This window comes from Escherichia sp. MOD1-EC6819, from assembly GCF_002965765.1.
GTDB classification, from domain to species: Bacteria; Pseudomonadota; Gammaproteobacteria; order Enterobacterales; family Enterobacteriaceae; genus Escherichia; species Escherichia ruysiae.
Map to the genome: position 1 here is coordinate 170,058 of NZ_PTRG01000005.1, position 171,622 is coordinate 341,679.

Annotated in this window: 164 protein-coding genes, 2 tRNA genes, 1 other RNA gene and 3 pseudogenes (1 of these 170 running past the window's edge); 74 read left to right on the forward strand and 96 right to left on the reverse strand. The window is 49.0% G+C overall.

All coding sequences use genetic code 11. The features are described from left to right. The 8 genes and pseudogenes from A7Z06_RS08850 to ydiK all read right to left on the reverse strand — a co-directional run. Window positions 1–384, reverse strand: the beginning of a protein-coding gene (locus A7Z06_RS08850) for an acyl CoA:acetate/3-ketoacid CoA transferase (protein ID WP_000805717.1). It extends 1,212 nt beyond the left edge of the window; the window shows 384 of its 1,596 coding nt (coding positions 1–384); it begins with the start codon at window positions 382–384; the stop codon falls past the left edge of the window. A 145-nt stretch (window positions 385–529) separates the two neighbouring features. Next, window positions 530–1,288, reverse strand: coding sequence for a type I 3-dehydroquinate dehydratase (gene aroD, locus A7Z06_RS08855; RefSeq protein ID WP_000860206.1), 759 nt, complete (start codon window positions 1,286–1,288; stop codon window positions 530–532). A gap of 30 nt (window positions 1,289–1,318) precedes the next feature. Beyond that, a complete protein-coding gene (ydiB, locus tag A7Z06_RS08860; RefSeq protein WP_000383455.1) occupies window positions 1,319–2,185 on the reverse strand; it encodes a quinate/shikimate dehydrogenase in 867 nt (288 codons plus the stop codon). Window positions 2,186–2,196: 11 nt separating this feature from the next. After that, window positions 2,197–3,451 (reverse strand): annotated as a pseudogene (locus A7Z06_RS08865) (MFS transporter). Between the two features lie 226 nt (window positions 3,452–3,677). Beyond that, a complete protein-coding gene (locus A7Z06_RS08870; RefSeq protein ID WP_000795541.1) occupies window positions 3,678–4,892 on the reverse strand; it encodes an MFS transporter in 1,215 nt (404 codons plus the stop codon). 99 nt (window positions 4,893–4,991) lie between these two features. Then, entirely contained in the window at window positions 4,992–5,348 is a 357-nt protein-coding gene (locus tag A7Z06_RS08875; protein WP_000995296.1) for a YdiL family protein, read from the reverse strand. A gap of 135 nt (window positions 5,349–5,483) precedes the next feature. Then, window positions 5,484–5,591: antisense sRNA RprA (gene rprA, locus A7Z06_RS08880), an RNA gene on the reverse strand. A 186-nt stretch (window positions 5,592–5,777) separates the two neighbouring features. Continuing rightward, entirely contained in the window at window positions 5,778–6,890 is a 1,113-nt protein-coding gene (ydiK, locus tag A7Z06_RS08885; protein ID WP_085460676.1) for an AI-2E family transporter YdiK, read from the reverse strand. A 388-nt stretch (window positions 6,891–7,278) separates the two neighbouring features. Here ydiK and ydiJ point away from each other — a divergent pair, with 388 nt between their 5' ends. From ydiJ to ldtE, 10 genes are all read left to right on the forward strand, one after another. Next, window positions 7,279–10,335 (forward strand): D-2-hydroxyglutarate dehydrogenase YdiJ, encoded by a 3,057-nt coding sequence (ydiJ, locus tag A7Z06_RS08890; protein WP_000613015.1) that lies wholly within the window; start codon window positions 7,279–7,281, stop codon window positions 10,333–10,335. Then, window positions 10,332–10,742, forward strand: a complete 411-nt coding sequence (menI, locus tag A7Z06_RS08895) for a 1,4-dihydroxy-2-naphthoyl-CoA hydrolase (RefSeq protein WP_000637977.1) — start codon at window positions 10,332–10,334, stop codon at window positions 10,740–10,742. Before ydiJ ends, menI begins: the two co-directional genes overlap by 4 nt. Window positions 10,743–10,841: 99 nt before the next feature. After that, complete coding sequence (locus A7Z06_RS08900; protein WP_001296104.1) at window positions 10,842–11,030, forward strand: YdiH family protein; 189 nt, start codon at window positions 10,842–10,844, stop codon at window positions 11,028–11,030. Between the two features lie 552 nt (window positions 11,031–11,582). Next, window positions 11,583–11,951, forward strand: a complete 369-nt coding sequence (gene sufA / locus A7Z06_RS08905; RefSeq protein WP_000367172.1) for a Fe-S cluster assembly scaffold SufA — start codon at window positions 11,583–11,585, stop codon at window positions 11,949–11,951. 8 nt (window positions 11,952–11,959) lie between these two features. Then, window positions 11,960–13,447: a Fe-S cluster assembly protein SufB gene (sufB, locus tag A7Z06_RS08910; RefSeq protein ID WP_010346792.1), complete on the forward strand. Its 1,488-nt coding sequence runs from the start codon at window positions 11,960–11,962 to the stop codon at window positions 13,445–13,447. A gap of 9 nt (window positions 13,448–13,456) precedes the next feature. Beyond that, window positions 13,457–14,203, forward strand: a complete 747-nt coding sequence (gene sufC, locus A7Z06_RS08915) for a Fe-S cluster assembly ATPase SufC (RefSeq protein ID WP_000948879.1) — start codon at window positions 13,457–13,459, stop codon at window positions 14,201–14,203. After that, the gene (gene sufD / locus A7Z06_RS08920; protein ID WP_105279398.1) at window positions 14,178–15,449 is read left to right on the forward strand and encodes a Fe-S cluster assembly protein SufD; all 1,272 of its coding nucleotides are present in this window, start codon (window positions 14,178–14,180) and stop codon (window positions 15,447–15,449) included. Before sufC ends, sufD begins: the two co-directional genes overlap by 26 nt. Further along, a complete protein-coding gene (gene sufS / locus A7Z06_RS08925) occupies window positions 15,446–16,666 on the forward strand; it encodes a cysteine desulfurase SufS (RefSeq protein ID WP_000144611.1) in 1,221 nt (406 codons plus the stop codon). Before sufD ends, sufS begins: the two co-directional genes overlap by 4 nt. Before the next feature lie 12 nt (window positions 16,667–16,678). Then, complete coding sequence (sufE, locus tag A7Z06_RS08930; RefSeq protein ID WP_000279732.1) at window positions 16,679–17,095, forward strand: cysteine desulfuration protein SufE; 417 nt, start codon at window positions 16,679–16,681, stop codon at window positions 17,093–17,095. Window positions 17,096–17,243: 148 nt separating this feature from the next. Continuing rightward, window positions 17,244–18,245, forward strand: a complete 1,002-nt coding sequence (gene ldtE / locus A7Z06_RS08935) for a L,D-transpeptidase LdtE (RefSeq protein ID WP_000817075.1) — start codon at window positions 17,244–17,246, stop codon at window positions 18,243–18,245. A 63-nt stretch (window positions 18,246–18,308) separates the two neighbouring features. On the opposite strand, the gene lpp is transcribed toward ldtE, so the two are convergent. The 3 genes from lpp to ynhH form a co-directional block, all read right to left on the reverse strand. Further along, on the reverse strand, window positions 18,309–18,545 hold the full coding sequence (gene lpp, locus A7Z06_RS08940; RefSeq protein ID WP_000648420.1) for a murein lipoprotein Lpp: 237 nt from the start codon (window positions 18,543–18,545) through the stop codon (window positions 18,309–18,311). Between the two features lie 310 nt (window positions 18,546–18,855). Beyond that, window positions 18,856–20,268, reverse strand: a complete 1,413-nt coding sequence (gene pykF, locus A7Z06_RS08945) for a pyruvate kinase PykF (RefSeq protein ID WP_010346010.1) — start codon at window positions 20,266–20,268, stop codon at window positions 18,856–18,858. Between the two features lie 7 nt (window positions 20,269–20,275). Beyond that, window positions 20,276–20,470 (reverse strand): protein YnhH, encoded by a 195-nt coding sequence (gene ynhH / locus A7Z06_RS22245; protein ID WP_242664678.1) that lies wholly within the window; start codon window positions 20,468–20,470, stop codon window positions 20,276–20,278. 353 nt (window positions 20,471–20,823) lie between these two features. Between ynhH and fumD the strand changes: the two genes are divergently transcribed. The 7 genes from fumD to ydhT all read left to right on the forward strand — a co-directional run bounded on the left by fumD (window position 20,824) and on the right by ydhT (window position 27,231). Then, entirely contained in the window at window positions 20,824–21,033 is a 210-nt protein-coding gene (fumD, locus tag A7Z06_RS08950; protein WP_000528337.1) for a fumarate hydratase FumD, read from the forward strand. Between the two features lie 455 nt (window positions 21,034–21,488). Then, on the forward strand, window positions 21,489–22,115 hold the full coding sequence (locus tag A7Z06_RS08955; RefSeq protein ID WP_001070270.1) for a ferredoxin-like protein: 627 nt from the start codon (window positions 21,489–21,491) through the stop codon (window positions 22,113–22,115). Window positions 22,116–22,135: 20 nt separating this feature from the next. Continuing rightward, complete coding sequence (locus A7Z06_RS08960) at window positions 22,136–24,238, forward strand: aldehyde ferredoxin oxidoreductase (protein ID WP_001273488.1); 2,103 nt, start codon at window positions 22,136–22,138, stop codon at window positions 24,236–24,238. A 12-nt stretch (window positions 24,239–24,250) separates the two neighbouring features. Then, window positions 24,251–24,901 carry a YdhW family putative oxidoreductase system protein gene (locus A7Z06_RS08965; protein ID WP_000019338.1) on the forward strand — a complete coding sequence of 217 codons (651 nt, stop codon included), beginning with the start codon at window positions 24,251–24,253 and terminating at the stop codon, window positions 24,899–24,901. A gap of 63 nt (window positions 24,902–24,964) precedes the next feature. Then, the gene (locus A7Z06_RS08970; RefSeq protein ID WP_050545344.1) at window positions 24,965–25,633 is read left to right on the forward strand and encodes a 4Fe-4S dicluster domain-containing protein; all 669 of its coding nucleotides are present in this window, start codon (window positions 24,965–24,967) and stop codon (window positions 25,631–25,633) included. After that, the gene (gene phsC, locus A7Z06_RS08975) at window positions 25,630–26,415 is read left to right on the forward strand and encodes a thiosulfate reductase cytochrome B subunit (RefSeq protein ID WP_001070022.1); all 786 of its coding nucleotides are present in this window, start codon (window positions 25,630–25,632) and stop codon (window positions 26,413–26,415) included. Before A7Z06_RS08970 ends, phsC begins: the two co-directional genes overlap by 4 nt. Before the next feature lie 3 nt (window positions 26,416–26,418). Next, window positions 26,419–27,231, forward strand: a complete 813-nt coding sequence (gene ydhT, locus A7Z06_RS08980) for a protein YdhT (protein ID WP_000587605.1) — start codon at window positions 26,419–26,421, stop codon at window positions 27,229–27,231. Here ydhT and A7Z06_RS08985 read toward each other — a convergent pair whose 3' ends face one another. The 4 genes from A7Z06_RS08985 to A7Z06_RS09000 form a co-directional block, all read right to left on the reverse strand. Continuing rightward, a complete protein-coding gene (locus A7Z06_RS08985) occupies window positions 27,232–28,836 on the reverse strand; it encodes an FAD-NAD(P)-binding protein (protein ID WP_000716873.1) in 1,605 nt (534 codons plus the stop codon). Window positions 28,837–28,961: 125 nt separating this feature from the next. Further along, window positions 28,962–29,267: a monooxygenase gene (locus A7Z06_RS08990; RefSeq protein WP_000212675.1), complete on the reverse strand. Its 306-nt coding sequence runs from the start codon at window positions 29,265–29,267 to the stop codon at window positions 28,962–28,964. 106 nt (window positions 29,268–29,373) lie between these two features. Beyond that, window positions 29,374–29,450: transfer RNA gene (locus A7Z06_RS08995), tRNA-Val, on the reverse strand. Between the two features lie 4 nt (window positions 29,451–29,454). After that, window positions 29,455–29,531 (reverse strand) — tRNA-Val (locus tag A7Z06_RS09000). A gap of 307 nt (window positions 29,532–29,838) precedes the next feature. Here A7Z06_RS09000 and A7Z06_RS09005 point away from each other — a divergent pair. Beyond that, window positions 29,839–31,095 carry an AIDA repeat-containing protein gene (locus A7Z06_RS09005; RefSeq protein ID WP_000534233.1) on the forward strand — a complete coding sequence of 419 codons (1,257 nt, stop codon included), beginning with the start codon at window positions 29,839–29,841 and terminating at the stop codon, window positions 31,093–31,095. Window positions 31,096–31,133: 38 nt separating this feature from the next. Here A7Z06_RS09005 and mdtK read toward each other — a convergent pair whose 3' ends face one another. Then, window positions 31,134–32,507: a multidrug efflux MATE transporter MdtK gene (gene mdtK, locus A7Z06_RS09010; protein WP_085460687.1), complete on the reverse strand. Its 1,374-nt coding sequence runs from the start codon at window positions 32,505–32,507 to the stop codon at window positions 31,134–31,136. A 215-nt stretch (window positions 32,508–32,722) separates the two neighbouring features. Here mdtK and A7Z06_RS09015 point away from each other — a divergent pair, with 215 nt between their 5' ends. Further along, entirely contained in the window at window positions 32,723–33,349 is a 627-nt protein-coding gene (locus A7Z06_RS09015) for a riboflavin synthase (RefSeq protein WP_000493959.1), read from the forward strand. Window positions 33,350–33,397: 48 nt separating this feature from the next. Here A7Z06_RS09015 and cfa read toward each other — a convergent pair whose 3' ends face one another. Beyond that, window positions 33,398–34,546: a cyclopropane fatty acyl phospholipid synthase gene (gene cfa / locus A7Z06_RS09020; RefSeq protein ID WP_000098889.1), complete on the reverse strand. Its 1,149-nt coding sequence runs from the start codon at window positions 34,544–34,546 to the stop codon at window positions 33,398–33,400. A 289-nt stretch (window positions 34,547–34,835) separates the two neighbouring features. Next, on the reverse strand, window positions 34,836–36,047 hold the full coding sequence (gene punC / locus A7Z06_RS09025; protein ID WP_001182342.1) for a purine nucleoside transporter PunC: 1,212 nt from the start codon (window positions 36,045–36,047) through the stop codon (window positions 34,836–34,838). 112 nt (window positions 36,048–36,159) lie between these two features. On the opposite strand from punC, the gene punR reads away from it, so the two are divergent. Then, complete coding sequence (gene punR / locus A7Z06_RS09030; RefSeq protein WP_000269487.1) at window positions 36,160–37,092, forward strand: DNA-binding transcriptional activator PunR; 933 nt, start codon at window positions 36,160–36,162, stop codon at window positions 37,090–37,092. Here the strand turns inward: punR and purR are convergent. Further along, window positions 37,089–38,114 (reverse strand): HTH-type transcriptional repressor PurR, encoded by a 1,026-nt coding sequence (gene purR / locus A7Z06_RS09035; RefSeq protein ID WP_000190978.1) that lies wholly within the window; start codon window positions 38,112–38,114, stop codon window positions 37,089–37,091. The genes punR and purR overlap by 4 nt on opposite strands. A 297-nt stretch (window positions 38,115–38,411) precedes the next feature. On the opposite strand from purR, the gene cydH reads away from it, so the two are divergent. Together cydH and A7Z06_RS09050 are read left to right on the forward strand one after the other, a co-directional pair. Continuing rightward, on the forward strand, window positions 38,412–38,501 hold the full coding sequence (gene cydH, locus A7Z06_RS09045) for a cytochrome bd-I accessory subunit CydH (RefSeq protein ID WP_000102278.1): 90 nt from the start codon (window positions 38,412–38,414) through the stop codon (window positions 38,499–38,501). Window positions 38,502–38,666: 165 nt separating this feature from the next. Then, a complete protein-coding gene (locus A7Z06_RS09050; protein WP_000701028.1) occupies window positions 38,667–39,836 on the forward strand; it encodes an MFS transporter in 1,170 nt (389 codons plus the stop codon). Between the two features lie 145 nt (window positions 39,837–39,981). Here the strand turns inward: A7Z06_RS09050 and sodB are convergent, their stop codons facing one another. After that, the gene (sodB, locus tag A7Z06_RS09055; RefSeq protein ID WP_000007280.1) at window positions 39,982–40,563 is read right to left on the reverse strand and encodes a superoxide dismutase [Fe]; all 582 of its coding nucleotides are present in this window, start codon (window positions 40,561–40,563) and stop codon (window positions 39,982–39,984) included. A gap of 127 nt (window positions 40,564–40,690) precedes the next feature. Further along, window positions 40,691–41,518 (reverse strand): peptidoglycan DD-endopeptidase MepH, encoded by an 828-nt coding sequence (mepH, locus tag A7Z06_RS09060; protein ID WP_000101173.1) that lies wholly within the window; start codon window positions 41,516–41,518, stop codon window positions 40,691–40,693. A 334-nt stretch (window positions 41,519–41,852) separates the two neighbouring features. On the opposite strand from mepH, the gene grxD reads away from it, so the two are divergent. Beyond that, window positions 41,853–42,200 carry a monothiol glutaredoxin 4 gene (grxD, locus tag A7Z06_RS09065; protein WP_000108172.1) on the forward strand — a complete coding sequence of 116 codons (348 nt, stop codon included), beginning with the start codon at window positions 41,853–41,855 and terminating at the stop codon, window positions 42,198–42,200. A gap of 50 nt (window positions 42,201–42,250) precedes the next feature. On the opposite strand, the gene A7Z06_RS09070 is transcribed toward grxD, so the two are convergent. The 5 genes from A7Z06_RS09070 to nemR all read right to left on the reverse strand — a co-directional run bounded on the left by A7Z06_RS09070 (window position 42,251) and on the right by nemR (window position 49,932). After that, the gene (locus A7Z06_RS09070) at window positions 42,251–46,867 is read right to left on the reverse strand and encodes an ATP-dependent helicase (RefSeq protein ID WP_105279399.1); all 4,617 of its coding nucleotides are present in this window, start codon (window positions 46,865–46,867) and stop codon (window positions 42,251–42,253) included. A 92-nt stretch (window positions 46,868–46,959) separates the two neighbouring features. Beyond that, the gene (gene rnt / locus A7Z06_RS09075) at window positions 46,960–47,607 is read right to left on the reverse strand and encodes a ribonuclease T (RefSeq protein ID WP_001282285.1); all 648 of its coding nucleotides are present in this window, start codon (window positions 47,605–47,607) and stop codon (window positions 46,960–46,962) included. A 102-nt stretch (window positions 47,608–47,709) separates the two neighbouring features. Continuing rightward, the gene (gene gloA, locus A7Z06_RS09080) at window positions 47,710–48,117 is read right to left on the reverse strand and encodes a lactoylglutathione lyase (protein WP_001237802.1); all 408 of its coding nucleotides are present in this window, start codon (window positions 48,115–48,117) and stop codon (window positions 47,710–47,712) included. Window positions 48,118–48,197: 80 nt separating this feature from the next. Further along, window positions 48,198–49,295: an N-ethylmaleimide reductase gene (gene nemA / locus A7Z06_RS09085; RefSeq protein ID WP_000093630.1), complete on the reverse strand. Its 1,098-nt coding sequence runs from the start codon at window positions 49,293–49,295 to the stop codon at window positions 48,198–48,200. 37 nt (window positions 49,296–49,332) lie between these two features. Then, complete coding sequence (gene nemR / locus A7Z06_RS09090; protein WP_001032924.1) at window positions 49,333–49,932, reverse strand: DNA-binding transcriptional regulator NemR; 600 nt, start codon at window positions 49,930–49,932, stop codon at window positions 49,333–49,335. Between the two features lie 102 nt (window positions 49,933–50,034). On the opposite strand from nemR, the gene A7Z06_RS09095 reads away from it, so the two are divergent. From A7Z06_RS09095 to sodC, 3 genes are all read left to right on the forward strand, one after another. Next, the gene (locus tag A7Z06_RS09095; RefSeq protein ID WP_032225257.1) at window positions 50,035–50,274 is read left to right on the forward strand and encodes a DUF1289 domain-containing protein; all 240 of its coding nucleotides are present in this window, start codon (window positions 50,035–50,037) and stop codon (window positions 50,272–50,274) included. Between the two features lie 48 nt (window positions 50,275–50,322). Further along, window positions 50,323–51,219 (forward strand): aldo/keto reductase, encoded by an 897-nt coding sequence (locus tag A7Z06_RS09100; protein ID WP_000250650.1) that lies wholly within the window; start codon window positions 50,323–50,325, stop codon window positions 51,217–51,219. Window positions 51,220–51,298: 79 nt separating this feature from the next. Further along, window positions 51,299–51,820, forward strand: coding sequence for a superoxide dismutase [Cu-Zn] SodC (sodC, locus tag A7Z06_RS09105; protein ID WP_000819796.1), 522 nt, complete (start codon window positions 51,299–51,301; stop codon window positions 51,818–51,820). On the opposite strand, the gene A7Z06_RS09110 is transcribed toward sodC, so the two are convergent. The 3 genes from A7Z06_RS09110 to A7Z06_RS09120 are packed head-to-tail and all read right to left on the reverse strand — an operon-like array spanning window position 51,821 to window position 54,929. Further along, entirely contained in the window at window positions 51,821–53,833 is a 2,013-nt protein-coding gene (locus tag A7Z06_RS09110) for an FUSC family protein (RefSeq protein WP_000994243.1), read from the reverse strand. Next, window positions 53,833–54,690, reverse strand: a complete 858-nt coding sequence (locus tag A7Z06_RS09115; RefSeq protein WP_010346022.1) for an efflux RND transporter periplasmic adaptor subunit — start codon at window positions 54,688–54,690, stop codon at window positions 53,833–53,835. Before A7Z06_RS09115 ends, A7Z06_RS09110 begins: the two co-directional genes overlap by 1 nt. A gap of 2 nt (window positions 54,691–54,692) precedes the next feature. Further along, a complete protein-coding gene (locus A7Z06_RS09120; protein WP_000671001.1) occupies window positions 54,693–54,929 on the reverse strand; it encodes a DUF1656 domain-containing protein in 237 nt (78 codons plus the stop codon). 200 nt (window positions 54,930–55,129) lie between these two features. Between A7Z06_RS09120 and slyA the strand changes: the two genes are divergently transcribed. After that, window positions 55,130–55,564, forward strand: coding sequence for a transcriptional regulator SlyA (gene slyA / locus A7Z06_RS09125; protein WP_016158207.1), 435 nt, complete (start codon window positions 55,130–55,132; stop codon window positions 55,562–55,564). A 46-nt stretch (window positions 55,565–55,610) separates the two neighbouring features. Here the strand turns inward: slyA and slyB are convergent, their stop codons facing one another. Beyond that, on the reverse strand, window positions 55,611–56,078 hold the full coding sequence (slyB, locus tag A7Z06_RS09130) for an outer membrane lipoprotein SlyB (protein WP_000597203.1): 468 nt from the start codon (window positions 56,076–56,078) through the stop codon (window positions 55,611–55,613). 274 nt (window positions 56,079–56,352) lie between these two features. Between slyB and anmK the strand changes: the two genes are divergently transcribed. From anmK to pdxY, 5 genes are all read left to right on the forward strand, one after another. Further along, window positions 56,353–57,474: an anhydro-N-acetylmuramic acid kinase gene (gene anmK, locus A7Z06_RS09135; RefSeq protein ID WP_000835034.1), complete on the forward strand. Its 1,122-nt coding sequence runs from the start codon at window positions 56,353–56,355 to the stop codon at window positions 57,472–57,474. Window positions 57,475–57,564: 90 nt separating this feature from the next. Further along, complete coding sequence (gene mliC, locus A7Z06_RS09140; RefSeq protein ID WP_000734947.1) at window positions 57,565–57,888, forward strand: C-type lysozyme inhibitor; 324 nt, start codon at window positions 57,565–57,567, stop codon at window positions 57,886–57,888. A 58-nt stretch (window positions 57,889–57,946) separates the two neighbouring features. Further along, window positions 57,947–58,603 (forward strand): pyridoxamine 5'-phosphate oxidase, encoded by a 657-nt coding sequence (gene pdxH, locus A7Z06_RS09145; RefSeq protein WP_001282324.1) that lies wholly within the window; start codon window positions 57,947–57,949, stop codon window positions 58,601–58,603. 128 nt (window positions 58,604–58,731) lie between these two features. Continuing rightward, window positions 58,732–60,006 carry a tyrosine--tRNA ligase gene (gene tyrS / locus A7Z06_RS09150; protein WP_001516333.1) on the forward strand — a complete coding sequence of 425 codons (1,275 nt, stop codon included), beginning with the start codon at window positions 58,732–58,734 and terminating at the stop codon, window positions 60,004–60,006. Between the two features lie 60 nt (window positions 60,007–60,066). Next, on the forward strand, window positions 60,067–60,927 hold the full coding sequence (pdxY, locus tag A7Z06_RS09155; RefSeq protein ID WP_000789746.1) for a pyridoxal kinase PdxY: 861 nt from the start codon (window positions 60,067–60,069) through the stop codon (window positions 60,925–60,927). 38 nt (window positions 60,928–60,965) lie between these two features. Here pdxY and gstA read toward each other — a convergent pair whose 3' ends face one another. From gstA to blr, 12 genes are all read right to left on the reverse strand, one after another. After that, the gene (gstA, locus tag A7Z06_RS09160; protein ID WP_000765736.1) at window positions 60,966–61,571 is read right to left on the reverse strand and encodes a glutathione transferase GstA; all 606 of its coding nucleotides are present in this window, start codon (window positions 61,569–61,571) and stop codon (window positions 60,966–60,968) included. Window positions 61,572–61,676: 105 nt separating this feature from the next. After that, window positions 61,677–63,179, reverse strand: a complete 1,503-nt coding sequence (gene dtpA / locus A7Z06_RS09165; protein ID WP_000100947.1) for a dipeptide/tripeptide permease DtpA — start codon at window positions 63,177–63,179, stop codon at window positions 61,677–61,679. A 609-nt stretch (window positions 63,180–63,788) separates the two neighbouring features. Beyond that, entirely contained in the window at window positions 63,789–64,424 is a 636-nt protein-coding gene (gene nth / locus A7Z06_RS09175) for an endonuclease III (RefSeq protein ID WP_001030339.1), read from the reverse strand. Then, a complete protein-coding gene (gene rsxE, locus A7Z06_RS09180) occupies window positions 64,424–65,119 on the reverse strand; it encodes an electron transport complex subunit RsxE (protein ID WP_001289640.1) in 696 nt (231 codons plus the stop codon). The genes nth and rsxE overlap by 1 nt, the downstream gene beginning before the upstream one ends. A gap of 3 nt (window positions 65,120–65,122) precedes the next feature. Beyond that, entirely contained in the window at window positions 65,123–65,743 is a 621-nt protein-coding gene (gene rsxG / locus A7Z06_RS09185) for an electron transport complex subunit RsxG (protein WP_000920799.1), read from the reverse strand. A gap of 3 nt (window positions 65,744–65,746) precedes the next feature. Next, complete coding sequence (gene rsxD / locus A7Z06_RS09190; RefSeq protein WP_000231899.1) at window positions 65,747–66,805, reverse strand: electron transport complex subunit RsxD; 1,059 nt, start codon at window positions 66,803–66,805, stop codon at window positions 65,747–65,749. Then, window positions 66,806–68,932 carry an electron transport complex subunit RsxC gene (gene rsxC, locus A7Z06_RS09195; RefSeq protein WP_105279400.1) on the reverse strand — a complete coding sequence of 709 codons (2,127 nt, stop codon included), beginning with the start codon at window positions 68,930–68,932 and terminating at the stop codon, window positions 66,806–66,808. Next, entirely contained in the window at window positions 68,925–69,503 is a 579-nt protein-coding gene (gene rsxB / locus A7Z06_RS09200; protein WP_000991800.1) for an electron transport complex subunit RsxB, read from the reverse strand. The genes rsxC and rsxB overlap by 8 nt, the downstream gene beginning before the upstream one ends. Beyond that, the gene (gene rsxA, locus A7Z06_RS09205) at window positions 69,503–70,084 is read right to left on the reverse strand and encodes an electron transport complex subunit RsxA (protein WP_000133182.1); all 582 of its coding nucleotides are present in this window, start codon (window positions 70,082–70,084) and stop codon (window positions 69,503–69,505) included. The genes rsxB and rsxA overlap by 1 nt, the downstream gene beginning before the upstream one ends. Before the next feature lie 76 nt (window positions 70,085–70,160). Then, complete coding sequence (locus A7Z06_RS09210; RefSeq protein WP_010348242.1) at window positions 70,161–70,601, reverse strand: DUF2569 domain-containing protein; 441 nt, start codon at window positions 70,599–70,601, stop codon at window positions 70,161–70,163. 86 nt (window positions 70,602–70,687) lie between these two features. Next, window positions 70,688–70,903 carry a transcription modulator YdgT gene (ydgT, locus tag A7Z06_RS09215; protein ID WP_000126621.1) on the reverse strand — a complete coding sequence of 72 codons (216 nt, stop codon included), beginning with the start codon at window positions 70,901–70,903 and terminating at the stop codon, window positions 70,688–70,690. Window positions 70,904–71,175: 272 nt separating this feature from the next. Further along, window positions 71,176–71,301, reverse strand: coding sequence for a division septum protein Blr (gene blr / locus A7Z06_RS09225; protein WP_032155957.1), 126 nt, complete (start codon window positions 71,299–71,301; stop codon window positions 71,176–71,178). Window positions 71,302–71,542: 241 nt separating this feature from the next. Between blr and A7Z06_RS09230 the strand changes: the two genes are divergently transcribed. Continuing rightward, a complete protein-coding gene (locus A7Z06_RS09230) occupies window positions 71,543–72,583 on the forward strand; it encodes an oxidoreductase (protein ID WP_001282509.1) in 1,041 nt (346 codons plus the stop codon). 67 nt (window positions 72,584–72,650) lie between these two features. Here the strand turns inward: A7Z06_RS09230 and add are convergent, their stop codons facing one another. The 3 genes from add to malX all read right to left on the reverse strand — a co-directional run bounded on the left by add (window position 72,651) and on the right by malX (window position 76,530). Then, window positions 72,651–73,652, reverse strand: coding sequence for an adenosine deaminase (gene add / locus A7Z06_RS09235; RefSeq protein WP_000567476.1), 1,002 nt, complete (start codon window positions 73,650–73,652; stop codon window positions 72,651–72,653). A 103-nt stretch (window positions 73,653–73,755) separates the two neighbouring features. Continuing rightward, window positions 73,756–74,928, reverse strand: coding sequence for a bifunctional maltose regulon transcriptional repressor/cystathionine beta-lyase MalY (malY, locus tag A7Z06_RS09240; RefSeq protein WP_000459365.1), 1,173 nt, complete (start codon window positions 74,926–74,928; stop codon window positions 73,756–73,758). 9 nt (window positions 74,929–74,937) lie between these two features. Beyond that, on the reverse strand, window positions 74,938–76,530 hold the full coding sequence (gene malX, locus A7Z06_RS09245) for a PTS maltose transporter subunit IICB (protein ID WP_105279401.1): 1,593 nt from the start codon (window positions 76,528–76,530) through the stop codon (window positions 74,938–74,940). 175 nt (window positions 76,531–76,705) lie between these two features. On the opposite strand from malX, the gene malI reads away from it, so the two are divergent. The 6 genes from malI to uidC all read left to right on the forward strand — a co-directional run bounded on the left by malI (window position 76,706) and on the right by uidC (window position 84,289). Then, entirely contained in the window at window positions 76,706–77,734 is a 1,029-nt protein-coding gene (gene malI / locus A7Z06_RS09250; protein WP_000179525.1) for a mal regulon transcriptional regulator MalI, read from the forward strand. 111 nt (window positions 77,735–77,845) lie between these two features. Continuing rightward, window positions 77,846–78,613, forward strand: a complete 768-nt coding sequence (gene hdhA, locus A7Z06_RS09255; protein ID WP_000483370.1) for a 7-alpha-hydroxysteroid dehydrogenase — start codon at window positions 77,846–77,848, stop codon at window positions 78,611–78,613. Between the two features lie 231 nt (window positions 78,614–78,844). After that, complete coding sequence (gene uidR, locus A7Z06_RS09260) at window positions 78,845–79,432, forward strand: DNA-binding transcriptional regulator UidR (protein ID WP_000369705.1); 588 nt, start codon at window positions 78,845–78,847, stop codon at window positions 79,430–79,432. Between the two features lie 371 nt (window positions 79,433–79,803). Further along, window positions 79,804–81,615: a beta-glucuronidase gene (gene uidA / locus A7Z06_RS09265; RefSeq protein WP_000945947.1), complete on the forward strand. Its 1,812-nt coding sequence runs from the start codon at window positions 79,804–79,806 to the stop codon at window positions 81,613–81,615. Between the two features lie 23 nt (window positions 81,616–81,638). Beyond that, window positions 81,639–82,985: a glucuronide transporter gene (gene uidB / locus A7Z06_RS09270; RefSeq protein WP_198599653.1), complete on the forward strand. Its 1,347-nt coding sequence runs from the start codon at window positions 81,639–81,641 to the stop codon at window positions 82,983–82,985. A gap of 38 nt (window positions 82,986–83,023) precedes the next feature. Then, complete coding sequence (gene uidC, locus A7Z06_RS09275) at window positions 83,024–84,289, forward strand: glucuronide uptake porin UidC (RefSeq protein WP_001227039.1); 1,266 nt, start codon at window positions 83,024–83,026, stop codon at window positions 84,287–84,289. A 44-nt stretch (window positions 84,290–84,333) separates the two neighbouring features. Here uidC and A7Z06_RS09280 read toward each other — a convergent pair whose 3' ends face one another. After that, on the reverse strand, window positions 84,334–85,842 hold the full coding sequence (locus A7Z06_RS09280) for a YdgA family protein (RefSeq protein WP_001043388.1): 1,509 nt from the start codon (window positions 85,840–85,842) through the stop codon (window positions 84,334–84,336). A gap of 99 nt (window positions 85,843–85,941) precedes the next feature. Next, window positions 85,942–87,117: a mannose-6-phosphate isomerase gene (manA, locus tag A7Z06_RS09285; protein WP_001170651.1), complete on the reverse strand. Its 1,176-nt coding sequence runs from the start codon at window positions 87,115–87,117 to the stop codon at window positions 85,942–85,944. A 198-nt stretch (window positions 87,118–87,315) separates the two neighbouring features. Here manA and fumB point away from each other — a divergent pair, with 198 nt between their 5' ends. Both fumB and fumC read left to right on the forward strand, forming a co-directional pair. Beyond that, a complete protein-coding gene (gene fumB / locus A7Z06_RS09290) occupies window positions 87,316–88,962 on the forward strand; it encodes a class I fumarate hydratase (protein ID WP_000066634.1) in 1,647 nt (548 codons plus the stop codon). 142 nt (window positions 88,963–89,104) lie between these two features. After that, complete coding sequence (gene fumC, locus A7Z06_RS09295) at window positions 89,105–90,508, forward strand: class II fumarate hydratase (RefSeq protein ID WP_105279402.1); 1,404 nt, start codon at window positions 89,105–89,107, stop codon at window positions 90,506–90,508. Here fumC and tus read toward each other — a convergent pair. The 3 genes from tus to rstA all read right to left on the reverse strand — a co-directional run bounded on the left by tus (window position 90,505) and on the right by rstA (window position 93,533). Beyond that, window positions 90,505–91,434: a DNA replication terminus site-binding protein gene (gene tus / locus A7Z06_RS09300; protein WP_000135175.1), complete on the reverse strand. Its 930-nt coding sequence runs from the start codon at window positions 91,432–91,434 to the stop codon at window positions 90,505–90,507. The two genes, fumC and tus, sit on opposite strands and share 4 nt — an antisense overlap. A gap of 74 nt (window positions 91,435–91,508) precedes the next feature. Then, the gene (rstB, locus tag A7Z06_RS09305; RefSeq protein ID WP_000732532.1) at window positions 91,509–92,810 is read right to left on the reverse strand and encodes a two-component system sensor histidine kinase RstB; all 1,302 of its coding nucleotides are present in this window, start codon (window positions 92,808–92,810) and stop codon (window positions 91,509–91,511) included. 3 nt (window positions 92,811–92,813) lie between these two features. Next, window positions 92,814–93,533: a two-component system response regulator RstA gene (rstA, locus tag A7Z06_RS09310; protein ID WP_001092492.1), complete on the reverse strand. Its 720-nt coding sequence runs from the start codon at window positions 93,531–93,533 to the stop codon at window positions 92,814–92,816. Window positions 93,534–93,661: 128 nt separating this feature from the next. Here rstA and A7Z06_RS09315 point away from each other — a divergent pair, with 128 nt between their 5' ends. After that, window positions 93,662–93,997, forward strand: a complete 336-nt coding sequence (locus tag A7Z06_RS09315; protein WP_000524885.1) for a GlpM family protein — start codon at window positions 93,662–93,664, stop codon at window positions 93,995–93,997. On the opposite strand, the gene folM is transcribed toward A7Z06_RS09315, so the two are convergent. The 3 genes from folM to ydgH all read right to left on the reverse strand — a co-directional run bounded on the left by folM (window position 93,994) and on the right by ydgH (window position 97,264). Then, window positions 93,994–94,716: a dihydromonapterin reductase gene (gene folM, locus A7Z06_RS09320; protein ID WP_000520631.1), complete on the reverse strand. Its 723-nt coding sequence runs from the start codon at window positions 94,714–94,716 to the stop codon at window positions 93,994–93,996. The two genes, A7Z06_RS09315 and folM, sit on opposite strands and share 4 nt — an antisense overlap. Before the next feature lie 36 nt (window positions 94,717–94,752). Next, window positions 94,753–96,135 (reverse strand): amino acid permease, encoded by a 1,383-nt coding sequence (locus A7Z06_RS09325; RefSeq protein ID WP_000412364.1) that lies wholly within the window; start codon window positions 96,133–96,135, stop codon window positions 94,753–94,755. 184 nt (window positions 96,136–96,319) lie between these two features. Next, a complete protein-coding gene (ydgH, locus tag A7Z06_RS09335; protein WP_000769335.1) occupies window positions 96,320–97,264 on the reverse strand; it encodes a DUF1471 family protein YdgH in 945 nt (314 codons plus the stop codon). 520 nt (window positions 97,265–97,784) lie between these two features. On the opposite strand from ydgH, the gene pntA reads away from it, so the two are divergent. Both pntA and pntB read left to right on the forward strand, forming a co-directional pair. Further along, complete coding sequence (pntA, locus tag A7Z06_RS09340) at window positions 97,785–99,317, forward strand: Re/Si-specific NAD(P)(+) transhydrogenase subunit alpha (RefSeq protein WP_001219379.1); 1,533 nt, start codon at window positions 97,785–97,787, stop codon at window positions 99,315–99,317. Window positions 99,318–99,327: 10 nt separating this feature from the next. After that, window positions 99,328–100,716 (forward strand): Re/Si-specific NAD(P)(+) transhydrogenase subunit beta, encoded by a 1,389-nt coding sequence (gene pntB, locus A7Z06_RS09345; RefSeq protein WP_000014065.1) that lies wholly within the window; start codon window positions 99,328–99,330, stop codon window positions 100,714–100,716. Between the two features lie 24 nt (window positions 100,717–100,740). Here pntB and tqsA read toward each other — a convergent pair whose 3' ends face one another. Then, window positions 100,741–101,775 carry an AI-2 transporter TqsA gene (gene tqsA / locus A7Z06_RS09350; RefSeq protein ID WP_001118201.1) on the reverse strand — a complete coding sequence of 345 codons (1,035 nt, stop codon included), beginning with the start codon at window positions 101,773–101,775 and terminating at the stop codon, window positions 100,741–100,743. Between the two features lie 134 nt (window positions 101,776–101,909). Between tqsA and A7Z06_RS22420 the strand changes: the two genes are divergently transcribed. From A7Z06_RS22420 to mdtI, 3 genes are all read left to right on the forward strand, one after another. Beyond that, the gene (locus A7Z06_RS22420; RefSeq protein WP_085948676.1) at window positions 101,910–102,080 is read left to right on the forward strand and encodes a protein YdgV; all 171 of its coding nucleotides are present in this window, start codon (window positions 101,910–101,912) and stop codon (window positions 102,078–102,080) included. Window positions 102,081–102,186: 106 nt separating this feature from the next. Further along, window positions 102,187–102,552, forward strand: coding sequence for a multidrug/spermidine efflux SMR transporter subunit MdtJ (gene mdtJ, locus A7Z06_RS09360; protein WP_000276160.1), 366 nt, complete (start codon window positions 102,187–102,189; stop codon window positions 102,550–102,552). Further along, a complete protein-coding gene (gene mdtI / locus A7Z06_RS09365; protein WP_000046659.1) occupies window positions 102,539–102,868 on the forward strand; it encodes a multidrug/spermidine efflux SMR transporter subunit MdtI in 330 nt (109 codons plus the stop codon). The genes mdtJ and mdtI overlap by 14 nt, the downstream gene beginning before the upstream one ends. Window positions 102,869–102,906: 38 nt before the next feature. On the opposite strand, the gene A7Z06_RS09370 is transcribed toward mdtI, so the two are convergent. From A7Z06_RS09370 to asr, 3 genes are all read right to left on the reverse strand, one after another. Next, on the reverse strand, window positions 102,907–103,728 hold the full coding sequence (locus A7Z06_RS09370; RefSeq protein WP_001260826.1) for a trypsin-like serine peptidase: 822 nt from the start codon (window positions 103,726–103,728) through the stop codon (window positions 102,907–102,909). Window positions 103,729–103,827: 99 nt separating this feature from the next. Beyond that, the gene (locus A7Z06_RS09375; RefSeq protein ID WP_000233094.1) at window positions 103,828–103,911 is read right to left on the reverse strand and encodes a hypothetical protein; all 84 of its coding nucleotides are present in this window, start codon (window positions 103,909–103,911) and stop codon (window positions 103,828–103,830) included. Between the two features lie 92 nt (window positions 103,912–104,003). Then, window positions 104,004–104,312, reverse strand: a complete 309-nt coding sequence (gene asr / locus A7Z06_RS09380) for an acid resistance repetitive basic protein Asr (protein WP_000756321.1) — start codon at window positions 104,310–104,312, stop codon at window positions 104,004–104,006. A 269-nt stretch (window positions 104,313–104,581) separates the two neighbouring features. Between asr and A7Z06_RS22425 the strand changes: the two genes are divergently transcribed. Beyond that, window positions 104,582–104,686, forward strand: a complete 105-nt coding sequence (locus tag A7Z06_RS22425) for a KPN_01571 family protein (RefSeq protein WP_212592170.1) — start codon at window positions 104,582–104,584, stop codon at window positions 104,684–104,686. Window positions 104,687–104,737: 51 nt separating this feature from the next. On the opposite strand, the gene A7Z06_RS09385 is transcribed toward A7Z06_RS22425, so the two are convergent. Beyond that, window positions 104,738–105,991, reverse strand: a complete 1,254-nt coding sequence (locus A7Z06_RS09385; RefSeq protein WP_105279403.1) for an MFS transporter — start codon at window positions 105,989–105,991, stop codon at window positions 104,738–104,740. Between the two features lie 106 nt (window positions 105,992–106,097). Here A7Z06_RS09385 and A7Z06_RS09390 point away from each other — a divergent pair, with 106 nt between their 5' ends. The 3 genes from A7Z06_RS09390 (at window position 106,098) to bioD (ending at window position 109,167) form a co-directional block, all read left to right on the forward strand. Next, window positions 106,098–106,991, forward strand: a complete 894-nt coding sequence (locus tag A7Z06_RS09390) for a LysR family transcriptional regulator (RefSeq protein ID WP_105279404.1) — start codon at window positions 106,098–106,100, stop codon at window positions 106,989–106,991. Between the two features lie 134 nt (window positions 106,992–107,125). Further along, window positions 107,126–108,346, forward strand: coding sequence for a sugar metabolism global transcriptional regulator Mlc (gene mlc, locus A7Z06_RS09395; RefSeq protein ID WP_000225268.1), 1,221 nt, complete (start codon window positions 107,126–107,128; stop codon window positions 108,344–108,346). Window positions 108,347–108,471: 125 nt separating this feature from the next. Next, entirely contained in the window at window positions 108,472–109,167 is a 696-nt protein-coding gene (bioD, locus tag A7Z06_RS09400) for a dethiobiotin synthase (protein ID WP_000919215.1), read from the forward strand. On the opposite strand, the gene clcB is transcribed toward bioD, so the two are convergent. From clcB to A7Z06_RS09415, 3 genes are all read right to left on the reverse strand, one after another. Continuing rightward, window positions 109,120–110,412: a voltage-gated ClC-type chloride channel ClcB gene (gene clcB, locus A7Z06_RS09405; protein ID WP_071987965.1), complete on the reverse strand. Its 1,293-nt coding sequence runs from the start codon at window positions 110,410–110,412 to the stop codon at window positions 109,120–109,122. The genes bioD and clcB overlap by 48 nt on opposite strands. A gap of 157 nt (window positions 110,413–110,569) precedes the next feature. Beyond that, window positions 110,570–111,184 (reverse strand): Tat proofreading chaperone DmsD, encoded by a 615-nt coding sequence (gene dmsD, locus A7Z06_RS09410; protein ID WP_000148722.1) that lies wholly within the window; start codon window positions 111,182–111,184, stop codon window positions 110,570–110,572. A 209-nt stretch (window positions 111,185–111,393) separates the two neighbouring features. Beyond that, the gene (locus A7Z06_RS09415; protein ID WP_000690952.1) at window positions 111,394–111,699 is read right to left on the reverse strand and encodes a DUF1161 domain-containing protein; all 306 of its coding nucleotides are present in this window, start codon (window positions 111,697–111,699) and stop codon (window positions 111,394–111,396) included. 106 nt (window positions 111,700–111,805) lie between these two features. Here A7Z06_RS09415 and A7Z06_RS09420 point away from each other — a divergent pair, with 106 nt between their 5' ends. Then, window positions 111,806–112,516, forward strand: a complete 711-nt coding sequence (locus A7Z06_RS09420; protein ID WP_077629694.1) for a YnfC family lipoprotein — start codon at window positions 111,806–111,808, stop codon at window positions 112,514–112,516. Between the two features lie 2 nt (window positions 112,517–112,518). On the opposite strand, the gene speG is transcribed toward A7Z06_RS09420, so the two are convergent. Beyond that, on the reverse strand, window positions 112,519–113,079 hold the full coding sequence (gene speG, locus A7Z06_RS09425; protein WP_000199501.1) for a spermidine N1-acetyltransferase: 561 nt from the start codon (window positions 113,077–113,079) through the stop codon (window positions 112,519–112,521). 34 nt (window positions 113,080–113,113) lie between these two features. After that, a complete protein-coding gene (locus tag A7Z06_RS09430; protein ID WP_001027858.1) occupies window positions 113,114–113,455 on the reverse strand; it encodes a DUF1283 family protein in 342 nt (113 codons plus the stop codon). A 133-nt stretch (window positions 113,456–113,588) separates the two neighbouring features. Between A7Z06_RS09430 and A7Z06_RS09435 the strand changes: the two genes are divergently transcribed. The 5 genes from A7Z06_RS09435 (at window position 113,589) to A7Z06_RS09455 (ending at window position 119,353) form a co-directional block, all read left to right on the forward strand. After that, the gene (locus tag A7Z06_RS09435) at window positions 113,589–113,915 is read left to right on the forward strand and encodes a YnfA family protein (RefSeq protein ID WP_010346477.1); all 327 of its coding nucleotides are present in this window, start codon (window positions 113,589–113,591) and stop codon (window positions 113,913–113,915) included. A 216-nt stretch (window positions 113,916–114,131) separates the two neighbouring features. Beyond that, a complete protein-coding gene (rspA, locus tag A7Z06_RS09440) occupies window positions 114,132–115,346 on the forward strand; it encodes a starvation-sensing protein RspA (protein ID WP_000706278.1) in 1,215 nt (404 codons plus the stop codon). 14 nt (window positions 115,347–115,360) lie between these two features. Then, window positions 115,361–116,380, forward strand: a complete 1,020-nt coding sequence (locus A7Z06_RS09445; protein WP_000836028.1) for a Zn-dependent oxidoreductase — start codon at window positions 115,361–115,363, stop codon at window positions 116,378–116,380. A gap of 57 nt (window positions 116,381–116,437) precedes the next feature. Then, window positions 116,438–117,805 carry an MHS family MFS transporter YdfJ gene (gene ydfJ, locus A7Z06_RS09450; RefSeq protein WP_105279405.1) on the forward strand — a complete coding sequence of 456 codons (1,368 nt, stop codon included), beginning with the start codon at window positions 116,438–116,440 and terminating at the stop codon, window positions 117,803–117,805. Between the two features lie 87 nt (window positions 117,806–117,892). After that, complete coding sequence (locus A7Z06_RS09455) at window positions 117,893–119,353, forward strand: mannitol dehydrogenase family protein (RefSeq protein WP_105279406.1); 1,461 nt, start codon at window positions 117,893–117,895, stop codon at window positions 119,351–119,353. A gap of 35 nt (window positions 119,354–119,388) precedes the next feature. Here A7Z06_RS09455 and ydfZ read toward each other — a convergent pair whose 3' ends face one another. The 3 genes from ydfZ to ydfG all read right to left on the reverse strand — a co-directional run bounded on the left by ydfZ (window position 119,389) and on the right by ydfG (window position 121,288). Then, window positions 119,389–119,592, reverse strand: coding sequence for a putative selenium delivery protein YdfZ (gene ydfZ / locus A7Z06_RS09460; protein ID WP_000214710.1), 204 nt, complete (start codon window positions 119,590–119,592; stop codon window positions 119,389–119,391). A gap of 174 nt (window positions 119,593–119,766) precedes the next feature. After that, on the reverse strand, window positions 119,767–120,453 hold the full coding sequence (gene rspR, locus A7Z06_RS09465; protein ID WP_000215570.1) for a DNA-binding transcriptional regulator rspR: 687 nt from the start codon (window positions 120,451–120,453) through the stop codon (window positions 119,767–119,769). 88 nt (window positions 120,454–120,541) lie between these two features. Next, complete coding sequence (ydfG, locus tag A7Z06_RS09470) at window positions 120,542–121,288, reverse strand: bifunctional NADP-dependent 3-hydroxy acid dehydrogenase/3-hydroxypropionate dehydrogenase YdfG (RefSeq protein WP_010346482.1); 747 nt, start codon at window positions 121,286–121,288, stop codon at window positions 120,542–120,544. A gap of 136 nt (window positions 121,289–121,424) precedes the next feature. Between ydfG and dcp the strand changes: the two genes are divergently transcribed. Continuing rightward, complete coding sequence (gene dcp, locus A7Z06_RS09475; RefSeq protein WP_000108370.1) at window positions 121,425–123,470, forward strand: peptidyl-dipeptidase Dcp; 2,046 nt, start codon at window positions 121,425–121,427, stop codon at window positions 123,468–123,470. A gap of 45 nt (window positions 123,471–123,515) precedes the next feature. Here the strand turns inward: dcp and A7Z06_RS09480 are convergent, their stop codons facing one another. Continuing rightward, window positions 123,516–124,034 (reverse strand): 2-oxo-tetronate isomerase, encoded by a 519-nt coding sequence (locus A7Z06_RS09480; RefSeq protein WP_001024826.1) that lies wholly within the window; start codon window positions 124,032–124,034, stop codon window positions 123,516–123,518. A 291-nt stretch (window positions 124,035–124,325) separates the two neighbouring features. Here A7Z06_RS09480 and ydeI point away from each other — a divergent pair, with 291 nt between their 5' ends. Together ydeI and dgcZ are read left to right on the forward strand one after the other, a co-directional pair. After that, window positions 124,326–124,718: a YdeI family stress tolerance OB fold protein gene (gene ydeI / locus A7Z06_RS09485; RefSeq protein WP_000671720.1), complete on the forward strand. Its 393-nt coding sequence runs from the start codon at window positions 124,326–124,328 to the stop codon at window positions 124,716–124,718. A 258-nt stretch (window positions 124,719–124,976) separates the two neighbouring features. Continuing rightward, window positions 124,977–125,867: a diguanylate cyclase DgcZ gene (gene dgcZ / locus A7Z06_RS09490; RefSeq protein WP_000592846.1), complete on the forward strand. Its 891-nt coding sequence runs from the start codon at window positions 124,977–124,979 to the stop codon at window positions 125,865–125,867. Window positions 125,868–125,982: 115 nt separating this feature from the next. Here dgcZ and A7Z06_RS22040 read toward each other — a convergent pair. The 3 genes and pseudogenes from A7Z06_RS22040 to ftrA form a co-directional block, all read right to left on the reverse strand. Continuing rightward, window positions 125,983–126,086, reverse strand: a pseudogene (locus A7Z06_RS22040) (hypothetical protein). Continuing rightward, window positions 126,086–126,181, reverse strand: coding sequence for a protein MgtS (gene mgtS, locus A7Z06_RS09495; RefSeq protein WP_000901364.1), 96 nt, complete (start codon window positions 126,179–126,181; stop codon window positions 126,086–126,088). The pseudogene A7Z06_RS22040 and the gene mgtS overlap by 1 nt, the downstream one beginning before the upstream one ends. 107 nt (window positions 126,182–126,288) lie before the next feature. After that, window positions 126,289–127,260 carry a transcriptional regulator FtrA gene (gene ftrA, locus A7Z06_RS09500; protein ID WP_123058178.1) on the reverse strand — a complete coding sequence of 324 codons (972 nt, stop codon included), beginning with the start codon at window positions 127,258–127,260 and terminating at the stop codon, window positions 126,289–126,291. 94 nt (window positions 127,261–127,354) lie between these two features. Between ftrA and A7Z06_RS09505 the strand changes: the two genes are divergently transcribed. Then, window positions 127,355–127,753: a rhodanese-like domain-containing protein gene (locus tag A7Z06_RS09505; protein ID WP_001271098.1), complete on the forward strand. Its 399-nt coding sequence runs from the start codon at window positions 127,355–127,357 to the stop codon at window positions 127,751–127,753. Between the two features lie 35 nt (window positions 127,754–127,788). Here the strand turns inward: A7Z06_RS09505 and ydeE are convergent, their stop codons facing one another. Then, window positions 127,789–128,976 carry an efflux MFS transporter YdeE gene (gene ydeE, locus A7Z06_RS09510; protein WP_001054150.1) on the reverse strand — a complete coding sequence of 396 codons (1,188 nt, stop codon included), beginning with the start codon at window positions 128,974–128,976 and terminating at the stop codon, window positions 127,789–127,791. 195 nt (window positions 128,977–129,171) lie between these two features. On the opposite strand from ydeE, the gene eamA reads away from it, so the two are divergent. Next, window positions 129,172–130,071: an O-acetylserine/cysteine exporter gene (gene eamA / locus A7Z06_RS09515; RefSeq protein WP_000087182.1), complete on the forward strand. Its 900-nt coding sequence runs from the start codon at window positions 129,172–129,174 to the stop codon at window positions 130,069–130,071. A gap of 30 nt (window positions 130,072–130,101) precedes the next feature. On the opposite strand, the gene marB is transcribed toward eamA, so the two are convergent. From marB to marR, 3 genes are read right to left on the reverse strand one after another with little or no spacing between them, the layout of a single operon-like run. Beyond that, window positions 130,102–130,320: a multiple antibiotic resistance protein MarB gene (marB, locus tag A7Z06_RS09520; RefSeq protein WP_000771487.1), complete on the reverse strand. Its 219-nt coding sequence runs from the start codon at window positions 130,318–130,320 to the stop codon at window positions 130,102–130,104. A gap of 30 nt (window positions 130,321–130,350) precedes the next feature. Next, entirely contained in the window at window positions 130,351–130,734 is a 384-nt protein-coding gene (gene marA, locus A7Z06_RS09525) for an MDR efflux pump AcrAB transcriptional activator MarA (RefSeq protein WP_000091195.1), read from the reverse strand. Between the two features lie 20 nt (window positions 130,735–130,754). After that, window positions 130,755–131,189, reverse strand: coding sequence for a multiple antibiotic resistance transcriptional regulator MarR (gene marR / locus A7Z06_RS09530; RefSeq protein WP_000843428.1), 435 nt, complete (start codon window positions 131,187–131,189; stop codon window positions 130,755–130,757). A 211-nt stretch (window positions 131,190–131,400) separates the two neighbouring features. Here marR and marC point away from each other — a divergent pair, with 211 nt between their 5' ends. After that, the gene (marC, locus tag A7Z06_RS09535; protein WP_000885044.1) at window positions 131,401–132,066 is read left to right on the forward strand and encodes an NAAT family transporter MarC; all 666 of its coding nucleotides are present in this window, start codon (window positions 131,401–131,403) and stop codon (window positions 132,064–132,066) included. A 181-nt stretch (window positions 132,067–132,247) separates the two neighbouring features. Here the strand turns inward: marC and ydeA are convergent, their stop codons facing one another. After that, window positions 132,248–133,438, reverse strand: coding sequence for an L-arabinose MFS transporter (ydeA, locus tag A7Z06_RS09540; RefSeq protein ID WP_000210513.1), 1,191 nt, complete (start codon window positions 133,436–133,438; stop codon window positions 132,248–132,250). Window positions 133,439–133,585: 147 nt separating this feature from the next. After that, on the reverse strand, window positions 133,586–134,446 hold the full coding sequence (gene ptrR, locus A7Z06_RS09545) for a putrescine utilization regulator PtrR (protein ID WP_000366486.1): 861 nt from the start codon (window positions 134,444–134,446) through the stop codon (window positions 133,586–133,588). A gap of 100 nt (window positions 134,447–134,546) precedes the next feature. On the opposite strand from ptrR, the gene sad reads away from it, so the two are divergent. The 6 genes from sad to A7Z06_RS09585 all read left to right on the forward strand — a co-directional run bounded on the left by sad (window position 134,547) and on the right by A7Z06_RS09585 (window position 141,630). Continuing rightward, a complete protein-coding gene (gene sad, locus A7Z06_RS09550; protein WP_000156607.1) occupies window positions 134,547–135,935 on the forward strand; it encodes a succinate-semialdehyde dehydrogenase in 1,389 nt (462 codons plus the stop codon). Window positions 135,936–135,998: 63 nt separating this feature from the next. Further along, entirely contained in the window at window positions 135,999–136,925 is a 927-nt protein-coding gene (gene glsB / locus A7Z06_RS09555; RefSeq protein WP_000257398.1) for a glutaminase B, read from the forward strand. Further along, on the forward strand, window positions 136,925–137,284 hold the full coding sequence (locus A7Z06_RS09560; protein ID WP_001191014.1) for a DUF4186 domain-containing protein: 360 nt from the start codon (window positions 136,925–136,927) through the stop codon (window positions 137,282–137,284). Before glsB ends, A7Z06_RS09560 begins: the two co-directional genes overlap by 1 nt. Before the next feature lie 138 nt (window positions 137,285–137,422). Next, the gene (locus A7Z06_RS09570; RefSeq protein ID WP_000558026.1) at window positions 137,423–138,841 is read left to right on the forward strand and encodes a sensor domain-containing diguanylate cyclase; all 1,419 of its coding nucleotides are present in this window, start codon (window positions 137,423–137,425) and stop codon (window positions 138,839–138,841) included. A gap of 226 nt (window positions 138,842–139,067) precedes the next feature. Then, window positions 139,068–140,519 carry a tagaturonate reductase gene (gene uxaB, locus A7Z06_RS09575; RefSeq protein WP_000854609.1) on the forward strand — a complete coding sequence of 484 codons (1,452 nt, stop codon included), beginning with the start codon at window positions 139,068–139,070 and terminating at the stop codon, window positions 140,517–140,519. A gap of 196 nt (window positions 140,520–140,715) precedes the next feature. Then, entirely contained in the window at window positions 140,716–141,630 is a 915-nt protein-coding gene (locus A7Z06_RS09585; RefSeq protein ID WP_010346493.1) for a bestrophin family protein, read from the forward strand. 3 nt (window positions 141,631–141,633) lie between these two features. Here A7Z06_RS09585 and tam read toward each other — a convergent pair whose 3' ends face one another. Continuing rightward, complete coding sequence (tam, locus tag A7Z06_RS09590; protein ID WP_000796278.1) at window positions 141,634–142,392, reverse strand: trans-aconitate 2-methyltransferase; 759 nt, start codon at window positions 142,390–142,392, stop codon at window positions 141,634–141,636. A 391-nt stretch (window positions 142,393–142,783) separates the two neighbouring features. Between tam and A7Z06_RS09595 the strand changes: the two genes are divergently transcribed. After that, a complete protein-coding gene (locus A7Z06_RS09595) occupies window positions 142,784–143,737 on the forward strand; it encodes a hypothetical protein (protein ID WP_000197007.1) in 954 nt (317 codons plus the stop codon). A gap of 145 nt (window positions 143,738–143,882) precedes the next feature. Here A7Z06_RS09595 and A7Z06_RS09600 read toward each other — a convergent pair whose 3' ends face one another. After that, complete coding sequence (locus tag A7Z06_RS09600) at window positions 143,883–144,323, reverse strand: GNAT family N-acetyltransferase (RefSeq protein WP_000243017.1); 441 nt, start codon at window positions 144,321–144,323, stop codon at window positions 143,883–143,885. 463 nt (window positions 144,324–144,786) lie between these two features. Beyond that, a complete protein-coding gene (locus tag A7Z06_RS09605; protein ID WP_001119030.1) occupies window positions 144,787–145,671 on the reverse strand; it encodes a LysR family transcriptional regulator in 885 nt (294 codons plus the stop codon). Between the two features lie 173 nt (window positions 145,672–145,844). Here A7Z06_RS09605 and A7Z06_RS09610 point away from each other — a divergent pair, with 173 nt between their 5' ends. Further along, window positions 145,845–146,981 carry an alpha/beta hydrolase gene (locus tag A7Z06_RS09610; RefSeq protein WP_010346494.1) on the forward strand — a complete coding sequence of 379 codons (1,137 nt, stop codon included), beginning with the start codon at window positions 145,845–145,847 and terminating at the stop codon, window positions 146,979–146,981. Window positions 146,982–147,158: 177 nt separating this feature from the next. Continuing rightward, window positions 147,159–148,352: an MFS transporter gene (locus A7Z06_RS09615; RefSeq protein ID WP_000494214.1), complete on the forward strand. Its 1,194-nt coding sequence runs from the start codon at window positions 147,159–147,161 to the stop codon at window positions 148,350–148,352. A 142-nt stretch (window positions 148,353–148,494) separates the two neighbouring features. Here A7Z06_RS09615 and A7Z06_RS22430 read toward each other — a convergent pair. The 16 genes and pseudogenes from A7Z06_RS22430 to A7Z06_RS09695 all read right to left on the reverse strand — a co-directional run. Continuing rightward, window positions 148,495–149,007: pseudogene (locus tag A7Z06_RS22430) on the reverse strand (ISNCY family transposase); the annotation flags it as partial. Beyond that, on the reverse strand, window positions 148,929–149,243 hold the full coding sequence (locus tag A7Z06_RS09625) for a helix-turn-helix domain-containing protein (protein WP_176241071.1): 315 nt from the start codon (window positions 149,241–149,243) through the stop codon (window positions 148,929–148,931). The pseudogene A7Z06_RS22430 and the gene A7Z06_RS09625, both read right to left, overlap by 79 nt. Before the next feature lie 644 nt (window positions 149,244–149,887). Next, window positions 149,888–150,436 carry a type II secretion system protein GspM gene (gene gspM, locus A7Z06_RS09630; RefSeq protein ID WP_000943886.1) on the reverse strand — a complete coding sequence of 183 codons (549 nt, stop codon included), beginning with the start codon at window positions 150,434–150,436 and terminating at the stop codon, window positions 149,888–149,890. A gap of 1 nt (window position 150,437) precedes the next feature. After that, entirely contained in the window at window positions 150,438–151,619 is a 1,182-nt protein-coding gene (gene gspL / locus A7Z06_RS09635; RefSeq protein WP_105279407.1) for a type II secretion system protein GspL, read from the reverse strand. After that, complete coding sequence (gene gspK, locus A7Z06_RS09640) at window positions 151,612–152,577, reverse strand: type II secretion system minor pseudopilin GspK (RefSeq protein WP_024165159.1); 966 nt, start codon at window positions 152,575–152,577, stop codon at window positions 151,612–151,614. The genes gspL and gspK overlap by 8 nt, the downstream gene beginning before the upstream one ends. A 7-nt stretch (window positions 152,578–152,584) precedes the next feature. Beyond that, window positions 152,585–153,190, reverse strand: coding sequence for a type II secretion system minor pseudopilin GspJ (gene gspJ, locus A7Z06_RS09645; protein ID WP_000706931.1), 606 nt, complete (start codon window positions 153,188–153,190; stop codon window positions 152,585–152,587). Further along, window positions 153,187–153,561 (reverse strand): type II secretion system minor pseudopilin GspI, encoded by a 375-nt coding sequence (gene gspI, locus A7Z06_RS09650; RefSeq protein WP_000820083.1) that lies wholly within the window; start codon window positions 153,559–153,561, stop codon window positions 153,187–153,189. Before gspI ends, gspJ begins: the two co-directional genes overlap by 4 nt. A 5-nt stretch (window positions 153,562–153,566) precedes the next feature. Beyond that, on the reverse strand, window positions 153,567–154,121 hold the full coding sequence (gene gspH / locus A7Z06_RS09655) for a type II secretion system minor pseudopilin GspH (RefSeq protein ID WP_000946124.1): 555 nt from the start codon (window positions 154,119–154,121) through the stop codon (window positions 153,567–153,569). Continuing rightward, on the reverse strand, window positions 154,122–154,580 hold the full coding sequence (gene gspG / locus A7Z06_RS09660; protein WP_000286808.1) for a type II secretion system major pseudopilin GspG: 459 nt from the start codon (window positions 154,578–154,580) through the stop codon (window positions 154,122–154,124). It abuts the gene before it with no gap. 16 nt (window positions 154,581–154,596) lie between these two features. Continuing rightward, entirely contained in the window at window positions 154,597–155,832 is a 1,236-nt protein-coding gene (gspF, locus tag A7Z06_RS09665) for a type II secretion system inner membrane protein GspF (protein WP_105279408.1), read from the reverse strand. Further along, the gene (gene gspE / locus A7Z06_RS09670) at window positions 155,832–157,325 is read right to left on the reverse strand and encodes a type II secretion system ATPase GspE (protein ID WP_024165167.1); all 1,494 of its coding nucleotides are present in this window, start codon (window positions 157,323–157,325) and stop codon (window positions 155,832–155,834) included. Before gspE ends, gspF begins: the two co-directional genes overlap by 1 nt. 2 nt (window positions 157,326–157,327) lie before the next feature. Continuing rightward, window positions 157,328–159,307, reverse strand: a complete 1,980-nt coding sequence (gene gspD, locus A7Z06_RS09675) for a type II secretion system secretin GspD (RefSeq protein ID WP_000960770.1) — start codon at window positions 159,305–159,307, stop codon at window positions 157,328–157,330. Window positions 159,308–159,420: 113 nt separating this feature from the next. After that, window positions 159,421–160,293, reverse strand: a complete 873-nt coding sequence (gene gspC, locus A7Z06_RS09680) for a type II secretion system protein GspC (RefSeq protein ID WP_238151694.1) — start codon at window positions 160,291–160,293, stop codon at window positions 159,421–159,423. Window positions 160,294–160,410: 117 nt separating this feature from the next. Next, window positions 160,411–160,815: a type II secretion system pilot lipoprotein GspS-beta gene (gene gspS2 / locus A7Z06_RS09685; RefSeq protein WP_085460725.1), complete on the reverse strand. Its 405-nt coding sequence runs from the start codon at window positions 160,813–160,815 to the stop codon at window positions 160,411–160,413. 57 nt (window positions 160,816–160,872) lie between these two features. Continuing rightward, window positions 160,873–161,655 (reverse strand): prepilin peptidase, encoded by a 783-nt coding sequence (locus A7Z06_RS09690; RefSeq protein ID WP_029365882.1) that lies wholly within the window; start codon window positions 161,653–161,655, stop codon window positions 160,873–160,875. A gap of 115 nt (window positions 161,656–161,770) precedes the next feature. After that, window positions 161,771–163,633, reverse strand: coding sequence for a metallophosphoesterase (locus A7Z06_RS09695; RefSeq protein ID WP_236582685.1), 1,863 nt, complete (start codon window positions 163,631–163,633; stop codon window positions 161,771–161,773). Window positions 163,634–164,334: 701 nt separating this feature from the next. On the opposite strand from A7Z06_RS09695, the gene A7Z06_RS09700 reads away from it, so the two are divergent. Continuing rightward, the gene (locus tag A7Z06_RS09700) at window positions 164,335–165,192 is read left to right on the forward strand and encodes a helix-turn-helix domain-containing protein (RefSeq protein ID WP_024165164.1); all 858 of its coding nucleotides are present in this window, start codon (window positions 164,335–164,337) and stop codon (window positions 165,190–165,192) included. A gap of 149 nt (window positions 165,193–165,341) precedes the next feature. Here A7Z06_RS09700 and A7Z06_RS09705 read toward each other — a convergent pair whose 3' ends face one another. Further along, window positions 165,342–170,225 (reverse strand): invasin domain 3-containing protein, encoded by a 4,884-nt coding sequence (locus A7Z06_RS09705; RefSeq protein ID WP_000085955.1) that lies wholly within the window; start codon window positions 170,223–170,225, stop codon window positions 165,342–165,344. Between the two features lie 871 nt (window positions 170,226–171,096). On the opposite strand from A7Z06_RS09705, the gene A7Z06_RS09710 reads away from it, so the two are divergent. Then, window positions 171,097–171,622, forward strand: a 526-nt coding sequence (locus A7Z06_RS09710) for a pyridoxal-dependent decarboxylase (protein ID WP_238151695.1), incomplete at its 3' end; no start/stop codon positions are given.

Genomic DNA, 171,622 nt, shown 5'->3' on the forward strand with positions numbered 1-171,622 from the left:
GGCGGCGCGCAATGTTTGGGTGAGTACACCTTGTGGATAGTTATAGGCAACAATTTTATTTTGTTCTGCAAGGTCAGAAATACGCGGCGATTGTCCCCAGTGACCGCATAATGCCCATTTCACCAGACCTTCTTGCGCCAGCGGACTAATACCGCGATCGGCGCGATCGCCAAGCCCCGTAGGGCTAATAATTGATAAATTACGTGGCGTTTGAGTCTGTTTATATTTATCAGCAAGAGCAGTAATTAACGTGGTGGCTTCCAGAATACCTCCGCCTGCACCTAATACACAAAGCGTCGCTTCATCGGGAATATAACTCACCGCTTCCTGTGCCGACAGGACCGGCACTCGTCCATTAATACGAGGTGGTTTTACAGGTTTCATTATTTTTTCCTGATTCAGGTGTGAGTTTCCCTGCGCCAGCCAGAAAAATAGCGCGCAGATACTCACGGAATATTATTATTAAATACTCTTAAAACACTTATTTTTATTTCGGCGGGTGAGGGTGTTCCCGCCGGAACGTTATTGATTATGCCTGATGCAAAATAGTTAATACTGTGCGCAAATCATTCACCGATATTTGTCCAGGGGCAGAGGCTTTTTTTACTGCGCCAAAGGTTGCCGCCGAACCGAAAACTTCACCAGCCAGACGGGAAATTACGCCAGTTTTTGCCATCGACATGGTAATGATTGGACGATCGGCATACTGCTCCTGCATCTCCAGGGTCGCGGCAAGCAACGTCAGCACATCGCTGGTACTTTGCGGCATCAGCGCAATCTTAGGAATATCGGCGTCGAAGGACTGCATTTTGCGCAGACGGGCAATGATTTCTTCGGCTTCCGGCGTTTTATGGAAGTCATGGTTGGACATGACAACTTTCACATCATGCGCGTGGGCGTAGGCGACGGTTTCTTTAACCTGATCATCGCCGGTAAATAACTCCAGATCGATCATATCCACCAGACCGCCGTCGATGGCTGCACGATTGAGAGCAATATAAGCTTCGGTGGAAATCGCCTGCTCGCCGCCTTCTTTGGCACTGCGGAAGGTAAACAGCAGCGGTTTTTCTGGCATGGTCTCACGGAGAATTTTTGCCGCCGCCATGACCGACTCCACACAGGTGAGGTCGGCAAAGTGATCCACGCGCCATTCCAGAATATCAAAGTCCGCTTCACGATAGACAAGAGCTTCAGATTTCACGCTGGCGATATCTTTCGCCATCAGCGAGACGATGATTTTTGGTGCACCCGTGCCAATGACGAGATCTTTTACAGTTACGGTTTTCATTTCTTACCCTTTCTGCACGCGGTCAGCCTGTCAGGCGCCGAACCCCATGACCTGTTTAACGTATTCCAGAGGGAAATTTTTGCCAGTCCATAACGTGAACTGTTCAGCCCCTTGCCACAACAACATGCCGTATCCATCAATCGTTTTGCAACCTGCTTGTTGCGCCTGCTGCAATAACTTCGTCATATGCGGGTTATATACGCATTCGGTGACCAGAAGTCCTGGATGTAACAGACTGATATCATTAACCAATGATTCATTTTCAAGGGGTTTCATACCCACTTTAGTGCCGTTGGTTAAAATGTCGGCAGAAGCCAGCGCCTCGGCAAAGGCCTGCTGATCCGCGAGATCCGTCACTGTGACGACGCAATCGGTGTTTTCGTTGACCCGTTGCGCGAAGGCGAGGGCTTTATCGAAAAACTCATCCCGACGGTTAAAGAGTTTAATTTCTTTTAACCCTTCAATCGCACCCTGCGCGCCAATCGCCGTTGAGGCGCCACCGGCACCTAACAGCACCATCGTTTTTCCTTTGATATCAAAACCGCTCTCTTTTATGGCGCGAATATGGCCTGTGCCGTCGGTGTTATAACCACGCAGGTAGCCGTTATCATTAACGATGGTATTGATGGCGCCCACCAGTTTCGCCGCAGGCGTTAATTCATCAACATATTCACACGCCAGTTGTTTGTTCGGCATCGACACACCGGTGCCGCGCATTTTGAGGGCTTTTAATCCTTCAATTGCTCCGGCAAAGCTATCGTTATCCACTTCAAAGGCCATATAGGTAAATGGCAATCCCGCTTTTTCTAAGGCTTTATTCTGCATTTCAGGCGATAAACTGTGGCGGATAGGATAGGCCATCAACCCAATCAATTCGTATTTTGCGGTAACATCCATAATTCACTCCTTTAACCTCTGTGCTTAATTGTGTTTAAAATAACATTCGCCTAACCGGATATCATTTTTGGGAATAATGAATACGCGGTAATAGCGAATGAAAACAATAATCGCGGTAATCAGGGCCAGCAGCGCGAAAGTAAAATCGAGAACGATGATATATTGCAGGCCGATATTTGACAGATAACCGGTAATCAGTGGAATAACAAAGTTAGCCAGACCGCCCATCATCATATAAATACTGGTGACTTTGGCCTTGCTTTTGGGGAAAAACTCTGACATGACCGAAACGCCGAGTTGTAAAATGCCGCCAGCCGCTGAGAAACCGATAACAAAGGCTCCGGCATTACACACCAATGGGGAAGGATACAAGTAGATAATGGCGGCGGTTACCGTTGCCAGTGCAGAGTTAAATACGTTAGCCCAGATGGGGCGTACTATTTTTTTCAGTAGCGCGGCAAATATAAAGACACAGACCAGCGAACCCATACTGTAATAAGAGATGGTTTTTAATGCTTCGGCTTCCGACATACCGGCAAATGCCATTGCATATTTGGGCATCCACACCACAATCACATAAAAGGTCGAGAATGCGGCAACACCGAACAGTACCGACGAAACACCTTCCAGCCAGACTAACGGTTTACTGTTCATTATCGGCAATTCATTGGCAACGCTGGCGTCCACCAACTGGCTGGGGAATTTGCTTTTCAACAGCATCAGCGTGATCAGTACAAACAGGATGCCAGGAATAATCAGCCCATAGCCGTACCAGATGTTATTCAGCAGCATATAACTCACCAGCATTGGATAGAACATTTGCCCAAATGACACCATTGCTTTAACCAGTATTACTGCCGACCCGGAGGCTTTCGGAAAGCATTCCATCAACGCCGGGTAACCACCGGTATCCAGCGCCGAGTTAGCGATACCTACGCACACTGCCAGACAGTAAGCGAGCGTTAAATTCGGGCAAGCGGGAATACCAAAGAAGAACAGTAGATACATTATTACTGCCATTAATATGACTGCGCGCCGTCCAAATTTGTCGGAGATTACACCGAAGAATAAAATACTGATCAGGCGACCCAGGCCAATACCGGAAATTAAATAAGCAATACCCGCGTTGTCCGTTGAAAATTTTTCTGCCAGAGATGACATGTTCTGTGCAAGTGTAATAACACTAATGCCGTGCAGGAAATAGCTGAAGTATATACAAAGAACAGCCAGGATAAATGGCGTGCTGAAAGCCTTATTTTGAGACATTTTCACAGCTCCTTGCTGAAAGATAATTTTGTTACCGTACGTATTGTTCTTCGACGGTTTTCATAATCACTATACTGAAGGTGATTTCCCCCGGATACATGGCATAAAGTTTATGTTTCCAGGAATATTGCATGTAATAGTTTGTTTTAGATCGTGATTTCCCTTAATTAGCGCAGAAAGATTAATTTATCCGTAAGATCTTGCATGTCCTGAAAAGAATATTGCATTACCCGCCCGTGGCGACATTTCCCTTTAGCGATGGATGTTGTGTTTCCTTGTGGCTGCGTAAGCCAATAAACAGCGCCAGTAAAAAACCGACGGCAGCGATGCCAGTATCGAACCACATAATATCGGCAATACTTCTTTGTGATAGATGAGCCGTAATCAACGGAATGGTAAAGGTCGCAATACTTCCCGCACTGTAATAAATCCCGGTTGCTTTACCTTTAGCGTAGGGAAAACGTTCAGCCATTAACGTCAGGCCAATTTGTACAACGCCTCCAGCGGAGGTAAAACCAATAACGAAAGCGAATGTTATTACCACATAAAATGTGGGATACAGGCAAACGGTGAGCAGGGCAATAAATGAGATAAACGTGTACAGCATCAACAATGTTGTCGGGTGAATCGCTTTACGAATGAGCGGTGCACTAATAAATACGCAAAGCAGCGATCCCACGGTGTAGATGCTGAGTAATTTGATCGACATTGTGTATGACATGCCAGCGACAAATTGTCCGTATTGTGCCAGCCACTGGCTGACCAGATAAAACGTTGCCATTGATATATAGCCATATAAGGTATAACTGGCTAAATCGATTATTGAGCAGCGATGCCCCGCAGAAGTGGTTGTTTTATTTACTGCCGGTAAGCGACGACCCGGATGCGGTGGAAAGGTACTGCGGTATAAAAACAGACCGTTAATAATCATAATGCCTGCGGCAATCATAAAAGACCAACCAAACCACAGTTCGGCCCATACCAATAAACTAATGATTAACGGCAATAAAAATTGTCCGCAGGAAACAAACGCTTTAATTAAAATATTGGCTGTACCCGGTGAATGAGGAAAGGCTTCCATCAGGCTGGGATAAGTACCTGCATCGAGAAAACTGTTTGCCATTCCGGCCAGAAAGCCAAAAACATAAGCGATAATGATGTTATTGGTGTGCAGGATGCCAAAAAAGAAGGCGATATAGCAGCACATACCGAGAATGATAAACGGTCGGCGACCGAATCTATCGGATAATAAGCCAGAAAGAAACAGGATGCTTAACCGACCAATGCCTAATGATGAGATAACAATCGAGACACCTGCCGCATTGGTATGCCAAAGCGTCTCCAGCGAGGCCATATTCAGGGTCATCAAAATGACGCCCATACCATGCACCAGGTAATTGAAATACAACCCCAGCGCGGTAGGGAGATAGGGATTTTTCATAAGATCCACTTAGCAACTGTGCTTTAAAAAATGTGGCGATATTGCGTCAATATCCGTTCATTATTTTTGTAATGATGACTGTTGATTCCCGTTAAAATATCAACAAAGGCGTTCAAGATCGTGCGCATATAATTCAGCGGCTACCGATTGATAAATCTTCCAGTCAATAAAATTGCCGTCAGGGTAGACACGTTGAAACGCGGTTAAGTCAGGGAAAAAACGCATGGTGTTATTGCCGATGCGGTTATTTATTTTCTCTATGATGGCGTGAAGGTGTTTTTTTCTTTGCTGACGCATAGCCAGCAATTTTTCAACGACGCTATCAGGAATGGCGCTTTTGCCATTTTCCCACCGCCGCCAGCTTTCGCTGTCACCTGTCTGGGCAATCCAGGTCGCGCATTCATCAACAGTCATGGCAAAAATATGGCGTAGTGCCTGGAGTTCATAAGCGTTCATAGGTAATGGCTGCATCAAAAAATAGAATAAAATATAAATAACATTATCAGCCTGCTAACGGCTTGAAGAGAGTCACAGTATCTTGTGCAACATTATTGGAAAGAATGAATGGCGAGGTAAGGAAACGGAAAAATGTTAAAAAAAAGCCCATCGTGGGAGATGGGCAAAGACTACACACAGCAATTCGTTGTTTCACTCAGGGGATTTCCATGCTTATAAATCAATATGTTGATTTATAACCGTGAGCTAATAGTAGGCATACGGACTTTTTGCGTCGATCAGATTCGTCTCATTAGTTTAAAAACTGTAAAGAATTTGCGACAGGTACTACCAGCTGAATGGAGGTAAGCAGGGAAATACGAGGTTGAGAAATGAAATATCAATTAGCGATGGTTAACAATCAGGCGGCAGAGCCGCCTGATGAGAGAGTTACTTATTCGGCTTTTCAATTTCGCCCAGTTCTTCGAGAATTTCTTCCGGCTGGTCAGTCGGTGGCGGGACTTCTTCCACCCACGCAGCAAACAGACGCCAGGAAACGGCTAACAGAACCGGACCAATAAACAGACCAATCATCCCGAAGGCAATCAAACCACCGATAACCCCGGAGAGGATCAGGATCAGCGGTAAATCGGCGCCCATGCGAATTAACATCGGGCGAATCACGTTATCCAGTGTGCCAACCACACCACTCCACACCAGCAATACCGTGCCCCAGGTGGTATCACCGCTCCAGTAGAGCCAGATAATCGCCGGAATCAACACCGGCAGCGGGCCAAGCTGGACAAGGCAGGAGAGGATCATTAACACCGTCAGCAGCGTTGCGTAAGGAACGCCGGATACCGCCAGACCGATACCGCCAAGTACCGCCTGCACCAACGCTGTTACCACTACACCCAGCGCCACCGCGCGGATAGCCTGCGCCGCCAGCAGGACTGCGGCATCACCACGAGCGCCTGCCAGACGAGTTGCAAAATGGCGAATGCCTTGCGCTACCTGTTCACCGCGCCAGTACAGCAGGGCGCTGAAGAGAAGCATTAATGCACAATGCACCATAAAGCGCCCGATATGCGCCGCCTGCCCAACAAACCAGGTGGTGGTGGTGCCAATATAAGGACGGACTTTCGCCATGATCGCCGTACCCCCCATATCCAGCAAATTGTGCCAGCCTGCATACAGCTTCGCACCAATCACCGGGATGGTATTAAGCCACGCCAGATCGGGTAACGTCATGTCGCCGCTGGAAATGGCTTTAATCAACGGCCCACTGCCATCGACGATACTGTTAACCAATAAGGCGATAGGGATGATAAACACCATCACTAATAACAGCGTCATCACCAGAACGGCGAGCGAACGGCGACCAAACATGATCTTTTGCAAGCGTAACAATACCGGCCAGGTAGCGATAACCACCGTACCGGCCCACGCAAAGCCGAGAACGAAGGGTTGAACAATCCACAGACATGCCACAATCATGATGGCTAAAAACAGCACCGAAAGCAGAATTTGTGCGACATCCCTGGGCTGACGAACATTTACCATAACTACTTTTCACCTTTTTTGTGCGTCAAATCGTCGACGCGACGTGAACACGCGAAACTCACCTGCATAATGATGAGCAATTTCAGCGGTTTTTAACAGGCCGATTCTGCCCTTAATTCTGATGGGCGTGTAAGAAAAAAATGTGGTACAACAATTCAGGCAACACGCAAACGGTTTACTCGTCGTATTTCAAGTTGCATGTGCTGCGGCTACGTTCGTTCACCCCAGTCACTTACTTTTGTAAGTTCCTGGCGTTCACTCGCTTGCCGCCTTCCCGCAACTCGAAATCCATAGAGTAAACATACATCACCTTTCAGTGCGCTATTGCAGCAGCCTGAAAGAACTGTGTATCGACCTACATCACAGACCGCAGGAAAGGGTCAATATAATGATTCCACAGATTTCCCAGGCACCCGGCGTCGTTCAACTGGTGCTTAATTTTTTGCAAGAGCTGGAGCAACAGGGTTTTACCGGCGATACGGCGACAAGTTATGCCGATCGTCTGACAATGTCGACCGACAACAGTATTTACCAACTTCTCCCCGACGCAGTGGTATTTCCGCGTTCGACCGCAGATGTGGCATTAATCGCCCGTCTGGCTGCGCAGGAACGCTATTCATCGTTGATCTTCACCCCGCGCGGTGGCGGCACCGGCACTAACGGTCAGGCGCTCAACCAGGGGATTATTGTTGATATGTCCCGTCATATGAACCGCATCATCGAAATTAACCCTGAAGAGGGCTGGGTGCGCGTTGAAGCGGGGGTTATTAAAGATCAGCTTAACCAGTATCTGAAACCGTTCGGCTACTTTTTTGCACCAGAACTTTCGACCAGCAACCGGGCAACGCTCGGCGGGATGATCAATACCGATGCATCCGGTCAGGGATCGCTGGTCTATGGTAAAACGTCAGATCACGTGCTCGGGGTGCGGGCGGTGTTGTTGGGGGGGGATATTCTCGATACGCAACCTTTACCCGTCGAGCTGGCGGAAACGCTGGGCAAAACCAATACAGCTATCGGGCGTATCTATAAAACGGTTTATCAACGCTGCCGTCAGCAACGGCAGTTAATCATCGACAAATTTCCCAAACTTAATCGCTTTCTTACCGGTTACGATCTGCGTCATGTCTTTAACGATGAGATGACCGAGTTCGACCTGACGCGCATTCTGACGGGTTCAGAAGGGACGCTGGCCTTTATTACCGAAGCGCGACTGGATATTACTCGCTTGCCGAAAGTGCGCCGTCTGGTGAACGTCAAATATGACTCTTTTGACTCCGCGCTGCGTAACGCGCCGTTTATGGTTGAGGCGCGCGCGCTTTCAGTTGAGACGGTGGATTCTAAAGTGCTGAACCTTGCGCGGGAAGATATCGTCTGGCATTCCGTCAGTGAGTTGATTACCGATGTGCCTGACAAAGAGATGCTCGGACTGAACATTGTGGAATTTGCTGGTGATGATGAGGCGCTGATTGACGAGCGGGTAAATGCACTCTGTACGCGGCTGGACGAACTTATCGCTAGTCAGCAAGCAGGTGTCATTGGCTGGCAGGTGTGCCGCGAGCTGGCGGGTGTTGAACGTATCTATGCGATGCGCAAAAAAGCTGTTGGCCTGCTTGGCAATGCTAAAGGCGCCGCTAAGCCAATTCCGTTTGCCGAAGATACCTGCGTGCCGCCAGAACACCTGGCGGATTATATTGCTGAATTTCGCGCGCTGCTCGACAGTCACGGCTTAAGCTACGGTATGTTTGGTCACGTCGATGCGGGGGTTTTGCACGTTCGTCCGGCGCTGGATATGTGCGATCCGCAACAAGAAATGTTGATGAAGCAAATTTCTGATGACGTGGTGGCGCTGACTGCGAAATACGGTGGTTTGTTGTGGGGCGAGCACGGCAAAGGTTTTCGCGCCGAATACAGCCCAGCGTTTTTCGGTGAGGAACTTTTTGCAGAACTGCGCAAAGTGAAAGCGGCATTTGACCCGCATAACCGACTCAACCCAGGAAAGATTTGCCCGCCAGAAGGTCTCGACGCGCCGATGATGAAAGTGGACGCGGTAAAGCGCGGTACATTTGATCGGCAGATCCCTATCGCGGTACGCCAGCAGTGGCGCGGTGCGATGGAATGTAACGGCAACGGCTTATGCTTCAACTTTGATGCCCGCAGCCCCATGTGTCCGTCGATGAAGATCACCCAGAACCGGATTCATTCACCGAAAGGGCGCGCAACGCTGGTGCGTGAATGGCTGCGTTTGCTGGCTGACCGTGGTGTTGATCCTCTAAAACTGGAACAAGAACTGCCGGAATCGCGAGCCAGTTTGCGGACGTTAATTGCCCGCACGCGCAATAGCTGGCACGCAAATAAAGGCGAATATGACTTCTCCCATGAAGTGAAAGAGGCGATGTCAGGCTGTCTGGCCTGTAAAGCCTGTTCGACCCAGTGCCCTATCAAAATAGATGTGCCAGAGTTCCGCTCTCGTTTCCTGCAACTCTATCACACCCGTTATTTACGCCCGCTGCGCGACCATCTTGTGGCGACGGTTGAAAGTTATGCGCCGCTGATGGCGCGAGCGCCGAAGACCTTTAACTTCTTCATTAACCAGCCTCTGGTTCGCAAACTGTCGAAAAAACATATCGGCATGGTCGACTTGCCGCTGCTTTCGGTGCCGTCGCTGCAACAACAAATGGTGGGGCATCGCTCGGCAAACATGACGCTGGAACAGCTTGAAGCTCTCAATGTCGAGCAAAAAGCGCGCACGGTGCTGGTGGTGCAAGACCCTTTCACCAGCTATTACGATGCGCAAGTGGTGGCAGATTTTGTCCGTCTGGTCGAAAAATTAGGTTTCCAGCCTGTGTTACTGCCATTCTCGCCGAATGGTAAAGCCCAGCACATCAAAGGATTCCTCAATCGTTTTGCGAAGACGGCGAAAAAGACGGCGGATTTCCTCAACCGTATGGCGACGCTGGGAATGCCAATGGTGGGTGTCGATCCGGCGCTGGTACTTTGTTATCGCGACGAATACAAACTCACTCTCGGCGAGGAACGCGGCGAGTTTAACGTTCTGCTGGCGAATGAATGGCTGGCAAGCGTACTTGAGTCACAGCCAGTGGCTGCGGTCAGCGGTGAACCGTGGTATTTCTTTGGTCACTGTACCGAAGTCACCGCCTTGCCGGGCGCGCCAGCACAATGGGCCGCGATATTTGCCCGTTTTGGCGCGAAGCTGGAAAATGTCAGTGTGGGTTGCTGCGGTATGGCGGGGACTTACGGACATGAAGCGAAAAATCATAAAAACTCGCTTGGGATCTATGAGTTATCCTGGTATCAGGCGATGCAGCGTCTGCCGCGAAATCGCTGTCTGGCGACCGGATATTCCTGCCGTAGTCAGGTAAAACGGGTTGAAGGTACGGGGGTACGCCATCCTGTGCAGGCATTACTGGAGATTATTAAATGATATGGAAACGTAAAATCACCCTGGAAGCACTGAATGCCATGGGTGATGGAAACATGGTGGGATTGCTGGATATTCGCTTTGAACATATTGGTGATGACACTCTGGAAGCGACAATGCCGGTAGATTCGCGGACAAAGCAACCTTTCGGGCTGCTGCATGGCGGTGCGTCCGTGGTGCTGGCCGAAAGTATTGGCTCCGTTGCCGGTTATTTATGTACCGAAGGTGAGCAAAAAGTCGTTGGTCTGGAAATCAATGCTAACCATGTTCGATCAGCGCGAGAAGGGCGAGTTCGCGGCGTTTGCAAACCGCTGCATCTTGGTTCACGTCATCAGGTCTGGCAGATTGAAATATTCGATGAGAAAGAGCGTTTGTGCTGTTCGTCACGATTGACGACCGCTATTTTGTGACGTTGTCACCAGAAAAGTGTGACGCATATTGCCTTTGGTTATTATCTGCACAGTAAACGGTGGTATACTGTGCAGGTCTTGTCTAAAAGCGAGGATGCTATGTCTACTCAACTTGATCCCACCCAACTGGCCATTGAATTTTTACGCCGTGACCAGAGCAATCTTTCACCTGCCCAATATCTCAAACGTCTGAAACAACTAGAACTTGAATTCGCTGATCTGCTTACTCTCTCTTCTGCTGAATTAAAAGAAGAAATCTACTTTGCCTGGCGTTTGGGCGTGCATTGATTCTGGCTGAACGCAGTTAGTGTGCCCCATCGACCTGGATTAACTCCAGTCCAGGTCTGACGACTTTCTTCTGACTTCTCCCATTTTTACCCGCTTGATCTTGTTTAAAAAGAATACAAATCGCAGGTTGTGTTAAAACGCTGGCTTAGCTTTATGAGATTATTCTTATCACCCCTTCAAGAGCTAAGCCACTGTGAGTGCCGGAGATAAGCGCCGGATGGGGTAGAAACCCTTAAGCCTGTGTAGCACAGACTTAAGGGTTTTCTTATTTCTGAACGAGCCACTTTTTTACCTATCTCTTAAATAGTCATTTTCAATACAACTTTTTCTTTTCCATCACAGTCTTAAATGCCCTCCGGTAATAATCATTAACTAACAATGAGATACCTAATTCTTAGCGTGCCTGTTAAGCCGCACATCAGGGTCTATGCTTATTAAATGCAGGCAAAAAGCATGTTTTACGGTAAAGCCCCTGCGTTTGCCGGGTTGAACTGATAATCATTATCACTAACATGCTGTTATACGCTGAAAGCGATGAAATGAGGTAAATCGATGGACATGCATTCAGGAACCTTTAATCCACAGGATTTCGCCTGGCAAGGCTTAACGCTGACACCCGCAGCGGCGGTGCACATCCGCGAGCTGGTGGCAAAGCAGCCAGGTATGGTCGGCGTGCGCTTAGGCGTGAAGCAAACGGGTTGCGCGGGCTTTGGCTATGTACTCGACAGTGTTAGCGAGCCGGACAAAGACGATCTGCTGTTTGAACACGACGGCGCGAAGCTGTATGTCCCGCTACAAGCAATGCCGTTTATTGATGGCACGGAAGTCGATTTCGTTCGCGAAGGACTCAATCAGATATTCAAATTTCACAACCCGAAAGCCCAGAATGAATGTGGCTGTGGCGAAAGCTTCGGGGTATAGGCGGTACTATGTCTCGTAATACTGAAGCAACTGACGATGTCAAAACCTGGACTGGCGGCCCGCTGAATTATAAAGAAGGATTCTTCACCCAGTTAGCCACTGATGAACTGGCTAAGGGCATAAACGAAGAGGTGGTGCGCGCAATCTCGGCGAAGCGTAATGAGCCGGAGTGGATGCTGGAGTTTCGTCTCAACGCCTATCGCGCATGGCTGGAGATGGAAGAACCACACTGGCTGAAGGCGCACTACGATAAGCTGAATTATCAGGATTATAGCTATTACTCCGCGCCTTCATGTGGTAACTGCGATGACACCTGTGTTTCTGAACCGGGCGCGGTGCAACAAACCGGCGCAAACGCTTTTTTAAGTAAAGAGGTTGAAGCGGCGTTTGAGCAGTTAGGCGTTCCCGTGCGGGAAGGCAAAGAGGTAGCGGTTGATGCCATTTTCGATTCTGTTTCGGTTGCCACCACTTATCGCGAAAAACTGGCGGAGCAGGGGATCATTTTCTGTTCCTTTGGCGAAGCGATTCATGAGCACCCGGAGCTGGTGAAGAAATATCTCGGCACCGTGGTGCCTGGGAATGACAACTTTTTTGCCGCGCTCAATGCAGCGGTGGCTTCCGACGGTACGTTTATTTATGTACCTAAAGGCGTGCGCTGTCCGATGGAACTTTCCACCTATTTTCGCATTAACGCAGAAAAAACCGGGCAGTTTGAGCGCACCATTCTGGTAGCCGACGAAGACAGCTACGTCAGCTACATTGAAGGCTGCTCCGCACCAGTGCGTGATAGCTACCAGCTACACGCGGCGGTGGTGGAAGTCATCATCCATAAAAACGCCGAGGTGAAATATTCCACGGTGCAAAACTGGTTCCCTGGCGATAACAACACCGGCGGTATTCTCAACTTCGTCACCAAGCGTGCTCTGTGCGAAGGCGAAAACAGCAAAATGTCGTGGACGCAATCGGAAACCGGTTCAGCCATTACCTGGAAATACCCAAGCTGTATTTTGCGCGGCGATAACTCCATTGGTGAGTTTTACTCAGTGGCGCTGACCAGCGGTCATCAGCAGGCTGATACCGGCACCAAGATGATCCACATCGGTAAGAACACCAAATCGACCATTATCTCGAAAGGGATCTCTGCCGGACACAGCCAGAACAGCTATCGCGGCTTAGTGAAAATCATGCCGACGGCAACCAATGCGCGCAACTTCACTCAGTGCGACTCAATGCTGATTGGCGCTAATTGCGGGGCGCATACCTTCCCGTATGTCGAATGTCGCAATAACAGCGCACAACTGGAGCACGAGGCAACGACATCGCGTATTGGTGAAGATCAGCTGTTTTACTGCCTGCAACGCGGGATCAGTGAAGAAGACGCCATCTCGATGATTGTTAACGGTTTCTGCAAAGACGTGTTCTCGGAACTGCCGCTGGAATTTGCCGTTGAAGCACAAAAACTCCTCGCCATCAGTCTTGAACACAGCGTCGGATAAGGAATAAACATGTTAAGTATTAAAGATTTACACGTCAGCGTGGAAGATAAAGCTATTCTGCGTGGATTAAGCCTCGACGTTCGTCCTGGCGAAGTTCACGCCATTATGGGGCCAAACGGTTCGGGCAAAAGTACCTTATCGGCAACGCTTGCCGGGCGCGAAGATTATGAAGTGACGGGCGGCACGGTGGAGTTTAAAGGCAAAGATTTGCTTGAACTGTCGCCGGAAGATCGTGCAGGCGAAGGGATCTTTATGGCTTTTCAGTATCCAGTGGAAATCCCTGGCGTCAGTAACCAGTTTTTCCTGCAAACGGCGCTCAATGCGGTGCGTAGTTATCGCGGTCAGGAAACCCTCGACCGCTTCGATTTTCAGGATTTGATGGAAGAGAAAATCGCCCTGTTGAAGATGCCGGAAGATTTATTAACCCGTTCGGTTAACGTTGGTTTTTCCGGTGGCGAGAAAAAGCGCAACGATATTTTGCAAATGGCAGTGCTGGAGCCGGAGTTATGCATTCTTGATGAGTCGGACTCCGGGCTGGATATCGACGCATTAAAAGTGGTTGCCGATGGCGTGAACTCGCTGCGTGATGGCAAGCGTTCATTCATCATCGTGACGCACTACCAACGCATTCTTGACTACATCAAGCCTGATTACGTCCACGTGCTGTATCAGGGGCGAATTGTGAAATCCGGCGATTTCACGTTGGTCAAACAACTGGAGGAGCAGGGTTATGGCTGGCTTAGTGAACAGCAGTAACGTGCTGCAACAGTGGCATCACTTGTTTGAGGCTGAAGGGGCAAAACGCTCCCCGCAAGCGCAGCAGCATTTACAACAATTGCTGCGTACCGGTCTGCCGACCCGTAAACATGAACACTGGAAATATACGCCGCTGGAAGGGCTGACCAATAGCCAGTTTGTCAGCATTACGGGGGAGATATCCCCACAGCAGCGTGATGCCTTAGCCATAACGTTAGACGCCGTGCGACTGGTGTTTGTCGATGGACGTTACATGCCAGCACTTAGCGATGCAACTGAAGGCAGCGGATATGACGTGAGCATAAACGACGAACGCCAGGGGCTGCCCGATGCTATTCAGCCAGAAGTGTTTCTGCATCTGACGGAAAGCCTGGCGCAAAGCGTTACGCATATTGCGGTGAAGCGCGGTCAACGGCCTGCAAAGCCATTGCTGTTAATGCATATTACCCAGGGCGTGGCAGGTGAAGAGGTGAACACTGCCCATTATCGCCATCATCTGGAACTGGCGGAAGGCGCGGAAGCGACAGTGATTGAACATTTTGTCAGCCTTAATGATGCCCGCCATTTTACCGGCGCGCGCTTCACTATTAACGTCGCAGCGAACGCCCACTTGCAGCATATCAAGCTGGCGTTTGAAAACCCGGTCAGTCACCACTTTGCCCATAACGATTTGCTGCTGGCAGACGATGCCACCGCATCTAGCCACAGTTTTCTGCTTGGTGGCGCAGTGTTACGGCACAACACCAGTACGCAACTTAATGGCGAAAACAGTACGCTGCGGATTAATAGCCTGGCGATGCCGGTGAAAAATGAAGTGTGCGATACCCGCACCTGGCTGGAACACAATAAAGGTTTTTGTAACAGCCGCCAGTTGCACAAAACTATCGTCAGCGACAAAGGGCGCGCGGTATTTAATGGTTTGATTAATGTCGCGCAGTATGCCATCAAGACTGACGGCCAGATGACCAATAATAATCTGCTGATGGGCAAGCTGACGGAAGTGGATACCAAACCGCAACTGGAAATTTATGCCGATGATGTGAAATGCAGCCACGGCGCAACGGTCGGGCGTATTGATGATGAGCAAATGTTCTATCTGCGTTCTCGCGGGATCAATCAGCAGGATGCCCAGCAGATGATCATCTATGCCTTTGCCGCCGAACTGACGGAAGCCTTGCGCGATGAGGGTCTTAAACAGCAGGTGCTGGCTCGAATCGGCCAACGGCTGCCGGGAGGTGCAAGATGACTTTTTCCGTTGAGAAGGTACGGGCCGATTTTCCGGTGCTCTCGCGTGAGGTGAACGGTTTGCCGCTGGCTTATCTCGACAGCGCCGCCAGTGCGCAGAAACCGAGCCAGGTGATTGACGCCGAGGCTGAGTTTTATCGTCACGGCTACGCGGCGGTGCATCGCGGTATTCATACGTTAAGCGCCCAGGCGACCGAGAAAATGGAGAACGTGCGTAAGCGTGCATCGCTGTTTATCAATGCCCGTTCGGCGGAAGAGCTGGTGTTCGTCCGTGGCACGACGGAAGGGATCAATCTGGTCGCCAATAGCTGGGGCAATAGCAACGTGCGGGCAGGCGATAACATCATCATCAGTCAGATGGAACACCACGCTAACATTGTTCCCTGGCAGATGCTTTGCGCGCGCGTTGGCGCAGAGCTGCGGGTGATCCCGCTTAATCCGGACGGCACGCTGCAACTTGAGACGTTGCCGAATCTGTTTGATGAGAAAACCCGCCTGCTGGCGATTACTCACGTGTCTAATGTGCTGGGGACGGAAAATCCGCTGCCGGAAATGATCGCACTTGCGCACCAGCATGGCGCAAAAGTGCTGGTGGATGGCGCTCAGGCAGTGATGCATCATCCGGTGGATGTGCAGGCGCTGGATTGCGACTTCTACGTTTTTTCCGGGCATAAACTGTATGGCCCCACCGGCATTGGCATTCTTTATGTTAAAGAAGCCTTGTTGCAGGAGATGCCGCCGTGGGAAGGGGGCGGGTCTATGATTGCCACCGTCAGCCTTAGCGAGGGTACTACCTGGACCAAAGCGCCGTGGCGGTTTGAGGCCGGCACGCCCAATACGGGGGGCATTATTGGTCTTGGTGCGGCGCTGGAGTATGTATCAGCTCTGGGGCTTAACAACATTGCTGAGTACGAACAGAATCTGATGCATTACGCGCTGTCACAACTGACAGCTGTGCCGGATCTTACTCTGTATGGGCCACCGGACAGACTTGGCGTTATCGCCTTTAATCTCGGTAAACATCATGCCTATGATGTTGGCAGTTTTCTTGATAACTACGGTATCGCTGTGCGTACCGGCCATCACTGCGCGATGCCGTTGATGGCGTTTTATAACGTTCCGGCTATGTGTCGGGCGTCGTTGGCTATGTATAACACCCATGAAGAAGTGGATCGTCTGGTGACAGGATTGCAACGCATTCATCGTCTGCTGGGATAACAGGGAGGCTCTATGGCTGTATTGCCGGATAAAGAAAAATTGCTGCGTAATTTTTTACGCTGCGCCAACTGGGAAGAGAAATATCTCTACATTATTGAACTGGGTCAGCGTCTGCCGGAATTACGCGATGAAGACAGAAACCCGCAAAATAGTATTCAGGGCTGTCAGAGTCAGGTATGGATTGTAATGCGCCAGAATGCGCAGGGAATTATTGAATTGCAGGGCGACAGCGATGCCGCCATTGTGAAAGGGCTTATTGCGGTTGTTTTTATTCTCTATGACCAGATGACGCCGCAGGATATTGTTAATTTTGACGTGCGCCCGTGGTTTGAAAAAATGGCGCTTGCTCAGCATCTCACCCCATCTCGTTCACAAGGTCTGGAAGCGATGATTCGTGCAATCCGCGCTAAAGCCGCTGCACTTAGCTAAACTAAAGGAACAGCTTTCATCTGGATGACTCACATTGCCGGATGGTCGATGTTTACTCTGACCAGCACAGGAGTGTTTCGGCTTCAGGTAAGCAAAAGCACCATCCGACGTCTTAGCGTGAGTCTCCGGCAAATACAGGAGGTTTACAATGAAACGCGCGTCTCTGCTTACACTGACCCTTATCGGCGCGTTTAGCGCCATACACGCTGCCTGGGCGGTAGATTATCCGCTCCCACCAACCGGCAGCCGACTGGTTGGGCAAAATCAAACGTATACGGTGCAAGAGGGGGATAAAAACCTTCAGGCCATTGCCCGACGTTTTGATACTGCGGCAATGTTGATTCTGGAAGCCAATAACACGATCGCCCCGGTGCCAAAACCAGGTACGACGATAACGATTCCTTCACAACTGTTATTACCTGATGCGCCGCGTCAGGGGATTATCGTTAACCTTGCCGAGCTGCGTCTTTATTATTATCCGCCAGGAGAAAATATCGTGCAGGTCTATCCGATAGGCATTGGCTTGCAGGGGCTGGAAACGCCAGTGATGGAAACGCGGGTTGGGCAGAAAATCCCTAACCCTACCTGGACACCGACCGCTGGTATTCGGCAGCGTTCGCTGGAGCGTGGCATAAAATTACCGCCAGTCGTTCCCGCAGGGCCTAATAACCCACTAGGACGCTACGCAATGCGCCTGGCGCACGGCAATGGCGAATATCTCATTCATGGCACCAGTGCGCCGGACAGCGTCGGTTTGCGCGTCAGTTCGGGCTGTATTCGTATGAACGCACCGGATATTAAAGCCTTGTTCTCCAGCGTGCGGACGGGGACGCCGGTGAAAGTGATCAACGAACCGGTGAAATACTCTGTAGAACCGAACGGAATGCGTTATGTGGAAGTACATCGCCCCCTGTCGGCAGAGGAACAGCAGAACGTTCAGACGATGCCGTACAAACTGCCTGTTGGCTTTACGCAATTCAAAGATAATCAGGCTGTTGATAAGAAGCTGGTGGATAAAGCTTTATATCGTCGGGCGGGATATCCGGTCGCGGTAGGCAATGGAACGGCACATGTCAGCAACTCGCCCGCAGTTGAGTCAGCTCAAAATGGCGAGCCTGAGCAGGGAAATATGTTACGCGCGACGCAATAGCAGTAATTAGCAGGCAAAAAAAATGGCGCACAATGTGCGCCATTTTTCACTTCACAGGTACTATTACTTGCGGTATTTAGTAGCCATGTTGTCCAGACGCTGGTTAGCACGAGCTGCGTCATCTTTAGCAGCCTGAACGTCGGAACGCATTGCGTTCACGTCGTTGCTCAGCTGGTCAACTTTAGCGTTCAGAGTCTGAACGTCAGAAGACAGCTGATCGATTTTAGCGTTGCTGGAGCAACCTGCCAGCAGAGTAGAACCCAGGATTACCGCGCCCAGTACCAGTTTAGTAGCTTTCATTATTAATACCCTCTAGATTGAGTTAATCTCCATGTAGCGTTACAAGTATTACACAAAGTTTTTTATGTTGAGAATATTTTTTTGATGGGAAGGCACTTATTTTTGATCGTTCGCTCAAAGAAACATCGAACGCTGGGTTTTAGATAAAAAAATTGAGAGAAAACAGGATGCTTCCATCGGATTCATCTTAGATAAAGTGAGATTATATAGTGAAATCCGATTTGATTTTTTATTGCTTCTGGTTATCGATTAAATAAAAAAAGCGCCCATCAGGGCGCTTGGATATACAAATTAATTCACAAAAGCAATATTACAGGACGTGAACAGATGCGGTGTTGGTAGTGCCGCTCGGTACAAGTGCACCGGAAACCATTACTACAACGTCACCTTTGTGCGCCAGACCGCTCTGCAGAGCCAGTTCTTTACCCAGGCGGTAGAAATCATCAGTAGAAGTGATCTCTTTAACCAGCTGCGGCACAACGCCTTTGCTCAGCACCAGCTGATGTGCAGTTTTTTCGTTAGTGGTCAGCGCCAGGATGGTTGCATCCGGGAAGTATTTACGCACTGCACGAGCAGATTTACCGCCCTGGGTTGCTACGACGATCAGCGGAGCATCCAGTTTTTCAGCAGTTTCAACCGCACCACGGCAAACAGCTTCGGTAATGCGCAGTTTACGGTTGTCGTTGTTGAACTCGAGACGGCTGTTCATCACGCGGTCGGTACGTTCGCAAATGGTTGCCATGATAGAAACAGCTTCCAGCGGGTATTTACCTTTTGCGGATTCACCAGACAACATTACTGCGTCAGTACCGTCGAGGATGGCGTTCGCAACGTCACCGGCTTCTGCGCGGGTCGGACGTGGGTTTTTGATCATGGAATCCAGCATCTGGGTCGCAGTGATAACGACTTTACGTGCGCGGATACATTTTTCGATCATCATCTTCTGGGCGAAGATAACTTCTTCAACCGGGATTTCAACACCCAGGTCGCCACGTGCAACCATGATGCCGTCAGATGCTTCGAGGATTTCGTCGAAGTTATTGAGGCCTTCCTGGTTTTCGATTTTGGAGATGATTTGGATGTTTTCGCCGCCGTGCGCTTTCAGGTGCTCACGGATTTCGATAACGTCAGAACGCTTACGGATAAAGGAAGCAGCAACAAAGTCTACGCCTTGTTCGCAACCAAATATGAGATCCTGTTTGTCTTTTTCAGCCAGTGCCGGCAGGGCAATAGAAACGCCTGGCAGGTTCACACCTTTGTTTTCGCCCAGGTCACCGTTGTTCAGTACCTTACAGATAACTTTGTTACCTTCAATGGCGGTAACTTCCATACCGATCAGACCATCGTCAACCAGTACGGTGTTGCCGACGGACAGGTCAGAAGTGAAACCTTCATAAGTTACCGCAACCATTTCGCTGTTGCCGATAACAGATTTGTCAGTGGTGAAAGTAAAGGTCTGGCCTGCTTTCAGAGAAACGTCATTACCGCCTTCCAGTTTCATGGTGCGGATTTCCGGACCTTTGGTATCGAGCAGGATAGCGGCAGTTTTACCTGTTTTGCTCATCACGTTGCGCAGGTTCTGAATGCGCTGACCGTGTTCTGCATAGTCACCATGAGAGAAGTTCAGACGCATGACGTTCATGCCCGCGTCCAGCATTTTAGCTAACATCTCTTCAGATTCGGTTTTTGGTCCGATGGTGCAAACAATTTTGGTCTTTTTCATGACAGTCTTAGTCTTTAAGTTGAGAAGGATAGGAGAAACTTGCTTTCTGGGCGCACTGCCGGAAAGCGAATCCGGTATTACGAAAGTGATGGTGCCTCGCTCTAAGGATAGGTGACATCGAAAAAGCGTGCAGAGGAATGTGTGCTTGTGTCTCAGCCCAACGTGAGTGCCTGTTTTTGAGTCGTTGAGTTCTACAGTCCAAAGTGCTGAAACCATTCAAGAGTCAATTGGCGCGCATTATACGCTGAAATTAATCCAAAAGGAAAACAAAAACAGCGTTTCAAAAAATATACAAGTCGCCAGACAATAAATTGTTATCAAAGATTTAACGTTCCTGGGAAAAGATTACGCAAAAACTTCGTTGTTTGCGCAACATCTGGAGGTGAGGTCGCCAGAGTGGGAGGAGTGTATGTTCATCAGGTGTATAAATACACCATCGCTCAATAGCTACAGTCAAAATAATTTATCGCGTTATTTATATGATTTTATTTGGTTTTTGTTTAATTGATTAGATTGATATATGCTGATAGTTGGCATGATAAATAGGTATAAAGAATGGGAAATCGAACAAAAGATGACGAACTGTACCGCGAGATGTGCAGGGTAGTCGGTAAAGTTGTGCTGGAAATGCGCGATTTGGGACAGGAACCAAAACATATTGTCATCGCTGGCGTATTACGCACGGCTTTAGCCAATAAACGCATTCAACGTAGTGAACTGGAAAAACAGGCGATGGAAACCGTCATTAACGCGCTGGTAAAATGATCGTTCAGGATGAAGTGCAACGCTTCATCCTGATACGTTTCTTTCAATCGCAGTCACAGCTAATTTTCATAAATAGCAACTGATGAAATTATATCAGTTGCGATATGTATTAAAGTGTATAACGATAATGTAATTTTTATTTTCTGGAATGAATATCACAAATAATTGTCGCTTAAATGAAATTAATTTCAGATGATAATAAATATCAGTCCACTTTTAATTTTTCACTTTGTGATTTTAATTGATAACGATCAATGTTAAGAGCTCAGAATAATCACATTATTTTTTCTCCTAACCATAAGGGATTAGTTTATCAGCGTTAAATCTTTCTCATACACTATCGGGTTAGGGAAAATATCTGGTGTTGGGGACAGAGTCAGCAGCGTATTAGTTGAATGCTTAATATCAGGCTGCTGAATTGTCAGCACTGTGTTTGCGAAGAGGATGCGAAATAAATGAACCCGGTTGGACGTCCACTATTAGATATTGGCTTAACGCGATTAGAATTCTTGCGTATATCAGGAAAAGGCCTTGCTGGTTTAACAATTGCCCCTGCGTTACTGTCACTTTTGGGTTGCAAACAGGAAGATATTGATAGCGGCACGGTTGGGTTGATAAATACCCCCAAAGGGGTGCTGGTGACCCAGCGAGCGAGATGCACAGGCTGTCATCGCTGTGAAATCTCTTGTACCAACTTCAACGATGGCTCAGTGGGCACTTTTTTCTCCCGCATTAAAATTCATCGCAATTATTTCTTTGGCGACAATGGAATAGGATCAGGCGGTGGCCTGTATGGCGATCTGAACTATACCGCTGACACCTGTCGTCAATGTAAAGATCCGCAATGCATGAACGTTTGCCCGATTGGCGCGATTACCTGGCAGCAGGAAGAAGGCTGTATTGTCGTCGATCATAAACGTTGTATTGGTTGTAGCGCCTGTACCACAGCATGTCCGTGGATGATGGCTACCGTAAATACCGAAAGTAAAAAATCCTCGAAATGTGTGCTATGCGGTGAATGCGCAAATGCCTGCCCAACAGGGGCGTTAAAAATTATCGAGTGGAAAGATATTACTGTGTGAATCTTGCAAAGGAAAAAATCATGGCTAACGGTTGGACAGGTAATATATTAAGAGTCAATCTCACGACAGGAAATATTACCCTCGAAGATTCCAGTAAGTTTAAAAGTTTTGTCGGTGGCATGGGCTTTGGCTACAAAATTATGTATGACGAAGTGCCGGCTGGCACTAAACCTTTCGATGAAGCGAATAAATTAGTCTTCGCTACAGGGCCATTAACTGGCTCTGGTGCTCCCTGTAGTTCTCGCGTAAATATCACCTCACTTTCCACTTTTACCAAAGGAAATTTAGTCGTCGATGCCCATATGGGCGGCTTTTTTGCCGCGCAAATGAAATTCGCTGGATACGACGTCATTATTATCGAAGGGAAAGCGAAATCACCGGTTTGGCTGAATATTAAAGATGACAAAGTTACCCTTGAAAAAGCAGATTTCCTATGGGGTAAAGGGACGCGAGCCACGACGGAAGAAATTTGTCGTTTGACCAGCCCGGAAACCTGTGTGGCAGCTATTGGTCAGGCTGGCGAAAACCTTGTGCCGCTCTCTGGCATGTTGAATAGCCGTAATCACAGCGGTGGCGCGGGAACTGGCGCAATAATGGGGTCGAAAAACCTCAAGGCGATTGCAGTTGAAGGGACTAAGGGGGTCAACATTGCCGATCGTCAGGAAATGAAACGTCTCAATGACTACATGATGACCGAACTTATCGGGGCTAATAACAACCATGTGGTGCCAAGTACACCGCAATCGTGGGCGGAGTACTCCGATCCCAAGTCTCGCTGGACGGCGCGTAAAGGTTTGTTCTGGGGAGCGGCGGAAGGCGGCCCGATTGAAACAGGAGAGATCCCGCCGGGAAATCAGAACACGGTCGGTTTTCGCACCTATAAATCCGTTTTTGACTTAGGTCCGGCGGCAGAGAAATACACGGTAAAAATGAGCGGCTGCCACTCTTGCCCAATTCGTTGTATGACCCAGATGAACATTCCTCGGGTCAAAGAGTTCGGCGTGCCCAGCACCGGCGGTAACACTTGTGTAGCAAACTTTGTCCATACCACCATCTTCCCGAACGGGCCGAAAGATTTTGAAGATAAAGACGATGGTCGTGTCATTGGTAATCTGGTTGGTCTGAATCTGTTTGATGACTATGGTCTGTGGTGTAACTACGGGCAGCTACATCGAGATTTTTCGTATTGCTACAGCAAAGGCGTGTTCAAACGCGTTCTGCCTGCTGAAGAGTATGCGGAAATTCGCTGGGATCAGCTGGAAGCGGGTGACGTTAACTTCATCAAAGATTTTTACTACCGTCTGGCGCATCGCGTGGGTGAGTTGAGCCACCTGGCTGATGGCTCATATGCCATTGCGGAACGCTGGAATTTGGGCGAAGAGTATTGGGGTTACGCGAAAAATAAACTCTGGTCACCATTTGGCTATCCGGTTCACCATGCTAATGAAGCCTCGGCGCAAGTTGGTTCCATTGTTAACTGCATGTTCAACCGCGATTGCATGACGCACACCCACATTAACTTTATTGGTTCCGGTCTGCCGTTGAAATTGCAGCGTGAAGTGGCGAAAGAGCTTTTTGGCTCTGAAGATGCTTACGACGAAACCAAAAACTACACGCCGCTCAATGACGCAAAAATTAAATATGCCAAATGGTCACTGTTGCGGGTCTGTTTGCATAACGCCGTCACCCTGTGCAACTGGGTCTGGCCAATGACCGTTTCGCCGCTGAAGAGCCGTAATTACCGTGGTGACCTTGCTTTAGAAGCCAAATTCTTCAAAGCGATCACCGGTGAAGAGATGACCCAGGAAAAATTAGATTTAGCCGCTGAACGTATCTTTACACTGCATCGTGCTTACACGGTAAAACTGATGCAAACCAAAGATATGCGTAATGAGCACGATCTTATTTGCTCCTGGGTATTCGACAAGGATCCGCAGATCCCGGTCTTTACCGAAGGAACTGACAAAATGGATCGCGACGATATGTACGCGTCTCTCACGATGTTCTACAAGGAAATGGGCTGGGATCCACAACTCGGTTGTCCGACACGTGAAACGTTGCAGCGTCTGGGGTTGGAAGATATTGCCACCGATCTGGCTGCACACAATCTGCTTCCGGCGTAAGGAATAGGTGAGATGAGCCATCAGGATGAGCTGCCGCTACCCGGCGTCAGCGAAGTTGATGAGGTGAAGCGTCAATGGTTGCAGGGGATGCGTCACACCGGTGATACGGTCAGTGAAGACATCGCAGAACCAGAACCTACAGACGTCCTGGCAGAGTTTATCCGCCAGCATTCGGTAACGGGTCAACTGGTGGCGCGCGGCGTGTTTCTCTCGCCACCCTATTCGGTTGCTGAAGAGGATCTGTCTGTTTTGCTGGAAGGCATAAAACAGAACGGAGACTACGCGGATATCGCCTGTATCACAGGAACTCACGATGATTACTATTACTCAACGCAGGCCATGAGCGAAAACTACGCGGCGATGTCTTTGCAAGTTGTGGAGCAGGACATTTGTCGCGCCATTGCTCATGTCGTTCGTTTTGAGTGCCAGACGTATCCGCGACCCTACAAAGTCGCCATGCTGAGGCAAGCGCCATATTACTTCCAGGACGCGCAGATTGAAGCCGCGATAGCCGCGATGGATGTTGCCCCTGAATATGCCGATATACGCCAGGTTGAGTCATCGACAGCGGTGCTGTACCTGTTTAGTGAGCGGTATATGAGCTATGGCAAGGCTTATGGCTTATGCGAATGGTTCGAGGTAGAGCAGTTTCAGAATCCCTGAAATTTCAGGGAAATGTCATGGACAGGGTGGACAGTTGCAGCCACTGCATTAGGGGATAATCAGATGTCCTTCACTCGACGCAAATTTGTTCTGGGGATGGGAACAGTAATCTTTTTTACTGGTTCTGCGTCTTCGCTGTTAGCGAACACCAGGCAAGAAAAGGAAGTTCGGTATGCCATGATTCACGATGAGTCACGGTGCAATGGTTGTAATATTTGCGCCCGTGCATGTCGCAAGACCAATTACGTTCCTGCTCAGGGAAGCCGTTTATCGATAGCACACATTCCTGTCACCGATAACGACAACGAAACGCTGTATCACTTTTTTCGCCAGTCATGCCAGCACTGCGAAGATGCTCCTTGCATTGACGTTTGCCCAACAGGGGCGTCGTGGCGTGATGAGCAGGGGATCGTGCGGGTAGAAAAATCGCAGTGCATCGGCTGCAGTTATTGCATTGGCGCTTGTCCGTACCAGGTTCGTTACCTTAACCCTGTGACTAAAGTAGCGGATAAATGTGATTTCTGCGCCGAGTCCCGGCTGGCAAAAGGGTTTCCGCCCATTTGCGTCAGCGCCTGCCCGGAACACGCATTGATCTTTGGCCGCGAAGATAGCCCAGAAATTCAGGCGTGGTTACAGGAAAATAAATACTATCAATATCAGCTACCTGGTGCCGGGAAACCGCATTTGTATCGCCGGTTCGGTCAACATTTGATTAAGAAGGAAAATGTATGAACCCGTCGCAAAATGCTGAACAGTTTCAGAGCCAGTTGGCGAACTATGTACCACAGTTCACCCCTGAATTTTGGCCGGTGTGGCTGGTCATTGCCGGGCTATTGCTGGTTGGGATGTGGTTAGTCCTGGGCCTGCACGCTTTGCTTCGTGCTCGTGGTGTGAAGAAATCAGCCACCGATCATGGTGAGAAGATTTATCTTTACAGCAAGGCGGTCAGATTATGGCACTGGTCGAACGCATTACTCTTCGTATTGTTGCTGGCAAGTGGGCTAATTAATCACTTTGCGCTGGTGGGCGCAGCTGCGGTCAAAAGTCTGGTTGCTGTGCATGAAGTTTGTGGATTCTTGTTACTGGTATGCTGGCTTGGCTTTGTTCTGATTAATGCCGTTGGGGGTAATGGTCACCACTATCGCATTCGCCGTCAAGGGTGGCTGGGGCGAGCGGCGAAACAAACGCGATTTTATCTGTCTGGCATTATGCAGGGGGAAGCGCACCCTTTTCCAGCGACAATGCAGTCTAAATTTAATCCCTTACAGCAGGTAGCCTATGTCGGGGTGATGTATGGATTACTGCCGTTGTTACTGGTGACGGGGCTGTTGTGTCTCTATCCGCAAGTCGTGGGCGATGCGTTTCCTGGCGTAAGATACTGGTTATTACAAGCGCATTTTGCTCTGGCATTTATTAGCCTCTTTTTCATCTTCGGTCATCTCTATCTTTGCACTACGGGGCGTACTCCGCACGAAACCTTTAAATGTATGATCGATGGCTATCACCGACATTAACGTATGATCATTACGCGAGAGAACCTGCGAGAGTGGCGTGTAGGAGCGGTCATATACCGCTGGTTTTTGCGCCATTTTCCGCAGGACGGCAGCTATGCCGATGTTCACCATGCGCTGATCGACGAAGGGTATACAGATTGGGCAGATAGTCTGGTTGAGTATGCATGGAACAAATGGCTGACAGACGAAAACTTTGCCCGCCAGGAAGTTTCTTCTATGCAAAAACTGGTCACAGAACCAGAGGAACCAACATTTTGCCGCCAGTTCTCCAGTGCCGAGGATAACGCACGCGTCGGGTGTTGCGACGATAACGCCAGAATAGTTACAGCAGGTTATGCGGCGCAAATTGCCAGCACGGGCTACAGCGTACGGATGGCTAGTGTGGGTTTTAACAGCCATATTGGCAGCTCAGGCGAGCGTGCCCGCGTGGCAGTGGTGGGTAACTCGACTCGAATCAGCAGTGCCGGAGATGGTAGCCGTATTGCGAATGCCGGGATGCGAGTACGCGTCTGTACTCCAGGTGAAAGGTGTCATGTCGCCAGTAATGGCGATCTGGTACAAATTGCCAGCTTTGGCGCAAACGCGAAAATTGCTAACAGCGGTGATAATGTTCACATCATTGCCAGCGGTGCTAACTCAACAGTAGTCAGTACGGGCGTGGTTGACTCGATTGTCCTCGGGCCTGGTGGCAGCGCCGCACTGGCATATCATGATGGCGAAAGAGTGCGCTTCGCCGTCGCCATTGAAGGTGAAAACAATATCCGTGCCGGAGTCCGCTATCGTCTCAATGCACAGCATCAGTTTGTTGAGTGCTGATTAATCAACCGAAAGACGCCGACGTGCACGGGATGCAGGTTTTACAATGGCCTGCGCCATAGCCTCGCCAATTTCTGCACAAGCCGTAAGTCCCTGGACGAAAGGCCGGTTGTGCATCAGCCAGGGTAAAGCACCGAACGCCACGCGACCACGAACTTCTTCAGGTTGCTGTAGCGTATAATCTTCACCAACATCAGGGATTTCCTCGCCTGTTTTCTGCAATTGTTCGCGTAGCCCAGGGAAAGGAATATCTTTCACTTTGAGTGGACGTTGGCCTCGGGCATCAATAAAAACATCAAACGAGTAGCTGTTATCCGCTGTTTTCAGAATTGTGCGCGTTTCGTTGTTTTCCATCTCGTAGTCCTCACCGAGGGCGAGAATATGAATGATCCCGGCTTCGCGTAAGGCCAGTAATCGTCTTATAGATTCTGAAGGGATTGCCGCATAATTATCGATAAAGACTCTGGCAAGACCTTTACTGAATCGCTTATGGTCGTGTTCATTCAGATGCGGCACAATTTCCTGTACAGCTTCATGCAAACGCAGAATGACATAACGCCAGGGGACGGTATGTTTTTGCCGTTTATGTTGCTCGACTTCGGCTAAGTTTTCTTCCGCCCAGCCAAAAGAGTCATGCTGTTTACGCTCGGCAAACCAGGTTTGCGCAAAGGTATCGACATTGAGGCGCTCTAACGCTATGCGTTGGCTCCAGTCTGGATCGGCAGAATTAATTTCTTGCTGTATCAATTTGAATACCCGATCCAACAGGCCTTCTGCACCTTTTTCTATTTCTGTATTTAAGGCCTGTTCTGTGACGATGCGTAACGGTTCGTAGGGGATGGGGCAATAGAAATCGGCTTCCGGTAAAATGCCCGTGCGTGACATCAACGTAATGTGCAGATTTTCACTGCTAATATCGCGTTGAAAGCTAATTTTTTGATTATCTTTTTCAATAAACGAACCATGCTGAATAGCAACGGCCATTGCTGCATCCAGTCCGCTCAAGGATGTTCCCATAATGCCCACGTTACAGGCATCGATCTTTGCTTCCATCAGACCCGACCACGGGCTGGGAAAATACGTTCGGGTTGCTTCTTCTTCATCAGGCCAGACGTGACCGGTGGCTATTACCGCTAAATCAAACGTCTCTGTGTGTAAATCCTGATTTGTAGCAAGTATCACGCCAGCATTTGTAATTTGCAGATCGGTAACCTGGCATGATTCATAAATAGCCACTTCAAATTTTTGCTGTCGCGCCTGATCTACTAATCGTAAAAATCGATCGCGGAAATATTCTCCCAGCAAAATACGCGGTAAAAACTGACGATCGTGCAAGGTTTCTTTTTTAACGCCGTAACGTTGTAGATGGCTGGCATCTTGCTTTTGTAGCCATTCGAGATACGTACAATAAATCGACGGTATTTCAATGCTGGCAATATTTGCCAGCATTAATTTAGAGTTTTCTTCGTCGTTGTACGGCATTCCGACACCGGCCTCGTCAGCTTGTTCGAAGATGGAAATAGAAAGCGGCGTTGGTTGCTGTAAAAGCGAGAAGAGAGTGTAGATCCCTGTTGGTCCGGCACCCACAATGGCAATTTTTTTCATTGTTACTTACCTGAATGTATTCTTTTGAATTTAGTGTTATCAGATAAGTTTGGTTGATATTTTTAGAATTTGGGAAATTTCAGACAGAGATGAAAAGGGCGCTAACCGCCCTTCATGGAGACTTGTCAGGCGAGTTTTGCTTGATTGATTTGACTCAGTGGCTCATTGATATCGAAAACTTTGGCGATAACTTCTGCAACGCCGAGGTTCTTCAGACGGGCAGTATGTTTATCCAGATAGGCAAGGGCGCTTTTTTCATCAGTGAAAAGGTAGATCCCACCGGCTTCGCGGTTCTTTTCACTTTCCGTCCATACCTTCCACAGAAAACCAGGTTCCTGATTAATCGACTCGGCAAGCGGTTTAAGCTGCTCAGCCATTGCGTCGCCAAGTGGGCCATTAAAAGCAAAATGAAGTTGTAACAAAGTTGCCATAGCGATTCTCCTTCTGATAACGCATACGAAGACAGTGTAAATCTTTTAACGTATTGGATACAGAGAAGAAACAGAGGGAAAAGGGAGAAGACCAGATTAAGAAATCTGGTGCGTCCGAGTGGACTCGAACCACCGACCCCCACCATGTCAAGGTGGTGCTCTAACCAACTGAGCTACGGACGCAGGATGGTGCGTTCAATTGGACTCGAACCAACGACCCCCACCATGTCAAGGTGGTGCTCTAACCAACTGAGCTATGAACGCAACGTTGTAGGTGACAACGGGGACGAATATTAGCGGCAGAGTGGGAAGGTGGCAAGAGGCAAAACGTAATTTTCTGCGGTATTTCGACCGTTTGCAGAGCTTTTAAGCAAATTGGCTATATTTTGTTGATTTGCAAGGGCGATTTTTATTCAGGATCGCATTTACATCTGACACAACCCACTATCTCGCGCATCAGGATATAAACCGAGTCGTTTGCCAGCAAATCAATTCTATCGTGGATAAATCCTCCGTAGCCTTTACACTTAGGTAGCGATAAGGGCACACAGATGCAGCAAAGGAATAAATCATGGGATCTGATGCAAAAAACTTGATGAGCGACGGGAAAGTGCAAATTGTTAAGACCGGCGAGGTCATTAGCGCGACTCAACTTACTGACGGTGAGTTGCTCGTTGAGACAGGCGGAAGAGCAGAAAACACCGTAGTGACAGATGCGGGTTGGCTGAAAGTGGAAACTGGTGGGATCGCCAAAGGCACACAATATGGCAACAATGGCACGCTATCGGTCAGTGACGGTGCAATTGCCACAGACATTGTTCAATCTGACGGTGGAGCAATTAGCCTCTCAACGCTCGCTACTGTTAATGGTCGCCATCCCGAAGGTGAATTTAGCGTTGATAAGGGCTATGCCTGCGGTTTGTTGCTGGAGAATGGCGGAAATTTGCGCGTACTGGAAGGTCATCGGGCAGAAAAAATTATTCTCGATCAGGCTGGTGGTTTATTGGTCAACGGGACGGCTTCATCAGCAATAGTGGATGATGGCGGTGAATTGTTGGTGTATCCGGGTGGGGAAGCCGGCAATTGTGAGATTAATCAGGGCGGCGTTTTTATGCTGGCGGGGAAAGCCAGTGATACGTTGCTTGCTGGTGGCACCATGAATAATCTCGGTGGTGAAGACGATAATACCATTGTTGAAAATGGAGCCATTTACCGTCTGGGGACGGATGGCCTTCAGCTTTATAGTTCCGGTAAGACGCAAAACCTGGCCGTTAATGCTGGTGGTCGGGCTGAAGTGCATGCTGGTACGCTGGAAAACGCGGTCATACAAGGTGGGACGGTGATCCTGATGTCACCCACCAGCGCGGACGAAAATTTTGTTGTAGAAGAAGATCGAGCACCGGTTGAACTGACCGGGAGTGTTGCCGTTCTGGACGGTGCTTCAATGATTATTGGCTATGGTGCAGATCTGCAACAATCAACGGTTACGGTACAGCAGGGTGGCGTGTTGATTCTCGATGGCAGTACGGTAAAAGGTGACAACGTCACTTTAAATGTTGGCAACGTCAATCTCGATGGCGGAAAAGTGTGGCTGATCACTTCTGCGGCAACACATGTGCAACTGAAAGTGAAACGCCTGCACGGAGAGGGAACGATTTGCCTGCAAACCAGCGCGAAAGAAATTTCACCTGACTTCATCAATGTGAAAGGGGAAGTTAGTGGCAATATCCTCGTTGAGATAACGGATGCCAGTCGGCAACCAATTTGCAGTGCGCTTAAACTGCAACCTGACGAAGACAGGATTGGCGCAACGCTCCAGCCCGAATAAAAACTAAGGCGCAATCTGTGAAGGTTGCGCCTTGTTTTTTAGCGAGCTGCGCGTTGCAGAATGATGGCTGATGGCAGACGTTGCAGGAAACGCATACGCAGCATCATCATAATAGCGGCAGAAGTCAGGCCAATAATAAAGCCGATCCAGAAACCTGCTGGCCCCATTGGCTCAACCACCAGATCGGTCAGCGCCAGAATGTAGCCGCTCGGCAAGCCTAATACCCAATACGCCGTAAAGGTAATATAAAAAATCGACCGCGTATCTTTATAACCACGCAAAATCCCACTGCCGATAACCTGTATGGAATCAGAAATCTGATACACCGCCGCCAGCAACATTAAATGTGCCGCCAGCGTTACGACCTCTGGATTATCGTTATACAGCAGGGCAATCTGTTCCCGCAGTGAAACCGTGAAAATTGCGGTCAGAGTCGCCATACAAACACCAACCATAAGTCCTGTCCGCGCGGCTGTTTGTGCATCCAGCGTTGAACCCTGGCCCAGACGATAACCTACACGGATGGTTACCGCTGCGGCCAGCGACATTGGAAGCACGAACATCAGTGAACTAAAGTTCAGTGCAATCTGGTGGCCTGCCACATCGATAATACCGAGCGGGGATACCAACAGCGCCACTACAGCAAACAGTGTCACTTCAAAGAACAACGCCAGCGCGATAGGTAGACCAAGCTGCACCAGTCGTTTCAATGCGGCGGAATCGGGTTTCGCGGTGCCTTTTTCGTTGCGGATATCGCGCATGGAACGGGCATGTTTAATATAAGAAACCATGGCGAGGAACATCACCCAATACACAGCCGCCGTCGCTACACCACAACCGACGCCACCGAGTTCAGGCATTCCGAAATGACCATAAATAAAGATATAGTTGACCGGAATGTTCACCAGCAGGCCAATAAAACCCATCACCATCCCAGGTTTGGTTTTTGCCAGCCCTTCACACTGGTTACGCGCGACCTGAAAGAACAGATAGCCCGGAGCACCCCACAGCAGTGCACGCAGGTAACCTACCGCTTTATCGGCGAGCGCCGGATCGATATTTTGCATGGAGCGGATGATATAACCCGCATTCCACAGAACCACCATAATGAGCACCGAGACAAAGCCGGCTAGCCAGAAACCTTGTCGTACCTGATGCGCTATGCGTTCACGGCGACCAGAACCATTCAATTGCGCGATCACTGGCGTCAACGCAAGCAGCAGTCCGTGACCGAAAAGAATAGCCGGGAGCCAGATAGATGTACCAATGGCGACCGCCGCCATGTCGGTGGCGCTATAGCCGCCCGCCATGACAGTATCGACAAAACCCATCGCTGTTTGGGCGATTTGCGCGAGAATCACCGGGATTGCTAATGCTAATAACAGACGCGCTTCACTGATATACTTCTGCACGTGAACACCTTTTATATTGTTGTTATATGAGAGACTAAAAAGCCGCCTGAATGGGCAGCAAAAAGAAGAAGCAGGGGAAATTCAGTCTATTGTAGCGAGGATTTATTAATTCTCCAGTGAAAAAATAACCATTCAGCCCCCTTTACTGGTAAGGGTGTTTCCCACCTGCTATTGTGCTGAACAGAATGCCTTAACTGATTTCAGGAGTTGTAAGTATGTTTACGGGGATAGTGCAGGGCACTGCAAAACTGGTGTCGATTGACGAGAAACCAAATTTTCGTACTCATGTGGTTGAGTTACCTGACTATATGCTGGATGGTCTGGAGACCGGTGCGTCTGTGGCACACAACGGTTGTTGCCTGACCGTGACGGAAATCAACGGTAACCATATCAGTTTTGATCTGATGAAAGAGACGTTACGCATTACTAATCTTGGCGATTTACAGGTTGGGGATTGGGTAAACGTAGAGCGTGCGGCTAAATTCAGTGATGAAATTGGCGGGCATTTAATGTCGGGTCATATTATGACCACCGCTGAAGTAGCGAAAATATTAACCTCTGAAAATAATCGCCAGATCTGGTTTAAAGTGCAGGATAGTCAGTTGATGAAATATATCCTGTACAAAGGATTTATCGGAATCGACGGTATTAGCCTGACCGTCGGCGAAGTAACGTCAACACGTTTCTGCGTGCATTTAATTCCAGAAACGCTGGAACGTACCACCCTCGGTAAGAAAAAACTCGGTGCACGCGTCAATATTGAAATCGATCCACAAACTCAGGCAGTGGTAGATACGGTAGAACGTGTGCTGGCGATGCGGGAAAAGGCGTTGAATCAATAACGGACTGAAATATGATATCGCCCCCAAACGGGGGCGATAGAATAACATTTAGCGTGCAACCCGAAGACCGTTTTCGACTCCTCGAGAGAACACCACTTGCCAGAGTTGAATATCACGGGCGCGGAAAGCACCAGCGCAAGCATTCAGATAATAGGTAAACATCCGTTTAAAGCGTTCACTGTAATTATCCGCAATTTCCGGCCAGGCGGCGAGGAATCGTTCATACCAGGCCATCAGCGTGGTATCGTAATCGGCGCCAAAGTTATGCCAGTCTTCCATCACAAAGTGTGGTTCGCTGGATTGAGCGATCTGGCGCACAGAGGGCAGGCAACCGTTCGGGAAAATATATTTATTAATCCACGGATCAACATTCAGATCGGTTTTTTTCGAGCCGATAGTATGTAACAGGAAAATACCTTCCGGTTTCAGATTGCGATCTACCACCTCAAAATAGGTGTTGTAATTTTTCGGCCCGACGTGTTCGAACATTCCCACTGAAACAATGCGGTCAAATTGATCGTTCAGGTCACGGTAATCTTGCAGCAATATGGTGACATCCAGACCTTCGCAGCGATCCTGAGCCATTTTCTGCTGTTCAGCAGAAATGGTGACACCCACCACACTTACGTCATAGTTAGACGCCATGTAGTGCGCCAGTCCGCCCCAGCCGCAGCCAATATCCAGTACGCGCATCCCTGGTTTCAACTGCAATTTTTCACAGATCATTTTAAGCTTCGCTTGTTGGGCAGATTCCAGATTATCGGCATCTTTCCAGTAAGCGCAGGAATACTGCATGAAGGGATCAAGCATACGGCTGAACAGGTCATTACCCAGATCGTAATGCTCTTTGCCGACTATCCAGGCACGTTTTTTACTCTGCAAATTGAAGAGACGAGCGCCTGCGATGCGCAGAGTGTCTTTGAAATGATGGGGGAGTTGGTTTTCGAGACCTGCGCGTAAGACTTTGCTAAAAAACATATCCAGTCGGTCACATTCCCACCAGCCATCCATATAACTTTCGCCTAACCCCAACGATCCTTCCTGCAGAACGCGTTTAAAAAAATCGGGGTTTTTAACACGAATATCCGCCGGGGCAGAACCGTTGATGGCTATACCGGCGCGGCTAAGTAATTCGTTGGCGATTCTGTACCAGTTGTCATCCGGTACGCTGACTTCTTCTATACACGATGAACTCATAGTTTCTCCATCACTGGTCGGTGATCAGAACCTTAAAACAGCGTAGACGCTTTTTGGGCTTTGTGAGAAATCTCGCAGAAAATCCGCGAGTCTATAATCCGACGTAGAACAGAGGGAAAGGAGGAACCCTTGCCGAAATGACCATCCATAGCAATCCGGGAACGCTCCTGTCCCCATAAAAACATAATATTTATCGTAATCTTAACAACTGGAAATTAGTATAGGCCGCTAATTTCAATCATACAACAAAATTTTGTTAGCAGCCTAAGTATAAAGATGTCGATATAGATCAATGTGATTCGCTATGAGCGACTTCGGCATTACCATGATTCTGGCAACCAGGTTCTTCACAACGTTGCATCATGTAACCCAGAGAAGCCAGTACCACGGTCGATAACATCACGCAGGTGGTGGTGAGCAGAGGTGTGCTAACGCTGATAAGCCAGGAAACCACAAGGCTTGCGAGGAAGCACAGTCCCAGTTGCAATGTGTTCTGCAATGCTGCAGCGCGGCCGGTCGCATGTGGGAAGGGGCGCAGCGCCTGGGCGACAACAATCGGGTAGATTGCGCCGTTGGCAATAGCCATCACACAGAATGGGATCAGGATTTCGACCAGCGAAACATGGCTAATGAAGCCAGCAGCCCAGGTCGCCACGACGCTGACAGCAAACAGCGCCAGCAGCCACGGTAATAATTGTTTGCCTTGCCATTTTTGCAATGCTGCGCGACAGCCATAACCACCAATCAGAAACGCGATGGTTTGTGGTACATAACTTAAACCAATGACTGCCGGGCTATAGCCCATCTCGCTAAGGATGAACGGTGAACCGGTCAGCCAGGCAAAGAAACTGGCTGAACAGGCTGCATAAATCAGCACGTTGCCGCGATAAGTTTTTGAACGCAGCAGATCGGTAAAGGTCAGTCCATCCTGACTATCGTTACGTGCTTTAGTCGTGGGTTTAAGCCAGAAAATGGGCAGAATCAGCACCACTGTAATGGCAAACAAGGTGGCGAAAATCGCCTGCCAGGAAAAATGAACCAGCAGCCAGCTACCTAAAAGAGGAGCAAGGGCAGGAGAGAGTCCCACCAATGGCATGATCGTGGCGAAAATACGATTCACTTTTTGTGAAGGATAGTAATCCGTCACCAACGCCTGCCAGATAACTGCGGCGGCACAGACACCAACCGCTTGCACAAACCGTAATACCAGCAGAGTGATGGCGTTATCCACCCATAACATCCCCAGACTACCTAATGCAAAAATTGTCAGGCCGATTAATAACACCGGTTTACGACCATAACGGTCGGAGAGCGGCCCCCATAGAAGTTGGGCTGCGGCAAAACCGGCAAGGAACAGACTAAGGCTGGCACTGACAGCAGACGCAGGCGTTTGCAAATCGGCCTGAATGGCGGCGAAAGCGGGCAGATACATATCGGTTGCCAGAAAACCGAGTACGCTCAAACCCGCCAGCCAGACTAAAAATCTTTTCCCAGGTTGCATGTATATTCTCTAAATTTCTCAATTAAACACCGTCGCAAAGTGTAGGGAGTGAAATTCCTGTTGTGAAACGGTAATATTTGATGACTGGTTTCAAAAATTTTGCAGGCAAACTATGTGGTCTGAGTATTCTCTCGAAGTGGTTGATGCGGTAGCGCGTAATGGCAGTTTTAGTGCTGCGGCTCAGGAGTTGCATCGCGTTCCTTCAGCGGTCAGCTATACCGTGCGTCAGCTGGAAGAGTGGCTGGCGGTGCCGCTTTTTGAACGGCGTCATCGTGATGTGGAACTGACCGCTGCCGGGGCGTGGTTTCTCAAAGAAGGGCGCTCTGTTGTCAAAAAAATGCAGATCACTCGCCAGCAATGTCAGCAGATTGCGAACGGCTGGCGCGGTCAGTTAGCCATTGCGGTGGATAATATCGTCAGGCCAGAACGTACACGGCAGATGATCGTTGATTTCTATCGCCATTTTGATGACGTTGAACTTCTGGTATTTCAGGAAGTATTCAATGGTGTCTGGGATGCGCTTTCTGACGGGCGCGTGGAACTGGCGATTGGCGCGACACGAGCGATTCCGGTGGGCGGTCGTTACGCCTTCCGTGATATGGGGATGTTGAGCTGGAGTTGTGTTGTTGCCCGTCATCATCCGCTTGCGTCAATGAATGGGCCATTCAGCGATGATACGTTGCGCAACTGGCCATCGCTGGTGCGCGAAGACACCTCGCGGACGCTACCAAAACGTATTACCTGGCTGCTGGATAACCAAAAGCGCCTTGTTGTACCGGACTGGGAATCATCGGCAACGTGTATTTCGGCTGGGTTATGCATCGGTATGGTGCCGACACATTTCGCCAAACCGTGGCTTAATGAGGGGAAGTGGGTAGCTCTAGAACTGGAAAATCCATTCCCTGATTCAGCATGTTGTCTGACCTGGCAGCAGAATGATATGTCGCCTGCTTTAACCTGGTTGCTTGAGTATCTCGGCGATAGTGAGACGCTGAATAAGGAGTGGCTGCGGGAGCCGGAAGAGACTCCCGCAACGGATGATTAACGACGATAGTCGCGGAACGGGCCATCAGCCACGGAGCGACGTTCAATCAACCGTGGATGAACTTCAATTGACTGCGGTTCTTCGCGTTTGTTGACGATACGATCCAACAGCATATTGAACGCCGTTTCACCCAGTGAATCTTTTGGCTGATGGATAGTGGTCAGTGCCGGGGTAAAGTAGCGAGCGTTGCGCACGTTATCATAACCGATCAGCGAAACATCCTGCGGGACGCGCAGACCCATTTCATCAGCGGCACAGAGCGCGCCCATCGCCATAATATCGCCGCCACAGAAGACAGCGGTAGGTCTGTGTGGTTGCGACAGGATTTGCTGCATGGCGCGATAACCTGATTCAGGCTCAAAGTCACCTTGCACAATCCAGTTTTCCGGCACTTTGATCATGGCTTCTTCCATCGCTTTCATAAAGCCCGCCAAACGACCTGCACCGGTGTTACGCTCCAGAGGACCAGGAATAACGCCAATTTCGCGGTGACCGCGTTCAATCAGATAGCGCCCGGCCATGTAACCGCCTTCAAAAGCGTTATCGATAACCGCATCGGTAAAGTCTGCTTTTGCTTCACCCCAGTCCATCACCACCATCGGGATATGGCGATACTCTTCCAGCATCGCCAGCAACGGTTCCGGATACTCCGAACACATCACCAGCAGGCCATCGACGCGTTTTTGCGCCATCATCGACAGATAAGCCCGCTGTTTCTCAAGATTGTTCCACGCATTGCCCAGAATCAGCGTGTAGCCTTTCTGGAAGCAATTTTTTTCTACCGCTTCAATGATCTCGGCGAAATAGGCCGCTTCGCTGCTGGTCGCCAGCAAACCGATAGACTTGGTGTGGTTAACCTTCAGGCTACGCGCCACCGCGCTAGGGGAGTAGTGTAATTCTTTGATCGCTGCCCACACAGCATTGCGCGTTTCTTCAGCGACGAAACGTGTTTTGTTGATTACGTGTGACACAGTTGTAGTGGAAACGTTTGCTCGTTTCGCTACATCTTTTATTGTTGCCATTCCATTTCACTCCAGACCCTAACTTCAGCTCCTGCAAAATCGCAAGGTAAACGTTTGCCTTTACACACCTTACGCACAACAAAAGTGTTGCGGTACGCCGGGAAAATGACACAGAGCGTCAGGAAGGGGTCAATGGCCAGTACGCAAATAGTGTAAGCGTGGAATTTTGGCCGATCTTGATGAAAAGGGGAAGTAGTAAAAACACTTATCATTATAAATGGCGGGAGATTTTTTCATCACAGTATGTAAAAATGCGTAATATCACTTTTTGTGGGGTAATAAAAAGGAGAAAACTTGATGAGCACCGACCTTAAATTTTCACTGGTAACAACCATTATCGTTCTTGGTTTGATCGTGGCCGTGGGTTTGACTGCCGCGTTACACTGATTTCCCCTCGAGGGAGCGCGTTCTCCCTCACATCTCCTTCCTCTTTGTTAGCAAAATGGCAAAAGTGTTTTCTCTTTTTGTTATTTTCATTCTTTTGTGATTGATGTCATGCTTTCGCCACTTTGATGAACATCGCGTGATGACGCGAAGAGGTGGAGATTAGGCATGAAAATTAACTATCCGTTGCTGGCGCTGGCAATTGGCGCATTTGGTATCGGGACAACGGAATTCTCGCCAATGGGCTTGTTGCCCGTTATTGCGCGTGGTGTGGATGTCTCGATTCCCGCTGCCGGAATGTTAATCAGCGCCTATGCGGTTGGCGTGATGGTTGGCGCGCCATTGATGACGCTTCTGCTTTCTCATCGTGCCCGCCGCAGTGCGCTGATTTTCCTGATGGCGATTTTCACCCTCGGTAACGTACTTTCTGCCATCGCACCGGATTATATGACGCTGATGCTTTCACGCATTTTAACCAGCCTGAATCACGGGGCGTTTTTTGGCCTGGGGTCTGTCGTGGCAGCAAGCGTGGTGCCAAAACATAAACAGGCCAGCGCAGTTGCAACTATGTTTATGGGCTTAACCCTCGCGAATATCGGTGGCGTTCCGGCGGCAACCTGGCTTGGGGAAACTATTGGCTGGCGTATGTCATTTCTGGCAACGGCGGGGCTGGGTGTGATTTCAATGGTGAGCCTGTTCTTCTCTTTACCTAAAGGTGGCGCAGGGGCGCGGCCTGACGTGAAAAAAGAGCTGGCGGTACTGTTGCGTCCACAGGTGCTGTCTGCATTGCTGACGACGGTGCTGGGCGCTGGCGCAATGTTCACCCTCTACACCTATATTTCTCCGGTACTGCAAAGTATCACTCACGCAACGCCGGTGTTCGTCACGGCAATGCTGGTGCTGATTGGTGTCGGATTCTCTATCGGTAACTTTCTCGGCGGCAAACTTGCAGATCGTTCAGTTAACGGCACGTTGAAAGGCTTTTTGCTGCTGCTGATGGTGATTATGCTCGCGATCCCGTTCCTTGCGCGAAATGAGTTTGGCGCGGCTATTAGCATGGTGGTGTGGGGCGCTGCAACCTTTGCTGTCGTACCGCCGTTGCAGATGCGTGTGATGCGCGTTGCCAGCGAAGCGCCGGGTTTGTCTTCATCAGTAAATATTGGTGCCTTTAACCTTGGAAATGCGCTGGGTGCCGCAGCCGGTGGTGCAGTGATTTCCGGTGGTCTGGGATACAGTTTTGTGCCGGTGATGGGGGCGATTGTCGCGGGGCTGGCATTGTTGCTGGTATTTATGTCAGCCAGAAAACAACCTGAAGCAGTTTGCGTTGCCAACAGCTAATAAACAAAAACGCAGAAGGATAACCTTCTGCGTTACAGTTTGCAGGCAAAGTGCGATTTATCTTGCCGGATGTGGTGTTAATGCCTCATCCGCGTAGGCCTGATAAGCGTAGCGCATCAGGCAATGCTGCATTTGCCATCAGTGATTATGCGGCGAGATTTTTCGCTACGAATTCCCAGTTTACCAGCGCCCAGAAGTGCTCCAGATAACCCGGACGTGCATTGCGATAGTCGATGTAATAAGCGTGTTCCCAGACATCAACGGTCAGCAGTGGAGTCGCATCGGTGGTCAGCGGAGTACCTGCGTTAGAAGTGGAAACGATAGCCAGTTTGCCATCGCTGTTTTTCACCAGCCAGGTCCAGCCAGAACCAAAGTTTTTGATCGCAGCATCAGTAAACTGAGCTTTGAAATCGGCAAAGCTGCCAAAAGAAGCGGCGATAGCTTCAGCCAGTTTACCCGTCGGTTCGCCACCCGCGTTTGGCGCCAGGCAGTTCCAGTAGAAAGTGTGGTTCCAGACCTGAGCGGCGTTATTGAATACACCACCTTCAGAGCTGCGAATAATCTCTTCCAGTGATTTACCTTCAAACGCAGTACCTTTGATCAGGTTGTTCAGGTTAGTGACATAAGTCTGATGATGTTTGCCGTAGTGATACTCGATAGTTTCCGCAGAAATGTGCGGTGCCAGAGCATCTTTAGCATATGGTAGTGCAGGTAATTCAAATGACATTGCTACTCTCCTTTATTATTAATTGGCATACGTACAATAGCCTTATTGTGCGTATGGATAGGGTAGCAAATTAAAAGGTGATACAAAAGATGAACTTACCCTGTTGCCGTAACAACAGGGTAAAGTTTTAGCGAAGTGTTTTTGGGGTCATCACCCGACGAGCGCCAACATAGTGGCGTTGCCAGTAATCTTCACTTAACGAAGTGATTTTAATTTCCTGACCACTGCGTGGTGACTGAATAAATTTGCCGTTGCCGACATACACGCCAACGTGATCGGCGGTTCCGCGCCCCTGAGTGCGGAAGAAGACAAGGTCGCCGTTTTTCAGTTCGCTGCGATCGATCGGCGCGGCGTCACGCAGGTGATACATTTCGTTAGCCGTGCGTGGAATACGGATCTTCACCAGATCTTTATACGCGTAATAAACCAGTCCGCTGCAATCAAAACCGGTACGCGGTGAGCTGCCGCCCCAGCGATATGGTTTGCCAATTTGCTGCATCAGCTTATTCATAGCCACTTTTGTGGCTTTCTGTACTTTGGCTTTATGCGCGTCGGCGATGGTTCCCTGTGTGGCATTCTTGACTTTCACACAACGTGACTTATAGCCTTTACGTTTGGTGCATTTTTCCGTAAAGCTGACTGACGCCGTTTTATTGACGGCTTGTTTGCTGCGAGTTTTGGCGTTTTTAGAAGCTGTAATGGAGGATTTTTTAACGGAAGAAGCAGTTTTATTTTTAGTAGTACTTTTACTGGCGGCTTTTTTCGCTGTTTTCTGGCTGGCTTTATTGGTCTTTTTGGTGGTTGCCGTGCTTTTCTTTTTATCTGCTTTTTTGGTGATGTGAGTGGTAGCAGAACTCTCCCTGGCTTGCTTTGAAGCATGTGCCATAGGCGTTAAAGGCAGGGTGGTAAAAAGTAAAGCACAGAGCGTGATCGAAATACGGTTTATCCGCGCCACTGAGCGTCCCTCTGTTAAGGCAGGTCTATCATGCCTGCGTCTGATTTACAAAACTTGATGATTCTAATGCATAGAAGAAGAGAAAGTTAATAGCTTTTATTGTTAAAAAATACGTTTCGTCGGCGAGCGCAAAAAAATGCAGCAGGCAAAGCTAAAAATGGTTATAAAAACACCACGTTGCTGCGTGCCAGAGAAGAAAAGAATATTTGAAATGCAACATATAGAGCAAAGGGATAAAATAGCAAAAGCGTGATGAAAATGTTATTTTCCGTTGCCGCACTGACCCGCTACAATGTCAGATTACTGCCGTAAAGAAGTTTGAGGAAGCAAGACAATGAGCACCACTATCGAAAAAATCCAACGCCAGATTGCTGAAAACCCGATCCTGCTGTACATGAAAGGTTCACCGAAACTGCCGAGCTGCGGTTTCTCTGCCCAGGCAGTCCAGGCGCTTGCCGCATGTGGCGAACGTTTTGCCTATGTTGATATCCTGCAAAATCCGGACATTCGTGCGGAACTGCCGAAATACGCTAACTGGCCGACTTTCCCGCAACTGTGGGTTGACGGCGAACTGGTAGGCGGCTGTGATATCGTGATCGAAATGTATCAGCGCGGCGAACTGCAACAGCTGATCAAAGAAACTGCCGCTAAATACAAGTCTGAAGAGCCGGACGCGGAGTAATCCGTCCTGCAATACTGACGGATGCAAACAAGCATCCGTCAGTGCTTTATCTATCCCCAATCCAGCCCTTGTGGCGAACTTGAAAATCCCGCTTCACGCAGCAGCGTAAACATCGGCGTTTGCCGGACGGGTTGATCATTCACTTCTGTCAGCGTAAAGCGCAGCCGTGGTTCGCGACGCAGTGCGGTAGTCAGCGCCTGGAAAACCTCTGCGGCGAGTAATTCCTCTTTTTCCTGCCAGACCAGCATTTTTTTGCCACCTTGCGCCAGATAGAGTAACAATTTGCCGCCAGAAACGACCACCAGCGCACCCGCCCGACGCGTTGGAACCAGCGTTGCCGGATGTGCAGGCCAGGGCAGGAGAGTTCCCCACACATTAGCCGGATCGTTGGCAGAGAGCGCCACTGGCGTATAGTGCCGCGTCTGCGTGGCTTGTGTCGCCAGATCGCGCAATCGGTCAATAGTCAGGCGATCAGCAAATTGCGCGCCGCCAAGACCTTCAACAAAACGACCACGCATAATTCGCCCGGAGTCTTCCATGCTTCGACAAAGCGTTTGCATTGACGGAAATCCGCCAGGGATATTCTCGGCTATCACCGCCTGACGACTGACGATGCCGTAGCGGTCGAGCATATTTTCCGCCAGCGCCAGCATCCTTTCAGTATCGTTCAGTGGCTCCACCTGTAATAACGACCAGCGTCCAGCCAGCTTCGGCGTGTTGTAAGATACCAGTGGCGAGATGGACGACGTATAGGCAGGACGTCCACGCCGGGTCCGGTGACTGCGGCGAGTTGAGGGACGCGCGCTGGTACTGCTGCGGGTGAGGGCGCGTAACGGTGCCCAAATATCGCAGGAAATGACGCCTTGCCAGACCAGCTCCCATAACGCTTCTTGCAGGGGCGAAGCATCTACCGGTTGACCGATTTTCTCGCCTACCCGTTGAGCGATTTGTTGCGCAAACCAGGCGCCGCCGTCAGCCAGAACCGCGATAATCGCTTGCTGAATCGCTGAACGTTTTGCGTGATCATTTTCTACTGGTGTTAACGATTCTGCGGCATATTCCTGCAAATGCAGAGCCACCAGACCGTCATCATCGCCCAGTTTTTTTTGCCCCGACCAGATAACTGCGCCGGTTGCCAACAGTTCATCGAGCATTTCTGGCGAATAGTCGCGCACGCGGGCTGGCAGGATCTGGCTTTCCCAGAGCGAGGCGGGTAAACCAACACCGGCAAGTTGTTCGATCACCCGCATGACACCATCCACCCCCTCATAAACGCCTGTAGACGTTGCGGCAAAAAGCGCCGGGCTGCCATCGGTAGCGGGCAACACGCCCTGACATTCCAGCAGCAATCGCGCATAGACTGTAGACGGAACTGGACGCGTCGCTTCTCTGGCAGCCTGCAGCGAGCGTAAGCGCAGACGACGGAAAACTTCGTCGCTCACCCAGACGTCTTGTTGCAGATTCATCACCAGCCCCCGTTCGCGCAGTTGCTGAAGTTGCTCTTCGACAATGGCAATACCGAGGCCAAAATCACGGGCAAGTTGTTCCGCCGTGACCAAAGCATGAGTCCGGAGATAGCGCAGAAAGAGATCGCGAAGCGGGTAATTTACGCGGTGCAGGTAGATTTCGGGTAGTGAGTGCGGCAATGGTACACCGAGGGCGTCTCGTAGCCTGGCTGCGTCATCCATGCAGGCCAGGTGCTTCTGACCTGCAATCATCGCCGGGAAGATTCGTTTTGCCGCGAGAAGGTTTTCCACATACGTCTCAATCTCTTCACTGCTGCCTGTATGCCGTTGTACCAGATCCTCAACGGTCATTGGCCCCAGTTCGCGTAGCAGGTCAAACAAACCTTCTTCACCTTTCGCTTCTCTGCCAGCCGCTAGCCGCTGTAACTCTTCTTCCACCTGGCGTATGACCTGCGGGTCGAGTAATTCACCCGGATCGACCTGACCGAGTAGATTGCGCAGTAACTCGCTGTCGAGCGACAATACGGATGCCCGGCGCTCTGCCAGCGGGGCGTCGCTCTGGTACATAAATTCCGCGACATAGCCGAACAATAAACTGGCGGCGAAAGGCGAGGGCGTACTAGTCGTTACATCGGATATTTGTATTTCGCCACCGTTCAGGCGACGCATCAAACGTTCCAGCGCGGGAAGATCATAAACATCTTGCAGGCATTCACGTAGGGTTTCGAGAATGATCGGAAAATCAGGATAACCCTGGGCGATTTCCAGCAACTGGCTGGCTCGTAGTCGTTGTTGCCACAGTGGCGTGCGATGCCCCGGCGTGCGGCCGGGCATCAGCAATGCCCGCGCGGCACATTCACGGAAACGAGCGGCGAAAAGAGCCGAGCTGCCTACCGCTTCGCGGACAATTTGCAGCAATTTTTCTGGTTCAAACAAGAAAATGGCGGCGTCAGGCAATTTACCATCGGTGTCAGGAATGCGCGCAACAATGCCGTCATCACTGGCAACTACTGAGGCGTCAGCGCCCCATAGTGCATGTATTCGTCCTGCAATCGCCAGCGCCCAGGGTTCATGCACGCGTCTCCCATAGGGAGAGTGCAAAATAATACGCCAGTCGCCAATTTCATCACGGCACCGTTCGAGAACCAGATGACGGCTGCCAGGAACAATGCCCGTTGCTTTGCGCTGCTCGTCAATCAGTCCCTTAATATTGGCGAGCGTATTTTCTTCCACCAGCCACGGGGGAATACTCCCGGAAAAGAACGCGCCATCCGCCAGCAAATGGAGAAAATCGCCGATCATCTCGCCTAATTCAGACGGACGTCCGTTTCCTTCGCCGCGCCAGAAGGGAAGTCTGGCGGAGCGTCCGGGCGCAGGCGTCACAATCACCTGATCGCGGGTAATTTGCTGGATCCGCCAGGAGGTAGCACCGAGGGTGATAATGTCATTCACCCGCGATTCATACACCATCTCTTCATCCAGTTCTCCTACCCGACGAGATCCGGCCTGTTCTTCACCTTCCGGTAATAACACGCTGTACATGCCACGATCCGGAATGGTGCCACCGCTGGTCACCGCCAGCAGTTGGGCGCCTGGACGCGCAGTTAATATTCCACTTTCCCGATCCCAGATAAGTTTTGGGCGAAAAGCGGAAAAATCACCAGAAGGATAGCGCCCGGAAAGCATATCCAGCGTGGTGTCAAAAACGCGCCTCGGTAGATCTTTCCACGGTGCGGCACGGCGCACGCGGGCGTACCATTCGTCCACCTGTAATGCGTCCATCGCCGCAGCGGCAACAGTTTGCTGCGCCAGAACGTCGAGTGGATTATGCGGTGGTGTCAGGTTTTCCAGCTTGCCTGCGAACATACACTCCACAATGACGGCGGAATCGATTAAATCACGCCGGGTTCGGGGGAAGAAAAGCCCGTTGGAGATGCCACCGACCTGGTGTCCGGCGCGCCCAATGCGTTGTAACCCACTGGCAACAGAAAGCGGCGTTGCCACCTGAATCACCAGATCCACCGCGCCCATATCAATCCCCAGTTCGAGACTGGAAGTGGCGACCACGCAGCGTAATTCACCCGATTTCAGCGCCTGTTCGGTGATTGCTCGTTGTTCTTTAGAGACGGAGCCGTGGTGTGAGCGGGCAATATAAACGTCGCTACTTTGCACGCGGTTAGAGGTTGCGCCGGAGGTAGACTCAAAATTTGCCGCATCAACGGCGATAGTCGGGGAACGCTGTAATCGTGCAGCGTAAAGCTCATTTAGTCGTGCCGTCAGTTTTTCCGCCAGTCCGCGAGAATTGGTGAAAACAATGGTCGAGCGATGGCGCAACACTTCATCAAGAATGCCGGTTTCAATATATGGCCAAATTGATCCTTCTCTGCCTGCATGGCTGTCTTCGCCGGTGCCGATGGTGACTGATGAGACATCATCCATATTGGCGACAGGAACGACAATCCGGATTTGCGGATGGCGCATTGCGGGCGGGTTGACTACCGTGACCGGGCGATCGCCACCCAGAAATTCCGCCACATCGCTGACCGAGCGCACGGTAGCGGAAAGACCAATTCGCTGTGCTGAGGTGTGGAGCAGCGCATCGAGTCGCTCCAGACTTAACGCCAGATGCGCACCACGTTTACTGCCCGCTACCGCGTGGACTTCATCAATAATTACCGTTTCGACGCCGCGTAGCGTTTCGCGTGCGCGGGAGGTCAGCATCAGATAGAGTGATTCGGGCGTGGTTATCAGAATATCCGGCGGATTACGGGTCAGTTTGCTGCGTTCTTGTGCGGGAGTATCGCCAGTGCGGATACCCACACGAATGTTGACTTCCATTTCGCCACGCTGCCGCCGCTCATCCGCAATGCCCTGTAACGGGATCTGTAAGTTGCGTTGAACGTCGGTGCCTAAGGCTTTAATTGGTGAAATATAGAGGATGCGCGAGGTTTTACGCTTATGCGCTTCGCTTGCATGTTCTCCGCCTTCGCGGAAGAGTTGATCGAGGGCGTAGAGAAAAGCGGCCAGCGTTTTTCCGGAACCTGTTGGTGCAATCACCAGCGCATGTTCACCGTGTGCCGCCACATGCCAGGTTTGTGACTGAACAGCGGTCGGCTGTTTAAAGGCGCGAAGAAACCAGTCGCGGGTCGCCGGTGAAAAAACGTCCGGCAGCGACGATGAAGGATTTGGGTTATCTGCCATTAACGCTATTCCCCGTGAATATCATGCATGATGCGTGGAATAGCCTCACTATAGATGCCTGATTCATTGCATGTCATCAGGCATCGACTCGATTACACCTCTTCGGCGGCAGGCAGCGGCCAACCTCCCAGCCGTTTCCAGCGGTTGACGATTTCACAAAACAGCACAGCGGTGCGTTCGGTATCGTACAGCGCGGAGTGTGCCTGAGTGCTGTCAAACTCCATGCCAGCGGTCTGGCAGGCTTTTGATAATACGGTTTGTCCGAGCGCCAGCCCGGCCAGTGCAGCAGTGTCAAAAGTGGCGAAAGGGTGGAACGGGTTACGTTTCAGTGAGGCGCGTTCTGCGGCGGCCATCATAAAGCTGTGGTCGAAATTGGCGTTGTGCGCCACCATAATGGCACGGTTACAGCCGCTCGCTTTAATGCCTTTACGTACAACTTTGAAAATCTCATGCAGTGCCTCGTATTCACTGACCGCGCCACGATCGGGATCGTTCGGGTCAATGCCGTTGAAGGCGAGGGCTTCTGGTTGCAAATTAGCGCCGACAAACGGCTCGACGTGGAAATGTAATGTGGTGTCCGGCATCAGCCAGCCTTGTTCATCCATTTTCAGGGTGATGGCGGCAATCTCAAGCAGCGCATCGGTTTTGGCGTTAAATCCGGCTGTTTCAACATCGATCACAACAGGATAAAAACCACGAAAACGGTCGCACAGACCGGTAAGTTGAGCGTTATCGGACATCTGATTCTCTTAATACGGATAAATTGCAGCGCGCATTATGACAAATATTACTTGCCGATGCAGTAAAGATGCGGGCGTGATGAGTGCACGCCCGGCAGGAGATTAGTTGCCCAGACCGCGACCGGCGTCTTTCTCTTCGATCAATTCAATTTTATAACCGTCCGGATCTTCCACAAATGCGATAACCGTAGTACCGCCTTTTACCGGACCGGCTTCACGGGTCACGTTACCGCCGTTCTGACGGATTTTTTCGCACGCTTCAGCGGCGTTATCAACGCTAAGGGCGATGTGACCATAAGCGGTGCCGAGTTCGTATTTATCCACGCCCCAGTTATAGGTCAGCTCAATCACCGCTTCTTCGGTTTCCGGGCCGTAGCCAACAAACGCCAGTGAGTATTTATATTCCGGGTTTTCGCTGGTACGCAGCAGTTTCATGCCCAGCACGTTGGTATAAAAATCGATGGAGCGTTGCAGATCGCCAACGCGCAGCATGGTGTGAAGAAGACGCATCTTTATATCCTCAAAATGGCTAACAGATTCAAAATGTTGTTTTAGTATAGCGGCGGCTTTGCGCCGCTCGCAATGTTAGATCACAGCGTAGGGTAATCGGTATAACCTTCTGCGCCGCCGCCGTAGAAACTTTCGGCACGCTGTGGGTTAAGTTCGGCTTTGCGCTGCAGGCGAGCGACCAGATCCGGATTCGCAATCCAGTCGCGACCAAATGCCACCGCATCAATTAACCCTTTGCCGATCAGCGTTTCCGCTTTTTCTACCGTATATGCACCAGCCCCGATAATCGGGCCGTGGAAACGGGCGCGTACTTTTTCGCGGAAAGCCTCGGTATATGGTTTGCCGCCTGCCCAGTCAGGTTCGGACATATGCAGATAAGCAATGCCGCGTTTGCCCAGTTGTTCAATCAGATACAGTGCATCGGCTTCTTCATTCGGGCCGTTATCCGTATTCTGGAAAGTACCGATTGGCGAAACGCGAATGCCAATGCGATCGGCACCCCATTCTTCAATCCCGGCATCAACAACTTCCAGTACCAGACGAGCGCGATTTTCCACGCTACCGCCGTACTGATCGGTACGATGGTTTGAAGAAGGCGACAGGAACTGATGCAGTAAATAACCGTGAGCAGAGTGAAGCTCTACCAGATCAAAACCGGCTTCACGCGCGTTAGCAATGGCCTGACGGAAATCATTGACGATCCCCGGAATCTCTTTCAGCTCCAGTGCACGCGGCATAGATGTCTCGACGCGGATCGCCTGACCATTTTCATCGCGCAGAGAAGTACGCGTTCCCGCACTAAGTGCCGAAGGTGCTACCGGAGCCTGGCCGCCAGGTTGCAGGCTGGCGTGAGAAATGCGCCCCGTATGCCAAAGCTGTACGGCGATATGACCATTTTCAGCATGAACACCAGCGGTGATTTTTTTCCATGCCGCGATTTGCTCCGGGCTATGAATACCAGGTGCGCCCGCATACCCTTTTGCCTGAGCGGAAACTTGAGTGGCTTCGCTAATAATCAAGCCGGCACTGGCACGTTGGCGATAGTATTCCGCCATCAACGGAGTAGGGATGTCACCCGGCTCAATGCTGCGCAGACGTGTCAGAGGGGCCATAAAAATACGGTTTGCCGCCGTGATCGCGCCCACTTGCAGTGGGGAATACAGTTTTTCAGATGACATAAAGGCTCCCGGTCGTCTGGTGATGAAAAAATGCCTGCTAAACGGCAGGCGTCGCAATAATGGTTTTTACATGTGTTAGCGCGTTTTCCAGCGGCCCGGAACTGCGCAAAATTTTGGCCTGCAGATTGGCGCCCAGCCACAGCGCGTAAAGTACTTGCGCTTGTTGTAGCGGTTCACCACAAAAGGTTAAACAGTGGCTGGCACGGCCATTTTCCAGTGCCTGAGAGAGCAGGGCGATCACGCCACGAGCGCCTTTATCCATCGCGCTGCGCATATCTTCTGACAGATCGCACACTTCGGCAGAGAGCTTTACTGTCAGGCATCCGCTGATAGTTCCATGCTGGCTAAACTGGTTAAGTGTCTGCTGGTAATAAGCCAGTATGCGGTCGCGGTAGTTACCTTCGCCGGATTGCAGCAACTCCGCTAGTCGCAGGTGATACGCCGCGTAATGACGCTCAAGCATGGCAACGCCAAACGCTTCTTTAGAGCGAAAGTAGTGATAGAACGACCCTTTCGGCACTTCAGCGATTTTCAGTAACTCGCTTAATCCCATCCCGGTGAATCCACGTTGCAGGCAAAGCTGCTCACCCGTAGCCAGGAGGTGTTCGCGAGTATCATGTTCGGTGTGTTTGTTCATGTATTCGAGTGTAGTAGACCGGTCGGTCTAGTGCAAGTAAAGTTGCTACTTTGGGCATTAACAGCTTCAATAGTGGTAATAATCTTATCTTAGGAGGGCGAAGTGGCGGAGCAATTAGAGTTCTTTCCCGTCCAGAGCCCGTGCCGGGGAATTTGCCAGTCCGATGAACGCGGATTTTGCCGTGGCTGTTATCGTAGCCGGGATGAGCGTTTTAACTGGAATAAAATGAGCGATGGCGAAAAACAAGAAGTGTTGCGCCTTTGTCGGCAACGACTTATGCGTAAATTACGCGCGAATAAGCCAGCGCCATCAGACGAACCTGAGCAACCATCACTCTTTTGAGCCTAATCTTGCGTATACTCCTCTCATATCTGATAAGAGGAAGCGATTATGGTTCAGCGTATTACTATTGCGCCGCAAGGCCCGGAGTTTTCCCGTTTTGTGATGGGCTACTGGCGATTGATGGACTGGAATATGTCCGCCCGCCAGTTAGTCAGTTTTATTGAAGAGCATCTGGATCTCGGCGTGACTACTGTGGATCACGCTGATATTTATGGTGGCTATCAGTGCGAAGCGGCGTTTGGCGAGGCGTTGAAACTGGCGCCTCACCTGCGTGAACGGATGGAAATCGTCAGTAAATGCGGTATCGCGACGACCGCGCGTGAAGAAAACGTCATTGGTCATTACATCACTGACCGCGACCACATCATTAAGAGCGCCGAACAGTCGCTGATTAATCTTGCGACCGATCATCTGGATCTGCTGCTGATCCATCGCCCCGACCCGCTAATGGATGCCGATGAAGTGGCAGATGCGTTTAAACATTTGCATCAGAGCGGAAAAGTACGCCATTTTGGCGTCTCCAACTTCACGCCTGCGCAATTTGCGCTGTTGCAATCGCGCTTGCCGTTTACCCTTGCCACTAATCAGGTGGAAATATCCCCGGTGCATCAGCCGTTACTGCTGGATGGCACGCTCGACCAACTGCAACAACTGCGTATTCGCCCGATGGCCTGGTCTTGTCTTGGCGGTGGTCGTCTGTTTAATGATGATTATTTCAGGCCGCTACGTGATGAACTTGCTGTGGTGGCGGAAGAATTAAACGCGGGCTCTATCGAGCAGGTGGTTTATGCCTGGATATTGCGTCTGCCATCGCAGCCGCTGCCGATTATCGGCTCCGGTAAAATTGAGCGCGTGCGGGCTGCTGTCGAAGCGGAAACATTGAAAATGACCCGCCAACAATGGTTCCGTATCCGTAAAGCGGCACTGGGTTACGACGTACCGTAAACACTTTTAGGAATAGCCGCCGTTCAAATATGTGTCACTGGTTTACACTTAACGGGTATGCACATTGAACGGAGGTCCTATGAAACGTTTTAGTCTGGCCATTCTGGCGCTGGTTGTTGCAACCGGCGCACAAGCTGCCAGTGAAAAAGTCGAGATGAACCTCGTCACGTCGCAAGGGGTTGGGCAGTCAATCGGTAGTGTAACAATTACTGAAACCGATAAAGGTCTGGAGTTTTCACCCGATCTGAAAGCATTACCACCCGGTGAGCATGGCTTCCATATTCATGCCAAAGGAAGCTGCCAGCCAGCAATGAAAGATGGCAAAGCCAGCGCCGCAGAATCCGCAGGCGGGCATCTTGATCCACAAAATACTGGTAAGCATGAAGGGCCAGAAGGTGCAGGACACTTAGGCGATCTGCCGGCACTGGTGGTTAACAATGACGGTAAAGCAACCGATGCCGTCATCGCGCCTCGTCTGAAATCACTTGATGAAATCAAAGACAAGGCGCTGATGATCCACGTTGGCGGCGATAATATGTCCGATCAACCAAAACTGCTGGGCGGTGGCGGTGAACGCTATGCCTGTGGTGTCATTAAGTAATTAAGAGGTCAGCGTACCTTGCGGCGGCGCTTGCTCAAGTTGCGAAAGCGAGCAGTACAGACGCCAGACAATCGCCGCCAGCTCACGGGCTGCGGGTTGATGATGGTGGGCAAGGCTGTCGCATATCCGCTGTAATTCTTCAAGTGTGGCCGCCAGTGATTTTTGCTGAACGCCACGCTCATTCATTACTTCCCGCAACAGAAAAATACAGTTATCCCGCACTCGCGATAACGGATCGGAACGCGATTCCCAGTCCCGCAATTGCCAGACAACATGTGAACAGTTCAGCAGCACCACGCCCCAGCGTAATAACCAACGGCGAGCCAGTGCATCCTGGCTGTTGCTCAACTGACTAACGTGGTGATAAGTGAGCGATTCAAATTCGCTTTCACTCAGGGTTGGATGGCGGCTTAGTTGGTCGACAAAATCCCGGCGCAGTGCGCGAATATGACGACGACTTTTACGGGCATCAGATCCAGGTCGCAGAATGGCGAACGCTAACCACGCCAGTGCCACGCCAACAATTTTCGCCAGATTATCGTTAAGAAAGTCAGCAAAATCATACACCGGGGGATTAGTGACAGCGATGAACGAACCCATAAATACGATCAGTTGTCCCCACAACGCGGCAAATTTTGGCATCTGTAATTTGAGAAGTTGCATCGTCGTCAGCAGCGGGAAGAGAAACAGCAAAAATTGCCACAGGTCGCTAATCTGAACCATCAGACCAAACTTAACCACAAAGCTAAATAGCGAAAGTAATACCAGCGTGCGCATAAGTAGCGACAGTGACTTAAACGGTGCCGCGACGGCGGAGTAGAGTACGCAGCTAATTGCTGCCAGTGTTAATGCATTGGCACCGGCATCCCATTGCGAGGTAATACTCCATGCGCCAATTATCATCAACGTACAAAATGTGCGCAGTCCACTCCACATAGCTTCGGCGTTATCGGTATGACGTGCCAGGCCGGCTGTTCGTGGGAGTCTGGCACGATCATCTGTACCGCTTTGCAGACGATGTAGTTCCTGACTGCTTTGCAGATAAAGGCGGCAAAAATAGCGTAGTCGCTGCCAGAAGGCGACGTGCCGATAGTCGGCTAAGTTGGTTGGGCGCAGTGGGGCAATGATACGTGCGACGGTGTAAAAATCAGTTTGCGAACTGGCAAGCGCCGTCAGCAACTGTTCGAGAATTTCACGTGTGGCGGCGGGCGTTGATGACCAGTTGAGCAACATACGTCGCAGGCTGGAGATGACGCTGGTCATGCGTAATTGCTGGTGGAGTAGCGCATTCAGGCGTGCATTTTGCTGGCGGAAGCGATAGTGACTCCAGAACGCCTGAATGCGCAGCAAATTCATGGTTAATATTTGCCCAATAATCCCTTCATGTGCTGTGCGAATGGCATCGGTTGTTTCAGGCTGCCAGAGCAAGCTGGCATGTTCCAGTAAACGGGCATGCATGTTTTTCAACGCGGTTAAAAGCGCAGTGGCGTCGGAGCTACTCGGCAGGATCATCATCATCATGCCACCGCAGAGAATACCGACGATGACTTCGCAAACGCGTGCCTGAGCGATATCCCATAACTGGCTTGCTTCCGTGATATTGACCATCGGAAAGGCGATAATGGCCGCAGTGTAGCCCGCCAGTTGGAAGGCATACGCCACGTTATTCGTGAAGTGCGCGCAAGCCCAGGTACAAAAGCCAAGCCACGCCGACATGCTCAATAGAAAAAACCACGGCTCGTTAAGCGTATGCCCGGCAAGAATCAGTGCCGCGATGGCTCCCAGCAAACTACCAGCGATGCGTCCGAGACTTTTGCTGATGACACCGCCAACGGTGGGAAAGCTTACCACCGCAGCCGAGGTCATCGCCCAGTAGGGTTCATCGAGATTTAAATAATAGGCAACCGTCAGCGCCAGGCACATGGCAATGGTATTGCGTAACGCATAACGCCATTGCGCCAGCGAGGCCCTGCACCAGGGCAAATTGCGCAAGGACCATAACGATGCGTTCATTATTGACCTACGGCGATGCTACATGTTGTACCGGATACCAGCGTGACATCGCTGGGAACATTATCCAGAGCAAAGCGGACGGGAACGCGTTGGGCGAGACGCACCCAGGGGACGTTAGGTTTCACATCCGGAATCAGGCTGGAATCACTTTCAATGCTCTGATCATAAATCGCCCGACCGATACTGGAAACGTGACCCTGTAACGTTTTGTTGTCGCTATAGAGCGTAATTTGTGCTGGTGCACCGTCGTGGATATGGCGCAATTTGGTTTCTTCAAAATAACCAATGACGTAAAACGAATGGCTATCCACCAGGGCAAACAGGGGTTTTCCGGTGTCGGCGTAGTCGCCGATGCGGGTAGTGAGATTAGTTACCCATCCACTCACCGGAGCGCGAATTTCCGTTTGCGCCAGTTGCCATTGTGCCTGTTCAAGCGTCGCCTGTGCGGCATCAACACTGGCCTGCATCGCTTTAACATTGAGGTTAGCGGTATCCAGCTCTTCGGCAGAGATAAAATTATGTGAGAGATGACGGCGACGATTAGCTTCGTTATTGGCTTTGGCGAGGTCAGATTGCGCTTTCGTTAACTGAGCCTGGGCGTTCAGTTCGGCTATCTGGAAGGGCGTTTTATCGATGGTGAGTAAAATATCACCAGCATTAACCAACTGGTTGTCTTTTATATTCATCGCAACAATACGTCCAGACACCTGAGGCGTGATAGAAACCTGTTCTGCGCGTATTTTTCCGTCGCGTGTCCACGGTGACTGCATGTAATAGTTCCATAGCCACCATCCGGCAAGAATCGCAACAACCGCTACAATAATTGTTGAGAAATACTTAATTGTTTTAATTGACATAGTTACCACGCAATCAGTATTGCCAGAGCAAGGCAAACGCAAATCGCAAACAGCGATAAATCCATTAACAAGGGATGCCAGATGTCACCGGCGTAGATCCAGCCGCGAAGCAGGCGGTGTATAACAAGCCAGAGGACAAATCCAAGCGCGAACGCTTTGAAAAACGGAGGAAAATAGACGGACGCACCGAACACCAGATCTTGTAAGGGCAATCCCGTTGCATTAAGCATAAACTTCACAAAATAGATTCCTTTACGACCGAATATATTGCGTTAGATTAATAAATATTCTTTAAGTGCGAAAAAGTTACGCGCAATTTCTGAAAAGCATGTCTGACGGTAAGCAAATGCAGCAATACATTTGTTTTAGCAATACAATTGCTGCACACTATTCTAAAAGCTGTATAATATCTTAGCAAGCTAATTATAAGGAGATGAAATTGGAATCGCCACTAGGTTCTGATCTGGCACGGTTGGTGCGCATATGGCGTGCTCTGATAGACCATCGCCTGAAACCGCTGGAGTTAACGCAAACCCATTGGGTAACGTTGCACAATATCCATCAGTTACCTCCAGACCAGTCGCAAATTCAACTGGCAAAAGCGATCGGCATTGAGCAGCCTTCACTGGTTCGTACGCTGGACCAACTGGAAGAAAAAGGGTTAATTTCGCGTCAAACTTGCGCCAGCGATCGTCGGGCTAAACGTATTAAACTGACGGAAAAAGCGGAGCCGCTGATTAGCGAAATGGAAGCGGTTATTAACAAAACCCGGGCGGAAATATTGCATGGAATTTCCGCAGAGGAAGTAGAACAGTTGATTAAGCTCATTGCAAAACTTGAGCATAATATTACTGAGCTGCAGGCCAAAGGGTGAAATGAAGAAGGCGTGTGGTCAGTGACCTGACCACACGTCAACTTATTTAGCGCGGAGAGACAGTCACCTGGCTACCGTTGCTGGCCAGGATAACACGTTGTCCCGGAGAGAAGTGGGTATTGCCCTGTTTCTGTACCACCATAATGGTGTTGCCATCATCTTTACGAATTTCCAACTCCACACCCTGAGTTTTGTTCATTGCGCTCTGCACGCCCTGACCCGCTACGCCACCTGCGATAGCGCCTGCCGCAGTTGCCAGAGAACGCCCAGTTCCGCCACCAACGGTATTCCCAAGGAAGCCACCGAGAACCGCACCGCCAATTGCGCCGATAACGTTGGAATCATCACCGCCCTGAATTTGTACCTGTCGTACATTAACGATTGTGCCATAGCTGACATTCTGCACTTGCTTCGCTTCAGAGGCGGTATAGACATCGCCAGAAAGGGTATCGTTATTAACACAACCGACAAGAGACAGACCTACCATTGATACAACCAGTACGCGCTTAATCATTGAAAAATCTCCTGATTACCATGAAACGCCTCACAAGCATCCCTCATGGCCAAAGTAAATGGCATTGGTATAACTATGATTACATGTTCCACTAAAACATGATGGAATCATAATTAGAATACGGTTAACCAAGTATAAACAAAACATTCATAGTAATTATTGATATGAATATAATGTTTTCCTGGTAATGGTAAAAATCGGCGCTCATGCATGGAATTCGTGAGAGGTTTGTGTTTGAGTGGAGCGCAAACGACAGGTTGAAAAAGGATGAACTATGAAATCAGGCCGCTTTATTGGCGTAATGTCAGGTACTAGCCTGGATGGTGTCGATGTTGTACTGGCGACTATCGATGAACACAGGGTGGCGCAGTTGGCAAGTTTGAGCTGGCCGATTCCCCCATCACTTAAACAAGCAGTACTGGATATTTGTCAGGGGCAGCAGCTTACGCTTTCTCAGTTCGGTCAACTGGATACTCAACTTGGTCGTTTGTTTGCCGATGCCGTTAACGCACTGCTCAAGCAAGAAAATTTGCAGCCAAAAGATATCGTCGCCATCGGGTGTCACGGACAGACTGTCTGGCACGAACCTACTGGCGTTGCACCGCATACTCTACAGATTGGTGATAACAATCAAATTGTGGCGCGCACTGGAATTACTGTCGTTGGTGATTTTCGCCGTCGCGATATCGCCTTAGGTGGTCAGGGTGCGCCGCTGGTGCCAGCGTTTCATCACGCATTGCTGGCTCATCCGACAGAGCGGCGAATGGTTCTCAACATTGGTGGTATCGCCAATTTGTCGTTGTTGATTCCAGGGCAGCCGGTGGGGGGATACGATACCGGTCCAGGTAACATGTTGATGGATGCGTGGATCTGGCGTCAGGCCGGGAAACCTTACGATAAAGACGCTGAGTGGGCGCGAGCGGGTAAAGTTATTTTGCCACTGTTGCAGAATATGCTTAGTGATGCGTATTTTTCCCAATCCGCGCCGAAAAGCACCGGACGCGAATACTTTAACTACGGTTGGCTGGAACGGCATTTGCGCCATTTCCCGGGTGTTGATGCGCGCGATGTCCAGGCGACGCTGGCGGAACTTACTGCCGTGACCATTTCTGAACAGGTATTATTGAGTGGCGGCTGCGATCGTTTGATGGTCTGTGGTGGCGGAAGCCGTAATCCATTGGTGATGACGCGACTTGCTGCCTTGCTGCCAGGAACCGAAGTGACCACCACTGACGCCGTCGGCATTAGTGGTGATGACATGGAAGCATTGGCCTTCGCGTGGCTTGCCTGGCGGACGCTGGCGGGGCTACCCGGCAACCTGCCTTCGGTCACCGGCGCAAGCGAGGCGACGGTGCTGGGCGCAATTTTCCCTGCAAACCCGCGATATCAGAGTTAACTGAATTTTTCCTACTGCGTCTGCCGTTACACTTGGAAGTTGAGGAGAGCGTTTTGCTCTCCGGACCAGGAAAGTCTTCGGGATGTGTTTATGAAAAAACTGTTACTGATCTGTTTGCCGGTGCTTCTCACTGGCTGTGGCGCGTTTAATCAACTGGTTGAACGTATGCAAACTGATACGCTGGAATACCAGTGTGATGAAAAACCGTTGACGGTAAAACTGAATAATCCGCGTCAGGAAGTCAGTTTTGTCTACGACAATCAATTAATTCACCTTAAACAGGGAATTTCAGCCTCTGGCGCACGTTATACCGATGGCATTTATGTTTTCTGGTCAAAAGGTGATGAGGCAACGGTCTATAAGCGTGACCGCATCGTCTTGAATAACTGTCAGTTACAAAATCCGCAGCGTTGAGATTTTTCCAGGGGCGGCGCACAATAGCGTCACCCACTGACAATCCGTAAAGAAAACCATGTCTGATAACGACGAATTGCAGCAAATCGCGCATCTGCGCCGTGAATACACCAAAGGCGGTTTACGCCGCCGCGATCTTCCCGCCGATCCTTTAACCCTTTTTGAACGCTGGCTCTCCCAGGCCTGTGAAGCCAAGCTGGTTGACCCCACCGCGATGGTCGTCGCAACCGTTGATGAACATGGTCAGCCTTATCAGCGCATCGTGTTACTCAAACATTACGACGAAAAAGGAATGGTGTTTTACACCAATCTCGGCAGTCGCAAAGCGCATCAAATCGAAAATAACCCGCGCGTTAGCCTGCTTTTCCCGTGGCATACTCTTGAGCGCCAGGTAATGGTGACCGGTAAAGCGGAGCGTCTTTCGACTCTCGAAGTGATGAAATATTTTCATAGTCGTCCGCGCGATAGCCAGATTGGCGCGTGGGTATCTAAGCAGTCCAGCCGTATCTCTGCGCGAGGGATCCTTGAGAGCAAATTTCTTGAGCTGAAGCAGAAGTTTCAGCAGGGCGATGTCCCTTTACCGAGTTTCTGGGGCGGTTTCCGCGTAAGTCTTGAGCAGGTTGAGTTCTGGCAGGGCGGTGAGCATCGTCTGCATGACCGCTTTTTGTACCAGCGTGAAAATGAGGCGTGGAAAATCGATCGTCTCGCACCCTGAAAAGATGCAAAAATCTTGCTTTAATCGCTGGCACTCCTGATTCCGGCACTTTATTCTATGTCTCTTTCGCATCTGGCGAAAAGTCGTGTACCGGCAAAGGTGCAGTCGTTATATACATGGAGATTTTGATGGCAAGCAGTAACTTGATTAAACAATTGCAAGAGCGGGGGCTGGTGGCCCAGGTGACGGACGAAGAAGCGTTAGCAGAGCGACTGGCGCAAGGCCCGATCGCGCTCTATTGCGGCTTCGACCCTACCGCTGACAGCTTGCATTTGGGGCATCTTGTTCCATTGTTATGCCTGAAACGCTTCCAGCAGGCGGGCCACAAGCCGGTTGCGCTGGTAGGCGGCGCGACAGGTCTGATTGGCGACCCAAGCTTCAAAGCTGCCGAGCGTAAGCTGAACACCGAAGAAACTGTTCAGGAGTGGGTGGACAAAATCCGCAAGCAGGTTGCCCCGTTCCTCGATTTCGACTGTGGAGAAAACTCTGCTATCGCCGCGAACAACTATGACTGGTTCGGCAATATGAATGTGCTGACTTTCCTGCGCGATATCGGTAAGCACTTCTCCGTTAACCAGATGATCAACAAAGAAGCGGTTAAGCAGCGTCTCAACCGTGAAGATCAGGGTATTTCGTTCACCGAGTTTTCTTACAACCTGTTGCAGGGCTATGACTTTGCCTGTCTGAATAAACAGTATGGTGTTACGTTGCAGATTGGCGGTTCTGACCAGTGGGGTAACATCACCTCTGGTATCGATCTGACCCGTCGCCTGCATCAGAATCAGGTGTTTGGCCTGACCGTTCCGCTGATCACCAAGGCTGACGGCACCAAATTTGGTAAAACTGAAGGCGGCGCAGTATGGCTGGATCCGAAGAAGACCAGTCCGTACAAGTTCTACCAGTTCTGGATCAACACCGCTGATGCCGACGTTTACCGCTTCCTGAAGTTCTTCACTTTCATGAGCATTGAAGAGATCAACGCCCTGGAAGAAGAAGATAAAAACAGCGGCAAAGCACCGCGCGCCCAGTATGTGCTGGCGGAGCAGGTGACGCGTCTGGTTCACGGTGAAGAAGGTTTGCAAGCCGCGAAACGTATTACCGAATGTCTGTTCAGCGGTTCCTTGAGTGCGCTTAGCGAAGCGGACTTTGAACAGCTGGCGCAGGACGGCGTACCGATGGTTGAGATGGAAAAAGGCGCTGATCTGATGCAGGCGCTGGTCGATTCTGAACTGCAACCGTCCCGTGGTCAGGCGCGTAAAACTATCGCCTCCAATGCCATCACCATTAACGGTGAAAAACAGTCCGATCCTGAATACTTCTTTAAAGAAGAAGATCGCCTGTTTGGTCGTTATACCTTACTGCGTCGCGGCAAAAAGAATTACTGTCTGATTTGCTGGAAATAATGCACTAAGTGGAAAGGGGGAGTGAGAAATCACTCCCCTGATTTTTATACAGGGAGCACAATGAAAAATATTCTCGCTATCCAGTCTCACGTTGTTTATGGTCATGCGGGTAACAGTGCGGCAGAGTTTCCGATGCGCCGTCTGGGCGCGAATGTCTGGCCGCTGAATACCGTTCAATTTTCTAATCATACTCAATACGGCAAATGGACTGGCTGTGTGATGCCGCCCAGCCATTTAACCGAAATTGTGCAGGGCATTGCCGCCATTGATAAATTACACACCTGTGATGCCGTACTCAGTGGTTATCTGGGATCGGCGGAGCAGGGCGAACATATCCTCGGTATTGTCCGTCAGATAAAAGCGGCGAATCCACAAGCGAAATATTTTTGCGATCCCGTAATGGGGCACCCGGAAAAAGGTTGCATCGTTGCGCCAGGCGTGGCGGAATTTCATGTCCGTCACGGTATGCCAGCCAGCGATATCATCGCGCCGAATCTGGTCGAGCTGGAAATTCTTTGTGAACATCCAGTACATAACGTCGAAGAGGCCGTTAACGCTGCGCGTGAGCTTATTGCGCAAGGGCCACAAATCGTATTGGTTAAACACCTTGCACGTGCGGGCTACAGCCGCGAACGTTTTGAAATGCTGCTGGTTACTGCTGATGAAGCCTGGCATATCAGCCGTCCGCTGGTCGATTTCGGTATGCGCCAGCCGGTAGGTGTTGGTGATGTGACGAGCGGTTTACTGCTGGTGAAATTGTTGCAGGGGGCAACGCTGCAGGAGGCACTGGAACACGTGACGGCGGCAGTATACGAAATTATGGTAACCACCAAAGCAATGCAGGAATATGAACTGCAGGTGGTTGCCGCGCAAGATCGTATAGCCAAACCGGAACACTATTTCAGCGCAACGAAGCTCTGAAATACCTCGGCCCACAGCTTCCTGTGGGCCGATGACGATTACTGCAAGCCTTCCGCCGTCAACGCAGCTTTCACCGCCGGTCTTTCAGTCATACGCTGCATAAAGGCTGCAATGTGCTCTAAACCCTCCAGATTCAGTTTCACCGCGTATGCCCAGCGCAGAACCGTAAACAGATAGGCGTCAGCGATGGTGAAACGTTGCCCGCAGATCCAGTGCTCATCTTTCAGCGCGTCGTTAACATACTGCAGCTTTTTCTCCAGTTGTGCACGGGCAGCCTGTTTATACTCTTCCGGGGTATCCGGGCGGAACAGTGGTGTGAACCCTTTATGCAATTCGGTGGCGATATAGTTCAGCCATTCGATGGTTTTATAGCGAGAAATACTGTTTACCGATGCCAGCAACTGGCGGTCGGGAACACTGTCAGCAAGATACTGCATAATTGCTACGCCTTCCGTCAGCAAAGTACCATCGTCCAGTAGCAACGCAGGAACCTGTCCCTTAGGGTTAATGGCAAAGTAATCATCACCGTTCTCGAGACGTTTTTTCATCAAATCCACACTGACGAGCGTAAAGTCCTTTCCGCTCTCACGCAGGGTGATATGGGAAGCAAGAGAGCAGGCGCCCGGTTTGTAGAACAGTTTCATCGGTAACTCCTTTTGGCTGTGGTTTAAAGTATGGTAGTGCGTTGCTGAACAAAAAAAAAGCCGCTAACGAAAAGTTAGCGGCTTGTAAAAGAGTTTCCCTGAAATTTACGCTACGGCAGCTTTCGCCGCTTTGTCTGCAGCATCGTCCTGGGTCATGCGATGCAGTTTCGGCGCGGTCAGCAGCATCAGCACAGCAATAACGGCAGTGGCGACACCAATCTGCAAGAACACGCGACCATACACTTCCAGCGACATCAGCGGATCGGTTACGTTATCCGGAACAGCCATCATACCCGCAACATAACCACCAATCAGGTTTGCACCGGCAGTGGTCAGGAACCAGCTACCCATAATGAAGCCCATCAGACGCTGCGGAACGAGCTGTGCAACCATCGCCAGACCCAGACCAGAGATCATCAGTTCACCGATACTCTGCAGGCCGTAGCTAGCTACCAGCCAGCTTACAGAAACGATACCGGCGTCAGACGCGAATTTCGCACCCAGCGGCAGGATCAGGAACGCACCAGAACACATCACCATACCGATTGCAAACTTGGTCGGCATCGGCAGGGTATCGCCCATCTTGTTATAGATAGCGGCCAGAATCGGGCTACCAATGATGATCCAGAATGGGTTCAGCGCCTGATACTGCTCTGGCTCGACGGCCAGACCAAGAATAGTGTGTTCAACGTTACGAATCGCAAAGAAGTTCAGCGACGTCGGCATCTGGCTGTACAGCACGAAGAAGATGATTGCTTCAAGCATCAGGATGAAGGCGACGATCATTTTACGACGCGCAGCACCTTTCATGGCGAACGCTTCTTTACCGAAGATAACCACGATACCCAGGGCAACAACGCCCAGCGCCATACGTGCTACTTCCTGGTTGTGCAGCAGCCAGGTTGCAACTGCGATCAGGGCTACAACACCAATAATGGTCAGCAGCAGGTTACGGTAGTTGACTGGTTCAAAGTCAGGTTTTGAGCCGTACTGCTTAACCCAGCGTTGGCAGAAGGCGAAGTTAACGATAGTGATTAACAGACCTACTACGCTAAGGGCGAACGCGACGCTCCAGCCATATTTGGCAGCCAGCCATGGGGTTGCAATCATAGAGAAGAAAGAACCGATGTTGACGGACATGTAGTACATGGTAAATGCACCGTCCAGACGCGGGTCGTTTTTCTCATAGCAAGTAGAGAGCAGCGAAGACGGGTTGGCTTTAAACAGGCCGTTACCTACGGCAATAGCCGCCATACCCATATAGACGATACCGGCGTCGTGGCCAGACCATGCAACCAGCGCATAACCAATGGCCAGTACAATAGCACCAAGCATAATAACGCGTTTAGTACCCAGTACCTTGTCACCTAACCAGCCGCCGATAGCGACCAGACCATAAACCAGGGCGCTAAAGGAAGAGAAAAGGGTGATTGAATCCGCTTCAGACATACCCAGTTGTTTAACCAGGTAGACAGCCATAATTCCTTGTAGGCCGTAATAACCAAAACGTTCCCATAACTCAATCGAGAAGATGAGATAGAACGCCTTCGGTTGTTTGAAAGCGTTCAAACTGACGCTTTCTGTTGGTTTTTGGTTTGCAGTGGACACTTTTACCTCTTTTTTTACATCCCATATTAACGGGGGTGCTTTCTCGCGTGATGTCTAAAAAACATACGCGCAATTGTTATAGTGGGAGGGGAAACGGCAGGTAATGTTCACTATCTTGCACTTTCAGACAAGTCCTTTGTAATAATCTGTTACATATAACTGACGTGGAGAATTCATCGGCTCCGGGAAATGTTATCCAGCGTTAAATTTTTCAAAAAACGTAAAGGCAGATTTTTTCACTACTGAGACAGGGTAATAATTCCAGTTTGGCGATATGTTCTGCTATAAGGTGTTTTATGTAGTGGGATAGTCCATTATCTGAAAAATAGCCAGTGTAATGTTTTGTAGGTTTCAGGACGGATTGAATCAATGCTTTGTCAAATTTAACTTTTAAAATGCATTCTTTTTACATTTCAGTATCAGTGTGATCTTGATCACGAATAGATAGAAAATTTCGCTATTAAAAAAACAATTAACCTGCATTTTTGGTTATTCACAAACGGATTGCCTGATGATGCCGCAGCGAGGCGGCATCATTAACGTTAGAGGGATGTTTTTGAAGAAGATAAGGAAAGGTAATGAATGGGTAGACGCCACCATCTATTTGTGTCAGATGTCAACTTTCTCTTTGTATTCACAAAGATCTTCAATAATGCAGGAGCCACAGCGCGGCTTGCGGGCAATGCAGGTATAACGCCCATGAAGGATTAACCAGTGGTGGCAATCGACTTTAAATTCTGCCGGAACCACTTTCAGCAATTTTTCCTCAACCTGCTCGACATTTTTTCCTGGCGCAAATTGGGTGCGGTTGCAGACCCGGAAAATGTGGGTATCTACAGCGATGGTCGGCCAACCGAAAGCGGTATTCAACACCACGTTAGCTGTTTTACGTCCAACGCCGGGTAAGGCCTCCAGCGCCGCGCGATCTTCCGGAACTTCGCCATTATGCTGTTCCAGTAAGATACGGCAGGTCTTAATGATATTTTCCGCTTTGCTGTTATATAACCCAATAGTTTTGATATACGTTTTTACGCCTTCAACACCCAGTTCGAGCATTGCCGCAGGCGTATTAGCCACCGGGTAGAGCTTCGCCGTCGCCTTATTAACGCTGACATCGGTGGCCTGAGCGGAAAGCAGTACGGCAATCAGCAATTCAAAAGGCGAACTGAAATTAAGCTCGGTTGTGGGGTGAGGATTGTTCTCACGCAGACGTGTGAGGATCTCCAGGCGTTTTGCTTTGTTCATCAGACATTCCCTGTTTCACCGTTCGGCAAGCCGCGTTCGGCGATTGCTTCAGCGCGGCGCTTTTTCATTTTTTCATCAATCAGATATTTCACTGCCAGCATCAGTCCCAGACCAATAAATGCGCCTGGTGGTAACATTGCCAGCAGGAAAGGGGAATCAGTGTGGAAGATCTCCACCCGCAATACTTTTGCCCAGTTACCCAACAGCGCATCGGCACCGTCAAACAACGTTCCGTTGCCGATGATTTCGCGTAGTGAACCCAGCACGAACATTGCGCAGGTTGCGCCCATGCCTATCGAAAAACCATCAAGAGCCGAAAGCGCCGGACCTTTTTTGGCGGCGAAGGCTTCAGCGCGACCCACAACGATACAGTTAGTGACAATCAGTGGAATAAAAATCCCTAACGATTGATACAGGCCGAAGGCGTAGGCGTTGATCAGCATCTGTACGGCGCTGACCACCGAGGCGATGATCATGACGTAAATGGGGATACGGATCTCAGCTGGCGTCCAGTGACGCAGCGTCGAGATAGTCAGGTTGGTAAGCGTCAGCACCAGTGTCGTCGCAAGCCCTAAACCCAGAGCGTTGGTGGCAGTGGACGTGACCGCCAGCAGTGGGCAGAGGCCAAGCAACTGAACCAGTGCGGAGTTGTTCTTCCACAACCCCTGAACAATAACGTCTTTAATTTCGCTCACGCTTTATTCTCCACAGGCAGGAAGTTGAGAAAGTTGTGACGGTAACGTCTGAGCGTACAATCCGGCGCGTTTTACCGCATTAACCACCGCGCGGGGAGTAATCGTCGCGCCGGTGAACTGGTCGAAATCACCACCATCTTTCTTCACCGCCCAGTGCGCATCATCCGCACCACTGATTTTTTTACCCGCAAAATGGGTGATCCAGTCAGAAAGGCGCAGTTCGATTTTATCGCCAAGCCCTGGCGTTTCGTGGTGCTCTGTCACGCGTGTGCCAAGTACCGTGCCGTTAAAATCGGCTCCCACCAGCAGCTGAATCGCTCCGGAATAGCCATCTGGCGCGGTTGTTTCCAGAACGGCGGCTACCGGTTTGTCATCCTGTTTGGCGATGTAAACCCGATGCTCACCTTTACCTAACTCTGGCGCAGTGACCAGATAGCAACTCTGTGCCAGCGCATTGTTATAGCGTTCGGCTGGCAGCACCTGATCAAATAACGCCTTTTGTTGCAGACTGGCCTGTTCAGCAATCGTCGTTTTGGTCATCTGGTTGATGGCCGCAGTTAACCCTGTTGAACCCGCTGCAAATAGCGCCAACGTAATGCCGTGTTTTCGGATAGTTTTCAGCATGGTTTACCCTTTGCGATGGCCGTAGACGCGCGGACGCGTGTAGTAATCGATCAGAGGAACCGTGATGTTCGCCAGCAGGACGGCAAAAGCCACGCCGTCAGGATAGCCGCCGAAACTGCGGATCAACCAGACTAATAAGCCCGCCAGCGCGCCGAAAATAAGACGACCACGATTGGTCGTAGAAGCGGTAACCGGGTCAGTCAAAATAAAGAATGCGCCGAGCATGGTTGCTCCAGACAGCAGATGAATTTGCGGTGCTGCCAGTGTTTCTGGTGAGAACAACCAGCCCAACGTTGCGCATAACGCCAGCGTTACTAAGAAGCTGACCGGAATATGCCAGCGAATCGCTTTCTGCCATAGCAACCACACGCCGCCAATCAGCCAGGTGAGGTTTACCCATTGCCAACCAGCACCCGCCAGAATACCGCTGTAGATCGGATACTGCATAATCTGCTCAACCGAATGACCGGCGCGGACAGAAGTTTTGAACGTATCCAGTGGCGTTGCCTGGCTAATGCCATCAATACCTAAGCGTAGCGTGTTCATATCACCGCCGCTGGCAGTATGACCGCTGAAGATAACCTGTATGGCGTCGATGAAGCCAGGGATGTTGACCGCAATTTCATGCGGTGGCAGCCAGCTGGTCATCTGCACCGGGAAGGAGATCAGTAAGACCACATAGCCAATCATCGCCGGGTTAAACGGGTTTTGCCCCAGACCGCCGTACAACTGTTTAGCGATGATCACCGCAAACACCGTACCCAGCACGACCATCCACCATGGTGCGAGGGGCGGAATACTTACGGCGAGTAACAGCCCTGTTAAAAGCGCCGAATTATCTTTTAAGGTTGTGGAAACAGGCTGTTTGCGCAGTTTCAGCACAAGAGCTTCGGCTAAAAGTGCACTGACCGACGCCAGGAGGATCTGAACGAGAGTACCCCAGCCAAAAAACCAAAGTTGCGCAGCGATTCCGGGCACGGCTGCGATCAGTACCAGCAACATAATGCGCGATGTCTGGCGCTGGTTATGGGTATAAGGGGAGCTAGCTATTCTGAATACCATTTAGTCCTCGTTTACAACCTTTTGCTGAGCGGCTTTTTTGGCCTGAACGCGGGCGATAGCCGCAGCAACTGCCGCTTTGCGCGGGTCAACCTGTTCTTCTGGTTCTGCGTTTGCCTGCTGCTGCTCCAGCTTGCGTGCTTTGGCGCGGGCGATAGCAGCTTCAACGGCGGCCTTGCGCGGGTCAACCTGTTCTTCTGGTTCTGCGTTTGCCTGCTGCTGTTCCAGTTTGCGTGCTTTGGCACGGGCGATAGCAGCTTCGACAGCGGCTTTGCGCGGGTCAACCTGTTCTTCTGGTTCTGCGTTTGTCTGCTGCTGCTCCAGCTTGCGTGCTTTAGCGCGGGCGATAGCAGCTTCGACAGCGGCTTTGCGCGGGTCAACCTGTTCCTGCGGCAATTCGTTAGCAGGTTGCTGTTCCAGCTTGCGTGCTTTAGCTCGAGCAATTGCGGCTTCTACTGCTGCTTTACGTGGATCAGCAACTGTTGCGGTGTCGTTAGTTTGCTGCAATTCTGCCTGTTTTGCTCTGGCTTGTGCTTTACGGGCTTCCCGTGCCGCAATAATCGCGCTGTTATCCGGGCGTTCACCCGCTTTAATCACAATCGGTTGCGTGGCCTGAGCTTGTTTTTCTTTCACACGTGCCAGTGCGGCAGCAACCGCATCTTTGTCTTTGGCTGCCGGTTGGACTGCTGCGCTCTTATGTCGTTCAAGACGCGCCGCTTTTTCGCGTTCCAGGCGTGCCTGACGAGCTTCAAAACGCGCTTTAGCTTCTGCGGCGCGTTTCTCTTCCTGACGAATGGCGGCAATCTCGGCTTTTTCCTGACGGAAATATTGCACCAGGGGAATATTACTCGGGCAAACCCACGCGCAGGCACCGCATTCAATGCAGTCGGTAATGTTATGCGTGGTGGCTTTGTCGTGCTGTTGACCTTTGCTGAACCAGTACAACTGCTGCGGCAAAAGATCCGCAGGGCAGGCATCGGCACAGGCGCTACAGCGGATGCAGCTTTGTTCTTCCTGCGGTTCGCCCAGCTCACTGGCGGACGGAGCTAACAGGCAGTTGGTGATTTTGACTACCGGTACATCCAGCCACGGTAAGGTAAAGCCCATCAGCGGGCCGCCCATAATCACCATTTGATCGGCAGAAGGGCAGAATCCGGCATCGTTCAATAAATGACGCACCGGCGTACCCAGACGCGCCCAGACGTTGCCTGGACGTGCAATCGCTTCGCCGGTCAGCGTCACCACGCGCTCGGTAATCGGTTCACCATCGATTACTGCGCGTTTTACTGCGTAAGCCGTGCCAACGTTTTGCATTAACACGCCGATATCCGACGAGCGACCGCCGTGCGGCACTTGTTTTCCGGTCAGGATGTACGTTAACTGTTTGGCGCCGCCGGAAGGATATTTGGTTGGAATCACCCGCAGAGAAATATCGTGGGAATCCGCCAGCACCGCGCGAAGCATGGAAATCGCCTGCGGTTTGTTATCTTCAATACCGATAAGAATTTCGCGCGGCTGTAAGATATGCGCAAGAATGCGAATGCCTTCCACCACCTGAGCTGCGCAATCCTGCATCAGACGGTCATCGGCGGTAATATACGGTTCGCACTCGGCTGCATTAATAATCAAGGTTTCGATTTTATCGCCGCCGCCCTGTAATTTAACGCCTGTCGGGAAGCCCGCACCACCCAGCCCGGCGACGCCAAACTGATGAATGCGTTCAATTAATTCTTCCCGGCTGCGTGAGCGGTAATCGGTCCAGCCGTCACGTGGGAACCAGCAATCTTCACCATCGGCATCAATAATCACGCTTAATTCAGCTAAGGCTGAAGGATGAGCCGTAGAATGGGGCGCAATAGCCGTAACAATGCCAGACGTTGGCGCGTGAACTGGCAGCATTTTACCGCGACCATGGGTAAGCGGCTGGCCGCGCAATACTTTATCGCCGACGCTAACGCACAGCTCACCTTCAGCGCCAATATGCTGTTTCAGTGGAATGACAAAACGCTGCGCCAGTGGAACCTGGCGCAGGGGAGTACCGTTGGACTGGGTTTTCATCTCCGGTGGATGGATGCCGCCGTTGAAATCCCAGATTTTATTTTTTTTGAATGCAGAGAATAACTTAAGCATGGTGTTCCACGGGAATAATGCGCACGGGAATGGTGTTCAGATCCCATTTCCAGGAGTCAGGCGTTTCTGCGACCGGTTGCAACGAGATGCAGTGCGTCGGGCACGGGTCAACGCATAAATTGCAGCCCGTACAGAGCTCACTCATTACCGTATGCATGGCACGGGTAGCGCCAACGATGGCGTCTACCGGACACGCCTGAATGCACTTGGTGCAGCCAATACAGTTATTTTCATCAATAACCGCCACCATCCGCGCAGGCGTCAACTCTTGCGCATCGCCATCCAGCGGCTGCGGCTCGACATTAAGCAGTTCGGCAATTTTTAGCATTACAGCTTCGCCGCCAGGGGCGCAGCGGTTGATTTTTTCACCGTTACAGCTGATGGCTTCGGCATAGGGGCGACAGCCAGGATAACCGCACTGCCCACACTGGCTCTGCGGTAAGATTTCGTCAATTTTCTCAACGACCGGATCGTCTTCCACCGCAAAACGGCGGGAGGCATAACCCAGAATGGCGCCAAACGCCAGACCCAGCAGGCTCACGGCGGCAACGGCAATCCAGATAGCATTCATTACAACTTCACCAAACCACTAAAGCCCATAAAGGCCAGAGACATAAGACCTGCGGTAATGAGAGCAATGGCATTACCGCGAAAAGGTGCCGGGACATTAGCCACAGCAAGGCGTTCGCGAATGGCGGCGAAAAGCACCATCACCAGCGAGAAGCCGACAGCAGCAGAAAAACCGTACAGTGCCGACTGCAAGAAATTGTGTCCGAGATTGATATTCAGCAATGCCACGCCGAGCACCGCACAGTTGGTGGTGATAAGCGGTAGAAAAATCCCCAGCAGTCGGTAAAGCACCGGGCTGGTTTTACGTACCACCATCTCGGTGAACTGCACGACCACAGCAATCACCAGAATAAAGGCCAGGGTGCGCAGGTAAATCAGATCGAGCGGGATCAAAATCCACGTGTCGATAAGCCAGGCGCAAATAGACGCCAGCGTCATCACAAATGTTGTTGCCAGCCCCATGCCCATTGCGGTTTCCAGCTTTTTGGAAACGCCCATAAACGGGCAAAGCCCCAGAAACTTGACCAGTACAAAGTTATTGACCAGTACAGTTCCGACAAACAGTAACAGGTAGTCAGTCATTTTTCGGCCTGAAATAAAAAAGCCGCCTATTATCCGTTAATCCAGAGCAGGCGACAACAGGTTAACTGTAAGGTTATTACGGATTCACAAACGTCGCTTTCACCCGCGACGAGCGTTTGAAATAGGGGACGATCAATGCGGTTGCCAGCAAAGTAAACAGCAACTGGCGAACGGCGACACCATCTTCAACTGGCGAAAACGCAAAGGCTTTAACCGCCAGTAATACGGAAATCAGTAACCAGATAATATAGTGTTTAGGAACACAACGCCGGCGTTTAAAGAACGCGATAGTTAACCACAAGGTGTAATACCACATGGCAATAGCGGTAATAAACGAAACGCCCCATAAGATTTGCGTCGTCATTGTTTGTTCGCCGAGCGTTTTAAATGTTTGAGGAGAGGATAACGCTGCACAGTACAGCAACAACGCCAGCGTCGTACTCAATAGGGCGACTAACAGCCAGGCCAATGGCCCAAGCAACCAGCCTCCAATACGTTGTGGCGTTGTGGTGATCATACGTTCTCCAGAATAGCGACAGCAAACAGGCAAATCTAATTTTAGGGGCGTTATTATAAGGCTTTTATAACCAATCGCTACTTTCTTTATTGAACATAGTGCCAGACGGACTTTGGAACCTGTCCAAGGTCAAACAATCGACCGCCAGAGACCAGTTCAGCACGGCGGTGATCGGCTGCGCGATACATATTGATAATATCCTGATCGTCCGTCAGGGTGTAATTAAGGTGGTCGTAGAGTTTTTCCAGACTTTCGAGAGAATTGATTTTACGAAACTTTAATAAGTATTCCTGAGCAGTCATAAAAGATCCATAAAATAACTAATACCAAAGTGGTAGGCATTATATGTTATGATAAAATTTCACCAGCGGTGAACGCTTTTGCAATAACAATAATAAGAATGTGCTGATGGCAAATATTCAGGGATGAAATACTGCTAATAAAAGAGTAACGCGCTTTACTATTCCTGACAATCGTCAACTCCATCGAGCAAGATAATAAATTCCTGGTTTAAATACCTGTCAAGTTAAAACATGCACCCGAATGGCTGCATGTTGTCTTGCAAACGCAGAGATTACTTGTGTTGCACCTGGGTACTCTGTTCTGGCGGCTGGTAGTTGTCAATGTGACTCGCCACGCCAAGAAGAATGACTGAAACAACAAGAACGATCCAACCTGTTAATTCAATAAGACGATTCATTACTGCCCACATCTATGTTGATTGATCCATTAACTAAGGCCGTAAATGTTACTTAGCAATAATTGCTCCAGCAAGATTTTTACTGATGTTTTTGCGATATTTATCTTTTTCCTTCGGAAAATTAGCTATTTTTTTGACTTAAGTTAAATAACATCCCTTATTGCTGGCAGGTTATTAAACTGTTGAGAGAGGGTAAAGGATAGTGTCAAATAGCAATCATACTTCAATGAGAGGCAATGACATGAGCGACAACATCCGTGTTGGGTTGATTGGGTACGGTTATGCGAGTAAAACCTTCCATGCGCCCCTGATTGCGGGCACGCCCGGGCTGGAGCTGGCAGTTATCTCCAGCAGTGACGAAACAAAAGTAAAGGCCGACTGGCCAACGGTTACGGTTGTCTCTGAACCGAAGCATCTCTTTAATGATCCCAATATTGACCTGATTGTCATTCCTACGCCCAACGATACTCATTTTCCGTTAGCGAAAGCGGCGCTGGAAGCGGGTAAACACGTAGTCGTTGATAAGCCCTTTACCGTGACACTGTCACAAGCGCGAGAACTGGATGCGCTGGCAAAAAGCCTTGGACGCGTGTTGTCCGTGTTTCATAACCGTCGCTGGGACAGTGATTTTCTGACGCTGAAAGGATTACTTGCGGAAGGTGTGCTGGGTGAGGTTGCTTACTTTGAGTCACATTTTGATCGTTTCCGTCCGCAGGTACGCGATCGCTGGCGTGAACAGGGCGGTCCTGGCAGCGGTATCTGGTACGATCTGGCACCGCATCTGCTCGATCAGGCCATTACGTTGTTTGGCTTACCTGTCAGCATGACCGTGGATTTAGCACAGTTACGTCCAGGAGCGCAGTCGACCGATTATTTCCACGCCATTTTGTCCTATCCACAACGGCGGGTTATTTTACACGGCACTATGCTGGCGGCGGCAGAGTCGGCGCGTTATATCGTTCATGGCTCTCGCGGCAGCTATATTAAATATGGCCTCGATCCACAGGAAGAACGCTTGAAAAATGGCGAGCGTCTGCCACAAGAGGATTGGGGCTACGATATGCGTGACGGCGTACTTACCCGCGTTGAAGGTGAAGAACGTGTCGAAGAAACACTGCTGACGGTGCCGGGAAATTATCCGGCTTACTATGCTGCCATTCGTGATGCGTTGAATGGCGATGGAGAAAATCCGGTTCCGGCAAGTCAGGCAATCCAGGTGATGGAGCTGATTGAGCTGGGCATTGAATCCGCCAAACATCGCGCGACGCTGTGTCTGGCGTAAATAATGTAGACATTCTTGATGAGTTTAATGCCTGATACGACGCTTACGCGTCTTATCAGGCATGTTCTTATTTCCCCGCTACTTTTTCTTTCAGTGCGCGTTTTTCCTCTGCACTGAGGAAAGCCATTTCCAGACCATTAATCTGCGCCTGGCGGATTTGCTCGCGGGATAACCCAGCAGCCGGCGCGGCAACGGTATATTCGTGAATGATATCCACGCCCTGTACGCCTGGATCGTCAGTGTTAATGCTGGCACAAATACCATGCTCAAGGAACGTTTTCAGCGGATGTGCCGCCAGAGACGCTACGGTGCTGGTCTGAATATTTGAGGTCAGACAAGATTCAATACCAATTTGCTGTTCAGCGAGGAAATCCATCAGCGCCCGATCTTCAATGGCTTTTACGCCATGTCCAATACGCTGCGCCCCCAGTTCACGAATAGCCTGCCAGATGCTTTCTGGCCCGGCGGCTTCGCCCGCATGGACAGTAATATGCCAGCCTGCATCACGCGCGCGATTGAAGTGAGAAAGGAACAGACTCCCCGGGAAACCAAGCTCATCACCGGCTAAATCCAGTGCGGTAATCTGATCGCGATGAGCTAAAAATGCTTCCAGCTCTTGCTGACAGGCGGCTTCGCCAAAGGTTCGGCTCATAATACCGATAAGTTTCGCCTGCACGCCAAAGGTGCGGCAACCTTCACGTACGCCATCAATGACTGCTTCAACGACGCCTGCGACAGGCAACTGATGCGCCATCGCCATATAACCCGGCGAAAAACGCAGTTCAACATAGTGCAGGCCATTACGGGCAGCATCTTCTATATTTTCAAACGCCACGCGACGGCAGGCGTCGAGCGTGGCAAGAACTTTAACGCCCCAGTCAAGTTTGGTCAGAAAGCTAACCAGATCGGGTTCGTTGGCGATGACCTGAACGTGAGGGATCAACGTGTCCAGGGACTGTGCAGGAAGCGAGATATTATACTGGCGGCCAAGTTCAAGAATGGTCTGGGGACGAATGTTGCCATCAAGGTGGCGATGGATATCGGTTAATGGCAGGGTGGTATCAATCATGGTCGCACTCTTTTTCTGTATATAAAAGTGCGCACCATTATAAAAACAAAACCGGGTAAAAATCTACGATTGCGCAACGATTATTTACGTTGCGCAATCGTAATCAGCGTACAGTTCGGATGGCGTTAATCAAACCGGCAATACCTTTTTCCAGTTTTGAACGCGGGCATCCGGCATTGAGACGAACAAAGCCACGACCCTCTTCACCGTAGGTATATCCCGGCATGATCGCTACTTTTTCTTGCTCAATCAGGGCTTTTTGCAATGCGTTGTCGTCGATATTCAACGGACGTAGATCAAGCCAGGCCAGATAAGTGGATTGTGGTAGCTGCCAGTTGAGTTCCGGGAACGCTGCATTCATCGTATTTGCGATATATGTCAGATTGTCTTGCAGATAGACACGTAAGGCATCCAGCCACGGCGCGCCTTGTTGATAGGCGGCAATATGGGCGGTAAGCGCCAGTACGGCTGGTGAGGACAATCCATCACGACCTTTCAGTGCCGATAAATACGTCTCGCGACTATCGCTATTTTCAATGATGCCGTAGGCTCCGGTCAGAGCGGGTATGTTGAAGCTTTTTGAGCCAGAGGTCAGCAGCGCCCAGTTTCCGCGCGCCACGTTACTCCAGGGAATATGCGGTTGCTCGCCCCATACCATATCCATATGGATTTCATCGGAGATAACGCGCACATCATGCCGTTCGCACAGGTCTGCCATTATCTCCAGTTCGTCACAACTCCAGACCTTACCGGTGGGGTTCTGCGGGCTACACAGGAGCATAATTTTACACTCCGGTTTTGCCAACACCGCTTCCAGTTTGGTCATATCGCAAAACCAGCCGTCTGCTCGTTTCTCTAAAGCAACGGGCATCACGGTGCGCTGATTACCTTCGATGGCTTTGTAAAATGCGTCGTAAGCTGGGGTATGGATCACTACACCTTCACCGACAGCAGACCACTGGCGAATCAATTCCGACACCATATAGATAACAGAAGGACCATAAACCACCGACTGCGTATCAATGGCGGTGTTATGCTGGGTGGAGAACCAGTGGGCAATAGCCGCGAGAAACTCATCGTTTTTCCAGCGGCTGTAGCCAAATACACCGTGCATCAGACGTTGATTAAGCGCCTCGATAATGCAGGGGGCGGTGGCAAAATCCATGTCTGAAATCGTGAACGGTAACAGGTCAGCAGTGCCGAAACGGTCAGCGACATAGTCCCACTGTGTACACCATGTCCCATGACGATCCACGACCTTTGAAAAATCGAACATATTTTATCCTTATGCCTGAACAGTACGCATCAGACCAGCCATTTCGTCTTTTACTGACTGAACTTGCGGCCCGATAACAACCTGCAGGTTATGTTGATTAAGTTGTACTACGCCAATTGCCCGATTGTCCTTTAGCGCCTGCACATTAACAAGCGACATATCTTTCACTGACAAACGCAGACGGGTAATGCAGTTATCCAGGCTGACAATATTGTCGGCACCGCCTAAGGCTTCGAGGATTGCCGGAACGTTGTAACCCGATTTACCCGGCGCACCGGTAACGGCTTTTTCGATTGAGCTGGCGATTTCACTGTCGCGACCCGGTGTTTTCAGATTGAAGCGGGTGATAGCGAAACGGAAGATGACGTAGTAAACGACAAACCAGATTGCCGCCACCACTGGCACCATGTACCACTTAGTCGACAGGCCATGCAAAATACCGAACACCACAAAATCGATGATATTGCCGTCGGTATTACCGATGGTGACACCGAGCACAGACATGACGGTGAAGCCGAGGCCGGTTAACAGCGCGTGGATGACGTAGAGAACTGGCGCTACGAACAGGAACAAGAACTCCAGCGGTTCGGTGGTGCCGCCAACAACACAGGCGATCAGGCCAGAAATCAGTAGGCCTTTAATTTTATGACGGTTTTCCGGGCGAGCACAGTGATACATGGCTAATGCAGCACCTGGCAGACCGCCGAGGAACGCAGGCATTTTACCCTGGGAGAGGAAACGCGTGGCGCTTTCAGAGAAACCGTGAGTGGTCGGGCAGCTTAATTGCGCCTGGAAGATGGTGAGTGCGCCGCTGACGGTTTGTCCACAGACTTCCTGCGTGCCGCCCGCGTCAGTAAAGCGAATTAATGCCACCAGAATGTGATGCAGACCAAACGGCAATAGCAGACGTTCACCCGTACCAAACAGCATAGGTCCGAAATCACCCGCGCTGTTGATCATATGACCTAAGCCGCTAATACCCATGGCAAAAATCGGCCAGACTAACGGAATCACCAGACCGACAAGCCCCATCACCAGCGAGGAGATAATTGGCACGAAGCGCGTACCGCCGAAGAATGCCAGCGCATCCGGCAGGCGGATATTATGAAAACGCTCATGCAGCATCCAGACGATAATACCGGCGATCACCGCACCGAGGATCCCGGTGTCGATCGACTGGATCCCAAGAATGCTCTGGATGTTATTGGCTTTCAGAACAGCTGCATCGGTGGTTGGCAGAATGCCTTTATTGGTCAACCAGAAGTTAACCGCCAGGTTCATCACCGCATAACCTACGAAACCAGCGAACGCCGCTACGCCTTTGTTTTCACGTGCCAGACCAAGCGGGATCGCAATACAGAACATCACCGGCAGGAAGCTAAAAGCGAACGAGCCAATTTTACTCATCCAGGTAAAGATAGCCTGCAACACGGGGTTACCCAATGCCGGGATGAGGGTGATGACATCATGGCTACTCAGGGAACTACCAATCCCTAACATAATGCCGCAGAACGACAGTAATGCGACGGGTAACATAAAGGTTTTGCCTAACTGCTGGAAAAATTCCCACAGCGTGACTTTCGGTGCTGTTTTCGCCGTCATAAAACGACTCCTTGTTAAGAACAGTCTGGATTCAATAAATTGCGCGAGAAGATAAAACGTTTTATCAAACTTTAGTGAGGCATAAATCACATTACGCGACGATAATAGCGGGTATAAGATAAATTAAAGGTAAAACGTTTTATCTGTCACAAAAATCAGGGAGTAGGTCATCTGTATGGCTACCGCCAAAAAAATCACCATTCATGATGTTGCGCTGGCTGCGGGCGTGTCGGTCAGTACCGTTTCGCTGGTACTTAGCGGGAAAGGACGAATATCTACCGCTACGGGGGAACGGGTTAACGCAGCGATTGAAGAGCTGGGATTTGTGCGCAATCGCCAGGCGTCGGCACTGCGCGGCGGGCAAAGCGGCGTCATTGGTTTGATCGTCCGTGATTTATCTACGTCATTTTACGCTGAATTAACGGCCGGATTGACGGAAGCTCTGGAGGCGCAGGGGCGGATGGTTTTTTTGCTTCACGGCGGTAAAGACGGCGAGCAGTTGGCACAGCGGTTCTCACTGTTGCTCAACCAGGGCGTCGATGGTGTAGTGATTGCCGGTGCGGCGGGAAGCAGCGATGGCCTGCGGCGGATGGCAGAAGAAAAAGGTATCCCGGTGATTTTCGCTTCCCGTGCCAGTTATCTTGATGATGTCGATACGGTTCGCCCGGACAACATGCAGGCTGCGCAGTTATTGACGGAGCATCTCATTCGCAATGGACATCAGCGTATCGCCTGGTTGGGAGGGCAAAGTTCCTCATTAACCCGCGCGGAGCGGGTGGGGGGATATTGCGCGACATTATTAAAATTTGGCCTGCCGTTTCACAGCGATTGGGTACTGGAGTGCACTTCCAGCCAGAAACAAGCTGCGGAAGCTATCACAGCACTTTTGCGCCGTAACCCGACTATCAGCGCCGTGGTTTGCTATAACGAAACTATTGCGATGGGGGCATGGTTTGGTTTGCTGAAAGCAGGGCGGCAAAGCGGGGAGAGCGGAGTCGATCGTTACTTTGAGCAACAGGTTTCGCTGGCGGCATTTACCGATGCGACGCAAACCACACTTGATGACATACCCGTTACCTGGGCAAGTACACCTGCGCGGGAACTTGGTACAACACTTGCGGATCGCATGATGCAAAAAATCACCCATGAAGAGACGCATTCACGTAATCTTATTATCCCCGCCCGGCTCATTGCGGCGAAATAATCCTCTCTTTATCTGCTATACCTGGTAGTGTCCTTTCCTCAAGGTTAATGATAAAAAATGTGGCACACAGGCGGTGCCTTTTATTTTTACTGAAGTTCACAGGAGGTTTATGTGTTTAATTCTGACAACCTGAGACTCGACGGAAAATGTGCCATCATCACCGGTGCGGGTGCAGGTATTGGTAAAGAAATCGCCATTACATTCGCGACAGCAGGTGCATCTGTAGTTGTCAGCGATATTAACGCCGATGCAGCTAATCATGTTGTAGATGAAATTCAACAACTGGGTGGCCAGGCATTTGCGTGGCGCTGTGATATTACGTCCGAACAGGAATTATCCGCTCTGGCAGACTTTGCCGTCAGTAAACTGGGTAAAGTTGATATTCTGGTTAACAACGCCGGTGGCGGTGGGCCTAAGCCATTTGATATGCCAATGGCGGATTTTCACCGCGCTTATGAATTGAATGTCTTTTCTTTTTTCCATCTTTCACAACTCATTGCGCCAGAAATGGAAAAAAATGGCGGTGGCGTTATTCTGACTATCACTTCCATGGCGGCAGAAAATAAAAATAAAAACATGACCTCGTATGCGTCATCTAAAGCTGCGGCCAGTCATCTGGTCAGGAATATGGCGTTCGACCTGGGTGAAAAAAATATTCGGGTGAATGGTATTGCGCCGGGAGCAATATTAACGGATGCCCTCAAATCCGTTATTACACCAGAAATCGAACAAAAAATGTTGCAACACACGCCAATCAGACGTCTGGGCCAACCGCAAGATATTGCTAATGCGGCGTTGTTCTTGTGTTCACCCGCAGCCAGCTGGATAAGCGGACAAATTCTCACTGTCTCCGGCGGTGGGGTACAGGAACTCAATTAATTCGAATAACCCGGAAAACAACGCAACTCAGCGTTGTTTTCCGATGCTGATGGGTTATCAGAAAAATGCATCTATCTCGCTACTGGTTGCTATATTTCGATTACTGGTTGACCAATTATCGTGTGAATAATACTCGAATGCGGGGGGCTTCGCACATTTGACCTGCAATGTTAGGCGCTTGCATGGCAAAGCGGTAAACTACTTATTCACGCTAACTATAATGGTTTAACGATGGATAACATGCAGACTGAAGCACAACCGACACGGACCCGGATCCTCAATGCTGCCAGAGAGATTTTTTCAGAAAATGGATTTCACAGTGCCTCGATGAAAGCCATCTGTAAATCTTGCGGCATAAGCCCAGGAACGCTCTATCACCATTTCATTTCTAAAGAAGCCCTGATTCAGGCGATTATCCTTCAGGATCAGGAGAGGGCGGTGATCCGCTTCCGCGAACCTATCGAAGGGATTCATTTCGTTGACTATATGGTCGAGTCGATAGTTTCTCTCACTCATGAAGCCTTTGGACAGCGGGCGCTGGTGGTCGAGATTATGGCGGAAGGGATGCGCAATCCACAGGTCGCCGCCATGCTTAAGAATAAGCATCTGACGATTACGGAGTTTATCGCCCAGCGTATGCGCGATGCCCAGCAAAAAGGTGAGATAAACCCTGACATCAACACGGCAATGACCTCTCGCTTACTGCTGGATTTGACCTATGGCGTACTGGCCGATATCGAAGCCGAAGACCTGGCGTGTGAAGCGTCATTCGCCCGGGGATTACGCGCGATGATTGGTGGTATTTTAACTGCATCCTGATTCTGTCTTTTCGCGGGGCGGTGAAGACTGGCCCGCTTAATCCTGCATAGAAACTCTTTCCGTTTCGTCACAAAACCACCGTTAACACATACACAGTAGCCATATGACACGTGAATTTACCATTTAAAATCTATTCGAATGAGCGTTCGATTGCTTATTTTGTGGCTTCTGTCAACGCTGTTTTAAAGATTAATGCGATCCGTATCACGCTGTGGGTATTGCAGTTTTTGGTTTTTTGATCGCGGTGTCAGTTCTTTTTATTTCCATTTCTCTTCCATGGGTTTCTCACAGATAACTGTGTACATCACAAAATTGGTTAACTAATCAGATTAAAGGTTGACCAGTATTTTTATCTTAATGAGGAGTCCCTTATGTTACGTCCTGTAGAAACCCCAACCCGTGAAATCAAAAAACTCGACGGCCTGTGGGCATTCAGTCTGGATCGCGAAAACAGTGGAATTGATCAGCGTTGGTGGGAAAGCGCATTACAAGAGAGCCGGGCAATTGCTGTGCCGGGCAGTTTTAACGATCAGTTCGCCGATGCGGATATTCGTAATTATGTGGGTAACGTCTGGTATCAGCGCGAAGTCTTTATACCTAAAGGTTGGGCGGGCCAGCGTATCGTGCTGCGTTTCGATGCGGTCACTCATTACGGCAAAGTGTGGGTAAACAATCAGGAAGTGATGGAGCATCAGGGGGGATATACGCCGTTTGAAGCCGATGTCACGCCATATGTTATTGCCGGGAAAAGTGTACGTATCACCGTTTGTGTGAACAACGAACTGAACTGGCAGACTATCCCGCCGGGAATGGTGATTACCGACGAAAACGGTAAGAAAAAGCAGTCTTACTTCCATGATTTCTTTAACTACGCCGGGATCCATCGCAGCGTAATGCTCTACACCACGCCGAACACCTGGGTGGACGATATCACCGTGGTGACGCATGTCGCGCAAGCCTGTAACCACGCGTCTGTTGACTGGCAGGTGGTGGCCAATGGTGATGTCAGCGTTGAACTGCGTGATGCGGATCAACAGGTGGTTGCAACTGGACAAGGCACCAGCGGGACTTTGCAAGTGGTGAATCCGCACCTCTGGCAACCGGGTGAAGGTTATCTCTATGAACTGTGCGTCACAGCCAAAAGCCAGACAGAGTGTGATATCTACCCGCTGCGCGTCGGCATCCGGTCAGTGGCAGTGAAGGGCGAACAGTTCCTGATCAACCACAAACCGTTCTACTTTACTGGCTTTGGCCGTCATGAAGATGCGGATTTGCGCGGCAAAGGATTCGATAACGTGCTGATGGTGCACGATCACGCATTAATGGACTGGATTGGAGCCAACTCTTACCGTACCTCGCATTACCCTTACGCTGAAGAGATGCTCGACTGGGCAGACGAACATGGCATTGTGGTGATTGATGAAACTGCAGCTGTCGGCTTTAACCTCTCTTTAGGCATTGGTTTCGAAGCGGGCAACAAGCCGAAAGAACTCTACAGCGAAGAGGCGGTCAACGGGGAAACCCAGCAGGCGCACTTACAGGCGATTAAAGAACTGATTGCGCGTGACAAAAACCACCCTAGCGTGGTGATGTGGAGCATTGCCAATGAACCGGATACCCGCCCGCAAGGTGCACGGGAATATTTCGCGCCACTGGCGGAAGCAACGCGTAAACTCGACCCAACGCGTCCGATCACTTGCGTCAATGTGATGTTCTGTGACGCTCACACCGATACCATCAGCGATCTCTTCGATGTGCTGTGTCTTAACCGTTATTACGGTTGGTATGTACAAAGCGGCGATTTGGAAACGGCAGAGAAGGTACTGGAAAAAGAACTTCTGGCCTGGCAGGAGAAACTGCATCAGCCGATTATCATCACCGAATACGGCGTGGATACGTTAGCCGGTCTGCACTCGATGTACACCGACATGTGGAGTGAAGAGTATCAGTGTGCATGGCTGGATATGTATCACCGCGTCTTTGATCGCGTCAGCGCCGTCGTCGGTGAACAGGTATGGAATTTCGCCGATTTTGCAACCTCGCAGGGCATTTTGCGCGTTGGCGGTAACAAGAAAGGGATCTTCACCCGCGACCGCAAACCGAAGTCGGCGGCTTTCTTGCTGCAAAAACGCTGGACTGGCATGAACTTCGGTGAAAAACCGCAGCAGGGAGGCAAACAATGAATCAACAACTCTCCTAGCGCACCATCGTCGGCTACAGCCTCGGTGACGTCGCCAATAACTTCGCCTTCGCAATGGGGGCGCTCTTCCTGTTGAGTTACTACACCGACGTCGCTGGCGTCGGTGCCGCTGCGGCGGGCACCATGCTGTTACTGGTGCGGGTATTCGATGCCTTCGCCGACGTCTTTGCCGGACGAGTGGTGGACAGTGTGAATACCCGCTGGGGAAAATTCCGCCCGTTTTTACTCTTCGGTACTGCGCCGTTAATGATCTTCAGCGTGCTGGTATTCTGGGTGCCGACCGACTGGAGTCATAGCAGCAAAGTTGTGTATGCATATTTGACCTACATGGGTCTCGGGCTTTGCTACAGCCTGGTGAATATTCCTTATGGTTCACTTGCTACCGCGATGACCCAACAACCGCAGTCCCGCGCCCGTCTGGGCGCGGCTCGAGGAATTGCCGCTTCGCTGACATTTGTCTGTCTGGCTTTTCTGATAGGACCGAGCATTAAAAACTCCAGCCCGGAGGAGATGGTGTCGGTGTACCATTTCTGGACGATTGTACTGGCAATTGCCGGTATGGTGCTTTACTTCATCTGCTTCAAATCGACGCGTGAGAATGTGGTACGTATCGTGGCGCAGCCGTCCTTGAAGATCAGTCTGCAAACGCTGAAACGGAATCGTCCGCTGTTTATGTTGTGCATCGGTGCACTGTGTGTGCTGATTTCGACCTTCGCGGTCAGCGCATCGTCGTTGTTCTATGTTCGCTATGTGCTGAATGACACCGGTCTGTTTACTGTGCTGGTACTGGTGCAAAACCTGGTCGGTACAGTGGCGTCGGCACCACTGGTGCCAGGAATGGTCGCCAGGATCGGTAAAAAGAATACTTTCCTGATTGGCGCTCTGCTGGGGACCTGCGGTTATTTGCTGTTCTTCTGGGTTTCCGTCTGGTCGCTGCCAGTGGCGTTGGTCGCGTTAGCCATCGCTTCAATTGGTCAGGGCGTTACCATGACCGTGATGTGGGCGCTGGAAGCTGATACCGTAGAATACGGTGAATACCTGACCGGCGTGCGAATTGAAGGGCTCACCTATTCACTATTCTCATTTACCCGCAAATGCGGCCAGGCAATAGGCGGTTCAATTCCCGCCTTTATTTTGGGATTAAGCGGATATATCGCCAATCAGGCGCAAACGCCGGAAGTTATTATGGGCATCCGCACATCAATAGCCTTAATACCTTGCGGATTTATGCTACTGGCATTCGTCATTATCTGGTTTTATCCGCTCACGGATAAAAAATTCAAAGAAATCGTGGTTGAAATTGATAATCGTAAAAAAGTGCAGCAGCAATTAATCAGCGATATCACTAATTAATATTCAATAAAAATAATCAGAACATCAAAGGTGCAACTATGAGAAAAATAGTGGCCATGGCCGTTATTTGCCTGACGGCTGCCTCTGGCCTTACCTCTGCTTACGCGGCGCAACTGGCTGACGATGAAGCGGGACTACGCATCAGACTGAAAAACGAATTGCGCAGGGCTGATAAGCCCAGTGCTGGCGCGGGAAGAGACATTTACGCATGGGTACAGGGAGGATTGCTCGATTTTAATAGTGGTTATTATTCCAATATTATTGGCGTTGAAGGCGGGGCGTATTATGTTTATAAATTAGGTGCTCGTGCTGATATGAGTACCCGGTGGTATCTTGATGGTGATAAAAGTTTTGGCTTTGCCCTGGGGGCAGTAAAAATAAAACCCAGTGAAAATAGCCTGCTTAAATTAGGTCGCTTCGGGACGGATTATAGTTATGGTAGCTTACCTTATCGTATTCCGTTAATGGCTGGCAGTTCGCAACGTACATTACCGACTGTTTCTGAAGGAGCATTAGGTTATTGGGCTTTAACGCCAAATATTGATCTGTGGGGAATGTGGCGTTCACGAGTATTTTTATGGACTGATTCAACAACCGGTATTCGTGATGAAGGGGTGTATAACAGCCAGACGGGAAAATACGATAAACATCGCGCACGTTCTTTTTTAGCCGCCAGTTGGCATGATAATACCAGTCGCTATTCTCTGGGGGCATCGGTACAGAAAGATGTTTCCAATCAGATACAAAGTATTCTGGAGAAAAGCATACCGCTCGACCCGAATTATACGTTGAAAGGGGAGTTGCTCGGATTTTACGCGCAGCTCGAAGGTTTAAGTCGTAATACCAGCCAGCCCAATGAAACGGCGTTGGTTAGTGGACAATTGACCTGGAATGCGCCGTGGGGAAGCGTATTTGGCAGTGGTGGTTATTTGCGCCATGCAATGAATGGTGCCGTGGTGGATACCGACATTGGCTATCCCTTTTCATTAAGTCTTGATCGTAACCGTGAAGGAATGCAGTCCTGGCAATTAGGTGTCAACTACCGTGTAACTCCGCAATTTACGCTGACATTTGCACCGATTGTGACTCGCGGCTATGAATCCAGTAAACGAGATGTGCGGATTGAAGGCGCGGGTATCTTAGGTGGTATGAACTATCGGGTCAGCGAAGGGCCGTTACAAGGGATGAATTTCTTTCTTGCTGCCGATAAAGGGCGGGAAAAGCGCGATGGCAGTAATCTGGGCGATCGCCTGAATTACTGGGATGTGAAAATGAGTATTCAGTATGACTTTATGTTGAAGTAAGAAATAACGCCGGAGAGAAAACTCTCCGGCGTTTTGGCAGTGAATTACTGCTGCGGTATTGCCGGTACAGCCGGAACGTTTAATGCCGGCATCGCAAACATACCAACAAAATCTTCCAGTGGCATTTTCTGCCCGTTTAACGTGATCTGACCGTTAGCATATTGCAGGCTGGTGGTGATGGTATTGTCCTGCAAGGTGGTCAGACGAAACATTTGACCCATTGCTGACGCGCCTTCAACTTGCTGTTTTGCCAGTTTTTTCGCTTGATCTTCCTGATAACCTTCCAGCTTCGCTACCTGGGTCATCAGCTCAGTTGCCATATCGACCGGAATGGTTAGTTTTGCCTCCAGAGACTTAACCGAGCGATCAACTTCCTGAGCCAGTGTCTGCGGCGCTTCTTTAGTCGTTGCCGGATCTTTCAGGAACAGCGACAGATTCAGCGCACTTTCACCCTGACTGTTTTTCCAGCTTAACGGAGCGACAGTTATCACCGGATCGCCTTTCAACATCAGCGGCAGGGCGCTAAAGAAGGCTTCCGTCACTTTCTCCTGATAAAGTTCGGGATTGTTGGCAATCTCTGGCTGTGCCAGCAGAGCCTGGGTTTGCGCGTTATATTGCTGGCTAAACTGGTGCCAGGCTTCGCCATCAATCTGACCAACTTTTAAAGTCAGCTTGCCGCTGCCCAGATCCTGATTCTGTACTTTCAGGCTGTTTAGCGAGTAATCCAGTTGGCTATTGATCGTTTTACCGTCATTGACCAGGTCTGATTTACCGCTGATCTCCATGCCTTCCAGCAGTGCCAGTTCTTTGCCTTCTACCGAAATGGTCATTTTTTCCAGTGACAGTTTTTGGTTACCCACGCGCTCACCAAAACTTGCCAGTGTGCTGGAACCGTCGGTTTTCAGATTATTAAAGGTCAACTGCACTTTCTGGTTGTATTCGTTAACCGCATCCACCCGGCCGCTTTGTGCCTCCCCGGAAAGGGAGATAGCTTTGCCGTCTCTGTCAGCATTTAACTGGAACTCGCCGCCGCTAAAGGCGACTTTTTCATCTTTTTGTTCGTAATTCAGTGGCTTGAGAGAGATATCTGAGCTGGAATCACCGCTGTAACCAATGCGGGAGTTAATCTCAAAAGGTGTTTCTCCTTTTGCCATATCAAACAGTGGCTTGCTCACATTGTTGTTGACAAGCGTGGTTTGAATCGACGCCATCGATGGGATCAGGTTCAGTTTTTTAAGCTGGGCCAGGGGAAAGGGACCATGATCAACCGATTCGTTGAAGATCACGCTCTGACCGCTTTTAATCCACGGATTTTCTTTCCCGGCAACGGGTTTCACCACCAGCTGTAACTGGCTGCTGAACACGCCGCGATGATAGTTTTGATAACTCACTTCCAGGTTGGATTCAGGAGCCGTCAGTTTAAGTTGCGCATTCGCCTGCGCGACCATGTCCTCGAGATGGGTTTCTATTTTCTTGCCTGTGTACCATGCGCCGCCTGTCCAGACTACGCCGAGCGCAACAATGACGCCTACCGCTACCAGCGATTTATTCATAGTGATTATCCATAAAATGAAATCAGGCGGACTGGCCGCCTGAAGTGTTATAAGCCTTTAATAAGCTTAGCAAGAGATGTTAATTTTTTCAGTAAGCTCTTACAGCTTGTTGTAAACACGGGCTAAACGTCCGTGGCCTTTCACTGTCACCGGTGACTCGTTGGCGGCAATAAACGCTGATTCACCCGGTTTAAGCGGTAACTGCTGAGAACCTTTACACAGAGTTGCTTCACCTTCAACGCAGAACAAAATGGCGGCACTTGGCTGGCTGATAGTGGTTTCTTTATCACTAAGATCATGCAGCGAGAAGGCAAAATCATCCACTGGAATCGGGAAGTCCAGTTCTGCACCTTGCTTCACCGGCTGGGTCAACAACTGGTTAGCTGGTTTGGCTTCGAACTTCACGTTGGCAACCAGCTCAGGAATATCAATATATTTTGGCGTCAGACCCGCACGCAGCACGTTATCAGAGTTCGCCATCACTTCCAGCGCCACGCCTTGCAGGTAGGCGTGCGGTGTTTCAGCGAACAGGAACATCGCTTCGCCAGGGTTCAGTTTCACCACATTCAGCAACAGCGGGGAGAACAGACCGCTGTCATCCGGGTAAAATTCAGAAATTAAACGAATCGTTTGCCACGGTTCACCCTGCTGGCTGTCGAGGGCCGATTTTAAAATCGCCAGCGCGCGGGATTTTTCTTCACCCTGCATATTCAACAGGCTGGCGAACAGGTCGCTTAAACGTTCTGCACTGGGCTGCTGTAAAAAGTGAGCAATCGCCGGATGCGCGCCCGCGACAGGCTGGAGCAGGGAGACAATCTCGGAGAACTCACGAAACGCGTTCATCGCGAGGAATGGTGTCAGGGCAAAAACCAGCTCCGGCTTGTGGTTAGGATCTTTATAGTTACGCTCGGCGGCATCCATCGGGATACCTGCGGCATTTTCTTTAGCAAAACCGATTTCAGAATTGCGTTTGTTCGGATGAACCTGAATGGAGAGCGGCTGAGCTGCGCATAATACTTTGAACAGGAAAGGCAGTTCGCCAAAGCGTTTGGCAACGGCCTCTCCAAGCAGAGTCGATTTATCACTCTCAATCACATCACGCAGTGAAACGATATCTCCGGCAGCATTGTGCACACGGGAACTGCTTTTCGGATGTGCCCCCATCCACAGCTCGGCCATCGGTTGGCTGGACGGATTTTCCATACCATAAAGTTCAGTCAACGCCGTTTTGCTGCCCCAGGCATAGTTTTGCACTGAGTTAATGAGTTTTTGCATGATCAATCCCTGTTTAAATGTGGAAATTAATCCCGCTATTAAAGCAAGAATCCTACGGGAAGTAACCTGGAGCCGCAAAAAGTCGTACTTGTCTCAGTTTTTGTTAAAAAACTGTGTAGGATATTGTTACTCGCTTTTAACAGGGCAACGGAACACCCGCCCAGAGCATAACCAAACCAGGCAGTAAGTGAGAGAACAATGTCAAACAAACCCTTTCATTATCAGGCTCCTTTCCCACTCAAAAAAGATGATACCGAGTATTACCTGCTGACCAGCGAACACGTTAGCGTATCTGAATTTGAAGGGCAGGAGATTTTGAAAGTCGCACCCGAAGCGTTAACTCTGCTGGCGCGTCAGGCGTTTCATGATGCGTCATTTATGCTGCGACCGGCTCACCAACAGCAGGTTGCCGACATTTTGCGTGACCCGGAAGCCAGCGAAAACGATAAATATGTGGCGCTTCAATTCCTGCGTAACTCCGATATCGCGGCAAAAGGCGTTCTGCCAACCTGTCAGGACACTGGCACCGCGATTATCGTTGGTAAAAAAGGGCAGCGCGTATGGACCGGTGGCGGTGACGAAGCGGCGCTGGCGCGCGGTGTCTATAACACCTATATCGAAGATAACCTGCGCTACTCGCAAAATGCGCCGCTGGATATGTATAAAGAGGTGAATACCGGCACCAATCTGCCAGCGCAGATCGATCTTTATGCTGTTGATGGCGACGAGTACAAATTCCTCTGTATCGCCAAAGGTGGCGGTTCGGCAAACAAGACGTATCTCTATCAGGAAACCAAAGCGTTATTGACGCCGGGGAAACTGAAAAATTACCTGGTTGAGAAAATGCGCACGCTGGGTACGGCGGCGTGTCCTCCGTATCATATTGCGTTCGTTATTGGCGGAACGTCTGCGGAAACTAACCTTAAAACGGTGAAACTGGCTTCCGCTAAATACTATGACGAACTGCCAACGGAAGGGAATGAGCACGGTCAGGCGTTCCGCGATGTGGCGCTGGAAAAAGAATTGCTGATCGAAGCGCAAAATCTTGGACTGGGCGCGCAGTTTGGTGGTAAATACTTCGCTCACGACATCCGCGTGATTCGCCTGCCGCGTCATGGTGCATCCTGCCCGGTCGGAATGGGCGTCTCCTGTTCTGCTGACCGTAATATCAAAGCGAAGATCAACCGTCAGGGGATCTGGATCGAAAAACTGGAACATAATCCAGGCAAATATATCCCGGAAGAGCTGCGCAAAGCGGGAGAAGGCGAAGCGGTGCGCGTTGACCTTAACCGTCCGATGAAAGAGATCCTCGCACAGTTGTCGCAGTATCCCGTTTCTACGCGCTTATCGCTTAACGGCACGATTATCGTCGGTCGTGATATTGCCCACGCCAAACTGAAAGAGCGCATGGACAACGGCGAAGGGCTACCGCAATACATCAAAGATCACCCGATTTACTACGCGGGTCCGGCAAAAACGCCAGAAGGTTATGCTTCCGGTTCTCTTGGCCCAACGACCGCCGGACGGATGGATTCTTATGTCGATCAACTGCAAGCGCAGGGCGGAAGTATGATCATGCTGGCGAAAGGCAACCGCAGCCAGCAGGTGACGGATGCCTGTAAAAAACACGGTGGCTTCTACCTCGGCAGTATTGGCGGCCCGGCGGCAGTGCTGGCGCAGGGCAGTATTAAGAGTCTGGAATGTGTTGAGTATCCTGAACTGGGAATGGAAGCGATCTGGAAAATTGAAGTGGAAGATTTCCCAGCGTTTATTCTTGTGGATGATAAAGGAAATGACTTCTTCCAGCAGATACAGCTCACGCAGTGCACCCGCTGCGTGAAATAAACAGAGCCGCCCTTCGGGGCGGCTTTTTTACATGGCACGAAAGACCAAACATTTGTTATCAAATAGTAAATAATGAGTGAGCTAAAAGTTGCTTAACGTAAGCAAAACAGAAAGAAAAAATTAATCAGGTGAGGAGCAGTCCATGAAAACAGTACGCAGCGAAAAAGATTCGATGGGTGCGATCGATGTCCCGGCAGATAAGCTGTGGGGCGCACAAACTCAACGCTCGCTGGAGCATTTCCGCATTTCGACGGAGAAAATGCCAACCTCACTGATTCATGCGCTGGCGCTAACCAAGCGCGCAGCGGCAAAAGTTAATGAAGATTTAGGCTTGCTGTCTGAAGAGAAAGCGAGTGCCATTCGTCAGGCGGCAGATGAAGTGCTGGCGGGACAGCATGACGATGAATTTCCGCTGGCTATCTGGCAGACCGGTTCCGGTACGCAAAGCAATATGAATATGAACGAAGTGCTGGCTAACCGCGCGAGCGAATTGCTCGGCGGCGTGCGCGGGATGGAACGTAAAGTTCACCCTAATGACGACGTGAACAAAAGCCAAAGTTCCAACGATGTCTTTCCGACGGCGATGCACGTTGCGGCGCTGCTGGCGCTGCGCAAGCAACTCATTCCGCAGCTTAAAACCCTGACACAGACGCTGAGTGAAAAATCGCGTGCATTTGCCGATATCGTCAAAATTGGTCGTACCCACTTGCAGGACGCCACGCCGCTGACGCTGGGGCAGGAGATTTCTGGCTGGGTAGCGATGCTGGAGCATAATCTCAAACATATCGAGTACAGTCTGCCGCACGTGGCGGAACTGGCGCTGGGTGGTACAGCAGTAGGGACGGGGCTGAACACTCATCCGGAATATGCGCGTCGCGTTGCGGATGAACTTTCGGTAATTACCTGCGCGCCGTTTGTTACCGCGCCGAACAAATTTGAAGCTCTGGCGACCTGTGATGCGCTGGTTCAGGCGCACGGCGCCTTGAAAGGGTTGGCTGCGTCACTGATGAAAATTGCCAATGACGTTCGTTGGCTGGCATCTGGCCCTCGCTGCGGAATTGGTGAAATCTCAATCCCGGAAAACGAGCCGGGCAGTTCAATCATGCCTGGGAAAGTGAACCCAACGCAGTGTGAAGCGTTAACCATGCTTTGCTGTCAGGTGATGGGGAACGACGTGGCGATCAACATGGGTGGCGCTTCCGGAAACTTTGAACTGAACGTCTTCCGCCCGATGGTTATCCACAATTTCCTGCAATCGGTACGCTTGCTGGCAGATGGCATGGAAAGTTTTAACAAACACTGTGCAGTGGGGATTGAGCCGAATCGTGAGCGAATCAATCAATTACTCAATGAATCGCTGATGCTGGTGACCGCACTAAACACCCACATTGGCTATGACAGAGCCGCCGAGATTGCAAAAAAAGCGCATAAAGAAGGGCTGACCTTAAAAGCTGCAGCCCTTGCGCTGGGCTATCTTAGCGAAGCCGAGTTTGACAGCTGGGTACGACCAGAACAGATGGTCGGCAGCATGAAATCCGGGCGTTAATCTGCAACATACAGGTGCAGCCGTGGAATGATCAAACGAAGCGGCTGCGCCTGCGGTTTATAACGGTGCTGCACATTGTCGGCATCGTAATTCAACAACTCGCCAACGTCCGGTACGCCCGCGCCATTATCCCGATTAATCAGTGCAATAAGCGGCGTAGGGCAGGCGTGTTGTACCTGTTTTTGATCTCCCTTGTACCAGACGCGGGCAATCGGCTGCACCTTTACCGGACGTTTGATTTTTAACTTCACGTCCTGTGGCAGGGCAGCAATATCCTGATATTCACGCTCCAGTTTTCCCTGCCACTCCTCACGCGTCCACGGTGCGACGCTGCGGGGTGATTTCAGACTTTTTTCCAGCTGCGCCAGCACTTCATCACGATGCAAATTCTTAATGATATGTTTATTCGCCCAGCCAAAACGTAAAGTTGCGGGGTCATGCAGAACGGTGAGGGTGCGGTAAGCGTTCAGTGTGATCAGCCCCGGCAAATGGCGATGCACCCATTCAAAACGCGCCGCCGTAGGAAGTTCTGACTCAACCGTGACGATATGCTCGAAAGTGGTTTTAAGTTGATTGATGCGCTGGATATGACTTACCAGCGCCGCTTGTGAAAGGTTATCAACCTGATAACACAACACGCCGGGCAGACGAACAGCGGCCTTGCTGCTGCGATTTTCAGACTGTTGCTGAATAAACAAATGGCGGAAATGACGTAGCGCGAGCGCCTGCGCCTCTTTGCCGAGATGTTGCTTAACTTCAATGCAATTCAGCGGATTATGCTCATCCTCTTTTTTGACTTCCGGTAAAGAGAATACCCGGGCAACCAGCAACTTGTGCTGTTCAAGCTCAGCGGCAAATGCGGCCAGTTCTTGCTCCATCTGGCGAAAGGTAGTATTGAGTCGATCTACGAGATCGTAACGAGCCATAAAATCACCACTTTAGTTACAACATACTTATGTTATAGCACAGTGGCGACGACTTGACCACCGTGCGCGTAGCGTCAGGCAGAGGTAAATTGCGCAATGTTGTGCCATAACGGCCAGCTAAACGAGAAGCGGGCGCCGCCCAGTTCGCTGGTGTCACAATTAACCGTGCCGCCCATTGCCAGTGCAATTGAGTGGACAATTGCCAGTCCCAGCCCGCAGCCGCCGGTTGCACGGTCACGGCTGGGGTCGAGGCGAACAAAGGGTTCAAAGATATGCTCTCGATCCTGTGGTGCAATCCCTGCACCATCATCTTCAACAATTAATGTCGCTTTGTTTCCTGCCAGTAGCAGGCTGGTTTCGACTGTTGAATGGCAGTAGCGCAGGGCATTATTGAGCAAGTTATCCAGCACGCGCTCCATCAAGCGCATATCCAACGCCGCATAATGACCTTGCATGATGGTTTTTATCCGTACCGTTTTATCGGGAGTTAGTGCCTGAATGTCGGCCAGATGCGTTGACAGCCACAACGGCAGGTCTGGTTCGCTAAGATGGAGCTCATTTTGCGGGCGATCGAGTCGGGCATAAGTCAGCAACTCTTCAATTAAGGCTTCCAGTTGGCTGATATCGCGATTCAACGCCTGAGATTCTGTTGCGCTCAGATTTTCGCTCATCTCCAGTCGATAACGCAGGCGCACTAACGGCGTTCGCAGTTCGTGGGCGATACCGTCAATAAGCTGTTTTTTACTGGCAATCAAGGCGTTGATATTATCCGCCATCTGGTTAAACGCCACGCCAAGCCGTTCAAAACTCGAACCTTCATCAAAGTGAATACGTTCATTGAGATGCCCATCGCCAAATCGTTGCGCCGCTGCTTCCAGTTTTAACATGTCCTGCCAGTGCGGACGCATCCAGATAAACACGGGAAAGGCGAGGGAGATGGCAATAAAAGCGATCAGCGCGATATCCAGTAATCGCATTTGATGGAGGTAATAAAGATAAGGCACGGGACCGACTGCCAGCACGTAGTGGCTGCGCGGTATACGCTGTAAGAATGTGTACTGATCGTCCAGGGCGACAATTTCGCCGCCACGCAGTCGATGCATGGAGATTTCATCGAGATGATATTTACTCAACGGTTCGACGCGCAGATCAAAAGAGAGATTTAAATCCATCTCTTTCAGCGTTTTTCCCCAGTCGTGTGGGGGGATCTCGCGCAATTCGCTACGCATCAGGTATAGAGAACTGTTCATCAAATCATCCAGCGACTGTTTGCCCGCGCGTTCGGCGGTAAATTTGTACACCAGCCCAACCAGTAGGGACATCACCAGAAAGCAGACAAACAGTAGAAGATAAAACTGGATAAACAGTTTTTTCATCGCTTATTCCCACGCATGAGGCGCAAACAGATAGCCTTTGTTTCGCACGGTTTTAATGCGATAAGGTTCGGCAGCGTTATCGCGCAGTTTTTTTCTTAACCGCGAAATAGCCACGTCCACGCTACGATCCAGACCGTCGTAACTGACGCCGCGTAAATTTTTCAACAACGCATCTCTGTCCATAATTTGCCCCGCGTGGGTGGCTAATTCCCAGAGCAGTTCAAAATCGGCGGTAGAGAGTGAAATTTCGCAGTCAGCAAGCGTAACTACACGGTTAATGGGATCGATGGTTAACGTGCCGAAATGCAATGCCTTATAAGGAGTAAGAGGTGCTTCTTGTATACCTTTGGTCAGCGTGGTTTGCTCGTTCTGACGCAAATGTAAACGTAACCGCGCCAGCAGGACTGCGGGGGGCGTTGTTTTGAGAATATAGTCGCAGGCGCCCATTTCCAGAGCCAGAATGTGGTTCATATCACTATCGAGAGATGTCAGCAGAACTATAGGCCCGCTCCATTTAGTGCGTAAATCACGACAGACAGTCATGCCGTCCTTGCCTGGTAGCATGATATCGAGGAGCACCAAATCCGGATTTTCCCGCAGAATTGTTTCTTCTGCATGGTCGCCGCGAGGTTCAATGGTTACCTGTATATCATGTTTCGCCAAATACGCGGCAATCAGTGAACCGACTTCCGCGTCATCTTCCACAAATACGATAGTGTTCATATTATTCACGGTAGATATAAAAACGTCACAATACACCGCGTTGTTTTTACTTACTATCAATCGTTCCTAAACAAGTTTTCATCAGGTATTCTACGGATGACTTGTTATGGAAGTGTTAAGGTAAAAAGATGGGGCTGGTAATCAAAGCCGCGCTTGGTGCGCTGGTGGTGGTGTTAATTGGTGTATTAGCAAAAACGAAAAATTACTATATCGCCGGGCTGATTCCGCTTTTCCCGACCTTTGCGCTTATTGCGCATTATATTGTTGCCAGCGAACGCGGCATTGAAGCCTTACGCGCAACCATCATTTTCAGCATGTGGTCGATTATTCCCTATCTTATTTACCTGGCGTCGCTGTGGTATTTCACCGGAATAATGCGCTTGCCCGCCGCTTTTGTGGGTTCCGTTGCGTGCTGGGGGATAAGCGCATGGGTGTTGATTATATGCTGGATGAAGCTGCATTAACGCAGATGTCGACCGCCATCAAGCGGAAAACTGCGTCCGGTAACAAAGCAACTGGTGAGTAAATAATCGACCAGGTCGATCACTTCTTTCTCGCCTGGTGCGGTTTTCATCAGTGATTTATTCAGCGCCTGTTGACGATATTCAGCATCATCATGCTCATTAAACAGGATCAGCGATGGCGCGATAGAATTCACTTTCACTTCCGGTGCCAGCTTGCGGGCAAACGAGCGTGTCATATTATCCAGCGCCGCTTTGCTCGCAGCATAGGCAATATGTTTGTCGCTTCCGCGCTCCACCACATAATCGGTAAAGTGAATGATATCGCTGGCGGCGTGTCCGTGCCCACGCAGTAATCTTTCCAGAGCGTGGTTAAGAAGGTATGGGGTATTAACGTGGATTTGCATCATGCAGGCCAGCACGTCAGTCAGTGGCGTACCTGGTTTTTCAGCCATCCACGCGCTGGCGTTGTGCAAAATAGCACGCAGGCCATGGGTGCTTTTTAGTACCTCATCGGCAAACGCCATCACACCGTCGTTGGTTGAAAAATCAGCCTGAATACATTGCGCACCCGCATTAATCAGTCCATCAATGGCAGGATAGCGCGTCCGATAGCTGACAATCACCGGTTGCTTTTGATTAATGAAATGCCAGGCGAGGGCGAGGCCAATGCGACGGCCTCCGCCAGTAATTAATATTGGCAAGGGGTGGGTTTTACCCATCGTTATCTCCTTTGCTATCCAACGATGGGACGAACGTTATCCCACCAGCATCCAGGTCGCCGGAACTGCGGCAATTAACAACATGCTAATTAACACCATTTCCTGACGATTCAGTACATTATCATGTGTATGCGTTTTACGCGCGTACAGGAACACCAGAAGCCCAGGTGCATACAGAACGACGGACAACAGCAGGTGCATTGGGCCAGAGGCGTACAATAACCATAAGCCATAAATGCAGGCACCGATACCTACTGCTTTATGCAGTGGACGGGTAGCGATTTTCAGCAGGAACGCGCCAACCAGGAAATAGGGCACCAGAATCATTTCTGAGGCGATGGTGAGCAATGTGTTGTAATCGGAACCGGTTAGCCAGATGAGTACCAGGCAAATTTGCACGCAGATGTTGGTCAGCCACAGTGAGGCAGACGGCGCAGCTTGCGCATTCTGGCGAGCAAAAATGCGCGGGAATGCTTTATGAGTGGCAGCCAGGAAGGGGACTTCTGCCGCCATAATGGTCCAGCTTAAGTACGCGCCGCAAACGGAAACGATCAGTCCGGCAGCGATGATAATCTCACCCCACGGCCCCATCATTTTCACCATCAGGCCGGCCATAGAGGGATTACGGATTTCAGCCAGTTCAGGGCGTGCTACCACCCCCAGCGAAAGCAGAGTTACCAGTAAATAAACGCCCAGCGCGGAAAGTACCGCCAGAAGTGTTGCTTTGCCGACATCATGTTTATTACGCGCTCGCGCAGAAACCACCACTGCACCTTCCACGCCAATGAATACCCACAGTGTGATCAACATTGTGTTTTTCACCTGTTCCCATACCGGTATACCAAGTGCAAGGCCAGTGAAGTCGAGTTTGAAGGTGTCCAGTTTGAACATCATCATCGCCAGAACAATAAACAGACCTAGCGGCAATAATTTTGCCAGCGTAGCCACCAGGTTAATGCTGGCAGCAGTCTGCACGCCGCGCAGGATCAAAAAGTGAACAATCCATAATAAGGCGGATGCACCGACAATCGATTGCCAGGTATTGCCATCGCCAAACAGGCGCAATTCCGGCGTATCGGTGAAGAAACTCAATGCGGAAAAGACGATCACCAGATAGGAGACGTTGGCGATAACTGCGCACAGCCAGTATCCCCATGCGGAGCAGAAACCAATCAGTTCGCCAAACCCTTCACGGGCATAGGTAAAGATACCGCCGTCAAGATCGGGACGAATACGCGTCAGGATCAGCATAGCGAAGGCCAGTAATAAAATCCCTGCGCCGGTGATACCCCAGCCGATCAATAATGCTGCCGGGCTGGCTACCGCCGCCATATTTTGCGGCAGACTGAAAACACCTGCGCCCAGCATTGAGCTTAATACCAGCGCAGTGAGCGCGCTCAGTCCCAGTTTCTTTTCCATCTGTATCCAGTGATCAAAACGTGTTTGGAAGAATAAATATTAGGACAAAACGCATAAAAATGGTGTTTGTCACTAAGGCGCGGGATTTTACGAAGAGATGTATCGTCATGCAATGGTTAGGGGAAAATTTGTGACTAAAAATGCTAAAGGCGGCATAAAGCCGCCTTATCGTGATACTGAATAGTTATTTATACAGATCTGCGCTGATGGTCAGGTTATTGCCACGTTCCTGCCACTGGCGGGTGATGTGGTAATACTTAGCCCCTTTCTTCGCGGCACGTTTAGCAACCTGGTAGGAAACTTCGGTCATGTTGCCGTAGTTACCTGAGAACTTAATGCTGTCGAACGGCACCATCATCGCTGCGGTCGCTTTGTTCAGTTCTTCGACTTTAGTGCCGTCAGGTAGCGTGACAGTGTAACGTCCGCCTTTTGATGACTGGGTTTCAAAGAAGCGACCGACTTCGGAACTTGGTGATGCAGTAGTGGCAACGCCTGGGATTTCAACTTTCTTCGCAGCTTCGCCACCGGCCGCCAGGGCTGCACGTCCCGCGTCGGAATCCGCCGGGATCACATCCGGGCTTTGTACTACGCGTTTCTTAGCATCTTTTTTATAGATGAAGGCCGTAATGCGCTGGTTACCGCCCTGGTTGGCATCGATTTGACGAACAATATAGAAAGAGTATGCGCCTTTTGCTTTCGCCGCTTTGGTGATGGCGTCATTAACTTCAGGTTGGCTACGGTAAAAGCCCTGGACGGTAACTGTATCAAACGGTTCGATCAGAACGGCCTGGTCTTTTGGCAGTTCCACCACACCGTTAATCACACGATTCTTTTCAGTTTCTGCTTTTTCAGCATCAGACTTATAGAGATCGGCAACTACACGCCAGTTACCGCTGTTACCGAAATCTGACGTATCGACAACATAAAAAGAGGCTGCGCCTTCTTTATCAGCGCGGCGGGATACGGCTTTGACCGCCTCGCCAATGGCATTGAAACGTCCGGTAACCACTACACGGTCAAAAGGTTTAACCGCTGCCGCTTGCTCCGGTGTCAGTTCTGTTGCTGCGTTAACGGAGAATGCCGTAGCAGAAAGCAGTGCCGACGCCAGGAGGGTGTTCTTAAGCTTCATAAAAATAATCCTTCGCCTTGCGCAAACCAGGTACTGGTATTGTTATTAACGAGAAACGTGGCTGATTATTGCATTTAAACGGTGTAACTGTCTGCGTGATTTTTCATATCAGACTTCTTGATTTGATTTTAAACCTGTTCGAATAACCATCTGTGATTAAAAAGTAACCGCAGTAACATAAAATGGCTGAAATGGCTGAATTGTATAAGTTAATTTAATGTTAACTGGCGGCTTGCGACGGGGTGATCTCATGTTTTACCTGGCTATCGAAGACAATTATCGCCCCTTATCCTGTGTTCTATGGTGTTTATCCCACTATCAAGGCTGAATCGTTAATATTTTTCGAGTTAACGCCGAGATACTGATTTTTGGCGCTAGATCACAGGCATTATTTTCAGTACGTTATAGACGTTTGTTACTAATTTATTTTAACGGAGTAACATTTAGCTCGTTCATGAGCGGCTTGTGTACTTGAAACACAGGCAAACCATCATCAATAAAACCGATGGAAGGGAATATCATGCGAATTGGCATACCAAGAGAACGGTTAACCAATGAAACCCGTGTTGCAGCAACGCCAAAAACAGTGGAACAGTTGCTGAAACTAGGTTTTACCGTCGCGGTAGAGAGCGGCGCGGGTCAACTGGCGAGTTTTGACGATAAAGCGTTTGTGCAAGCGGGCGCTGAAATAGTAGAAGGGAATAACGTCTGGCAGTCAGAGATCATTCTGAAGGTCAATGCACCGTTAGATGATGAAATTGCACTACTGAATCCAGGTACAACGCTGGTAAGTTTTATCTGGCCTGCGCAGAATCCGGAGCTAATGCAAAAACTTGCGGAACGTAACGTCACCGTGATGGCGATGGACTCCGTACCGCGTATTTCTCGCGCCCAGTCGCTGGACGCGTTAAGTTCGATGGCGAATATCGCAGGTTATCGCGCTATTGTCGAAGCAGCTCATGAGTTTGGTCGCTTTTTTACCGGACAAATCACTGCGGCAGGTAAAGTGCCGCCGGCAAAAGTCATGGTGATTGGTGCGGGTGTTGCTGGTCTGGCGGCCATTGGTGCAGCAAACAGCCTCGGCGCAATTGTGCGTGCGTTCGATACTCGTCCGGAAGTGAAAGAACAAGTTCAGAGTATGGGCGCGGAATTCCTTGAACTGGATTTTAAAGAGGAAGCAGGCAGCGGCGATGGCTATGCCAAAGTGATGTCGGAAGCGTTCATCAAAGCGGAAATGGAGCTTTTTGCTGCGCAGGCAAAAGACGTCGATATCATTGTTACCACTGCGCTTATTCCAGGCAAACCGGCACCGAAACTGATTACCCGTGAAATGGTGGACTCCATGAAGTCGGGCAGTGTGATTGTCGATCTGGCAGCACAAAACGGCGGTAACTGTGAATACACCGTGCCGGGGCAAATCTTCACCACTGAAAATGGCGTCAAAGTCATTGGTTATACCGATCTTCCGGGGCGTCTGCCGACGCAATCCTCACAGCTTTATGGCACCAACCTCGTCAATCTGCTGAAATTGTTGTGCAAAGAGAAAGACGGCAACATCACTGTTGATTTTGATGATGTGGTGATTCGCGGCGTGACCGTGATCCGTGCGGGCGAAATTACCTGGCCGGCACCGCCGATTCAGGTATCAGCTCAGCCGCAGGCGGCACAAAAAGCAGCACCGGAAGTCAAAACCGAGGAAAAATGTGCCTGTTCGCCGTGGCGTAAATACGCCTTGATGGCGCTGGCAATTATCCTTTTCGGTTGGCTGGCGAATGTTGCACCGAAAGAGTTCCTCGGACACTTCACCGTGTTCGCGCTGGCGTGCGTTGTGGGCTATTACGTGGTGTGGAATGTTTCGCACGCGCTACATACACCATTGATGTCGGTCACCAATGCGATTTCAGGGATTATTGTTGTCGGAGCACTTTTACAGATTGGCCAGGGCGGCTGGGTTAGCTTCCTTAGTTTTATCGCGGTGCTTATAGCCAGCATTAATATTTTCGGTGGCTTCACCGTGACTCAGCGTATGCTGAAAATGTTTCGCAAAAACTAAGGGGTAACATATGTCTGGAGGATTAGTTACAGCTGCATACATTGTTGCCGCGATCCTGTTTATCTTCAGTCTGGCCGGGCTTTCAAAACATGAAACGTCTCGCCGGGGTAACAACCTCGGTATCGCCGGGATGGCGATTGCTTTAATTGCAACTATCTTTGGACCGGATACTGGCAACGTTGGCTGGATCTTACTGGCAATGGTCATCGGTGGGGCGATTGGTATCCGTCTGGCGAAGAAGGTTGAAATGACCGAAATGCCGGAACTGGTGGCGATCCTGCATAGCTTCGTTGGTCTGGCGGCGGTGTTGGTTGGTTTTAACAGCTATCTGCATCACGACGCGGAAATGGCGCCGATTCTGGTGAATATTCACCTGACGGAAGTGTTCCTCGGCATCTTCATCGGTGCGGTAACCTTCACGGGGTCAGTCGTGGCGTTCGGTAAGCTGTGCGGTAAAATTTCGTCTAAACCGCTGATGCTGCCAAACCGTCACAAAATGAACCTGGCGGCACTGGTTGTTTCCTTCCTGCTGCTGATTGTGTTTGTTCGCACTGAAAGCGTTGGCCTGCAAGTTCTGGCATTGCTGATAATGACCGCCATTGCGTTGGTTTTCGGCTGGCATTTGGTGGCTTCCATCGGTGGCGCAGATATGCCCGTGGTGGTGTCGATGCTGAACTCTTATTCTGGTTGGGCAGCGGCAGCGGCGGGCTTTATGCTCAGTAATGACCTGCTGATTGTGACCGGTGCGCTGGTCGGTTCTTCGGGTGCCATCCTTTCTTACATCATGTGTAAGGCGATGAACCGTTCCTTTATCAGCGTCATTGCGGGTGGTTTCGGCACAGATGGTTCTTCCACCGGTGACGATCAGGAAGTTGGCGAGCATCGCGAAATCACTGCGGAAGAGACGGCAGAATTGCTGAAAAACTCGCACTCGGTGATCATCACCCCAGGCTACGGCATGGCGGTCGCGCAGGCGCAATATCCGGTGGCAGAAATCACCGAGAAATTGCGTGCCCGTGGTATCAATGTGCGTTTCGGTATTCACCCGGTTGCAGGTCGATTACCGGGGCATATGAACGTATTGCTGGCAGAAGCGAAAGTGCCGTATGACATCGTGCTGGAAATGGACGAGATCAACGATGACTTTGCTGATACCGATACTGTGCTGGTGATTGGCGCTAACGATACGGTTAACCCGGCGGCGCAGGATGATCCGAAGAGTCCGATTGCTGGTATGCCTGTGCTGGAAGTGTGGAAAGCACAGAACGTGATTGTCTTTAAACGCTCGATGAACACCGGCTATGCTGGCGTGCAAAACCCGCTGTTCTTCAAAGAAAATACCCACATGCTGTTTGGTGACGCCAAAGCCAGCGTGGATGCAATCCTGAAAGCCCTGTAACCCTGACGGCCTCTGCGGAGGCCGTTACTCTTTATTGAGATCGCTTAACAGGACGGCGATGCTTTGGCCTCCCGCCGTTTGTTCAAGCGCAATTTTGACAATAATCGTCAACGGCACGGAAAGCAGCATTCCCACCGGTCCTAACAACCATCCCCAAAAAATTAACGACAAAAAAACTACCAGTGTGGAAAGCCCCAGTCCGCGCCCCATGATGCGCGGCTCCAGAATATTGCCGAAGACCAGATTAATCAGCAGATATCCCGCCAGTACCAGTAACGCCTCATAGAAACCATTAAACACCAGTACCTGAGCGATAGGGGGGATAGCCGCGAGAACCGAACCAATGTTAGGGATGTAATTAAGCGCGAAGGCCAGTAATCCCCAGACAAAAGCGAAGCGAACATCGAGTGCGGCGAGCATCGCCCAGGCGACCAGACCGGTGATGATGCTGATGGCTGTTTTCAGCACCAGATAATGCGACACACTGTCAATGGCGCGCTGGATCGCCGCCATACCTTCGACCGGGCGCGCCATCATTTGCTGGAGTTTGCCGGGAAGTTGTGGCACTTCGAGCAGCATAAACAGCACCGTCAGCAACAATAAAAATATGGATGACATGGCATTAGATAACTGTGTCAGCAAGTTGGTGAGCAACGTCATCGCCGCGTTCGGATCAATGTAATGCGCCAGTTGGTCAACCGAGACATCAATACCCGCGCGTTGTAATAAAGGCTCCAGAACTTGCAGAGGCTTTATGATTGAGCTGCGATACTGTGGCAAAGTGCGGGTCAGCTCATTAAGCGTTGAGCCGAGATAGGCCAGTAATAGCACCATCGCCATCACGATGATTATCATTAAAATCGACACAGCCAACACACGCGGCACGCGCCAACGAACCATGCGTTGTACCAGCGGATGAAGAATGACTGCGATAAATAGGGCAAGGATAAAGGGTACGATGATATCGGCGGCAAAACGGATACCGCAGAGAATAATGACCAGCATTCCCAACATAATGACTATTTTTAGACCATTGAGCGTGATGATCGGCTTTGCCATGCGTATCCCCATTTTTTCTTTCTTCGCTAATAATATTTTCTTTTTAGCCGTGGCATTATAACGAAAATCAAACTCCTCAGGTAAAGAAATGAAAATGTTTTGAGTTAATTCTTAAGCTATGATACAAATCAGACGTGTACAACTACCGAGGACAATTATCATCCGCGATGACGAGAAGCAACACTGCGGATAATTGTAATATTATGGACAATTTGTTCAGGACGTTATTTTCTACATTTACTCATTTTCGTACCTCAACCACCATCTTGCTCGCAGGTGAGCAACACTGGCGCAACGCGCTTTAGTCCCTTCCTCTGCCAAAGCTGGCGCTCTGCGCTGGGCTGAATACTTTTCTTTTGGTTTCGCTGAGTCGAGCGAATGTTAAAATAATTCTCTTGCAGGGGAAGGACGATGTATATTTATTGGGTTTTATTAGGTCTGGCTATTGCCACAGAAATTACCGGCACGCTGTCAATGAAATGGGCGAGCGTTAGTGAGGGAAGCGGCGGTTTTATTTTAATGCTGGTGATGATTTCGCTGTCATATATATTTCTCTCTTTCGCCGTGAAAAAAATAGCACTTGGCGTGGCTTATGCTCTGTGGGAAGGTATCGGTATTTTATTTATTACGCTATTTAGTGTTCTGTTATTTGACGAAAGCTTATCGCTGCTAAAAATTGCCGGGTTAACAACCCTGGTGCTCGGGATTGTGTTGATTAAATCTGGTACTCGCAAAGTGCGTAAACCCTCGCTGGAGGTGAATCATGGCGCAGTTTGAATGGGTTCACGCCGCCTGGCTGGCACTGGCAATCGTGCTGGAAATCATTGCTAACGTCTTTTTGAAATATTCTGACGGCTTTCGCCGCAAAGTCTATGGCTTGCTTTCGCTGGCAGCGGTGCTTGCGGCCTTTAGCTCACTCTCCCAGGCAGTAAAGGGCATAGATTTGTCGGTGGCGTATGCGTTGTGGGGCGGGTTTGGTATTGCTGCCACGTTAGCCGCTGGTTGGATCTTGTTTGGTCAACGTTTAAATCGCAAAGGCTGGGTTGGTCTGGTCTTGCTGTTGGCTGGAATGATTATGGTGAAACTCGCCTGATGACCACGCTGCCCGATAATGCGGGCAGCGTTTGAACGTTATTTCCGGGTCAGTTCTTCGAGTTTGTCGCGAAAACCGGTGACAGAAATGGCCCGGTTATCGGCGCGCCAGCGATCTTTTGCTGCAGGAGCTGAACTTTGTACCCCAATTAACTGCCAGCCGTCATCAGTATGAAGCATCAGTGGCGAACCACTGTCACCTGGTAGGGTATCGCACTGGTGCGACATTACCGAGGTTTGCGCCCAGCCGGTTATTTCGCAATTTTGATGACTGTACAACGTATCGAGATGATCTTCAGGGTATCCCGCCTGAGTCACTTTACGACCCGCAGCTTTTAATGCAGCGGTAAGCGCGGTTTTATCTCCCTCAAATAACGGCAACGGCGTAATGCCCGAAGGGGGATTGCGCAGCACAATCAAACCGAAATCCCACGGCGCGGCTGCGGGGGGAACAATCCAGCCATCCCCATCCGGCTTTAACCGCTTCCCTAGCGTCGGATCAACGCGGCCTTCGATGTCGTGGATCTCATAGCGCCAAAGACCTTTATTTGACACAAAACGCAACGCAACTGCTTTATCCGCTTTGCCCTTCGGCGGCGTTAATAAACAGTGTCCTGCCGTTAATGCCAGGTTCGGCGCAATTAGCGTCGCCGTACACAAATTGCCGCTGGCCGTTTCTAGTTGCCCAACCGCATCCCACGGCGATTGGCTCGTGTTATTTACTGATACACGATCATCATGACCAAAAAATAGGGTGCTGACCTCATTATTGGTCGATTTATGATCGTCCGGTTTATCCGCAAACACAAATGCAGATGTCAGACTAATTGCACCCAGTACTACAGCAATGGTTGTACGCATATCACACTCTGGTGAGTAATTATGATTATTAAAAGCAAACCCTCGTAAATACTATAGACGGGACGGGATGAAAGTGGGAGTAAAATCAGATAACTACGCTCAGGAAAGATAAAAACAGGTGGCAATCAGGGCGCATAAAATAAGGGTGATAAGAATGAACTCAAAGCGATAACGGCCCACCATAGTACCCTCCGCTAAAGGCGGTGTTAAACGTTATCCGTTTAACACCGTAATTTTCAGGCGCGAGGGGGCGCGCCATTATTACTGCCGAAAACTTACGCGGCTGGTTGTACAACGGGTTTTGCAGATTGCTGCTGGCTGTGTTTTTTGCTGTGCTTTTTGGCTGCCTGTGCTTTTTGCTCAGGCGCTTTCTGTTCATTTTTCGCTTTTTTATGATGCTTTTTAGCCGCCTGCGCTTTTTGGGCAGGCGCCGCTTTATGCTGTTTTTTATGATGCGTTGTTTTTGCAGCCGCTGCTTTGGTGACTGTAGCAGTCGGAGCAGGCGTGGTCGCAGTTTCTGCAGCAAATGCGACAGAAGAGAGACCCATAGTAGCGGCAACAACCAGAGCTAATACTTTTTTCATTGTCATACCCTCAATTTTGTTTTTTATGCAACCCCACTGCGGGGCCGATGTCATGACTATATCTCTGGAAATGACAGGTTTCCGTGAGTGGTTGGTTTCGGCATGTAACGATATGTACAAAGCGGATAACGATGACGAAGGAAATAATAACGTATTGTAACGTAAGGCAAATTTCCCACCAATATCGGTAGTATTGAATAACTTAACTTTTTCACTACCTATAAATTGGTAGAATCACTGTGTATTTGCAATAAATGACACACAGCAAAATGAATCCGCTAATTTGGGTATTTATTATCCTGATGACGTTAGATGCTCTGCGAGAAATGGCAGGCGCTTCGTCTATTTTGGGGTGGTTATTAACGTTGAGTTGAGCAAGCAATAAGTCCGGACAGAAATTTAACACATCGTCCGGACTTATTTTTTCAGGCGTGCAGCCGATGATGTAAACGTGTTCCGACCAGAATAGCGACCACCAGCATCAGGGCAATAAATGCACTGACGCCGTTCCAGCCATAGTTATGCCAGAAGACGCCACCTAATGTTCCGGCAATGCTTGAACCCAGGTAGTAACAGAATAGATAAAGCGAAGAAGCCTGGCCTTTGGCGCGTTTAGCACGAGGGCCAATCCAGCTACTGGCAACAGAATGAGCGGCAAAAAATCCGCTTGAGAAAAGCATCATACCGATAAAAATGAGCCAAAGTGAGCTGAACAATGTCAGGATAAGACCCAAAAGCATAACACCTGTCGAAAATAACATCACCGGGCCACGACCGAAGCGGGTAGTCATGGTGCCTGCTTTTGGCGAACTCCAGGTGCCTGTCAAATAGACCAGCGATAATAACCCAACCACTGCCTGGCTAACATGCCATGGGGAGAGCATCAACCGATAACCGATGTAATTAAACAGCGTTACGAATGAGCCCATCAGCAAAAAACCTTCGACGAATAATAAGGGGAGTCCCCGATCGCGCCAGTGCAGACGGAAGTTAATAAACAGTGTTTTTGGGCGCAGTGAAGAAGGACGGAAATGACGTGATTCCGGGAGAATTTTCCAGAACATTAACGCCGAGGTCAGGGCGAAACAGCCGATAGCCGCCAGCGCAATTCGCCAGTTAAAGAAGTCAGTAAATACACCGCTGATTAAGCGCCCGCTCATGCCGCCAATCGAGTTGCCGCTGATATACAGTCCCATTGAAAAGGCCACAAAACTGGGGTGGATCTCTTCGCTAAGGTAGGTCATACCAACAGCAGCTACACCACTTAACGACAGGCCAATCAAGGCGCGCATAATCAAAATGCCGTGCCAGCTGGTCATCATTGTCGAAAGTAACGTACAGATGGAGGCCAACAGTAGCGCCGTCACCATCACTGGCTTGCGACCAATGGCATCGGATAGCGGGCCAGTAAACAGCAAACCGATAGCTAACATCGCCGTTGAAATGGACAGTGAAATACTACTGTTAGCAGGCGTTAAGCCAAATTCTTGCGAAAGCACCGGAAGAATAGGTTGCACGCAATAGAGAAGCGCGAAGGTTGCCAGCCCGGCAGAGAATAGCGCCAGGGTGACACGCATAAATTGCGGTGTACCGCGTTTAATGAATTCGTTTGGCTGGGAAAGGGGTTGCTCGTCAGTGTCGCTTGCCGGAGCGCCATCAACAGTTGTAGTACGACTCACTTGAAATCCTTGCTAATTATGCCCGTGATGTGGGATTAGGAATAGAGTAGGAAAATCGAATTGTTATGTCTAATATATTAATAATCTCAAATAAGATGTTTAAGATATGAATATTGAATTGCGTCACCTCCGGTACTTTGTTGCCGTTGCGGAAGAGCTGCATTTTGGACGCGCGGCTGCCCGCCTGAACATTTCGCAACCGCCGCTAAGTCAGCAGATTCAGGCTCTGGAGCAACAAATTGGCGCGCGACTGTTGGCACGAACCAACCGCAGCGTGCTGCTTACGGCAGCAGGAAAGCAGTTCCTTGCTGATAGTCGGCAAATCCTGTCTATGGTGGATGACGCAGCCGCTCGCGCTGAGCGTCTGCATCAGGGAGAAGCGGGAGAGTTACGCATTGGCTTTACCTCGTCGGCACCCTTTATTCGCGCAGTGTCTGATACCTTATCGCTATTTCGCTGTGAATTTCCTGATGTCCATTTGCAGACGCGTGAGATGAATACTCGCGAGCAAATAGACCCTCTTACCGAAGGGACGCTCGATATGGGGTTGTTACGAAACACCGTGTTGCCGGAGACGCTGGATCACGCGGTAATCGTGCATGAACCGCTTATGGCGATGATCCCGCACGATCATCCTTTGGCAAATAAACCGAAGGTAACGCTGGCGGAACTGGCAAAAGAACCGTTTGTTTTTTTTGATCCGCACGTAGGGACGGGGCTGTATGACGACATTATTGGCCTGATGCGGCGTTATAATCTGACTCCGGTCATCACCCAGGAAGTGGGCGAGGCGATGACGATCATCGGTCTGGTTTCCGCCGGTCTTGGTGTTTCGATTTTGCCCGCCTCTTTTAAACGTGTCCAACTCAATGAAATGCGCTGGTTACCTATTGCTGAAGAGGATGCGGTTTCTGAAATGTGGCTGGTTTGGCCAAAGCATCGTGAACAAAGCCCGGCAGCGCGAAACTTTCGTATTCAGCTGATGAATGCACTCCGGTGAGGGATAATTCAGCAAAAAAAACCGAAAAATGTGCTGTCAATCACATGACGAAGTAAAAATTTGACGACGCATATTGAAGTACTTCACCATAACCTACAGATTATTTCGGAGCGCGAAAATATAGGGAGTATGCGGTGGTTGCTGAAAACCAGCCTGGGCACATTGATCAAATAAAGCAGACCAACGCGGGCGCGGTTTACCGCCTGATTGATCAGCTTGGTCCAGTTTCGCGTATCGATCTTTCCCGGCTGGCGCAACTGGCGCCAGCCAGTATCACCAAAATTGTCCGTGAAATGCTCGAAGCGCACCTGGTGCAAGAGCTGGAAATTAAAGAGGCGGGGAACCGTGGTCGTCCAGCGGTGGGGCTAGTGGTTGAAACCGAAGCCTGGCACTATCTTTCTTTGCGCATTAGTCGCGGGGAGATTTTCCTTGCCCTGCGCGATCTGAGCAGCAAACTGGTGGTGGAAGAGTCGCAGGAGCTGGCGTTGAAAGATGACTCGCCACTGCTGGATCGCATCATTAATCATATTGATCAGTTTTTTATCCGCCATCAGAAAAAACTGGAGCGTCTAACTTCGATTGCCATAACCTTGCCGGGAATTATTGATACGGAAAATGGCATTGTGCATCGTATGCCGTTCTATGAGGACGTAAAAGAGATGCCGCTCGGCGAAGTACTGGAGCAGCACACCGGTGTACCGGTTTATATTCAGCATGATATTAGCGCATGGACGATGGCTGAGGCCTTGTTCGGCGCATCACGCGGAGCACGCGATGTGATTCAGGTGGTGATTGATCACAACGTGGGTGCTGGTGTGATTACCGATGGTCATTTGCTACACGCGGGAAGCAGTAGCCTTGTGGAAATTGGTCACACTCAGGTCGATCCCTACGGGAAACGCTGTTATTGCGGTAACCACGGCTGCCTTGAAACCATTGCTAGTGTTGATAGTATTCTTGAGCTTGCACAATTACGTTTGAATCAATCTATGAGTTCTATGTTACATGGGCAGCCATTAACTGTGGATTCATTGTGTCTGGCTGCGTTGCAGGGCGATCTGCTGGCAAAAGATATTATTACTGGCGTGGGGACGCACGTCGGGCGAATTCTTGCCATTATGGTGAATTTATTCAACCCACAAAAAATACTGATTGGTTCGCCGCTAAGCAAAGCTGCAGAGATCCTGTTCCCTGTAATTTCTGACAGTATCCGTCAGCAGGCGCTTCCCGCCTACAGCCAGCATATTAGCGTCGAGAGTACCCAGTTCTCTAATCAGGGGACGATGGCGGGGGCGGCGTTGGTAAAAGACGCGATGTATAACGGTTCTTTGTTGATTCGTCTGTTGCAGGGTTAACATTTTTTAACTGTTCTACCAAAATTTGCGCTATCTCAAATTGAGCCAGGAACGCATAACTTAGACTTCCAAAGTTGAATTATTTTCCTGGCTTATATTTGTGAAGCATAACGGTGGAGTTAGTGATGCTGAAGCGTTTCTTTATAACAGGTACAGACACTTCTGTGGGGAAAACAGTGGTTTCCCGCGCATTGCTACAAGCGTTAGCCTCCCAGGGAAAAACGGTTGCGGGGTATAAACCCGTGGCGAAGGGGAGCAAAGAGACACCTGATGGGCTACGTAATAAAGATGCCCTGGTGTTGCAGAGTGTTTCATCAATTGAACTGCCTTATGAAGCAGTCAATCCCATAGCGTTAAGCGAAGAAGAAAGCAGTGTGGCGCACAGTTGCCCGATCAATTACACCCTTATTTCAAATGGCCTGGCTAATCTGACTGATAAAGTCGACCATGTGGTTGTTGAAGGTACTGGTGGCTGGCGTAGCCTGATGAATGACCTGCGTCCGCTCTCTGAATGGGTGGTTCAGGAGCAGCTACCCGTGTTGATGGTGGTAGGTATTCAGGAAGGTTGTATTAACCATGCGCTTCTGACAGCACAGGCGATTGCCAACGACGGACTGCCGCTGATTGGCTGGGTGGCTAACCGTATCAACCCAGGGTTAGCACATTACGCTGAAATCATTGATGTATTGGGTAAAAAACTCCCGGCACCGCTTATTGGTGAGCTTCCTTATCTGCCTCGCGCAGAACAGCGTGAACTGGGGCAATATATCCGCTTATCCATGCTGCGTAGTGTGCTGGCGGTAGATAGAATCACGATGTAACGTCCGCGACATTACTGACGCAATCACACAAGCAATCAATAAACCGGGGAGTAGCTGATACTCCCCGGTCATTTCACATATCATCAGTGTCGACATAATGGGCGCATGTGTAGTCGCAGCCAGTAGTGTTGCCATCCCGGTTAGCCCAAGTAAAAGCGTAATTCCTTCACTGTCAGTAAACCATAACCCCAGGCTCCGGGCATACAACATGCCAATTGCCAGTCCGATAAATAAGGTCGGCGTAAACACTCCCCCAGGCGCGCCGGAACCACTGCTGGCCAGCACGGCAACTAGCTTGCAGAGGAAGATCACGGCAATGCCCATAAACAGTGGCGGGGCTGTTAAAAAGGATTGCACCGTACTATAGCCGTTGCCCCACACGGCAGGAGTGAGCAGGGAAAGCAGACCCACGATTAACCCTCCCAATGCCAGTTGCCAGGGCGGTGCAAGTTTTAGATTAATAAAACCCTGATGACTGGCGTTCATTAGCTTTAAAAACAATGGACCGCACAAACCCATCAGCACGCCTGTACTGATAATCAGTGCATAGTCACGAGCCTGAATCATCATGGAGAGTTGCACGCTGTAGAGCAAAGCATTGCTGTGATTAAGAAGATTGCTAATAAGCAATGCCACTACGGCAGAGATTACTACTGGTGCAAGGGAGGCCAGCATCATGGTGCCAAACAATACTTCGGCAATAAATAAACTCCCGGCAAGTGGGGCGCGATAGGCTGCTGCCATCCCCGCAGCCGCGCCACAGGCAATCCACAATTTCCACTCTTCGCGTGGGGTAAAACGTTGGGCAAACCAGGATGCAGCAAGTGCCGCCAACAGGATCATCGCACCTTCACGACCAATGGCGCTGCCGCTGGTCACCACCAGCAAAGAAGCGAAGGATTTAATCAGACTGGTGGCGTAATCAAACTGCCCATCGGTTTGTAACGCCTCCATATAATCGGTAGGCGCATGGGGGCGTTGTTGAGTGAGTTTCTGCCAACCCATCAGCAACAAACCAGCCGCCAGTCCGCCGAGCGCCGGCGTTAGCAGCCGACGCCACGGAGAAAGGTTCGTTGCTGCATTGACCAGACTGCCGGAGTCATTATTGAGGAACAGCCACTCCAGTAGCAGCATCGCATGACGAAACCCTGCAACGGCAAAGGCCGCCAGAATGCCTACGACCATTGCGATAAGCAGGCGGCGGAACATGGTGCGCAGATCCGGGTAGACATGTAGATGTTGCATGAGCAGAAACGGCAAATTAAACACGGGTCTCTATTTTGCGGGAAAAGAAGCCTGGCGCAAAAGCTGTGCGTGCTTTATGTGGTATTAAGCGTGACGTTGTCACTTACTGGAGCCGAAAGGCGTGCAGTTCACGCCCTTCGGTCTTACTCAGGATTATTCAGCGAAACAGGGGTTTTACCGCGACAGGAATCAGCAACTGTGACTGCCATTGTGTCAGCGTTAAACGAGCCAGCTCACCGAGCGTGCGATAAAAAGGGTGTTCCGCCTTCTCGATAAACACCTCAAGAAAGCGTGTTGACCACGGTAAAAGATGCCAGGCCAACAACTCTTCGCACTCGGTCTGACGACCGTTCTCTGCCAGCCATGCTGCCATCAACAGCAGCGAACCAAAATGATCTTCCGGTTCGTTTTGTTTCATTTCAAACTGAATGCCTTTTTCGCGCATCCATTGACGAAGCGCCAAAGTAGAATCGCCAAACAGCACCGATTCGCGATCCAGCCAGACAGATCCCCACGGAGGAGAGGGTAGCGCCCACGGCCCGACAAATAATCGTTGCCAGGCCTGAGTACGCGACTCTTCACATTCTTCCTTAAAAGCCGTTGCCAGCGGCGCTAATGACGTTTGTGATAAAGGCCACTGGGTGACCCAATCGTCACTGGTTAGCGCAGAAACCAGTGGAGAGGCCTCTTTACTCTCAGGAGCGTAATAAAACAGCGCGCCCAGCACGCGCGCCGCGACAGAAAAATTATCTTGTTGTGAGAAATGCGTCATTCCTATCATCCTGAAACGTGCGGTTTATCCCGCACCAATTTGTTAACCTGCGATGGCCATTCTGAACATTATGTGCAGGCCATAAACGAGCGCACGCCCGATCATCTCACCGCAGGTGTCCCAGCTAGCGGACACTGCCTGCGCATAACAATACCACACGGCAGGCCTGATATGATGCGTAAGCATCGTATCAGGCAGTCACAGGTTTATTAATGCGATTCCGCAGGCTCATTATCATGGGTTGGCTGGGTGTGGGCAGAAACATTACCGCTGGTGGTGCGGGTGTAGAGAATTTTATGCGTGTCGTTAGCGCAATGCCCGACGACCTGTGAATCAGGCTGGTCGACCTGATCATTCGGCACAATACTTAAAGTGAAGCCACTTTCTGGTACGCCGTTATTGATAATACGCTGTGAAATATCACTTTTTATGCGCTCACATGAATCCGACGCGGCGAGCACTGTGGATGAGGCCAGGGTGAGCAGAAGTGCGGCACTGCAGGCTATGATTTTCATCATTGGCTCCTTACATGAATATTACTAAATAAGCATAGCATTTCACGTGTAAATTACTGTATTTACTACTATGATTGAGAATCATCTCTACTGTCTGGTGATTGATGTGAATTACAAATTACTGCCATGTTTGCTTGCGATAATACTCACAGGATGTGACCGTACAGAGGTAACTCTTTCATTAACGCCAGAAATGGCCAGTTTCTCTAATGAATTTGATTTTGACCCGCTGCGTGGGCCGGTTAAAGATTTCACTCAGACGTTAATGAATGAGCAAGGGGAAGTCACGAAACGTGTTTCGGGGAATTTATCGGAAGAGGGCTGTTTTGATTCCCTCGAATTACTGGATCTGGAAAATAATACCGTGATTACCCTGGTGTTGGATGCAAATTATTATCGGGATGCACAGACGCTGGAGAAAAGAGTACGTCTACAGGGAAAATGCCAGTTAGCAGAATTACCTTCTGCCGGTGTAAGTTGGGAAACTGATGATAATGGTTTCGTGGTTAAGGCCAGCAGCAAACAGATGCAGATGGAATATCACTATGATGATCAGGGTTATCCGCTGGGGAAAACGACGAAAAGTAACGACAAAACGTTATCTGTCAGCGCCACACCATCAACGGACCCGATCAAAAAACTGGATTATACGGCAATTACTTTACTGAATAATCAACAGGTTGGTAATGTCAGACAGACTTGTGAATATGACAGCCACGCGAATCCAGTGGACTGCCAATTAATCATTGTGGATGAGGGAGTAAAACCCGCCGTCGAACGGGTTTACACCATCAAAAATACCATTGATTATTATTAATACTATTGCGCGGTCGGTTTTAGTAGAGTTTGCCCTTGCGTTTTATGTTCCGCCAGATACTGATGCTGGAATATGCACATGCGAATGGCATTACGATATTGACCGTTAATAAAGAATTCATGCATCAGTTCACCTTCGACCGTAAAACCGAGCTTACGATATATATGAATCGCTTTCTCATTCTCTTTATCAACAATCAGATAAAGCTTATAAAGATTAAGAACAGTGAAACCATAATCCATCGCTAATTTCGCGGCGCGGGTTGCCAGACCTTTACCTTGGTATTCCGGGGAGATGATTATCTGAAATTCTGCGCGGCGATGGACGTGGTTAATTTCTACCAGTTCCACCAGACCTGCCTTTTCGCCATCACATTCCACGACGAAACGACGTTCACTCTGATCGTGAATATGTTTATCGTACAGATCAGAGAGTTCAACGAAGGCTTCGTAGGGCTCCTCAAACCAGTAACGCATCACGCTGGCGTTATTGTCGAGTTGATGCACATAGCGTAAATCTTCACGCTCCAGCGGACGTAGCTTAACACTGTGGGCGCTAGTCATAACGTGTCCTTACATTCCTTATATCAATAACAGGTTAGGGGATGATTACGCGACCAGTACGACGATCCAGGCAGCGTAAAGTATTCGGCTCCCAGTAGGCATTAATGTTGGCACTCTGCTCGCATTTATCGCGGTTATCAAATGCGGCGTCGGCTTTATCCCATTCTTTCTCGGTGCGTTTGTTGATTTTTTGACGCAGATTACGCGTGTCATTCCATTGCTCTTTTTCCATTGCTGCCTGCTGGCGACTCTGTGCGCTGTCGCCAGATTCAATCACCAGTTTGTTGGTTTCTGCATGGGTAGTTGCGCTAAATGCCAGTGCGCAAGGCAGCAGAAAAGCGAGCAGGCTGAGTTTTTTGCAGAGAGTGATATTCATGATCTATTCCTTACATGAATGATTAAGGGCGATTTTACACGATCCACTGTGAACGCGAAACGTACCAGAGGATGTCTATGTTGATGATATTATGTCGTCCTATAAATATACATGATGTCAATGAGTGACAAAGATGATTAAAACAACGTTACTGTTTTTTGCTACCGCTTTGTGTGAAATCATTGGTTGTTTTTTGCCCTGGCTGTGGCTGAAACGGAATGCCAGTGTCTGGTTGTTGGTTCCGGCGGGAATTTCCCTGGCGCTTTTCGTCTGGCTGTTAACGTTGCATCCAGCAGCAAGTGGGCGAGTTTATGCAGCATATGGCGGTGTTTATGTCTGTACGGCGCTCCTGTGGCTGCGGGTTGTGGATGGAGTGAAGCTCAGTCTCTACGACTGGACGGGAGCGATAATTGCACTTTTCGGCATGTTGATTATTGTTGCTGGCTGGGGACGCGCCTGACTTATCTGATATAACTCATGTTTTGTTATCAATAATATACGCACTAGTCGATCCCCGAAAAAACAATAAAGTTTGACTGTTTTTAGAACTATTCACGGCGCAAATATGCGCCTTTTTTTGTGATCGCTCTGGCTTTTCTTGATCTTAATACTTGTATGGTAGTAGCTCAGTTGCGTAGATTTCATGCATCACGACAAGCGATGCAAGGAATAGAACATGAAGATCGTAGGGGCTGAAGTTTTTGTTACCTGTCCGGGACGTAATTTCGTCACCTTAAAAATCACCACCGAGGACGGTATTACCGGTCTTGGTGATGCCACTCTGAACGGGCGCGAACTTTCCGTTGCGTCCTATTTGCAGGATCATATCTGTCCACAACTTATAGGCCGCGATGCCCATCGTATCGAAGATATCTGGCAGTTTTTCTATAAAGGCGCTTACTGGCGTCGCGGCCCTGTCACCATGTCGGCTATTTCCGCTGTTGATATGGCGCTGTGGGACATTAAAGCCAAAGCCGCAAACATGCCGCTTTACCAACTGTTAGGTGGGGCTTCCCGTGAAGGCGTAATGGTCTATTGTCATACCACCGGTCACAGTATTGATGAAGCACTGGATGATTACGCTCGCCATCAAGAACTGGGATTCAAAGCTATCCGCGTGCAGTGCGGTATTCCCGGTATGAAAACGACTTACGGTATGTCCAAAGGAAAAGGGCTGGCTTATGAACCTGCGACCAAAGGGCAGTGGCCAGAAGAGCAGTTGTGGTCAACGGAAAAATATCTCGACTTTATGCCAAAACTGTTCGACGCAGTGCGCAATAAGTTTGGCTTTAATGAGCATGTACTGCATGACATGCACCATCGTTTAACACCCATTGAGGCGGCACGTTTTGGCAAAAGTATTGAAGATTATCGCCTGTTCTGGATGGAAGATCCGACACCCGCAGAAAACCAGGAGTGCTTCCGCCTCATTCGCCAACATACCGTAACGCCAATTGCGGTGGGGGAAGTCTTTAACAGCATCTGGGACTGCAAACAGCTGATTGAAGAACAACTCATCGACTATATCCGTACAACGCTGACCCACGCTGGCGGCATCACAGGTATGCGCAGAATTGCCGATTTTGCTTCGCTTTACCAGGTACGTACTGGCTCACATGGTCCTTCCGATTTGTCGCCAGTCTGCATGGCTGCGGCGTTGCACTTTGACCTGTGGGTGCCGAATTTCGGCGTCCAGGAGTATATGGGCTATTCAGAACAAATGCTTGAAGTCTTCCCGCACAACTGGAGCTTCGATAACGGCTATATGCATCCTGGTGATAAGCCAGGCATTGGCATCGAATTCGATGAAAAGCTGGCGGCAAAATATCCCTACGAACCTGCCTATCTACCAGTCGCACGTCTGGAAGATGGCACGCTATGGAACTGGTAAGGAGTCATACAATAATGAAAAGTATTTTAATTGAAAAACCGAATCAACTGGCGATTATCGAACGTGAAATTCCGACCCCGGCAGTGGGTGAAGTACGAGTAAAAGTGAAACTCGCGGGAATTTGTGGATCGGATAGTCACATTTATCGCGGTCATAATCCGTTTGCGAAATATCCGCGCGTCATTGGTCACGAATTTTTTGGTGTGATTGATGCCGTAGGTGAAGGTGTGGATAACGCCAGAGTTGGCGAACGTGTTGCGGTAGATCCCGTAGTCAGCTGCGGACATTGTTATCCATGCTCAATGGGTAAACCCAACGTTTGCACAACTTTAGCTGTATTAGGTGTTCACGCTGATGGCGGTTTTAGCGAATATGCAGTCGTTCCGGCGAAGAATGCGTGGAAAATTCCCGATGGGGTGGCTGATCAGTTCGCTGTAATGATCGAACCTTTTACCATTGCGGCGAACGTTACTGGACACGGTCAGCCGACTGAAGATGACACCGTGCTGGTTTATGGTGCCGGCCCGATTGGTCTGACTATCGTTCAGGTATTGAAAGGTGTTTATAACGTTAAAAATGTGATTGTCGCCGATCGTATTGATGAACGACTGGATAAAGCGAAAGAGAGCGGGGCAGACTGGGCGATTAATAACAGCCAGACATCGCTTGGCGAAATATTCGCTGAAAAGGGCATCAAACCAACATTAATTATTGATGCTGCTTGCCATCCTTCCATTTTGAAAGAAGCGGTTATGCTGGCTTCTCCGGCGGCACGAATTGTGTTAATGGGCTTCTCCAGTGAACCGTCTGAAGTCATTCAGCAGGGAATTACCGGCAAGGAACTCTCTATTTTTTCTTCCCGGTTAAATGCCAATAAATTCCCGGTAGTTATCGACTGGTTAAGCAAAGGGTTAATTAATCCTGATAAATTAATTACCCATACATTTGATTATCTGCATGTTGCTGATGCCATTTCATTATTTGAAAAGGATCAAAAGCATTGTTGCAAAGTTTTACTCACGTTTTCTGAATAATACCAATAATAGCGAATAAGCATTACGCATCTTACCTCTTATTTAGAGATAACAATTATGACAATAGATAAACATGAAAGAAGCACTAAGGATTTAGTGAAGGCAGCGGTATCAGGATGGTTAGGTACGGCACTTGAATTTATGGATTTTCAGTTATACTCGCTCGGTGCAGCGTTAGTATTCCATGAAATATTTTTCCCGGAATCGTCAACCGCAATGGCGTTAATTCTGGCAATGGGAACTTACGGTGCTGGTTATGTTGCACGTATTGTCGGAGCATTTATTTTCGGCAAAATGGGCGACAGAATAGGGCGTAAAAAAGTGCTCTTTATTACCATCACCATGATGGGGATCTGTACTACCTTAATTGGTGTGTTGCCGACCTATGCGCAGATTGGTGTTTTTGCGCCAATCTTGCTGGTGACGTTGCGTATTATTCAGGGGCTGGGGGCAGGTGCGGAAATTTCCGGTGCCGGTACGATGCTGGCGGAATATGCGCCGAAAGGTAAGCGCGGAATTATCTCCTCATTTGTGGCTATGGGTACTAACTGCGGAACCTTGAGCGCAACGGCAATCTGGGCCTTTATGTTCTTTATTCTTAGTAAAGAAGAACTGCTGGCATGGGGATGGCGTATACCGTTCCTGGCGAGCGTTGTCGTGATGGTCTTTGCTATCTGGTTGCGAATGAACCTGAAAGAAAGCCCGGTTTTTGAGAAGGTTAACGACAGCAACCAACCTACAGCAAAACCTGCACCTGTCGGTAGCATGTTCCAGAGCAAATCCTTCTGGCTGGCAACAGGTCTGCGTTTTGGACAGGCAGGAAACTCAGGTCTGATTCAAACTTTCCTTGCTGGTTATTTAGTGCAAACTTTGCTGTTTAATAAAGCAATTCCCACAGATGCATTAATGATCAGTTCTATTATCGGTTTTATGACGATTCCTTTCCTCGGTTGGTTATCCGATAAAATTGGCCGTCGTATTCCTTATATCATTATGAATACTTCAGCTATTGTCCTGGCGTGGCCAATGCTTTCTATCATTGTAGATAAAAGCTATGCACCGGGCACCATCATGGTTGCACTCATTGTGATTCACAACTGTGCGGTGTTGGGATTATTTGCCCTGGAAAACATTACCATGGCAGAGATGTTCGGCTGTAAAAACCGCTTTACCCGAATGGCAATATCTAAAGAAATTGGTGGTCTTATCGCTTCAGGGTTTGGTCCTATTCTGGCCGGTATTTTCTGTAACATGACAGGATCCTGGTATCCGATTGCAATAATGATTATGGCTTATTCCGTCATCGGCTTAATTTCCGCGCTGAAAATGCCAGAAGTTAAAGACCGCGATTTGAGTGCGCTGGAAGATGCTGCAGAAGATCAACCGCGCGTTGTAAAAGCTGCGCAACCTTCAACAAGTCTGTAAATCCAGAATCCCTTCTCTTAGTGAGGAGGGATTTTTATTCATATAACAAACCATTCAGCTTGCCATATTTAAATTAAAGGAAACGTCATGGGAAATAATTTGTTATCCGCAAAAGCGACACTCCCTGTTTATGATCGTAATAACCTGACGCCAAAAATTGTTCATTTAGGGTTTGGCGCATTTCATCGCGCGCATCAGGGCGTGTATGCCGATATCCTGGCTGCCCAGCATCACAGCGATTGGGGCTACTATGAAGTGAATCTGATTGGCGGCGAACAGCAAATCGTCGATCTTAAACAGCAAGATAATCTCTATACCGTTGCGGAAATGTCGGCTGATGCGTGGACCGCTCGCGTCGTTGGCGTCGTGAAAAAGGCGCTGCACGTACAAATTGATGGCTTAGAAGCCGTGCTGGCCGCGATGTGTGAACCGCAAATCGCAATTGTCTCTCTGACAATCACCGAAAAAGGGTATTTCCACTCTCCGGCGACCGGACAGTTAATGATGGATCACCCGATGGTAGCTGCCGACTTGCAAAATCCCCACCAGCCGAAAACAGCAACAGGCGTGATTGTCGAGGCGCTGGCTCGCCGTAAAGCCGCAGGATTTCCCGCGTTTACCGTTATGTCATGCGACAACATGCCAGAAAACGGTCACGTTATGCGTGACGTTGTCACTTCATACGCCAGAGCAGTGGATGTAAAACTGGCGCAATGGATAGAGGAAAACGTGACTTTCCCATCGACAATGGTGGATCGCATTGTACCCGCAGTGACGGCGGAAACGCTGGATAAAATCGAACAACTTACCAACGAGCGCGATCCGGCAGGCGTGGCGTGTGAACCGTTCCGTCAGTGGGTGATTGAAGATAATTTTGTTGCCGGACGCCCGGAATGGGAAAAAGCAGGCGCTGAACTGGTCAGCGATGTGCTGCCTTATGAAGAGATGAAACTGCGTATGCTCAACGGCAGCCACTCCTTCCTGGCTTATCTGGGCTATCTGGCGGGATATCAGCACATTAACGACTGTATGGAAGATGAAAATTATCGTCATGCAGCACATGCCTTGATGTTGCAGGAACAGGCGCCCACGCTGAAAGTACAGGGTGTAGATCTGCAAGATTATGCTAATCGATTGATTGAACGCTACAGCAACCCGGCTTTACGCCACCGAACCTGGCAGATTGCAATGGACGGTAGTCAGAAACTGCCACAGCGGATGTTGGATTCAATTCGCTGGCATCTGGCGCATGACAGCGCGTTCGGTCTGTTGGCGCTGGGCGTCGCTGGTTGGATGCGTTATGTTGGTGGTGTTGATGAACAGGGAAAACAGATTGAGATTAGCGATCCGTTACTAGCGGTCATTCAAAAGGCTGTGCAAAGTAGTGCCGAAGGGAAAACGCGTGTGCAGTCGTTGATGGCGATTAAGGCGATATTTGGTGATAATTTGCCGAACAATAGCTTGTTTGTTGCAAAGGTGACGGAAGCGTACTTGTCTCTATTAGCGCATGGCGCGAAAGCGACCGTGGCGAAATATATCGAGAGGTAAAAACAGCAATGCCGCCATCGGCGGCATTCACACGCTTAGTTCATGCCGAGACGAATCAGGTCCAGAGGCGCGAGTTTTTCATCACAACCTTCAACAACCACGGTTTTACCGCGACGGATTTGCTCTGCGGTCAGACCTTCAGTGTCAATCGACAGGATCTTGCCAGTGTGACCGGTGCCGCTAACCATAACACGGCTGCCAGTGGTGATTGCGTTACGGTTACGATCGTAGGTCGTCATAGGTGTTTTCTCCTTTCTGATTTACAGTCGAAGCCCACGTAACGGGCGCAATATAAATACTCCTGTCGAGTGAATATTTTTTTGTTTATGATCAAGTTCACATCTTTTTTGATGCTTGCATGAACCAGAAGAAAGGGATGGGCTCTCACCCCGGATGGGATGAGAGGAAATGAATTACTCTTCGCTAAACCAGTCGCTATTTTCCTGGCGGATCAGCTGCACGGATTCACTTATTTCCTGCAAATGCAGAGTCATTGCTTTTTCTACCGCATCACCATCATGTTTTTGTAGAGCAGTAAAAATATCCATATGTTGACGTAACAACATATCAGGTGGCGATACGTGGTCAAAGCTCATATAGCGCACGCGGTCAACAGTTGCTTTCAGGTTTTCAATGGTGTCCCACGCAAGCTGACAGTCGGCAATCTGCGTCAGAATTTGATGGAAGTTATCATCCAGCTCAAAAAAATCATCCAGTTGTTTGCGTTCAATGGCAATACGTTGTTGGTGGAGATTTTGCTCAAGCTGATAGCACTGGCTATCGGTAATCATGCTCGCCGCCCGGCGGGCGACGGCACACTCAATAGCCTGACGAATAAAACTACCGTTGCGTACCTGAGTCATGGAAATTTTATTGACGTAGCTGCCACGCTGCGGGCGAATTTGAATCAGGCCGTTTTCTGCCAGTTTTATGAAGGCTTCACGAACCGGCTGGCGTGACACATTGAAACGAACAGAAACTTCTTTTTCCGACAACGGTGTGCCCGGTGGAATTAGACAATGGACAATGTCGCGGCGAAGAATACGATAAATCTGCTGATTGACAGGTTGTGTGGGATTAAGTTGCGTTTCGACGGTCATTCGTTCTTGCTTGTGAGTGGGTTAACTCAGTGAGTCTACCACTTTTTTGTGACAAGCAATAACCCGGCGGTTAAGCCGGGTATAAAAATTAATGGCGATGGACATTCAGTCCGGCATAGCTTTGGGTAACCGGCATCATTTCCAGTGTGTTGATGTTGACGTGAGCAGGGAGTGTAGCAACCCACCAGACTGCTTCGCTGACATCTTCTGGCGTCAGCGCAACGGTGTTTTGATAGGTTTTTTCCGCTTTATCGTCGTCACCTTTAAAGCGAACATTGGAAAACTCGGTGCCACCCACCAGCCCCGGTTCGATGTCGGTGACACGTACTGCCGTACCATGCAAGTCAGTGCGCAGATTCAGGCTGAACTGACGAACAAACGCTTTTGTCGCGCCATAAACGTTACCACCAGCATACGGCCAGCTACCCGCCGTTGAGCCAATGTTAATAATATGACCATGATTACGCTCGACCATGCCAGGCAGGACAGCGCGGGTCATATACACCAGGCCTTTATTGTTGGTATCAATCATAGTTTCCCAGTCTTCAACGCTGGCTTTATGTGCAGGTTCCATACCCAGCGCCAGTCCAGCATTGTTTACCAGAATATCGATATTACGCCACTCGGCAGGAAGCGAAGTCAGCATCTCTTCAATGGCGGCGCGGTTGCGAACGTCCAGTTGGGCGATATACAAATTATCTCCCAGTTCGTCTTTTAACTCCTGCAACCGTTCCTGGCGACGGCCAGTGGCGATAACTTTATGCCCTTGTTGAATAAAACGACGTGTAATGCATTCACCAAAACCTGCCGTTGCTCCAGTTACTAAAACGATCATCTCACTGTTCCTCAACGATTTTGTGTGTCAATAACATAGCACGTGATGCTTAAGAGCGGGTAATACTGGTTTGCAAGATTGCACTCCGTTATCAGTAAGCCTACGCTATGGAACACCTCGTTTTCAGGAGTAGAAAATGTCAACGACGAATCCTTTCCTTACGCAGAGCACTCTGCCGTATATGGCTCCTCATTTTGATCAGATTGAAAATCAACACTATCGCCCGGCATTCGATGAGGGGATGCGGCAAAAGCGGATTGAGATAGAGGCGATAGCTTTAAACCCGCAGACGCCCGATTTTACTAACACTATTCTGGCTCTCGAAAAGAGCGGGGAGTTACTCACTCGCGTTACCAGCGTCTTCTTTGCCATGACCTCGGCGCATACTAATGATGAATTACAGCGTCTCGATGAACAGTTCTCGGCGGAACTGGCGGAACTGGCTAATGATATCTACCTGAATGGCGAATTATTCGCGCGGGTAGATGCTGTCTGGCAGCGGCGTGAAACGCTGGGCCTTGATAGTGAATCTGTTCGTTTGGTAGAAGTTATTCATCAGCGTTTTGTTCTTGCCGGTGCCAAACTTGAAGATGCCGATAAAGAAAAATTAAAAGTGCTGAACACAGAAGCCGCTACCCTGACCAGTCAGTTTAACCAGCGGTTATTAGCCGCGAACAAATCCGGAGGGCTGGTGGTTGACGATGTTTCGCAACTGGCAGGCATGAGTGAGCAAGAAATTGCGCTGGCGGCAGAGGCGGCTCGCGAGAAAGGTCTGGAAAACAAATGGCTCATCCCATTGCTGAATACCACGCAACAACCGGCGCTTGCGGAACTCAGCGATCGTTCTACACGTGAAAAACTGTTCACTGCGGGGTGGACACGCGCGGAAAAAAACGATGGCAATGATACTCGTTCCATCATTCAACGGCTGGTGGAGATCCGCGCCCAACAGGCCAAATTACTTGGCTTCCCTCATTATGCCGCGTGGAAAATTGCCGATCAGATGGCAAAAACACCAGAAGCAGCACTCAATTTTATGCGGGAAATTGTTCCGGCGGCGCGTCAACGTGCGAGCGATGAATTAGCGTCTATACAGGCGGTTATCGATAATCAGCAGGGCGGGTTTAGCGCGCAGCCGTGGGACTGGGCATTTTATGCTGAACAGGTGCGGCGGGAGAAATTCTGTCTTGATGAAGCGCAGCTCAAACCTTATTTCGAATTAAACACAGTGTTGAATGAAGGTGTATTCTGGACTGCGAATCAGCTCTTCGGTATTAAGTTTGTCGAACGTTTTGATATTCCTGTTTACCATCCTGATGTCCGCGTATGGGAAATTTTTGATCATAATGGCGTGGGGCTGGCGTTATTTTACGGCGATTTCTTCGCCCGTGACTCAAAAAGCGGCGGCGCATGGATGGGGAATTTTGTAGAACAATCTACGCTTAATGAAACACGCCCGGTAATCTATAACGTTTGTAATTATCAGAAACCGGCGGCAGACGAACCCGCATTGTTGCTGTGGGACGATGTTATTACATTATTCCATGAGTTTGGGCATACGTTGCACGGTCTGTTTGCCTGCCAGCGTTATGCCACGCTTTCTGGCACCAATACACCACGCGATTTTGTCGAATTTCCTTCGCAAATCAACGAGCATTGGGCAATGCATCCGCAGGTATTCGCGCGCTACGCCCGGCATTATCAGAGCGGGAAAGCAATGCCGGAAGAGTTACAACAAAAAATGCGTAATGCCAGCCTGTTCAATAAAGGTTATGAGATGAGCGAACTGCTTAGCGCCGCACTTCTTGATATGCGCTGGCACTGTCTGCAAGAGCATGAAGCGATGCAGGATGTGAATGATTTCGAGCTGCGGGCGCTGGTGGCGGAAAATATGGATCTTCCCGCCATACCGCCACGTTATCGCAGCAGTTATTTCGCCCACATTTTTGGTGGCGGATATGCGGCGGGATATTACGCCTATTTGTGGACGCAAATGCTGGCAGACGACGGTTATCAATGGTTTGTCGAGCAGGGCGGCTTAACGCGTGAGAATGGGCAACGTTTTCGCGAGGCGATTCTTTCCAGAGGCAACAGCGAAGATTTAGAACGTTTGTATCGTCAATGGCGCGGTAAGGCACCACAGATTGCGCCGATGTTGCAACATCGTGGACTGAACGTCTAATTTTCTGTAAATATAGCTGGTCTGGCGTAAAGCCAGGCCAGAAAGTCATTCCAGTAATTTCAAAAGCTGCGCCAGTGCAAATCGAACCGCCAATGCTAATACTGTTTCGCAATCACCATCAAAATGCATAACCGCAGTATGCGTATTTCCTTTTATATTCCATGCGAACCAGACTGTGCCTGCGGGCGTACCATCCTGCCCACCTTCAGGCCCACCGTAGCCGGTAATGGCAATACTAATATCGACATCTGCGCGCTCTTTGGCGCCAGTTGCCATTTCTGCCGCTATCTTCTCGCTCACCGCCGTATATTTCTCAAGAGATTGCTGACTGACGCCAAGGATTTTCATTTTGGCTTGTTCGGTAAAAGTGACAAAGCCTGCGCCGTAAAACTTTGGTGTGTCTTCAGCAGCACACAGCGCGCAAGCCAACTTACCGCCAGTGCATGATTCGGCGGTAGTTAAGCGTAATTGATCAGCGATAAGTCTTTGGCTCAACGCGGATGTCAGGTTTTCAATAGTATCGCTATCTGCAAGTTGTACAATTTTATTGCTATTAATGTTCATCGTTGTTTGTCCACATTATTAGCTGCAAAGGTGATTTGCCTTTTTGGTATGTTCTTTCACCATAATAAAAATCAGATTTATAAATCCGATTATTCTGAAAATATATTTAAGACTTAAACGCAGCTTTCATTAATCTTTTTATTGTCTTTTTTGAGTTAAATTTGCAGCAAATTTTGTTGCTAGCTGACTGATTTTAATTGTTTTATAACAATCAGTACGATTCTTATTTGTCAATTATAAAAATAGCAACCAGACTTAATAAGTCAAACCAAACGCAATTAAGGAGTTAGTATGAAATTTCAGGCCATTGTATTAGCAGGTTTTCTTGTCATGCCTTATGCGTTGGCAGATGATCAGGGAGGTTTAAAACAGGATGCTGCGCCACCACCGCCACATGCAATAGAAGACGGCTATCGCGGAACTGATGATGCAAAAAAAATGACCGTTGATTTTGCGAAAACTATGCATGATGGTGCCTCAGTTTCATTACGTGGTAATTTGATTTCCCACAAGGGTGAAGACCGTTACGTTTTTCGTGATAAGAGCGGTGAGATTAATGTTGTTATTCCTGCTGCCGTCTTTGATGGACGACAAGTTCAGCCTGACCAGATGATCAACATTAGCGGGAGTCTGGATAAGAAAAGCACTCCAGCCGTCGTTCGGGTCACACATCTGCAGAAATAGTCACAAAAATAAATGCGTCTGATGGTCCAATCAATAGGGGCATCAGGCTTTACTGTTTATGTTATTTGCCTCTGTTTTATGGTGCAAGGAAGGGATAATTTACAGAATTAAACACTTTTTTATCTGCTTATTTTGTTTTAAATCACAATGTTATCTTTAACGCCGTCTCAGATTAGGATTTCTATTAAAATATTGACGTAATTTTTCTTTTCTCTCGGTAGAATAGCGCGCACAAGGAACTGTGAAAAAGGAGTGGCAATGATCAAGAAGACAACGGAAATCGATGCCATCTTGCTAAATCTCAATAAGGCTATCGATGCCCATTATCAGTGGCTGGTGAGTATGTTTCACAGCGTGGTCGCGAGAGATGCCAGTAAGCCAGAAATTACGGATAACCATTCTTATGGACTGTGCCAGTTTGGTCGCTGGATTGATCATCTGGGGCCACTCGATAACGATGAATTACCTTACGTTCGGCTAATGGATTCTGCCCATCAACATATGCATAACTGTGGTCGGGAATTAATGTTGGCAATTGTCGAAAATCGCTGGCAGGACGCTCATTTTGACGAATTTCAGGAAGGGTTACTTTCTTTTACGGCAGCATTAACAGATTACAAAATTTATTTGCTGACAATTCGTAGCAATATGGATGTTCTGACTGGATTACCTGGTCGTCGGGTTCTTGATGAATCCTTTGATCATCAATTACGTAATGCTGAGCCACTGAATCTCTATTTAATGCTGCTGGATATAGACCGATTTAAATTGGTTAATGATACCTACGGGCATTTAATCGGTGATGTGGTATTACGAACCCTGGCAACTTACTTATCTGCCTGGACGCGTGATTACGAAACGGTTTATCGCTATGGTGGCGAAGAATTTATCATCATTGTCAAAGCTGCTAATGATGAAGATGCATGTCGTGCCGGAGTACGTATTTGCCAGCGAGTCGATACCCATGCAATCGCATATTCTGAAGGGCATATCAACATAACCGTGACCGCAGGTGTGAGCCGCGCATTTCCTGAAGAACCGCTGGATGTGGTCATCGGAAGAGCAGACCGGGCAATGTATGAGGGTAAGCAAACTGGAAGAAATCGCTGCATGTTTATTGACGAACAAAACGTGATTACCCGAGTTTAAGCACCGTTTAACATTCATTGAGAAAAATAATGCTACTGTGTCAATGATCCGTTACCAGTGCACAGAAAAGCCTGTTAGCGCAAAAGTAAAAACACAAATCTATCCATGCAAGCATTCACCGCCGGTTTACTGGCGGTTTTTTTCGCCGTCAGAAAAATCAGGCCCCTTGTACACAATTGTAACAAGGGGCCGGTTAGGTGAGGGATTATCTCCGTTCATTAGTCATCCCATTTGTGGCTGAAATACGCGGCCAGAAAGCCAGAAAATAAAATTATTCCCAGTACAGCTATAAAAACATTCATATTACCCAGCATTATTTGCCTCCGTTTATGGTGTGGTGTGTTTCCTCTCTTACCTTAATTTTCATCTCAATGAGAAAGATATTAGCAGAGGTAACCTAAACGAAGGCTGAATTAGAGGGTTAATGTGATGAGGAACGGCTGTTTTTCCGATATTGTGAAGGGGATAATAAAAAACGCTGGTGAAAATGATGACGCAGTAAAGATGAATTACCAAACCCCGTCAGATCTGCAATTTTATCGATGCTAAACGACGAATTTTGCAGATAATCTTCCACTCGTATTAATCGCTCATTGAGAAGCCAGCGGGCGGGTGTCATACCCGTTAAGGCGACAAAGCGTCTTAAAAAAGTACGTTGACTCATATTCACTCGTCCGGCGAGAGAGGCAACGGTATGCGTTTGTGCCAGATTTTGCTGTAAAAAGTCGAATAATGCGCCTAACGTATGGCTTTCACGCGGCGCAGCCATCGGGCGTGTCAGGTTTTGTGGTTGCTCACCGTGGCGATGCGGCTGAATGACCAGCCGCCGGGCGACATTATTAGCAATTTCGTGACCATAATCTTTGCGCACGATATGTAAGCACAGATCGATCCCTGCTGCGCTTCCAGCGGAGGTCATCACTTGTCCTTCATCCTGATATAACACATTGTCACTTACGTGAATTGAAGGGTAACGATGCTGGAGTTGTTCAGTGTAACGCCAGTGGGTGGTCGCTTTTCGCTGGTGAAGAAGGCCAGCGGCGGCAAGGACAAATACGCCCGAGCATATCGAAACCAGGCGAGTACCGCGTTGATGTGCTTCGCGCAACGCCTGGCATAGCATTTCTGGTACTGTTGCATCTATACCGCGCCAGCCTGGAATAATAATCATATCGGCTTCAGTCAGTAGCTCCAGCCCGCCATCCGCAACTACGTGGATCCCGCCAGTAGCTTGCAGCGCACCGGGTTCTACCGCAGCAACAGCAAACCGATACCAGTTATCGCCCAGTTCCGGTCGCGGCAGGCCGAAGATTTCAACGGCTACACCAAATTCGAAAGTGCATAGTCCGTCATAAGCCAATACAACAACCAGCGGGCGCTGCAATGTTGGCATCATTTTACTCTTTTCTGGCATATCGTGAGGCAGTCAGTGAAAGGTTGATTGGTTACATTATTGTTAACACAACAACCCAAAAGGAAAAAGCAATATGCGTTATGTCACTGAATTTACCGCAGCGAAACCGGACGTTGCCGAAGCGCATTTTCTCATGCGTTTGAGTGTTGAAACGGATTGCGCCGATGTTCATGACTCGCTGGCCTACATTGGCGATGATTTCGTTTTGCTGCATGTGGTCGGACGTGAAGAGGATTTCGCTCATCGGCATATCCCAGGCGCAATTCATCTGCCCCATAAGCAAATGACCGAAGAGAGAATGGCTCAATGGCCGGAAGATACTCTGTTTGTGGTGTATTGCGCGGGGCCACATTGTAACGGCGCAGACCGCGCGGCACTCAAACTGGCTCGGTTAGGAAGGCCAGTTAAAATCATGATCGGCGGGGTAACCGGCTGGGAAGATGAAGGCTACGCCTTTGCAACAGGAAAATAATGAGTCAAGCCGTGCCGTTAAGGCACGGCAGAGAGTCAACAAAGAACCGGCTGCCCCCAGGGTCTTGCGTGAATGCCTTTTAACATCAGCACCCATGCAGCAATGATCGCCAACGCTAAGATGACAAACAGCGAGGACGGCGGCAGGCGGGTGAGCACGACGCCACTCACTAATGGGTTAATCGCTGCACCAAGCCAGCCTAAAGACTGGGCGGAAAAATAGCTGGCTTTCATCCCTGGCGGTGCAATATGGTCAATCAACATATATTCACCAGGGGCATAAATGATTTCGCCAAGAGTAAACACGGCGGCTGAAATTCCCCAAAGTAGCAGGCTGTTGCCCGAAAAGATAAACCCGACCAGACCGATGACAAAGCAGAGAGTGCCGACCGTCATTAGCGCGCGGATATTGGTCGGATTAATGCGCCGGCCCACGGAATATTGCAACGTAACTACCATCGCAGCATTAACCGGAAGAACAACCGCGACCACCTTTTCGGCAAAATCACCATCAGCAATCACCATCACGTATTGTGAAATGCACGAGGCAAACGCTCCGCTCACGAAAGAGGCCAGAAAGGCTGAGCAGGTGAACCACAGCAGAGCTTTATCCTGTAACAAAACCTTTGGAGACCAGACGCTTCCTGTCTCTGTGGCGATGATTTTCTCGCTGCGTTTCACCCAAATTTGAATGAAAAGCACAGGAAACGCAGAACAGATGGCTGCCAGCCAAAAGGGCAGATTGATACTTTGCATCACCAACAGCGTGCCGAGCGGTGGGCCGATGGTCCAGCCAATGTTAAGCATGGTGTAGTTGATCGAGAAGATCTTCGTTTTACTGGCGGAGGAAAGATTATCGGCAAACCAGGCCTTCAACACGGTAGCAAAAACGGAATATGCGCAGTTGATGAGCGCGAAGAACAGCACCACCAGCGTCACGTTGTCCACCAGGGGAATGGCGATAAAGCCGCTGGCGAAGGCGGTAATTGCCAGTAACATATAACGTTTCTTGTCGAACTTATCCGCCAGAATGCCAAATCCGAGGCTGAAAACGACGCCGATAGTGAGCGCAATTGTCATCGCATAACCAATCAGATCGACACCCAGACCGTACTGGCGACTCAAATAAATAGTCATAAACGGCAGCGTAGCGCCGCGTCCGATGGTTAATAACAACGACGAGGCAAGAAGGGCGCTGGTAGAGCGTCGCAGAGATAAGTTCATTTGGCTGTCCGGCAGTGCGTTTCGTTATGTTTTGTTTTAGAGATGTAAAGAAATAGCATGGCAAAAATCCGAAGTATAGCGACTTATTTGCGCATTAATGCCGTCGTAAACGGTGACTAACGAATCAACTGTTAAAAAAAAGTAAATTCCGCTAAGTTGATTGCTTACAAAAGATGAAAATTCAGGGGCGGTAGAATGTCGCGAAAAGATGGGTTGTTGGCGCTACTGGTAGTGGTTGTGTGGGGGCTTAATTTTGTGGTCATCAAAGTGGGGCTTCATAATATGCCACCGCTGATGTTGGCCGGTTTGCGCTTTATGCTGGTGGCCTTCCCGGCAATCTTTTTTATCGCACGACCGAAAGTACCGCTGAATTTGCTGCTGGGGTATGGTTTAACCATCAGTTTTGCGCAGTTTGCCTTTCTCTTCTGCGCCATTAACTTCGGTATGCCAGCAGGTCTGGCCTCGCTGGTTTTACAGGCACAGGCGTTTTTTACGATTGTCCTCGGCGCGTTTACTTTCGGTGAACGACTACATGGCAAGCAACTTGCGGGGATCGCCTTAGCGATATTTGGCGTGCTGGTGTTGATTGAAGGTAGCCTGAACGGTCAGCATGTGGCGATGCTCGGTTTTATGCTGACCCTGGCGGCAGCATTTAGCTGGGCGTGTGGCAACATCTTCAATAAAAAGATCATGTCGCACTCATCGCGCCCGGCAGTGATGTCGCTGGTAGTGTGGAGCGCATTGATCCCGATTCTCCCGTTCTTTGTCGCCTCGCTCATTCTCGATGGTTCCGCAACAATGATTCACAGCCTGGTCACTATCGACGTGACCACCATTTTGTCTCTGATGTATCTGGCGTTTGTGGCGACGATTGTCGGCTATGGGCTCTGGGGTACGCTGCTTGGGCGTTATGAAACCTGGCGCGTGGCACCGTTATCGTTACTTGTCCCGGTAGTCGGTCTGGCAAGTGCGGCGTTATTGTTAGATGAACGATTAACGGGTCTGCAATTTTTCGGTGCGGTGCTGATAATGGGCGGGCTGTATATCAATGTGTTTGGTTTGCGGTGGCGTAAAGCGGTGAAGGTGAGAAGTTAATAAGCCCCGATATGTCGGGGCCAGAATTAACTACATGGCGTGTTGATTATAATAGGGCACGCCCAGCGCATCCGACTTATCACTGCCTGTACCCATGTGATTTAAATCGAATGGTGGTTGTTCCTGCGATGGGGGAACAATCACTTCATCACCACAGGGAATAACCGTCGGCTGCGTGGTTTGTTCCGCAAAGCCTTGCGCAGAAAAGACAATAAGCGCGGTTATCATTGCGGATAAAAGTAGTTTCATGATTCCCTCAGTGACGTTGTCACGTTTCAACTAGCTATTGTAATGATTTAATGGATGTAAAAAGCGCGATTCGCCCTGAATATTAGCCATCCGGTATTTATGCGGCGGAACATCAAAGTAGTTTTTGAAGGTTCGGGTCAGCGTTTGCTGGGACTCGAAACCATAACGTTCTGCCAGATAGAGTATCGGCTCGTTGCTTTCTTTCAGCTTTTGCGCGATTTCTGTCATCTTACGGCTGCGGATATATTGACCTAATGAATGGCCGGTTTCTTTTTTAAACATCCGTTGCAGGTGCCATTTGGAGTAACCCGAACGCTCTGACACTTTCTCCAGTGACAGTGGCGATTCCAGGTTGTCCTCGATCCAGTCCAAAATGCTATGAATGGTAATAGCGTCAGTGTTGCGTCTGGACATCGTCATACCTCTTTTTTTGTTTACGGCAGGACTTTCTTAAGCAAATGCTCAAGCGTTGCCACTTCGTCCGCCGTCAGGTTTTTTGTTAATTCTTGATGCAGATCCTGGCCAACTAATTGATGGCATTGTTCACATATTGCTGCGCCGCTGGCGGTGAGTTTTACCAGCACGCCGCGCTTGTCATTCGGGTTTGGCAACCGTTCCACCCAGCCTTTACAGACCAGGCGATCCAGCATACGGGTCAGTGCCCCCAGGTCGACCGACAACACTTTTTTCAGTTCAACCGGCGTAATGCACGCTGCGCAGCGGATAGAGCAGAGCACCTTAAACTGTGCCGCAGTGATATCCAGCGGAGACAGATAATCGTTAAGCAGACGGTCTTTCTTCTGATTAACCATATAGATTAAGCGACCCAAGGGGATGATTTCATTGAACAGGTCGCTGGTACTTTTCACATTGGTTGCCCTGGCAAGTAATTAGTTGCAGGGGATAATATTGCCCAGGCAAGTATAAGTCAAATGAATGAATTGTCTGATGCCACGTTTTGCTAAATCGGTTCAAGTTTTGGTCAGTGCTATGCAAGATTAGTTAAAGAGTGAAACTTTCTCTTTGTTTTCCCTTTATACTTTTCGCTGATGACTCAGACACACAGGATAACAACCACCAATGTTAGATTTGTTTAAAGCAATTAGTCTGGGGCTGGTGGTGTTGCTGCCGTTAGCCAACCCATTAACGACAGTCGCGTTATTTCTTGGCCTGGCGGGCAACATGAACAGCGCCGAACGTAACCGCCAGTCGTTGATGGCCTCGGTATACGTATTTGCCATCATGATGGTGGCGTATTACGCCGGGCAACTGGTGATGGATACGTTCGGCATTTCGATTCCCGGTCTACGTATTGCTGGGGGGTTAATTGTTGCATTTATCGGTTTCCGTATGCTCTTTCCCCAGCAAAAGGCAACGGATTCACCGGAAGCAAAAAGCAAATCGGAAGAGCTGGAAGATGAACCCAGCGCCAATATTGCTTTTGTGCCACTGGCAATGCCAAGTACCGCCGGACCGGGAACCATTGCGATGATCATTAGCTCGGCGTCAACGGTGCGTCAGAGTTCAACCTTCGCGGACTGGGTGCTGATGGTTGCGCCGCCGCTGATCTTTTTCCTGGTGGCGGTCATTTTGTGGGGAAGTCTACGTAGCTCTGGTGCCATTATGCGGCTGGTGGGGAAAGGGGGAATTGAAGCGATCTCCCGCTTGATGGGCTTCTTGCTGGTTTGTATGGGCGTGCAATTTATTATTAACGGCATCCTGGAAATTATTAAAACTTACCATTAAAAAAGACCCAAATGGGTCTGAGCAGATGACAAACGCAACATTGCCTATGCGCTACGTTTATCAGGCCTACGTAATCTCTGCAATGTATTGAGTTGTAGGCCGGATAAGGCGTTCCCGCCGCATCCGGCATAAACAAAGCGCACGTTGTCAATAATCTGAAAGGCTCGTTCGTGCATGGAAGCTATTGCGTCTGTTCTTCAAGTGCCACAGGCCAGCGGCGGAATATGATGATTGACCATATCAACGCGGCGAGTGCCGGAACTGCCCCCACATAACCAATCATCGACATCGACCAGTGCAGACTTACCTGATTGCCCACCAGTGCTCCGGCGCCAATGCCAATATTAAATATCCCGGAAAAGAGCGCCATCGCAACGTCGGTGGCATCTGGTGCCAGCGCCAGTACTTTAACCTGCATCCCAAGTCCGATGATCATCATCGCGATCCCCCAGAAAATGCTCAGCACGCTGAGGTGTATCTCGCTACTTGCCGAAGGCAACAGTAGTGCCAGGCACACCAGCAATAGCGCAATCGCCGCACTGACCAGCACAGATGCGTGCTGATTACCCAGCTTACCGAAAATGACGCTACCAATGATGCCCGCACCACCGAGCATCAACAGCAATGCTGTGGCAAAGTTGGCGCTGAACCCCGCAACGTTTTGCACAAAAGGTTCAATATAGCTGTATGCCGTGTAATGGGCGGTGACCACGACTACCGTCAGCAAATAAATGCTCATCAATGCCGGGCGACGAAACAGCAGCGGAAGACTTTTTAACGAACCAGAGTGCTCACTGGGCAGCAATGGAAGTAATTTGATCAGGCACAAAAGGGTGATAAGCGCCCCGATACCAATCGCGAAGAAGGTTGTTCGCCAGCCGAAATACTGCCCCACAATGCGCCCGATAGGTAAACCTAATACCATCGCCAGTGCTGTGCCGGTGGCAATTAAACTCAATGCCTGCGCTCGCTTTCCGGCTGGCGCCATACGGATTGCCAGAGACGCCGTAATCGACCAGAAAATAGCATGGGCGAAAGCCACACCAATGCGACTGATTACCAGAACGGTAAAGCTCCACGATAAAAACGACAGTATGTGGCTGGCGATAAACACCACAAACAGACAGATCAGCAATTTGCGGCGTTCGACCTGACTGGTCATTAGCATAAAAGGCAGTGACAATAGCGCCACTACCCACGCATAAATGGTCAACATGATACCGACTTGTGCGGTTTGCATATGAAAGCTTTGCGCAATATCAGAAAGCAAACCTACAGGCACAAATTCGGTGGTATTGAAGATGAAGGCGGCAACGGCCAGCGTAACGACCCGTAGCCACGCCACTTTGCGGGAAACCATATTTGTTGTCATAACCGATTATCGGATGAGTTGCGAAAAGGTAATGAAATGATCTTAAAACGGTTAATGATCTGAATACAACGGTTTTGTGATCTATGTCGCGTTTCGCCGATTCATGTCATGCTGTATCAACGGCAGCGTGAGTAGCCGGTACAACATTTAGTCTGGTACATCCAGCAGTTCAATAAACGCCTCAAGCGGGCGCGTTTTCGCACCGCGACGCCAGACCAGCCAGGTTGTTAACCAACGCCATTGCTCAGCCAACGGCCATGCTTCAACCTGGTGATGCCCGGGCATACTTTCCAGCATAGAACGAGGGATAAGCGCAATGCCCGCACCCGCGACCACACAGGCCAGCATCCCGTGATACGACTCCATCTCATGAATAGTCCCCGGTGCGGCACCGTCAGCATGAAACCAGCTCTCAAAATGACGGCGATACGAACAATTGGCGCGAAAGGCATAGATGTTGTAACCATTAACCTGACTGGCGCGGGTTACTGGCGCATGTCCTTGCGGCGTGACGATCATCAGCTCCTCACGATACACCGGTATCCCGTCGATGGCGGTATGGTTAATCGGCCCATCAATAAATGCCGCATTCAGTTTTCCTTCCAGTACGCCGTCCAGCATCGTGCCGGAAGGGCCGGTGGAAAGTGAAAACTGAATTTTGGGGTAACGACGGTTAAATTCTGCCAGCGTTGCCGGAATACGCACTGCGGCGGTGCTTTCCAGCGATCCGAGAGAAAACAGACCTTGTGGCTCATCGCCAGCCACGACATTTCTCGCCTCATCCACCAACGCGAGAATTTGTTGGCTGTAGCGTAAAAAGTTATGCCCGGCGGGAGAAAGCCGTAAACGCTGATTTTCGCGGATAAACAGCTCAACACCGAGCTCTGTTTCCAGTTGACGTATACGAGTCGTGAGATTCGACGGCACACGATGTACTTTAGCCGCAGCCTGGGTAATGCTGCCTGCCTCGGCAACTGCGTTGAACATCTCCAGTTGAGTCAGATCCATAGCATTCTCGATTTGTGAATAAGTGGCTTAATATTATTCATTTTCAAACAAGAGTAAATCTACGTATCTTCAAACCATAACTCATAAAGGAGATACCCCAATGACCATCACTCCGGCGACCCATGCCATTTCGATAAATCCAGCCAATGGTGAACAACTGTCCTCACTGCCCTGGACAGGCGCTGACGATATTGAAAACGCTCTTCAGCTTGCAGTGGAAGGTTTTCGCGGCTGGCGCGAGACAAGCGTAGATTACCGGGCGGAAAAACTGCGAGATATCGGTAAAGCTCTGCGTACTCGCAGCGAAGAGATAGCGCAAATGATCACCCGCGAAATGGGTAAACCCATCAAGCAGGCACGTGCCGAAGTGGTGAAATCGGCGAATTTGTGTGACTGGTATGCAGAACATGGCCCGTCAATGCTGAAAGCAGAGCCAACGCTGGTTGAGAATCAGCAGGCGGTTATTGAGTATCGACCAATGGGGACGATTCTGGCAGTTATGCCGTGGAACTTTCCTTTATGGCAAGTGATGCGCGGCGCTGTTCCCATCATTCTTGCAGGTAACGGCTACTTACTTAAGCACGCGCCGAATGTGACGGGCTGTGCTCAGCTAATTGCCCAGGTGTTTAAAGACGCGGGTATCCCTCAGGGCGTATATGGCTGGCTAAATGCCGATAACGATGGTGTCAGTCAGATGATTAAAGATCCACGTATTGCGGCAGTCACCGTGACCGGGAGTGTTCGTGCGGGAGCGGCTATTGGTGCACAGGCTGGTGCGGCACTGAAAAAATGCGTACTGGAGCTGGGCGGTTCAGATCCGTTTATTGTGCTTAACGATGCCGATCTGGAACTGGCGGTTAAAGCGGCGGTTGCCGGGCGTTACCAGAATACCGGACAGGTTTGCGCGGCGGCAAAACGTTTTATCATCGAAGAGGGGATTGCTTCGGCATTTACCGAACGTTTTGTGGCAGCTGCGGCAGCGTTGAAAATGGGCGATCCCCGTGACGAAGAGAACGATCTTGGTCCGATGGCACGTTTTGACTTGCGTGATGAGTTGCATCATCAGGTGGAAAAAACCCTGGCGCAGGGCGCACGTTTGTTACTGGGCGGGGAAAAGATGGCTGGGGCAGGTAACTACTATCCGCCAACGGTTCTGGCAAATGTCACCCCAGAAATGACCGCGTTTCGTGAAGAAATGTTTGGCCCCGTTGCGGCAATCACCGTAGCGAGAGATGCAGAACATGCGCTGGAACTGGCGAATGACAGTGAGTTCGGCCTTTCAGCGACGATCTTTACCGCTGACGAAACACGAGCCAGACAGATGGCGGCACGTCTGGAATGCGGCGGCGTGTTTATCAATGGTTTCTGCGCCAGCGACGCACGGGTCGCTTTTGGCGGTGTGAAGAAGAGCGGTTTTGGGCGTGAACTTTCTCATTTCGGCTTACATGAGTTCTGTAATATCCAGACGGTGTGGAAAGACCGGATCTGACGTCACATATTTAGCTCTGTTATACTCGCAGGTCTTTTCAGACCTGCGAGCAAGGAGCAGAGAGTGGCAGTCGCCATGGATAATGCAATTTTAGAAAATATCTTGCGGCAAGTACGTCCGCTAATTGGTCAGGGTAAAGTCGCTGATTATATTCCGGCACTGGCAACCGTCGATGGTTCCCGTCTGGGGATTGCTATCTGTACCGTTGATGGGCAGCTTTTCCAGGCCGGAGACGCGCAAGAACGTTTTTCTATTCAGTCTATTTCCAAAGTGCTCAGTCTCGTTGTTGCTATGCGTCATTACTCCGAAGAAGAAATCTGGCAACGCGTCGGCAAAGATCCGTCGGGATCTCCGTTCAATTCCTTAGTGCAACTGGAAATGGAGCAGGGCATTCCGCGTAATCCGTTTATTAATGCCGGTGCGCTGGTGGTCTGCGATATGTTGCAAGGGCGATTAAGCGCACCACGGCAACGTATGCTGGAAGTCGTGCGTGGCTTAAGCGGCGTGTCTGATATTGCCTACGATACGGTGGTTGCCCGCTCCGAGTTTGAACATTCCGCGCGAAATGCGGCTATTGCCTGGCTGATGAAGTCGTTTGGCAATTTCCATCATGATGTGACAACCGTTCTGCAAAACTACTTTCATTACTGTGCACTGAAAATGAGCTGCGTTGAGCTGGCGCGGACGTTTGTTTTTCTGGCAAATCAGGGAAAGGCTATTCATATCGATGAGCCCGTAGTGACGCCGATGCAGGCGCGGCAAATTAACGCGTTGATGGCGACCAGTGGAATGTATCAAAACGCGGGTGAATTCGCCTGGCGGGTAGGGCTTCCGGCAAAATCTGGTGTTGGCGGCGGTATTGTTGCGATCGTCCCGCATGAAATGGCCATCGCGGTATGGAGCCCGGAGCTGGATGACGCAGGTAACTCTCTTGCCGGTATTGCAGTACTTGAACAATTAACGAAACAGTTAGGACGCTCGGTTTATTAATGCAGTCACTTGATCCACTCTTCGCGCGTTTAGCCCGTTCAAAATTTCGCTCTCGCTTTCGTCTGGGCGTCAAGGAGCGTCAGTATTGTCTGGAGAAGGGCGCGCCGGTTATTGAACAACATGCGGCAGATTTTGTCGCTAAGCGTCTTGCGCCGGCATTACCGGCGAACGACGGGAAGCAAACCCCCATGCGCGGGCATCCGGTGTTTATCGCTCAACACGCCACCGCGACCTGCTGCCGTGGCTGTCTGGCTAAGTGGCATAACATTCCGCAGGGTGTTTCGTTAAGTGAGGAACAACAACGTTATATCGTGACGGTTATCTATCACTGGCTGGTTATTCAGATGAATCAGCCATAAGAATGGTGGTAAAAGCCAAAAGATCATCTGATTGATATCTTTCTTTGTCGCCGCTGTCAGCGAACATGCTATCCTTTATGAGAATTTACTTATTGCGTTGAGATAATTGCCACTCGCAATTGTATGGACAGATAATTAATGCATGTACACCCCATATCCACTTTCCGTTTGTTCCAGGAAGGTCATCTACTACGTAATAGCATTGCAATTTTTGCGCTAACGACGCTGTTCTATTTTATAGGTGCAGAGCTACGCCTGGTTCACGAACTTTCTCTTTTCTGGCCGCTGAATGGCGTGATGGCTGGGGTATTTGCCCGCTACGTCTGGCTTAATCGTCTGCATTACTATGCCATCTGTTACGTGGCAATGCTGGTTTATGATGCCATGACCACCGAATGGGGGCTGGTTTCACTGGTTATCAATTTATCCAATATGATGTTTATCGTAACTGTCGCCCTACTGGTTATGCGGGATAAGCGTCTGGGGAAAAATAAGTACGAGCCAGTAAGCGCATTACGGTTATTTAATTATTGTCTGATTGCCGCTTTATTATGTGCCATCGTCGGGGCGATTGGTTCGGTTAGTATTGATAGCCTGGATTTCTGGCCTTTGCTTGCTGACTGGTTTAGTGAACAATTCTCAACAGGCGTGTTGATTGTGCCTTGTATGCTGACGCTGGCAATTCCTGGGGTATTGCCGCGCTTTAAAGCAGAGCAGATGATGCCAGCCATTGCGCTTATTGTGTCGGTTATTGCCTCGGTCGTCATTGGCGGAGCGGGGAGTCTGGCGTTCCCGCTGCCTGCATTAATCTGGTGTGCAGTGCGCTATACGCCACAGGTGACGTGTCTGCTGACTTTTATCACCGGAGCAGTGGAGATCGTACTGGTAGCAAATTCGGTAATTGATATCGCCGTCGGTTCGCCGTTCTTTATTCCGCAGATGTTTTCCGCGCGTCTGGGCATTGCCACGATGGCGATTTGCCCAATTATGGTTTCCTTTAGCGTGGCAGCGATTAATTCGCTAATGAAGCAAGTTGCGCTGCGAGCCGACTTTGATTTTCTGACTCAGGTTTACTCACGATCCGGTCTTTATGAGGCGCTGAAAAGTCCATCTCTGCAACAGACACAACATCTGACCGTCATGTTGCTTGATATCGACTATTTCAAAAGCATTAACGATAACTATGGTCATGAGTGTGGCGATAAAGTGTTAAGCGTGTTTGCCCAGCATATTCAGAAAATTGTCGGCGATAAGGGGCTGGTGGCGAGAATGGGAGGCGAAGAGTTTGCCGTAGCCGTGCCATCAATGAATCCCGTTGATGGTCTGCTGATGGCGGAGAAAATTCGTAAAGGCGTTGAACTACAACCGTTTACCTGGCAACAAAAGACGCTTTATCTGACGGTTAGCATCGGCGTCGGTAGTGGGGATGCTTCATACCGCACACTAACCGATGACTTCAATAAATTGATGGTCGAAGCTGATACGTGTCTCTATCGGTCGAAGAAAGACGGGCGTAACCGCACCAGTACCATGCGTTATGGTGAGGAAGTTGTCTGACAGCTTTGTTATTTTGTCACAGTTTTAGCGTAATGTGTTCTACCACTCTGTCGACTGGAGAAAGAGGAAAATCCTCGATGGAACCATGATCTGTGCCACATTTTTATCTTAAACCTGCTAATTAATCATCACGAGTTGATCAAAACAGGGGTTCAATGTATTAAAGTTTGCTAACCTGTCGTACCAATTCAAGCAGGTTGTATGACTAATCAAAAGGGAACCCATTGTGAAAACACTAAATCGTCGCGATTTTCCCGGTGCACAGTATCCAGAACGAATCATTCAGTTTGGTGAAGGTAACTTTCTGCGCGCCTTTGTTGACTGGCAAATTGATCTCCTGAATGAACACACCGACCTGAATTCTGGCGTGGTCGTTGTTCGTCCGATTGAAACTTCATTCCCGCCGTCACTGAGCACGCAGGATGGTCTGTATACCACCATTATTCGTGGCCTGAATGAGAAGGGAGAAGCGGTCAGCGATGCGCGTCTGATTCGTTCTGTAAACCGTGAAATCAGCGTCTACGGTGACTACGATGAATTCCTGAAACTTGCACATAATCCGGAAATGCGCTTCGTCTTTTCCAACACCACAGAAGCGGGTATTAGCTATCATGCGGGCGACAAATTTGATGATGCGCCAGCAGTAAGCTATCCGGCAAAACTGACGCGTCTGCTGTTCGAACGTTTCAGCCATTTCAACGGCGCGCTGGATAAAGGTTGGATCATCATTCCGTGTGAGCTGATCGACTACAACGGCGACGCGTTGCGTGAACTGGTGCTGCGCTACGCACAAGAATGGGCACTGCCCGAAGCATTTATTCAATGGCTGGATCAGGCTAACAGTTTCTGTTCTACGCTGGTGGACCGCATCGTTACCGGTTATCCGCGTGATGAAGTGGCTAAACTGGAAGCTGAACTCGGCTATCACGATGGTTTCCTCGACACCGCTGAACACTTTTACCTGTTTGTGATTCAGGGGCCGAAATCCTTAGCGACTGAACTGCGTCTGGATAAATATCCGCTTAACGTGCTGATTGTTGACGATATTAAACCGTATAAAGAGCGCAAAGTAGCAATCCTTAATGGCGCACACACCGCGCTGGTGCCGGTGGCGTTCCAGGCAGGGCTGGATACCGTCGGCGAAGCGATGAACGATGCTGAAATTTGCGCATTCGTTGAAAAAGCCATTTACGAAGAGATTATTCCGGTATTGGATCTGCCACGTGATGAACTGGAATCTTTCGCCAGTGCCGTCACCGGGCGTTTCCGTAACCCGTACATTAAGCATCAGCTGCTGTCTATCGCGCTCAACGGTATGACCAAGTTCCGCACCCGCATCCTGCCGCAGTTGCTGGCAGGGCAGAAGGAAAACGGCACACTTCCGGCGCGCCTCACTTTCGCATTAGCGGCATTGATTGCGTTCTATCGCGGAGAGCGTAACGGAGAAACGTATCCGGTACAGGACGATGCGCACTGGCTGGAACGTTACCAGCAACTCTGGAGCCAGCATCGTGACCGCGTTATCGGCACCCAGGAACTGGTTGCGATTGTGTTAGCAGAAAAAGACCACTGGGAGCAGGACCTGACGCAAGTGCCTGGTCTGGTCGAGCAGGTTGCTAATGACCTGGATGCGATTCTCGAAAAAGGAATGCGCGAAGCTGTACGTCCGTTGTGCTAATACTCTGAACCCGGTTTCGACCGGGTTTCTTATTTGACTATATTAGTTACAACATCCTATTTGCCTTTATCATTAACAGGTGCCACATGCAGCACCTGTTAATGTTGTAAGCTTGTAGGTAATTTGTAAGTAGTGTCTTGAGAATGTGATCGGAATCACGTTTAATAGTGCGACTTTTCCACGCCTGAAGATAATCATGATTGTTCGTCCACAACAACACTGGCTGCGCCGTATTTTTGTCTGGCACGGTTCAGTATTATCCAAGATATCCTCGCGCTTACTACTCAATTTTCTCTTTTCTATCGCTGTTATTTTCATGCTGCCCTGGTACACGCATTTGGGCATCAAATTCACCCTCGCACCGTTCAGCATTCTCGGTGTCGCCATCGCCATTTTTCTTGGTTTTCGTAATAATGCTGGGTACGCCCGTTACGTTGAAGCGCGCAAACTTTGGGGGCAGTTGATGATTGCCTCACGGTCGTTACTGCGCGAGGTAAAAACGACATTGCCGGATTCGGCAAGTGTAAGGGAGTTTGCCCGGCTGCAAATCGCCTTCGCCCACTGTTTACGCATAACATTACGCAAACAGCCACAGGCGGAAGTGCTGGCACATTATCTCAAGACTGAAGATCTTCAGCGTGTACTGGCTTCAAACACTCCAGCTAACCGTATTTTGTTGATAATGGGGGAGTGGTTGGCGGTTCAGCGACGCAATGGACAGCTTTCAGATATCCTGTTTATTAGCCTCAACGATCGGCTTAACGATATTTCAGCGGTTCTGGCAGGTTGCGAGCGCATTGCCTACACGCCAATTCCCTTTGCCTACACCCTGATTTTGCATCGTACCGTTTATCTTTTTTGCATTATGCTACCGTTTGCCCTTGTAGTGGATCTGCATTACATGACGCCTTTTATCTCAGTGCTAATTTCCTACACCTTTATTTCGCTGGATTGTCTGGCGGAAGAGCTGGAAGATCCGTTCGGTACTGAAAACAATGATTTACCGTTGGATGCCATCTGCAACGCTATTGAAATTGACCTGTTACAGATGAACGACGAAACAGAAATTCCGCCGAAGATTCTTCCCGATCGCCATTACCAGCTGACGTAATAATTACTCCGTGCGCCGGGCAACAATAAACAGACGCGGAAATGCCAACAGTATCTGCCCGTTCTCCTGCAGTGGATACTGTTCTTCCAGCATCTGATGATAGCGCGTAAGAAAATGCTGCTGCTCACTCTCCGTCAGATCCCGCAACCATGGGCGTAATCCGGTGGCTGTCACCCAGTCAATAATCGCCTGGTGCGACGGCATCTGGTGATAGTAGGTGGTGCGCCAGATATCAACCTCACATCCGGCTTCGCTCAGAATATCGTAGTAAGCATGAACGCCTGCCAGCGGTTCGCGTCCACGATCCGGATAATGCTGCTCCCAGGCGACTTCGCGCATTAACACATGCGTCGGCTCCAGCCAGTTGTCCGGCATTTGCACCGCCAGCACGCCATGCGGATTGAGTAACGATACCAGATGCGGAAACAGTTCATAGTGTTCGGGCAGCCATTGCAGCGAGGCATTGGCGAAAATCAGATCGAGTGCATGGTTAGGTTGCCAATTGCGGATGTCTGCTTCCACAAACTGACATTCTGGTAAAAGTGCGCGCGCTTCGGCAATCATCGCCGGAGACGAATCAATGCCGGTAATTTTAGCCGTTGGCCAGCGTTGATGTAGCAGGGCGGTGCTATTGCCTGGGCCACAGCCAAGATCGGCTATTTCCCAGGCGTTTTCCAGAGGGACTCTGGCAAGCAGTTCTACTGCCGGTCGTGACCGTTCGGCGTTGAAGTGCAGATATAAAGAGGGATTCCAGTCAGCCATTTTTTTACTCCCGTCAGCGCATTATCCCAAGTGTAGATAAAACTGATGGATTCGCCTCACGTCATCAATCCATTGAACACGCGCTTTGTACGTGGCCTACGTGATTAACTCAAATGTAGCCTGGCGTAAATTTTAATTACAACCACTTTAAAACAAATAATATCCATATATTAAGCTTTTTGTTGATTTTATATGAATCTATTAACATACAGAATATTCAATATCTAATTTTAATATCTGCCAGCCAAATATCCATGAAGTAAATAATTCCACAGTGGCTTTTTTTTGATATCCTTAGGGCAGGAGCCAGATTTGAAGGAGTTTTTTGTGTAAAAATCATGGCATCATGGCATTTTGGACACTAACTCTATCGGATATAGAGATATAAAACATGACGAGAAAATTTGCATTCAACATTTTATACATCATTGATGTTTTAGGTGATGAGGATCTTGATTCCCCGAGTGACATCAAAATCAATAATAAACCAGATGATATAACGCTTAAAAGTAATACCGCCTCAAAACTATTTAAATCCATATCAAGTCTGAAAGTGCCAATTCCTATTGTTTTTGTTAAGATACATAATATCCCCATGCTGAATTCTTTCTTTAAAGAGCTGGAAAAAGGAGTCATAAAAAAAGGGTTAATTCCTATAGTGCATTTTGAGTGTCATGGTTCACCTGAGGAAGGGATGTTTTTCCCTGGAATTAAAAAGTATATCTCCTGGGGGGAGATGAATGATTTATTTTTAATGATAAACAAACATACAATGAATAACCTACTGGCCATTGTCGCGGGATGTGACAGTTTCAAATCAACAGAAAATATAGAGTTTGCAAAAGGAAGCCCTTATGGCTGCTATATTGGCGCAAACAAAGTTACTGACGCAAGTATAATTAGCAGGTTTAAAGATTTTTACCGTTATATCTTTTTATATAATGATTTCGATGGAGCTTGTGATCTTTTAGGTGCCGATTTTTCTATGGTTTTCTCATATGATATCTGTATGCAAAGCTTTTTACTTCCGTTAGTCTTGAGTTATTTCGGAAAAGATAAAAAAGAGTTTGTTGAGTATACAATCAACCGACTAATAGACAATGGGCAACAGGGCTCTATAGGTGAAATAAGAAAGTTAGCAAAATACAGATTAAAACATATTGATAAGTATTATGAACGTTCCGGTGTTCAATTCTTACATGGGCAAAAGCCGCTTGCGTTTACGGAATTAAAGCGAATTGCACAGGAACTTAAGGACAAACTTATTGACGAGGCTAAATTCAACCTCGAACTGAGGAATGCAATTAAATTGAAAAGAAATACAATCATGGGGAAGGGGGCTTGACCCTGAAAACACTGGATTTACTACTGTAGAATACCTGGTGTACATCAAGTCAGATGATATACACCAGGTGGCACAACTTACGAAGTGGTTATAATAATCAGCTTGCGCTCGTACTCGAATCCGACATGCAAACCTCGCTGGAGAGTTATTTAACAATGGGCATGTCTGCGAGAAGCTTAACAAAACGCTTCCTCACTTCCTGATAACCGTGGCTTTCATAAAACTTGTGTGCTCTGATTCTACGTTCACTGCTTGAAAGCTCAATTTGAGAACATCCCTTATCCAGTGCGATTTGCTCAGAGGCAATGAGAAGCTTCTTTCCGATACCTGTTCCTCGCGACGATTCATCTATGACCAGAGCTGAAATTAATGCCCACAAACCGTTTTCATGTACAGGGGTGATAAAATTCATCACAATAACCCCGCAGAGTTCCTTTTCTGCTTCAGCAACCAAAATACTAAGACTGGTATGCTTCTGGTTAATATGATTTTCTAAGCGTTCTACATCTGTCTGATAACCCAATTGCAGAAAGAGCTTTTGTAGAGATGGTATATCTTTTAATTCAGGAGTCCTGATTAAGACCATTGCCATAACCTTTGTCAGAAGAGTTAAGTAAAAATATCCCAGTCTCTCTAAAGTTGCCAGGGTTGCTTTTCGCTGTGAATTCAACTGATGGACGCACAATGTTGCTGAATGAGCTCACCAGTACAAGCACGTCGATCCTTGGCTACTGAATTTTGGGGGCGCGAAGCCTGCGTGGAACCAAACACGTCCTGTAAGAGCCTGAGTTGATTAACATCGGTCATTGAGAAAAACTCAGTTCCGAGTGTAGTTATGAGTCTCATCCTTTGAAAGCAGTGGTGAGACTGTAGCGCGGGCATGGCTATATTTGCCAGAAATGGACATCTCAATTTAGCCTCTACAATCTATGTCAAAGCTAAGTTCAGATGTCCGGGGCAGGGTAAAGCTGAAATGTCCGCTGTGTGCCAGGAACGGACGTTGTTTTCCAACTATTACCCAGGCCTGCGAATCATCTCATCTTCATCCCTTAAATTCTCAATGTATCGATAACCGCTCGTAGAGCGGGTGACACATTTCTGTGCGGATAATAGATATATGAACCTTCCAGGCGTTGGCTGTAGCATTGCAAAACTCTGATCAGCGCCCCCTGTTCTATATCATCAGACACCAATTCCTCCGGAACATAAGCCAGTCCCAGACCTAGCCTCGCGGCTTTGGCTTCCATATAACTGTCAGCAAAGGCCCATTGTCCCTGAGGCTGATGGGTGATCTTTTTACCGTCCTGATTGAGTTCCCAGGCATACAGGCTGCCGTCGCCGAACTGGTAAGCGATGCAGGGATGACCCACTAAATCGGTGGGGGTTTGCGGAAATCCGTAGCGACGAAAGTGCTCGGGTGTGCCGACAACGGCCATCTCCATATCGGGCGAAATACGCACCGCGACCATACCGCTATCCACTTCCGAGCCCAGACGTATACCGGCATCGAAGCGTTCAGTAATAATATCGACAAACCGGCTTTCACTGATGAGCTCCAGCCGAATATCCGGGTAGCGTTGTTTAAACACCGCCAGCTTCGGCAGCAGTACTTTGTCAATGGCGTGCTGGCTGGCATTAATACGGACCGTACCCGATGGTGTATGGCGATAATGGGCCAGCGTGGCAAGCCCCATATCTAAGGCGTCAAATCCAGATTCGACGTTTTTATAGAGCAACTCGCCAGCATGGGTGAGCGATAGCTTGCGCGTGGTGCGTACCAGAAGCTGCACGCCCAGTCGTTCTTCCAGCTCGCGCACTGCACGGCTAATTCCTGACTGCGCCAGACCAAGCCTCTGTGCGGCGGCGGTAAAACTCCCTTCTCGCACGACCTGCATAAACAGATAGAGATCGTTATAGTTTTCCCTTTTCGCCATCATTCTTCCTCTGCTGCTGCATCACAATTCAGAACAATATGGTATTAATCTTAGCATTATTTACCCTCTAATCAGCACTATTAGTGCTAACTATAATATGCGCGTTGCAACAAAGCACGGCAGCGTTGGCCGTATGAAACCAGTATCTGGCACATTTTATGAAGGGGATTTTGATGACTGCTTTCACCCAAAAATTGACAGCTGCGATACCCGCCATGCTGTTATGCGCATCATTAAGTGGAGTCACAAATATGAGTTACGCTGATACAACCAATCCGAACGCGCCCGTTTCGCTGGTTGAGAAATGGGATAAAACTTTTGCTGAGAGCACGAAAGTTGATCACCGTAAGGTGACCTTTCCGAACCGGTACGGGATCACCTTAGTCGGGGATCTCTACATACCGAAGGATCGTGGAGATCGCAAGCTGGCCGCTATTGCTGTTAGTGGCCCCTTCGGGGCGGTGAAAGAGCAATCCAGCGGCCTGTATGCGCAGACGCTGGCTGAACATGGATTTGTCACTCTGGCTTTCGACCCTTCATACACGGGTGAAAGCGGCGGCTACCCGCGAAACGTCGCATCTCCGGATATCAACACCGAGGATTTCAGCGCGGCGGTTGATTTCTTAGGCCTGCAAAAAGAGGTAGATCGCAACCGTATCGGGTTGCTCGGTATCTGCGGATGGGGCGGCATGGCTTTAAACGACGCTGCGATGGACACGCGTGTCAAGGCGGTGGCGAGCAGCGTGATGTATGACATGAGCCGTGCAATGGGTCATGGCGTGGGCGATGGCAAAGACCGCTATACCACTGCCGATCGTCGTGCCGTATTGCAGTATCTGAACATGCAGCGCTGGAAGGATGCGGAAAATGGCGCTTTCGCGCCAGGCGGGCATGACATTTACGTTGATGAGAAGGGCAACGTCACCGCTTCCGATCGTATTTTACCGGAAACTCTGCCCACGAATCCTAATCCGGTATTGAAAGAGTTCTTTGATTATTACCGCATGCCGCGTGGTTTCCATGCGCGTTCGGTCAACTCAACCGGTGCCTGGAATGCAACCATGCCGCTGTCATTTATGAATATGCCGCTGCTGAGTTACGCTAATGAAGTTACTATCCCTACACTCATCGTGACCGGCGAAAAAGCCCATTCACGCTATTTTGCTGAAGATGCCTTTAACGCGATCGGCAGCAAAGAGAAAGAGTTAGTGATTGTTCCCGGGGCAAACCATGTTGATCTGTATGACAACGTTGCGGGTAAGATCCCATTTGCCAAATTTGAGCAATTTTTCAAGGCAAACTTAAGATAACCCGAAAGGTTTACCAGGCCACCTGTCGTAAACGGGTGGCTTTTAACTGCCTGGTGTGATGCAGAATATGCCACATCGCCCTCTATTCTCACCCAACTATTATGTCGTTATTCCCTGAATAACTTCTGACCCGACTGCGCCTGAATCTGGCTGGTTCGATATTAAGGGATGCTAATAATGTTCACTATAAGTCTAAAACAATCATACGAAAAAACGCATGCATACTGGAGCGGCGTATTTGCCATGACGCTTTGCGTGTTTGTGCTGATCGCTTCTGAATTTATGCCAGTCAGCCTGCTTACGCTCATTGCCCATGATTTACACGTTACCGAAGGGCTGGCAGGGCAAGGAATTGCTGTGTCTGGCGCGCTGGCGGTGCTTACCAGTCTGACTATCTCCCGTATTGTCGGAGACCTGAATCGAAAATATCTTCTGCTGGGGCTGACGGTCTTAATGGCCATATCGGGAATAGTTATCACCATAGCGCCTAACTATCCGGTTTATATGCTGGGGAGGGCTCTGATTGGCGTCGTCATCGGAGGATTCTGGTCAATGTCGGCTGCAACCGCCATTCGGCTCGTGCCGCAGCACCAGGTCCCCCGCGCACTGGCAATTTTTAACGGCGGCAACGCGCTGGCCACCGTTGTGGCTGCGCCGCTTGGTAGCTATCTGGGGACAACCATCGGTTGGCGTGGCACCTTTTTATGTCTGGTCCCCCTTGCGATAGCTGCGTTCATCTGGCAATGGATCAGCCTGCCTTCGATGGAAAGCGATAAAACACATAAACCACAGGGGTCTGTGCTTCGTCTGTTCAGTGTCGCCATCGTACCAACGGGACTGCTGGCCTGTGGGCTCTTCTTTATGGGACAGTTTGCTTTATTTACCTACGTGCGCCCCTTTCTGGAAAGCGTCACCAGAGTGGGAGCTTCTGATCTTTCTCTGATTTTGCTCGCAATAGGTGTAGCAGGTTTTGTCGGCACAATGCTCGTCTCAACATTCCTGAACACCATATTTTATAAGACATTAATCATGATCCCGTTGCTTATGGCAGCGATTACCGGTGCGTTACTGCTGGTCGGACACCACATCTGGGCTGTTGCCGTTTTACTCAGCCTGTGGGGGCTACTTGCAACGGCTGCGCCAACGGGGTGGTGGACATGGATAGCACGTGCGTTACCCGAAGATGCAGAGACGGGGGGAGGCCTCATGGTTGCGGTGATTCAGCTATCTATTGCACTTGGTTCAACGGCTGGAGGTCTGGTATTCGACAGTCTGGGATGGAGAAGTGCTTTTGGTTTAAGTGGTTTGTTACTTCTGGGAGCGGTGGCGATGACATGGGTCACATCCCGTCAAAGTAGGAATGCGCAGTAGCGCAATCCTTTTATTTCTGGCGTACGTTCTTTAAGGCATACGGCTGAGGGGCTAATGACCGCTCCTCGCTCAAAGCGGACATTAATGTCTCTGGCAATTCAGTTCTGTGAAGGGTGGGATTATGTCTGCCTTCAGAGCTTCGTCATTTCCTTGTACCGAAAATTTCTTCAGAACGGGACTGTAACGTCTTCAACGCATCAAGCATATCGTCACCATTCAGTGAACGTTGCGATTTCTTTTCGCCTGGTTTTCTGGGCCATCACCGGCAGGGAGTGCCTGTGAACGGTTATTATCGCGTTTATCCTGAAACAGTTTGATAAATTCAAGGGTACGTCCGAGTCGTTTGTTGTCCACGATAGCCCCCTGGTCGATTTCCTGGAGCCGATCATAGGTGGAGTAGGGAAGAGCTTCACCGTTAAGGCAGAGTTCTTTACGACCTTCCGGGTAATGCCAGACCTCGATATATTTCCCGATAGCCCTGCGGCTTAACTCATCTCATTATCTTCAATCAGATAAAGTACTGCACCGTTAAAGATTTTGAAACACGTCGCAGTTCCCGCCATGTGAAAGATGCGGCTAGATCATCATCAGTTTCAAGTGGCCGGTGAACATCAAAGTCATGCCGAGGCGATTTCGCAAAGCGCCGGTTGTAATCATCATTTTCCGCACGGTCTCTTTTGAAATCCGGACACCGTATTCTGTGGTCAGAATTCGCCAGATTGCAGACGGATTCATCCCCCGACCACGTGTGCGAATAAACTGCAGGGTCTGGTCTCTGATGGCAGTGTTTAACTGATGGTTGCCGGGCTTTCCCCTGCGCTGGCTGACCAGACCGGCAGGTCCCAGCTCACGGTAACGTTTATTATCAATGTATTGCTGGGTGGCCATCATGTAGTCGAACGCATTTTCTGAATCACAGAATCGCAGGTGCATCAGACGACCGGTGGCGTCATCCATGAAGAGCTGAAGCAAAGCCCGGTCAAATACTCGCTGAATGATGCCAAGTCGGTAAAGTTCTCTGTCTGTCATAGTCACCAACATAAGATTGCGGTCCTGTGCTGAGCAAAATGAAAGCTGAATTGTGGTGAGACGACAATAACGCTTTGTGCTGACAACTTTAGTGCGCATAATGTATATTATGTTAAATAAGAGATATCAGAATGCCCCTGACCACCGTACCGACCTCATAGCTCTAATGTACATGCTCCCTCCCCACTACCCGACAGGCACTATCAATCGTTTTGCCTCGGGCATTTCTGTTTTGAAGTAGCATATCTGGAGGTCTTCAGTATGCACATTTCAATCTCCCTTACCCTTCAGTTATTACGGGAGTTGAAGGAACGACGTTCGCTCCTGCGTTTATGATGCTTTGAAACTTCATCATTAAATGACATGACTCCGGCCGAATTAATCCGAAGTCTTCAGAAAGACATTTAACACTGTACAGATTTTAAGATCATACCCGACATAGGGAAATCAATGGTTGTCCGCCTGCTGGTTACCATATTACCTACTCTATTTTAAGCAGGCTCCAGTCAATATAGAGCTAATACAAGATTCTCCACTTTAATCATCCCCTTTTGTTCAATAGAGATAACATCAATTTGTATAACTTCTAGTGAGTATTTTTTACTCAGCAAACTAAGCCATTTCAGCAAATCATCAAAAATGACGGGCTCAATCGCTACCTGAATATTAACCCCATTTTGTTTTATTTGTCTGATGACAATAGAATGAATCGAAGAAGTAGTGTTGATAATCTGTGAAATCTGCGAAATTGACAAATTGTCAAAGGTTGCTCGTTTTTGTCTGGCGCTGATAATATCAGGCGTTGCTGTTTGAAGGTTTTTGAGCAGAGTGTTTAATTGTTGCAATTCCCTTTCTTGTTGCTCTATACGTATATTCAATGGCTGCCATAATAGCGAATAATATCCTGCGCAAAACATGATTAACAACGCACCGATCAACAGTCCTTTTTCTCTTAGCGAACGACCAACATAGTATTGAGTAACCCAATTTTCTACTGCATTTGACCACCGATCACGGTAGTGATTAAAAAATTGAATGAATTCATGACGTAACACGTTATTTTCTCCGTAACGTTACTGCTCCTGACACATAATTGCCCTCATTTATTAACGCGTCCTGTTGCACAAAAAAATCTACAGCAAGCGCATCTCGCAGTTTGTCGAAGCTGGAGAAGTCTGGAGCACTTAACCTGAAATGCAGTGTCTGATGTTTTTGATCATAAGTGAAACTACGGATTTCTAACTTTGAGAGCGAGGCAGATTTAAGAGCATTAGCAATAACCGACAGATGTTCGAGAAACGTCTTATCAGTTGCTCGAGACCGAGAATTATTGATCGCTGTTATAATCTGTGAGCGCAAATTAACGATTCGCTTTTGCTCCGGAAAAACCGATAAAAATTGTTTCTCAACACGTATACGTCTTTGTATTACCTGCTCATTAATGCTCCATAACGTCACCACACGATCTGCTAATAAACTAACCAGAATCAGGAATACAGGTAAAACTACTGCCCGCCAACGTATCCACTGTTTTTGATAACTGACCCGGGGTTGCCATGGTCCGGTCAGCAAATTCCCTTCAGGTTGACCGTGCTCACAGAGAGAGAGTTCGCTGGTAATTTTCAGTTTTTCACTATCAGTACCAATCCTGGCTGCTACCTCTTGAGCCGATTTCCCGATCACTGTTAGCTGGAGTGGATGGTTTTGAGCACTAATCTGCGCGCGTAATATGTCAGCTATCAGATCTGGGGCACCACTCCATCCCTGGCATATATCGATTCTAGCGATCACTCGGTCAGCATGGAAAATCATATTCCCACAAGGAATGGACATCCAGTCCGGAACGGCAGTTGCATGGTTAATATCATAACATTGCAACCAGTCAACAATATATTTCATATGTTGCTGATGTATTACTGCAACTATTGCCTGTTGTTTTACAGTCCTCAAAATTGCAAAGTGCAATTCATCAATATCTTCACTCAGATTTTCTTCCAGTAATGCCGGGATAATATTCTGCACCTGGTTGTGAGGGACGTCTGGTATTTCAACTTGCCAGACGCTGAGCCATTCACCGGGAATATAGAGTTGAATTATATCTGTTTGGCACCACTGTATAAGCAATTCGTCGGGAGTTGTGGGCCAAATACCTTGTTCCACTTCTTGTGCATGGCGTTGCCAGCGTATTACCCCGGAGGCAGAAAAGGGAAAAAAAACTTCAGAATAGCTCTCACTCACTGTCCCCTGTATGATGTCGCTGAACCGAGAAATATTGAGGTCCCTGGCGGGCAATCAAAGAATTCATTGTCAGTTCTGTCTCATTCACAGTAATATCTGAGCGCAACCAAAAGTAATTACTCTGTACGACCAGTACGTCTTTTACTTTTCTTTTTGTATACTCATCGACACGAGTTAGTATCGGATTAGAAAGAAACTGATCGACATCGTTCCATCCTTCTGCGGGACGTTGTTGTAGTAATACGCTGGCTTGAACGGATGTTAACCACGGATCGAATAATGCTTCCAAAAGGATACCTTGTGAGATATCTAATGTATTGATATTGATCTGCTGCATGTTCATCGGCAGTACACAGACCAGCGGTTTCATTTTGCGATAAATATCTGCATCCATTCCCTTAACAATTCGCATCTCACTGATGTCCGCCAGTGGCTGATTTGCCGTATAGAAAGGCTCTGTTTGAGCCCCGTATTCTCTGTCCTCTCGTCCCTGCCGAGTATCTGTACCAATAAACTCCCGCAGGTTTTCAGCAATCTTTTCAGCTCGGTTGATTGGAACTTCCAGACGTAAAAGCAGAGCGATGAGTTGTTGAACAGCAAGGAAGTGTGAAGTTGTTGCCGACCTGGAGAAAATATTCAGATTAAAGCAGGCCTGAGCATCTTGCAGGGTAATGACCACTTTCCCCTGCGGTAAATGAAAAAGACGAGGGCCTGAGGCCCATTCCTGCCCCAAATGTACACGCGTTTCTTTTTTCAGACTCCGACTTAATATACTCAGCGCCAGGCTTTCAACACTGGCGCTGTAACTCATTGCCTGCTGATAATCTTGCTGAATATGTGCTCTTTCCTGTTGCTGCCACATCATGGTCGAGAGGCTGGTAACCATCAGCATCATTGTTGCCAGTAACACCAGCACTACGACAAGTGCAATACCTCGTTTTGGCGGTGTTCGTATCATTATATCGTTATTTAATTTGTGGCCCATGAAGTAACCAAACGCGTTCTATCATGCCCCATTTTTGCGTATGCAGTATTATTCGCATAGCAAAGGGTAACTCCTGTGATGACTGCCAACTCGTCTGCCAGACTGAGCCATCATAAAAAAACAGGCTGAATGTATCGGCCTTAATCAATTTTTGTACGACAGGGTTTACATTATCGTCCATGTCCATCAATGGCCAGGATAAGCGTTCGAGATAACCGCTGCGGATACGATACCCGACAGTGAGTAAATTACTACGTGGTAGCTGCATTCCCGGATTGATTATCCCACTGCGGACAAAGCGTATTCCCCAGCTTTCTGAGGCCAGTACACCTTCGCCAGCCAGAAATGACGATTCCCACTGACCGTTTTCCCTTCTCATCTGGCGTGGCACAATTTGTGTCAAATCATGACTCATAAAACTCATCGTTTGTTGAAGTGCTTTTAGTTTATGATCATGTTCGGTGACAACGACGTTGACATTTGAGAGGCCGTTAGCTACCTGCTGCGCCATTAAGACCAGTGAGGCAAAAATAGCAATAGCAATCAGCACTTCAGCTAACGTAAAACCAGAGCGAACAATCTTCAAGGTAGTGCTCCTTCATCTGCGCTAAACCATGCGCGTCCAGAATTAACTACACTGGAAAAGTCTTTCTGGCGACTAACGTCAATATCCACTGCTTTTATCAAGGTGTTGTCTGCTTTTAAGGGCACGGTTCGCCAGTACCAGAGAATCCCGGCCATTTCTTCCTCACCATGCTGATCCGTCGCGCGTTGTGCAGGATCCATTAAATAAAGCAAGGTCATATGGTTCTCAACTACCCAACCCGCCACCGTTTGTTCTTCAATTTTATTCTGATAATTCAACACGCTACAGGTGATTTGTAAGATCGCTATGGAAGCAAGAGCAAAAATAGACAGGGCAATCATTACCTCCAGCAGTGTAAATCCGCGCTTCATCGTCCCTACTCATCACAATTATCAAGAGATAACTCACCATCAGACGTCATGTTGACCGCCCAGCACGTATGCTTTTCTGGGGAATTAAACTGAAGCGCGAATGGCATAGCCGGTTCAAATGGTGTGTAACGAATTTGTGGCGTTTTCCTTTTTTCCTCTTTTTTTAACTCCAGCTCAATATCATTCAGAGTCAGACGATGGTGTTCTAGTTCCAGAATATCTTCCTTCTGCCAGATACTGCTCACTGGCAGCAATATCATATGCACCTGTTTCGGCACAGAGGACTGAGCAGCTAAACGCGTTGCAGTCACAGGCTCCCATTGACCTGAGTGATATTGCATAAACTGATAGCCTGAAGGCGTGATTAATACCCCCATCATTCGTCCCTCGATCAGAGCCCTGTCTTTAAGATGTGAAAAGAGGGTCATAAAATTCTGTGCCGCTTTTTTTGCTGGAGATATGGAGGGGAAAACAAAGGTCTGCACCACGCCTGCACTAACAAGTCCGATAAGGAAAAGCACCAGCATGATTTCTACAATGGTGAATCCGCGTCTGAGCATTTATCGCTGAAATTCCCGCAAGTTCCAGTTGCCAATGTCAGTCGCAGCTCCTTCGCCATTTTCCTGGCCATCCGCGCCTAACGTGTAAAGATCAAAGACACCTCTTTCCCCAGGGCTCAGATATTGATAATCATTGCCCCAGGGATCTTTCGGCAGGCGTTTGATGTACCCTCTGGACGAGTAATCGCTACTACTGGACGTATTTACTGGTTTCTGAAGTAATGCTTCCAGACCTTGTTCTGTCGTCGGGTATCGTCCATTGTCCAGTCGGTACATATCCAATGCATTTTCCAGCGACACGATATCACTCACCGCTTTTTGTCGATCGGCTTTCTCTTTATTTCCCAGCAAGTTTGGCACGACCAGACTGGCCAAAATACCCAGAATAACAATGACTACCATCACCTCTAACAAGGTAAATCCAGCCCGGTGTTTATGATGGCGAGGAAATGAATACATTTGATAGCTCCGTAAATTATATTCCAATCATATTGTTAAGCTGCAGCATAGGCTCAAGGACTGCGACAACGATAAATAGCACTACACCGGCCATCAACATCACCAGGGCCGGTTCAAACAGCCCTAACGCTATCCCCACCAGGGAGTCAAATTCTCGTTCCTGGTTTATTGCAGCCTGATCAAGCATTTTTTCCAGTTGGCCGCTTTGTTCTCCTGATGCAATCATATATAGCATCATTGGTGGGAACAGACCTTGTTCCGCAAGCGCGGCACGTAGACTGCTGCCTTCACGTATGCGGCTTGCGGCTTTCAGCAATTGTTGTTCGACATAGCAATTAACCGACACAGCAGCTGCAATTTGTACCCCTTCCAGCAGTGGGACATTACTGGCCGTGAGAATACTCAACGTACGAGAGAAACGAGCAGTGTAAAGCCCCTTTGCAACCCGCCCTGCCACCGGCAGGCGTAAAAGTGTCTTATCCCAGCACAGGCGAAAGTTGGCTTTTTTTAATAACCGCTGGATGAAAAAAGACAGAAGCAGAAATCCGGCCAGCCAGTAAAGGCCACCAGACAGTAACGCATTGCTCAGAGAGATAAGCATTCGGGTAGAAGCAGGTAAATCGTGTCCCAGATAATCAAACTGCTCAATAATTTTGGGGACCACTGCCGTCAGCAAAATAGAAACCACACTAATAGCGACAACCAGCAGTACTATCGGGTAGAGCATTGCCTGTTGTAAGCGGGATTTCAGGCGCTGGCGCTGTTCCGTGTAATCCGCCAGTCGATTGAGCACCACGCCGAGATGCCCGGATTTTTCTCCGGCAGCCACCATCGAACAAAACAGAGAATCAAAGACGCGGGGATGTTCGCGCAGGCTGTCCGACAGGGTATAACCTTCCTGAATCCGGCTGCGCAATGCCATTCCCAGGCTTTTCACGTGCAGTTTTTCACTTTGCTCACTGACCGCCTGTAAGCAGGTTTCCAGCGGCATTGCGGACTGAACTAATGTTGCAAGCTGGCGTGTGAAAAGGGCAAGTTCGGCAGATGCAACACGTCGGCGTGAATGCCACTGGTGCTGTAACATCCCACGTAAGTTCTTGCCAGTAAAATCATGCAATCGTACTTCAACACGTACAGGAATCAGACCTTTTCCTCGTAACAACTGGCGTGCGTGACGTGCAGAGTCCGCTTCAATCAGACCTTTCGCTTTGTGACCATTATGCTGTAGTGCCTGATAGTAGAATAGTGCCATTACTGCTCCTCCTGAGTAACGCGTAGAACTTCCCTGAGCGTCGTTTCACCAGAAAGGACTTTTTCGATACCATTTGTCCGGATCCCGGCGGAGTACTGCCGAATATAACGCTCCATCTCCCTTTCACCTGCCTTACGATGAATCAAATTACGTAGCGTTGCGTCAACAAGAATTAATTCATGAATAGCTGTTCGCCCTCTGTATCCTTTGTGATTACATGCAGAACACCCCACCGGGTGGTACAGGATGACATCACGTGCCTCGGTAAGCCCCATAAGACGTTTTTCTTCATCGTTAGCCTGAACAGCCTGACGGCAATCTGGACATAGGGTGCGAACCAGACGTTGCGCCATCATTCCTATCAAACTGGATGAAAGTAAAAATGGTTCAATCCCCATATCTTGCAGACGGGTTATGGCTCCAATGGCAGTGTTGGTATGTAGGGTGGAAAGGACCAGGTGCCCTGTTAGAGAAGCCTGAACAGCAATTTCCGCCGTTTCGGTGTCTCGAATTTCGCCAACCATCACGACATCAGGGTCCTGGCGTAAAATCGCCCGCAGGCCACGGGCGAAGGTCATCCCAACGCGGTTATTAACTTGCGTCTGGCCTATTCCTTCAATCATATACTCAACAGGATCTTCAACTGTAAGGATGTTGCGCGTGTGGTTGTTCAACTCCTGTAAACCTGCATAGAGCGTAGTGCTTTTGCCGGAACCTGTTGGCCCAGTGACCAGAAATATGCCATGGGGGCGGTGTAAAAGTTGCCGCAGTTGCGCGGTTAGAGTGTGGTTCAGTCCGAGATACTCAAGAGAGAGGCAGGCCTGGCTTTTATCCAACAGACGAAGCACCGCCCGTTCTCCCCAGGCTGATGGCATTGTGGAGACACGTACATCAATCGCCCGACCGCCCAGTAGCAACGCGATTCGCCCATCCTGTGGAATACGTTTTTCGGCAATATCCAGGCGAGCCATCACTTTAATACGCGATACCAGCAATGAGGCCAATTTTCGTCCGGGACGTAACATTTCATGTAGCGTTCCATCAACACGAAAACGGATTACCAGACTCTTTTCAAACGTCTCAATATGTATATCGGAGGCTCCCACTTTAATTGCCTCTGCCAACATTGCGTTGATTAATTTGATGATGGGGGCATCGTCGTCACTTTCCAGAAGGTCTTCAGTTTCAGGTAGTTCCTCTGCGAGGGTAAAGAAATTCCCGGCAGAACTGATATCTTCCATAAGTTGGCGGGCCTCAGAAGAGTCCCGCTGCCATAATGCATTAAGACGCTGTTCAAATTCTGCCTCACCAATTGTCCTTAGTGTGAATGGAACGCTCAATCGACGCTGTAGTTCCTGCAAGACGGAAACTGACAGTGGATAGACATGCAAGATCTCCAGCGATGATTCACACCAGGCTATCAGGTTAAACCGACGACTAAAACTATAGGGTAATCGGACGGTACATGCGGCCGTTTCCTCTGGCACTGCCACTTTTAACCCGACCTCCCGGCATTTTGAAACGCGCGTACTTCTGCTGGTAATGACATATTCTGGGCAGGGAGTATCGGCTGAGTGGTTTCCGGCATCAGACTTATTCCTTCCTCATCCCGATAGATCTGTTCAGCGCGCATATAATTATATTTACGCTGTGAAACACCGTCTGCTGCCATACCGTCACGTAGAATTGTCGGGCGAATAAACACCATCAGATTGCGTTTTTCTTTTTTATCTGCGGTGGACTTAAACAGATGACCAATCAATGGGATATCGCCCAGAAGAGGAATTTTTGCCACGCTCTCCCCCGCTTGTTCGTCAATTAATCCACCAAGAACTATTAATTCACCATCATTGGCGAGAACGGTGGTTTTTAGTTTACGCTCACCAAACACAACATCCAGACTGGTCTGTCCTTCCACTTTCGAAACTTCCTGCTCAATGAGCATCTGGACTGCATTACCTTCGTTGATCTGTGGTGTCACCTTCAGCATGATCCCCACTTTTTTCCTTTCTACTGTATTGAAAGGATTGCTGTTATCTGACCCCACAGTGGACCCTGTTAATACAGGAACATCCTGTCCCACCATGAAGAAGGCTTCCTGGTTATCCAGGGTAGTAATGCTTGGCGTGGAGAGTACATTTGTGCTGGAATCATTTTTTATTGCCTGCATGAGTGCCATCCAGTCACCCTTTACCACGCCAACCGCAGTGCCGCTAAAACCAGAAAGCAATTGGGAAAGTGTGGAAAGATCTCCTTCAACATCAGGATTAATGGTTGTCGCACCATTTTCACTAATGACGGTTGATCCTTTCTGGGGCTTCGCTTGGGCAATTGCTGCCCCTAACGTACCAATAGGAATTTGTGTCCCATTGGCAAATTGCATTAATCCCGCATCCTTCGACGCCCACTGGACGCCAAAATTGATATTGCTTCCCTCAGCAACTTCAACAATTAACGCCTCAACATGTACCTGAGCACGACGAACATCAAGTTGTTCAATAACCTTCTGTAAAGACTGCATAATATCTTGCGGCGCAGTGACGATCAGTGCATTGCTGTGTTTACTGGCTGCAATAGAGACAATCTCGCGTTCACTGGTAGTTGTCCCTTCGGCTTCTTCTTTAGCGGCAGTCAACGTGCCGCTGACCTGTTTCAGGACATCAACTAAATCTTCCGCTTTGCTATATTTGAGATAGAACACCTGACTATTGCCGCTGCGCTCCATTTCTGAATCCAGTCGGCGTATCAGTCTGCGCATTTTGTCACGTGCGCCAACATCGCCACTAATCACTACGCTGTTAGTGCGTTCATCAGCGACAATCTGCGTTTTAGATGCTGCAGACTGGTGCTCTCCACTATTTCTGTACAGACTTTCAAGCACTCTGGCAATTTCAGACGCTGATGCATTTGTAAGGGGGATAACCTCTTCGGTTCGATTTCCCGCGTGATCTACTCTTTGAATCACCGCAGTCAAACGTTTCACAACCGATGCACGTCCGGTCAGCATAATGACATTAGATGGTTCGTAATTGACGATGTTGCCAGAACCAGCACTATCAAGCATTTGTTGCAAAACAGGGGCTAATTCACGAACAGAAACATTATGTACAGGTACTACTCTGGTAACCATTTCATCACCGCTGTAATCTCTACCGCCTTCATCAATGAGTGGCAGTGGTTCACCTTTTGCGACAACGGATTTGACGACTTTCAGCACATTGTTTTCCATAGGAACGACGGCATATCCTTGAGCTTCAAGCAGGTTAAGAAAGAGTTGGTAGTACTGGTGTTCATTCAGTGGAGTCATGGTTCGTATACTCACTCGCCCTTCAACACCAGGCCCCATCACGATAGTTTTATTAAGATTGGCTCCAACGGTTTCAACGAACGATTTGAGATCCGTATCTTTGAAATTAGCAGTGAAGGTTGTTTCATTTGCACAGACCACTGAACTGAACAATATCATTACCAGCATCAGCAGATGTATTCTTGAATTGCAAACAACTTTCTTTTTTTTACGCCAGGCAAGTGATGTAATATCACATAGAAACACGATGAATAAATCTCCGGGATTAAATAAAAATATTATTAGTGTAGGCTAATCGAAATATCTTCATACGACCCATTTCTTAAAATCGTAATTTGCATGGATGTCATGGAATAGACTTGCTGTCTCAGTTTATTTAAGGCATCTGGTGTTTTTAAATCCTGCTGATTTAAAGCAACCGCTATATCTCCCTCTTTGAAACCGCTGGCATCAAAAAGAGCACGGTCAACGCCCGGCTTAACTGTATAACCAACAACGCCCGCTTTACGCACGGGAGTAAACTGAATAAAGTTAAAAACTTCCTGCGGATCTTTTGCCAACATTTCACGCACGGTCATTGGGAGCACATTAGTCTTACGGGGAAAAGTTGACTCTGTAACAGGCAGAGTTTGTACTTTATGGACGTCGTCGTTTTCAGTTTTACTTTGATCGGTGGAGTAACTCTCATCGACCAGACGTAGACACTCAATTTTTCCCTGATGGCTTATCATCACATGATCTGGATAGATACCTGTAATAACAGCTTTATTGTTTGTCAGCGACTCACCCAGTAAAAGAACCTGCTGTTTATCCCCATCTTCAATAACAGCACCAGGTCTGGCACCCAAAGCGATACCGCGTAACTTCACATTGAGAGAGTTTTTTGTTACAGAAGCAGATTGAGGTTGATGTACGAATGCTGTTGTCGGTTGATATTTACCAAACCAATTTTGCTGTTGGATAAGCTTTAAAGATTCGGTGTTAACCATTACCGAATCCACCCTTTTTTTTTCGGTAACCGAATTGGAAACCTTCGTGTATTCTGTAGGTAAAGTGATATAACGCCAAAGTGATAGCGACATCTTTAAATAAAGGCTAAAAAGAAGTATCCAAAGCATATAGCGAACAATATTCAGAAAAAAAATTCTGTTCATATGGGAATGTTATACATAGTCTGCGCTTTGATTATTTTATTAATATATTCAATAAAGTTGCGTATAATATTACAATATTTCATTCGTGCAGGCTCAAACTCTTTGATATGATAATTATCATATTCTGCAGGTTGTACGATTCAACTTACTCTGATAGGAAGAACCTGAGGATATATCATTGATCATAATCTCATAAAGAATACCCCTGGAAATCATATTTACCACTGAAGGATCAGCACACATTTGTTGTTGAAAATTCCACAAAAACTTTTCAGGCGTTAAAATAGGTTGTGTCCCTGCTTCGCTGATAACGGTCATTGTTACTGTCGACCCACTACTACGGGCAAACGCTAATGTATAACCAGCGGATTGAACTGGCAGACTCTGACTAATATTCCGCGCCAATTCTTTAGCCAATGAACTGGCATTTTGATTATGACCTGAACATCCTGTTAACAAAATGCAAACGACACTAAAAAGTAAGTATGTTAATCTTTTATGTAATACTTCTTTTACTGACATGTTTTCAGACTCACTGATTCATTATGAAACGAGACTGCCGTCAAGAGATGAACGTTGTCACTGACACATTCTCTGGACATAGAGAGTCGCTAAACCGCCTAAACTGAGACAGGGTCCAAAGGGCAACAGGCCTGATTGGTTTCTCATAATGACGGCATACACTAAGCCACTGAGTGAAGCAATCAGTGCCACATAGGGCAATGATGATGCCCCTACCCAACCACCTAACCCGGCAAACAATAATACATCCCCCATACCCAGCGACTCTTTCCGTAGAACGATTCCAGCCCCCCATCTTAGGGAATAAAAGGAGGCGAATCCCGCAAGCACGCCAGTAACTGCTTCATGTAATGACAACGGACTTTGCTGTGTCCATGCGACAATCAGGCCTGTCCACAATATGCCCTGAGTAAATACGTCGGGTAACCATTGATGCTCAATGTCGATGAAACTCGCAGCGATCAGCAAAGCAGATAAAATCATTACCGCTACACTCCAGATATTGGCTGGCCAGACAAACCACGCAAGTAAAAAGGAGAAAGCGGTTAATAATTCGGTCAACGGATAGCGCAAACCAATTTTCTCATGGCAGTTACGGCAATATCCCTTTAGTATCAACCATGAGAATAAAGGAATAATATCGTAAACCCGCAGAGTCTGACGACAATATGGGCAGTGTGAGCGAGGTCGGGCAAGGCTAATTTTGGGTTGTGAGCTATCAATATCTCCCTGAAATTCTGCCAGTTGCTGTTTGCACATGATTGGATAACGCCAAATTACGACATTCAGAAAACTACCTGTGATAAGTCCAATAAAGAATAAAATAAAGTAAAGTGCCAAAAAAAGCCCTTATGTTAAATTATAAGCCATTAAAGACTGGGGTCTATATTTATAGACCCCACAACCATAATTATAAATTGTGATGACAAGAGAAAACATTGAATGATGAAGTTATTCAACGACAGCTAACTTGTTGCCATGCCGCATTCAATGTAGTCCCCCATGTGGCAAAACAAGTATCTTTCCTTATATTGTTTACTTTGAATATTCTTCGCTGCGGCTCCCAGACTAATCCTGTATTATTTTTAACTTCCAGAGATTCGATTGTAGAGCCTGCAGGCACAAAGTACTCCCAGGAATTACCTGCAAGTAGTTTATCGGAATTGATCGTCTCCTGTTTACCATCCTGTGTATTGTAAATTAAAGAAACAAAAGCCTCATATCCGCCGGACGTCTTTACACGTACATAAATTGGGGATGGCGCAGGTGCCTGCGGCGGTGTAATACTTTGAGAATCCTCAAGATTAACAGTGCTTATTAGTTCAGGTTCATTTGTATTATCTACTCCCTTATATATTTTTGCAGTTTGTTTAACTGTGTCGATTTCCGCTTTGAGGTAGGTACCTAATGCGCTTGAACCAGAAAGGATAAAACCGTTGCGAGTCTCGCCAACTGAATTGTGATAATGACCAGAAAATCGTAGTTTTACCTTATATTTATCAAGGAGGTTTTGTAGATTGCCGGCATCTGCATCATCACGATGCTGGTTAAAGATCACAATCTGTTTTTTCTTGTAAGCTGAATATAATTGACTTTCAAGCCATGAGTACCCCGGATCCTGATATCTCTCAATTATATAACGCATTGCCCCATTACCCCAACCACCAGATGAGTATTGGTTTAAAGATAATGGATTTTTTCGCGATTCAAAATCATTGAGCTGAATAACAAGAACATCCCCAAAATCAATAGAATATGACAAAGAACCTTTAATTGACTCAACAATATCAGGAAATAAATACCCGTAATAGTAGTGTGCGTCAAAGCTCGCTATATTTTCTTTACCATTAATATGGTGAAATAGTTTTGTTATACTCCGTATAAAACAATTGTTTTCATGACAATCATTATAGTTATTATACATGTCGTGGTTGCCTAATCCGAAATAATAAGGAATTCCCAATGCTTTGATAATATTCTCAAAGTCGTTCCATTCACTTCCATGACCATATTCAGTAAGATCACCATTAATCAACACCGCGTCGACATCAGAATGATGTCTATTAAACATCTCATATTGTTTTTTGATATTACCTTTAGAGGTCTCAGCAGAAATATTATTGCAATTGCCCTGACATACTAATTGTGGATCAGATGTTATTAAAAATGAACGTAAAGGGGATATTTTTAAACTAGACACCTTGTCATTTAAACTTGATAATGACCCAATGTTGCCATGAAAACTTATTTTATTCCCCTCAAAGTTAAAATGTTCGAAAAGAGTCCCTGTGGAATTGACTACGCTTATAGAAGATAAAGTGTCATTTTCTTTGACATTGGATATGTCATTATCTGAACACTCGCTAATATTTCTGTAATTTACATCTTTATAGAGGCAAACCTTCGGAATATAAAACGTTTGATTAGATGAAGACTCACAAACTTCAGACGTTACAGTGTTATCTTGTCTCACCGTCAGGCATTCATCTGGCTTATCATAAGGTCTGATGGTGTTTTGACTTATTGTAAACTTTTGGTTATCCTCACCATTACATTCCCAGAGTATAGCTTTGCTATCGTCATTATCTCTATTGATACTGAGACAATAATTTGTCTGAGTGGCAACTTTTATATTTCCATTTGAGTATATAAAATTCTGATTATCTCCATTATGAGGGGGAGAAAAGATGATAGCAGAACCATTAGAGAATTGGCTATCAAATACACTCATCACCAAACCTTCATGTTTAAATGGATGCGCCATCAAAATTTTTGGAAAAATCGCAAGAAACACGATAAAAGAATGTCTAATCATCATCTTTGCACTTTAATAACTATTTTAATGAGGTAAGGGATTACTAACGTTTAAAGATTTATATCTACAATATCACCATTTGACATTATCTGCTTTATTGTATTAGCTGTTAACAATTAACCTTGCCTTTTTGTTCTTGGCCTGTTCGCTTTGATATAGAAAATAAGCATACTACCGTCCATACCGTGATCTGCATACGGCCATAACAGATATGAAACAAAGTAAATTATAATTTACACGAGAGTATCAAACTCGAATTGAGAATTGTATTTATCTGTTATTTATTTATCGCATAGTATTAATATGTGATGATTTATTAAAATTGGCTATCTGAACAGAGGTGATGGTCTCACCTCAGACAACACAGGTGCACTAATGAAAAGCAAAAATTTAGCTCTGAATTCAAACGTGATTCTGCTCAACTAATTGTTGACCAGAACTACATAGTGGCATTTTCCAAAACTTTTTCTTGAAACGGGCAGCTGATTGCCAGCGATGCACAAGCTCGGTTCGCTTGACTGAGGCCTGCCAGGAGACAAACACAGGCTACGATTTGACCTCATAGCTCTAATGTACATGCTCCCTCCCCATTCCCCGACAGGCACTATCAATCGTTTTGCCTCGGGTATTTCTGTTTTTGATATACTCAAAGCCATTGTCGCCAGGAAAATGTGCAAAGTGACTAAAGATAAATGGAGAATGTTATGATCAGGCAGAAGATTTTACAGCAGCTCCTGGAGTGGATTGAGTGCAATCTCGATCACCCTATCTCAATCGAAGATATCGCACAGAAATCTGGCTACAGCAGACGCAATATTCAACTCCTGTTCAGAAACTTCATGCACATGCCCCTGGGCGCATACATCCGCAAACGAAGACTTTGTCGGGCAGCCATTCTTGTCAGACTTACTGCCAAATCAATGCTTGATATTGCGCTCTCTTTGCATTTTGATTCACAGCAGTCATTCAGTCGTGAATTTAAAAAATTGTTTGGATGTTCTCCCAGAGAATATCGGCACCGTGATTTTTGGGATCTAACAAATATTTTACCCCCGTTATTAACGCGTCAACATCAAAAGACAGATTGCACATTAATCCATCTTCCTGAAACACGTATTTTTGGCAATGCATTTAAATATGATATTGAGCTATCTAATACGCCACCAGATGAAGAAGCAAAACTGCGCCGTAATCATTTATCCCGGTGTCTGCAAAATTTGAAGATGGATATCTATTACGTCTCAGCGTATACACCATCAACAAAATCGGTAGATTTGCTCACAGTTGAAACTTTCGCCGGTACTGTATGCAACCATGCGGATACAGACATGCCAAAGGAATGGATAACGGCTGGAGGGCTTTATGCATCTTTCCGCTATGAAGGAGATTGGGAGCACTACGCGAACTGGGTGCGGAACCTGTATCTGATAGAACTGCCTGCCAGGGGGTTAGTCAGAGTCAACGGCAGTGATATTGAGCGATTTTACTACGATAAAACTTTCGTAGAAAAGGATAGCAATTATGTTGTTTGCGAAATTTTTATCCCCGTTCGCCCAGCTTAGTTTGTATCTGTGTCACATTCTCAGATTAAGGATTACCCTACCCTGCTACCGTCTAATCAGTACCAGGGTAGGTATTTAGTGGAATAATGGCGTTGAGAATGTCAACGCCATTATTCTTTATTACAGCGAATTTTTCATTCCGGGAGAAATTATTTTACTGCCTCCTCACCTTCTTCAGTAGCAGCTTTCACAGCGTTAATAGTCACCGTCACAGGCTGCATTTCGTACCCACCATACGTCAGAGTGTTGAATGTAAATGTATATTCCCCAGGCTTAGTGGTACTGAATTTACGTGTGATTTTCCCGTTCACGAAATGGTCAGCTTTCGACGGCAAGAACTGGTAATCATTCTCCGTCACGCCTTCCGGAGCCTTAATGTCGACCCACATATTTCCCCCAACAGGGTTGCCAGCCGACATCAGAGTAACATCCAGCGTTGCGGTCGCCACTCCGTCTGCTACCAGTTCTTTTACATCAGATGATGCAGCAAGTACTGCATTTTTATCATCCGCAACGAATCTGGATTCGGCAGTTTTCGTCGATACCTGACCGTCGGTCCGATTCACTTTCGCTGTTAGCGTATATATCGCCGCTTTAGTGGTAGAAGCGGTGAATATAGCCTGCCCTTGCTCATTAGTTGTTGCAGTCCCGTTCGGCTCCAGATCTAATGTTGCCGGGCTGGCGGTCAGCGTCACTTCACTACCTTGCACAAGGTTGTTATTGGCATCAGTAACCGTAACTTTATAAGTCTGTTTGGCTTTACCATCTGCCAGTGCACGGTTGCCAATCACCTCAATACTCGAGATGGTTGCCGTAGCCTTGTCAGCCACAAACGTGATGCTCTGCGCATCCGACATCTGGTCATTTCCTGCCGTTGCGGTGATTGCATACGTTCCCGCAGTCACAGAAACGACTCGCAGCTCGGCTTTACCTTCATCGCTGGTCTTCACCCAGGTACTCTCGTCATTAAGCGGTGTGACGCCCCGAGGCAGATTAAAGGCGACCATAGTTCCGGGAACAGGGTTGCCGTTTTTATCCTCAACAGTTGCCGTCAGCGTAAAGGCATCTTTGCCGTTTGCTGCTTTTTGATCGACGGTATCAACCTGAAGGCTTGCCTGACCGGTTTTGGCATCCGCTTTGAACTTCACCGTGGCAGTCTTCTGATTTTTATTCACCGAGACTGTGATTGTGTGTTCCCCGGCAACTGTGGACATCAGCTCAATATCGGCTTTACCTGCCGCATTCGTTGTTACCGTATTCCCTGTCTTGCTGCTCACTCCCTCAGGCAGAGTCAGTGTTACCGTTTGATCCTGCAACGGGTTACCATAGGAATCTGTTACGGTCAGGGTAACCTTGTTGGCGGACTGTCCATCAGCCAGTTGGTTATCAACATTCACTGAAATATCGTGAATGTTAGCCTCAGAAGCGTTACCCACAACGTTCAGCAGTAGTGGTTTCGAAGCAGCATCTTTGCCATTCACTCGAGGCCAGATAACCAGTTGACCGGCTGCAGAGCCTGTGGTTAACGTCGTAACATAGGTGCCATTGCTTTGTTCCGTCCAGGTTCCTGCCGAAGGTTGTTCCGTCCCTGTGCTGGCTACGCCACTAAATTCTGGAGCATCAGGTTTCAGACCACTTACAAGGTTACCGTTCGCATCCTTCGCCGTGAAGGTCAATTGTGTCGTCGTTTTGATCATCGGGGCTTCATTATCTGCAACAAGCATGGAGTTCACTAACGACATCTCCCCGGCGGCGATGGTGACAGAAACCGCCTGCTTCAGAGCATCAGCGCCATCAACGCGCGGCATGATGGTCAGCTCACCAACTCCCGTTGCGCCAGCAGTCAGCATCGCCGTATAGGTTCCATTGCCCTTCTCCGTCCACTGACTGACGGATGGGCGCTGCTGGTTGACGTTGTATGCATCACCACCAAATTGCGGTGTTTCCGGTGTAATACCGGTGATTGCGTTGCCGAATTTATCCTTCACAGTCAGCGTCAGCGTGATGCTTTCGCCTGCGGTAATCGACGTTTTTGAAACGGTCATTTCCGAGTGGTCAACCGCAATAGTCCCCGCTTTAACGTTAACCGGAGTTGCCTGTGCTGTAGCGTTTTTGCCATCGATCTGCGGCATAATGTTCAGCGCGCCTGCCCGCGTTCCCGAACGCAGAACAGCCGTGTATTCGCCGTTGCCTTTATGGCTCCAGCCTGTAACTGAACTACCAGACGCAGCGTCACCGGAAAGCGATGCGCCAAGTTTAGCGGTGTCGATATCGGTAAGCGCGTTTCCAAACTGGTCTCTGGCGGAGAAAGTCAGTTCCGTCGTGCTTTCAATAGCAAGGTTGGCATCTTTTACTGTCAGCGTTGAAGTAGAAACTGCCTGATCGCCCGCGACGACAGTCAACTGCGCGGCGTCGGTGGCTGCTGGCTGGCCGTTGAATAACGGCATAATGCGAAGATCACCTGTCTTTCCGCCGGTGGTCAGCGTAGCGACATAGGAACCATCGCCTTGCTCGCTCCAGTTGGAAACGTTCGCCCCTTCAGACGCAGCTCCCGTCAGGCTTGTCGACAGGGAAAGACCGCTGATTGCGTTACCATGCGCATCTTTTGCCACAAGCGTCACAGTCGTGCTTTCCCCTGCTTTTACGCGATCCGCTGCAACGGATACTTTCGACTGGCCTGAAGATAAAGCATCAGCTACCACAGTCACTTTCGCCGCATTAGCTGCAGCATCCTGACCGTTGATCTTCGGCATAACAATTAATTCACCCGCCGTAGTACCCAGAGAAATCTGCGCAGTCCACGTCCCGTCGCCATTATCCGTCCAGCCTGAAACGGAAGAACCCGCAGCGGCAGTCCCCGTTAATGACGGTGTATCTGGAGTGAGACCGGTCACCGGGTTGTCATAGGCATCTTTTGCTGCCCAGATAGCTGTAAGCGTGCCACCAACTACCGGTTTATCCGGGTTCAGGGTGATGGTTGAATGCGCTGTATCAAGCGGTCCGGCGACAAACTTCAGCGTTTGTTGTAACGTTCCCAACTGATACTGCTCGCTAAAAGCACGCACAACAATGTTTCCGGCGCGGGTTGAAGAAACCGTGGCGCTGTAAACCCCTGGGTTTATCTCCGAAATGCTGCCAATGGTAACGCCATTGCTGTCCTGTGGAACAAATCGCAGGCGGCTGGCTTCTCCCGTTACAGGGTTGCCATCGGTATCCACGGCAGTAAGCGTCAGCGTGTAGGATTGCTGACCATTGGCAACCACGTCACCTGACGACTCATTCACGCTCAGAGTCGATTTTGTCACATCCATCATAGTGGCACGCAGTTCAGCAGTGACGGTTTTGCTCATGCCATCAACGCTCACCGTAATGGTTGCTTCACCTGATTGCGTACCGGTGGTGAAGACCGACTGGTACACCCCGGCTTCTGTTTCGGTGATCTCCCCCAGAGTTGGTTGCGCCTGTGATTTAGCAGACTTAATGCCCCGCGTTACGATGTTTCCGGCAGGTTTAAACGTCAGTTCAGTTTTGATCTGATCTTTCATACCCGTGATTGGCTGCCCTTCGGCGTCTCGCAGAGACAGAACCAGCGGCTTTTGCGCACTCCCGTTAGCAAGCATTTGGATACGGCTCTGACCGTCAAGCGTTAACGTAGTGCGCTCGGCGCTCATACCTGCCCCGGTGATAACCACTGCAGTCTGTACGCGTTTTGAGGCATTGCCTTTGTTATCGTATGCGACCGCAGAAATTGCGTAATAATTGTCTTTGCCTGCCTGATAAGCCGGAAGCGTCACTTGCCACTGGTTACCCTGACCGGTAATTTTACCGCCTGCAGCCAGCAAGGACGGCGCTTCCCATTGCACATTTTTCAGACCGTGAGTTGCTTTGCTGACTACAAGACCAAGCGAAACCGTCTGTCCGCCCTTACCTTCAATACGATCAGGCAGAGCAATACGGATCACCTCAGCTTTGCGATACTCAAGAACAATATTGTTATTACGTTCAACCAGATCATAACGGCTGCCTGCGAGTACCCGACGCTCGCGAATGCTATCCGTATCGAGTTGTTTCTCCAGAGGCTCGCCAAACCGGTAGTTAACTTCCAGGCCAAAGCGAGTGTCATTCTGACCGCTCTTGCCCTGCTTGTGCTCTGCACTCAGTGTCAGAAGAGGCACTGGCGTATAGTTCACCTCAGCAGAAATGGCATGTGGGTCTTTCTGGCGCTTATCTTTACCAAACAGCCCTACCTCATCGCCATAATATTGTTCATACATCAGGCTTGCGCCAAGCTGCGGCCATGCCGGTAAATATCCCTCTGCGCGGATATCCCAACCATTAGCCGGACGCTCTTGATAATCCTCAATATCCGGCGATTTTTTCCAGCCAGAAGCCCGAATATAACCATTGGCACTCAGTTTCAGATAATCGCGCCAGTATTCCGCACCAACGCCAATACGGGTATGACTACGGGATAAATCATGATCGATAAATGTGTTCAGCCCCGCCATCCAGTCATTGCCTGAAAAATGACGCCAGCCGAAACCAATATTTGACTGAGTACGATCGTCGGTACGATGTATTGCCCCCTGAGTGAACAGCATGTCTGAAGGCGTATCATAAATCGGATAAAGCATTTCCAGCGAAGAGTCCTTCAGCGAGAAATCTTTATCGACATTCAATTTGACACGCGCCGTACCATATTTTCCAAGCCACTCCTGGATTTCCTGGGTAGCCTTAGCTGTGGCCATTCCGGTAACAAAATTGCGTGTCGCATCGCTATCCGGCTGACTGCTTAAAAATTTACCGGCATTCGCGGCAAACGACGCGATATTTTTTTCTGCATTATTGTCAGTCGCAACCGCAGTATTTTCCGTACTTAGACGAGGCAGAGCCGCTCGCGCCGTCATTGTCGGCGTAAAGGTGACAGCCAGTGGAAAAAGAACCTGAATAGAGATGTTTGCCCACGCCACACAGTGAGCCAGGGCTGAATAACGAAAGCGTGGTTGTTTATTAGCTTTTTTAAAACGTGACATTGAGATAATTTCCTGATGAACGAATTAACGAACATAAGCAAACGCAAATAAAATGTTTGCTTGTCAGAAAAACCGGGTATTTCCCGGTTTCCTTTTCCGCAGAAAAGGAAATACCTTTATGAAAGAAAGCGCATCGCCACCCTGAATATTCAGTGGTTGCAATAACTCGTCTGGTGACAGGGCCGGGATTATATTTTTGTTTGTAAATATGAATTTAGCTTTTTGTGCAAGAGCTAATATAAAGGGGCAAGTTCTATTGGATGCTGACTAAATTATGGTTACCTGGTTATTTAGAATTGGATTGTTTAGGTATCGTTACTGGCCTTTTATAGCGGAAAGGCATTTCAGTCAAAATAAGTCAATAAGCCTTCGGTGGTATGCCAATCCTCATTTATAGTCATGTGTTCTTCGATTAGGAAATATCTTAATCACTCGCGATAGACATTACTTAATTTTTCGCATAGTCATTATCTGCATACATCTATACTGGACTATTGCTGAAGGAATAAAAACCTCACCCGCCAGCATGGTTGGCAGAGATTTCAGTAATAACCTTTGTTATTTGACAATCTTATCCATCGCTTTCATAAATTAATGACGAGCGAATAATGATATTTTACGAGCTGATTTTTATGTGATAATCATGGCGCGTAGTAAAATCACAGAAAAAATAACAACATATCACTCAAAACCCCTTATCGGAAACTGTTGTATCTCATTGTAATTAATTATGAAAAATACACTGCACTTATTCCGAAAATCAAAAATCGGTTAGGATTTTGTTATTTAAAACCCAAGCCATTACGCTTGCTTACTTTATCGATAAATCCTACTTTTTTTAATGCGATCCAATCATTTTAAGGAGTTTGAAATGGATAAGAAGCAAGTAACGGATTTAAGGTCAGAACTACTCGATTCACGTTTTGGTGCGAAATCTATTTCCACTATCGCGGAATCTAAACGTTTTCCGCTGCACGAAATGCGCGATGACATCGCATTCCAGATTATCAATGATGAATTATACCTGGATGGCAATGCCCGACAAAACCTTGCCACATTTTGCCAGACCTGGGACGACGAAAATGTTCATAAGCTGATGGATCTGTCGATCAACAAAAACTGGATCGATAAAGAAGAATATCCGCAGTCCGCAGCTATTGACCTGCGTTGTGTAAACATGGTTGCCGACCTGTGGCACGCGCCTGCGCCGAAAAACGGTCAGGCCGTTGGCACCAACACCATTGGTTCTTCCGAGGCCTGTATGCTCGGCGGGATGGCAATGAAATGGCGTTGGCGCAAACGAATGGAAGCCGCAGGTAAACCGACCGATAAACCCAACCTGGTGTGCGGGCCGGTGCAAATCTGCTGGCATAAATTTGCCCGCTACTGGGATGTGG

Coding starts and splice junctions, on each gene's coding strand:
- aroD (WP_000860206.1), bottom strand. CDS start 1,288: ATGAAAACCGTAACTGTAAAAGATCTCGTCATTGGCACGGGTGCACCA.
- ydiB (WP_000383455.1), bottom strand. CDS start 2,185: ATGGATGTTACCGCAAAATACGAATTGATTGGGTTGATGGCCTATCCT.
- A7Z06_RS08870 (WP_000795541.1), bottom strand. CDS start 4,892: ATGAAAAATCCCTATCTCCCTACCGCGCTGGGGTTGTATTTCAATTAC.
- A7Z06_RS08875 (WP_000995296.1), bottom strand. CDS start 5,348: ATGAACGCTTATGAACTCCAGGCACTACGCCATATTTTTGCCATGACT.
- ydiK (WP_085460676.1), bottom strand. CDS start 6,890: ATGGTAAATGTTCGTCAGCCCAGGGATGTCGCACAAATTCTGCTTTCG.
- ydiJ (WP_000613015.1), top strand. CDS start 7,279: ATGATTCCACAGATTTCCCAGGCACCCGGCGTCGTTCAACTGGTGCTT.
- menI (WP_000637977.1), top strand. CDS start 10,332: ATGATATGGAAACGTAAAATCACCCTGGAAGCACTGAATGCCATGGGT.
- A7Z06_RS08900 (WP_001296104.1), top strand. CDS start 10,842: ATGTCTACTCAACTTGATCCCACCCAACTGGCCATTGAATTTTTACGC.
- sufA (WP_000367172.1), top strand. CDS start 11,583: ATGGACATGCATTCAGGAACCTTTAATCCACAGGATTTCGCCTGGCAA.
- sufB (WP_010346792.1), top strand. CDS start 11,960: ATGTCTCGTAATACTGAAGCAACTGACGATGTCAAAACCTGGACTGGC.
- sufC (WP_000948879.1), top strand. CDS start 13,457: ATGTTAAGTATTAAAGATTTACACGTCAGCGTGGAAGATAAAGCTATT.
- sufD (WP_105279398.1), top strand. CDS start 14,178: ATGGCTGGCTTAGTGAACAGCAGTAACGTGCTGCAACAGTGGCATCAC.
- sufS (WP_000144611.1), top strand. CDS start 15,446: ATGACTTTTTCCGTTGAGAAGGTACGGGCCGATTTTCCGGTGCTCTCG.
- sufE (WP_000279732.1), top strand. CDS start 16,679: ATGGCTGTATTGCCGGATAAAGAAAAATTGCTGCGTAATTTTTTACGC.
- ldtE (WP_000817075.1), top strand. CDS start 17,244: ATGAAACGCGCGTCTCTGCTTACACTGACCCTTATCGGCGCGTTTAGC.
- lpp (WP_000648420.1), bottom strand. CDS start 18,545: ATGAAAGCTACTAAACTGGTACTGGGCGCGGTAATCCTGGGTTCTACT.
- pykF (WP_010346010.1), bottom strand. CDS start 20,268: ATGAAAAAGACCAAAATTGTTTGCACCATCGGACCAAAAACCGAATCT.
- fumD (WP_000528337.1), top strand. CDS start 20,824: ATGGGAAATCGAACAAAAGATGACGAACTGTACCGCGAGATGTGCAGG.
- A7Z06_RS08955 (WP_001070270.1), top strand. CDS start 21,489: ATGAACCCGGTTGGACGTCCACTATTAGATATTGGCTTAACGCGATTA.
- A7Z06_RS08960 (WP_001273488.1), top strand. CDS start 22,136: ATGGCTAACGGTTGGACAGGTAATATATTAAGAGTCAATCTCACGACA.
- A7Z06_RS08965 (WP_000019338.1), top strand. CDS start 24,251: ATGAGCCATCAGGATGAGCTGCCGCTACCCGGCGTCAGCGAAGTTGAT.
- A7Z06_RS08970 (WP_050545344.1), top strand. CDS start 24,965: ATGTCCTTCACTCGACGCAAATTTGTTCTGGGGATGGGAACAGTAATC.
- phsC (WP_001070022.1), top strand. CDS start 25,630: ATGAACCCGTCGCAAAATGCTGAACAGTTTCAGAGCCAGTTGGCGAAC.
- ydhT (WP_000587605.1), top strand. CDS start 26,419: ATGATCATTACGCGAGAGAACCTGCGAGAGTGGCGTGTAGGAGCGGTC.
- A7Z06_RS08985 (WP_000716873.1), bottom strand. CDS start 28,836: ATGAAAAAAATTGCCATTGTGGGTGCCGGACCAACAGGGATCTACACT.
- A7Z06_RS08990 (WP_000212675.1), bottom strand. CDS start 29,267: ATGGCAACTTTGTTACAACTTCATTTTGCTTTTAATGGCCCACTTGGC.
- A7Z06_RS09005 (WP_000534233.1), top strand. CDS start 29,839: ATGGGATCTGATGCAAAAAACTTGATGAGCGACGGGAAAGTGCAAATT.
- A7Z06_RS09015 (WP_000493959.1), top strand. CDS start 32,723: ATGTTTACGGGGATAGTGCAGGGCACTGCAAAACTGGTGTCGATTGAC.
- cfa (WP_000098889.1), bottom strand. CDS start 34,546: ATGAGTTCATCGTGTATAGAAGAAGTCAGCGTACCGGATGACAACTGG.
- punC (WP_001182342.1), bottom strand. CDS start 36,047: ATGCAACCTGGGAAAAGATTTTTAGTCTGGCTGGCGGGTTTGAGCGTA.
- punR (WP_000269487.1), top strand. CDS start 36,160: ATGTGGTCTGAGTATTCTCTCGAAGTGGTTGATGCGGTAGCGCGTAAT.
- purR (WP_000190978.1), bottom strand. CDS start 38,114: ATGGCAACAATAAAAGATGTAGCGAAACGAGCAAACGTTTCCACTACA.
- cydH (WP_000102278.1), top strand. CDS start 38,412: ATGAGCACCGACCTTAAATTTTCACTGGTAACAACCATTATCGTTCTT.
- A7Z06_RS09050 (WP_000701028.1), top strand. CDS start 38,667: ATGAAAATTAACTATCCGTTGCTGGCGCTGGCAATTGGCGCATTTGGT.
- sodB (WP_000007280.1), bottom strand. CDS start 40,563: ATGTCATTTGAATTACCTGCACTACCATATGCTAAAGATGCTCTGGCA.
- grxD (WP_000108172.1), top strand. CDS start 41,853: ATGAGCACCACTATCGAAAAAATCCAACGCCAGATTGCTGAAAACCCG.
- A7Z06_RS09070 (WP_105279399.1), bottom strand. CDS start 46,867: ATGGCAGATAACCCAAATCCTTCATCGTCGCTGCCGGACGTTTTTTCA.
- rnt (WP_001282285.1), bottom strand. CDS start 47,607: ATGTCCGATAACGCTCAACTTACCGGTCTGTGCGACCGTTTTCGTGGT.
- gloA (WP_001237802.1), bottom strand. CDS start 48,117: ATGCGTCTTCTTCACACCATGCTGCGCGTTGGCGATCTGCAACGCTCC.
- nemA (WP_000093630.1), bottom strand. CDS start 49,295: ATGTCATCTGAAAAACTGTATTCCCCACTGCAAGTGGGCGCGATCACG.
- nemR (WP_001032924.1), bottom strand. CDS start 49,932: ATGAACAAACACACCGAACATGATACTCGCGAACACCTCCTGGCTACG.
- A7Z06_RS09100 (WP_000250650.1), top strand. CDS start 50,323: ATGGTTCAGCGTATTACTATTGCGCCGCAAGGCCCGGAGTTTTCCCGT.
- sodC (WP_000819796.1), top strand. CDS start 51,299: ATGAAACGTTTTAGTCTGGCCATTCTGGCGCTGGTTGTTGCAACCGGC.
- A7Z06_RS09110 (WP_000994243.1), bottom strand. CDS start 53,833: ATGAACGCATCGTTATGGTCCTTGCGCAATTTGCCCTGGTGCAGGGCC.
- A7Z06_RS09115 (WP_010346022.1), bottom strand. CDS start 54,690: ATGTCAATTAAAACAATTAAGTATTTCTCAACAATTATTGTAGCGGTT.
- slyB (WP_000597203.1), bottom strand. CDS start 56,078: ATGATTAAGCGCGTACTGGTTGTATCAATGGTAGGTCTGTCTCTTGTC.
- anmK (WP_000835034.1), top strand. CDS start 56,353: ATGAAATCAGGCCGCTTTATTGGCGTAATGTCAGGTACTAGCCTGGAT.
- mliC (WP_000734947.1), top strand. CDS start 57,565: ATGAAAAAACTGTTACTGATCTGTTTGCCGGTGCTTCTCACTGGCTGT.
- pdxH (WP_001282324.1), top strand. CDS start 57,947: ATGTCTGATAACGACGAATTGCAGCAAATCGCGCATCTGCGCCGTGAA.
- tyrS (WP_001516333.1), top strand. CDS start 58,732: ATGGCAAGCAGTAACTTGATTAAACAATTGCAAGAGCGGGGGCTGGTG.
- pdxY (WP_000789746.1), top strand. CDS start 60,067: ATGAAAAATATTCTCGCTATCCAGTCTCACGTTGTTTATGGTCATGCG.
- gstA (WP_000765736.1), bottom strand. CDS start 61,571: ATGAAACTGTTCTACAAACCGGGCGCCTGCTCTCTTGCTTCCCATATC.
- nth (WP_001030339.1), bottom strand. CDS start 64,424: ATGAACAAAGCAAAACGCCTGGAGATCCTCACACGTCTGCGTGAGAAC.
- rsxG (WP_000920799.1), bottom strand. CDS start 65,743: ATGCTGAAAACTATCCGAAAACACGGCATTACGTTGGCGCTATTTGCA.
- rsxD (WP_000231899.1), bottom strand. CDS start 66,805: ATGGTATTCAGAATAGCTAGCTCCCCTTATACCCATAACCAGCGCCAG.
- rsxC (WP_105279400.1), bottom strand. CDS start 68,932: ATGCTTAAGTTATTCTCTGCATTCAAAAAAAATAAAATCTGGGATTTC.
- rsxB (WP_000991800.1), bottom strand. CDS start 69,503: ATGAATGCTATCTGGATTGCCGTTGCCGCCGTGAGCCTGCTGGGTCTG.
- rsxA (WP_000133182.1), bottom strand. CDS start 70,084: ATGACTGACTACCTGTTACTGTTTGTCGGAACTGTACTGGTCAATAAC.
- A7Z06_RS09210 (WP_010348242.1), bottom strand. CDS start 70,601: ATGATCACCACAACGCCACAACGTATTGGAGGCTGGTTGCTTGGGCCA.
- ydgT (WP_000126621.1), bottom strand. CDS start 70,903: ATGACTGCTCAGGAATACTTATTAAAGTTTCGTAAAATCAATTCTCTC.
- blr (WP_032155957.1), bottom strand. CDS start 71,301: ATGAATCGTCTTATTGAATTAACAGGTTGGATCGTTCTTGTTGTTTCA.
- A7Z06_RS09230 (WP_001282509.1), top strand. CDS start 71,543: ATGAGCGACAACATCCGTGTTGGGTTGATTGGGTACGGTTATGCGAGT.
- add (WP_000567476.1), bottom strand. CDS start 73,652: ATGATTGATACCACCCTGCCATTAACCGATATCCATCGCCACCTTGAT.
- malY (WP_000459365.1), bottom strand. CDS start 74,928: ATGTTCGATTTTTCAAAGGTCGTGGATCGTCATGGGACATGGTGTACA.
- malX (WP_105279401.1), bottom strand. CDS start 76,530: ATGACGGCGAAAACAGCACCGAAAGTCACGCTGTGGGAATTTTTCCAG.
- malI (WP_000179525.1), top strand. CDS start 76,706: ATGGCTACCGCCAAAAAAATCACCATTCATGATGTTGCGCTGGCTGCG.
- uidR (WP_000369705.1), top strand. CDS start 78,845: ATGGATAACATGCAGACTGAAGCACAACCGACACGGACCCGGATCCTC.
- uidA (WP_000945947.1), top strand. CDS start 79,804: ATGTTACGTCCTGTAGAAACCCCAACCCGTGAAATCAAAAAACTCGAC.
- uidC (WP_001227039.1), top strand. CDS start 83,024: ATGAGAAAAATAGTGGCCATGGCCGTTATTTGCCTGACGGCTGCCTCT.
- A7Z06_RS09280 (WP_001043388.1), bottom strand. CDS start 85,842: ATGAATAAATCGCTGGTAGCGGTAGGCGTCATTGTTGCGCTCGGCGTA.
- manA (WP_001170651.1), bottom strand. CDS start 87,117: ATGCAAAAACTCATTAACTCAGTGCAAAACTATGCCTGGGGCAGCAAA.
- fumB (WP_000066634.1), top strand. CDS start 87,316: ATGTCAAACAAACCCTTTCATTATCAGGCTCCTTTCCCACTCAAAAAA.
- fumC (WP_105279402.1), top strand. CDS start 89,105: ATGAAAACAGTACGCAGCGAAAAAGATTCGATGGGTGCGATCGATGTC.
- tus (WP_000135175.1), bottom strand. CDS start 91,434: ATGGCTCGTTACGATCTCGTAGATCGACTCAATACTACCTTTCGCCAG.
- rstB (WP_000732532.1), bottom strand. CDS start 92,810: ATGAAAAAACTGTTTATCCAGTTTTATCTTCTACTGTTTGTCTGCTTT.
- rstA (WP_001092492.1), bottom strand. CDS start 93,533: ATGAACACTATCGTATTTGTGGAAGATGACGCGGAAGTCGGTTCACTG.
- A7Z06_RS09315 (WP_000524885.1), top strand. CDS start 93,662: ATGGGGCTGGTAATCAAAGCCGCGCTTGGTGCGCTGGTGGTGGTGTTA.
- folM (WP_000520631.1), bottom strand. CDS start 94,716: ATGGGTAAAACCCACCCCTTGCCAATATTAATTACTGGCGGAGGCCGT.
- A7Z06_RS09325 (WP_000412364.1), bottom strand. CDS start 96,135: ATGGAAAAGAAACTGGGACTGAGCGCGCTCACTGCGCTGGTATTAAGC.
- ydgH (WP_000769335.1), bottom strand. CDS start 97,264: ATGAAGCTTAAGAACACCCTCCTGGCGTCGGCACTGCTTTCTGCTACG.
- pntA (WP_001219379.1), top strand. CDS start 97,785: ATGCGAATTGGCATACCAAGAGAACGGTTAACCAATGAAACCCGTGTT.
- pntB (WP_000014065.1), top strand. CDS start 99,328: ATGTCTGGAGGATTAGTTACAGCTGCATACATTGTTGCCGCGATCCTG.
- tqsA (WP_001118201.1), bottom strand. CDS start 101,775: ATGGCAAAGCCGATCATCACGCTCAATGGTCTAAAAATAGTCATTATG.
- mdtJ (WP_000276160.1), top strand. CDS start 102,187: ATGTATATTTATTGGGTTTTATTAGGTCTGGCTATTGCCACAGAAATT.
- mdtI (WP_000046659.1), top strand. CDS start 102,539: ATGGCGCAGTTTGAATGGGTTCACGCCGCCTGGCTGGCACTGGCAATC.
- A7Z06_RS09370 (WP_001260826.1), bottom strand. CDS start 103,728: ATGCGTACAACCATTGCTGTAGTACTGGGTGCAATTAGTCTGACATCT.
- A7Z06_RS09375 (WP_000233094.1), bottom strand. CDS start 103,911: ATGGTGGGCCGTTATCGCTTTGAGTTCATTCTTATCACCCTTATTTTA.
- asr (WP_000756321.1), bottom strand. CDS start 104,312: ATGAAAAAAGTATTAGCTCTGGTTGTTGCCGCTACTATGGGTCTCTCT.
- A7Z06_RS22425 (WP_212592170.1), top strand. CDS start 104,582: ATGAATCCGCTAATTTGGGTATTTATTATCCTGATGACGTTAGATGCT.
- A7Z06_RS09390 (WP_105279404.1), top strand. CDS start 106,098: ATGAATATTGAATTGCGTCACCTCCGGTACTTTGTTGCCGTTGCGGAA.
- bioD (WP_000919215.1), top strand. CDS start 108,472: ATGCTGAAGCGTTTCTTTATAACAGGTACAGACACTTCTGTGGGGAAA.
- clcB (WP_071987965.1), bottom strand. CDS start 110,412: ATGCAACATCTACATGTCTACCCGGATCTGCGCACCATGTTCCGCCGC.
- dmsD (WP_000148722.1), bottom strand. CDS start 111,184: ATGACGCATTTCTCACAACAAGATAATTTTTCTGTCGCGGCGCGCGTG.
- A7Z06_RS09415 (WP_000690952.1), bottom strand. CDS start 111,699: ATGAAAATCATAGCCTGCAGTGCCGCACTTCTGCTCACCCTGGCCTCA.
- speG (WP_000199501.1), bottom strand. CDS start 113,079: ATGACTAGCGCCCACAGTGTTAAGCTACGTCCGCTGGAGCGTGAAGAT.
- A7Z06_RS09430 (WP_001027858.1), bottom strand. CDS start 113,455: ATGAATATCACTCTCTGCAAAAAACTCAGCCTGCTCGCTTTTCTGCTG.
- A7Z06_RS09435 (WP_010346477.1), top strand. CDS start 113,589: ATGATTAAAACAACGTTACTGTTTTTTGCTACCGCTTTGTGTGAAATC.
- rspA (WP_000706278.1), top strand. CDS start 114,132: ATGAAGATCGTAGGGGCTGAAGTTTTTGTTACCTGTCCGGGACGTAAT.
- A7Z06_RS09445 (WP_000836028.1), top strand. CDS start 115,361: ATGAAAAGTATTTTAATTGAAAAACCGAATCAACTGGCGATTATCGAA.
- ydfJ (WP_105279405.1), top strand. CDS start 116,438: ATGACAATAGATAAACATGAAAGAAGCACTAAGGATTTAGTGAAGGCA.
- A7Z06_RS09455 (WP_105279406.1), top strand. CDS start 117,893: ATGGGAAATAATTTGTTATCCGCAAAAGCGACACTCCCTGTTTATGAT.
- ydfZ (WP_000214710.1), bottom strand. CDS start 119,592: ATGACGACCTACGATCGTAACCGTAACGCAATCACCACTGGCAGCCGT.
- rspR (WP_000215570.1), bottom strand. CDS start 120,453: ATGACCGTCGAAACGCAACTTAATCCCACACAACCTGTCAATCAGCAG.
- ydfG (WP_010346482.1), bottom strand. CDS start 121,288: ATGATCGTTTTAGTAACTGGAGCAACGGCAGGTTTTGGTGAATGCATT.
- dcp (WP_000108370.1), top strand. CDS start 121,425: ATGTCAACGACGAATCCTTTCCTTACGCAGAGCACTCTGCCGTATATG.
- A7Z06_RS09480 (WP_001024826.1), bottom strand. CDS start 124,034: ATGAACATTAATAGCAATAAAATTGTACAACTTGCAGATAGCGATACT.
- ydeI (WP_000671720.1), top strand. CDS start 124,326: ATGAAATTTCAGGCCATTGTATTAGCAGGTTTTCTTGTCATGCCTTAT.
- dgcZ (WP_000592846.1), top strand. CDS start 124,977: ATGATCAAGAAGACAACGGAAATCGATGCCATCTTGCTAAATCTCAAT.
- mgtS (WP_000901364.1), bottom strand. CDS start 126,181: ATGCTGGGTAATATGAATGTTTTTATAGCTGTACTGGGAATAATTTTA.
- ftrA (WP_123058178.1), bottom strand. CDS start 127,260: ATGCCAACATTGCAGCGCCCGCTGGTTGTTGTATTGGCTTATGACGGA.
- A7Z06_RS09505 (WP_001271098.1), top strand. CDS start 127,355: ATGCGTTATGTCACTGAATTTACCGCAGCGAAACCGGACGTTGCCGAA.
- ydeE (WP_001054150.1), bottom strand. CDS start 128,976: ATGAACTTATCTCTGCGACGCTCTACCAGCGCCCTTCTTGCCTCGTCG.
- eamA (WP_000087182.1), top strand. CDS start 129,172: ATGTCGCGAAAAGATGGGTTGTTGGCGCTACTGGTAGTGGTTGTGTGG.
- marB (WP_000771487.1), bottom strand. CDS start 130,320: ATGAAACTACTTTTATCCGCAATGATAACCGCGCTTATTGTCTTTTCT.
- marA (WP_000091195.1), bottom strand. CDS start 130,734: ATGTCCAGACGCAACACTGACGCTATTACCATTCATAGCATTTTGGAC.
- marC (WP_000885044.1), top strand. CDS start 131,401: ATGTTAGATTTGTTTAAAGCAATTAGTCTGGGGCTGGTGGTGTTGCTG.
- ydeA (WP_000210513.1), bottom strand. CDS start 133,438: ATGACAACAAATATGGTTTCCCGCAAAGTGGCGTGGCTACGGGTCGTT.
- ptrR (WP_000366486.1), bottom strand. CDS start 134,446: ATGGATCTGACTCAACTGGAGATGTTCAACGCAGTTGCCGAGGCAGGC.
- sad (WP_000156607.1), top strand. CDS start 134,547: ATGACCATCACTCCGGCGACCCATGCCATTTCGATAAATCCAGCCAAT.
- A7Z06_RS09560 (WP_001191014.1), top strand. CDS start 136,925: ATGCAGTCACTTGATCCACTCTTCGCGCGTTTAGCCCGTTCAAAATTT.
- A7Z06_RS09570 (WP_000558026.1), top strand. CDS start 137,423: ATGCATGTACACCCCATATCCACTTTCCGTTTGTTCCAGGAAGGTCAT.
- A7Z06_RS09585 (WP_010346493.1), top strand. CDS start 140,716: ATGATTGTTCGTCCACAACAACACTGGCTGCGCCGTATTTTTGTCTGG.
- tam (WP_000796278.1), bottom strand. CDS start 142,392: ATGGCTGACTGGAATCCCTCTTTATATCTGCACTTCAACGCCGAACGG.
- A7Z06_RS09595 (WP_000197007.1), top strand. CDS start 142,784: ATGACGAGAAAATTTGCATTCAACATTTTATACATCATTGATGTTTTA.
- A7Z06_RS09600 (WP_000243017.1), bottom strand. CDS start 144,323: ATGGTCTTAATCAGGACTCCTGAATTAAAAGATATACCATCTCTACAA.
- A7Z06_RS09605 (WP_001119030.1), bottom strand. CDS start 145,671: ATGGCGAAAAGGGAAAACTATAACGATCTCTATCTGTTTATGCAGGTC.
- A7Z06_RS09610 (WP_010346494.1), top strand. CDS start 145,845: ATGACTGCTTTCACCCAAAAATTGACAGCTGCGATACCCGCCATGCTG.
- A7Z06_RS09615 (WP_000494214.1), top strand. CDS start 147,159: ATGTTCACTATAAGTCTAAAACAATCATACGAAAAAACGCATGCATAC.
- A7Z06_RS09625 (WP_176241071.1), bottom strand. CDS start 149,243: ATGATGGCCACCCAGCAATACATTGATAATAAACGTTACCGTGAGCTG.
- gspK (WP_024165159.1), bottom strand. CDS start 152,577: ATGATACGAACACCGCCAAAACGAGGTATTGCACTTGTCGTAGTGCTG.
- gspI (WP_000820083.1), bottom strand. CDS start 153,561: ATGAAGCGCGGATTTACACTGCTGGAGGTAATGATTGCCCTGTCTATT.
- gspH (WP_000946124.1), bottom strand. CDS start 154,121: ATGCTCAGACGCGGATTCACCATTGTAGAAATCATGCTGGTGCTTTTC.
- gspG (WP_000286808.1), bottom strand. CDS start 154,580: ATGTATTCATTTCCTCGCCATCATAAACACCGGGCTGGATTTACCTTG.
- gspF (WP_105279408.1), bottom strand. CDS start 155,832: ATGGCACTATTCTACTATCAGGCACTACAGCATAATGGTCACAAAGCG.
- gspD (WP_000960770.1), bottom strand. CDS start 159,307: ATGCTGGTAATGATATTGTTCAGTTCAGTGGTCTGTGCAAATGAAACA.
- gspC (WP_238151694.1), bottom strand. CDS start 160,293: ATGAACAGAATTTTTTTTCTGAATATTGTTCGCTATATGCTTTGGATA.
- gspS2 (WP_085460725.1), bottom strand. CDS start 160,815: ATGTCAGTAAAAGAAGTATTACATAAAAGATTAACATACTTACTTTTT.
- A7Z06_RS09695 (WP_236582685.1), bottom strand. CDS start 163,633: ATGATGATTAGACATTCTTTTATCGTGTTTCTTGCGATTTTTCCAAAA.
- A7Z06_RS09700 (WP_024165164.1), top strand. CDS start 164,335: ATGATCAGGCAGAAGATTTTACAGCAGCTCCTGGAGTGGATTGAGTGC.
- A7Z06_RS09705 (WP_000085955.1), bottom strand. CDS start 170,225: ATGTCACGTTTTAAAAAAGCTAATAAACAACCACGCTTTCGTTATTCA.